The 230,686-nt window shown below is 62.6% G+C and carries 211 protein-coding genes and 1 pseudogene (2 of these 212 only partly in view); 90 read left to right on the top strand and 122 right to left on the bottom strand.

Annotation, left to right across the window (positions count from 1 at the left end; translation table 11 throughout):
• The 3 genes in view from DBV08_RS05870 to DBV08_RS05880 are tightly spaced (at most 53 nt apart) and all read right to left on the bottom strand, a layout consistent with a single transcriptional unit that may run on beyond the window.
• Positions 1 to 1,054, bottom strand: the 5' portion of a protein-coding gene (locus tag DBV08_RS05870) for a thiolase family protein (protein ID WP_124566828.1). The gene continues 185 nt to the left of window position 1, outside the view; 1,054 of the gene's 1,239 nt are visible here — the first part of the coding sequence; it begins with the start codon at positions 1,052 to 1,054; its stop codon lies off the left edge, out of view.
• Positions 1,051 to 1,983 (bottom strand): fumarylacetoacetate hydrolase family protein, encoded by a 933-nt coding sequence (locus DBV08_RS05875; RefSeq protein ID WP_097388030.1) that lies wholly within the window; start codon positions 1,981 to 1,983, stop codon positions 1,051 to 1,053. The genes DBV08_RS05870 and DBV08_RS05875 overlap by 4 nt, the downstream gene beginning before the upstream one ends.
• A gap of 53 nt (positions 1,984 to 2,036) precedes the next feature.
• The gene (locus DBV08_RS05880) at positions 2,037 to 2,828 is read right to left on the bottom strand and encodes a cyclase family protein (protein ID WP_124566829.1); all 792 of its coding nucleotides are present in this window, start codon (positions 2,826 to 2,828) and stop codon (positions 2,037 to 2,039) included.
• Positions 2,829 to 3,039: 211 nt separating this feature from the next.
• Between DBV08_RS05880 and DBV08_RS05885 the strand changes: the two genes are divergently transcribed.
• Positions 3,040 to 3,666 (top strand): TetR/AcrR family transcriptional regulator, encoded by a 627-nt coding sequence (locus tag DBV08_RS05885; RefSeq protein ID WP_124566830.1) that lies wholly within the window; start codon positions 3,040 to 3,042, stop codon positions 3,664 to 3,666.
• Between the two features lie 13 nt (positions 3,667 to 3,679).
• Here DBV08_RS05885 and DBV08_RS05890 read toward each other — a convergent pair whose 3' ends face one another.
• From DBV08_RS05890 to DBV08_RS05900, 3 genes are read right to left on the bottom strand one after another with little or no spacing between them, the layout of a single operon-like run.
• Entirely contained in the window at positions 3,680 to 4,663 is a 984-nt protein-coding gene (locus DBV08_RS05890) for an alpha/beta hydrolase (RefSeq protein WP_124566831.1), read from the bottom strand.
• A gap of 19 nt (positions 4,664 to 4,682) precedes the next feature.
• A complete protein-coding gene (locus DBV08_RS05895) occupies positions 4,683 to 5,600 on the bottom strand; it encodes a PIN domain-containing protein (RefSeq protein ID WP_124566832.1) in 918 nt (305 codons plus the stop codon).
• Between the two features lie 54 nt (positions 5,601 to 5,654).
• Complete coding sequence (locus tag DBV08_RS05900) at positions 5,655 to 6,128, bottom strand: GtrA family protein (protein WP_269590777.1); 474 nt, start codon at positions 6,126 to 6,128, stop codon at positions 5,655 to 5,657.
• A gap of 63 nt (positions 6,129 to 6,191) precedes the next feature.
• Between DBV08_RS05900 and DBV08_RS05905 the strand changes: the two genes are divergently transcribed.
• From DBV08_RS05905 to DBV08_RS05925, 5 genes are all read left to right on the top strand, one after another.
• Positions 6,192 to 7,625 (top strand): FAD-binding oxidoreductase, encoded by a 1,434-nt coding sequence (locus DBV08_RS05905; protein ID WP_124566833.1) that lies wholly within the window; start codon positions 6,192 to 6,194, stop codon positions 7,623 to 7,625.
• Entirely contained in the window at positions 7,622 to 8,383 is a 762-nt protein-coding gene (locus tag DBV08_RS05910; RefSeq protein WP_019746424.1) for a decaprenylphospho-beta-D-erythro-pentofuranosid-2-ulose 2-reductase, read from the top strand. The genes DBV08_RS05905 and DBV08_RS05910 overlap by 4 nt, the downstream gene beginning before the upstream one ends.
• Before the next feature lie 90 nt (positions 8,384 to 8,473).
• Complete coding sequence (locus DBV08_RS05915) at positions 8,474 to 10,327, top strand: galactan 5-O-arabinofuranosyltransferase (RefSeq protein ID WP_124567032.1); 1,854 nt, start codon at positions 8,474 to 8,476, stop codon at positions 10,325 to 10,327.
• A gap of 73 nt (positions 10,328 to 10,400) precedes the next feature.
• Positions 10,401 to 11,009 (top strand): TetR/AcrR family transcriptional regulator, encoded by a 609-nt coding sequence (locus DBV08_RS05920; RefSeq protein WP_124566834.1) that lies wholly within the window; start codon positions 10,401 to 10,403, stop codon positions 11,007 to 11,009.
• Positions 11,010 to 11,108: 99 nt separating this feature from the next.
• The gene (locus tag DBV08_RS05925; protein ID WP_206029639.1) at positions 11,109 to 11,741 is read left to right on the top strand and encodes a hypothetical protein; all 633 of its coding nucleotides are present in this window, start codon (positions 11,109 to 11,111) and stop codon (positions 11,739 to 11,741) included.
• A 22-nt stretch (positions 11,742 to 11,763) separates the two neighbouring features.
• Here the strand turns inward: DBV08_RS05925 and DBV08_RS05930 are convergent, their stop codons facing one another.
• Complete coding sequence (locus DBV08_RS05930; protein WP_020968119.1) at positions 11,764 to 12,435, bottom strand: MspA family porin; 672 nt, start codon at positions 12,433 to 12,435, stop codon at positions 11,764 to 11,766.
• A gap of 335 nt (positions 12,436 to 12,770) precedes the next feature.
• Here DBV08_RS05930 and DBV08_RS05935 point away from each other — a divergent pair, with 335 nt between their 5' ends.
• Positions 12,771 to 14,603, top strand: coding sequence for a glycosyl transferase (locus DBV08_RS05935; RefSeq protein ID WP_124566835.1), 1,833 nt, complete (start codon positions 12,771 to 12,773; stop codon positions 14,601 to 14,603).
• A gap of 16 nt (positions 14,604 to 14,619) precedes the next feature.
• Here the strand turns inward: DBV08_RS05935 and map are convergent, their stop codons facing one another.
• Positions 14,620 to 15,384 (bottom strand): type I methionyl aminopeptidase, encoded by a 765-nt coding sequence (map, locus tag DBV08_RS05940; protein WP_124566836.1) that lies wholly within the window; start codon positions 15,382 to 15,384, stop codon positions 14,620 to 14,622.
• A gap of 49 nt (positions 15,385 to 15,433) precedes the next feature.
• Between map and DBV08_RS05945 the strand changes: the two genes are divergently transcribed.
• The 3 genes from DBV08_RS05945 (at position 15,434) to DBV08_RS05955 (ending at position 22,437) form a co-directional block, all read left to right on the top strand.
• Complete coding sequence (locus DBV08_RS05945) at positions 15,434 to 15,703, top strand: helix-turn-helix domain-containing protein (protein WP_003943854.1); 270 nt, start codon at positions 15,434 to 15,436, stop codon at positions 15,701 to 15,703.
• Positions 15,704 to 15,785: 82 nt separating this feature from the next.
• Positions 15,786 to 19,061, top strand: a complete 3,276-nt coding sequence (locus tag DBV08_RS05950; RefSeq protein ID WP_124567033.1) for an arabinosyltransferase domain-containing protein — start codon at positions 15,786 to 15,788, stop codon at positions 19,059 to 19,061.
• 73 nt (positions 19,062 to 19,134) lie between these two features.
• Positions 19,135 to 22,437 carry an arabinosyltransferase domain-containing protein gene (locus tag DBV08_RS05955; RefSeq protein ID WP_124566837.1) on the top strand — a complete coding sequence of 1,101 codons (3,303 nt, stop codon included), beginning with the start codon at positions 19,135 to 19,137 and terminating at the stop codon, positions 22,435 to 22,437.
• On the opposite strand, the gene DBV08_RS05960 is transcribed toward DBV08_RS05955, so the two are convergent.
• Complete coding sequence (locus DBV08_RS05960) at positions 22,434 to 23,384, bottom strand: DMT family transporter (RefSeq protein ID WP_124566838.1); 951 nt, start codon at positions 23,382 to 23,384, stop codon at positions 22,434 to 22,436. The genes DBV08_RS05955 and DBV08_RS05960 overlap by 4 nt on opposite strands.
• Before the next feature lie 73 nt (positions 23,385 to 23,457).
• On the opposite strand from DBV08_RS05960, the gene DBV08_RS05965 reads away from it, so the two are divergent.
• Both DBV08_RS05965 and DBV08_RS05970 read left to right on the top strand, forming a co-directional pair.
• The gene (locus DBV08_RS05965; protein WP_003943909.1) at positions 23,458 to 24,357 is read left to right on the top strand and encodes a LysR family transcriptional regulator; all 900 of its coding nucleotides are present in this window, start codon (positions 23,458 to 23,460) and stop codon (positions 24,355 to 24,357) included.
• Positions 24,358 to 24,507: 150 nt separating this feature from the next.
• Positions 24,508 to 25,284 (top strand): SDR family NAD(P)-dependent oxidoreductase, encoded by a 777-nt coding sequence (locus tag DBV08_RS05970; protein WP_124566839.1) that lies wholly within the window; start codon positions 24,508 to 24,510, stop codon positions 25,282 to 25,284.
• A 51-nt stretch (positions 25,285 to 25,335) separates the two neighbouring features.
• On the opposite strand, the gene DBV08_RS33130 is transcribed toward DBV08_RS05970, so the two are convergent.
• The 15 genes from DBV08_RS33130 to DBV08_RS06045 all read right to left on the bottom strand — a co-directional run bounded on the left by DBV08_RS33130 (position 25,336) and on the right by DBV08_RS06045 (position 39,991).
• A complete protein-coding gene (locus DBV08_RS33130; protein WP_185564478.1) occupies positions 25,336 to 26,226 on the bottom strand; it encodes a response regulator transcription factor in 891 nt (296 codons plus the stop codon).
• 432 nt (positions 26,227 to 26,658) lie between these two features.
• Positions 26,659 to 28,179, bottom strand: coding sequence for a sodium:solute symporter (locus DBV08_RS05980; protein ID WP_124566841.1), 1,521 nt, complete (start codon positions 28,177 to 28,179; stop codon positions 26,659 to 26,661).
• Position 28,180: 1 nt separating this feature from the next.
• Positions 28,181 to 28,480, bottom strand: coding sequence for a hypothetical protein (locus DBV08_RS05985; protein ID WP_124566842.1), 300 nt, complete (start codon positions 28,478 to 28,480; stop codon positions 28,181 to 28,183).
• The gene (locus DBV08_RS05990) at positions 28,477 to 29,844 is read right to left on the bottom strand and encodes an ArgE/DapE family deacylase (protein WP_166811751.1); all 1,368 of its coding nucleotides are present in this window, start codon (positions 29,842 to 29,844) and stop codon (positions 28,477 to 28,479) included. Before DBV08_RS05990 ends, DBV08_RS05985 begins: the two co-directional genes overlap by 4 nt.
• 301 nt (positions 29,845 to 30,145) lie before the next feature.
• Positions 30,146 to 30,916 (bottom strand): GntR family transcriptional regulator, encoded by a 771-nt coding sequence (locus DBV08_RS05995; RefSeq protein ID WP_124566844.1) that lies wholly within the window; start codon positions 30,914 to 30,916, stop codon positions 30,146 to 30,148.
• A gap of 103 nt (positions 30,917 to 31,019) precedes the next feature.
• Complete coding sequence (fabG, locus tag DBV08_RS06000; RefSeq protein WP_124566845.1) at positions 31,020 to 31,799, bottom strand: 3-oxoacyl-ACP reductase FabG; 780 nt, start codon at positions 31,797 to 31,799, stop codon at positions 31,020 to 31,022.
• A gap of 38 nt (positions 31,800 to 31,837) precedes the next feature.
• Positions 31,838 to 32,854 carry a phosphotransferase enzyme family protein gene (locus tag DBV08_RS06005; RefSeq protein ID WP_124566846.1) on the bottom strand — a complete coding sequence of 339 codons (1,017 nt, stop codon included), beginning with the start codon at positions 32,852 to 32,854 and terminating at the stop codon, positions 31,838 to 31,840.
• A 33-nt stretch (positions 32,855 to 32,887) separates the two neighbouring features.
• The gene (locus DBV08_RS06010; RefSeq protein WP_050794046.1) at positions 32,888 to 33,496 is read right to left on the bottom strand and encodes a microcompartment protein; all 609 of its coding nucleotides are present in this window, start codon (positions 33,494 to 33,496) and stop codon (positions 32,888 to 32,890) included.
• A 117-nt stretch (positions 33,497 to 33,613) separates the two neighbouring features.
• Positions 33,614 to 33,895, bottom strand: coding sequence for a BMC domain-containing protein (locus tag DBV08_RS06015; protein WP_124566847.1), 282 nt, complete (start codon positions 33,893 to 33,895; stop codon positions 33,614 to 33,616).
• 62 nt (positions 33,896 to 33,957) lie between these two features.
• Positions 33,958 to 34,233 carry a EutN/CcmL family microcompartment protein gene (locus DBV08_RS06020; RefSeq protein ID WP_124566848.1) on the bottom strand — a complete coding sequence of 92 codons (276 nt, stop codon included), beginning with the start codon at positions 34,231 to 34,233 and terminating at the stop codon, positions 33,958 to 33,960.
• Entirely contained in the window at positions 34,233 to 34,571 is a 339-nt protein-coding gene (locus DBV08_RS06025) for a hypothetical protein (RefSeq protein WP_308115616.1), read from the bottom strand. Before DBV08_RS06025 ends, DBV08_RS06020 begins: the two co-directional genes overlap by 1 nt.
• 164 nt (positions 34,572 to 34,735) lie before the next feature.
• Positions 34,736 to 35,338, bottom strand: coding sequence for a BMC domain-containing protein (locus DBV08_RS06030; RefSeq protein WP_003943811.1), 603 nt, complete (start codon positions 35,336 to 35,338; stop codon positions 34,736 to 34,738).
• Positions 35,339 to 35,341: 3 nt separating this feature from the next.
• Positions 35,342 to 36,904: an aldehyde dehydrogenase family protein gene (locus tag DBV08_RS06035; protein ID WP_124566850.1), complete on the bottom strand. Its 1,563-nt coding sequence runs from the start codon at positions 36,902 to 36,904 to the stop codon at positions 35,342 to 35,344.
• Entirely contained in the window at positions 36,904 to 38,190 is a 1,287-nt protein-coding gene (locus DBV08_RS06040; protein WP_124566851.1) for an aspartate aminotransferase family protein, read from the bottom strand. Before DBV08_RS06040 ends, DBV08_RS06035 begins: the two co-directional genes overlap by 1 nt.
• A gap of 226 nt (positions 38,191 to 38,416) precedes the next feature.
• Positions 38,417 to 39,991, bottom strand: a complete 1,575-nt coding sequence (locus DBV08_RS06045; RefSeq protein ID WP_124566852.1) for an APC family permease — start codon at positions 39,989 to 39,991, stop codon at positions 38,417 to 38,419.
• Between the two features lie 396 nt (positions 39,992 to 40,387).
• On the opposite strand from DBV08_RS06045, the gene DBV08_RS06050 reads away from it, so the two are divergent.
• A complete protein-coding gene (locus DBV08_RS06050; protein WP_124566853.1) occupies positions 40,388 to 41,176 on the top strand; it encodes a GntR family transcriptional regulator in 789 nt (262 codons plus the stop codon).
• 44 nt (positions 41,177 to 41,220) lie between these two features.
• On the opposite strand, the gene DBV08_RS06055 is transcribed toward DBV08_RS06050, so the two are convergent.
• The 13 genes from DBV08_RS06055 to glf form a co-directional block, all read right to left on the bottom strand.
• Positions 41,221 to 42,762 (bottom strand): acyl-CoA carboxylase subunit beta, encoded by a 1,542-nt coding sequence (locus DBV08_RS06055; protein ID WP_095969492.1) that lies wholly within the window; start codon positions 42,760 to 42,762, stop codon positions 41,221 to 41,223.
• Entirely contained in the window at positions 42,759 to 47,684 is a 4,926-nt protein-coding gene (gene pks13 / locus DBV08_RS06060) for a polyketide synthase Pks13 (RefSeq protein WP_124566854.1), read from the bottom strand. Before pks13 ends, DBV08_RS06055 begins: the two co-directional genes overlap by 4 nt.
• A gap of 37 nt (positions 47,685 to 47,721) precedes the next feature.
• The gene (gene fadD32 / locus DBV08_RS06065) at positions 47,722 to 49,611 is read right to left on the bottom strand and encodes a long-chain-fatty-acid--AMP ligase FadD32 (RefSeq protein WP_003943899.1); all 1,890 of its coding nucleotides are present in this window, start codon (positions 49,609 to 49,611) and stop codon (positions 47,722 to 47,724) included.
• A 182-nt stretch (positions 49,612 to 49,793) separates the two neighbouring features.
• The gene (locus DBV08_RS06070; RefSeq protein ID WP_095969490.1) at positions 49,794 to 50,789 is read right to left on the bottom strand and encodes an LLM class F420-dependent oxidoreductase; all 996 of its coding nucleotides are present in this window, start codon (positions 50,787 to 50,789) and stop codon (positions 49,794 to 49,796) included.
• Between the two features lie 206 nt (positions 50,790 to 50,995).
• Complete coding sequence (locus DBV08_RS06075) at positions 50,996 to 51,949, bottom strand: cutinase family protein (RefSeq protein WP_095969489.1); 954 nt, start codon at positions 51,947 to 51,949, stop codon at positions 50,996 to 50,998.
• Between the two features lie 9 nt (positions 51,950 to 51,958).
• Entirely contained in the window at positions 51,959 to 52,510 is a 552-nt protein-coding gene (locus DBV08_RS06080) for a DUF732 domain-containing protein (RefSeq protein ID WP_124566855.1), read from the bottom strand.
• A 106-nt stretch (positions 52,511 to 52,616) separates the two neighbouring features.
• Positions 52,617 to 54,500, bottom strand: a complete 1,884-nt coding sequence (locus DBV08_RS06085) for an alpha/beta hydrolase-fold protein (RefSeq protein WP_095969487.1) — start codon at positions 54,498 to 54,500, stop codon at positions 52,617 to 52,619.
• Positions 54,501 to 54,753: 253 nt separating this feature from the next.
• A complete protein-coding gene (locus tag DBV08_RS06090) occupies positions 54,754 to 55,764 on the bottom strand; it encodes an alpha/beta hydrolase family protein (RefSeq protein ID WP_095969486.1) in 1,011 nt (336 codons plus the stop codon).
• Positions 55,765 to 56,094: 330 nt separating this feature from the next.
• Positions 56,095 to 58,014 (bottom strand): flagellar motor control protein ZomB, encoded by a 1,920-nt coding sequence (zomB, locus tag DBV08_RS06095; protein WP_124566856.1) that lies wholly within the window; start codon positions 58,012 to 58,014, stop codon positions 56,095 to 56,097.
• The gene (locus DBV08_RS06100) at positions 57,992 to 58,897 is read right to left on the bottom strand and encodes a decaprenyl-phosphate phosphoribosyltransferase (protein WP_003943808.1); all 906 of its coding nucleotides are present in this window, start codon (positions 58,895 to 58,897) and stop codon (positions 57,992 to 57,994) included. The genes zomB and DBV08_RS06100 overlap by 23 nt, the downstream gene beginning before the upstream one ends.
• Positions 58,894 to 59,427: a phosphatase PAP2 family protein gene (locus DBV08_RS06105; RefSeq protein WP_003943893.1), complete on the bottom strand. Its 534-nt coding sequence runs from the start codon at positions 59,425 to 59,427 to the stop codon at positions 58,894 to 58,896. Before DBV08_RS06105 ends, DBV08_RS06100 begins: the two co-directional genes overlap by 4 nt.
• Complete coding sequence (locus DBV08_RS06110) at positions 59,408 to 61,321, bottom strand: glycosyltransferase (RefSeq protein WP_124566857.1); 1,914 nt, start codon at positions 61,319 to 61,321, stop codon at positions 59,408 to 59,410. The genes DBV08_RS06105 and DBV08_RS06110 overlap by 20 nt, the downstream gene beginning before the upstream one ends.
• The gene (glf, locus tag DBV08_RS06115) at positions 61,318 to 62,532 is read right to left on the bottom strand and encodes a UDP-galactopyranose mutase (protein ID WP_124566858.1); all 1,215 of its coding nucleotides are present in this window, start codon (positions 62,530 to 62,532) and stop codon (positions 61,318 to 61,320) included. The genes DBV08_RS06110 and glf overlap by 4 nt, the downstream gene beginning before the upstream one ends.
• Before the next feature lie 205 nt (positions 62,533 to 62,737).
• Between glf and DBV08_RS06120 the strand changes: the two genes are divergently transcribed.
• Positions 62,738 to 63,658 carry a VOC family protein gene (locus DBV08_RS06120; RefSeq protein ID WP_172436510.1) on the top strand — a complete coding sequence of 307 codons (921 nt, stop codon included), beginning with the start codon at positions 62,738 to 62,740 and terminating at the stop codon, positions 63,656 to 63,658.
• Here DBV08_RS06120 and DBV08_RS06125 read toward each other — a convergent pair.
• From DBV08_RS06125 to DBV08_RS06145, 5 genes are all read right to left on the bottom strand, one after another.
• On the bottom strand, positions 63,624 to 64,094 hold the full coding sequence (locus DBV08_RS06125) for a MarR family winged helix-turn-helix transcriptional regulator (protein WP_095969481.1): 471 nt from the start codon (positions 64,092 to 64,094) through the stop codon (positions 63,624 to 63,626). The genes DBV08_RS06120 and DBV08_RS06125 overlap by 35 nt on opposite strands.
• A 9-nt stretch (positions 64,095 to 64,103) precedes the next feature.
• Entirely contained in the window at positions 64,104 to 65,027 is a 924-nt protein-coding gene (locus DBV08_RS06130; RefSeq protein ID WP_095969480.1) for an MBL fold metallo-hydrolase, read from the bottom strand.
• Positions 65,028 to 65,137: 110 nt separating this feature from the next.
• Positions 65,138 to 66,289, bottom strand: a complete 1,152-nt coding sequence (locus DBV08_RS06135; RefSeq protein ID WP_007731824.1) for an acyl-CoA dehydrogenase family protein — start codon at positions 66,287 to 66,289, stop codon at positions 65,138 to 65,140.
• Positions 66,290 to 66,291: 2 nt separating this feature from the next.
• Positions 66,292 to 67,473, bottom strand: coding sequence for a thiolase family protein (locus DBV08_RS06140; RefSeq protein WP_124566859.1), 1,182 nt, complete (start codon positions 67,471 to 67,473; stop codon positions 66,292 to 66,294).
• 90 nt (positions 67,474 to 67,563) lie between these two features.
• Positions 67,564 to 68,967 (bottom strand): amino acid permease, encoded by a 1,404-nt coding sequence (locus tag DBV08_RS06145; RefSeq protein WP_095969479.1) that lies wholly within the window; start codon positions 68,965 to 68,967, stop codon positions 67,564 to 67,566.
• A gap of 170 nt (positions 68,968 to 69,137) precedes the next feature.
• Here DBV08_RS06145 and DBV08_RS06150 point away from each other — a divergent pair, with 170 nt between their 5' ends.
• Positions 69,138 to 70,631 (top strand): PucR family transcriptional regulator, encoded by a 1,494-nt coding sequence (locus DBV08_RS06150; RefSeq protein WP_124566860.1) that lies wholly within the window; start codon positions 69,138 to 69,140, stop codon positions 70,629 to 70,631.
• 106 nt (positions 70,632 to 70,737) lie between these two features.
• Here DBV08_RS06150 and DBV08_RS06155 read toward each other — a convergent pair whose 3' ends face one another.
• Positions 70,738 to 72,300 (bottom strand): SpoIID/LytB domain-containing protein, encoded by a 1,563-nt coding sequence (locus DBV08_RS06155; protein ID WP_124566861.1) that lies wholly within the window; start codon positions 72,298 to 72,300, stop codon positions 70,738 to 70,740.
• A gap of 331 nt (positions 72,301 to 72,631) precedes the next feature.
• Here DBV08_RS06155 and DBV08_RS06160 point away from each other — a divergent pair, with 331 nt between their 5' ends.
• Positions 72,632 to 74,659, top strand: a complete 2,028-nt coding sequence (locus DBV08_RS06160; protein WP_124566862.1) for an N-acetylmuramoyl-L-alanine amidase — start codon at positions 72,632 to 72,634, stop codon at positions 74,657 to 74,659.
• Between the two features lie 37 nt (positions 74,660 to 74,696).
• Here DBV08_RS06160 and DBV08_RS06165 read toward each other — a convergent pair whose 3' ends face one another.
• From DBV08_RS06165 to DBV08_RS06175, 3 genes are read right to left on the bottom strand one after another with little or no spacing between them, the layout of a single operon-like run.
• The gene (locus tag DBV08_RS06165; RefSeq protein WP_095969678.1) at positions 74,697 to 75,518 is read right to left on the bottom strand and encodes an HAD family hydrolase; all 822 of its coding nucleotides are present in this window, start codon (positions 75,516 to 75,518) and stop codon (positions 74,697 to 74,699) included.
• A gap of 53 nt (positions 75,519 to 75,571) precedes the next feature.
• Positions 75,572 to 76,306 (bottom strand): 1-acyl-sn-glycerol-3-phosphate acyltransferase, encoded by a 735-nt coding sequence (locus tag DBV08_RS06170; protein WP_095969475.1) that lies wholly within the window; start codon positions 76,304 to 76,306, stop codon positions 75,572 to 75,574.
• Between the two features lie 3 nt (positions 76,307 to 76,309).
• Positions 76,310 to 77,065: a 1-acyl-sn-glycerol-3-phosphate acyltransferase gene (locus tag DBV08_RS06175; protein WP_042921233.1), complete on the bottom strand. Its 756-nt coding sequence runs from the start codon at positions 77,063 to 77,065 to the stop codon at positions 76,310 to 76,312.
• A 93-nt stretch (positions 77,066 to 77,158) separates the two neighbouring features.
• On the opposite strand from DBV08_RS06175, the gene DBV08_RS06180 reads away from it, so the two are divergent.
• Entirely contained in the window at positions 77,159 to 77,998 is an 840-nt protein-coding gene (locus DBV08_RS06180; RefSeq protein WP_124566863.1) for a hypothetical protein, read from the top strand.
• A 10-nt stretch (positions 77,999 to 78,008) separates the two neighbouring features.
• Here DBV08_RS06180 and DBV08_RS06185 read toward each other — a convergent pair whose 3' ends face one another.
• The 5 genes from DBV08_RS06185 to DBV08_RS06200 form a co-directional block, all read right to left on the bottom strand.
• Positions 78,009 to 81,491, bottom strand: a complete 3,483-nt coding sequence (locus DBV08_RS06185) for an Ig-like domain-containing protein (protein WP_124566864.1) — start codon at positions 81,489 to 81,491, stop codon at positions 78,009 to 78,011.
• A gap of 249 nt (positions 81,492 to 81,740) precedes the next feature.
• The gene (locus DBV08_RS32770) at positions 81,741 to 82,865 is read right to left on the bottom strand and encodes an Ig-like domain-containing protein (protein ID WP_260395331.1); all 1,125 of its coding nucleotides are present in this window, start codon (positions 82,863 to 82,865) and stop codon (positions 81,741 to 81,743) included.
• Positions 82,866 to 82,905: 40 nt separating this feature from the next.
• Positions 82,906 to 84,660 carry an Ig-like domain-containing protein gene (locus DBV08_RS32775; protein ID WP_260395332.1) on the bottom strand — a complete coding sequence of 585 codons (1,755 nt, stop codon included), beginning with the start codon at positions 84,658 to 84,660 and terminating at the stop codon, positions 82,906 to 82,908.
• Positions 84,661 to 85,023: 363 nt separating this feature from the next.
• Positions 85,024 to 86,277 (bottom strand): serine--tRNA ligase, encoded by a 1,254-nt coding sequence (gene serS / locus DBV08_RS06195; protein WP_095969471.1) that lies wholly within the window; start codon positions 86,275 to 86,277, stop codon positions 85,024 to 85,026.
• A gap of 65 nt (positions 86,278 to 86,342) precedes the next feature.
• Complete coding sequence (locus DBV08_RS06200) at positions 86,343 to 86,738, bottom strand: ankyrin repeat domain-containing protein (RefSeq protein WP_095969677.1); 396 nt, start codon at positions 86,736 to 86,738, stop codon at positions 86,343 to 86,345.
• A gap of 70 nt (positions 86,739 to 86,808) precedes the next feature.
• On the opposite strand from DBV08_RS06200, the gene DBV08_RS06205 reads away from it, so the two are divergent.
• From DBV08_RS06205 to DBV08_RS06230, 7 genes are all read left to right on the top strand, one after another.
• Complete coding sequence (locus DBV08_RS06205) at positions 86,809 to 87,915, top strand: septum formation family protein (RefSeq protein ID WP_124566865.1); 1,107 nt, start codon at positions 86,809 to 86,811, stop codon at positions 87,913 to 87,915.
• Positions 87,916 to 87,918: 3 nt separating this feature from the next.
• Positions 87,919 to 88,269 (top strand): metallopeptidase family protein, encoded by a 351-nt coding sequence (locus DBV08_RS06210; protein ID WP_124566866.1) that lies wholly within the window; start codon positions 87,919 to 87,921, stop codon positions 88,267 to 88,269.
• Positions 88,270 to 88,403: 134 nt separating this feature from the next.
• A complete protein-coding gene (locus DBV08_RS06215) occupies positions 88,404 to 88,703 on the top strand; it encodes a PE family protein (RefSeq protein WP_095969468.1) in 300 nt (99 codons plus the stop codon).
• Positions 88,704 to 88,770: 67 nt separating this feature from the next.
• The gene (locus DBV08_RS32780; protein ID WP_260395333.1) at positions 88,771 to 89,010 is read left to right on the top strand and encodes a PPE family protein; all 240 of its coding nucleotides are present in this window, start codon (positions 88,771 to 88,773) and stop codon (positions 89,008 to 89,010) included.
• A 48-nt stretch (positions 89,011 to 89,058) separates the two neighbouring features.
• A complete protein-coding gene (locus tag DBV08_RS06220; protein WP_260395334.1) occupies positions 89,059 to 90,024 on the top strand; it encodes a hypothetical protein in 966 nt (321 codons plus the stop codon).
• Positions 90,024 to 90,842, top strand: coding sequence for an ESX secretion-associated protein EspG (locus DBV08_RS06225; protein WP_124566867.1), 819 nt, complete (start codon positions 90,024 to 90,026; stop codon positions 90,840 to 90,842). Before DBV08_RS06220 ends, DBV08_RS06225 begins: the two co-directional genes overlap by 1 nt.
• 40 nt (positions 90,843 to 90,882) lie before the next feature.
• The gene (locus tag DBV08_RS06230) at positions 90,883 to 92,985 is read left to right on the top strand and encodes an acyltransferase family protein (protein ID WP_124566868.1); all 2,103 of its coding nucleotides are present in this window, start codon (positions 90,883 to 90,885) and stop codon (positions 92,983 to 92,985) included.
• Positions 92,986 to 92,994: 9 nt separating this feature from the next.
• Here DBV08_RS06230 and DBV08_RS06235 read toward each other — a convergent pair whose 3' ends face one another.
• From DBV08_RS06235 to DBV08_RS06245, 3 genes are read right to left on the bottom strand one after another with little or no spacing between them, the layout of a single operon-like run.
• Positions 92,995 to 93,663, bottom strand: a complete 669-nt coding sequence (locus DBV08_RS06235; RefSeq protein WP_042453186.1) for a histidine phosphatase family protein — start codon at positions 93,661 to 93,663, stop codon at positions 92,995 to 92,997.
• A complete protein-coding gene (gene pheA, locus DBV08_RS06240; protein ID WP_124566869.1) occupies positions 93,660 to 94,574 on the bottom strand; it encodes a prephenate dehydratase in 915 nt (304 codons plus the stop codon). Before pheA ends, DBV08_RS06235 begins: the two co-directional genes overlap by 4 nt.
• A 31-nt stretch (positions 94,575 to 94,605) precedes the next feature.
• Positions 94,606 to 95,244, bottom strand: coding sequence for a hypothetical protein (locus DBV08_RS06245; RefSeq protein WP_124566870.1), 639 nt, complete (start codon positions 95,242 to 95,244; stop codon positions 94,606 to 94,608).
• 139 nt (positions 95,245 to 95,383) lie between these two features.
• Here DBV08_RS06245 and DBV08_RS06250 point away from each other — a divergent pair, with 139 nt between their 5' ends.
• From DBV08_RS06250 to DBV08_RS06270, 5 genes are all read left to right on the top strand, one after another.
• Positions 95,384 to 96,163: a DUF2470 domain-containing protein gene (locus DBV08_RS06250; protein WP_124566871.1), complete on the top strand. Its 780-nt coding sequence runs from the start codon at positions 95,384 to 95,386 to the stop codon at positions 96,161 to 96,163.
• Positions 96,164 to 96,173: 10 nt separating this feature from the next.
• Positions 96,174 to 96,995 carry a CPBP family intramembrane glutamic endopeptidase gene (locus DBV08_RS06255; RefSeq protein ID WP_069146677.1) on the top strand — a complete coding sequence of 274 codons (822 nt, stop codon included), beginning with the start codon at positions 96,174 to 96,176 and terminating at the stop codon, positions 96,993 to 96,995.
• A 160-nt stretch (positions 96,996 to 97,155) separates the two neighbouring features.
• Complete coding sequence (locus DBV08_RS06260; protein WP_172436508.1) at positions 97,156 to 98,376, top strand: LCP family protein; 1,221 nt, start codon at positions 97,156 to 97,158, stop codon at positions 98,374 to 98,376.
• Positions 98,377 to 98,475: 99 nt separating this feature from the next.
• Positions 98,476 to 98,946: a hypothetical protein gene (locus tag DBV08_RS06265; protein WP_124566872.1), complete on the top strand. Its 471-nt coding sequence runs from the start codon at positions 98,476 to 98,478 to the stop codon at positions 98,944 to 98,946.
• A 37-nt stretch (positions 98,947 to 98,983) separates the two neighbouring features.
• Positions 98,984 to 99,532 carry a ferritin gene (locus DBV08_RS06270; RefSeq protein WP_095969459.1) on the top strand — a complete coding sequence of 183 codons (549 nt, stop codon included), beginning with the start codon at positions 98,984 to 98,986 and terminating at the stop codon, positions 99,530 to 99,532.
• Between the two features lie 11 nt (positions 99,533 to 99,543).
• On the opposite strand, the gene DBV08_RS06275 is transcribed toward DBV08_RS06270, so the two are convergent.
• Entirely contained in the window at positions 99,544 to 100,521 is a 978-nt protein-coding gene (locus DBV08_RS06275) for a cytochrome c oxidase assembly protein (protein WP_260395336.1), read from the bottom strand.
• A 91-nt stretch (positions 100,522 to 100,612) separates the two neighbouring features.
• Here DBV08_RS06275 and DBV08_RS06280 point away from each other — a divergent pair, with 91 nt between their 5' ends.
• On the top strand, positions 100,613 to 101,257 hold the full coding sequence (locus DBV08_RS06280; protein ID WP_124566873.1) for a thioredoxin domain-containing protein: 645 nt from the start codon (positions 100,613 to 100,615) through the stop codon (positions 101,255 to 101,257).
• On the opposite strand, the gene DBV08_RS06285 is transcribed toward DBV08_RS06280, so the two are convergent.
• Genes DBV08_RS06285 through DBV08_RS06295 form a run of 3 tightly spaced genes read right to left on the bottom strand, consistent with a single transcriptional unit; the run spans position 101,258 to position 103,213 of the window.
• On the bottom strand, positions 101,258 to 102,205 hold the full coding sequence (locus DBV08_RS06285; RefSeq protein WP_124566874.1) for a M56 family metallopeptidase: 948 nt from the start codon (positions 102,203 to 102,205) through the stop codon (positions 101,258 to 101,260).
• Positions 102,202 to 102,561, bottom strand: coding sequence for a BlaI/MecI/CopY family transcriptional regulator (locus DBV08_RS06290; RefSeq protein WP_019746375.1), 360 nt, complete (start codon positions 102,559 to 102,561; stop codon positions 102,202 to 102,204). The genes DBV08_RS06285 and DBV08_RS06290 overlap by 4 nt, the downstream gene beginning before the upstream one ends.
• Positions 102,562 to 102,589: 28 nt before the next feature.
• Positions 102,590 to 103,213, bottom strand: a complete 624-nt coding sequence (locus tag DBV08_RS06295) for a M23 family metallopeptidase (RefSeq protein ID WP_095969456.1) — start codon at positions 103,211 to 103,213, stop codon at positions 102,590 to 102,592.
• Positions 103,214 to 103,392: 179 nt separating this feature from the next.
• Between DBV08_RS06295 and DBV08_RS06300 the strand changes: the two genes are divergently transcribed.
• Together DBV08_RS06300 and DBV08_RS06305 are read left to right on the top strand one after the other, a co-directional pair.
• Entirely contained in the window at positions 103,393 to 104,325 is a 933-nt protein-coding gene (locus tag DBV08_RS06300; RefSeq protein WP_124566875.1) for a cation diffusion facilitator family transporter, read from the top strand.
• A 154-nt stretch (positions 104,326 to 104,479) separates the two neighbouring features.
• Positions 104,480 to 105,025 (top strand): ferritin, encoded by a 546-nt coding sequence (locus tag DBV08_RS06305; protein WP_024487904.1) that lies wholly within the window; start codon positions 104,480 to 104,482, stop codon positions 105,023 to 105,025.
• On the opposite strand, the gene DBV08_RS06310 is transcribed toward DBV08_RS06305, so the two are convergent.
• The 4 genes from DBV08_RS06310 to DBV08_RS06325 are packed head-to-tail and all read right to left on the bottom strand — an operon-like array spanning position 105,022 to position 108,585.
• Positions 105,022 to 105,840 carry an alpha/beta fold hydrolase gene (locus DBV08_RS06310; protein WP_124566876.1) on the bottom strand — a complete coding sequence of 273 codons (819 nt, stop codon included), beginning with the start codon at positions 105,838 to 105,840 and terminating at the stop codon, positions 105,022 to 105,024. The genes DBV08_RS06305 and DBV08_RS06310 overlap by 4 nt on opposite strands.
• A gap of 53 nt (positions 105,841 to 105,893) precedes the next feature.
• Positions 105,894 to 106,808, bottom strand: a complete 915-nt coding sequence (locus DBV08_RS06315; protein WP_124566877.1) for a DUF5926 family protein — start codon at positions 106,806 to 106,808, stop codon at positions 105,894 to 105,896.
• Between the two features lie 11 nt (positions 106,809 to 106,819).
• Complete coding sequence (locus tag DBV08_RS06320; protein WP_095969452.1) at positions 106,820 to 107,584, bottom strand: glycerophosphodiester phosphodiesterase; 765 nt, start codon at positions 107,582 to 107,584, stop codon at positions 106,820 to 106,822.
• Complete coding sequence (locus tag DBV08_RS06325; RefSeq protein WP_124566878.1) at positions 107,581 to 108,585, bottom strand: DUF4328 domain-containing protein; 1,005 nt, start codon at positions 108,583 to 108,585, stop codon at positions 107,581 to 107,583. Before DBV08_RS06325 ends, DBV08_RS06320 begins: the two co-directional genes overlap by 4 nt.
• 414 nt (positions 108,586 to 108,999) lie before the next feature.
• Here DBV08_RS06325 and DBV08_RS06330 point away from each other — a divergent pair, with 414 nt between their 5' ends.
• Positions 109,000 to 110,775 (top strand): hypothetical protein, encoded by a 1,776-nt coding sequence (locus DBV08_RS06330; protein ID WP_124566879.1) that lies wholly within the window; start codon positions 109,000 to 109,002, stop codon positions 110,773 to 110,775.
• A gap of 21 nt (positions 110,776 to 110,796) precedes the next feature.
• Positions 110,797 to 111,726 carry an LLM class F420-dependent oxidoreductase gene (locus DBV08_RS06335; RefSeq protein WP_124566880.1) on the top strand — a complete coding sequence of 310 codons (930 nt, stop codon included), beginning with the start codon at positions 110,797 to 110,799 and terminating at the stop codon, positions 111,724 to 111,726.
• Between the two features lie 15 nt (positions 111,727 to 111,741).
• Here DBV08_RS06335 and DBV08_RS06340 read toward each other — a convergent pair whose 3' ends face one another.
• The 3 genes from DBV08_RS06340 to DBV08_RS06350 all read right to left on the bottom strand — a co-directional run bounded on the left by DBV08_RS06340 (position 111,742) and on the right by DBV08_RS06350 (position 114,281).
• Positions 111,742 to 112,338 carry a hypothetical protein gene (locus tag DBV08_RS06340; RefSeq protein WP_235171010.1) on the bottom strand — a complete coding sequence of 199 codons (597 nt, stop codon included), beginning with the start codon at positions 112,336 to 112,338 and terminating at the stop codon, positions 111,742 to 111,744.
• Between the two features lie 112 nt (positions 112,339 to 112,450).
• Positions 112,451 to 113,164, bottom strand: coding sequence for a peptide-methionine (S)-S-oxide reductase MsrA (msrA, locus tag DBV08_RS06345; protein WP_020905733.1), 714 nt, complete (start codon positions 113,162 to 113,164; stop codon positions 112,451 to 112,453).
• Positions 113,103 to 114,281 carry an acyltransferase gene (locus tag DBV08_RS06350; RefSeq protein ID WP_166810272.1) on the bottom strand — a complete coding sequence of 393 codons (1,179 nt, stop codon included), beginning with the start codon at positions 114,279 to 114,281 and terminating at the stop codon, positions 113,103 to 113,105. The genes msrA and DBV08_RS06350 overlap by 62 nt, the downstream gene beginning before the upstream one ends.
• Before the next feature lie 260 nt (positions 114,282 to 114,541).
• Here DBV08_RS06350 and DBV08_RS06355 point away from each other — a divergent pair, with 260 nt between their 5' ends.
• The gene (locus DBV08_RS06355) at positions 114,542 to 115,165 is read left to right on the top strand and encodes a superoxide dismutase (protein WP_003944189.1); all 624 of its coding nucleotides are present in this window, start codon (positions 114,542 to 114,544) and stop codon (positions 115,163 to 115,165) included.
• Here DBV08_RS06355 and DBV08_RS06360 read toward each other — a convergent pair.
• The 4 genes from DBV08_RS06360 to DBV08_RS06375 form a co-directional block, all read right to left on the bottom strand.
• Positions 115,162 to 116,511, bottom strand: coding sequence for a hypothetical protein (locus tag DBV08_RS06360; RefSeq protein ID WP_124566881.1), 1,350 nt, complete (start codon positions 116,509 to 116,511; stop codon positions 115,162 to 115,164). The genes DBV08_RS06355 and DBV08_RS06360 overlap by 4 nt on opposite strands.
• A 43-nt stretch (positions 116,512 to 116,554) precedes the next feature.
• Positions 116,555 to 117,703 carry an AI-2E family transporter gene (locus tag DBV08_RS06365; protein ID WP_095969445.1) on the bottom strand — a complete coding sequence of 383 codons (1,149 nt, stop codon included), beginning with the start codon at positions 117,701 to 117,703 and terminating at the stop codon, positions 116,555 to 116,557.
• The gene (locus tag DBV08_RS06370; RefSeq protein WP_095969444.1) at positions 117,693 to 118,265 is read right to left on the bottom strand and encodes an HdeD family acid-resistance protein; all 573 of its coding nucleotides are present in this window, start codon (positions 118,263 to 118,265) and stop codon (positions 117,693 to 117,695) included. The genes DBV08_RS06365 and DBV08_RS06370 overlap by 11 nt, the downstream gene beginning before the upstream one ends.
• A 156-nt stretch (positions 118,266 to 118,421) precedes the next feature.
• Positions 118,422 to 119,771 (bottom strand): DUF1254 domain-containing protein, encoded by a 1,350-nt coding sequence (locus DBV08_RS06375; protein ID WP_124566882.1) that lies wholly within the window; start codon positions 119,769 to 119,771, stop codon positions 118,422 to 118,424.
• Positions 119,772 to 119,936: 165 nt separating this feature from the next.
• Here DBV08_RS06375 and DBV08_RS06380 point away from each other — a divergent pair, with 165 nt between their 5' ends.
• Positions 119,937 to 120,464 (top strand): hypothetical protein, encoded by a 528-nt coding sequence (locus tag DBV08_RS06380; RefSeq protein WP_003944138.1) that lies wholly within the window; start codon positions 119,937 to 119,939, stop codon positions 120,462 to 120,464.
• Positions 120,465 to 120,758: 294 nt separating this feature from the next.
• Positions 120,759 to 121,478 (top strand): TMEM165/GDT1 family protein, encoded by a 720-nt coding sequence (locus tag DBV08_RS06385; RefSeq protein WP_124566883.1) that lies wholly within the window; start codon positions 120,759 to 120,761, stop codon positions 121,476 to 121,478.
• A 3-nt stretch (positions 121,479 to 121,481) separates the two neighbouring features.
• Here DBV08_RS06385 and DBV08_RS06390 read toward each other — a convergent pair whose 3' ends face one another.
• Positions 121,482 to 122,507, bottom strand: coding sequence for an Lrp/AsnC family transcriptional regulator (locus DBV08_RS06390; RefSeq protein WP_124566884.1), 1,026 nt, complete (start codon positions 122,505 to 122,507; stop codon positions 121,482 to 121,484).
• 98 nt (positions 122,508 to 122,605) lie between these two features.
• On the opposite strand from DBV08_RS06390, the gene DBV08_RS06395 reads away from it, so the two are divergent.
• From DBV08_RS06395 to DBV08_RS06405, 3 genes are read left to right on the top strand one after another with little or no spacing between them, the layout of a single operon-like run.
• The gene (locus DBV08_RS06395; RefSeq protein WP_095969440.1) at positions 122,606 to 123,814 is read left to right on the top strand and encodes an MFS transporter; all 1,209 of its coding nucleotides are present in this window, start codon (positions 122,606 to 122,608) and stop codon (positions 123,812 to 123,814) included.
• A gap of 26 nt (positions 123,815 to 123,840) precedes the next feature.
• Positions 123,841 to 125,103 carry an amidohydrolase gene (locus tag DBV08_RS06400; RefSeq protein ID WP_124566885.1) on the top strand — a complete coding sequence of 421 codons (1,263 nt, stop codon included), beginning with the start codon at positions 123,841 to 123,843 and terminating at the stop codon, positions 125,101 to 125,103.
• 29 nt (positions 125,104 to 125,132) lie between these two features.
• Positions 125,133 to 126,584, top strand: coding sequence for an amidase (locus DBV08_RS06405; protein WP_124566886.1), 1,452 nt, complete (start codon positions 125,133 to 125,135; stop codon positions 126,582 to 126,584).
• Between the two features lie 12 nt (positions 126,585 to 126,596).
• Here DBV08_RS06405 and DBV08_RS06410 read toward each other — a convergent pair whose 3' ends face one another.
• Positions 126,597 to 127,610: an ABC transporter substrate-binding protein gene (locus DBV08_RS06410; RefSeq protein ID WP_095969437.1), complete on the bottom strand. Its 1,014-nt coding sequence runs from the start codon at positions 127,608 to 127,610 to the stop codon at positions 126,597 to 126,599.
• On the bottom strand, positions 127,607 to 128,629 hold the full coding sequence (locus DBV08_RS06415) for an ABC transporter substrate-binding protein (protein ID WP_124566887.1): 1,023 nt from the start codon (positions 128,627 to 128,629) through the stop codon (positions 127,607 to 127,609). Before DBV08_RS06415 ends, DBV08_RS06410 begins: the two co-directional genes overlap by 4 nt.
• A 153-nt stretch (positions 128,630 to 128,782) precedes the next feature.
• Here DBV08_RS06415 and DBV08_RS06420 point away from each other — a divergent pair, with 153 nt between their 5' ends.
• From DBV08_RS06420 to DBV08_RS06440, 6 genes are all read left to right on the top strand, one after another.
• Entirely contained in the window at positions 128,783 to 129,673 is an 891-nt protein-coding gene (locus DBV08_RS06420) for an AraC family transcriptional regulator (protein WP_253252804.1), read from the top strand.
• 53 nt (positions 129,674 to 129,726) lie between these two features.
• Positions 129,727 to 130,698, top strand: coding sequence for an ABC transporter substrate-binding protein (locus DBV08_RS06425; protein WP_124566888.1), 972 nt, complete (start codon positions 129,727 to 129,729; stop codon positions 130,696 to 130,698).
• A gap of 54 nt (positions 130,699 to 130,752) precedes the next feature.
• Positions 130,753 to 131,475, top strand: coding sequence for a FadR/GntR family transcriptional regulator (locus tag DBV08_RS06430; RefSeq protein WP_124566889.1), 723 nt, complete (start codon positions 130,753 to 130,755; stop codon positions 131,473 to 131,475).
• Positions 131,472 to 132,122, top strand: coding sequence for a sterol desaturase family protein (locus DBV08_RS06435; RefSeq protein WP_095969432.1), 651 nt, complete (start codon positions 131,472 to 131,474; stop codon positions 132,120 to 132,122). The genes DBV08_RS06430 and DBV08_RS06435 overlap by 4 nt, the downstream gene beginning before the upstream one ends.
• A 144-nt stretch (positions 132,123 to 132,266) precedes the next feature.
• Positions 132,267 to 132,425 carry a hypothetical protein gene (locus DBV08_RS32240; RefSeq protein ID WP_003944172.1) on the top strand — a complete coding sequence of 53 codons (159 nt, stop codon included), beginning with the start codon at positions 132,267 to 132,269 and terminating at the stop codon, positions 132,423 to 132,425.
• A 90-nt stretch (positions 132,426 to 132,515) separates the two neighbouring features.
• The gene (locus DBV08_RS06440) at positions 132,516 to 133,928 is read left to right on the top strand and encodes an amidase (protein WP_124566890.1); all 1,413 of its coding nucleotides are present in this window, start codon (positions 132,516 to 132,518) and stop codon (positions 133,926 to 133,928) included.
• A gap of 20 nt (positions 133,929 to 133,948) precedes the next feature.
• Here DBV08_RS06440 and DBV08_RS06445 read toward each other — a convergent pair whose 3' ends face one another.
• From DBV08_RS06445 to DBV08_RS06465, 5 genes are read right to left on the bottom strand one after another with little or no spacing between them, the layout of a single operon-like run.
• Positions 133,949 to 136,147: an acyl-CoA dehydrogenase gene (locus tag DBV08_RS06445; RefSeq protein ID WP_124566891.1), complete on the bottom strand. Its 2,199-nt coding sequence runs from the start codon at positions 136,145 to 136,147 to the stop codon at positions 133,949 to 133,951.
• Positions 136,148 to 136,151: 4 nt separating this feature from the next.
• Positions 136,152 to 137,018, bottom strand: a complete 867-nt coding sequence (locus tag DBV08_RS06450; RefSeq protein ID WP_007735961.1) for an SDR family oxidoreductase — start codon at positions 137,016 to 137,018, stop codon at positions 136,152 to 136,154.
• A 41-nt stretch (positions 137,019 to 137,059) separates the two neighbouring features.
• Positions 137,060 to 137,935, bottom strand: a complete 876-nt coding sequence (locus DBV08_RS06455) for a MaoC/PaaZ C-terminal domain-containing protein (RefSeq protein WP_095969429.1) — start codon at positions 137,933 to 137,935, stop codon at positions 137,060 to 137,062.
• Between the two features lie 6 nt (positions 137,936 to 137,941).
• Positions 137,942 to 138,373 carry an SRPBCC family protein gene (locus tag DBV08_RS06460; protein WP_095969428.1) on the bottom strand — a complete coding sequence of 144 codons (432 nt, stop codon included), beginning with the start codon at positions 138,371 to 138,373 and terminating at the stop codon, positions 137,942 to 137,944.
• A gap of 42 nt (positions 138,374 to 138,415) precedes the next feature.
• The gene (locus DBV08_RS06465) at positions 138,416 to 139,606 is read right to left on the bottom strand and encodes a lipid-transfer protein (RefSeq protein WP_007735955.1); all 1,191 of its coding nucleotides are present in this window, start codon (positions 139,604 to 139,606) and stop codon (positions 138,416 to 138,418) included.
• A gap of 102 nt (positions 139,607 to 139,708) precedes the next feature.
• Here DBV08_RS06465 and DBV08_RS06470 point away from each other — a divergent pair, with 102 nt between their 5' ends.
• Positions 139,709 to 140,392, top strand: a complete 684-nt coding sequence (locus DBV08_RS06470; protein WP_095969427.1) for a TetR/AcrR family transcriptional regulator — start codon at positions 139,709 to 139,711, stop codon at positions 140,390 to 140,392.
• On the top strand, positions 140,389 to 140,940 hold the full coding sequence (locus tag DBV08_RS06475; RefSeq protein ID WP_124566892.1) for a GNAT family N-acetyltransferase: 552 nt from the start codon (positions 140,389 to 140,391) through the stop codon (positions 140,938 to 140,940). The genes DBV08_RS06470 and DBV08_RS06475 overlap by 4 nt, the downstream gene beginning before the upstream one ends.
• On the opposite strand, the gene DBV08_RS06480 is transcribed toward DBV08_RS06475, so the two are convergent.
• From DBV08_RS06480 to DBV08_RS06490, 3 genes are read right to left on the bottom strand one after another with little or no spacing between them, the layout of a single operon-like run.
• Positions 140,918 to 142,375 (bottom strand): HNH endonuclease signature motif containing protein, encoded by a 1,458-nt coding sequence (locus tag DBV08_RS06480; protein ID WP_124566893.1) that lies wholly within the window; start codon positions 142,373 to 142,375, stop codon positions 140,918 to 140,920. The two genes, DBV08_RS06475 and DBV08_RS06480, sit on opposite strands and share 23 nt — an antisense overlap.
• Positions 142,376 to 142,408: 33 nt before the next feature.
• The gene (locus tag DBV08_RS06485; protein ID WP_124566894.1) at positions 142,409 to 143,059 is read right to left on the bottom strand and encodes a DUF6308 family protein; all 651 of its coding nucleotides are present in this window, start codon (positions 143,057 to 143,059) and stop codon (positions 142,409 to 142,411) included.
• Entirely contained in the window at positions 143,052 to 143,642 is a 591-nt protein-coding gene (locus tag DBV08_RS06490) for a hypothetical protein (protein ID WP_029254163.1), read from the bottom strand. Before DBV08_RS06490 ends, DBV08_RS06485 begins: the two co-directional genes overlap by 8 nt.
• A gap of 158 nt (positions 143,643 to 143,800) precedes the next feature.
• Between DBV08_RS06490 and DBV08_RS06495 the strand changes: the two genes are divergently transcribed.
• Positions 143,801 to 144,568 carry an SDR family NAD(P)-dependent oxidoreductase gene (locus tag DBV08_RS06495; protein ID WP_003944195.1) on the top strand — a complete coding sequence of 256 codons (768 nt, stop codon included), beginning with the start codon at positions 143,801 to 143,803 and terminating at the stop codon, positions 144,566 to 144,568.
• A gap of 55 nt (positions 144,569 to 144,623) precedes the next feature.
• Here the strand turns inward: DBV08_RS06495 and DBV08_RS06500 are convergent, their stop codons facing one another.
• Positions 144,624 to 146,951: a bifunctional diguanylate cyclase/phosphodiesterase gene (locus tag DBV08_RS06500; RefSeq protein WP_124566895.1), complete on the bottom strand. Its 2,328-nt coding sequence runs from the start codon at positions 146,949 to 146,951 to the stop codon at positions 144,624 to 144,626.
• A gap of 135 nt (positions 146,952 to 147,086) precedes the next feature.
• Positions 147,087 to 148,643 carry a TM0106 family RecB-like putative nuclease gene (locus tag DBV08_RS06505; protein WP_124567035.1) on the bottom strand — a complete coding sequence of 519 codons (1,557 nt, stop codon included), beginning with the start codon at positions 148,641 to 148,643 and terminating at the stop codon, positions 147,087 to 147,089.
• Between the two features lie 124 nt (positions 148,644 to 148,767).
• Between DBV08_RS06505 and DBV08_RS06510 the strand changes: the two genes are divergently transcribed.
• The 8 genes from DBV08_RS06510 (at position 148,768) to cysC (ending at position 155,859) form a co-directional block, all read left to right on the top strand.
• A complete protein-coding gene (locus tag DBV08_RS06510) occupies positions 148,768 to 149,421 on the top strand; it encodes a DUF6474 family protein (protein ID WP_003944178.1) in 654 nt (217 codons plus the stop codon).
• A gap of 14 nt (positions 149,422 to 149,435) precedes the next feature.
• Positions 149,436 to 149,951, top strand: coding sequence for a hypothetical protein (locus DBV08_RS06515; protein WP_095969421.1), 516 nt, complete (start codon positions 149,436 to 149,438; stop codon positions 149,949 to 149,951).
• Positions 149,952 to 150,003: 52 nt separating this feature from the next.
• Positions 150,004 to 150,672 carry a YcnI family protein gene (locus DBV08_RS06520; protein ID WP_095969420.1) on the top strand — a complete coding sequence of 223 codons (669 nt, stop codon included), beginning with the start codon at positions 150,004 to 150,006 and terminating at the stop codon, positions 150,670 to 150,672.
• Complete coding sequence (locus DBV08_RS06525; RefSeq protein ID WP_124566896.1) at positions 150,672 to 151,190, top strand: copper resistance CopC family protein; 519 nt, start codon at positions 150,672 to 150,674, stop codon at positions 151,188 to 151,190. Before DBV08_RS06520 ends, DBV08_RS06525 begins: the two co-directional genes overlap by 1 nt.
• Positions 151,191 to 151,194: 4 nt before the next feature.
• Positions 151,195 to 152,136: a copper resistance D family protein gene (locus tag DBV08_RS06530; protein ID WP_124566897.1), complete on the top strand. Its 942-nt coding sequence runs from the start codon at positions 151,195 to 151,197 to the stop codon at positions 152,134 to 152,136.
• Positions 152,137 to 152,258: 122 nt separating this feature from the next.
• Positions 152,259 to 153,068 carry a trehalose 2-sulfotransferase gene (locus DBV08_RS06535; RefSeq protein ID WP_124566898.1) on the top strand — a complete coding sequence of 270 codons (810 nt, stop codon included), beginning with the start codon at positions 152,259 to 152,261 and terminating at the stop codon, positions 153,066 to 153,068.
• Positions 153,065 to 153,979 (top strand): sulfate adenylyltransferase subunit CysD, encoded by a 915-nt coding sequence (gene cysD, locus DBV08_RS06540; protein WP_095969417.1) that lies wholly within the window; start codon positions 153,065 to 153,067, stop codon positions 153,977 to 153,979. Before DBV08_RS06535 ends, cysD begins: the two co-directional genes overlap by 4 nt.
• Positions 153,979 to 155,859 carry an adenylyl-sulfate kinase gene (gene cysC, locus DBV08_RS06545; protein WP_124566899.1) on the top strand — a complete coding sequence of 627 codons (1,881 nt, stop codon included), beginning with the start codon at positions 153,979 to 153,981 and terminating at the stop codon, positions 155,857 to 155,859. The genes cysD and cysC overlap by 1 nt, the downstream gene beginning before the upstream one ends.
• On the opposite strand, the gene DBV08_RS06550 is transcribed toward cysC, so the two are convergent.
• Genes DBV08_RS06550 through DBV08_RS06565 form a run of 4 tightly spaced genes read right to left on the bottom strand, consistent with a single transcriptional unit; the run spans position 155,856 to position 162,835 of the window.
• On the bottom strand, positions 155,856 to 157,226 hold the full coding sequence (locus DBV08_RS06550) for a sulfatase (protein ID WP_124566900.1): 1,371 nt from the start codon (positions 157,224 to 157,226) through the stop codon (positions 155,856 to 155,858). The two genes, cysC and DBV08_RS06550, sit on opposite strands and share 4 nt — an antisense overlap.
• Before the next feature lie 56 nt (positions 157,227 to 157,282).
• Complete coding sequence (locus DBV08_RS06555) at positions 157,283 to 160,480, bottom strand: carboxyl transferase domain-containing protein (RefSeq protein WP_124566901.1); 3,198 nt, start codon at positions 160,478 to 160,480, stop codon at positions 157,283 to 157,285.
• A complete protein-coding gene (locus tag DBV08_RS06560; protein ID WP_124566902.1) occupies positions 160,477 to 162,174 on the bottom strand; it encodes an AMP-binding protein in 1,698 nt (565 codons plus the stop codon). Before DBV08_RS06560 ends, DBV08_RS06555 begins: the two co-directional genes overlap by 4 nt.
• A gap of 25 nt (positions 162,175 to 162,199) precedes the next feature.
• Complete coding sequence (locus DBV08_RS06565; protein ID WP_095969412.1) at positions 162,200 to 162,835, bottom strand: TetR/AcrR family transcriptional regulator; 636 nt, start codon at positions 162,833 to 162,835, stop codon at positions 162,200 to 162,202.
• Positions 162,836 to 162,985: 150 nt separating this feature from the next.
• On the opposite strand from DBV08_RS06565, the gene DBV08_RS06570 reads away from it, so the two are divergent.
• Together DBV08_RS06570 and DBV08_RS06575 are read left to right on the top strand one after the other, a co-directional pair.
• Positions 162,986 to 164,362: a M20/M25/M40 family metallo-hydrolase gene (locus DBV08_RS06570; RefSeq protein ID WP_124566903.1), complete on the top strand. Its 1,377-nt coding sequence runs from the start codon at positions 162,986 to 162,988 to the stop codon at positions 164,360 to 164,362.
• Positions 164,359 to 165,921 (top strand): YfcC family protein, encoded by a 1,563-nt coding sequence (locus DBV08_RS06575; protein ID WP_124566904.1) that lies wholly within the window; start codon positions 164,359 to 164,361, stop codon positions 165,919 to 165,921. The genes DBV08_RS06570 and DBV08_RS06575 overlap by 4 nt, the downstream gene beginning before the upstream one ends.
• Position 165,922: 1 nt before the next feature.
• On the opposite strand, the gene DBV08_RS06580 is transcribed toward DBV08_RS06575, so the two are convergent.
• Positions 165,923 to 166,510 (bottom strand): DinB family protein, encoded by a 588-nt coding sequence (locus DBV08_RS06580; RefSeq protein ID WP_124566905.1) that lies wholly within the window; start codon positions 166,508 to 166,510, stop codon positions 165,923 to 165,925.
• An 18-nt stretch (positions 166,511 to 166,528) separates the two neighbouring features.
• On the opposite strand from DBV08_RS06580, the gene DBV08_RS32785 reads away from it, so the two are divergent.
• From DBV08_RS32785 to DBV08_RS06600, 5 genes are all read left to right on the top strand, one after another.
• A complete protein-coding gene (locus tag DBV08_RS32785; protein ID WP_260395337.1) occupies positions 166,529 to 167,029 on the top strand; it encodes a hypothetical protein in 501 nt (166 codons plus the stop codon).
• Positions 167,026 to 167,775: a hypothetical protein gene (locus tag DBV08_RS06585; RefSeq protein ID WP_260395338.1), complete on the top strand. Its 750-nt coding sequence runs from the start codon at positions 167,026 to 167,028 to the stop codon at positions 167,773 to 167,775. Before DBV08_RS32785 ends, DBV08_RS06585 begins: the two co-directional genes overlap by 4 nt.
• 79 nt (positions 167,776 to 167,854) lie before the next feature.
• A complete protein-coding gene (locus tag DBV08_RS06590) occupies positions 167,855 to 169,501 on the top strand; it encodes an MFS transporter (protein ID WP_124566906.1) in 1,647 nt (548 codons plus the stop codon).
• 3 nt (positions 169,502 to 169,504) lie between these two features.
• Complete coding sequence (locus DBV08_RS06595; protein ID WP_124566907.1) at positions 169,505 to 169,957, top strand: DUF6325 family protein; 453 nt, start codon at positions 169,505 to 169,507, stop codon at positions 169,955 to 169,957.
• A complete protein-coding gene (locus DBV08_RS06600; protein WP_095969406.1) occupies positions 169,954 to 170,238 on the top strand; it encodes an SHOCT domain-containing protein in 285 nt (94 codons plus the stop codon). The genes DBV08_RS06595 and DBV08_RS06600 overlap by 4 nt, the downstream gene beginning before the upstream one ends.
• Position 170,239: 1 nt before the next feature.
• Here the strand turns inward: DBV08_RS06600 and DBV08_RS06605 are convergent, their stop codons facing one another.
• The 5 genes from DBV08_RS06605 to DBV08_RS06625 all read right to left on the bottom strand — a co-directional run bounded on the left by DBV08_RS06605 (position 170,240) and on the right by DBV08_RS06625 (position 175,099).
• On the bottom strand, positions 170,240 to 170,923 hold the full coding sequence (locus DBV08_RS06605) for a SagB family peptide dehydrogenase (RefSeq protein WP_124566908.1): 684 nt from the start codon (positions 170,921 to 170,923) through the stop codon (positions 170,240 to 170,242).
• Positions 170,920 to 171,900 carry an ABC transporter substrate-binding protein gene (locus DBV08_RS06610; protein WP_124566909.1) on the bottom strand — a complete coding sequence of 327 codons (981 nt, stop codon included), beginning with the start codon at positions 171,898 to 171,900 and terminating at the stop codon, positions 170,920 to 170,922. Before DBV08_RS06610 ends, DBV08_RS06605 begins: the two co-directional genes overlap by 4 nt.
• Complete coding sequence (locus DBV08_RS06615) at positions 171,897 to 172,691, bottom strand: ABC transporter ATP-binding protein (protein WP_124566910.1); 795 nt, start codon at positions 172,689 to 172,691, stop codon at positions 171,897 to 171,899. The genes DBV08_RS06610 and DBV08_RS06615 overlap by 4 nt, the downstream gene beginning before the upstream one ends.
• Positions 172,688 to 173,755: an iron ABC transporter permease gene (locus DBV08_RS06620; protein WP_124566911.1), complete on the bottom strand. Its 1,068-nt coding sequence runs from the start codon at positions 173,753 to 173,755 to the stop codon at positions 172,688 to 172,690. The genes DBV08_RS06615 and DBV08_RS06620 overlap by 4 nt, the downstream gene beginning before the upstream one ends.
• 84 nt (positions 173,756 to 173,839) lie before the next feature.
• Complete coding sequence (locus DBV08_RS06625; protein WP_124566912.1) at positions 173,840 to 175,099, bottom strand: MFS transporter; 1,260 nt, start codon at positions 175,097 to 175,099, stop codon at positions 173,840 to 173,842.
• A 92-nt stretch (positions 175,100 to 175,191) separates the two neighbouring features.
• Between DBV08_RS06625 and DBV08_RS06630 the strand changes: the two genes are divergently transcribed.
• The 5 genes from DBV08_RS06630 (at position 175,192) to DBV08_RS06650 (ending at position 180,333) form a co-directional block, all read left to right on the top strand.
• Positions 175,192 to 175,380 carry a streptamidine-related RiPP repeat protein gene (locus tag DBV08_RS06630; RefSeq protein ID WP_003943543.1) on the top strand — a complete coding sequence of 63 codons (189 nt, stop codon included), beginning with the start codon at positions 175,192 to 175,194 and terminating at the stop codon, positions 175,378 to 175,380.
• 94 nt (positions 175,381 to 175,474) lie between these two features.
• A complete protein-coding gene (locus DBV08_RS06635; RefSeq protein ID WP_124566913.1) occupies positions 175,475 to 176,287 on the top strand; it encodes a hypothetical protein in 813 nt (270 codons plus the stop codon).
• Positions 176,284 to 177,714, top strand: coding sequence for a CocE/NonD family hydrolase (locus DBV08_RS06640; protein WP_124566914.1), 1,431 nt, complete (start codon positions 176,284 to 176,286; stop codon positions 177,712 to 177,714). The genes DBV08_RS06635 and DBV08_RS06640 overlap by 4 nt, the downstream gene beginning before the upstream one ends.
• Positions 177,707 to 179,044 (top strand): YcaO-like family protein, encoded by a 1,338-nt coding sequence (locus tag DBV08_RS06645; RefSeq protein WP_124566915.1) that lies wholly within the window; start codon positions 177,707 to 177,709, stop codon positions 179,042 to 179,044. Before DBV08_RS06640 ends, DBV08_RS06645 begins: the two co-directional genes overlap by 8 nt.
• Entirely contained in the window at positions 179,041 to 180,333 is a 1,293-nt protein-coding gene (locus tag DBV08_RS06650) for a YcaO-like family protein (protein ID WP_124566916.1), read from the top strand. The genes DBV08_RS06645 and DBV08_RS06650 overlap by 4 nt, the downstream gene beginning before the upstream one ends.
• Positions 180,334 to 180,362: 29 nt before the next feature.
• On the opposite strand, the gene DBV08_RS06655 is transcribed toward DBV08_RS06650, so the two are convergent.
• On the bottom strand, positions 180,363 to 181,136 hold the full coding sequence (locus DBV08_RS06655; RefSeq protein ID WP_124566917.1) for an SDR family NAD(P)-dependent oxidoreductase: 774 nt from the start codon (positions 181,134 to 181,136) through the stop codon (positions 180,363 to 180,365).
• Between the two features lie 317 nt (positions 181,137 to 181,453).
• Positions 181,454 to 182,410 carry a sugar nucleotide-binding protein gene (locus tag DBV08_RS06660; protein ID WP_124566918.1) on the bottom strand — a complete coding sequence of 319 codons (957 nt, stop codon included), beginning with the start codon at positions 182,408 to 182,410 and terminating at the stop codon, positions 181,454 to 181,456.
• 51 nt (positions 182,411 to 182,461) lie between these two features.
• On the opposite strand from DBV08_RS06660, the gene DBV08_RS06665 reads away from it, so the two are divergent.
• Positions 182,462 to 183,088 carry a TetR/AcrR family transcriptional regulator gene (locus tag DBV08_RS06665; RefSeq protein ID WP_003943606.1) on the top strand — a complete coding sequence of 209 codons (627 nt, stop codon included), beginning with the start codon at positions 182,462 to 182,464 and terminating at the stop codon, positions 183,086 to 183,088.
• Between the two features lie 6 nt (positions 183,089 to 183,094).
• Here the strand turns inward: DBV08_RS06665 and DBV08_RS06670 are convergent, their stop codons facing one another.
• From DBV08_RS06670 to DBV08_RS06680, 3 genes are all read right to left on the bottom strand, one after another.
• Entirely contained in the window at positions 183,095 to 183,535 is a 441-nt protein-coding gene (locus DBV08_RS06670; RefSeq protein ID WP_003943598.1) for a PAS domain S-box protein, read from the bottom strand.
• A gap of 111 nt (positions 183,536 to 183,646) precedes the next feature.
• The gene (locus DBV08_RS06675) at positions 183,647 to 184,381 is read right to left on the bottom strand and encodes an ABC transporter ATP-binding protein (protein WP_397486954.1); all 735 of its coding nucleotides are present in this window, start codon (positions 184,379 to 184,381) and stop codon (positions 183,647 to 183,649) included.
• A gap of 2 nt (positions 184,382 to 184,383) precedes the next feature.
• Entirely contained in the window at positions 184,384 to 185,430 is a 1,047-nt protein-coding gene (locus DBV08_RS06680; RefSeq protein ID WP_185564480.1) for an ABC transporter permease, read from the bottom strand.
• A gap of 114 nt (positions 185,431 to 185,544) precedes the next feature.
• On the opposite strand from DBV08_RS06680, the gene DBV08_RS06685 reads away from it, so the two are divergent.
• The 4 genes from DBV08_RS06685 (at position 185,545) to DBV08_RS06700 (ending at position 189,652) form a co-directional block, all read left to right on the top strand.
• The gene (locus tag DBV08_RS06685; RefSeq protein ID WP_124566920.1) at positions 185,545 to 186,747 is read left to right on the top strand and encodes a sensor histidine kinase; all 1,203 of its coding nucleotides are present in this window, start codon (positions 185,545 to 185,547) and stop codon (positions 186,745 to 186,747) included.
• Positions 186,744 to 187,361 carry a response regulator transcription factor gene (locus DBV08_RS06690; protein ID WP_124566921.1) on the top strand — a complete coding sequence of 206 codons (618 nt, stop codon included), beginning with the start codon at positions 186,744 to 186,746 and terminating at the stop codon, positions 187,359 to 187,361. Before DBV08_RS06685 ends, DBV08_RS06690 begins: the two co-directional genes overlap by 4 nt.
• Before the next feature lie 92 nt (positions 187,362 to 187,453).
• Positions 187,454 to 188,692: an HNH endonuclease signature motif containing protein gene (locus DBV08_RS06695; protein ID WP_124566922.1), complete on the top strand. Its 1,239-nt coding sequence runs from the start codon at positions 187,454 to 187,456 to the stop codon at positions 188,690 to 188,692.
• Positions 188,693 to 188,836: 144 nt separating this feature from the next.
• On the top strand, positions 188,837 to 189,652 hold the full coding sequence (locus DBV08_RS06700; protein ID WP_095969390.1) for a siderophore-interacting protein: 816 nt from the start codon (positions 188,837 to 188,839) through the stop codon (positions 189,650 to 189,652).
• Positions 189,653 to 189,661: 9 nt separating this feature from the next.
• On the opposite strand, the gene DBV08_RS06705 is transcribed toward DBV08_RS06700, so the two are convergent.
• On the bottom strand, positions 189,662 to 189,871 hold the full coding sequence (locus DBV08_RS06705; RefSeq protein ID WP_095969389.1) for a hypothetical protein: 210 nt from the start codon (positions 189,869 to 189,871) through the stop codon (positions 189,662 to 189,664).
• Positions 189,838 to 190,023: a hypothetical protein gene (locus DBV08_RS06710; protein WP_124567036.1), complete on the bottom strand. Its 186-nt coding sequence runs from the start codon at positions 190,021 to 190,023 to the stop codon at positions 189,838 to 189,840. The genes DBV08_RS06705 and DBV08_RS06710 overlap by 34 nt, the downstream gene beginning before the upstream one ends.
• A gap of 188 nt (positions 190,024 to 190,211) precedes the next feature.
• On the opposite strand from DBV08_RS06710, the gene DBV08_RS06715 reads away from it, so the two are divergent.
• Positions 190,212 to 191,156: a proline dehydrogenase family protein gene (locus DBV08_RS06715; protein WP_124566923.1), complete on the top strand. Its 945-nt coding sequence runs from the start codon at positions 190,212 to 190,214 to the stop codon at positions 191,154 to 191,156.
• Here DBV08_RS06715 and DBV08_RS06720 read toward each other — a convergent pair.
• The 4 genes from DBV08_RS06720 to DBV08_RS06735 form a co-directional block, all read right to left on the bottom strand.
• Positions 191,149 to 191,658, bottom strand: a complete 510-nt coding sequence (locus DBV08_RS06720) for a VOC family protein (RefSeq protein ID WP_124566924.1) — start codon at positions 191,656 to 191,658, stop codon at positions 191,149 to 191,151. The genes DBV08_RS06715 and DBV08_RS06720 overlap by 8 nt on opposite strands.
• A gap of 51 nt (positions 191,659 to 191,709) precedes the next feature.
• Entirely contained in the window at positions 191,710 to 193,110 is a 1,401-nt protein-coding gene (gene lpdA, locus DBV08_RS06725; RefSeq protein WP_095969385.1) for a dihydrolipoyl dehydrogenase, read from the bottom strand.
• Positions 193,111 to 193,142: 32 nt separating this feature from the next.
• Positions 193,143 to 194,420: a dihydrolipoamide acetyltransferase family protein gene (locus tag DBV08_RS06730; RefSeq protein ID WP_124566925.1), complete on the bottom strand. Its 1,278-nt coding sequence runs from the start codon at positions 194,418 to 194,420 to the stop codon at positions 193,143 to 193,145.
• A 62-nt stretch (positions 194,421 to 194,482) separates the two neighbouring features.
• Positions 194,483 to 196,663 (bottom strand): thiamine pyrophosphate-dependent enzyme, encoded by a 2,181-nt coding sequence (locus tag DBV08_RS06735; RefSeq protein ID WP_124566926.1) that lies wholly within the window; start codon positions 196,661 to 196,663, stop codon positions 194,483 to 194,485.
• Positions 196,664 to 197,104: 441 nt separating this feature from the next.
• On the opposite strand from DBV08_RS06735, the gene DBV08_RS06740 reads away from it, so the two are divergent.
• From DBV08_RS06740 to DBV08_RS06750, 3 genes are read left to right on the top strand one after another with little or no spacing between them, the layout of a single operon-like run.
• Complete coding sequence (locus DBV08_RS06740) at positions 197,105 to 197,818, top strand: GntR family transcriptional regulator (protein ID WP_095969382.1); 714 nt, start codon at positions 197,105 to 197,107, stop codon at positions 197,816 to 197,818.
• Positions 197,819 to 197,833: 15 nt separating this feature from the next.
• On the top strand, positions 197,834 to 198,571 hold the full coding sequence (locus DBV08_RS06745; protein WP_124566927.1) for an SDR family NAD(P)-dependent oxidoreductase: 738 nt from the start codon (positions 197,834 to 197,836) through the stop codon (positions 198,569 to 198,571).
• Positions 198,572 to 198,631: 60 nt separating this feature from the next.
• Positions 198,632 to 199,993 (top strand): MFS transporter, encoded by a 1,362-nt coding sequence (locus DBV08_RS06750; protein ID WP_095969380.1) that lies wholly within the window; start codon positions 198,632 to 198,634, stop codon positions 199,991 to 199,993.
• A 52-nt stretch (positions 199,994 to 200,045) separates the two neighbouring features.
• Here the strand turns inward: DBV08_RS06750 and DBV08_RS06755 are convergent, their stop codons facing one another.
• From DBV08_RS06755 to DBV08_RS06765, 3 genes are all read right to left on the bottom strand, one after another.
• Positions 200,046 to 200,489 (bottom strand): SRPBCC family protein, encoded by a 444-nt coding sequence (locus DBV08_RS06755; protein WP_124566928.1) that lies wholly within the window; start codon positions 200,487 to 200,489, stop codon positions 200,046 to 200,048.
• A 3-nt stretch (positions 200,490 to 200,492) separates the two neighbouring features.
• A complete protein-coding gene (locus tag DBV08_RS06760) occupies positions 200,493 to 202,046 on the bottom strand; it encodes a succinic semialdehyde dehydrogenase (RefSeq protein WP_095969378.1) in 1,554 nt (517 codons plus the stop codon).
• Between the two features lie 78 nt (positions 202,047 to 202,124).
• Positions 202,125 to 203,441, bottom strand: coding sequence for an MFS transporter (locus tag DBV08_RS06765; protein WP_124566929.1), 1,317 nt, complete (start codon positions 203,439 to 203,441; stop codon positions 202,125 to 202,127).
• Positions 203,442 to 203,512: 71 nt separating this feature from the next.
• Between DBV08_RS06765 and DBV08_RS06770 the strand changes: the two genes are divergently transcribed.
• Both DBV08_RS06770 and DBV08_RS06775 read left to right on the top strand, forming a co-directional pair.
• Positions 203,513 to 204,484, top strand: a complete 972-nt coding sequence (locus DBV08_RS06770; protein WP_095969377.1) for a GlxA family transcriptional regulator — start codon at positions 203,513 to 203,515, stop codon at positions 204,482 to 204,484.
• Positions 204,485 to 204,514: 30 nt separating this feature from the next.
• On the top strand, positions 204,515 to 204,892 hold the full coding sequence (locus DBV08_RS06775) for a DUF5313 family protein (protein WP_003943558.1): 378 nt from the start codon (positions 204,515 to 204,517) through the stop codon (positions 204,890 to 204,892).
• A 7-nt stretch (positions 204,893 to 204,899) separates the two neighbouring features.
• On the opposite strand, the gene DBV08_RS06780 is transcribed toward DBV08_RS06775, so the two are convergent.
• Positions 204,900 to 206,651 (bottom strand): oleate hydratase, encoded by a 1,752-nt coding sequence (locus DBV08_RS06780; RefSeq protein ID WP_311714101.1) that lies wholly within the window; start codon positions 206,649 to 206,651, stop codon positions 204,900 to 204,902.
• 22 nt (positions 206,652 to 206,673) lie between these two features.
• On the bottom strand, positions 206,674 to 207,600 hold the full coding sequence (locus tag DBV08_RS06785) for a TetR family transcriptional regulator (protein WP_095969375.1): 927 nt from the start codon (positions 207,598 to 207,600) through the stop codon (positions 206,674 to 206,676).
• Positions 207,601 to 207,715: 115 nt separating this feature from the next.
• Here DBV08_RS06785 and DBV08_RS06790 point away from each other — a divergent pair, with 115 nt between their 5' ends.
• Positions 207,716 to 208,669 (top strand): cyclase family protein, encoded by a 954-nt coding sequence (locus DBV08_RS06790; RefSeq protein ID WP_003943547.1) that lies wholly within the window; start codon positions 207,716 to 207,718, stop codon positions 208,667 to 208,669.
• A pseudogene (locus tag DBV08_RS06795) lies at positions 208,666 to 210,314 on the top strand (class I adenylate-forming enzyme family protein). The gene DBV08_RS06790 and the pseudogene DBV08_RS06795 overlap by 4 nt, the downstream one beginning before the upstream one ends.
• Before the next feature lie 49 nt (positions 210,315 to 210,363).
• On the opposite strand, the gene DBV08_RS06800 reads toward DBV08_RS06795, so the two are convergent.
• Genes DBV08_RS06800 through DBV08_RS06820 form a run of 5 tightly spaced genes read right to left on the bottom strand, consistent with a single transcriptional unit; the run spans position 210,364 to position 215,117 of the window.
• Positions 210,364 to 211,575: a lipase family protein gene (locus DBV08_RS06800; RefSeq protein WP_124566931.1), complete on the bottom strand. Its 1,212-nt coding sequence runs from the start codon at positions 211,573 to 211,575 to the stop codon at positions 210,364 to 210,366.
• A 17-nt stretch (positions 211,576 to 211,592) separates the two neighbouring features.
• A complete protein-coding gene (locus DBV08_RS06805) occupies positions 211,593 to 212,417 on the bottom strand; it encodes an ABC transporter ATP-binding protein (protein WP_124566932.1) in 825 nt (274 codons plus the stop codon).
• The gene (locus DBV08_RS06810) at positions 212,414 to 213,484 is read right to left on the bottom strand and encodes a glycine betaine ABC transporter substrate-binding protein (protein WP_124566933.1); all 1,071 of its coding nucleotides are present in this window, start codon (positions 213,482 to 213,484) and stop codon (positions 212,414 to 212,416) included. The genes DBV08_RS06805 and DBV08_RS06810 overlap by 4 nt, the downstream gene beginning before the upstream one ends.
• Entirely contained in the window at positions 213,481 to 214,383 is a 903-nt protein-coding gene (locus DBV08_RS06815; protein ID WP_124566934.1) for an ABC transporter permease, read from the bottom strand. The genes DBV08_RS06810 and DBV08_RS06815 overlap by 4 nt, the downstream gene beginning before the upstream one ends.
• Complete coding sequence (locus tag DBV08_RS06820; RefSeq protein WP_080909426.1) at positions 214,380 to 215,117, bottom strand: SDR family NAD(P)-dependent oxidoreductase; 738 nt, start codon at positions 215,115 to 215,117, stop codon at positions 214,380 to 214,382. Before DBV08_RS06820 ends, DBV08_RS06815 begins: the two co-directional genes overlap by 4 nt.
• A gap of 321 nt (positions 215,118 to 215,438) precedes the next feature.
• Here DBV08_RS06820 and DBV08_RS06825 point away from each other — a divergent pair, with 321 nt between their 5' ends.
• Together DBV08_RS06825 and DBV08_RS06830 are read left to right on the top strand one after the other, a co-directional pair.
• Entirely contained in the window at positions 215,439 to 216,791 is a 1,353-nt protein-coding gene (locus DBV08_RS06825) for an aspartate aminotransferase family protein (RefSeq protein ID WP_124566935.1), read from the top strand.
• Positions 216,788 to 218,047, top strand: a complete 1,260-nt coding sequence (locus tag DBV08_RS06830; protein WP_124566936.1) for a Glu/Leu/Phe/Val dehydrogenase — start codon at positions 216,788 to 216,790, stop codon at positions 218,045 to 218,047. Before DBV08_RS06825 ends, DBV08_RS06830 begins: the two co-directional genes overlap by 4 nt.
• Here the strand turns inward: DBV08_RS06830 and DBV08_RS06835 are convergent.
• Positions 218,037 to 219,545 carry a PLP-dependent aminotransferase family protein gene (locus DBV08_RS06835; protein ID WP_185564482.1) on the bottom strand — a complete coding sequence of 503 codons (1,509 nt, stop codon included), beginning with the start codon at positions 219,543 to 219,545 and terminating at the stop codon, positions 218,037 to 218,039. The two genes, DBV08_RS06830 and DBV08_RS06835, sit on opposite strands and share 11 nt — an antisense overlap.
• An 85-nt stretch (positions 219,546 to 219,630) precedes the next feature.
• On the opposite strand from DBV08_RS06835, the gene DBV08_RS06840 reads away from it, so the two are divergent.
• Complete coding sequence (locus DBV08_RS06840) at positions 219,631 to 220,347, top strand: TSUP family transporter (protein WP_185564485.1); 717 nt, start codon at positions 219,631 to 219,633, stop codon at positions 220,345 to 220,347.
• 349 nt (positions 220,348 to 220,696) lie between these two features.
• Positions 220,697 to 222,145: a histidine-type phosphatase gene (locus DBV08_RS06845; protein ID WP_124566938.1), complete on the top strand. Its 1,449-nt coding sequence runs from the start codon at positions 220,697 to 220,699 to the stop codon at positions 222,143 to 222,145.
• On the opposite strand, the gene DBV08_RS06850 is transcribed toward DBV08_RS06845, so the two are convergent.
• Positions 222,091 to 222,459, bottom strand: a complete 369-nt coding sequence (locus tag DBV08_RS06850; protein WP_124566939.1) for a helix-turn-helix domain-containing protein — start codon at positions 222,457 to 222,459, stop codon at positions 222,091 to 222,093. The genes DBV08_RS06845 and DBV08_RS06850 overlap by 55 nt on opposite strands.
• Before the next feature lie 154 nt (positions 222,460 to 222,613).
• A complete protein-coding gene (locus DBV08_RS06855) occupies positions 222,614 to 223,072 on the bottom strand; it encodes a hypothetical protein (protein WP_124566940.1) in 459 nt (152 codons plus the stop codon).
• Positions 223,073 to 223,243: 171 nt separating this feature from the next.
• Between DBV08_RS06855 and DBV08_RS06860 the strand changes: the two genes are divergently transcribed.
• Both DBV08_RS06860 and DBV08_RS06865 read left to right on the top strand, forming a co-directional pair.
• On the top strand, positions 223,244 to 224,140 hold the full coding sequence (locus DBV08_RS06860) for an oxygenase MpaB family protein (protein ID WP_095969370.1): 897 nt from the start codon (positions 223,244 to 223,246) through the stop codon (positions 224,138 to 224,140).
• A 21-nt stretch (positions 224,141 to 224,161) separates the two neighbouring features.
• A complete protein-coding gene (locus DBV08_RS06865) occupies positions 224,162 to 224,659 on the top strand; it encodes a hypothetical protein (RefSeq protein ID WP_124566941.1) in 498 nt (165 codons plus the stop codon).
• A 7-nt stretch (positions 224,660 to 224,666) separates the two neighbouring features.
• Here the strand turns inward: DBV08_RS06865 and DBV08_RS06870 are convergent, their stop codons facing one another.
• The gene (locus DBV08_RS06870) at positions 224,667 to 225,275 is read right to left on the bottom strand and encodes a hypothetical protein (RefSeq protein ID WP_124566942.1); all 609 of its coding nucleotides are present in this window, start codon (positions 225,273 to 225,275) and stop codon (positions 224,667 to 224,669) included.
• Positions 225,272 to 225,736 carry a GNAT family N-acetyltransferase gene (locus DBV08_RS06875; RefSeq protein ID WP_124566943.1) on the bottom strand — a complete coding sequence of 155 codons (465 nt, stop codon included), beginning with the start codon at positions 225,734 to 225,736 and terminating at the stop codon, positions 225,272 to 225,274. Before DBV08_RS06875 ends, DBV08_RS06870 begins: the two co-directional genes overlap by 4 nt.
• 146 nt (positions 225,737 to 225,882) lie before the next feature.
• On the opposite strand from DBV08_RS06875, the gene DBV08_RS06880 reads away from it, so the two are divergent.
• On the top strand, positions 225,883 to 226,458 hold the full coding sequence (locus DBV08_RS06880; protein WP_260395339.1) for a hypothetical protein: 576 nt from the start codon (positions 225,883 to 225,885) through the stop codon (positions 226,456 to 226,458).
• Between the two features lie 10 nt (positions 226,459 to 226,468).
• On the opposite strand, the gene DBV08_RS06885 is transcribed toward DBV08_RS06880, so the two are convergent.
• The 3 genes from DBV08_RS06885 to DBV08_RS06895 are packed head-to-tail and all read right to left on the bottom strand — an operon-like array spanning position 226,469 to position 229,818.
• On the bottom strand, positions 226,469 to 227,413 hold the full coding sequence (locus tag DBV08_RS06885; protein ID WP_124566944.1) for a tyrosine-protein phosphatase: 945 nt from the start codon (positions 227,411 to 227,413) through the stop codon (positions 226,469 to 226,471).
• Positions 227,414 to 227,449: 36 nt separating this feature from the next.
• A complete protein-coding gene (locus tag DBV08_RS06890) occupies positions 227,450 to 228,613 on the bottom strand; it encodes a hypothetical protein (RefSeq protein WP_124566945.1) in 1,164 nt (387 codons plus the stop codon).
• Positions 228,610 to 229,818, bottom strand: a complete 1,209-nt coding sequence (locus tag DBV08_RS06895) for a phosphotransferase family protein (RefSeq protein WP_124566946.1) — start codon at positions 229,816 to 229,818, stop codon at positions 228,610 to 228,612. Before DBV08_RS06895 ends, DBV08_RS06890 begins: the two co-directional genes overlap by 4 nt.
• A gap of 124 nt (positions 229,819 to 229,942) precedes the next feature.
• On the opposite strand from DBV08_RS06895, the gene DBV08_RS06900 reads away from it, so the two are divergent.
• On the top strand, positions 229,943 to 230,566 hold the full coding sequence (locus DBV08_RS06900; RefSeq protein WP_124566947.1) for a TetR/AcrR family transcriptional regulator: 624 nt from the start codon (positions 229,943 to 229,945) through the stop codon (positions 230,564 to 230,566).
• A 76-nt stretch (positions 230,567 to 230,642) separates the two neighbouring features.
• Here DBV08_RS06900 and DBV08_RS06905 read toward each other — a convergent pair whose 3' ends face one another.
• Positions 230,643 to 230,686, bottom strand: the 3' portion of a protein-coding gene (locus DBV08_RS06905) for a MerR family transcriptional regulator (RefSeq protein WP_124566948.1). Its footprint extends 337 nt past the window's final position; 44 of the gene's 381 nt are visible here — the last part of the coding sequence; its start codon lies beyond the right edge, outside the window; the stop codon is at positions 230,643 to 230,645.

The following is a 230,686-nucleotide window of genomic DNA, read 5'->3' on the forward strand; positions in this document are numbered from 1 at the left end:
ATTCGAGCCCACCTGACGGATTGACCGGACGCACGCCTCCCAATGAACTCGCACCGGACGCCGACCATGCGCCGCCCTCACCGATCGGGCAGAACCCCAAATTCTCGACCTGCTGTACTTCACCGAAGGCCGTGGCGTCGTGGACCTCTGCCACATCCACATCGCCTGGCCCGACTCCGGCTTCCTCGTATGCGCTCATTGCCGCTCGGCGACCGATGTGACTCTCCACGTCATCTGCGGCCCGATCCGTGCCTGACACCAAGCTGCAACCGAGTACCCGCGCCGCCCGCCGAGAGGAATCATGCCTTCGCGCAAAGTCTGCAGTGGTCACAACGACCGCCGCTGCACCGTCACTGACGGGCGAGCACATCGGAACGGTCAGAGGCCACGCGACTCGCCTCGCGGCAAGCACCTCGTCGACAGTGAAGGGTTTGCGAAAGTGCGACCGCGGATTGTGCACGGAATGCGCATGATTTTTGGCTGCTACGGACGCGAGTTCGAACTCGGTCGTTCCGAATCTCTCCATGTGCGCCCGAGCAAGAGAAGCGTAGATCTCCATGAACACCGAACGCTCACCCTGCGATCCGAGTTCACCCGGCACCGGAGCGGAGAGGGAGGCAAGGCCGGCGAGCGTCTCGTCGCGATGCGCAACGTCGAGCGCACCGTCGAACACCTCCAGACTTCGAGCCGGATCCGAGCACACCAGCTTGTCCACCCCGACCGCCAATGCGACCTCGGACAGACCGGCGCGAACGTGGGCGATCGCCAGCCAGAGTGCCGTTGCCCCGCCGGCGCAGGCATTTTCGACATTGACGACCGGGACTCCACCGAAACCGTAAGGTCTCAAGGCAATCTGGCCTGGGATCATGTGCTGCCGGTCGATCGCCTTCTGACTGACGGTCGCGTAGAAGACTGCACCGACGTCACCGCGGGTCAGGCCCGCGTCTTCGACGGCGTCGATCGCTGCACGACCCGCCAATTCCGAGGCCGAGGTATCCGCGTGCCGCCCGAAGGGAGTCGCGCCGACACCGAGAACCATGACTTCGCCGCTCACGCCACTACTCGATTCCTCAATACCCCGAGGCCGGCGACCTCGAGTTCGACTACGTCTCCCGGTTCGAGGAACCGCCCGTGTTCCAAGCCGCATCCACTCGGCACGGTGCCGGAACAGAAGACTTCACCCGGGTACAGCCGCGTGGAAGTCGAGGCGAACGAAATCACGTCCTCGAAACGATGGTCCATGTCGGCGCTGGTTCCTCGGCTCACCTCGTCTCCGTTGATTCTCGCGGTCATCTCGAGTTGGTATGGATCACCGACTTCGTCGGCCGTCACGATCCAGGGGCCGAGGACATTCGCGTTCGAAAAGTCCTTGCTCTTACTGAGACCGAGTCCGGTGGAGATCTCCTCGAGCTGAGTATCGCGGGCGCTGAAATCGTTGAAGATGGTGTAACCGAAGATATGCGCAGAGGCATCCGCGCGTGAGATGTCGGTTCCACCGCGCCCCAGCACACAGGCGAATTCGAGTTCGTAATCGCGCAGGCTCGAGTACTCGGGCCACACGACGTCAGATTCGTGTCCGGTCACCGCCAATCGGTTCGCTATGTAATACAGCGGGCGCTCCAACTGGATCTTCGGCAGTTCGACGTCCTCGAGTGCGACCCCTTGAATTCGGGCGCGAGCGTTGCGGAAGTGATCCATGAAGCAGCCGAAGTCTCGGATCTGGACCGGCTGAGGAAGCGGCGACATCCAGCGCACATCACCCGCGTCGACGATTGCACTTGCCGGCTGCTCGTCTGCAAGCCGATCCAGGATCTCCCGTGCCGCCGGACCACCTTCGATGATGGTTTGCATGGTTTCCAGTTCTGGAGCCGGTTTTCCCGTCACATCATGATGAGCTCGCTCGAGTAACAACAGTTGCTCGCCGCTGCCCGTCACCAGAGCCGTCTGCTGGGTCTTTTCGTATTCGACGGTCGCAAGTTTCACTGTGAATCAATACCTTTCACTGAATTGTTCGTTAGTTGAGGCGGGAATTCTGCTCAGACGAACGCGACCACACGAGCCGGGGCAGCGCTGGCTCGCGCAAGCTTGATCGGGAAAAACGCCACGTGAAATCCCGAGGGCGGAAGCGCGGCGAGGTTCGACAGCTGCTGAACGATGAATACTTCACGTTCGCGTCCGGCCCGGTGCCCGTCCCAGAGAACCGAGTTGTCGCCGGTGTCACGAAATTTCTGCGCCATGACTGCAAAGCTCAAGTCCCAGCCGGCAGCGTCGGTGCCCAGCACCTTCGCGCCTTGCTCGGCGAGAAACAGCGTGCCTTCGCGACTCATCCCTGGATACTGAAAGAACCCTGGATCGGCCAAGGTGAAGCTCTCTTGTCCGGTACGGAGCAACACGGCACCACCCTGTGGAACGGACGCACCGTTTTCCGCCAGGGCAGCTTTCAGCGCGTCCACCGAGATCGGCTGATTCGCCTCGCACCGGCCGCGCAGGTCGAGCACCACTGTCTCGCAGAATAATTCATCCAACGCGATGTCTGTGATCGTGCGAGAAGGCTTACCCTCTGAGGTTGATCCGTAGTGCAACGGCGCGTCGACGTGTGTGCCCAGATGGCTGTTGAACTCACTCAACATCTCCGATCCCCACCCCTCACCGTCCGGAAGATCATGAACTCCGCACTGCAGTGCTGCCGCGAACTCGTCGCGTCCGGCACCTGCGGGGTGCGAGTAGGCCACCGAGGGGGCAACGACGGAAGCCAGTGCCTTCAAACCCTCGGGGAGCAGTTCCCGATCGGCCGGATCGAGAGTTCTAGTCAGATCGATGAGTTCCATGTCCGCCCATTTCCGTTAAGTTATTGGACGCTCAGCATAGAACTGGACGATCAACATAGGCAAGAGGGTATCGAGAGAGGAATACGGCCGTCCGATGGCCGGCCTCGTAGCATGAGTGCCGGTGCGCAGGTCTCGGCCCCGACGGGCACGTCGACGTCACCGCGTGCCGGAATTGGCTGCACTCGAGAACGAAAGAAGGCAGGAACACCGAATGGCGTCGACACGCAAGCAGGAGATTTCCGAGGAAACCAGACGGCGACTGGTGAAGGCCGCGGCCGAACTGGCTGCGGAAGGCGGGTCGGCCGCCATGTCCGTACAAGCCGTGGCGGAAAGATCCGGCATCAGCCGAGGGTCTGTGGCCTGGCACTTCGGATCGAAAGACGGGCTTCTACGAGCCGTCGTCGAAGACGCATTCCGGTGGGGCATGGAGAAGTTGCGCGCAGAGTTGGCATCATCCTCGGCGACCGGAATCGAAGCATTGATCGAAGCCAACTTCGTGTTGATGTCGTACCCCGAGGCACGAATTTTCTCGACCATCCTGATCGAAGCCGTGATTCCCGGGTCCACCATCCGCGAGACCTACGCAGAGCAGTACGTCGCAATGCGAACGCTGTACGCGGACTACCTGCGTTCGATCGACACACCGGTCGCCAATCCGGAGTTGGTTGCCGTCACCCTTCTGGCCGGCACTCTCGGGATCAACCTCCAACATCGCCTCGATCCCGACAACGTCGATCGACGTTCGGCGGTAACCGAACTCGAATCGATCTATGCCCGCGCGATGGCATCTACCGCAACGTCAGGGCACGAGAATCCGGCAGCACACGAGAATCCATAGGCGGACCGGAAGTTCAACTTCCCGAACAACTTTCGCCCGCGGTTTGGGGTGGGACCGCATCGAGCCTGGTGCGAATGAACCTGGCAACGTCGCGTAACGCAGCCCGGCTCTCCGGCAAGCCAGGCCACACGGCGGGAAACGCGTGAACCTGACCGTTCCAGATCTGCAGCGAGCACGGCACCCCCGCGGCGGCGAGCCGCTGCGCCATCACCTCCGAATCAACTCTGAGAACCTCGGATTCGGCGGCGATCAGCAACGACGGTGGCAGCGCGGCCAGATCGCCGTCGACAGGTGAGTTCGTCTGTCCGCCAAGCTTTCCGATCGCTATCAATGCCGACACCGGGGCGATGACGTCGCGTCGAGCATTGGCGTGAACCGATTTGGTGGTGCAATCGAGATCGAGGAGCGGCGAGAGTCCGACCAGCCCGGCGGGAACCTCGATTCCGGCGGCAACAGCTGCAAGCGCCGTCGCGAAAACCAGAAAACCTCCGGCCGAATCACCAACGAAGACAACCTTTTCCGGCAGTACTCCCTGTTCGAGGAGCCACCGGTATGCACCCAGACAGTCGTCGACGGACCCACTGATGCTCGTGCTCGGCAACTGCCGATACGCGACGTGCAGGACCGGAAGGCCGGTTCGCTTGGCGATGCCGGCAACCACCGGTCGATGCGTGTTGAGCCCGCAACACATGAACCCGCCGCCGTGCAGGTAGAGAACTACACCGTCGCGCAGATCAGCCGTCGAGCCTGCCGTCCGCACGAGCTCACCGTCGAAACCTGGAAAACGAATCGCTTCCCGATCGATTCCGGAGGGAATGCGTACACCTGCGGCCGAGTCCAGCACTGCGGCGCGGCGCATGGCGCCAGGCGTCAGTGGAGCGATCCCGACCACTGGCCGAAGCATCCATCGACACGCGTTGTAGAGGACCTGCGATTCGATACTCGGCCTGCCGTAGCGAGTTCCGGTCCTACGACTGACAGTCGGCAACAGAGACATCTGTCCAGATTAGAAGCGATCAGGCACCGAAGAGGTCGACTTCGTCGAGATCGTCGACGATCGTGACCTTTCGTTTCCGCCCGCCGATGACCTTCCCCAGACCGCGCAGTCCACCGGACTGAGCTTTCGGGGCGGGTTCGATGCGCTGCGGCGCAACTCTCGTCCGCGCTGCGCGCTGTACGGGCTTGGGCGCGGGAGCTGATGCCGGTGCCTCCGGAACGACGGGCGCCGCCGGAACCTCGGGTTCGGGAATCTCTGTTGGAACGACCGCTTCCGGCTCCACGAAGCCCTGAGCAACCGGGGCCTCGGGTGCGACCTCAGCCACCTGCTCCACCTGCACCGGTCCGTCGATCAGCGGGATGTCCGACGCCCACCGGACCCGATACTCGAGGCCGCGCGCCGCCAGTTCACGCGCGAGATCCGCGTGCCAGACCCCGTCTTCGCCGTCGCCGTACGCCCGTGCGTCGGAGCTGACCCAGATCACGTCGACGCCCGGGTTCCGGTCGGCAAGATCGAGCACGGTCAGCCAGTTCAGGGTCGCCGGATATCCGTCACGTTTCTTCTTGTCGGTGTAGGGCCGACGCAGCGAGATCGCCCTCTCGGCCACCTCGAGATGCGACACGTCGACTGGATCGACCACTTCGACGCCGATCGCCACGAGGTCTTCGATCACGTCGTCGACATAGCCGTCGGCCTTGTCGTGAGCTGCGTCGACGAATCTGGTGAGGTCGCGCCGCAATCCCAGTCGGTCGTACATGCGCGCCTGGACGCTCAGGGCCGCGATCATCTCCGCCGATTCCTCGCGATAGCGACTCGCAACTTCGAGAACGACCAATCGCGGCACGACGACGCGGTGTCCGAGTGCGCGAGCGTCGGCGATGGCGGCGTCGAACCGTGCGCCCCTGGTCAGGGCCGAAGAATCGAGAACGATGATCATGGGCTCGATTCTCTCCCACGAAACCGGACGAATGCGCTAATCCACCCCGAACCGTTACTTGATCTTGAAGATCACTGCCCGCTGAACGATGAAGTTGATGACCGTCGCGGTGCCCTGCGCGATGACGAAGGCCAGCGGTGTCCGCCACCAATGTTCGTCGAAGACATGGACCATCACTTCGTTGAGTCCGACCTGGACCGCAAAAGTGACCGCGTACAGCGCAACAACCGCGATGAAGCGGGCGCGAGAAGGCTCGGCCTTGAACGTCCACCGACGATTGATGAGGTACGCCGTCGTGGTGCCCGCGACGAAGCTCAGCGATTTTGCGGCGACGCGCGGCAATCCCAACGCAAAGAGCAGTACGTACAGCCCGTAGTCCACGACCGCCGACAGCCCACCCGTCGCGACGAACCGGACGATCTGCGTTTTCAGGTCCATCGCGTCGTCGGCGATGTCCGTCGTGACCGGAATCTCGACGGGCAGCGGGACGTGGGGTTCGTGCTGGTGACTTGCAGGTGTTTCGGGCACGACGACGAGAGTAACCACTCGAGTCGGAGCCGTCGGCACTACTCCCAGGTAACCTCTACCTTGATGTCCACGACAGCAGAAGAGACGCCGAAGCCGGCTCTCCACACCCAAGCCCGCACCCTCACCGGTTGGGGACGCACCGCCGCCACCACCGCACAGGTGCTGTCCACCCCCGACGTGGAAGTGATCGCGAACGCGGTCGCCCAGGTTGCGGAACAGAACGATTCCAAGCCCTCGCATCTGCGACGCGGCGTCATCGCGCGCGGCCTCGGCCGCTCGTACGGCGACCCGGCACAGAACGCCGGCGGGCTGGTCGTCGACATGAATGCACTCAGCCGCATTCATCGCATCGATCGCGACACCGCTCTGGTGGACGTCGACGCCGGCGTGAATCTGGACCAGCTGATGAAGGCTGCTCTGCCGTTCGGCCTGTGGGTTCCGGTCCTGCCGGGTACTCGCCAGGTCACGATCGGCGGCGCCATCGGCTCGGATATCCACGGCAAGAACCACCACAGCGCGGGCAGCTTCGGCAACCACGTCGTGTCGTTGGATCTGCTGACGGCCGACGGCAAGGTTCGCACTCTCACCCCCAAGGGCGGGCGCAACGATCCCAAGGCCGCGCTGTTCTGGGCCACGATCGGCGGCATGGGCCTGACGGGCATCATCCTGCGCGCCACCATCAAGATGACACCGACCGAGACGGCGTACTTCATTGCCGACGGCGACGTCACCAACAGCCTCGACGAGACCATCGCGCTGCACAGCGACGGCAGCGAGGCCAACTACGAGTACTCGAGCGCCTGGTTCGACGCGATTTCCGCGCCCCCGAAGCTCGGTCGTGCGGCAGTCTCGCGCGGATCGTTGGCGAAGCTCGATCAGCTTCCGGCCAAACTGCAGAAGAACCCGCTCGCATTCGATGCACCGCAGTTGCTGACGTTCCCCGACGTCTTCCCGAACGGGCTGGCCAACAAGTTCAACTTCACCGCGATCGGTGAGGTCTGGTTCCGCAAGTCCGGCAAGTATCGCGGCAAGGTCCAGAATCTGACGCAGTTCTACCACCCCCTCGACATGTTCGGTGAGTGGAACCGCGCGTACGGATCCAACGGATTCCTGCAGTACCAGTTCGTGGTTCCGCCCGAGGCCGTCGACGAGTTCAAGAAGATCATCGTCGACATCCAGCGCAGCGGGCACTACTCGTTCCTCAACGTGTTCAAGCTGTTCGGCGAGGGCAACCAGGCGCCGCTGAGCTTCCCGATCCCGGGCTGGAACATCTGCGTCGACTTCCGTATCAAGCCGGGCCTGAACGAGTTCGTCACCGAACTCGACAAGCGTGTCCTCGAATTCGGTGGACGCCTCTACACGGCCAAGGATTCGCGAACGTCCGCGGAAACCTTCCACGCCATGTACCCGCGCATCGACGAGTGGATCGCGACGCGCCGCAAGTACGACCCCACAGGCGTTTTCGCCTCCGATATGTCCAGAAGGCTGGAACTGTGATCAACGCTGTAGGTAACCCGCAAACCGTTTTGCTTCTCGGTGGAACCTCCGAGATCGGCCTCGCCATCTGTGAGGAATACCTGAAGAAGGCGCCGCTCCGCGTCATTCTGGCGGCTCTTCCCGGCGACCCGGGACGCGAAGCTGCGGTCAAGCAGCTCGAAGCGAAGGGCGCCACCTCGGTGGAGCTCATCGACTTCGACGCCGTTGATTTCGAATCGCACCCGAAGGTCATCGACCAGGCGTTCTCCAACGGGGACGTCGACGTCGCCATCGTCGCCTTCGCGCTGGACGGTGACTCCGAAGAGCTGTGGCAGAACCAGCGCAAGGCCGTTCTGGTGGCAAACGTCAACTACACCGCGTCCGTCTCGGTCGGCGTTCTTCTCGGCGAGAAGATGAAGGCTCAGGGCTTCGGCAAGATCATCGCGATGTCGTCGGTTGCCGGCGAGCGCGTCAAGCGTGCCAACTTCGTCTACGGCTCCACCAAGGCGGGCCTTGACGGCTTCTACCTCGGACTCGGCGAGGCTCTCGCGGAATTCGGACCGCAGGTAACCGTCGTTCGCCCCGGCATGGTGCGCACCCAGTTCAGCGCCCACGTCAAGGAAGCTCCGCTGACGGTCAACAAGGACATCGTCGCGAAGCTCGCTGTTGCCGCCTCGGACAAGGGCAAGGAAATCGTCTGGACTCCCGGCCCGTGGCGCTTCGTCATGATGGGTCTTCGCCACGTGCCGCGCCCGATCTTCCGGAAGTTGCCGGTTTAAGCTCCTCCCGTGCCAGAAACAACAACTGCTCCGAGTACAGACCTTTCGACCCCGTCGCCGTGGCGCAATGCCGCGGCGACGGTGGTGGAAATGGTTCTCGGAGCGCTGGTCGCCGCTGTTGTAGCCGCTGTCGGGCTCTTTGCTTTCGGCCGAGTGCAGTGGCCGGCGTTCACGTCGTCCAACGTCACGCAGGCGGTCACGACGGTCCTGCAGGTGCTCTGCATCGCGGTGATCGGTATCGCGGTTCTGATGTTCCGCGCCCGCAAAGCCGAGCGGGTCGCGAAGCTCCTCTCGTGGGCAGGGCTCTCCGGCTTCGTCACCACGACGCTCGGTCTTCCCCTCGCGGCGACAAGTCTGTATCTGCACGGCGTCTCCGTCGATCAGCAGTTTCGCACCGAGTACCTGACCCGGTTGACGGATTCTGCTGCGCTGCAGGACATGACGTACGTGGATCTGCCGCCGTTCTACCCGGCCGGCTGGTTCTGGATCGGTGGACGCGTCGCGAACCTACTGGGCATGGACGGCTGGGAAGCCTTCAAGCCTTATGCGATCGGTTCCCTGGCAGTCGTCGCCGTCGTCGCACTCGTGTTGTGGACCAAGCTGATTCGACGCGATTGGGCCGTCGTCGCAGCACTGGCCGTCACTGCCGTCGTGTTGGCGTACAACTCTCCCGAGGCGTACGGCGCCGTCATCAACCTCCTGATCCCGCCGGTGCTGATCCTGGCGTGGGGGGCTCTCGATCGCCCGGGTGCCTCTCGATTTGCCGGAGCCGGCGCAATTCTCGGAACTGGCCTGTTCCTCGGTTTCGCCGCAACCGTCTACACGCTGTACCTCGGATTCGCCGCATTCGCCGTGACTCTGATGGCCGTCGTTGCCGCAGTACTTGCCGCACGCGCCCAGAACACATGGAAAGCCGCGCTTGGCCCCCTCGTCAGGCTCGCTGTCATCGCCGTGATCTCCGGACTGGTCGCTCTGACCGTCTGGACGCCGTACCTGTTGAAGGCACTCTCCGGTGCCACCGCAGAATCCGGCACGGCAATGCATTACCTCCCCGATTCCGGTGCGGTGCTGCCCTTCCCGATGCTGAGTTTCTCGCTCGTCGGCGGCCTGTGCCTACTCGGCACGGTCTGGCTGATTTCGCGGTTCCTGTTCTCCCGCCGCGCCCGAGCACTCGGTATCGGTGTCATTGCCGTCTATCTGTGGGCGCTGCTGTCCATGACGTTCACCGTTGCCGGCAGCACGCTCCTCGGATTCCGGCTGGAGCCAGTGCTGATCGGACTGCTTGCCGCCGCCGGTGTGTTCGGTTTCTTCGAGTTCGCCGGCTGGATCGTCCTGGCCACCAGCGAAAATCCCCGCGTCAAAGCGGTACTCGTTGCACTCGGTGTCATCGGAGCCATCGCCTTCGCGCAGAACATCCCGCAGGTGCTGGCACCGGATATCGCTGTGGCATACAGCGATACCGACGGCAACGGTGAGCGCGGCGACAAGAGGCCACCCGGGGCCGAAGCCAATTACGCCGATATCGACCGGATCATCCGTGAGCAGTTGGGACGCGAACCCCACGACACGGTGGTGCTCACTGCCGACATCGGCTTCCTGAGCTTCTACCCGTACTTCGGCTTCCAAGGATTGACGTCGCACTACGCGAACCCGCTCGCCGACTTCCGCGCCCGCGCCGCGCTGATCGAGCAGTGGTCGGAACTGAAGACCCCTGACGAACTGATAGCTGCACTGGACTCGGCGCCGTGGCGCAGCCCCGACGCCTTCGTCTTCCGCCAGGGCGCCGACGGATACACACTGCGGTTGGCCGAGGACGTCTATCCCAACGACCCGAACGTCCGCCGCTACACGGTCACGTTCCCCAAGGAACTGTTCGACGATCCGCGATTCACGGTCACAGAGCAGGGTCCGTTTGTGGTCGTTACCCGCTCTGACGCGATCTAACCAGGAGATACGTCACAAAAGGCTTACCGCCGGGGTCGTTGACGCGACCCCGGCGCACCCCTAACTTCATACCGTGACCCGAACCGATGCCCGAGCGGCAATGATCGATGCAGCCGAGCGTCTGGTTGCCGAGCGAGGTCTGGCCGCTCTGACGCTTCGAGATGTTCAGACCGAAGCCGGGCAGGCCAACAAGTCGGCTGCGCAGTATCACTTCGGTTCACGCGAGGGTTTGCTGGCGGCGGTCGTCGAGTCCAGAATGCGACCTGCCGGTGACCGTCGGCGTGACTTGCTCGATGCATTGGATCTGGAGTCGGATCCGCCCACGATGCGTGCTCTCGTCGAGGCTCTGGTCCTGCCGTTGGCGGAACAGACCATCTACCGTGAGGGCACTTTGTACGCACGGTTCCTGGTGCAGTCGATCTTCGACCCGGCCATGTCGTCGACCATCCGCGATCACATGCAGGCCGAGAGCTTCCGCGAAGTCCAGCGACGGATCGTCGCTGCGTCCTCGTTGCCGGCAGAAATCGCCGAGCTTCGGGCGGGAACTCTGACCGTGCTCGCCGTCGTCACTTTTGCCACCTGGGAGGGCCGCGTCGACAGCCGAGAACGTGCTCACGTCATCGTGGCCGACCTGATCGAAAGTTGCCTCGGAGCACTCTCGGCCCCGGCTGCGCAAATCTGACACGCCACCCGGCGAGTTTGTTTCCGAAACTGCCGGGGTACTCAGCCCCTCCAAGCGCAGTCGAGCAAACGGCCGCATCAACCACCGGCGGGGTAGGTGATGACAGTGAGCGAACTCGTTGCGCAAAGCCGCGAGCTTGTACCGCATCGTGCAGTTCTCGATTCCGCAGAGCATGTTCTGGTCATTGCTCGCGGCAAACCGTTCGGGCGCGAGCAGGCCTTTCACGAAGTGTTGAGTGTCGCGATTCGCAACCGCATCGAAGTCCTCACTCTGGCAAGGGCTCTCATCGACGTGTCCGAGTCTCGCGACTACCGCGCGATCCCGACCGACACCGCGCACACCGTTGCGGTGCTCGAATGGGGCGAACTGCTCGAGATCCCGACCGAACACCACGAGAAGTCCAGAGCCGAATCGGCTGGGGACGTCGATGAATCCAGCGAACCCGACGACCCGGTCGAACCCGAGTATCTGGTCGAGACCGACGTGGGCGGGCGCGTCGTCTTTGTCGCCCTCGCGTTCACGATCGGCGGGATAGTCGGATTCTTCGCGCACGACTGGGCACTCCTGCTTCTGATCACCGCCGTGTACCTCGTGTGGATCGCGGCACGACTGGTCGCGAAGCTCGTGAGTGTTTCCCGCAGCGCTCATTGGGCGGACGCGGAGCCTATTCGTGGCACCGCGTCAACCACTCACAGCGCGGAACGCTCCCACCACCACGCTGTTGCAGCGTGACGGCGGGAGCGCCGGTACTGCACTACAACCGTTGCGGCACACCGTAAGTAACTACGGTATCGCCATTCGAGGTGACAGCCTTCGCGTACGGCCTGATGGTCACCGGCCCGATTGCTCCCTGAACGTATCCGTGAACTCCGGAAAGCCGAACGGCCGCTTCGGGACCGTCGAATTCCTGATCTTCGAGCAGCGCGACGTCGGTGATACCGCCCGGCGCCAGATCGACGTCCAGTTCCTGTGACGGAATGATGTCGCCGCCGATGGCGAACCCGTTCGAAATGTCCAGGCCCAGTTCGAAGTCCGGAACCAGACCGATACCGAGGTTGGTTCCACTCTCGACAGCCCAGTCGAGACCGGGGCTGTTGAGAACGACCGTCGCGCCGGTCAACGCGATCGGATAGCCGATCTGATAACCGATCGTCAGCTTCGTGCCGGTGAAACTTGCTGCGTCCGGCCCGTCGATCTTCACGCCGGCAACCCCGTCGTGGAAGAACTCGACGCTCAGCGGTGAGCTGTCGAGAGGCGGAAAGACGTGGATAGCGGTATCAGCCTGGTAGACCTCTATCCGATTTCCTTTGACGTCGGTGATCGAACTGGTGTTGTCGACGCCTGCCGACGCCGTCCCACCCCCCAGGACAACGGCCAACAGGGCCACTGCTCCCACTGCGCTACTGCGAACTGCTGTCTTCGACATGCACAAGCACCATCCCATCCGGTATAGGCCCCGGACGTAGGTTCCAACTCTTCGTCGAGGATGGGATTCGTCGGGGCTGCCTGAACAAACGCGAGCAAGATCCTTGTTGCGATACCCCGGTCACGAACCCGTCAAACGATGCACGAAAACATTACTTTCCGGACAAGTCGGGCGGACCGGTTTGTCCCGCTGACTACGCCCGCTCGCGGACGCGAACCGTTTTGTTCGTTACTCTGACAGTGGAAGTTATCGAATCGAGACCTAAATAGGCCACCCCGAACTTCTGAGAACTGCGACTTCAGGGATGGGCGCCAGAACCGAAAGGCACCGACTGCATGACCGAGACCTTGCCCGACGTCCAACTGCTCGAAGAAGCACGTCCAGGGCGAGTCCGTTCAGCAGTGCGGCGCTCGGTCGTCCAGCGTGGGCGTCTTGTGGACCTCGCGATCATGGCGACGTTCACCGTTGCGGCGATCTACGTGATGTCGAACCTGTGGAGCGATCTTCAGTCCGGCTACCTCTTCAACGCAGGACGCGATCAGGCGATGTGGGAATGGTTCTTCGCCGACACCGCCCACGCGCTCGCCCAGTTCCGCAGCCCGCTGTTCAGTGACCTGCAGAATTACCCGCTCGGTGTGAACCTGATGGCCAACACCGCGATGTTCGGCATCAGCATCCCGCTGGCCCCGATCACGCTGATCTTCGGACCGACGGCCACGTATGCGATCGGGCTGACCGCCGGCCTCGGCGGCACTGCCATCGCCTGGTACTGGGCATTCTCGCGGCACGTACTGACCGGTGTCTCCGTCCGCTCCAAGATCGCCGCCGCCGTCGGAGCGGGGTTCTGCGGATTCGCGCCCGCCATGATCTCGCACGCCAACGGTCATCCGAACTTCGTCGCTTTCTTCGTACTCCCCTTCATCTTCTTGCAGGTAGTACGCATCTCGAACGGCAAGCGTCCGGTTCGCGACGGAATCGTTCTCGGCCTACTCGTCGCGTGGCAGATCTTCCTCGGCGAAGAGCCGCTCCTCATCTTCACGATGTCAGCCATGGTGTTCGGCGCCGCCTACGCCCTGCCCGACCTGGCCAAGTCCCGCCAGGCGATCAAGCGCGCGATGCCCGGCCTCGTGATCGGCGGCGCAGTCACACTCCTGATCACCGCGGTGCCGCTGTGGTCGCAGTTCTTCGGCCCGGCGAGCTACGACGGCGTCTCACACGGTCAGGCCGGCAACGACACCGCTGCACTCACCACGTTCCCGACCGAATCGGTCGCGGGCGATCCCGAGGGCGCGGAGTTCCGGATGAACCCGACCGAGGAGAACGCGTACTTCGGCTGGCCGTTGGTGCTCCTGCTTCTCGGTGCAACGGTGTGGTTGTGGCGCATCCGCCTGACCCGCGCTGCGGCCGCCGTGATCGTCGTCATGGGTGTGCTCTCACTCGGGTCAGAACTGACCATCGACGGTGACAAGACCGGCATCACCCTGCCGTGGAAACTCCTTGCCGACTTGCCGTTGTTCGAATCGGTGCTCGAATCCCGATTCGCCATGGGCGCGATTCCGGCGATCGGACTGCTGCTCACCCTCGGCACCTACCGCGCTTTCGTCGAACTTCGTGGACCGCGCCGCACGGCGGCCGGTGTCTGGCTGGTGGCGCTCGCCGTCGCGATGATTCCCCTCATCCCGACGCCCATCGACGCCGATCAGCGATCTGCGACCCCAGCATTCATCACCAGCGGCTCGTGGGAGAACTACGTCAGCGACGGCACCTTGGTGACGGTCCCCGTCGCGAGCGCCGAAGACGCCCGCGCACTGAGCTGGCAGGTCGACGCCGACTTCGGCTTCCCCATCGCCGGCGGGTACTTCGTCGGCCCGGATTCGAAGACCCGCGCCGGAATCTACGGCGCCGAGTCCCGGCCCACCTCGACCCTGCTGGTCAATGCCAAACAAACCGGCAAGGTTCCGTTGATCGACGTGGGCACCAGAGCCAACGCGCTGACCGACCTGCGGTACTGGCACGCCGACGTCCTGGTGCTTCCCCGATTCTCCGGCGACGACGCCCTGCGCCACACGGTCGACGAGCTGGTCGGCTTCGACGCCAAGCGCGTCGACGACGTGTGGGTGTGGGACGTACGAGACCTCGTGAGCGGCAAGACCTCGAACCAGAGCTAGCCAACTGCAGGGTTGATCAGCGGGTCATGATCACCGGACCGTCTTCGGTGATCGCGACCGTGTGCTCACTGTGCGCAGCCCTGGCGCCCGAAACGGTACGGAGGGTCCACCCGTCGGCGTCGTGCCGGTAGTCGTCGGTTCCGTCGGCGATGAGCATCGGTTCGATGGCGATGACCAGGCCGGGCCGCAGCCGGAAGCCTTTGCCTGCTCGACCTTCGTTGGGCACGTCCGGCCCTTCGTGCATCTCGCGGCCGATGCCGTGCCCACCGTGATCGGCCAGCATGCCGTACCCGCGTCCGCGCGCGTACTGTCCGATCGCGGCACCGATGTCGCCCAATCGGTTTCCGGGCTGAGCGGCGGCAATGCCACGGGCAAGTGCCTCGTCGGTCGCGTCGATCAGTGCCTGATCCTCACTGCTCCCCTGCCCGACGGTGAAGCTGATGGCGGAGTCACCACACCAACCGTCGAGTCTCGCACCGCAGTCGATGCTGACCAGATCACCGTCACGGAGTCGGTACCCATTCGGGATACCGTGCACCACGGCATCGTTCACACTCGCACAAATGGCGCCGGGGAACGGTGTCGGTGCCGTTGCCGGCCGGTAGTTCAAGAACAGCGCCGAGGCACCGGCCGCCGAGATAACCTCCGCGGCAACGGCGTCCAGTTCGAGCAACGTCACCCCGACGTTCGCCGCCGCACGCGCCGCAGCCAGAGCCTGCGCCGTGATTCTTCCCGCCGCCGCCATCGCCTCGATTTCACCTGCGGTCTTGATTTCGACCATCTCGAACACCTTCCTTGTCGAATAACTATACCGGTATTACTATAAGCACATGGTGCGCGTGCCGCTGACGGCGGAAGAACTCGAACGAGGACTACGACTGGGTGAACTCCTGCGATCAGCGCGGGGGGACCGAAGCATGGTTCAAGTAGCGCTCGACGCCGGGATCTCGGTCGAAACTCTGCGCAAGATCGAAACCGGACGCATCGCGACACCCGCCTTCTTCACCATCAGCGCGGTCGCGGAAGTGTTGGGTATTTCACTCGACACCATCGCCCGAACACTTGAAACACCACAATCCGAACAGGAAGTTGCATCCTGAGTAGTTCTCTCAGGATGTGCGGGCCCGCACTCGCCTAACATCGTTCCTTGTGCCGTCTGAAGTAGTAGTGCCCCCGAAACCCGTGCCCACTGGCCCCGACGCTCCCCGAGAATCGGATTCCCAGAGAGTCCGGACGGCACGACTCATCGCGATAGTCACCGGCCTTCTGGGCTTGCTACTTGCACTCGCGACGCCCTTCCTGCCCGTCAAGCAGGAAGCCGCGAGCATCGACTGGCCGCAGGGTGGGACCGTCAACAGCGTCTCGTCGCCGCTGATCTCCTACTCGCCCACATCGCTGGACATCAGCATCCCGTGTTCGACCCTCGGCCAATTGGGCGGCAGCGGCGGCACACTGCTCTCGACCATGCCGAACGGTGCTCCGGACCGAAACGCTCGCGGCCTCACCGTCCGCACCACGGCCGACCGCCTCGAAGCACTCACCCGCGATTCGGTGCTGATCTCGGCCCCGCTCGATCAACTGAGCGGATGCACCGCGCTCACCATCACGACCAACTCCGAGCAGACCGTCGCAGCCGTCACCGGAATCGACGGCGTCGGCGCCACCTTGACCGGCGACTACCGCCCACAGGTGGTCGGCATCTTCACCGACCTGCAGGGCGCAGCCCCCGCCGGACTGTCCGCCCACATGGACGTCGACTCCCGGTTCTCGTCCAGCCCCACACTTCTCAAACTGTTCGCGATGATCGTCGCGGCACTCTCGACCATCGTCTCGCTGTACGCACTGCACCGGATCGACGGCGTCGACGGCCGTCGTGCGCGGCGGTTCCTACCGGCACGGTGGTGGAAGTTCACCGGCATCGACGCCCTGGTTATCGGCACGCTGGCGCTCTGGCATGTGTTCGGCGCCAACACTTCCGACGACGGCTATCTGCTCGGCATGGCCAGAGTCTCGGAGCACTCCGGGTACATGGCGAACTACTTCCGTTGGTTCGGCGTCCCCGAAGCGCCCTTCGGTTGGTATTACGACGTGCTGGCTCTGTTCGCGAAGGTCAGCACCGCGAGCATGTGGATGCGCCTGCCCGCGTTGATCGCCGGCATTCTGTGCTGGATGGTCATCAGCCGCGAGGTGATACCGCGACTCGGTGTTGCGGTGCGCCGCAACAAGGTTGCCATCTGGACCGGCGGGCTCGTGTTCCTCGCCTTCTGGTTGCCGTACAACAACGGCCTGCGTCCCGAGCCCATCATCGCCCTCGGCGCTCTGCTCACGTGGTGCTCCATCGAACGCGCCATCGCCACCGGACGTCTGTTGCCCGCCGCGATGGCGGTGCTGATCGCCGCATTCTCGTTGGCCGCCGGGCCTTCGGGCCTGATCGCGATCGGCGCGTTGATCGCCGGCGCCCGGCCGATCCTGCAGATCCTGATCGCCCGCGGCAAGCGCGTCGGCTTCCTGTCCCAGATCATGCCGATCCTCGCGGCCGGAACCGTGGTGCTCGTCGCCGTCTTCGCAGATCAAACCCTCGCGACAGTTCTCGAATCCACCAGGGTGCGAACCGCAGTCGGACCGAACGTTCCGTGGTTCGAGGAACGGTTGCGGTGGGACGCACTGATGACCATCTCCCCCGACGGTTCACTGGCGCGCCGCTTCGGCATGTTCGTCATGATCGTCGGACTCGTCTTCTGCGTGATGATGATTTTGCGCAAGGGCCGGATCCCCGGCACCGCGATCGGACCGTCGCGCCGAATCCTCGGCATCGTGTTCGCATCGCTGCTCCTGATGCAGTTCACCCCGACGAAGTGGACTCACCACTTCGGCGTGTACGCCGGGCTGGCCGCCACGGTGGCCGTGCTCGCTGCCGTCGGCGTGAGTGCGTCGAGCATGCGTTCCAAACGAAACCGCGCGCTGTTCGCCGCCGGCATCCTGTTCATCCTCGCTGTGGCGTTCACGAGTTCCAACGGCTGGTGGTACGTCTCGAGTTACGGCGTCCCGTGGTGGGACAAGCCGCCGTCAATCGCCGGCAAGGGATTCTCGACGGCCTTCCTCGGTCTCACCATCCTCGCGCTGCTGCTGGCAGCCTGGTACCACGTCATGGAGCCGCGCGAGCGAAACGGCACAGAAGACGGCGTCGAGAAGACGGACAGCGTCGAGAAGACAAGGCGCCTTCGCCTCCTCGCCCCGTCACCGTTGACCATCGCAGCGGGAGCTGTCGTGCTCTTCGAGGTGCTGTCCCTACTCAAGGGAGCAGTCGCGCAGTACCCGGCGTATTCGATCGGCAAGTCCAACATCGAATCGGTCTTCGGTGGCAGCTGCGGTCTCGCAGGCGAGGTACTCGTCGAGTCCGATCCGAACGCCGGCGTTCTGCAATTGGTCGACAGGCCCACCGATCTCGCCGGCGCCGGTGCATTCGGCGCGAGCGAATCGACCGGATTCTCCCCGGACGGGGTCGCAGGCGATCTCACGGCCGATGCCGAAGACTCGACGGCAGGTAGTGCAAACAGCCTCGACACGACCACATCTCAGTCCGGCACCACCACCACGCCCGGAACCGGATCCGGAACTGCCGGCGGCTCGCAGTCCACGGCGGGCGTCAACGGCAGCAGCGTCGCGCTCCCGTTCGGGCTCGATCCCGCAAAGACGCCGGTGCTCGGCAGCTACGGAGCACCCCAGAACGCGTCGCTGACCACCGGTTGGTACTCACTACCCGAGCGCAACGACGCCGCACCGCTCCTCACCGTCGCGGCTGCGGGACGTATTCGCTACGTCAATTCCGACGGCATCGTCACCCCCGGCGCGGTACTGCAGGTCGAGTACGGCAAGAAGCAGGCCGACGGAAGCGTCGATGCGCTGGGACGAGTCGATCCGATCGACATCGGCCCGTCGCCGTCGTGGCGCAACCTGCGCGTTCCGATGGATCAGCTGCCGGCCGACGCCGACACCGTGCGTCTGGTGGCCAGTGACACCGACATCAGTGCGGACCAGTGGCTGGCGGTCACACCGCCGCGAGTGCCGACGATGCGCACGCTGCAGGATGTCGTCGGATCCACCGATCCGGTACTGATGGACTGGGCCGTCGGTCTGGCCTTCCCATGCCAACGTCCGGTCGATCATCTGTACGGCGTCGCCGAGATCCCCGAGTGGCGCATCCTGCCCGACCGCATCGGCGCAGAGTCCACCAACGCCTGGCAGGACCACTACGGTGGCGGACCACTCGGTTGGACCAGCGAACTGCTCTCGGCCAGAGCGTTGCCCACCTATCTGGACAACGACTGGGATCGGGACTGGGGTTCGCTCGAGCAGTACACACCGCTCGATTCGGACGCGGTTCCCGCGCAGATGAACGTCACCACCGAGACCCGGTCGGGCACCTGGACACCGGGCCCGATTCGTTACCAGTCGTAACTGTTACGCGTGGACCTACCAACCACCCGGGCACGGTAGGTCCACGCTCAGCCCTGACATACCATCGGTAGCCGTGCCCGACGCCGTGACAGCTTCACCTCAGACTTCGAGTTCGCCGCCTCCTGCTGGTCAGGATGCCCGCGAGCGTTTCCATCGCACTCGATGGGTCGCGATCATCGCCGGCTTGCTCGGCTTCGTGCTCGCACTGGCAACTCCGTTGCTTCCTGTCGTGCAGACGACGGCCACGGTCAACTGGCCACAGAACGGCGTGATCGGCGACGTCGAGGCACCTCTGATGGCGCAGGTTCCCATCGACGTCAACGCGTCGATCCCCTGCACCGCGGTCAGCTCGCTCCCCGAGGGTGGCGGCATCCTCATGTCGACAGCGCCTGCTCAGGGCGACGGCGCCGCACTCTCCTCGATGTTCGTCCGCGTGTCCGCGACCAGTGTCGACGTGCTCGATCGCAATGTCGTGGTCGCTTCGGCGGCGCGCGAGGACGTCGAGTCGAGTCGCTGCGGAGCCATCGCGTTCAGCTCGGACGTCAATCGGACCGCCGCAGAGTTCGTCGGCCTGACCTATCCCGACGGCAACCCGATTCGTGGCCAGCTCGACGGCGACTTCCGCCCACAGGTGGTCGGTGTCTTCAGCGACCTGCCCGACGGCGCTGCCCCCGACGGCCTCGGCTTCTCGATGACGATCGACTCACGATTCTCGTCGAGCCCCAGCGTCGTGAAGCTGGTCGCGATGATCGTGGCCGTCCTCTCGACCATCGTCGCGCTGATCGCCCTGGCCCGCCTCGACGGCACCGACGGCCGCAAGCACCGACGCTTCCTGCCTGCACGCTGGTGGAAGTTCTCCGGCATCGACGGAGTTGTGGTCGGCACACTGGTCGTCTGGCACTTCATCGGCGCGAACACCGCCGACGACGGTTATCTCCTCACCATGGCCCGAGTCTCGCCGGACGCGGGATACATGGCCAACTACTTCCGTTGGTTCGGCGTTCCCGAGGCTCCGTTCGGTTGGTACTACGAAGTGCTGGCCGTGATGGCGAAGATCTCGACCGCGAGCCCGTTCATGCGCCTGCCCGCTCTGCTCGCCGGAATCCTCTGCTGGATGGTCATCAGCCGCGAGGTCGTCCCGCGTCTCGGCCGGGCGGTTCGCCGGAGCAACGTCGCCCTGTGGACCGGCGGGCTGGTGTTCCTGTCCTTCTGGCTGGCGTACAACAACGGTCTTCGCCCCGAGCCCATCGTGGCTCTCGGCGCACTGCTCACCTGGTGCTCCATCGAGCGCGCCATCGCCACCGGACGCCTGCTTCCCGCGGCCACCGCAATCTTGATCGGTGCCTTCACTCTTGCCGCCGCACCCACCGGATTGATGTGTATCGCAGCCCTTCTCGCCGGTGTGCGCCCATTGGTGCGCATCGTCGTCAAGCGTCACCGACTGGTCGGCACACTGCCGCTTCTCGCACCGATCGCCGCTGCCGGAACCATCGTGCTGGTGGTCATCTTCGCCGATCAGACCTTTGCCGGCGTCATGGAAGCCACGCGCGTCCGAACGATCATCGGCCCCAATCTCGAGTGGTACCAGGACTTCCTGCGCTACTACTACCTCTTCGTCCAGACCGTCGACGGCTCGGTTGCCCGACGCTTCGCGTTCTTGACGATGATCCTGTGCCTCTTCACGACGCTCTTCGTGTTGTTGCGCCGCGGCCGCGTCCCCGGCGCCGCAACCGGTCCGTCGTGGCGCCTGGTCGGCGTCGTCTTCGGCACGATGTTCCTGATGATGTTCAACCCCACCAAGTGGACTCACCACTTCGGTGCGTACGCGGGCATCGCCGGTTCTCTCGCCGCGCTGACCGCCGTCGCCGTGTCCGCGTCGGCCCTGCGCTCACGTCGTAACCGATCGGTGTTCGTGGCCGGACTGCTCCTGATGCTGGCGTTGACGTTCGCCGGTATCAACGGCTACTGGTACGTCTCGAGTTACGGCGTGCCGTGGTTCGACAAGACCATCTCCTACGACGGCCGTGAATCCAACACACTGTTCCTCGCGCTCTTTGCTCTCGCTTTGGCCTTTGCCGCCTGGCAGTACCTGCGTGAGGGATTCGCAGCTCCGCCCGAGAAGCCGAACACAGCCAAGGGCAGACGAATTCGCAAGTTCGCAGCCGCTCCGCTCACCGTGATCGCCGGTCTGATGGTCCTGTTCGAGGTGCTCTCGCTGCTCAAGGGAGCGGTGTCGCAGTACCCGGCGTACTCGCTGGGCCGAAGCAACATCGAGGCACTCGCGGGCAAGACCTGCGGCATGGCCGAGGACGTTCTGGTCGAGACCGACGTCAATTCCGGGAATCTACGGCCGCTCACCGCTCCCGGATTCAACGCCGAGGATCCGTTGTCCGGAGTTGATTCGAAGGGCTTCTCCCCCAATGGGGTTCCGAGCGATCTGACTGCGGATTACATCGAAGTCAAGCAGGGCATGGGCAATACCGACACCCAGAGTGTCGGCCCCAGCTTCGCCACCGGTTCCGGCGCCGGAACCAGCGGCGGCACCGGCAACATCGGCGTCAACGGCAGCACGGCCAAACTCCCCTTCGGTCTCGATCCGTCGAAGACGCCGGTCATGGGCAGCTACCAGCCCGGCGTGCAGGAACCTGCTTCCCTCATCTCGAGTTGGTACGGATTGCCCACTCGCAGTGAAGAATCACCGCTGGTGGTCATGTCCGTGGCGGGCCGCGTGTGGTCCGTCGACAACACCGGTGCGATCACGTACGGCCAGTCGCTGCTGGTCGAGTACGGAAAAACTCAGCCCGACGGAACCGTGCAGGTCCAGGGTTCGTACATGCCGCGGGACATCGGGCCCGCGCCGTCGTGGCGCAACGTCCGCATCCCCATCGACGAACTCGCGCCGGACGCCGACGCCGTTCGAGTGGTCGCGTTCGATCCCAACCTCACAGGCGATCAGTGGATGGCATTCACGCCGCCGCGCGTGCCGAAGCTCGAGTCCCTGAACTCGTACATCGGCAACGAGCAGCCGGTCCTCCTGGACTGGGCTGTCGGCCTTCAGTTCCCATGCCAACGTCCGTTCACACATCAGAACGGTGTGGCCGAGATGCCGAACTTCCGCATCCTCCCGGACCGTCCCCTGGCCGTCAGCTCCACCGACACCTGGCAGTCCGCGGACAACGGTGGCCCACTCGGATTCACCGAGGTCCTCGCCGGTGCGACGACGGTTCCGACGTACCTGAAGGACGACTGGGCGCGGGACTGGGGATCACTCGAGCGGTACGACCGGTACTTCCCCAATGCTGTTCCGGCAGAGGTGGAGACGGGCACGGCAACCCGCTCGGGCATGTGGATGCCCGGCGAGATGCGGGTGCACTAGCCTGCGCTGCCTACTCGGGTGACTGCTCGGGTGCGACGTACGGAGACGGCCGAGACCGCTCCGACAACGACGATGCACCCGAGTAGTTGCCCAACGCCTGGCCGTTCACCGAGCAGCACAACCGCCAGCAGTACGGCGAGCACCGGTTGCATGAGCAGGAGCGTCGCGCCTACCTCGGCGGGAAGCCGAGGGAGCGAGTGTCCCATCAGCATCCAGCCGAACACCTGGCCCACCAGCGCCAGTGCCGCGAGCCAGCCGAACGCTTCCCAACCCGGAACGAAATCGATCCGGCCCCACAGTGATCCGATCACGGAGCCGGCGATGCCCGCGGACGTCGTCGAGATCAACACCTGGCTCGCTGCCCGATCCGCCTCGCCCGTCCGGCCGACCACGAAGATGTAGCCGCCGTAGGCGATTCCGGAGACGAGCGAGAGCGCCGTTCCCCACAGCAGTTCGTCGCCAGTGCCCCCGCCCCCGAACACGCCGCCCGCCAAGGCGATTCCCGTGAACATGAACGGCAGGGCAAAGACGAAGCGCATCGGAACCTTGTTACCGAACACCAACCAAGACAGTGTGGGCACCACGATCACCTGCACGTTCACGACGACGCTCGCCATACCCGCGCCGATCATGAGAATCGACTGCGACCACAACGCGAAATCCAATCCGAGCAGCAGACCGCCCAGCACCTGCAGAACGACTGCCCGCCTGCTCGGCTTGCCCACCCGGCGGTACTCCCGCCACGCCAACCACAACAGCGGCGGCAAAGCGAGGAAGCAACGGAAGAAGACTGCCGTCGAAGGCTCGACATCGGCCAGCTTGATGAGGAGCGAACTGATCGAGATCGCAGCTGCGCCTCCGACGACAAGCAGTCGAGGGTCGATGCGCCCCCGAGGAGTTCGGGTGGGTGTCGGTGTCTGCGCAGTCGCGGAGGTCAGAGTGGTCACTCGACAATGTTCCTGCCGCTAACTATTCAGCACAAGCAAATGTTCAGACCGTATATTCAGTAGTATTACTACCGTGTTGAATCTCGAAAGACTTCGCGCCCTGCACGCTGTCGCCGAGAACGGATCAGTGGCGGCAGCCGCCCGCACCTTGCATGTCACACCGTCCGGCATTTCGCAGCAGTTGAACAAACTCGAGCGCGAGGTCGGTGTTCCGCTCCTCGAACCACAGGGCCGCGGTGTGCGACTCACCGAAGCGGGCCGGATCCTCGCGCGCCGAACCGCAGAGGTTCTCTCGACGCTTGCTCAGGCCGAGGCGGAAATCGCGTCGCTGCAGAGCGAAGTGACGGGCCGCGTACGTATCGGCGCCCTGGTCTCCCCCAGCAGGACGGTGCTGCCGCGAGCCATTGCCGAGATCAGGCACGCACACCCCCAGCTCGAAATCACCTTCAACGAAGGCGAATCCGAAGAACTGCTCCCCGCACTCATTCGCCGCGACCTCGACGTCGTGGTGGTAGACAGCTGGAGCACTCTGCCCGTCGAACTTCCCGACGGACTCTCCTTCACACCCGTGTACGACGACGTGGCGCTACTTGCACTCCCGGCATCACATCCGCTGGCGGAGAACAAGGTTGTCGCACTGAGCGAGCTGTCCGAGCATGCCTGGGCGACGTGGACGCGGGGAACGGATTTTCACACCTTCACCGTCAGGACCCTGCGTGCGCAGGGGTTCGACCCTCGAATCGAGTACGAGGTCGCCGAATTTCCCACCCAGGTCGAATTCGTCGCTCAGGGTCTCGCCGTCGCTTTGATTCCGCGACTGGCGAGAGTTGTACCGCCGGAAGGTGTTCGAATGCTCGACACGGTTCCGCCGTTGGGGCGAGACATCTACCTCGCCTGGCGGACCGACAGCGAGAGGCCGGCCGTCCTGGCGGCGATAGAAGCGCTACGCCGCCAGTTCGACCTTCTGGGATGAACCTCAGTGATCGCTTCGCCAACCCGTTCCGTCGAATGACGGACACCGTCGGCCAACAGCATGATGTTTGAGGGCTAACCGACCGATACCCTTTGTCATACATGCCTTTTAGGCTCGAGGGTATCCACCCCTTCGAGTACCAGGAGCATCATGATCGATCTGACCGGCAAAGTTGCACTCGTAACGGGGGGCTCTTCGGGTATCGGCAGGGCTATCGCTGAAACACTGTCGGCGGCGGGTGCCCGAATCGTGGTCGCCGATCTTTCCGAACAACCGCGAGAGGGTGGACCCACGACTACGGAGTTGCTCGAATCGCGTGGAGGAGTGTCCGAGCACGTCCACCTCGACGTCTCGGACAGCAGAGAAGTGACAACCGTTTTCACCGAGACCTCTCAGCGACACAACGGAATAGACATACTCGTGAATAACGCCGGCATTCTCGTCGCCGGGACTGTCCTCGAAACCGACGACGATCTGTGGCGTCGACAGATGTCGATCAATGTTGACGGCACGTTCTATTGCACCAGGGAGATGATCCGACAGCTTCGCGCAATCAATCGGGGTGGAAAGATCGTGAACATCAGTTCCATCAGCGGGTTTCGAGGAAACCCCGGCTTCGCGGCCTACTGCGCCTCGAAGGGCGCGATCGTCAACTTCACACGACAGGTAGCGCTCGACTACGCACCTTACGGCATCAACGTCAACGCAGTAGCTCCCGGATTCGTAACGACTGCGATGACGGATTCATACGACCAACCAACACGCGAGATATTGACCGGCCAAACCCCGAGGGGGCAGTGGGCCACTCCGAAAGATATTGCAAACGCTACCTTGTTCCTGGCATCCGATCTCTCCGATCATGTTGTCGGAGAGAATATCCTGGTCGACGGAGGTTGGACCATCGGCACTCCGACGGGCGGACAGTAGCAAAATCGTCGGGCGGTCTCGGTGTCGAGCGACGCCGAGACCGCTTCGTTGTCACCGCAGCGGCAGGACAATGCCCTCAGCAGTCGCGATTCCCGCCGCCGCCACTCGTGAGTGGCAGTCGAGTTTGTCGAGTATGCGTTCGACATGTGTTGCAACAGTGCGATGACTCGCATGTAATTCTCTGCCTATTTCGGCGTTACTGAGCCCGCGGGCGAGATACGTGAGTACCTCGAGTTCCCGAGCCGTCAGATTCCGGGGCGCCTTTTCGTGACGGAGCGTCACCAGCGATCCAGCAGCTACGGGTGTGACGGACATACGCATCGTATGTCCGTCGGGCGAAACCCAATAGAGACTTCGAGGGCCGCCGAGGGAAACTGCAATACGCATTTGTTGGTACAGCGCACCATCCTCGTGGAGATGTTCTCCACGCGCCGTGCCCTCAACATCGGACACCGATCCTTCGTCGGTCAAGAATGCAGCCTCTTCCGAACCATCGACCAACAGTTCCCAACTGTCCCCATCGTTTGCCCGCAAACCGTCGGTCAGCGTCGCGATGAGGGGCTGAACAGCGATCAAACAGTCTACGGCCGCGTCACTCAATGGAACCGGAAATGTTGTGCTCAGGTGAAGTGAGCCTGTATATCGACCGTCCCGTGTGAACAGACAAGTCGTGACTCCTTCGTAGAAACCGGAAGGTTGAAAGACCTCTCGCGCACTGAAGTTGTCAGCGTAATTCGGAATATCGCACCAGCGCAGCGGCCGCGAACGTCGAAATCGCATAGCGAGAAAGGCGGGGTCGTCGACGGTGAACCCCTGATTGAGATACGAACTCACTTCTCCCGGGTATTCGGATGCTGCAACGGTGAAGTGACGCTGCCTTCCCATGTCGTAACTCGCGATCGATGCGGCCTCGAACGGTATCTCCTCGTTCAGCCGATCCATGACTGCCGATGCTCTCTGGCCGACAGGTGCATTTTCTAAGCATATCGACGCGATGTCCGCCACAGTGGCGAGCGTGTGATGAGTGAGCGCCATGTCGCCATCCTCACTTCGATCGATGCGCGCCACATGGCGACAATCGACCAGTCGGTTTCTCGTGCACGATCCCTGTCGAAAGTTGAAGCGCATCAAGACTTTTCCAGGGATTCATCCGAAGATTCATCGGCTGATAGCACCGTAGAATACCGCGGAACCACGCTTTTCGGGTGACAATGACCGCTTTGCCGAGACAGTGGGCTGCCTCCCCGGGCGGCCATCAACAGATCGCTCGCAGTCGGCCGGAGCCGCTGCCCGAGGATTCCGCGAAACGGACTCCTAGCAGCGACTCCGACCGAATAGTGAGAACGAAGCGATGGGTGTGTGAACGGCATCCAGTCAGGACGCTCGCAGTGCCCCGTCCTGTCGCACACGCACCGGGCTCCGACCGGCCTCGAAAAGGGTATCGACGCGACGACGATCTGCGTCGGTCCGACCAGTGATCGCCGAGACCGACAGGAAGACAACGAGGTTCACTGCCATTCCGACGATACCGGCGGTGAGCCCGCCAAGGCCCGCAATGTCGTCAGGGTAGATCCAGGTCAAGATCACCGCGACGCTGAACCCGGAGAGCATGCCGGCAACAGCACCATGCTTGTTACCACCGCGCCAGAAGAGTCCCAGAAACAGAGGAATCGACAATTGCACGATCCCCTGGTACGAGATCTGAGCAAGGAGCTGCAAACGAGCCATGTCGAACGTGAGATACGCGACGACGCCGGCGACCGCCATGAATACGACCATGCTGGACTTTGCAACAGCCGTCAACTGTCGATCCGATAGCGGACGCTTTTCCGAATTGATGATGTCGTTCGCAATCTGCAGACCGCACACCTGGACGCTGCCGTCGATATGCCCCATGGATGCTGCGAAAACAATCGTGACCGCCAGACCCAGCATCCAGGTTCCACCGTATTGGTACATCAGGGTGAACCAACCATTCTGCGGCACCTCGTGCACTTCTGCGATGGTCGACGCAGCGAGTCCCACAAGCATCAACAAGCTGTAGAAGACCCCCGAGATCACGACGGTGCGGATAGTGCCCGCCTTGACTGCTCGCACTCCGGAGGCCGTGTAGATACGCTGGAAACTTGTTGGCCAACACAGTGATCCGACAACACCAGTGAAGATCAGTGCAAACAGGTAGAAGGGCCCGTATGCGTCGCCATCACCTGGTACCCGCAACATCTCCACCGGCAGTTCCGCCAACGCCCCGAAGCTGATGGGTGATCCACCAAATCCGACGAGCATGAGCAGACACACCAATCCGGCAACCACGTAAGCGACTATCCCCTGGAACAGGTCGGTCATGATAAGCCCGCGCATGCCCATCTTGACTGTCCAGATCTGGCGAACGACGATGAGCGCCAAGCCGACCAACAGGCAGGTTGTGACGGACCATTTGCCTTCGCTGGCAACTTCGAGGAGTTGCCCCAGCGCTTGCATTCCGAGCACCACCCACGGGAACAACGACACCACACCGATCACACTGGCAATCTTCTTGACCAATGTCGAGTCGAACCGCAGCCCAAGAAGGTCTGGTTGAGAACGTAATTCGTATCGAGCTCCCCATCGCCAGGCCTTTGTGGCCATGAAATACATCATCGCGACGCCTAGCCCCGAGTAGGCCAGTCCGTAAAATCCGAATACTCCGGCACCAGCCGCCAAACCGAAGAAGGCGATGAAAACCGCACCCGGCCACCAAGAGTTGACGTAGGACATCGCGACGAACCATGGACCATAGCTACGACCACCCACCGAATACTCGGTGAAGGACGGCGCTTCGCTGCGCTTGGTGGCGTAGAGGATATAGACGACGACAGCATAGAAGACTGTCAACATTCCGAGCATGATCAACATGTCATTCTCCAGTCGGCGAACTCGGTGACCCAACAGAGGGGCCGGATACCACAGCGAAGGCCTCGTCCAGTTCGCCCCTGATGCCTTCGACCAGATAGAGCGCCCACAGACTCAGCCCGACCAACAACCCGTCGAAGAGCCAGTAGAAGATACTGAACGGCAGCCCCAAGATTCGTGTCGAGACACCACTTGCTGCGAGATACAACGGCGGAAACAGCGCGAGCAGAAGGCTTATGCCATATAGGAAACCGAATGTCACATGAATTGTTCGCGGCTCGAGTTGCCGAATGAACTCTTTCATTCTGCCTGCTCCTCGAGTCCACACCAGTCGATCGCAAGCGCGGCAAAAGTTCTTGCAGCAGTGTGAACTTCGTCGATCAGACAGTACTCGTCATCTGCATGAGACACCCGCAGGTCGCCGGGTCCGTAGCTGATCGCGGGAACGCCTGCCATTGTGAGAAAAGAAGTATCCTCAACCGCACAGAACCCGGCAACGGTTGGTGCACCGGCAAACCGTGTCCCACCCGCGGCAGCGATGTGTGCCTGGGAGATCGCTTGGGTGATCTCAGCTGCCGACTCTCCCGGGTCGTTCGCCGGCCAACTGAGTTTCCATTCGACGGTCGGCGGATTGTCCCGCAGCCAGCCGTCGGTCCGCGCTATCGAGTCGATTTGCGCCTCGATCTCCTGCTTGACTGTTTCAGGGTCGTCCTGAGGTGGGTACCAAACGCAGTACTCGATGGTCATGTATTCCGAAAGAATGAACGGCACAAGCACTCCGTGTGGACCACCCGTCACTACACCGGGATGAATCGAGAAATGCCCAGGAGCGAAGAGCGGGTGCGTCTTCGTGAATGCCCATTCTTCTTCGAGGCGTTGAAGTGCCTGAAAGACGAGAAACCCCTTGTCGATTGCGTTGACGCCGACCTTGGACCCGCCACCGCCGGCTCTGATCGTCTGACCACGCATCGACGAGTGAGTAGCTTTTCCTGCCACTGTCACCGAGAACCAGAGCAGACCTGGGGTCACCGGGATTACGCCGAGTTGAGTCGGACCGCTCGGTTCGGCCACGACAGCAGCATCAGCCCGATACCCGCGTTCCAGGGTCGACGAGATCCCGCATTCATGGTCCATGACCTCTTCCCCGACAACCGCCTGGATGATCAGATCGCCACGAAGTGAGATACCGGCACGTTGCAGTGCCTTGACCGCGAAAGCCTGTGCGACCAGCCCTGCTTTCATATCGCTTGCGCCGCGACCCCACACTCGGTCACCGTCGACTCGACCAGAGAACGGGTCTCCCGATTCCCACCGCGCAACATTTCCTGGGGGTACGACGTCCACGTGCCCGTTGTAGATCAACGAACGCCCACCACCGGAGCCGGAAACAGTCCCCACAGCGTTGGTCCGCTTGGCTTCGACTTCCCATCTCTCCACATCGGCGCCACTGTCCTGATAGATCTCGGACAGCACGTTACTGACTTTGCCCTCCAGGCCTACGACTTGGTCGTAGGCCTGGCCGGGATATTTCGGATTCACGCTGGGAATAGCGATGATCTCCGACAACACTGTGACCATGTCCTCAGCCAACGCATCGACAGCGTCGAACGCGCGACGTTTCGCTGCCACTTCGGATGGGGGTCCGGACAACTCCGTGGGATTACTCACCATGTGCTCCTGGAATGTAGGTGAATCGACTTGAACCAGAAAGAGTCCCGTGCATTCATGGACGGAATACTTACTGCGGCAGCAGATTCGCCGCGAGTAGACAAAGACTAGATGTGAACAAGGTCACGCAACATCAGCAACTCGACCCCAGATGAGCACCTGCGGGGACACGTTCATCCGTCAATCAACGGATCCCTGGATCGTCCGACAGGCAGCCCGCACCCGGATCGACCCAGATTTCGGCACCGGCTGGCAGCCGGATCACACAATCCGACGCTATCTTGTTTTATTGCAACAGAACTCAGGATTCGGAGTCGGTACGAACTTCCAGGACGGTGGTTTTGGTCTCTGTTCGTCCAGCCGGTCCCCGGGCAGTCACCGAGATTCGAGTTCGATCGGCGCGAAACAGGTCGCGTGAGTATTCGAACGGAACGCCCGTCTGGTCTCGGGTGGTGCGCGTGATCAACAACAGAGCAGCATCAACGCGGGTGCCGAGTACCGAAGCCTCAGTCGTGGTGGCGTTGACAGCTTCGATCTGCTCCTCGGCCGCACCGGGAACCAAACCGTATGCCTGCTCCATCAATTCGTAGAGCGAGCCGCCGAGAGGACGCTCCAGCAGACCCGGAAACCTACCAGCCGGGAGTTGTACGTGTTCCAACGAGATGGGAGACCCGTCGGCGAGCCGAATGCGCCGAATATCGATCACGAACTCGTCCTCGCCCAAACCCAGCGCATCTCGCGCGCTACGGTCGGGAACGGTCATTTGAGTGGAAAGGATCCTGCTGCCGGCTACGTATCCTTGGCTCGCCAGATACGCGGGTAACCCGATGACACCGGAGAGATCTCGCTCGACCGTTGCATGACTGATGAACGTCCCGCCGGAACGCCCGATCGCTCGACGAACGACCCCGGCTTCCTCCAATGCAGCAAGAACCTGCCGCAGACTCGAGCGGCTGACTCCGTAGTGTTCTGCCAGTTCCCGCTCGCTCCCGAGCCTCGACCCGGGAGGCAATGCTCCGGAATTGATCTCGGCAACGATACGCCGCCGGACCTCCTCAGTTTGCGCACCCATGGGGCAGCCTCCTGAACATGGCGGGTATTCGGTCTGACCAAATAATAGCCGTGCGCGCCGACGACGGATTCACCGGGGACAGGTGAATCCGTCGTCGCTGTTCTTACATTTCGCCGAGCGCCATCGCCGACTCCGGAAGGACCTGTCCCCCATCCACGATCAACGACTGACCGGTGATGTACGCGGCTTCGTCCAGGGCAAAGAACAGTGCCGCATTGGCGATATCCTCGACGCTGCCCAGACTGCCGGCCGGGACACTGGACGCCATTTCGTCCAGATACTGCTGTCCCAAACCGTCGAGTCCCTCGGTGATCACATTGCCGGGCAAGACGGCGTTGATCGTTATCTTCTTCGGGGCCAACTCAATGGCAGCAGTTCGGATGAAGCCCATCTGCGCGGCCTTGCTTGCCCCGTAGTGCGACCAACCCGGATAACCGGTCACGGGCCCGGTGATCGAAGATGTCACGACGACCCTTCCATGCCCGGAAGTTTCGAGCCACGGCATGCACGCTTGCACGGCGTGGATGGTGCCCTTGACGTTGACGCCGAATACGCTGTCCATGTCCTCCGAGGTCATCTCCCCCAGCCGCTTCGACGGGAAGATCCCAGCGTTCGCGCACAACACGTCAATTCCCCCGTGTCGCTCAGCCGCAACTTCTGCCATACCGGCCAAGGAGTCAGGATTCGTGACGTCGACTTGAAGCGTGGAGACGGCGCCAGGAAGATCGTTCAAACCCTCCGCCGCACGTGCGAGAGTCGGAGCGTCTCGCGCGGTCATGAGCACATTGGCCCCTGCGCGCGCGAACACCCGAACCATTCCCAAGCCGATGCCCTTGCTACCGCCGGTGACGACGACCGAACGACCTTCAATGGAGTTGAACATTTGGACCTCATCAGAGTTGATTGATCGGGACTAGTCGGTCAGCGAACAGAACCGGTTCGTTCGAGTGAGGAACCGGCGGAATCGAGGTATCTAGTCGCCAGATCGCACGTTCCCGCCGCATAACTCGAACTCTTTGTGCGCGACTCTTGGGAATGCGAGTGGGAACCCATCCAGGCCACCAGGAGCATCCTGCGCAGCATGACGAATGTAGCGAGCATGTCTTCGTCCTCGTCGGACAATTCCGCGACGGTTCGGTACCCGGACATCCACGCTTCCTGCCAACGCGGCAATGCCGGGTCGTGCTCGATGAAAGACACGGCGGTACCGAAGTCGTACAGGAACCAGCCGAAACCACAATCGTCGAAATCGATCACGTTGACCTGATCTGCATCGACGAGAAGATTCGCCAGTCGGAGGTCTGCGTGCACCAAACCAAATCGGTCCGGGCCCTGCCCGTATCGTTCCAACCTCCGGTGGATCAATTCCACGGCAGGCTCCAACGTCGCAATCTCGTTGGTCCCGATGCCGACGGCATCTTGCCAGCGCCCCCACCGCGGTGTCTCGCCGAGTGTATTGGTCCAATCCCAGGAGAAGCGAGCGAAACCCGCCGGCTTGCGCCAACGCTTCGAATGAGAATGAAGTCTCGCTGTCACCGCTCCGAGTGTATGAAAGTCGTTTGCACAAATTCCCGCTTCATCCGGCTCCAAGCCACCCATCGTCTCGAAAAGGACGGCGTGCCGCGTTCGTCCGGAAACTTCCGTCGTCACGATTCGACGCCCGTCCGATGTCCGAATAACTTTGGAGGCATCAACGATGTTCTCCTCGTGGAGGGCATCGAGCCAATCCAGTTCTGACTCGATCGCCTGCGCATTGTGGTAACCCTCCCGATGCACGCGGAGGATTCCACCCGAGCCTGTCCCCGGGTCTTCGACCAGATAGGTCGCATTTTCCGACAAATTGATCATGCGCCACTGCGCATCTCGCGAGAACGTGTATTCCTTGATCGCACGATCTGCGACCAGATCTTCGGCCGATCCCGCACCTTCGACAAACATCAGGTGGTCCTCCTCTCCTCTCAGAAAACTGACTCAGCCGTGTTCGCGGCCTTCGATACCTGCCAAGACGTCCGTGATCCTGTCTCGGGCCGACGTCACCTCTTCGGTCGATCCTGCGATATACAGCCGTCCGGCTGCACCGATCATCTGCACGTCTACGAGAGTGATTCCCGGAGCTGCGCGTTCGGCCTCGTTGGCGGCCACCGTCGCGAACAGCGCCGGGGTCATTTCGTACACGAGCAGTGACTGCCCAGGCATTACCATCGATGCCTGTCTGTTCCGATTGATGATCACCGCATGCTGATCCGTGATGTCCTCGATCACGTCGTGGTAGAGCACCTTCGGTCGCAGCTGATCAGCTGCCTCGCTACCAGTGCCGTCCAAGATCGCCTGACCCGCACGTTCCACATCGGCGAGGTTGTTCGCATGAATCTCGAGAACTCCGAATTGCCTTTCCACGTAAAGTATCCCGGGCTCGACCGAAGGAACCGCCCTCAGCGCGAGGTCCATCACGCGTTCGATCGCGAGAGCTGGTGACACCTCGACGATGAGTGCGTAATCGTGCTCATACGGCGGGTACCCACGCGCGCGAGTGGGTGTACCCATGTACGCCGCAAACTGACGTTGCAGGTCGTGCACCATCAGGTAGACACGGATATCCGTTGTTGATTGCACTTGTGCGGACACCGAGGTGCCTCCTCCTCAGATTTTGATCCCGCCAGGACGTTGACCCTGCTGGGCCTAACCGATGCGAGCGAGCTACTTGGAGACCACCGAGAAGTGCGCACCGAGTTCGGCATGCGGACGCGGAATCACATGGACGCTTACCAATTCGCCTACCTGAGAAGCTGTTTCAGCACCAGCCTCCGTGGCGGCCTTCACCGCCCCCACTTCACCGGTGACGATGACCGCCACCAATCCGTCCCCGACCTCTTGCCGATCCGTGATGGTGACGTTGGCTGCCTTGACCATTGCATCGGCGGCCGCCAACGCTGCAACGAATCCCTTGGTCTCGATCATTCCGATTGCTGTGCTGGACATTTGTCGACTCCTTTGTTGACGGTTCTGTCGCGAGGTACGCAGACAGGAGGATCACGATCCGGTCAGAGACCGGAGTTCGGGGGAACTTCGGGGGTGGCGTCTCGATCGATCGATCCGATGACGAGAGCGTCCACAGGTGGTGGTGTACCGGGAAACCAGTTGGATGCGACGGAGCCCTGCGCAACGAGGACGTGCTCGCCGACACCCGAACCCAGAACATCGAACGCGATGAATCGGTCGCCCGACTCCAGAGCCTCGACGCGCAGAAGCGCGCCGTTCGGCAGTCCGTCGATGCGTCGCGACGACCAGATGCTTCCCGTGACAACTGCGGCAATCATCAGCGCTCCTTTTCGAATGAGACCCCGAGAGCGCGTGCCTTCTCGCGAGCCAGCGGGGTTATCACTGCTTTGCGCCCGAGAACAAGGCGCGCACCGGATTCTGCAAAGCGAGCTATGTGCCGCTCGGTCACCACACCCTCGTCGATACGGTGAACTGCCGATGTTGGTCCTGCCGCCTTGGGGCCGGGGGCGAGTGTGAATTTCAATCGGCCGGCACGCAGGTCTTGCCGCGATTTCGGATTCTCGAACAATTCCAGCAGCTTGAACACGAAGGTCTGCAGTTCGGCGCTGGTGCTCAGCCGCACTGCTTCGGTCTTGTTTCGACGAGAGACAGCCATCGGACCAGTCGGCGCCGGAGCGAGCTGAGATGAGGCGGGCTTGCTCGGGGCGGGCTTGCTCGGGGCGGGTTTATCCGGAGTGAGTTTATTCGGGACCTCAGGTGTGACTTCCCGGATGATCTCTCGAATCATAGTCCGAAGCTCTTCGGGCGGAGGCAATTTCATCAGAATTCACCTCCCAGAGCACTCTGAGCTGCCTCGGCGGCCTGCCGCACATCTGCTTCACTACCCGATAGATACACTCGACCAGTTGCACCCATCATGCGAAAGTCGACCACCTTGACGTCGGCTGCCTTCTCCGCCTCGTTCGTGGCCAGGATCGCATATGAGGCAGGCTGAACTTCCAGAACGAACAGCGAATCTCCAGCCAGCACCATCGATCCGATCTTGTTGCGATTGATCAGGAACGCATGCTGCGGTTCGATACTGGAAATGATCTTCGAAGCGAGAATTGTCGGCGAGATCGCAGAAGATCTGGTCGCCTCGAGTGCGTCCAGCGCCGCGTCTGCGGCAGAAGTCACCGCCCCTGTTTCACCGTGAAATTCCAAGTACCCGAATTGCCTTTCGACAACCAACACGCCAGCCTGCACATCAGCATGTTTGAGGGCAACGTCGGTTATGCCTTCGATATCGAGTCCTGGCGCAACCTCGATAATTTGAGCGGCAGAATCGGCCCGCGGAAGCGTTCCGCGGATGAAGGTACCCAGATAGGACATCGTCTGTGGTTGCAGCCTGTCAATGAAAATGAACGATCGAAGTTCAGCCATGGGTCACCTCTTGTTCAGTTGGGAGAGTTCTTCGACGACTATCCGACGAAGCTCTGCACGGAGCCGATCCGCATCTGTCGACGAGCCTCGAACAGGCGAGTCAGCGCGGATTATCCGCGGAACCGATTTCGGCACAGCCGCTCCCGACCTGGGGGCAGCGTTCGAAGCGATGGGGTAAACCGGCACGGCACCGGCCGGCACCTGCCAGATTTCGACGCCCGAAAGATTCGCCATGCGGACACTTTCGTCCGAGTTGTAGGCGACGCGAGCCCAGTTCAGTAGATGCTTCGGCTCGAGATTGTCACCGATCGAACTGCGCCCGGCGAATCCGGTACCGATCGTCATCGATGGAGCCAGATTCGTGTCGAGTCCAGCGCTACCCGTACTGTTTCCGACGTTCACCGAAATACGCAGCACCGGCACCAGCGCCGCATAGTTCATGATCGTGTGCGAATTCTCGCTGTGAATCGCCGCAGAATGACCGGCGCCGGCGATACGGACCACTGCCCGCGCAGCTCGTACACCTCGATCAGCGTCAGGGACCCGCACCATCCCGATCACCGGTGACAGTTTCTCGTGCGCCAGAACCTCTTCGGAGCGAACAACATCGAACGGAGCTACGAGCAGTCTGGTTTTCGCGGTCAGTCGCAGTCCGATCTTGTCCGCGATCCACACTGCATCCTTGCCGACGACGTCCGTGTTGAGGTGGCCCTCGGGAAACATATACTCGCGCAGTCGATTCACGTCATCGACATCCAGGAAGTGAGCCCCCACACGCTGCATCTCGCGCGTCAAGCCATCCGCAACTGCATCCTCGGCGATGAGTACGGATTCGTTGGTGCACAGAAGAGAATTGTCGAAAGCCTTGCTGTCGACGATTCGTTGTGCAGCCAAACGCACATCCGCGGTGGCGTCCACGAACACAGGTACATTGCCCGGACCCACTCCTAGAGCCGGATTGCCCGACGAGTAAGCCGCGCGGACAACGCTGGACCCACCCGTTGCCACGATGACGTCTGTTCGATCGTCCGACATCAGCGCTTCCATCAACGGAATCGTCGGCTCGTCGACCACCTGAATGATGCCGTCCGGTGCGCCTGCTTCCACCGCTGCGGCACTGAGCATGTGCGCCGCATCCGCACACGACAGCTTTGCCCTCGGATGTGGTGCAACCACGATGGCATTTCGGGTCAACATCGCGATCAATACTTTGAAGTACACCGACGAAACAGGATTGGTAGTAGGAGTGAGAGCAAGCACGACACCGGCAGGGCGTGGAATCTCGACTATCTTGTCGAGCTCGTCCACCCTGGGGCTGACAAAATCTTGCCCACGGTAAAACTCGAGGATTCCGCGTGAGCATGCCTGATTCTTCCGAATCTTGTCTGCAACCACCCCCATTCCCGTCTCGCGAACTGCCCATTCGGCATAGTGCCCAGACGCTTCGTATGCCGCGTCGGCTACCGCCTGTGCAATACGACCCACCGAGTCGGCGTCGTAAGTGGCAAATGACTCGGCTGCCCAAACGGCGCGTTCGAGCATATGTCCGGCAAAAGCCGTACTCATCAGATTGCCCTCCGGTCAGAGTTGTGAACGTCGTCGCGTGCTCGTCCGACAGCAACTTCAACGCGGTCGAGTACGTCTTCGCATAGCTCACGCGACATGAGAATGCCTGGTTTGAACTGCAGCACACGCGGATCCAAAGTCGAAAAGATCGCCCATACTCCCAGTTCGTACAGCTGGCGCATCACGAACTTCGCCCCTTCGGGGTGGTCGAATCGCAAACCGAGGATCACTCCGTTCTGACGAATCTCGGCGAACCAACCGGGGTATTGATCTTGAATTCTGCGAAGCCCGGCACCCATGAGTTCGGAGATGTAATGCACCATCGATCTCACCTCTGGGCGGGTGGTGATCTCGAGTGTCTTGAGCGCTGCGACACAACCGAGTTCGGCGCCACCGAACGTCGAGATGTGACCGAAGCCGTCCTGCTCGAGCCACTGCCCCGCCCGATCACTGAGCAGCACAGCCGCGATCGGATAGATGCCGCCTGAAATTCCCTTACCGGTCACCATGATGTCGGGGTCGATCCCGTGCTTGGTGATACCCCACAGTTCACCGGTACGCATCAGCCCTGTCTGCACCTCGTCTGCGATGTACAGAGCGTCGTACGCTTCCGTCATCGCTTTGACCGCCTCGAGGTAGCCCGGCTCCGGTAGTGGAAATCCGTACGTTGCCGGAATCGTTTCCATGATCACCGCTGCTACGTCACGGCCAGACAAGGCCTTGTCCATTGCATCCAGATCACCGAACGGCACTTGAATGAACTCGTCCGGTCGATCCGCGAGGAAGAGCTTCGCGAACCGATCGTCACCGGTGCCTACCGCAAGTCCGGTATGACCGTGATATGCCTTCACGATCGATACGATCTTTCGCTTCTGCGTTGCGTGCCGAGCACTTTTGAGCGCGATGTCTATCGCCTCTCCACCTCCGGACGCGAACGCAACCTTCGTCAGACCTGCAGGAGCCGTCTGGACCAACGCTTCAGCGAGTGCGGTGCGCGCGACCGAGGGAAAGTGGTGGTTTCCGATGTCGAACAGTTCGAGTCCCTCGGCCACTGCCGCCACCACCTCCGGATTTCGATGCCCGAGGTTGTAGGTGCCGCCATTCAAATGAAGGTCGATGAGGCGGCGGCCCTCCATATCCCACAGCACGTAACCCTCGCGTCGGCCGATGACCAGATCGATGCCACTGTCGGTCCAGAACTGAGTCTTGTCGGGGTTCCAGTACCGTTTGGCCTTCTCCAGCACTTCGCTCTTGGAATCGAAGCTGAATGAGCCGTAGTCGTACATATCCCACCTGTCCTGACTCGGGCCCGATTCGTTCGGGCTTTCGACTCTCTGTACATGTGAATCATTAATGGTCGGACCAATAAAGTCAATGCCTTGGGTAGGAAAAGGTTGAATCTGCCGACTTTGCACCTCAATAATGCTGCACAACATCATGATTCGAACGCCAACCGGCTTACTCGCAACCAGACATACCCGCCACGCCATGATTGGTCATACCAAATGAGAATCAGTTGATCGAAGGTTCAGCTTCCGGTTCCGATTCAGGTGTGTCATCCAAGACGATGCGTCCGATTCGGGCGTATCGTTCGGGAGCTCGGTACTTGTACCAAACTGCGACGAGCATTCCGAAAAGAAACAGTCCGCCCACGATGTACGGACTCAAGCGGAACAGCAGGGTATCTGCAGCAGCACCCGCCGCGAAACTGCGGTTCTCCCACAAGAGGTACACCACGTACAGCATTCCCAACCCGCCGAGGAGGGGAGCCAGAAGAGTTCGAAACCAGTTGGCCGTTTCCGGGTGGTTCCTGGAAACATGGAAATAACCGATGACTGCAAAAGCGCAGAGCGACTGAACAATCAGGATTGCCATCGTACCGAGAATCGCCAACAACCCGAATAGGTGGATGTACGGATCCATACCGGCAACCGCGAAGGCGATCACAATCGCAGTGGCCATGACGGTCTGGACGAACGACGCGATGTGTGGCGACCCGTGGACGGGGTGGGTTCGACCGACGGAGGCTTCGGAACCGGGAATCAGCCCCTCCCGCCCCAGCGCATAGATGTATCGAGATGCGCACTGATGGAAGGCCATTCCGCACGCGAAAGACCCTGAAATGAGTAGTACCTCAAAGACACTTACGGCCCAACCACCGACGAAATCACGTGTCGGACCGAAGAATATTTCACTGGAAGTCGAGGAATCTTGCGCCAGCTCGATGGCCCGGGCCGGACCGGTACCGGCGATGGCCATCCAGGAAACGAATACGTAGAACAGTCCAATTCCCAGAACCGACAGGAGAATTGCACGCGGAATGATTCGTTTGGGGTCGCGCGACTCCTCGCCGTACATTGCCGTCGACTCGAAGCCTACCCACGACCAGAAGGCGAAGAACAGTCCGATACCTGCCACTGCACCGCCGACGCCTGCCGCAGGCTCGAATGCATTCACCGGGTTGATCGAAGACACCGCGAACCCGTCCGGACCACCGCCGTGAACGAGCACTGCAACGGCCATCAGTCCCAACATCAAGATTTCCGTTACCAGAAAGGCCCCCAAAACCTTTGCAGCCAAATTGATATCGAAGTAAGAGAGGATCGCGTTGGCCGCGAGCATCACCAAAGCGAACACGATCCACGGAACGGATATGCCGGTGTATTTCTCCACCGTGCTGTGCGAGAAGAAGCTGAAGATGCCGACGAGAGATGCCTCGAACACCACGTAGGCCATCGTGATGATCGTCCCCGAGGCCATCCCGAGTACCCGTCCCAGCCCATGACTGATGAATCCGTAAAACGCCCCGGTCGCGGTGATATGGCGTGCCATCGCTGCATATCCGACTCCGAAGAGGCCAAGCACGATGGTCGCGACCAGATACCCCGCCGGAGCGCCACTGCCGTTGCCGAAGCCGATAGCAATCGGAACATTCCCGACCATGGCAGTAATCGGCGCAGCGGTCGCAACAGCCATGAAAACCACACCTGCGAGGCCGACTGAATTCTTCTTCAGACGTTGGACTGGCTGACCAGACTTGTTCTCACCGGCGGCGGCCGCACCGTCGGCCTCGGATACATCGGTCACGACGAAGGTCCTCTCAGTATTTGCCGAACGGATTCGACGACTCGAACTGCGACCTGTCGCCGCAGCGCACCTTGCGATCGACTGAGTGTGACACACGTAACATACCAAAACAAGACCTGTCTAAACCTTTTAAATAGCCATGTACTGCGGTTATTCTAATTGGATTGAAATTTGGTATGGCCGTTGGTTGAGAATAATCAGCGTTTGGTCCAACTCTCTCAGTGCTCATTTAAAGGGGTCAACCATTCGACCCCGCCAAGACGCTAGAAGCTCCGATCAACCGCCCACCATGCGATAAGCTGCCGAAACAGACCGCAGCGGCTCCAGCAGTGTGCGGGATTGGCGAATGGGTGATGAACGTGCCGCACTCCGGCGCCGGGGCGGGAGGCGATTCCGATGACGACTGGCATGGGTGGGCCGGTAGCCGAGCAGGTTCGCCGAAAGATTCTGAGCGACATCAGTTCCGGGATTCTCAAACCTGGGGATCGTCTCCCGAGCGAGCGAGACCTGGCCGAACACTTCCAAGTGAGTCGATCCACATTGCGGGGCGTTCTGACAGGTCTGTGCCAGGCAGGAATCACACATCGCCTACCAGGCCGGGCTGGAGGCACCTTCATCGCGCAGCGGAAGTTCGAGCGGGACCTTGATCGAGTTGACGGGTTGCCGTCCTATCTCGCGAGGCAGGGGATGACATCCGGGTCACAGGTGCTGTCAGCCGTCTTGCAAAACCCTGAACAGTCAATTCGAATCCGACTCGGCCTCGACGACGAAGCCTCGCTGGCGTTCAGCATCCTCCGATTGCGTTTCGCCGACGGAACTCCATTGTCCATAGAGCAGGCATGGCTCCCTGCTCAACGCTTCCCCGGGCTACTGGAGCGGCCATTGGGTGGCTCCGTCTACGAACTTCTACGAAGTGAGTACGACGTCGAGGTCGTGAGCAGCGAGGAAAGACTCGAAGTAGCCTCGGCGACACCGGAAGAGGCTCGATTGCTTTCCGTCCACACCGACGCGCCACTCATTTCAATTCAGCGAACTGCGCGGGACGCGGCCGGCGCAATCATCGAATGCTCGAACGACCTGTTCCGAGCCGACCGCACCCAGATCCTCGTTCGCTCGGCCGGTCACGGGATACGTGCCGAATCGGATAATTCTGATTCGGGGGTAGAACTCAACCTCATCTATTGAGCCAACCCCCCGACCGAACCCGCCAGTCAGTACCCCTCAGAAAATTAGAGCGGCATCAAGTTGTGCTTGCGCGGGTTCTTGAAGATCGTCTTGTCCTTGAGCAACTTCAGAGCCTTGCGGATTTCGAGACGCGTCTGCGAAGGCTCGATCACCGCGTCGATGTATCCGCGCTCGGCCGCGATGTACGGCGTCGCGACGAACTCGTTGTAGAAGTTGATCAGCTGCGCACGCACTGCGGGAGCATTCTCGCCCGCCTCGGCGAGCTGGCGACGTCCCATGATGTTGACGGCACCCTCGGCGCCCATCACGGCGATACGAGCGGTCGGCCACGCGAGGTTGATGTCGGCACCGAGCTGCTTGCAGCCCATGACGGCGTAACCGCCGCCGTACGCCTTACGAACCACCACGGTCACCTTCGGCACGGTGGCTTCGATGTACGAGAACAGGAAACGTCCGCCGCGCTTGATGACGCCGACCTTTTCCTGATCGACGCCGGGAAGGAAGCCCGGTGTGTCGACGACGAACACGAGCGGGATGTTGAAAGCGTCGCACAGGCGCACGAAATGTGCGGCCTTGTCGGAGCTGTCCGCGTCGAGGGCGCCACTGAGGTAGGTGGGCTGGTTGGCCACGACACCGACGGGCAGTCCGTCGACGCGGGAGAACCCGGTGATCACGTTGTGCGCGACCTGGGCTCCGATTTCGTGGAAGGTTCCGTCGTCGAAGATCCGGAGAATGATGTCGTGCATGTCGTAGCCGGCGTTGTCGGCATCCGGCATGAAGGCATCGAGTTCGAGATCCGACTCGGTGATCTCGGGTTCGAGACCCGGGTTGATCAGCGGAGCCTTCTCCTGGCACGAGGACGGCATGAAGCTCAGGTACTCACGCACCCAGTCGAAGGCAGCCTTCTCGTCAGGAGCGACGTGATGGATGTTTCCGTACTCCGCCTGCTTACGCGCTCCGCCCAGGTCCTCGAGGCTGACCTCTTCGCCGGTGACCGACTTGATGACGTCGGGTCCGGTGACGAACATGTACGACTCTTCGGTCGCGACCACGACATCGGTGTTGATCGGGGCATACACGGCACCGCCGGCGCACTTGCCGAGGATGACCGAGATCTGCGGGCACAGCCCCGACAGCGGCTCCTGACGTGAACCCATGTTGGCGTACCAGGCCAACGAGGAAACGGCGTCCTGGATACGGGCTCCACCGGAATCGTTGATACCGACGACCGGGCAGCCCACCTTCAGTGCAAAGTCGTTGACAGCCGCGACCTTACGGCCGAACATCTCTCCGGCGGCACCGCCGAACACCGTCTGATCGTGCGCGAACACGGCAACCGGACGCCCGTCGACGGTTCCGTGACCGGTCATGACGCCGTCGCTGTACGGGTTGCCCTCGCCCGCCATCTTCACCAGGGCGCCGATCTCGATGAAGCTACCGGGGTCGAGCAACATGTCGATGCGCTGGCGCGGCGTACTGTGCCCTGCTGCATCGCGCTTGGCAATGGCCCGAGCCGAGCCGGGTTCCTTTGCCTTCTCCAACTTTTCGCGGAGTTCAGCGAGCTTCTCCGCGGTGGTTGTCGTCACTTCTGAACTCCGGTTTCCGCTGCTTTGGTCTGAGCTGTCTCGATCTGGGCCAGCTTGGTGGTGAGGTCTGCCGCAACCTTCGCGATGTACGGCTCGTCGACGATCTGCAGGTGGTCCCCGCCGATGTAGACGACCTCGAGGTTCTTCACGTAGTCACCCCAGCCACCATCCGCCTTGCGAGTCTTGAATGCAGGCTCGAGCGTCATCAGCTCGTCGTGGTATTTGTCGGCCATGTAGAGCACGACGTCGCCGTCGTAGCTGCTGAACTCGGCGGTCTGGATGGCGCGATTGTCCAACCACGACGTCCGCTGATGCTCGATGATGCCGCCGGGAATCTTGGCGCCACTCATCTTGATCATGTCCATCAAGATCTGGATCTGATCCTCGTCGGCTTCGGTGGAAGCCAGAACATCGAGCGGCAGCGGCACATCCAGGTTGTAGGTGCGCTTGGCGAACTTGCCGTAGCGCTCCCACCGCTTGCGTCGTTCCGCCTCGGTGTCCGGCACGACCTCGCCGGCCATGACGGTGTCGAGCAGTCCGACCACACGCACGTCAGCGCCCTGCTCACGCAGCAACTTCGCGACCGCATACGACATCACGCCGCCGAACGACCAGCCGCACAGCACGTACGGCCCGTCACCCTGGATCTCACGAAGCAGCGGAACGTAGGCCGCAGCGCGGGTTTCGATCGAGCCTTCGACCCGCTCGAACCCGTACATCGGCGTGCCGGCAGGCAGGCGCTTGAGCAAAGGCTCGTACGTCACCGTCGAACCACCGGCAGCATGGAAGACGAATACCGGTACGGCCGTGGAGCCTTCGGGACGAGCACGCAGCGTACGAACGAGTCCGTCGATCTTGCCGTCGTCCTCGAGGTACTGGCGAACGACGTCCGCGAGTTCTTCGATGGTGGTGGAGTCGAGCACGTCGTCGAGAGTGATCTCGCCGCCCGCACGCTCGGAAAGCCGAGCTGCCAGCTTCTCGGCGACCTCGTCACCGACGATCGGCAGATCGTTGAAGATGCCCTTGGCCGACTTCCCGGTGACGACGGCCCACGTCGCAAACGTCAAGCGCTCGGCCGCATCTCGCGGCGGAACGTCGGAGCCGGCGTCGTCGGCAGTTCCGGCACGGGAGGGATCGGCAGGCGCGGCAGCAACCGGAGCAGTCGCCGGCAGTTCCACCGACACCTCGGCGGGAGCAGCGTCCTCGTCAGCAGCATCGGCCGCCAGCTTCTCCGCGGCCTGCTTGTCGGCCATCGCCTGAACCTCTTCGCGATTGTCGATCGCGTAGCGCAGGTACTTGTTGACCTCGTTGAGGCTCGCGTCCTTGACTGCCTGGAGCTGGAGTTGCGGAATGTCGAACTCGTACTCGACGCGGTTCTTGATACGCATCGCCATGAGCGAGTCGAGGCCCAGTTCGATCAGCGGAACCTCGGCCGGAAGATCTTCCGGCGAGTACCCCATCGACTCGGCAACGACGATCTTGAGGCGGTCGTCGAGGCTCTGCGAACCGTTCGGATCCCACTTGTCTCCGGCGTCTTCGACGACCTCGGCCAGGGTTTCCATCGGCGCACTGGTCTTGACCGGCGCACTGACGACCAGCTCGGGAAGCGGCTCACCGGACGTGACGACGGCGTCGAACAGCAAACGGAACGTAGCGCCCTCACGAGCATGCACCTGCACCGACGCTCCACCCGGGTGCGGGTTGAGAGTTGTCGTCAGGGTCGCAGCACCGGCCAGCTCACCGTGGGGAACCGCAGCCGTCAGAGCGACGTCCGAAAGAACCTGTCCGGCAGCGGCAGTCACGAGCACCGCCAGGTCGGTGACGGCCGAAGCGTCGATCTCCCACACGTGACGGCCGTCGGGCAGAGCGACGTGCGAACCGGGAACGCGAGCCGACCCGCCGGCACTGACGCGAATGTCGAGCCAGTACGGCTTACGCACGAACGCGGTGCGCGGTACCGACGCGAAATCGCCTGCGGGAAGCAAGGACTCGAGGTTCACGGCATGACCGTGGACGTACAGCTGCGCGAGAGCTGCAAGCACACCCGCGGACTCGTCTTCCTTACGCTTGAGCGTCTGGATGAGCTCCATGTCGTGCAGACCCGAATCGAAAGCAGTAGCCGCCACCGACATCAGCGTCACCGGGTTGGGTGCGAGCTCGACGAAGGTGGTGTGGCCGTGGGCAACCGCACCGCGCACCGCGTTGGTGAAGTACACGCTGTGGCGAAGACCCTTGACCCAGTACGCCTCTTGATGGATCGGCTCGTGGCCGGGACGGTAGAAGGTGTCCTTGTCGACGGACGAGTAGACACCGAGCTTCAACGTCGTCGGCTCGATACCGGCCAACTCCGCGGCAAGCTCACCGAGCAACGGATCTACCTGCGAAGTATGGCTGGCACCCTTGGTCTGCAGGACACGCGCCATCTTGCCGTCAGCCTCGGCGGCCGCGACGATCGCCTCGATGTCCGGCTGCGGTCCACCGATCACCGTGTGCGTCGGAGCTGCGTAGACGCAGACCTCGAGCTTGGGGTACGTGGGCAGCAACGCCTCGATCTCGGATGCGCTGTACTCGAGCAGTGCCATCAGACGGATGTCGTCACCGACGAGTGCGCCCTCGGCCTCACCCATCAGCCGTGAACGTGAACAGATCACGCGCACAGCGTCTTCCAGGTTCAGACCACCGGACACGTATGCGGCAGCGGCCTCACCCATCGAGTGCGGAACCACGGCTTCGGCCTCGGCGCCGTGGTGACGCAGCAATGCGGCCAGACCGACCTGGATGGTGAAGATTCCCACCTGTGCGGTCTCGACGTTGTACTCGATCGAATCGTCGAGGAACATCTCGACCATCGAGTAACCGGCCTCGTCCTGGATCAGCGCGTCGACCTCGTCGACGGCTGCCTTGAAAGCCGCGTTCTCCGTGTAGAGCTGCTTGGCCATCTTGCGGTGCTGCGAGCCGAAGCCCGAGAACACCCACACCGCGCCCTTGGGCGACGGCGAGTCGGCCGAGAAGACTCCTTGAGCCGGCTTGCCTGCGGCGACGGCGCGCAGCGAGCTGATGGCCTCGGACCGCGTCTTCGCCAGAACAGCGGCGCGCGAGCGTCCGTGGTTGCGACGCGCAAGTGTGCGCGCGACGTCGGCGAGGGGCGTCTTGCTTCCCTCTTCGGTTTCGAGCCAGTCGGCCAGATCTGCAGCTGCGCGGCGACGACGCGAAGGCAGCGCACCGGACACAGCCAGCACAACGGTGCTCTCGTCTTCCACAGGTGCATCGGCGACAGGGGCATCCACTACCGTCTCGGCAGGCACGTATTCCTTGACCACGACGTGCGCGTTGGTTCCGCCGAAACCGAAACCGGAAACGCCGGCGACAGCCTTGCCGGTGTAGCGCGGCCAGTCGGTGGCCTCGGGCGTCACCTGCAGGTGCGCCTTCTCGAAGTCGATGTGCGGGTTCGGGCCCAGGTAGTTGATCGTCGCGGGAATCTTGTTTTCCTGCATCGCCAGAACGACCTTGATCAGGCCGGCGGCGCCCGCAGCTGCCTCCAGGTGCCCGAAGTTGGTCTTCGCACTACCGAGCAGAGCAGGCTTGTCGTCGTCACGGCCACGACCGACGACACGGCTGAGTGCGTCGGCCTCGATCGGATCACCGAGATCGGTACCCGTTCCGTGCGCCTCGATGTAGTCGACTGTGGTCGGCAGGATGCCGGCGTCGCGGTACGCGAAACGCAGCACGTCGGCCTGGGCATCGGGATTGGGTGCGAGCAGACCGTTGGAACGGCCGTCCTGATTGATCGCGGATCCGGCGATCACCGCGAGGATGGAATCGCCGTCACGCTCGGCGTCTTCGAGACGCTTGAGCACGACGAGTCCGCCGCCCTCGCTGCGAACGATTCCCTGAGCCTGTGCGGAGAAGGCACGCAGTTTGCCGTCGGGAGCGAGCATCCCGGTCTGGTCGAAACCGAGGGTTCCGGGAGGGGCCAGCAGCATGTTGACGCCACCGGCCAGCGCGATGTCGGAATCACCACTACGCAGCGAACGCACAGCCTCGTGAACGGCAACCAACGACGACGAGCATGCGGTGTCCAGAGCGATGGACGGTCCACGGAAGTCGAAGAAGTACGAGACACGGTTAGCGACGATGGCCGTCGACGTTCCGGTCAGCGCGTAAGGATGCGCCGTCGTCGGATCGCTGACCGCGAGCAGCTGGTAGTCGTTGGCGGAACTGCCGATGAAAACACCGACCTGCTTGCCCTTGAGCCCACTTGCCGGAATGCGCGCGTGCTCGAGCGCTTCCCACGCGAGCTCGAGCGCGAGGCGCTGCTGCGGATCGACGTTGACGACCTCGAGCGGAGACATCGCGAAGAACTCGGCGTCGAAGCCCTTGACATCGTCGAGGTACCCACCCTTGGTGTTGGCGTTCTCGACCGCGGCCTTGATGGCGGGATCCGACATGAACTCGGCCCAGCGGTCCTCGGGGAGGTCGCTGATGCCGTCGCGTCCGGCTGCCAGCATTTCCCACATGTCCGAAGGCGTGTGCCCGGCACCGGGGAATCGTGTGGACAGTCCGACGATGGCGATGTCGTGCGCGTCCGTCGCGCCGCCTGAGACGTAGTACGACGCGTCGACGGTCTCCTCCGGCGCCTCGGGCTCACCTTCGATGATCCGAGTCGCCAGCGAAGCGATGGTGGGGTGTTGATAGGCAACCGTGGCGGTCAGCGTGACGCCGAGCAGATCCTCGATGTCTCCGCTCAGAGCGACTGCGTCTCGCGAGGCGAGCCCGAACTCTTCCATCGGGCGATCGTCCGTGATCGCCCCGACCGGCTGACCGGTCGCGTTGGCGATCCAATTGCGAAGCCACTCCCGCAGCTGCGCGACACTCATCTCGCTCACGACGTCTTTGCTCTGCGCACCATCTTGTTCAACCATCAACTCACCAAGCCACCGATCATGAAGGGACTGCTCCTCAAACGCTATCGGGGAATGCGGTCTGCTGATAGCCGCCTCGCAGCGTTCCCTCGATATAGCTCGCCTTACATGCGCGGCGAGCGATCTTGCCGCTGGACGTTCGCGGAATCGAACCGGCAGGAACGAGCAGGATGTCTCGGGCTGTAACGCCGTGACGGGAAGAAATCGCCGCACGCACGGTGTCCGCGATCGGCTGCGGATCGGCCTTGCCTGCGCCGGGAGCACGCTCGGCCACGATGACCAACTGCTCCGAGGAATCGTCGTCGTCGAACTTCAGACCCGAATGCGTGTTGGAGAACACGACGGAGGGCAGCTGGTTGGCCGGCACGGCAAACGCAGCGATGAAGCCGGGGCGCAGGGCGGGGCTGGCTTCCTGAGCCGAAGCCTCGAGATCCTGCGGGTAATGATTGCGGCCGTCGACGATCACGAGGTCCTTGACGCGACCGGTGATGTACAGCTCGCCGTCGACGTAGACGCCGAAGTCGCCGGTACGCATCCAGTTGGCATCCGCGGGCGTGCCCTCGGTGTGGCTGTCTTCGCTCAGCCGGTTGTCCAGCTTGTTGTGGAAGGTCTCCGCCGTCTCGTCGGGGCGTCCCCAGTAGCCGATGCCGATGTTCTCGCCGTGCAACCAGATTTCACCGACGTGATTGTCGGGGACCTCGGTCAGCGTCTCGGGATCGACGATCGCCGCCCACTGACTACGCGAGACGTACCCACAGGAGACCTGCGCGATGGCGTTCTCGGAGTACTGGTCGACGATGACCATGCGGCCCTTGTTGAGTTCCGTGCGGTCGACGTAGATGACCTTGGCCTCGTCGGAATGCTTGGTCGAGGAGACGAAGAGCGTCGCTTCGGCCATGCCGTACGACGGCTTGATCGCAGTCTTGGGCAGACCGTACTGAGCAAAAGCGTCGTTGAACTTGCGCATCGACGACGTCGTGACCGGCTCACTGCCGTTGATCAGTCCGATGACATTGCTCAGGTCCAGGGTCTCGCCGTCCTTCGGCAGGCCGCGCGCGGCAGCGTGCTCGAAAGCGAAGTTGGGAGCGGCAGCGAAGGTGCCGGCGCCGTCCGAGACCGCAGCCAGTTCCTTGATCCACCGGTACGGCCGCTGCACGAAAGCACGCGGGCTCATGATGGTGATGTACTTGCCGCCCAGAGCAGGCAGGATGACCGTCAGCAGGCCCATGTCGTGGAACAGCGGCAGCCACGTGACGCCGCGTGAGTCCTCGTTGAGTTCGATCGAGTCGACCATCTGGAGCGCGTTCGTTCCGACAGCGCGGTGGGTGATCTCCACGCCGGCGGGAACTCGGGTCGAACCGGAGGTGTACTGCAGGTACGCGATGTCGTCGAGTTCGATGTCGGGACGAACCCACGTCTCACCGACGGTGTCGGGAATCGCGTCGACGGCGATGATGCGCGGACGCTCGGCAGCGGGAAGCGAGCGGAACAACTGACGAACACCGGCCGCCGACGATGCGGCAGTCAGAATCGCAGTCGGCTTGCAGTCACCGAGAACAGCGTGAAGACGGTCGGTGTGCCCGGGCTCGTCCGGATCGAAGAGCGGCACCGCGATGGAACCGGCCTGGATGGCGGCGAAGAACGAAATGACGTAGTCGAGTCCCTGCGGAGCAAGAATCGCGACACGGTCGCCACGCTTGGTGACCTGCTGCAGACGGGCCGCAACAGCGCGCAGACGCACACCGAACTGCTCCCAGGTCAGCTCCAGGGCTTCACCGTCACGTTCGCGTGAGTAATCGATGTACCGATACGCGAGCTCGTCCGCGTTGACACGCGAGTGTTGCTCGACGTAGTCGACCAGCGTGAAGCCTGGTTGCAGGCGGATCTGGCCCTTCTCGTCGAGAAAGCCATCGAACAGCGCGTTCATTCCATCTCCTCCGAAGCGATCACACAAGCACTGTCTTTCATGCCTGCGCCCCAGACTTCCTTCGCTCTCTCGGGTCCATCTTCGATCAATCGAATCGCACTTTGTGCGCAACTCACCTGAATCACTTCATCGATCCCAAACCATCGATATGTTACAGATTCGCATCGTCCGTATTCTCCGGCCTACTCGCCCGCCAGTAACGGGATGATCGGGGCGAACGCTTCCATCTGCGTCGGGAAGACCCCCACATACGACATCGACGTCTTCTCGCGGACCAGTCGAATCTGGTCTGCGATCTCCTCGAAAGTGCCCACAGCCAGGTATGGAGAGTTCAGCAACTCCTCCACGCTCAGCTTACGATCCACTTCGATGTTCGGCGGAAAACCTTGGCCCAGAGCGGCGATTGCCATCTCGGCAGCCTGCTCTCGGTCGTCGGTGATCATGATCATGGTGATGGTCCAGTTGAGTTCGATCTCATCGAAACGCTCGCCGGCAGCTTCGCGGATGCGCTCGACACGTTCGATGGTCTTTTCCATCGTGATTCCGGAGAGCAGAAGTCGCCCGTCACGGTTGGTCGGTGTGGCGACCGAGATGATGTCCGCGTACTTCGCGGCGAGAGCGAGCATCTTCGGTCCGCCGCCACCGACGATGATCGGCGGCCGCGGGCCCTGCCGCGGTCGCGGGCTGCCCTTGAGACCACGCACCTGATAGTGCTTGCCTTCGAAAGTGCATTCCTGCCCGCGCAGCAGTGTGTCGAGAATCTGCAGAGACTCCTCGAGTTTCTCGATTCGAACGCCGGGGCTTTCGTAGGCGATGCCGCCCTTGTCGAACTCTTCCTTCATCCAGCCTGCGCCGATACCGAGTTCGAGTCGACCACCGGACAGCACGTCGATGGTCGCCGCGTCCTTCGCGAGCACAGCAGGATGACGGAAGCCGTTGGCCAACACGGCAGTGCCGAGACGAATCTTGTCCGTGGCCACCGCGAGCGCTCCCAGAGCGGCAATCGGGCCGACCTGATTACCCAGGTGATCCGGAATCATGAACGAGTCGTAGCCGAGTTCCTCGGCCTTCTGCGCAAGCTTGACGAAGCGTCGCGCACCACCCTCTTCGGCGTTGCCCTCGCCACCGGCCGCAAACCGGAATTTGCGTAGGGCATCGCTGCCGTGGGTGGAACTCATATAACGATTCTCCTGTGATGGACACGTACGTCGTACTCGGACTTCGAAACCGGACAAATCGAACCTACTCGCCAGTCACTTACGTGACAGCACTGTAGAGGAAGCCCCCGGACCGTGCAGCACTCTACCGGGACCAAACGAGCAGATTACCCGCGAGCGAACTCCCGAGACGCCCGATTGTGACGAATCAACAGTGCGGCGGTGACTCAACTGTGGGGCGGCGTCGGCGCGGCGTCGATCTTCTCCGCAGCCCACTGTGCCATCCATTGGGTGGCCGTCGTGCCGTTCGGATCGACTTGGAAGGAGTTGTACATCGCGTGCACAGGGTTGTTGTAGTACTCGAGCAGGCGCGGCGCCGAACTCAGCCAGTTGGTCGGATTGAGAGCGGCGGCCGGAGCGTCGCAGATACCGTCACTGGGCGCGCATATCTGATAGGTCCGATCGTTGAGGTCACCGAACCCGCCGGGCCTCGGGCCGGTCATCGTGAGACCGGGAAGTTTCAGCCCGTTCAGTGACAGCTCGGCACCGACGCCGGCAACGCTCGGGCCAACGGTGTTCCCGAACGCCGGATCGCGCCGACCGTCGGCGATCAGACCGACGCCGAGAACCAGATCGGCCGGTACCGCACCGGTACCGTCACCGATGCTCGCGGCGACGTCACCCGCGATCACCGCGCCCTGGGAAAATCCGGTCAGGACGTAGCTCGTGAGCGGGCACTCGGCGTGCCGCTTCATCAGAAAGTCGTTAGTGGCAGCAGTTCCCGCCGCCCGACTGTTGTTGTAGGACTGCTGTCCGTCCGGCGGGATCGCAACCGGATTCGAAAACTGTGCGACGTACGGAACGGTGTAGACGTCGGCCCTCGAAGTATCGAACTGCTCCTGCAGAGGACGGGTCACGTTCAGCATCAGCGACGCCGGGTTGGCCGTCGGGTTGTACGGGTCGTCGGTAGCGCTCGACTCCCATGTACCCGGTATGGCTACTACCTGGACATCGGGGCAACTGGCCGGCTGAGACACCGGCGGCTCCGGACTCGGCGGGATCGGGGTCGGCGAAGGCACCCGCCCGGCCAGGATGTACCAACCGCCGATCACGACCGCTGCGACCACAAGAATGATCAGCAGCGGGATCAGGCACCCACGACGCTTTCCAGACCTCGCCATGACCCGCGCCTACTTGCAGTAGGTGGCGTTGGCGACGTCGACGTAGATCTGAGCGTTCGCACCTGCCTGCTCGGGAGTGATCTGCTTGCCTTCCGCCGACGCTTCCTGGCCGACGAAGGCAGTCACGAAGGTCAGGACCTCGTCGTCGGTCTGAGGACCGGCAGCACAGATGTAATTGGCTGTATTGACGGCGATGCTTCCGTCACCGGCCGGGGTGATGCCCTTCGCCTTCAGTCCGTCGAGGAACTTCTGAGCCTCGGGACTGACCTCGACGACTGTGGGACCCGGGAAGCCTTCGATGCTCTGCGGCTGCTCCGGCGGCGCGGTGGCCGCTGCTCCCGGACTGGTGGGCGCAGCCGACGCCGTCGTGGTCGCAGAGGCGGACGCAAACGCCGAACCGCTCGAGGACGAAGCCGCAGCGGACGTCGTGGTGACCGGATTGGAGGTTGCAGTGGAGTCGTCACTACCGCACGCGACCAGTGCGCCACCCGTGGCGAGCGCCAAGGCGCCGACCGCGATCGCGCGTGCACAAGTGTTTCGGTTACCCGAGAAAAGCGACATCAATGTCCGTCCTTGCCTTCAGTCGAAAGTCCATCAACAGGTTACGCAACGCACGCGGGCGGGCACCGATCCGTGATCGGGCCCGCCCGTCGTGCACCACTGTGAGTTAGTGAACTTCTGTCTTGTCACCGATCACCGTGATGTAGCCGAACTGGAAGTTCTGCTGGACACCACCGGGAATGTCGAACTTGTCACTGATCGGGAATCCGAGGCGGCCGCCTTCGTATCCGACGCTCTTCCAACCGTCGAACAGCGGGCCGTTCTCGACGGACCATGCACCGGTGCCGGGGCTCCAGTAGATGTTGCCGCCCTCGAACTCGGTGAAGCGCCCGTTGTCCTTGATCGGAACCTCGTTCGACTTCGGGAATCCGAGCCAGCCGTTTTCCCAACCGAGTTCGCCGTACTTGCCCATGATCATTCCGAGAACGGCATGAGTTCCGTTGGCGCTGCTGTACATCGCGCCGATCTCGAATCCCTGAACCTTGCCGGGCTTGCCGGGGGTCGCGATCTCGTCGGCAGTCGGGTAGCCGAGCGGGCCGCCTTCCCATCCCTGTGCGGACCACTCGGTGAGGATGTCGCCGCTGACGGGGTGAGCGCCGGTCTGCGGGGTCCAGTAGATGGAGCCGTTCTGGAAGTGGTTGAAGCGTCCGCGTCCGTCGGGGGTACCGAGTTCCGGGGTACGCGGGAAGCCGAGCGGGCCGGCCGCTGCTCCGGTGTTCATGTACGCGCCGGCGATACGACCGGCGACAGGCTGGGCGCCCGTTCCACTGGTGAAGTAGATGCGACCGTTGCGGAAGTCCTGTGCCAGGCCACCCGCGACGCTGTACTCGGGGGTGATGCAGTCGCCGATCCAGCCGTTGGCTGCGGCCGTCGCACCGATCGCACCCGAAGTGCCACAAGCCGGCTTCTCGACCTCGACGCCGATGGCGTTGGCCAACTGCGGCCACAGCTGATGAAGCTCGAACTGCCAGTACGGCCACGAGTGGGTTCCGGACGGGCGGTAGTTGACCTGTGCGGGGATACCGAGCTGGTTGAGCTTGGTGGCGAAAGTCTGCGAAGTCAGGCGAGCGAGAATCTCGAGGCCCATACCTGCGTAGTTGGTGCTGACACCGGGAATTCCCGACGGCTGGTCGTAGGGGCCGGTCGTACCGCTACCGCTCGAGACGTACAGGCTGACGCCCTTGAGCTTCTCGGCGAGCGCGTACGGATCATGTGCGGCCCACTGCGGGTTGGACGGGGGTCCCCACATCGCGGCGGAGTTGTATCCACCGGCGTCGGTCATCGCGAACTGGATTGCCTGAGGCATTCCGAGCGAGGTGGTGGTGAGGATGCCGGAGAGCGAAGCGGCGAACTTGAAGAAGCCGGGGTTGCGCGCCGTGAGGAACATCGCGGACGTGCCACCCATCGACAGTCCGACGACACCGCGTGTCTGCGTGGTCCGCCAGTCCTTTTCGAGGATGGGGGGCAGTTCCTTGGTCAGGAACGTCTCCCACTGGTAGTTCTTGCCGTTGTCGGGCTGGAGCCAGTCGGAGTAGAAGCTGGACTGACCGCCGACCGGGAGGATGACGTTGACGTTCTTGTCCGCGTAGAAGGACTCGGCGTCGGTCTCGTAGGTCCAGGCGTTCTCGTTGTCGGTCGCGCGAAGACCGTCGAGCATCCAGACCGAGGGGAAGCTGGCCGACGGATTGACGTTCCAATCGCGGGCCAACAGGATCTGCACCTGAATCGGGGCGCCCATCGCGGGAGAGTTCACCCACAGCGCGACGCGACGCTCGCTGAGCCAGTCGACTTTCGTGACCGCTGCACCGGTGGGGTTCTGGGTGGCGGCCGGTGCGGCCTGAGCAGGTGCCGGCGCGGCTGCCGCGGTTCCGGCCGTGGTCAAGCCCGCGGCGATCGGCAGAACCAGCATCGCTGCCAGTGCGCCGACGACCTTTGTCCGGAAGGTTGCCCGGGACCGGCGACGGTCCTCCGTGGCAAGGCCTACTCGCATGAGCTCACTCTCTTTCCTTACAGTCGGTCCGCGCGTCGATCGTGTGGCCGCCTGAGCAGCCAGACCCCCGTTGAAACTATTTCTACACGCAAACGATCCCCGCTTGGGGTAGCCGCGCTGTTACTGGTGGTGCAATTGTTACTGACATCGGGCGCTTGTGCAGCACCTGAATACACAAGTGCCGTCCCGGTTCTCCTTCGAGGGAGTCCGGAACGGCACTGGTGAAGTGACTAGGTCACGGGATCGCGCACGATCACCAAGCGTTCATGGTGTCGAGGATCTGGCCGCGAGCCTTCCACAGCTCTGCCGACCAGTACGGCCACGAGTGCGTGCCGTTGGACGGGAAGCTGTAGGTGGCCGGGATACCCAGCGAGTTCATGCGGATCTGGAATGCACGGGTGTTGACCAGAGCGAGAGCTTCGAGGCCCATGCCGTTGGCCGTGTTGTAGTAGTCGATCGGTGCGCGCGGGTGGTCGTATTCACCGGGCAGGCCGCTTGCCGACGAGATGTACATCGACAGGCCCTGCAGACGCGGTGCGAAGACGAACGGGTCGTTGCGCAGCCAGGACGGGCTCCACGGCGGTCCCCACATGGAGTCGACGTTGAAGCGACCGGCATCGAGCATTGCGACGCGGATTGCTTCGCGCATGCCGGGAGCCGAGATGTTCAGGTAACCCGAGAGCGAGCCGGCGAACTTGAACTGGTCACGGTGGTACGCAGCCAGCGTCAGAGCAGCGCTGCCGCCCATCGAGAGACCGAGAACCGCGTTGTTGGTGGGCGAAACGCCGTAGTTCGCGAGGAAGTTGGGGAGTTCCTGCGTGAGGAACGTTTCCCACTTGTACGTGATCTGCTGGCCGTTGAAGTTCGACGGTGCGTACCAGTCGCTGTAGAAGCTGGACTCGCCACCGACGGGCATCACGAGGGTGATGTTGTCGTTCTTGTACTGGTCCATCGCGTTGGTCTCGAAGCTCCACGCGTTGGCGTCGTTACGCGCACGCAGGCCGTCGAGGAGGTAGAGAGCAGCGTTTCCGCCGCGTGCGGCCCACTGGACCTGGACCTTGATGTTGCCCATCGAGGAGGGCACCCACAGCTCGTCGTATCCGCCCGAGGGAGCGGTGTGGCTGGGAGCAGTGTGCGCGGGCGCAGCAGAGGCGACAGCACTACCGGCAACACCTGCAGCAAGGGGGAGCACAAGTGCTGCGGCACCGATGGCCAACGCTCGGTGCTTGAGGCGCTGGGTCAGCCTCTTTCTGGCAAAACGCATGGATACTGCTCTCTCTCTTCGTCTGCGGAACCCACTCGGTGGAGTGGTTCCGGCGGATTCCGTCGGGGAACAGGCTTTTCTGCCAGCCCGAACGAGTTCGGGTCGGCAGCGGACCTCTTCCAAGTCACACTGCGCTCGCTGGACTTTATGTCACAGGTTCAGCTGTGACAAATAGGTGGACCGTTACGTCCCAGTCTGCGAGCGACGCCGTCTTCACCCCTGGGGGTGATTCAGGTTAGGTGAATCGTCTTCGAGTACATCGTGGTCAATCAATTCGGTGTTACTGAATCGAAATATTCAAACCTTCAACAGCCGGTGATGCTGATCACATCACCGGGGTGGCTCTGGCGGAACGAGCCCGCAGCGTTCCAATTCGTAGGCCGGAACCCGGTCGAATCGGTACTTCGCGAAGTCGAATGCCTGCTGGAAATTCTGCTTGAATCTCGCCCAGGTCAACTCGGAGCGGTACGACGTGAGCAGCTCCTGTGTTTCCGGGCAGGTGATGGCCAGCTTCGCATCGGCAACCCAGTCTTCGTCGAGGAAGAACGGCAGCCACGGGCGAACGTCGATCATTCCCGTATCCGCGACCACCCAGTCCGGATAGAGATTCTTGTCGTGGCCGATCCGGCCGTCCTCGAGTCGCTCGGTGTGAGCGGCCAAGGGGTACGCCAGCCCCATCTGATCGAGCACCCGAACGTCGAGCCCGACGTTCATGCTCGTCATTCCGAGGTTGAGGAAGAAGACCACGTGCTCGGCCGGCTCCTCGAGCGGCCCCGGCGGGGGGACGACGAACCAGGAATCGTAGTTGGCGGACGGCAACAGCAGCCCGCCCTCCGGAGTCCGTGCGATGGTCTCGACCATGGCACGCATCCGTGGATAGTCGAGGTAGTCCTCGGCAAGGATCGGGTGCTTGTGACCGGTGTTGAGGGCGTAGAACGCTCGCTCGTCGACGATTCCCGAGCGCCCCACCACGGACCCTTCGGGCATACCCGTCGTGTTCGCGGCGAAGAAGGCCCAGATGATCGTGCCGATCCACAGCACCGCCGAGACCCCGAAGATCGCGGTGTCTCGGTTGCTCCCGAACGCTGTCCGCGCCGGAACTCGCAACGGAATGACGGCGACCGGGATGAGCAGGCAGAACAGCACCGGCAACAGGACGCGTCCGTGCATGAAGTCGCCGCCGACGCGCAGAGAGTAGATCCCGAGAATCAGTCCGCTGCCGAGAATGAACGTGACGACGGCCCGCGGCGTGCGCAGAAACTGTTGAAAGCGCTGCCACAGCGGGCGTGCAGGTCGATCGGTGGTGGTGGCCGGTGCGTCCGCTCGGTTTCGCCACACGAGCAGCAGCGCACCGATGAGCAGGAACAGCAGCGGCAGCCAGAGCAGGTACGGCCCGACGAGGTTCCACAGGTACGCAAATCCCTGCGCCCACTTCGCGCCACCGGCGTCCTTCGACACTGCCGTGTTCGGGTACGGCAGGGCGTAATAGCCCATTCGCCAGATCTGATAGCCCACCGGGACAAGTCCCGCCACGACCACGATCAGTGCGCGAATCTTCCAGGTCAGGCCGGCGGAGAGAACGATCATCATCAACGCGGCGGCACCGGGAATTGCCATCTCGGGTCGGACCAGTGGTCCGAGTCCTGCCACGAACGAGAGAATCAGGATCGACGCCGTGGACGGCGTCGACGCCTGCGCCCACCGAACGAGCAGTAGCCATAAGAGCGCGATCCAGAAGATCACCAAGCACGTCTCGAGGCCGGAAGTGGCGAAATCTCGCGCAGGCGGAACCGCGATGTAGACGAGAACACCGGCCGGTACCAGCAGGATCGTTCCGCCCGCCGACGGCCGTACGCCTCGGTACAGACGACCGGTACCGAGCATCGCCAACACGACGGCAGCAGTCGAGAGTACGAGCGCGATCGTCAGAACGACGTATTCGAGGCGGATCTGCGTGAGCCAGCTGAATGCGTAGACGATGTACGTCCACGCGGTACTCGTGTTCGCCTCGACGCGCTCACCCGCGTTGAAGACCGGGCCGTTCCCCGCGAGCAGGTTGCGGACGGTTCGCAAGACGATGAGTCCGTCGTCGGCGATCCAACGACGCTCCCACGCACCCCAGAACATGAGGGCAGCAGCAAGCACCACCCCGCCGAGAAAAACTCCTCGACTGAGGGTGGTGCGGTTCGCCGCAGTGTCGACGTGCGGGTCGGCCTCGGTGCGTGGCTCAGACGAGGTAGACAGCGACACCCACTACTCCGATCCACGCAATCGCGAGGAGTTGCAGCACCCGGTCACCGAGCGCGATCTCCTCAGGCTCTCCGGCTTCGCCGCCGTCGACGTCCACCGCGTATCGCAGCACCGCGATGGTGAACGGCACCATCGAGATGGCGTACCAGTTGGTGCCCTTGATGGCGTCCTGCTGGAACGCCCACAGTCCGTAGCAGAGGACCAGCGTCGTCGCTGCCATCGTCCACACGAAACGCAGGTACGTCATCGTGTAGCTCTCGAGGGACTTACGGATCTTCGCGCCGGTCTTCTCGGCCAACTGCAGTTCGGCGTAGCGCTTGCCTGCCGCCATGAACAGTGAACCGAACGCCATCATCAGCAGGAACCACTGCGAGAGGTCGATCTCGGCGGCAACGCCACCGGCGATCGCTCGAAGCAGGAAGCCGGACGAGACGATGCAGATGTCGATCACGGCCTGATGCTTGAGACCGAAGCAGTAGGCGAGCTGGATGACGATGTACACGCCCATGACCACGGCGAGTTGCCAGTTGGCCAGGAACGACAGTCCGATCGCACCGGCCAGCAGCACGACTGCCATGCCGTACGCGATGTTGACGGGTAGAACTCCGGCCGCGATGGGACGGAAACGCTTCGTGGGGTGAGCGCGGTCGGCTTCGACATCCATCGCGTCGTTGACGAGGTAGATGCCCGATGCCGCCATACAGAACACGACGAACGCCAGCGCGACGGGCAACAGCACGTCGGCTTCGGTGGCGGTTCCGGCCGCGATGGGCGCTGCCAGCACAAGGACGTTCTTGACCCACTGACGTGGGCGAAGCGCCTTGACGATGCCGGCGGGCAGGGACTTCGGGGGTCCGCTGACCGTAGCCGGTTCCTCGCTCATTTATCTCCACATTTCTGTTCGGCTCTGGCTTCTTCGACCCGGCGAACTACCGCCGCGGATGCGGCTCCCAGTGCCGCTCCGGCGAGTACGTCGGTCGGGTAGTGAACTCCCAGGACCAGACGCGAGAGCATCATCGGGGGCACCAGCAACGCCGGTAAGGGTAGCCCGGTGAGCCGACCGATCAGCACAGCCGCCGCCGTCGTCGACGTCGCGTGTGAGGACGGGAAGCTGAGCTTGCTCGGTGTCGAGACGTTGACCTGCACCGAAGGGTCGGAAGGTCGCTTGCGCCTGACCACTCGTTTGATCACGACGGAGGCGGCGTGTGCACCGAAAGCTCCGACGGCTGCTCCGGCCCATTCACGTCGACGCGGCTTGTCCACGGCAGCTCCGACGGCAGCGATCGCGATCCACCCGAGGGAGTGCTCACCGAAGTGAGACATACCGCGAGCGACCTTCACTGCTCCCGGAAGCTGCCCGACGGTCGATTGAATCCCGGCCAGAATCTGTACTTCAGGAGATGCCGAAGACACGTTCCCACCTTTCCGTGCTGGTCAGTGAAGGAACGGCGTCCTGGTACTGCTTCTTGAGCTCAGGGAAACGTGCGGCGAGTTCGCGGCGCAAACGCATGGCTTCCTTGAGCAGTTCGAGGGCCTGCTTGGGGTTGCGCTTGCGGTAGACCACGCCGCGGCCGTCGGCGGTGGTGACGGTGACGCCGTCGACCTGCGAGAGCAGGTACCACCGGGCGTCGATGGTCGGCACGTTGAGCTGAGGACGCTCGTGATGCTCGGAGTGCGCAGGCTTGAGGTTGTGTACCACGGCCTTGCCGACGCGGACGATTTTCGCGACGGGGTTGGTCGGCGCGCTGACGTCCCCGACCTCCGCGCCGGAGGGCAGCGGTAGTGCGGTTGCCGAGGACACCACGACAGCGTCGGGATACTCCTTGCGCTGCGCATGGACCTCACCGAGTGCGGTGGGCAGCATGTTCGCGACGTGTTCCGGTCCGGCGAGGAAGTCCGCGATGGCCTTGTTCTGGATCGCAACGGTGGAGTACTCGAGGCACAGCAGGTGCTTGAGAGTCGCCTTCACCGTGTTGACGACCAGGCCGCGGCCGTTGCCCGGCATGTGGAGCGCGGCCACCACCAGACGGTTACGGAGGTGGAAGTACGCCTGCCAGTCGATGGCGTCGTCCTTGTCGCTCCACGCCATGTGCCAGATCGCGGCACCGGGCAGCGTGACGGTCGGGTATCCGGCTTCCTTTGCGCGCAAACCGTATTCGCAGTCGTCCCACTTGATGAACAGCGGCAGCGGTTGCTTGAGCTCTTCCGCGACCTGGCGCGGGATCATGCACATCCACCAACCGTTGAAGTCGACGTCGATGCGGCGGTGCAGGAGTTTCGAATCACGTAGCGAATTCTTGGAGAAATCGTGATCGTATTCGACGTTCGGCGCCGCAGACCACATGAAGATCCCGCGGTTGACCACTTCACCCATCACGTGGAGGTGGCTGCGTTCCTGCAGGTTGAGCATCTGCCCACCCACCAGCATCGGAGACTTCGCGAAGCGCGAGAAGGCAAGCGCACGCAGGATCGAGTCGGGTTCGATCTCGATGTCGTCGTCCATGAACAGGATGTGCTGGCACTGCGTGGTCTTGAGCGCCTCGTACATGATTCGGCTGTATCCGCCGGAGCCGCCGAGGTTGCCTTGATCGTGAATGGCGAGCCGATCACCAAGTGCTGCAGCAGCTTCGGCGAACCCGGGCTCGTCACGCACCTTACGGGTGCCCTGATCCGGCATGATGACGGCCTTGATCACATCCGACACCAGAGGATCCGACGACAATGCAGCCAGCGCCTTGACCGCGTCGGTCGGGCGATTGAACGTCGGAATACCAACGGCGACCGTCGCCTCACCGGGAGCCTCGACGGGCGCGTACCAGCCGCCGCTCTCGACGACCACTGCCGTGTCGGTGGTGATGTCGAACCAGATCCAGCCGCCGTCCTCGAACGGCGCCAGTTCCACCTCGAGTTCCACCGCGGCATCACCGTCGGCAAATTCCTTGCCTTCCACGTGAATTCGCGAGGAGTCCGCCTTGGACCGGTAGACATCCACGCGACCGTGTCCGGACAATGCGAGTCGAAGGACCACAGAGTTCAGGATCGACCAGCGACGCCAGTAGCTGGCGGGGAACGCATTGAAGTAGGTGGCGAACGAGACTTCGGTCTCGGCGCCGAGCGCTACGGACGTCCGCGAGGTGGAGTGCGCCCGACGACTGTTGGTCGAAGCTTCCTCCAAGTACAGCGTGCGGACGTCGAGCGGTTCGCCGGCGCGGGGAAGGATGATCCGAGAGAGCAGGGACTTACCGAGGTAGGTCACCTCGTCGCCGGTGACGGCTTCTTCGCCTTCGAGTAGATGACGTGCGTTCATTCGCTCTCCCCTGCCAATTCCGCACCCGATTCGAGATGCGGGCGCAGGGTGTTCTCGAACATGGTCAGCGCGCTGGCGATCGCCATGTGCATGTCCAGGTACTGGTAGGTGCCGAGCCGTCCACCGAAGAGGACCTTGTTCTCCGCGGTCTCCTTCTTGGCGCGCGAGCGGTACGCGGAGAGCTTCTCGCGGTCCTCGGGGGTGTTGATCGGGTAGTACGGCTCGTCCGTCGACTCGGCGGCACGTGAGAACTCACGCATGATGACGGTCTTGTCGGTCGGGTACTCGCGCTCCGGGTGGAAGTGACGGAACTCGTGGATACGGGTGAACGGCACGTCGGCGTCGTTGTAGTTCATGACCGGGGTGCCCTGGAAGTCTCCGGTGGGCAGAACCTCGGTTTCGAAGTCGAGGGTGCGCCATCCCAGCGCACCTTCGGAGTAGTCGAAGTAGCGGTCGAGCGGGCCCGTGTAGATGACAGGTGCGTCGGGGCTCGCGGCGCGCAGTTCGTCGCGGACGTCGAAGTAATCGGTGTCGAGACGGACCTCGATCTTCGGATCCTTCGCCATGTTCTCGAGCCACGCCGTGTAGCCGTCGACGGGCAGGCCCTCGTACGTGTCGTTGAAGTAGCGGTTGTCGAAGTTGTAGCGGACCGGCAGGCGGCTGATGTTCGCCGCGGGCAGCTCGGTGGGGTCGGTCTGCCACTGCTTTGCGGTGTAGTCGCGCACAAATGCTTCGTAGAGCGGGCGCCCGATCAGGGAGATCGCCTTCTCTTCGAGGTTGGAGGCATCCTTCGAATCGATCTCGCTGGACTGCTCGGCGATGAGGGCACGTGCTTCCTCGGGCGTGAAGTACCGGCCGAAGAACTGCGACACGAGGCCGAGCCCCATCGGGAACTGGTACGCCTGTCCCTTGTGCAGCGCGAAGACGCGGTGCTGGTAATTCGTGAACTCCGTGAACTGGGTGACGTAGTCCCAGACCTTCTCGTTGGAGGTGTGGAACAGGTGGGCACCGTACTTGTGGACCTCGATGCCGGTCTCCGGCTCAGCCTCCGAGTATGCGTTCCCCCCCAGGTGGTGACGGCGATCCAGCACCAGCACGCGCTTACCCAGCTGGGTAGCGGCACGCTCGGCGATGGTCAGCCCGAAGAATCCCGAGCCGACGACGATCAGGTCGTACTGGGCACGGGCGGTCTCTGAATTTGCAGCGGTCACGATGAACCAGGGTATCGGACCTGTTCGGAAGCCGAGGGTTGGATGCGTCACCAGGGACTATGGCCCTTGCTTCCTGATTTCAGCATCTTTGGCGGGTACTGCTCGAGAATTACTTGGCAATACCAACGATTGTCTTGCCAATCATTGGTCACGCTGCTTATATTTTGGGAACAGTGACCATCAAGAGAATTCGAGGGAGATCATCGTGATCCAGGAACTGTCGTATATCGGAGTCGCGTCACCCAGAGCTGAGGACTGGAGAAGGTACGGAACGGGACTTCTGGGCGCGAAACTGTCACCAGACGGACCGGATGGCGCAATCCGGCTCGCAGTAGACGACGTCAACTATCGAATTGCCGTCCACCCCGGCAAGGTAGACGAATTCCTGTATGCCGGTTGGGCAATGGCCAATGAATCCGATCTTCACTCGTTTGCCGCACACCTCGACCGGAGCGGCATCACGCTGCACTACGGCAATCCCGACCTGCTCGCCGAGCGGCAAGTCGCCGAACTCGTGTGGTTCACCGACCCATGGGGAACTCGCCACGAAATCTCGTGGGGAAAGGCATCGACGCCACTGTCGTTCACACCGGGTCGTGTCATGCGCGGCGGATTCGTGACCGGAGATCAAGGCCTGGGCCACATCGTTTTACAGGTACCGAATATCGAGGAAGCCAACAAGTTCTATGTGGATGTGCTGGGATTTCGACTCTCGGACCGGGTCACCGACGATCAATTCACCGTGCGCTTCTATCACGTCAACGGACGTCATCATTCACTCGCGCTGGCCGAATATCCCGGCCACGTCGGCTTCAACCACCTCATGCTCGAAGTCGAATGCATGGACGATCTCGGACGCCTGATCGATCTTCTCGACAGCCACGACACCGAGGTCATGCAAACACTGGGGCGCCACACCAACGACCTGATGACATCGATCTACATCGGCAGCCCGTCCGGTCTCCAGATCGAGTACGGGTTCGGTGGACTCACCGTTGACGATCTGAGTTGGGTGGCAAGAACTTACAACCAACCGAGTTATTGGGGCCACAAGCGTCCAGCCAAGACGAGCAAAAGAATACCCGGAATCATCAGGCCTCTGACGGCCGCGCCGTCGGCCCCGTGAGCTTGGCGGATACGACCGTCAATGTCTCACGTTCCTGATCGGTCAACGACTCGAAAACCTCTTGTTCGACGGCGTCGAGGGCCTCATCGCCCTCGATCAACTTCGCTACTCCGGAGTCCGTGATCGAGACGACCTGCCTACGCCGATCAGATTGATCACGTTCGCGCACAACGTATCCTGACTCCTGCAGACTGTCGAGATAGGCAACTATGTCACCGGGGTCGACCACCACTCGGGAAGCAAGCTCCTTTTGATGGCATGGGCCGAGCTCGTCAAGTGTGCTGAGAATGGCGTGATGATTGGGCAGCAGTCCGGCGTGAGACAAGGCCTCTGCGTATGACTGCCTCACGCGGAGTGCGGCTTTGACCAAGCCGTACCCGATTCGACTCGAAAGCGGCCTGCCGGAGAGCGATGGCGTCGATTCGGTCGCAGGCATGGCCCCATTCTATGCAGGACTCGCAACATATATCGAAGGTGCCGTCGGCAGACCGTCCGCGTCGAACCGAACCGTGATCGGTTCGTCGACGGAGAAGTGCGCGGGAAGCAGAAGGAGTCCCTCCGACGCGCAGCGTTCGAGAAGTTCGCGGCGGGTGACCCTCGCGATCTCGGGATCCGCGTCGCCGCCCTGACTGAGGTCCGGGTACAGAAACTGGATCGGATGGTGGATCACGTCGCCGGAGATGACGGCGCCGCCGTCGGCAGTGCGAATCTCGATCACGATGTGGCCCGGAGTGTGGCCGGGCGCGCTGCGCACGACGACGCTTGTGCCTGCCGATTCGGCCAGGACGTGACCGTCGCCGACCGCCTCCCACTTCGCCCCGTCCAGAACGGGACGGACGCTGTCCTCGAAGGTCTGCGCGAGATCCGAGACCACTCCTTCGTGCGGACCGTCGGCGGCGAGTTGTTCGAGCGCGGCCAGTTCGGTGCGATCGAAAACGTAGGTCGCGCGGGGAAAGGTAGGCCGCCAGGTTTCGGCGTCGAGGGCGGTGTTCCAACCACAGTGGTCGGGGTGCAGATGTGTGCTGACCACCAGATCGACGTCGTCGACGGACACACCGGTGGCTGCGAAGCGGGAGAGGTAGTCGGTACCGAACATGTGATGCGGCAGGAGGTTCGGCCGGTGCTTGCTGTTGCCGTTGCCGGTGTCGACGACGATGGCTTTGCCGCCGATCTCCACCAGGTAGGTGTGGATGGCAAGTACGAGGTCACCGCTACCGGCGTCGAAGAACTCCGGTGTCAGCCGTGCCGACGCGTCCTCGATCTCCGCCTCACCCGCGTGCGGAAAAAGCTCTCGCGGCGGAAACGGCCAGTGTGCCAGCTCTGTCAGTTGGGTGACGCGCGCCGATCCGACGTCGATGGTGAAGCTCATCAGTGATTGCCTTCCGAACAGCTCGATACCGCTTGTAGGCACACACAAAGGCACCCACCGAAATGCTCGGTGGGTGCCTGTTCGGTGTCAATGGTTTTCGACGCCGGTGATCAAAGACTCTTCGCGATGATGCCCTTCATCACTTCGTTGGCGCCGGCGTAGATCTTCTGGACGCGGGAGTCCTCGTACATGCGCGCGATCGGGTACTCACGCATGTAGCCGTATCCGCCGTAGAGCTGCACGCACCGGTCGACGACGGCGCATTGCTGCTCGGTGAGCCAGTACTTGACCATCGCGGCGTCTGCGCCGTCCAGCTCGCCGTTGAGGTGATCCTCGATGCAGTTGTCGAGGAAGACACGGCAGGTGCGTGCGATCGTCTGGCACTCGGCCAGCTCGAAGGCGGTGTTCTGGAACTCGAAGAGGCTGTGCCCGAACGCTTGACGCGCCTTGGTGTACGCGACGGTCTCCTCGACGGCGCGCTCGATGGTGCCGATGGCCTGCGCGCCGATGATGAGGCGTTCCTGCACCAACTGTGCCATCAGCTGACCGAAACCGAGCCCCTCGGACTCACCGAGGAGGTTCGAGACGGGAACGCGGACATCGGTGAAGGACAGCTCGGACGTATCGGCGCCGTGCTGACCGACCTTGTCGAGGACGCGGCCGACGGCAAAGCCTTCGCAGTCACGCAGATCCACGATCAGGAGCGAGACACCCTTGGCGCCGGCCTTGGGATCGGTCTTGACGGCGAGCACGATCATGTCTGCGCTGCCACCGTTGGTGATGAAGGTCTTCGACCCGTTCACTACGTAGTGGTCACCGTCGCGGATCGCGGACGTGGTGATTGCCTTGAGGTCGGAACCTGTTCCCGGCTCGGTCATTCCGATCGCGCCGAGGATTTCACCCGTCGCCATCCCTGGCAGCCAGGCCTTCTTCTGCTCTTCGCTTCCGTACTCGAGCACGTAGTGGGCGACGATGCCACTGTGCACGGAGTTACCGAGTGCATAGTCACCGCAGTAGCCCTGCGCCTCGAAGACCGCGAGATCGTGTGCGAAAGTTCCACCGCCCCCGCCGTATTCCTCGGGAATCGAGCAGCACAGCAGGCCGAGCTTGCCGGCTTCGAGCCACACGGACCGGTCGACGCGATGCTGGGCGTCCCACTGCTCACGCTTGGCGATCAGTTCACGATCGAAGAAACCACGGGCCAGTTCGGCCACTGCCGTGATCTCGTCGTCGTGCCACGACGGCTTGCGCTTGGTCGCCATGATCAGACCCGCTTCAGCAGGGCAGCGAGTGCCTGTCCGCCGCCGATGCACATGGTGACGATGCCGAATTCGAGGTCGCGGCGGACCATGTCACGGGCGGCGCGCAGGGTCAGGATGGCTCCGGTGGCGCCGACCGGGTGTCCGAGGGCGATTGCTCCGCCGTACGGGTTGGTCTTCTCCGGATCCAGGCCACTGTCACGGATGACGGCGATGGCCTGCGAAGCGAACGCCTCGTTGACCTCGGCGGTGCCGATGTCGGACGGCTTCAATCCTGTTTGCGCAAAGAGCTTTTCGAGGGCGAGCACGGGCGCGTAGCCCATCAGGCCGGGCTCCATGGCTGCCGTCGTGACAGTTTCGAGCGTGACCATTCCGGTGAGGCCGCGCTTGGCTACCTCGGTGCCCGTCGCGAGGACGAGTGCGCCGGCGCCGTCGTTGATGCCCGACGCGTTACCGGCGGTGACGGATCCGCCCTCTTCGAATGCGGGGCGCAGCTTGGCGAGGGTTTCGACGGTGGTTCCGGGCTTGGGGTGTTCGTCCTCGGTGACGGTGACCGAGCGCCGGCCACCGGTCTCGACGGGAGTGATTTCCTCGGCGAATGCTGCCTTGGCTGCATCGGTTGCAGCGCGGCGCTGAGATTCGACGGCGAACTCGTCCTGCTGCTCGCGGCTGACGCCGTACTTGCGGGCGACGGCTTCGGCGGTGCGGCCCATGTGGGCTTTGCTGAACGGGTCGGTGAGCATGGCGACGGTGCCGTCGACGAGGCTGCGATCGCCGAGCTTGTAACCCGAGCGGGCGGCGAAGTCGTAGAAGGGCATGCGGGACATGCTCTCGTCACCGCCGGCGAGCGTGATGGCAGCTGCGCCCCAGCGCATCTGCATCGCCGCCGACCACACTGCCTGCAGGCCGCTGCCACAGAGGCGGTTGACGGTGTAGGCGGGGACGTTCTCGGGCAGTCCGGCGGCAATGCCGACGCGGCGTGCGTTGTAGGCGTCCGGGCCGACCTGGCCGATGCAGCCCATGACGACCTCGTCGATGTCTTCGGGTGCAACGCCGGCGCGGCTCAGCGCAGCCTTGGCTGCTGCGGCACCCAGCTCGTGCGCGGGTACGTCCTTGAAGACGCCGCCGAAGCTACCGACTGGAGTCCTGGCCCCGTCGACGATGACGATCGGTTCGGGTGTGGTCATGATTGTCCCCATCTGCTGTGCTCACGTCGATTTCTCTGTCCGTGGCCGATACTAGGACATCGAAGTATCTCGCAGATGGGGACGTTGGTGTCAGGGTGTGGGAGCGCTCTCGGCTACCGGCACGACCTCGGCTTCGGTGTCTTTGTGGTTCCGGTAGCGGTAGAGCCCGATACCCACGAGGATCGCTGCGAGTCCCAGGGACACGATCATCTGACTGCGCGTCGAGTCCAGGGTGAGCATGCCGATGCAGAGCGCGATGATGGCGGCGATCGTGGCGTAGGTCAGATACGGGAAGAACCACATCTTCAGCTCGAGTTCCTGGCCCGAGGCTTCGAGCTTGCGGCGGGTGCGCAGCTGAGACACCGAGATGACGAGCCAGACGAACAGCGCGATCGCTCCGGAGGAGTTGACCAGGAACAGGAAGACCTTGTCCGGGGAGAGGTAGTTCATGCCGACGGTCAGGAAGCCGACGATCGTCGAGACCAGGACGGCGCGCATCGGGACGCCGGTCTTCTCGATGCGTGAGAGCGACTTGGGGGCGTCGCCGCGGCCGGCGAGGGAGAAGATCATGCGGCTGGCGGTGTAGAGACCGGAGTTGAGGCAGGACAGAACCGACGTGAGGACGACGACGTCCATGATGTTGCCTGCGGCGGGAATGCCGTAGGAGTCCATGACGGCGACGTACGGGCTGAGCGCGACCGACGCACTGTCCCAGGGAAGCAGGGTGACGACCACCGCGATCGAGCCGATGTAGAAGATGAGAATTCGCCAGACGACGGACTTGACGGCAGCGCGAACGGCTTCGAGCGGGTTGGCCGATTCACCGGCGGCGATGGTGGCGATTTCGGCGCCGAAGAACGAGAACACGACCACGAGGACTGCGGCGAGCATGGCTCCCGTGCCGTTGGGCAGGAAACCGCCGTGACCGGTCAGGTTGGTCATTCCGGGTGCTTCGACGCCGGGCATCCAGCCGCAGATCGCCACGATGCCCATGCCGAGGAACGCGATGATGGCGACGACCTTGATGGAGGCGAACCAGAACTCGAACTCGCCGAACGACTTGACCGAGATGATGTTGGTCAGCGTCAGCACGATCATCAGAATCAAGGCCCAGGTCCACTGGGGAACGCCGGGAACCCAACGATTCATGATGAGAGCACCGGCGGTGGCCTCGATGCCGAGCACGATGATCCAGAACCATGCGTACAGCCAGCCGATCGAGAAGCCCGCCCAGCGGCCGATTGCCTTGTCGGCGTACGAGGAGAACGAGCCGGTTTCCGGCGACGCTGCCGACATCTCGCCGAGCATGCGCATCACGAGGATGACGACGACGCCGGCGAGCGCGTAGGAAATCAGGACACCCGGTCCTGTCTCCTGGATCGCCACACCGGAGCCGACGAACAGTCCGGCGCCGATGACGCCCGCGATCGCAATCATCGACAGATGCCGCTTCTTCAGCGTGTGCTGAAGTGCCGGCTGGTCTGTACTGGACATCAGTACTCCTTGTGGGCTGTTCGGGACGTGGATCTCGGTGACGCTCTTCTGGAGCGCATTTTCGATAGCGCCAGTGTCGGACCTTCGGCAAGCTCGCGTCAGGCTCCACTTTGTACAAACGTGACCGCAGGCACTACAAAGTGGCGAGTCCGAGGTGTCAGACTGGACCCATGCCCGTCACGCTCCGCCAGCTTTGTGCGACCGAACAGTTCGGCCTTCGCGTCCTGGCTGGGCACGACCAGCTCGACCGCACCCTGACCTGGGCACATGTCTCCGAACTTCCCGACCCGACGCCCTTCCTCGACGGCGGTGAACTGCTCCTCATCACCGGGGTGTCACTACCGACGACGGCCGCGGAAACGACCCGATTCGTACGGACCCTGGTGGCGGCCGGAATTGCCGGAATCGGTTTCGGAACCGGCCTCGGATACGAGCAGGCGCCACAGACTCTGGTGGATGCGGCCACCCGTTTCAGTGTGCCCCTTCTCGACGTCCCATTGCGAACACCTTTCATCGCCCTGACCAAAGCGGTGTCGAAGGCGCAATCCGACGACGACATGAAAGCGCTGCGCAGCAATTACCAAAGCCTGCGGCGGCTGCTTCAAGCTGCGGTGACGGTCAACGGCACCCGGGCAGTCGTACGACGGGTGGCGGAATTGATCGGCGGATGGGCGGCCCTGCTGGACTCCGCCGGCCATACCGTCGAGATCTCACACACCGCCGCGGCCGCAGGAATCGAGCGAACGGCCCCCGAGCGCGACGCCCGCCCGATGGAAGTCAGTTTCCTCACGAGCGAGAACGAGGACGTCATCTCCCACCCTCTGCTGACGTCGAGGGGAAAGCTGATGGGATATCTCGTTGCCGGCTGCCCCGGCGCCGTCGGTTCTCTGAATCAGGGCATCGTCATCGCAGCCGCGTCTCTGCTCACCTTGATGACGGCTCGAACCCGGGACGCGCAACTGACGATGAACCACCTGCGCACCGTTGCGATGCATCAGCTCTTCGAAGGCCAGAATGCGCTCGCCCGCAACATCTCCGGGGAATTGTGGGGAGGATTTCCGGTCGAGCCTTTCCAGGTCTTCCATGTGGCGGGCCCGAGCGGACTGCTCGAGAGCGTGTCCGTCTCACTGCTCGACGGCCTCAGCCGCGATCTGGCATTCGGCATCACCGACGGTGCGCTGATCGCCGTCGTCTCAGCCACGGACAGCGGGCGAATCCTCGCCCGTGTCAACGAAATCGACGTAACCGTCGGCGTGTCGGACATGTTGTGGTGGGACGATCTCTCGCGCGCCAGACGCCAAGCCGCGCAGGCAGCAGCCGAGGCCGGCGCCCGCAACCTGCCTTCGATGCGGTTCGCCGAACTCTCGGAGAGCGGATTGTCCGCGTTTCTCGATCAGGATCGCTCGACGGCATTCGCGGCGGCACACTTGCGCCCGCTTCTGGAAGCGAAGGGCGGTAGCGATCTCTACCGAACCTTGGCCATGTGGTTGGCACACAACGGGGTGGGCGACGCCGCGGCCACTGCACTCAACATTCACCGGCATACGTTGCGCAGCAGACTCGCTCGGATCGAGAGCCTTCTCCAGCTCGACCTCGGCTCCCCCACCGAACGTGCGGAGTTGTGGCTCGAGTACCGCCTGCTCGGTGACGCTCCAACCATCTGACCGTCAACCGATACAACACCCGAAGCGACCTGAAGGGCCCCCACCGGATTGCGGCGGAGACCCTTCAGAGTCGATACGTGCGAGTTTGTTACCGACCGACCTTCCCCTAGCTTCCGCCCGTCGGTATCCACTCGCGGAGCACGTTGGCATCAACTACCTGCGCACCCAAAACCTTTGTCCAGATGATGGTTCCGTTTTCGTAGACACGGAAAGTGCCTGCTTCGGAGGGCAACTGCATCTCCGGGCCGACAGGAGCACCGAGAGTGCCGGTTTCACCGCCGAGCTCCCGATACTTCTTCTCGATCTGCGTCTCCGTAACCGTACCCGATGGATCCTCGGATGGCGAATTGGATTCCGGCACTGTCGATTCCGAATCAGGCGCCACTACCACACCAGCCCCGTCACCAATGGTGAACCAGTCCGATTTGAGGCCGAGTTTCTGACGGAACTGAATACCGGTAGCGCCGACAGTTGCACCCGTACCGACTACCTCGACTGCCGTCACTCGCCCACCGTCGGTACCGAAGCCGTTGCGCGAGAGAATCTTGAGCGACTGCAGCTCGCCGACACCGAAAGCGTCCGCAATCTGCCCTGCGGTCAGATTCACGGTCCAGTCATGATTGGGAGACAGGGCGTCACCAAGATCCTCGACGGCCGGGAATTCACCGCCGGAGCTGTAACCTCCTGTGGACGAAGAGAATTCGGTGGCCACGATCTTGCCGTCACGCGACAGAACGGCGCCGGCGGTGGACCGAACGGCCTCGGTGGTGCGGGGATCTTCCTTACCTGCTCCCCCGTACACCTGGCAGTCCTGTGTATCGCAGGTGTCGGCGTACGAAGACCGATGTTCGGTTGCAGCGTACGAACGTGCTGCCACCGCTTGCGCCCGTAGTGCTTCGGCCCCACCGGAATCGGCCCATTCCGCCTTGGCCTCGACCGGCACCACGCCGAGCAGGTAGTCCTCCATGTCGAGAAGATTCACCGTCCGCGCCGAGCCGTTGTCGAGCACCACGCCGAGGGCACCTCTGTAGGGCGCGTCGTTGTCGCACAGCTTCAGGAACTGGTCGGCGGGTCGATCAGGACTGAGATCCACCGGATCCACCCACGGATGATCGGTGACCGCTTCCCAGACGACTCCGCCACCGCAACCACTGGTGACAACCACCTGTGCACCGCCGCCAGGCAGCGCGGTGAGATGGGCCGCCTCGCCGGGCGCGGTGCGCTGACCGTTGACCACGAGGCCGGCGTCGGAGTAGACGACGAGTGTCGAGTTGTCCTGAGCGGTCAGCCGCACACTCATCTGCGCGGGCGGCATGGAGTCCAGGACTGTTCCGCCGTAGTAGTGACTGAGGATTCGCTCGCCGGACCAGCCGTCGTTCTTGGCGTAACCGTAAGCGCCCCACTGACCCATTCCGCGGCCATGCCCGTTGCCGTGACCGGAGAGCGTGAATTGCGTGTCGGCGGCGACGGCGTGCAAAATCGACGGCTCGTCAGCACGGATTTGCGTGAAACCTCCGATCGCGACGCCGAGTGCGAGAGCTGGAACCAGCCCGAGGACCGAGACCCGCATCAGCGAGGTCCGCCTCCCGGGTCCGCCCACCAGAAAGCGACCTGCGCGACCGGATGCAGGCTTCTTACCTGCAGTTCCGCTTCTTCCGCTTCTCGCCATCAATGCTCTCCTCATCGCTACCGGCCTCACGAGTCCGCGAAGTCGGTACTCCGCGCGCAGGCCAGTCCACAACGATTTAACTAAAGTCTCACCCTAAGGTTGAGCGTTATGGACTTTTGTGACTAGTGTGGCAAGAGTGTTTGGAGTTAGCAACACCAGTCACACGAGTCACACCAGCATCACGAGTTGCAGACGTACGCGTCCGAAAACTGGAGTTCAACCCCAGAACATGGCATCCGACCTGCTCGGATCCGGTTTTGAAGGATTCCGTTCACGGCCGTCATCGGCCCTGAAGTTCGCTCGCAAGTAACTACAACCGAGGAGTAATCCCTTGCCACACCGTCGACCGAAGCCCTCGCTCGTACTCGGGGCTGTAGCCGCAGTGGCTGTCGCAAGTCCTTTTGCGGTCTACGGCCTCACGAGCACTACGTCCGATGTACGTTCCGCGAACGAGACGACGTCAGTAGCAGTGCCGACCCAGATCGCAGAGGTGCTCCTCGCGTCGGTGCCCGACATCATCATCCCGGTCAAGGAGCTGACCGGTCTCGATCTGCCCGACATCAACCTGGGCGATCTCAGAAACCTCAAGCTCCCGACCGAAATTCCGCTTCCGCCAGGGATCACGTTGCCGACCGAACTCTTCCCGGCACCCGCTGCTCCCGGCACTCCGACCGAAACCGCTCCGGTTCCTTCCGAGGAAGAGCCAGGCGCAGTGGTCAAGGAAGTCACCCGCGACACTCCGTTCAGCATGGTCGCGTTGACCTCGGACACGATCGCCTCGGCGCAGTCCAAGGTCCGCGCCCTGGCCGAAGACGGCACCTGGGGCCCGTGGTTCACCCCTGACGCCATCGACTCCGCCAGTTCGGATCAGGCCACCAACGCCGGTACCGCCACCGAACCCGTCTTCGTCGGCGCCACCAAGTCCATCCAGATCCTCACCCCGCAGGGCGTCGCGGCTCCCGCCGCCGAGGCTGTGCCGGCTCCCGCGCCGGAAGCTGTCCCCGCCCCCGCACCTGCTGAAGCGCCCGCCGAAGCACCTGCACCTGCTGAAGCACCTGCACCTGCTGAAGCACCGGTGCCTGCTGAAGCCCCCGCAGCCACCGGCGAACTCGGATACACCCCAGCTTCGGTGTCCAAGCCGCTTCGCCAGGCGACGACGGCAGCAGACGCCGTCACCGCCGTGTTGATCGATCCGGGCGCCAGCGAGGCAGACAGCAATCTGCAGGCCGTCGCAGCGCCGCTCGGCGGCAGCGGGCCTTCCGTCATCACCCGCGCACAGTGGGGAGCTGACGAGTCACTTCGCTGCGACTCCCCCACGTACGACGACTTCATCGGTGGCGCGACCGTTCACCACACCGCAGGTAGCAACAACTACACGAAGGCCGAATCGGCCGGAATCGTCCGCTCGATCTACGCCTACCACGCACAGACTCTCGGCTGGTGCGACGTCGGATACAACGTCCTCGTCGACAAGTACGGTCAGACCTTCGAAGGCCGCGCAGGCGGACTCGACAAGGCAGTTCAGGGTGCACACGCCGGCGGCTTCAACGAGAACACCACCGGTATCGCGATGATGGGCGACTACTCCACCGTCGAGCCTTCGCAGGCGACGCTGAACTCCGTCGGCAAGTTCCTCGGATGGAAGCTCGGCATGGCCGGCCTCGACCCGAAGGGCCGAACGACGATGTACTCCGAGGGCACCGAGTTCACGCCGTACCCGCAGGGCGCAGCAGTCGACCTGCCGATCATCTTCGCGCACCGCGACGTCGGAAACACCGCTTGCCCGGGTGATGCCGCGTACGCACACATGAACGACATCCGGAACATCGCGGCCGCGAATATCGGGGGAACGTTGAACCCCTCGAACCCCTCCAATCCGTCGACGCCTGCGCCCAAGCCGACCACTCCGGTCGACACGGTCACCGGTGGCACCGGTTCGTCGATCCCGGATCTGGTCACCCAGATTCTGCAGATCACCGACAATTCACCGCTCGCGCAGAAGTGGATCGCCGAAGGTGGCGAAATCGGCCGCCTCGGCCAGGCTCTGTCCGGAATTCTGCAGGCGAAGCTCGGCAACCAGGGTGCGCTGTTCCAGAACGGTGCTGTCTACACCTCACCGAACGGCGGAGTGTTCACCGTGCTCGGCGAGATCTTCAAGTCGTGGCAGAGCTTCGGTTCCGACGCGGGTGAACTCGGATTGCCGATCTCGGACGAGTACTCGATCCCGGACGGCTTGCGCAGTGACTTCGAGAACGGTTCGCTGATCTTCAACCAGATCACCGGCAGGGTCACGAAGGTCCTCAAGACCTACAACGAGACCTTTGCCCAGGAAATGGCCAACAGCGCGCCTGTCGGCTGACGCTCGAGCAGTACACGTCCTCGGGCGCTGGTGGGTTCTACGACCACCAGCGCTCGAGGACTTTTGCGACCCCGTTCTCCGAATTGGCGTCGGTGACCTCGTCGGCTGCGGCTTTGGCTTCGGGGTGAGCGTTACCCATGGCCACGCCGAGCCGCGCCAAGCCCAGCATCGGGATGTCGTTGGGCATGTCCCCGAAGGCCACCAGACCCGACAGGTCGAAGCCGAACCTTTCCGCCGCGGCAACCAGCCCCGACGCCTTCGTGATTCCCGGTGCCGAGAGTTCGATCAGTCCGTTCTCGGTGGAGTACGTCATGTCGGCGAGTGCACCGACGTGCGGAGCAAGAGCGTCGTACATTGCCGTGCTGGTCATGCCCGGGCGGCGAATCAGGAGTTTGACGGCCGGCGCTGCGAGCACTTCGTCCTCGGACATCTCGGTGTTGTCCGGGTTGAGCCAGGCGTGTTCGTAATCCGGTGAGCTGACGAACTGTGGAGTGGCGGCATCGTGTGCGCTCTCCCCCACCCGTTCCGCGGCCAGCCCCGCCCCGGGGAGCGCGACCAGAGCCAGCTCGGAGAGCTCGGTGAGTGCGTCGACCGACAAGGTCGCGGCGCTGAGGACGCGGTCGGCGTAACTGTCGTAGACAACAGCACCGTTTGCGCAGACCGCGAGTGGCGCGTATCCCAAACCTTCGACGACGGGCGAAATCCAACGCGGAGGACGCCCGGTTGCCAGCAGGAACGGCGTGCCGGATTCGACGACGGCATGCACGGCGGCGCGGGTGCGGGCACTGACCAACTCGTCGTGATCGATGAGGGTCCCGTCGACGTCGGAGGCGACCAAGGTCGGACGGTCAGGGCTGATACGACGGTCTGGGCTCACACCGCCATTGTGCCTGTTGGCTACGACGGTCTCGCTCAGCGCGCCCGCTTCGCGCGTTCCTGTGCGTCCATGGCTGCGGCTTCCTCGGGTGTCGGCGCGCCACCGCCGAGTCGACGAGGCACCCAGTACGCCCCGGGCTCGTGCACGAACCCGTCCTGAACGTGGCGCAGGATCGCATCCATCTCGATGCGCAGGATCTCGCTCAGCGCTTCGGCGGGTTCGACCGGATCGATCGGTGCACCCACCTCCACCGAGATCGGGAAATGATTGCGGCCCAGATTCTTCGGTCCGCCCTTGGTGACGATCCGCTGGGCGCCCCAGACGATCAGCGGAATGATCGGCACGCCGGCGTCGATGGCCATCCGAGCTGCGCCGGATTTCATTTCCTTGATCTCGAAGCTCCGGCTGATCGTCGCTTCCGGGTAGACGCCAACCAATTCGCCGCGCTCGAGGGCGTCGACTCCGGCTCGATACGCCTGCGCTCCGGCAGAGCGATCGACTTCGATGACGCCGCATCCACGCATGAGGAAGCCGAGTACCTTGTTGTCCGCAAGCTCAGCCTTGGCCATCACCCTCAGCTTGCGTTTTGCGGTCCCGACCGCCAGAGCCGCCGGGATGAAATCGAGGTAGCTCGTGTGGTTGATCGCGATGACGGCACCGCCGGACACCGGGACGTGCTCCGTCCCGGTGCGGGTGACTTTCACGCCCTGGAAACCGCTCAGACCACGCGCGACTACCTCGACGGCGGTGTAAACGGGTTCGAAGGACATGGGTCAGCCTTCGGACTTCCGTGCCTCGCGTGCTTTGGCTTTCGCCTCAGCCTCGTCGGCATCCATCTTGTCGGCCTGCTCGAGCGTCGGCGCGCTGCCACCGAGGCGGGCAGGCACCCAGTACTCGCCGGCCGGATGGTCGTAGCTCTTCTGCAGATCGAGTAGCAACTCCTGCATCGTCGACCGCAGCTTCGCCGTCAGCTCACTCGCCGGTTCGAAAGGCGCGATCGGCTCGCCGACGGCGATGGAGATCGGAGTGTTGGTGCGGCCCAAACGCTTCGGATAGCCCTTCGTCCAGACTCGCTGAGCGCCCCAGATGACGACGGGAACGATCGGCACTCCGGCCTCGATCGCCATCCGAGCGGCGCCGGACTTGAATTCCTTGATCTCGAAGCTCCGACTGATCGTGGCTTCGGGGTACACGCCCACCAATTCGCCGCGTTTCAGGAAATCGACGGCGGCCTTGTAGGAGTCGGCGCCTGCCCCGCGATCGACCGGGATGTGCTTGAGGGCCCGCATGATCGGTCCGGAAATCTTGTTGTCGAAGACTTCCTTCTTCGCCATGAACCGGATGTAGCGCTTGGGGGTCCGCGCCGGCAGTCCCGCATACGTGAAGTCCATGTATCCGGTGTGGTTGATCGCGATCACGGCGCCACCGGACGCCGGGATGTTCTGCTCTCCCTTGACGGAGAACTTCAGGCCCTCGAAAGCGAAGACGGTACGGGCGATGCCGATGACTGTTCTGTAAACGGGATCCACAGTTCGCTAGCGTAGACGGGAATCCGTGATCTGACCCGCAGCAGTTATGGGGTGGATGTTGGTCAGAATGTCGCAAAAGGGGCGTACGAACGAATGAAGTCGGCAGGACGAGCGGCAGTGGGGGCAGTCGCACTCGCCATGACGTTGGCGATAACCGCATGTGAGGACGACGGACGGACGGGAATCCTGACGGACGAACCGTCTCCGCCGACGACTGAAACCACGACGACAACCACTCTCGCGCCCACGACCACCACTGCCCCCGCCGCGCCGGTCGCGCCACCTCCGGTTGGTGACGTGCCCGGCAATCCGGCTGCTGCGCCGGCGCTGGCGGCCTGGGCGACAGACCTGGTGTCTTTGGACGTCGACGCGCTCACGAACGCATGCTGGACCATGCCGCCCACGACGATCGCCGACCGATACTCGGACGTGCCTGCCATCTTGACGGCCATCGCCGCGCCAGGTGTCGACGGCCAGTACGCGGTCACCTGGAGCGGCGGTGGACTCTCCGTCGCCGCCAAGCGCTCGGAGATCGCTTCCGGCTATGCGTGCCCGTTCGTCTTCCCTGCGGGGCAATCAAACTTCTACACTCCGGCCGACGCTTCCCACGCCGTCGTCAGGTTTCTCTCGCGCGCAACGGGGCGGCCGGTCAACACCCGTGACGTCGAGACGTTCTATCCGCTGATCTGCCCAGGCAACAGCCCGTGGGATCCGGATGGCACCGGCGCCACCGGCCAGCCTCCACTCAAGCTCGATCCGAATCAGCTGGCCGGTATCAAGTCTTTCGACGCCGACGCTGCAACAGTCACTCCGGTTCGAGGCGACTACGTCCGTGTCACGCTGCCCGTCACCGACGGGACGGGTAACTCACGCTCGATGCAGTTCACTCTGTCGATCGGCCCCGAGGGTTATTGCCTCGGGGCCGCGACCTGAACTGTTCCGGTCAGGAACCGAACGGAAGGAAATCGCTCGAACCAGCGCTGCCTGAACCGAGGCTGCCCGTGCCACCGCCGGTTGCGGCCTTGATCTGAATTGCCTGGGCCGTCGAGGTCGAGCCCGTGAATCCGGTTGCGCCACTGAAGATTGCCGAGATCGAGTGCGCACCAGTGGTGGTGAAGGTGTGGTTGAGCGCCGCAATCCCGTTGACCACTGCCACAGCGTCACCGATCGGTGTATCCCCATCCATGAACTGCACAGTTCCACCGTTCTGCACCGAGGTCACGGTCGCCGACAGGGTCACCGACTTGTTCACGACGGCATCGGTAGGCACCGTCACCACAGTCTCTGTGGTGACATCCGAAGGTGCAGGGTCCGCAACGTTCACCGTCCGGGCCGGAGCCGAGGACCCGACTACGCCGGTTCCACCCGAGTACACCGCCGTGATGCTGTGCGCTCCGGCGGAGGTAAACGTATGCGATAGACCAGCGACTCCGGCCGTCACCGCTTCAGGACCGCCGATTGCGACGCCACCGTCGTAGAACTGCACGGTACCGACACCGACAGCGTCATCCGACGAAGTGCGGACGGTGGCCCACAAGTCGGTTGCCACACCAGTTTTGGCGTCAGTGGGGATATTCAGTTCGACTACGGATTCCTGATCGGAAACACTGACCTGAATGGACTTCGCACTCGCAACCGAGTTCTTGAATCCGGAGCCAGCGGTGAAGTCCGCGGTGATGCTCTGAGCACCAGCAACATCGAACGCATGCGACAGAGTCGCGGTCCCACCGGCAACCGTCACCGGGGAACCGATTGCCGTGCCGTTCGACTTGAACTGCACCGTGCCCACTGCGTTGTTCGGAGCCACGGTAGCGGTCAGATCAACCGCGCTGCCCGTGATCGCCGTCGCCGGAACCGACAACGACGTCGTCGTCTCGACATCGGCCGGAGCCGGATCGGACACCGTCACCGTCTGAGCCGACGCCGACGAACTCACAAACCCAGCGCCAGCGGTGAAATCAGCGGTAACACTCTGAGCACCAGCAACATCGAAGGAATGCGACAGAGTCGCCGTCCCACCGGCAACCGTCACCGGGGAACCGATCGCAGTGCCGTTCGACTTGAACTGCACCGTGCCCACTGCGTTGTTCGGAGCCACGGTAGCGGTCAGATCAACCGCGCTGCCCGTGATCGCCGTCGCCGGAACCGAGAGCGACGTCGTGGTCTCGACATCGACCGGAGCCGGATCAGAGACCGTCACCGTCTGCGCAGATGCCGAGGAGTTGACAAATCCTGCAACAGCGGTGAAGTCAGCCGTAACACTCTGAGCACCAGCAACATCGAACACATGCGACAGAGTCGCAACACCCGAGGAGACTGTCACCGGGGAACCGATAGCCGTGCCGTTCGACTTGAACTGCACCGTACCGACCGCATTGTTCGGAGCAACCGTCGCCGTCAGATCAACCGCCGTACCCGTGATCGCCGTAGCCGGAACCGACAGCGACGTCGTCGTCTCGACATCCACCGGAGCCGGATCAGAGACCGTCACCGTCTGAGCCGCCGCCGACGAACTGACGAAGCCAGCACCGGCGGTGAAGTCAGCCGTAACACTCTGCGCACCAGCAACATCGAAGGTGTGCGACAGAGTCGCGGTCCCACCGGACACCGTCACCGGGGAACCGATTGCCGTGCCGTTCGACTTGAACTGCACCGTGCCGACAGCGTTGTTCGGAGCAACCGTCGCGGTCAGATCAACCGCCGTACCCGTGATCGCTGTCGCCGGAACCGACAACGACGTCGTGGTCTCCACGTCCACCGGAGCCGGATCAGACACCGTCACCGTCTGCGCCGCCGCCGACGAACTCACAAACCCAGCGCCAGCGGTGAAATCAGCGGTAACACTCTGCGCACCAGCAACATCGAACGCATGGCTCAACGTCGCAACACCCGCGGTCACTGTAACCGGAGAACCGATCGCCGCACCGTTCGACTTGAACTGCACCGAACCCACAGCATTCGAGGGAGCCACTGTCGCCGTCAGATCAACCGCACTACCCGTAACTGCCGTAGCCGGAACCTGAAGCGTCGTGGTTGTGCTCTGCGCTGAGCTCGAGATCTCAATGGACTGAGCCTGAGAACTCGAACCGCCGAAACCTGCAGTGCCGGAATAGACCGCGGTGATCGAGTGTGTTCCCGTCGCGGTGAACGTATGATCCAGGGTCGCTGCTCCGGCAGTCACCGCGATGGATCCGCCGATGTCCACGCCACCGTCCTTGAACTGGACCGTTCCACCTTCGGCTGCCGGTGCAATGTTTGCGGTCAGCGCGACCGAGGTCTGCTCGACAGCGCTGCTCGGCACCGTGAGCGACGTGGTCGTCTGCACATCGGCAGCAGCCACACTGACTGTGTGCGCCGCCGATGTGGAGGTCAGGAACTCGAGAACTCCGTCGTACACAGCGGTGATGGAGTGATCTCCCGCCGCGGTGAATGTATGAGGCAGTGTGGCAACGCCATTGACAACGGTCACGGGGGCGCCGATGTCAGTCCCGCCGTCCTTGAACTGAACGGTGCCGCCTGTCGGTGCCGGGGAGACCTGCGCAACCAAATTCGTCGATTGACCGATCGTTGCCGACCCGCCGGACGTCACTGCCGTCGTGGTCCCGGCTTGCGCGACGATGTTGACGGTGGCCAACGCCTGACCACCCGCATTCAATCCCGCGCTGCGTGAATCATGCGGTGAGCAGTTGTATCTCTCCCAGTATGCGACGGTGAAGAAGTCCTTCTCGCGCTGCAAGAAGGTGAAGGCATTTTTCGGAGAATCAAAGGATCCCGAATTGCCATCCGTCACCCTTAACTTCGGCTGCACAGTGCTACCCGCACCACCGGCAATCACCGTCACATCGATCGCCGGCAACCGGAATGTCTTTCCAGCCTCCGCGCCGATGCCGCCATCATCGTTCTTACTTGTGCTCGGACCGTTTCCACCGCCGCCGTTGGAGTCAGCGGTCTGGTTGTTCCCAGCAATACGCAAGTGAGTACCTGCAGCATCCGGCGAACCACCGTCGTTGATTCGAATCACCGAGGGCGCCGCACCCGACAAATTCGACGACGTACCCGCCACTACCTGAGCGTCAACCAAAGACACCCCCGCAGGAATGTCGAAGTCGTACTTCATCCGTGTCCACCTGATCGCCGAACGCCCCGCATGACCACTCGTGGGAACAGTCATCGCGCCTGGCTGAACTCGGTAGGTGAACGTCGACCCCGCCACGACCTTCTCCGGAGCCGAGATCGTCACGCCCGTGGAGTGGAATTCGTCGGAGATGCTGCCCAAGCCAGGATGCTCGTAACCATCGCAACCCAGCTTGAACCCGATCGAGTTCTCCACTGCGGGAGATGACGTCGGAGCTGCCGAAGCAACACCGCCGGCCACCAGCACGCCACCGACCAACGCCGCCACCACAACCGCGGAACTTCTTCTCACCAACACGAACTCTCCTCAGCTAGCAACAGACGTGGATCGGGAACCGCACGGAAGGAGGTCACTCGAACAGGGCGGAATCGGAATGGAGCTGGACGCTCGTACAGTACCCGTCAAAAGTAGTACTTGTATCAGTAATTTCAGACAAATATTCGCGAATTGCCGGTAGTTCCGCTAACGACCAATCATCGATTCGCGAAGAGCGATGCCCCTTGCACCCGTGGGTGCAAGGGGCATCACGTCATCGGAGAATCAAGAACCGAACGGCAGCGACAACGATCCGAGCGAACCGAAGTCACCGCCCCCGTTACCGACGTTCACAACCGACGCAGTCGACGTGGAACCCGTAACGCCCTGGGCTCCGCTGTAGACCGCGGTGATCGAATGGTTGCCCGTCGTGGTGAAGGTGTGGCTCAACACAGCCTGCCCACCGACAACATCGACGGCAGCACCGATCGGAGTCGTTCCGTCGAAGAACTGGACGGTTCCCGACGTCGCGCCGGAAGAACTGACCACAGCCTTCAGCTGCACCGACGTGCCGACCTTTGCCGAAGACGGAGCCGTCAACGACGTGGAACTCTCGACATCCGACGGAGTCGGAACGGTGACATTGACGTCGACGGATTCCGCAGTGGACGACGTGAACACACCGGATCCACTGAATACAGCCGTGACTGCAAAGGTGCCTTCAGCTCCGAACACGTGCGGGAGCTTGGCAACTCCGTCCACAACCGCGACCGGGGCGCCCTGATCGACTCCACCGATCTTGAACTGGACCGTTCCGCCGGATGGCACCAGAGCGTCCGAGGGATCTTCGGACACTGTCGCGAAGAGATCGACGGGGAGTCCGACCTTGGCTTCACCCTGAACGCTCAGAACCGTCTTCGTCGCTTTGTCGACCGGAGTCGGATCGGAGACCGTCACCGTCTGAGCCGCCGCCGAGGAACTCACAAACCCAGCGCCAGCGGTGAAATCAGCCGTAACACTCTGAGCACCAGCAACATCGAACGCATGCGACAGAGTCGCCGTCCCACCGGAAACCGTCACCGGAGTGCCGATCGCCGTGCCGTTCGACTTGAACTGCACCGTACCCACAGCATTGGAGGGAGCAACCGTGGCCGTCAGATCAACCGCGCTGCCCGTGATCGCTGTCGCCGGAACCGAGAGCGACGTCGTCGTCTCCACATCGACCGGAGCCGGATCGGAGACCGTCACCGTCTGAGCTGCCGCCGACGAACTCACGAAACCTGCACCGGCGGTGAAGTCAGCGGTAACGCTCTGCGCGCCAGCAACATCGAACGCATGGCTCAATGTCGCAACGCCGCCAGTCACCGTGACAGGGAAACCGATAGCCGTGCCGTTCGACTTGAACTGCACCGTACCGACAGCGTTGTTCGGAGCAACGGTAGCCGTCAGATCAACCGCCGTTGCCCGTGATGGCAGTCGCCGGAACCGAGAGCGACGTCGTGGTCTCCACGTCCACCGGAGCCGGATCGGAAACCGTCACCGTCTGAGCCGACGCCGACGAACTCACAAAGCCAGCGCCAGCGGTGAAGTCAGCCGTAACACTCTGAGCACCAGCAACATCGAACGCATGGCTCAATGTCGCAACGCCGCCAGTCACCGTGACAGGGGAACCGATAGCCGTGCCGTTCGCCTTGAACTGCACCGTACCGACGGCGTTGTTCGGAGCAACGGTAGCGGTCAGATCAACCGCGCTGCCCGTGATCGCTGTCGCCGGAACCGAGAGCGACGTCGTGGTCTCCACATCGACCGGAGCCGGATCGGACACCGTCACCGTCTGAGCCGCCGCCGACGAACTCACAAACCCAGCGCCAGCGGTGAAGTCAGCCGTAACACTCTGAGCACCAGCAACATCGAACGCATGGCTCAACGTCGCAACACCGCCAGTCACCGTGACAGGGGAACCGATAGCCGTGCCGTTCGACTTGAACTGCACCGTGCCGACCGCATTGTTCGGAGCAACGGTAGCCGTCAGATCAACCGCCGTACCCGTGATGGCAGTCGCCGGAACCGACAGCGACGTCGTCGTCTCCACATCGACCGGAGCCGGATCGGAGACCGTCACCGTCTGAGCCGACGCCGACGAACTCACAAAGCCAGCGCCAGCGGTGAAATCAGCCGTAACACTCTGTACACCAGCAACATCGAAGGAATGCGACAGAGTCGCAACACCCGAGGAGACTGTCACCGGGGAACCGATCGCCGTGCCGTTCGACTTGAACTGCACCGTACCGACCGCATTGTTCGGAGCAACGGTAGCCGTCAGATCAACCGCCGTACCCGTGATGGCAGTCGCCGGAACCGACAGCGACGTCGTCGTCTCCACATCGACCGGAGCCGAAGCAATGCTGATTGTCGCGAGCGGACCTGCACCAGCGTTGAGAGCGCTACCCTTCGCATCTCGAGGCGTGCATCTGGTCGGGGCCCATTGCGTGCCGAGGAGACTCGCTTTTGCAAGCTGTGTATTGAAATTCTTGTCGTTGCCGTATGTAGCAGCATCACCGGCAGTTCTGACCTTCGGCTGAATCACACCGGATGCGCCGGCGATCATCGTAATATCGATTGCAGGCATCCTGAACCAACTGTCACCGTTGGTGTTGGTGCTGCCGTCGAGGTTCTTTTTCGTCTTGGGTGCGCGGATCCCACCCTCGCTGTTCGTGCTGGTACTGGGACTGTTTCCGATCACCTCGTTGTTACCCGAGATTCGGAGATATGGACCCGCCGCGTCAGGGCTTCCAGCCTCGTTGATGCGGATGACACTGGGGGCGACGTTCTCCAAGTTGAACGAGGTTCCGGGCACGATCGCCGCACTGATGAAGGTGGCATTTGCCGGGACATCGAAATCGTTCTTCAAGCGCGACAAATTGGTTGTTGTGGCGCCCGAATCCGAGTTCGGAAAGGACTGGCCATTGGATTGCATTCGGATGGTGAAGGTTTCACCCGGAGCAACTGATGTGGGGGCATCCACGGTGACAAAACTCGTAGTCACTTTGTCGACAGTGATGAGTGCTTTCGCCTGGCATGAGGTGGAGAAGTTGAATTGGCTTTGAACTGCTGAGGCTGGGGACCCGATCAGCAGCATTCCGGCAACCATGGCGGTTCCGGTTATGGGCACGGCGAATCGCCGCAACTGAGAGATTTGGGGCATGGGCACTTCCTTCGGAAGGGCAAACATGAGCAGTGGATTCGGACAAAACGTGTGCGCGCCGTCACAACATAACGAAAAAACTAGTACGTGTACTACTTTTGGCAAGACACTTGTCCAATTCACCCCGGACTCACCCTCGTATCACCAGACGCGGGATGGAAAAGCAGGGTATGGAAACCCGATTGAACGCAAAACTATCGCCAAAGCGGCCTATCGACAACGCTTTTGGTGGCCACCACGCCCATCGGCGGGAAAAAGTTGATTTTCCGTCAGTTCGGAAAAAGTTCCAAACCTACCAGTACGAAAGTACGAATCAGGGCCGCGACGGAGTCCGCCGCGGCCCTGATTGTGTTGTTCAGTGTGTCAGCGAAGCACATCCGTGCCGACAAACGGCACCAATGCCTCGGGCACTCGCACCGAGCCGTCGGCCTGCTGATGGTTCTCGAGAATCGACACGATCCAGCGCGTCGTGGCCAGGGTGCCGTTGAGAGTGGCGGCCGTCTGCGGCTTGCCGTTCTCGTCGCGGTACCGAACTCCGAGGCGACGGGCCTGGAAGGTCGTGCAGTTGGACGTCGATGTCAGCTCGCGGTAGGTGCCCTGCGTCGGAACCCACGCCTCGCAGTCGAACTTACGCGCGGCCGAAGAACCGAGGTCTCCGCCGGCGACGTCGATCACGCGGTACGGAACGTCGATGGCGGCCAACATGTCTCGCTCCCAGCCGAGCAGACGCTGGTGTTCTGCGTCGGCATCCTCTGGACGGCAGTACGTGAACATCTCGACCTTGTCGAACTGATGGACACGGATGATGCCGCGGGTGTCCTTGCCATAGCTGCCGGCCTCGCGGCGGAAGCACGAGGACCAACCGGCGTAGCGCTTCGGGCCTTCGTTCAGTTCGAGGATCTCGCCCGAGTGGTAGCCGGCCATGGGCACCTCGGAAGTTCCGACGAGGTACAGGTCGTCATCCTGCAGGTGGTAGATCTCGTCCGAGTGAGCACCGAGGAAGCCGGTACCCGCCATGATTTCCGGGCGTACCAGCACCGGCGGAATCATCATCGTGAATCCGTTGGCGATCGCCTTCTGCGCCGCCAACTGCAGCAGTCCGAGCTGGAGCATGGCTCCGTAGCCGGTCATGAAGTAGAAGCGCGAACCCGAAACCTTGGCGCCGCGTTCCATGTCGATCAGGCCGAGCGACTCACCCAGCTCGAGGTGATCCTTCGGCTCGAAGTCGAAGCTCGGAATCTCCCCGACGTGTTCGAGCACGATGTAGTCGTCCTCGCCTCCGGCCGGCGCACCTTCTTGTACGACGTTGGAAATCGCGCGGTGTGCGGCGTCGAGCGCGGCCTGCGCTTCGTGCTGCGCGGCCTCGGCTTCCTTGACCTTGGCTGCCAGTTCCTTGGAACCCTCGAGCAGCGCGGGGCGCTCCTCCGGAGATGCCTGGCCGACCTTCTTGCCGAAGGCCTTCTGCTCTGCGCGGAGGTTGTCTCCGGTCAGGACGGCAGCGCGTCGGGACGCATCGGCTTCGAGCAGAGCATCGACCAGTCCTGGATCTTCTCCACGGGTGCGCTGCGACTCGCGGACGATTTCGGGGTTCTCACGGAGAAACTTGAGGTCAATCACGACTTCGAACTTTACCCACTCACCGCAGCTCGCCGACGGTCACGTCCACGTCGGAGAGGGGGAGATCACGATTCGAGCAGACTCAGGTAGTCCTCGCGTCCGAACATCCGAGCCGCGTCGACGGCAGTCGGGTGTCCACCTTTCGGGTCGGCTCCCCCGCTCACCAGCGCTTTCACCACCGCGTCCTCGCCCTTGAAGACGGCTCCGGCGAGGGGTGTCTGGTTCTTGTCGTTGGGCCGGTTGACGTCGGCACCGCGCTCGATCAAGGCAATGACGGCGTCAGCGTGACCGTGGTACGCCGCCAACATGACGAGCGTGTCGCCACTCTCGTTGGTCAGATTGACGGGAACTCCGGCATCGACGTACGACGCCAAGCCGGCCGCGTCGCCGGTCCGTGCCATGTCGAAGAGCCGGCCCGCCAGCTCGACAGCCTCGGGATCGAGTGGGGTGTTTTCGCTCATGACTACAAAATACTCACAGACGCGTTTGTGAGTTTTGTAGTGAAGGTTCGATATCGCCACGGCAACAGGCATGATGGAATCGATGTCCGAAGACAAGATCGAGAATTCGCCAGATCCGGCAGATCCCCAGGGGACGCCGGCGAAGAAAACTGTCTCAGCGAGTCGCACCCGTCGGGTCCTGGCTGCCGTGGCGGTAGGTGCGGTGGTCGCCGCGATCGCAACGATCGCGATTTCCGGTGGATTGAACAAGGACGAATCGTCCTCGGTCAGTGTCAGTGGTGGCGGTCCAGCAGCGACGGGATCCACTCGCGACGACGCCTTCACCGCGGCGGCCGCCGGCGACTGCCTCAACTGGACGCCTGCGACCGAGTCGGGCGGAGACCGCACGGACATGTCGAAGGTTCAGTGCGGAACTGAACACCGCTTCGAGGTAGCCGGACCACTCGACCTGTCGGTCTTCCCCGGCGCCGAGTTCGGCCCCGGTTCCCGGTACCCGGGCGCCCTTCGATTCGCCGAACTCCGCGACGAGCACTGCACACCCATCGTCATGTCCTACCTCGATTCGAAATTCGATCCCAAGGGCAAGTTCAGCGTCGGCCTGATGTTCCCGAGCGAATCGGGTTGGGCTTCGGGCGAGCGCGCACTGCGTTGCGGCTTGCAGTTCTCGACAACAACCGGCGAACTTCAACCGTTCGTGGGCCGCGTGGCGGACCAGGACCAGTCGAACGTGTGGGACGTCGGCACGTGCATCGGCATCAACCAGAACCTACCGACCGATCCGGTCGACTGCGCGAAACCCCATGCATACGAGGTCATTTCGGTTATCGACCTCGGCACTCAATTCCCGGGCGCAATGCCGTCGGTCGAAGATCAGGACCGTTACCTCGAGGGCGTCTGCACTCAGGCGTCCAACGAGTACCTGGGTTCCGCAGACGCACTTCGCGACAAGACGCTGACGCTGTTCTGGGACAACATTTCACTGGAAAGCTGGTTGGCCGGTAGCCGCCGCGTCAATTGTTCGATCGGCAAAGAGGTCGAAACCGGCGGGTTCGCCGCGATCACCGGAAGCGCAAAGGGCGACATCCTGATCAACGGCGCCGCCCCGGTCCCGCCACCCGCTGCACCGGAAGGTCGGTCGTTGCCGACGCCGTTGCCCGGCGCAGCTCCCCCGTCGTAAGCCATGACGGTGACTATGACGCCCGACCGGTTCGAGGAACTGGTCGGCGAAGCACTCGATCTGATTCCGCCTGAACTTGCCAAGGCCATCGACAACGTCGTGGTGCTTGTCGAAGCACGTGACGAGGAAGAACCGGGGCTGCTCGGGTTGTATCAGGGCGTCGCCCTGACCGAGCGCGATTCTCACTACGGCGGGTACCTGCCGGACACTGTCACCATTTACCGCGATTCGATACTCGACATCTGCGCATCGGAGGACGAGGTTGTTCACGAGGTTGCAGTGACCGTCATCCACGAGATCGCGCATTACTTCGGAATCGAAGAAGACAGGTTGCACGAACTCGGCTGGGGCTGATCTCAAAGTCGTCCGATTTCGGGGGAACCGAAAGCGGCCGGTATGCATCAAACTATGTGCGGGGGGGATTTCGACGGCTGTGTGCACGACCTCCCGACCACTTATCCGCCCTGGTCAGGAAGGAGTTCGGCACTATGTACGTCGACCCTCAAGCCCTAGTTGCCGCCGCAATGGAACTCGAGTCTGCGGCGACGCGATTGCGCGGAATCGTCTCTACTGCGCAGCCGACGCTACGCGTTCTCCCAGCGGGATCCGAAGAAGTGTCCGGTAGCGCGGCCAATTATTTCAACACCATCTCGGGCAGCCTTGCCTCGTCCACCGATCGGGCAATCGAGGAGCTCACCGCTGCTGCGGCCGCTCTGCGCAAGAATGCAGCTGCCTACGAACTCGAAGACCAGCTCACAAAGACCAGCCTGGCCGCCGCACCGATCTGATCGACAGAAATCGAACGCGACACCTTCGAGCGCGACACAACAGTCACACTTCCTGGGGGGAAGAACAATGGTCGGCATCACCGGCGTCATCTGGTATCCACGGGGCGCAGCACCCAACTCCGCAGCACTGGTCGCCGGGGCCGGGCCGGTCCCTCTCGGCGTGGCGGCCGGGGCCTGGTCCACGGTTTCGTCCGGACTGACAGACACCGCAGCGTCCATCTCTCGCGTGATGGCGGACCTTCGCACCGGGTGGTCAGGCGAAGCCGCGGATGCCGCACTGAGCAAGTTCGCACCGTTCCAGGAATGAGCTGCCGCTGCCGCGCTGCTCGCGGGAGAAACCGCAGGTAAAGCCCAAGTGCAGTCCGGTTCCTACACCGTCGCGACCCTGGCCATGCCGTCCTTGGCGGAGATCGCGGCAGTTCAAGCAGCCAAGGTCGCCGCGTACTCCGTCGGCGGTGCCCTGGTCGGCGGTGCCGCTGCCGCCGAGGCTGCCGAAGAAGCTCTCAAGATTCGAGCGGCGGTGACGATGGAAACATACGACGCCGCAACGGCCCATCTGGCCGTGCAGCAGAACTTCGACTCACCACCGTCCATCGCGGAACCCACAGCTGGGGCATCCGCTTCGGCCGAAAGCCCAGGGCGCGCCGCACAACAGTCCGTCGTGCAAACGGCATCAACGCTCGCTGACGCAGTCGCGGATCCCGTGCGCGCCGCAACCGCTGCTGTCGCATCCGTAGTGTCCAACCCGGTATTTGCCGCCGCTGCCTCACAGGCCGGTGCCATCTCCGGTGGAGCGTCGGCCGCTGTCAGTGCCACGACCACCGCCGTCACGGGCGCCACCACTGCCGCCTCAGCCCTCGTGACGGCCGGAGCAGGGCTCACCGGACTGGGCGGCGCAGGCCTCGGCGGCGCGAGACTCGGCGCTTCCACACCATCGCTGTTCGGCACCCCGTCGGCAAATCGGGCACCGGCACAGGTCAGCGCAGCTTCCGCGGCTACCGGAGCCGGAGCAATCGCGGGCTTGTCGTCGAGCAGCAGCACCGGTCGGCACGCTGTTCCTGATCCCTCCACCGGCCAGAGCGCCGCACGCCAGAACCCCGTGACCTCGCCGGTTCAGGGCACCGCGGATACCGTCAAGGTGGATCCGGCCCGAACCGCTGGCGGATCTGCGCCGATCGCCGGCGGCCGTCATGCGGCCCAGCCTGAAGACGAGACCAAGCACGACACACCCGATTACCTGAAGCACTTCGAACACTTCGCCGACGGCCGAACAGTCATCCCGTCCGTGATCGGTGGCGCACTCGAAACTGCAGAGCGTTGATGGTGGACCTCGGCACCTCACCTGATGGGTGGAATTTGCCTGTCGTCGCCCTGTCACAGAACGAAATCGATTATGTACGTGAGCGACTCGGGCTCGATGCGCTTCCCGTGGTTCTCGGTGGCGCGACGGTTCACGGCAGTGCGAGCGCTCACCGTACGGCGATGCAGTCCGCGGCAGATTCGCTCTCCGAGCGCGATCTCCTCCCCGGCGGGGAGATCCATCACGAACTCAGTGCCCGCCTGCGCGTCCTGACCCACCCCAAGTGGGAGTTGGCTCTGCGTCGGCATGCCGGTGGAAGAATTTCACGCCTCTGCGTCGCGCAGGGCGAATTCCTTTGTGTCGAAGCAACTTCAAATGAATCTTCGTTCGCGTTACGCAGTGTCACCGCCGAACCGGCGTCACCCGTTGTCACCGCGCTCGGCAGCACCGAAGCAATGCCGATTGCCGTGATCAACGCACCGACCGAGATACTCAGCCTGGCATTCGGCGCCGCCCCGGATGCAGACAGCGTGACCTCGGCCTTGATCAACGCCGGGATACCCGAAGACGACGCGCGCCAACTGGGTAGTGCCATCGTCACCTGTACCACCTTCGCCGAATTGGTCGGAATACCACACAGTTTGGGAGCGACGACGCTCATGACCGGCGCAGTGACTGTGTACGACACGTTGGCCGGCCGACTCGTAGGTTCGACCACTCGGGCTGCCGACGGCACCGAATGGACGTCCATCAGTTCCGGAACACCCCATCGCCTGCGACAAGCCGTGAATGCACTGGTAACCGAACTCGAGGAATCTACTCGGGAGCCTTCCAGGTAACCTCGGGGCGTCCCTTCAACGCCCGGAGCCTTTCTTCAGCATGCAGTTCTCGCGTCAACCGTCGTCACCGGGCGAACAAGGCTCGGTCGCCACTATCGACCGGCCGGCTGAAGAGCGGGCAACAACACCGCACCGACAAGACCTGAACGGACTGCGTGGCCTCGCCATCGGTTTGGTGGTCGTGTTCCACGTGTGGTTCGGACGGGTATCGGGCGGGGTGGACGTCTTCCTGGTTCTGTCCGGATACTTCTTCGTCGGCTCATTGGTTCGTCGCGCCGAAGCCGGGGGTTCACTGAATCCGCTACCGGCACTGCGGCGGGTATTTCTGCGGCTGTTCCCCCTGATCGCGGTGGTCAGCATTTTGACCGCACTGGGGACCGCGTTGCTGCTGCCACGCACACGCTGGGCCGATCTGGGTGATCAACTGATCGCGGTGCTCGGTTTCTTCCAGAACTGGCAGCTCGCCAGCACCGCAAGCGATTACCTGGCCGCCGACGGCTCGGTCACTCCCCTGCAGCACCTGTGGTCGATGGCCGTGCAAGGTCAGTTCTACCTCTTGGCCATCGCACTCGTCTCCGTGATCGCTTATGTGGCTTCACGCGTGAATCCCAACTATTTCCGCCCGTCACTCGCGGTCACCCTTCTGATTCTGACCGCAGGATCTTTTCTCTACGCACTCGCCAAATCTTCACGTCACCAAGCCTGGGCGTACTACGACTCCGGTGCCAGGTTGTGGGAATTGGCCCTCGGTGGTCTGCTCGCCGTTCTGATGACCAGCACGCGCAGTCGGCAGATCGCATCCCTGCCGTTCTCGGTCAGAGCGACGATCGGCTGGGCGGGTCTTTCGTCGATCCTGTTGTGCGGCATAGTGCTCGACGGTGCCCAGCAGTTCCCCGGCCCGTGGGCGCTGGTACCGGTGCTGGCCACTCTTGCGCTGATCCTGTCCGGAGTCGGCGACGACACACCCTGGACGTCGAAGACGCTTGCCCATCCTGCCCTGACGTGGCTCGGCTCGTTCGCGTTCGCGCTGTACCTGATTCACTGGCCGATTCTGGTGTTTGCACTCGTGATCACCGGACGCCCCGAAGCCGGCCCGCTCGGCGGGGCACTGATCATCGCTCTCTCCGTCGCCGGGGCGCTTGCACTCCGGCGCCTGATCGAGGTTCCGGTGGAACGTGGAGGCCGCTCGCGCCGGTACACCGTCCTGGCTTGCGTCGTCACTGCTGCCGTGGTCCTCGCCGCTTCGGTCGCCTGGCAGTCGTACGCGAGCAGTCAGACGACGGGCCAGCGGGCGGTCGATACCCTCGACCTCTCGACCCATCCCGGCGCACTCGCGCTCACCGACGGTACCGATGTGACCAAGGCGTCGATGGTTCCCTCGATCTTCGATGCGCCACTGGACCTTCCGGCCAGTACGCTCGACGGCTGTATCGCCGATTTTCTCGAGCGGGACGTCGTCCACTGCACCTACGGCGACACCGACGCGGACAGAACCATCGCGCTCGCGGGTGGTTCGCACTCCGAGCACTGGCTCACCGCGCTCGACGAACTCGGCAAGAGCCACGGGTTCCGCGTCGACACGTATCTGAAGATGGGCTGCCCGCTCACTGTCGACTCCATGCAGACGTTGTCGGACAACGACTATCCGGATTGCGTCGACTGGTCCCGTGGCGTGCTGACCGAGTTGGCCGACGCCTCACCCGATTTCGTGTTCACGACGGCAACCAGGCCGAGTTCCGACGGCCCTGGCGACGTGACGCCCGAGTCGTACGTGCACGTGTGGCAGGAACTGGGGCGCGACGGTATCGACGTACTCGCCATCCGCGATACCCCCTGGCTGCACCACGACGGCGTCGCCTATCGCGCGATCGACTGTCTGGCGACAACCACGTCACCCGATCACTGCGCGATGCCACGGTCCGAAATGCTCAGCGACGTCAATCCGGCGCCGTCGGCAATTGCCGATCTGACCAACGTCCGTCTACTCGACCTCAGCGACGGCGTGTGCGGACCGGAACTGTGCCGGGTCGTGGAGGGAAATGTGTTGGTGTATCACGATTCCCACCACCTGACAGCCAGCTACGTGAGCACGCTGTCCGCGGAACTCGGGCGCCAACTGAGCGTCCAGACCGGCTGGTGGTGAAGCCGGCCGTCAGCCCATCACGTCGTCGGCACCGGGGATGAGCCGGTGCTCGAACGGCGGGTTGACGGTTCCCCAACGCAGGCACTCCCAACCGCCGTCGACCGAAGGCAACAGTTCGACGGTCTCGGTGTTGGCCAAGTGGTTGTTGGCGGCGAACAGACCGGGGACACCGGCAAGTTGGGCGGCGACAAGACGGATCGCAGCACCATGACTCACCACGACGATGTCGCCGCCGTCGCGTGAGCCTTCGAGAAATTCTTCCCGCAACGCATTGACGACGGGGACGTACCGTTCCAGGACGTCGTATCCCGTTTCACCGCCGGGAATGCGGGCGCCGAGGTTGCCGGTGTGCCAGTGATGGAACGTCTCCATGAACAGTCGGTGCGCGGCCTCGTCGGTGCGATCCTCGAGGTCACCGGCCTGGACCTCGTGCAATCCGTCCCGCACGTCCAGGGATACGCCGGCGGCTTGCTCCACGAAACCTGCTGTCTGCCGGGCGCGCAATGCCAAGGACGATACGAGTGCCAGCGGCGGCGCCGAAGCAAGGCCGATGCCCAACGTCTCGGCCTGCGCCAACCCTTCCGGCGTGAGCTTTGCTCCGGGTAGGGCGGTGTCGAGGCGTTTGGCGACGTTCGCCTCCGTCTGACCGTGCCGAACGAGGATGAGCCTTCCGGTCATCGTTCTCCCCCTCCATGCTTGAGTTCGTCGATCCACCGAATCGCTTCTTCGTCCGAAGGAGGTTGTGGCCCGGTCGAATTCGCTGTCGCCCACGACCCCAGGAAGCGGACTCCGGATTTACGATGCAGCGCACGCATCGCCTCGGCCACCAGCGAGTCCTCGACGTGTCCGACGCAGTCCACGAAGAACCGGTAGGTGCCCAATTCCGTTCGCATCGGACGTGATTCGATCCGAGTCAGATCGATACCGCGAGCGGCGAATTCGGAGAGTGCGCGCACCAGGGAGCCGGGAGCGTTGTCCAGGTTAAGCACCAACGCGGTGCGATCGGCACCGGTCCGTGCCGGAACCGGGGCCGGCTTGGTGACCAGCACGAAACGCGTGCGGGCGCCGCCCACGTCTGCGACGTTGTCCGCCAGGCTGCCGAGTCCGAGCATCTGACCTGCCAAAGCCGTGGACACACCGGCGTCGACGGTTCCGGCCTGCACATCCAGCGCTGCACCGGCGTTGGACGAGGCCAACACCACCTCGGCCTGGGGCAGGTTCTCGGAAATCCAACCGCGGACCTGCGCACCCGCATGCGGGTAAGCCCCGATCGTCCGGACCTGATCGGCGGTGGTCCCGGCCCGAACCAGAATCGAGAAGCTAACGTCCAGGTCGGTTTCGGCAACGATCTGCAGGGGCGAACCGAGAGCCAGTGAATCGAGCGTCGGAGCGACGCCGCCTTCCACCGAGTTCTCGAAGGGAACCACGGCCCCGTCCACGGAGCCGTCCCGAACCATGTCGAGAGTCGCCGGCGGACTGCCTGCCGGTACTCGCTCGACGGTTTCGCCGAACGCGCCCTCAGCCTCCAACTGGGCGAGAGCTATCTCCGTGAACGTTCCCGACGGACCGAAATACGCGATTCTTGGCACGCCTAAAAGATTACGCACCGACCCACGCCGGTCACTGCAAACCCGCGGCACGCAAGGCCGTTTCCACCGCCGGCAGATCCGCGACCTCGATCGTGAGCAGCACCTCGCGCATGGCCGACGCGGCTTCGGGGATCAGGGCGGCAAGTTTTTCCGGCTTCGGATCGACCATCGCGGCGCGCACGTCGTCGCCGCGCAGTGCAGCGACGGTGCCACACAGCAGAGCGATCACCTCGTCGCCGTCAGCCGCGCGGGCTACGAAACCGACGGACTCGTGCGCGAGTACCGCGAGGAAATCAGCCACTTCGGTGGGCGTACGACCGGCGGCGAGTCCGGGGATCCGTCCACCTTCACACAGGCGCAGCGCCGCTTCGGCCGGCGTCAGATCCTCTTCGCCGCCGTCGACGTACACCGCGAGCGGAGCGGGCAGACGTAGCGCGATCGCGTCGTCGATCTGGTCGGTGGTGACGTCGACGTCGAAACGGACGGCCTCGTACGACGCATCCGTGTCCGCGCGCAGTTCTTCCGGATCGATATCGAGGCGGACGACGACCCGGCCGGCCGCTTCGGCACCGATCAGGGCGGACGCCGGCACGACCGGGAGAAAGAGTGCTTCGAGGAGTCCGCGCGAGTTTCTCGGGGCGGGCAGCCCGAGTGAGAGAGGAATGGCCACAGACAAACCGTAACCCCGGCGAAGTCGACGGATTCCACGCGAGTTGCGCAAAAGTCTTGCGATTCACACCGAAGCACCTTAGGTTAGGGTTACCTCATCGTCCGATGGAGTTCGAGAGAACACCCGCCAAGGGGGCAGCATGGCAACGAAGACCAGCTCCGGCCCGTCCACCGCTGAACGCGTCCGCAGCGCCTGTGTGCGCGCACAGGACGCAGTTCTCGCCATCGAAGGCAGTGATCCCACCGCCACGTCGGTGCATCACCTGCGTTCGAACGGTGACGTCGTCGTTGCAGTCCCACATGCCTCCGCAGCTGCGGCCCTGGCCTGGAACTCGGGTGGCGGCGGCTTGCCTGCCGTCCTCGAGATCACCGATCACGCACCACTGCGACTGCGTGAGCCCGTGCGCTCCCTCGTGTGGCTTCGCGGCTCGTTGCACGCCGTGCCCGACTACGAGGCGCGTGTCCTCGCCGACGACGTCGCATCCGAGCACCCCCACCCGGGTCTCCTCGACATCGGCCACACCTCGGTTCTCCTTCGCCTGAGCCTGGCCTCGGCCGTTGTCGCAGACTCGACAGGGGCAGAACCTGTCGCCGTGGACGAACTGCTGAACGCCAGCCCCGATCCCTTCTGGGAAATGGAGACGGCGTGGCTGCAGCATCTCGACGAAGACCACCGCGATCTCGTGGACCTGCTCGTGCGCAAACTTCCCCCGTACATGCGCACCGGACGCGTTCGCCCACTCGGCATCGACCGCTACGGACTGCGCCTGCGGGTCGAGGATCACACCGGTGACCGCGACGTGTGGATGCCGTTCGCCAACCCCGTCGACGACGCTCCCGCGCTGAGCCGCGCCATCCGCATGCTGGTCGGGTGCCCTTTCCTCAACGGCCTCCGATCGGGAGGCGCTGCAAACGGCTAGCGTTGCGCGGGTGAATGCCCGCGAAACCGTCCGCACCTGGTTACGGCCGCCGTCTCCCGTTCGAACCGGCCCGGAACTCGATCCCGCCGCCAGACGCGGAATTCGGATCGAGATCACCATCGTTCTGCTGGTCACCTTCGGGCTCAGCGGATTGTCCGGAATCCTCTCGCTCGCCGAATCCTTGGCGACGCCGGTTGCGCTCTCGGATCAGACGGTTGCACTCAACCCGTCGCGGGCCGCCATCGACTGGATCGACCTGGCGCGCCAATTACTAGGCGTTGCAAAGCTTCTCGCGTGGGCAGCGCTGGGACTCTACCTGCTGTGGCGCTCGGGGATCGGTCCCCGTGCCGCGGGCTTGACTCCCAAACCTCGATTCGGGCGCGACATAGCTCCGGGATTCGGCTTGGCCGCCGTGATCGGTCTCCCCGGTCTGCTGTTCTACCTCGTCGCTCAGGCACTGAGCATCAACCTCACCGTCCAGGCCAGCGCGCTCGACGACCACTGGTGGCGGGTTCCGATCCTCGTCCTGTCCGCGATCGCGAACTCTGGCGCCGAAGAGGTACTGGTTGTCGCCTACCTGATCACTCGCCTCCGGACACTCGGCTGGAGCGAGAACAAGTCACTGCTCGCGTCGTCACTTCTGCGGGGCAGTTATCACCTCTATCAGGGCTTCGGTGGCGGTGTCGGAAACGTGATCATGGGGCTCGTGTTCGGTCGATACTGGCAGCGCACCGGCAAGCTGTGGCCGCTGATCATCGCCCACGCGCTCATCGACATGGTGGCGTTCATCGGTTACGCCCTCCTGCGCGATCACGTCTCCTGGCTGCCGTGACCGGTACCGTGAACTGGTGACCGGCGACTCCGAATATCCTCAGCGCCCTCCGCGGCGCCAGCCGCCAGGGCCACCTCCGCGTGGACCGATGCCGCCGAGGCAGAACCCGCCCCGCCAGAATCCACCCCGCCAGGGCCCACCCCCGCAGCGACGTCCACCGATGCCGCCGGAAGGGCCGACGGTCATTCGCCGCGACGGACGTCCACCGCAGCAGAATCCGGCCAATCAGGCCTGGTCACAGGTCCCACCACAAGCGCCGCAGCAACCCAGGCGTGAGGACTGGGCACCGACCCAACGCCCGCAGCCGTTCCAGGACGACCCCCGCCGTCGGGATCCGCAGCGCCAGGCCAAGTACGCACCCGCGCCGCCGCGCCGAACCCCGCCGAATGCCCCGCCGCGCCCGCCTGAACCCCCGAAGCAGCGACGCCCGCGTAAGCGTCGTAGCTGGGGTAAACGTATCGGCATCACGTTGTTGGTGTTGCTGCTCGCGCTGGCCGGTGCGATCTATTACGTCGACAGTTCGCTCAATCGAATCGACGCGCTGCCCGACTACGCGGGACGCGTCGCCGATACTCCGGGCACGAACTGGTTGATCGTCGGCTCCGACAGTCGTGAGGGGCTCACCCCCGAGCAGGAGCAAGCTCTCGCGACGGGCGGCGACACCGGCCCCAAGCGCACTGACACGGTCATCCTGGTCCACGTCCCCAAGAGTGGGAAGACGACCATGGTCAGCATCCCCCGCGACTCGTACGTTCCGATTCCCGGCTACGGCTCCGACAAGATCAACGCCGCCTTCGCTTTCGGTGGTGCCCCCTTGTTGGTGCAGACCGTCGAGGAAGCAACGGGACTTCGCATCGACCACTACGCCGAGATCGGATTCAGCGGGTTCGCCGGCATCGTCGACGCCGTCGGTGGCGTCAACGTGTGCCTCGCACAGCCGATCGACGATCCGCTGGCCGGGATCAACCTCCCCGCCGGATGCCAGGACCTGAAGGGTTCGGACGCACTCGGGTTCGTGCGAACTCGCGCGACGGCACTCGCCGACCTCGACCGCATGAACAACCAGCGCCAGTTCATGTCGGCGTTGCTGTCGAAGGCGACAAGTCCGAGTACATTCCTCAATCCGTTCCGGTTGTGGCCGCTCGTCTCCGATACCGCCAAGTCCCTGCAGGTCGACGAGGGCGATCACATCTGGAATCTGGCCTCACTCGCCTGGGCGCTTCGCGGCGGGATGACCACCACGACGGTTCCGGTCGCCGGTTTCGAGGACGTGGACGGGTCGGGCAACGTGTTGTTGTGGGACAAGGCGCGCGCTTCGCAGTTCTTCGACGCCCTGGCCGACGATCAGCAGATTCCGCAGGATCTGATCACCACCGGGTGATCGCCCTGAGTTTCGGTAGTACCCCGGGAGGACGGGCCGAGCGAACAAATCGCTTTCCGGCAGGACGCGAAAGCGGCGGCCGAAAAATATCGTGAAGGTATGAATAAAGCGCACCGCCGATTCCGCACTGTCGCCGTCATCGCCGCCTCGGCCGGAGCGGCACTACTGGCAACGTCCTGCTCCGGAACCTTCGACAAGTTCGACGATTCCAAGGCGCACAAGAAGACTGAAACCTTCTCTTTTGCACGGACATCCAACGGAATCGACACACTGCCGAGTTGGGTTCCCGCCGGCGCGACGGGTATCGACGAGGTCATCCGCACCACCGGCAACGAACGCATCCTGCGCATGACTGCGAACATCGCAGAGATAGATCACAACATTTGCACAGCACTACCTGCTGTCGAAGCTCGTCCGGCGTCGCTGTCCGCACAGTGGTGGCCGGCGGGGGTCGAGAAGAGCAGCTCGTTCCAGTGCGGCGACTGGTACGTCGGCGAAACGGACTCGTTCGTCTACGGGTACCGACCGGAAACTCTCGGCTTCATCATCGATCAGCTCGACAAGAAGTAGCTCCCGCTCAGCGGCGACGACCCAGTAACCTGTTGGGATGACACAGGCGAAGAACTCGAGCGAATTCACCACTCTGCTGCGTCAGCAGATCCGTAACGAGTTCACTGCATCACAGCAGTACATCGCGGTAGCGGTGTACTTCGATGCTCACGATCTTCCGCAGATGGCCGCGCGCTTCTACAGCCAGGCCACCGAGGAGCGCGGTCACGCGATGATGATGATCCAGTACCTGCTCGACAACGACCTCGACGTGGACGTGCCCGGCATCGACGACGTCGTGACGAAGTTCGACAGTGTCCGGGCCCCGGTCGAACTGGCGCTCGAGCAGGAGAAGACGGTCACCGAGCAGATCACGCAGTTGGCGCGCACCGCGCGCGATACCGGCGACTACCTGGGTGAGCAGTTCATGCAGTGGTTCCTCAAGGAGCAGGTCGAGGAAGTTGCAAGCATGACAACACTTCTCACCATCGTCGACCGCGCCGGCGACAACCTCTTCCACCTCGAAACGTTTGTCGCACGCGAGATGAACACCCCGGCCGCTGCCGACGCAATGGCGCCGACGCCCGCCGGTGGCGTCGGCGTCTGAGGACCACCGGGCTACCGAGTCTCTGGCCGCTCGACGGCGCTCAGTGATCTGAGGAAATTGTTGTACGCCTCCAGATCACTGTCGCCGTCGATCTCGGCGCGACGGTCCAAGGCGGCATTCATCCGTTTGTCGTCGCGGTTCCAGCGCATCGCGAAGATCACGACCACCACCAGCGCGACGGGCTCACCGTACGACCACGCGAGGGCGCCGGCCAACTGCTGGTCCTGCATCACGTCCACGCCCCACTCCGGAGGCGGATCCACGAACGTGGTCAGCAGCGGCTTTGTCGCCATCATGAGTACGACGCCGATGAACACGTGCAGCGGCATCTCCACGAACAGGTCGAAACACCGGCCGAGGTAGCTCTGTCGCACCGGCAGTGGGCCGGTGGCGAGCACCGGCATGATGAAGAGCAGACCGCTGGCGAGAAAGAAGATCTCGAGCGAGACGTGTCCGGCCGGTACCGCCGAGACGGTGTCGAAGATCGGCGACAGGTAGATCCCGTAGTAACTGAACAGAAATACCGGGATCGTGAACCCGGGGTGCAGTATCCACCGCGCCGGCGGGCTACGCAATGCCGAGAGGGCAAGCGCAAGAACGCCTCTCCCCATCCCTCGGTGCGGCGTCGAACGCAGTAGCAGCAGTCCCGGCGAGCCCAGTACCCAGAGCGGCGGGATCGCCATCGAGAGCGTCAGGTGTTGGAACATCCAGACGCTGAAGAGTTCGTAGCCGTAGCTCTCGACCTTCAGTCCGGTTACCGCGATCAGCAGCAGGCATCCACCCAGGAAACACGCTGTCCGATGCCACGGCCATGGTCGCCCACTCGCGCGAACTCGCTGAGCGCCGGTCCAATACCAGAGTGCAAGAACAACTCCCAGCACAGGAAGAAGCGGGAGGGCCGAAGTATCCCACTCCAGCATCTGCCCGATCGACGGCGGCGGCGTGTCATTCACGAACGCTTCACCAGCGGGGGCCTCCTTCGTCTCCATGCGGGTACCGTCGACTCTACACCTAACTACTATGTTGGATAGTATTTAGGAATTCGACGGAAGGTCCAGGTGCACAGCAGTGTCCAGAAGCATGAAGATATCCGCCGCCCTGATCGCGGTGTTCGCGGTAGCACTGATCACGTTCATCACCATCGATCCGATCAGGGCGGACAACGAGAGCACCGATCGGGCGGCACAATCCACCGCCGTCCTCACCGACGACGCGTACCGATTGACCTCGGCCGCCGACGGCAAGGTGAATCTTGTCGAGTTCCTCGACTTCGAATGCGAAGCCTGCCGCGCGCTGTACCCGACGATGGAGCGAATCAGAGCCGAGTACGAGGATCGAATCACCTTCGGCATCAGATACTTTCCGATTCCGAGTCACACCAACAGCACTCTCGCGGCGCAGGTCGTCGAATCCGCATCTCGCCAGGGCAAGTTCGTCGAGATGTATCAACGGATGTACGAGACTCAGTCGCAGTGGGGTGAATCCGCCGAATCGCAGGAGGCGCTGTTCCGCTCCTACGCACAAGATCTCGGCCTGGACATGACCCGATTCGAATCCGACCTCAGCAGCCGCGGAGTCCGCGAGCGGGTCGAGCGAGACTTCGAGGAAGGTCGACGCCTCGGCGTCCAGGGCACGCCGACCCTCTTTCTGAATGACGTGAAGCTGGACCAGATGCCGACCTACGAAGATCTGAAAGCCCAGATCGACTCGGCTTTGGGAGAATGATCAGGTCAGAACAGCGCAGATACCCGCGGAGACGGCCACCGTCGCGGCTGCGGCAACGGCCGTCGTGACAGCGGCCGGCACACACGCCGCCACGGCGCAGGTCAGTCGCCGGGGCGACGCCACCTCGCCGTTGTCGAGGGAACGCAATCGCACCGCGGTCGCACCGCCGCGATCGCCCAAACTCCAGTCCGGCTGAGGAAGCGGCGATTTCGACACCACGGCAAGGGCGGAACGCACTGCAGCCGGACTGGTGACGCGGGCAGCGTGCCGGTCGGCCGACAGTTCCACGATCGCACCGACGGCAGCGGGCGCCGCCGCGAACAACGGCACTCGCGGAAGAACAGCGGCCAAGACTTCGCACACGCCGACGATTCGGTGGTGACCGCCGCTCAGGTGCGCGCGCTCGTGCGCCAGGACCGCGTCACGCTCACCTTCCGTGAGGGCAGATGACAAGCCTTGCGTCGCAACGACAAATCCAGGCTTTCCGGCGACGCTGTACGCCATCGGCAGCGGATGATCCAACCACAACACGTCGGACTCCGAGTTGTCGCGGCGCGCGACGATCGAGAGAACATCACGATGGAAATCCCGGACCCTCGCGTGCTCACGCGCTTGTTTACGTCCGGCGAGCACGATCCGAACACCGATCGAACCGACCACGCCAACGGCTGTGCCGGCGATCAGTTCACCCACCCACGAGCTCGTGCCGTGCGCGAAGGCGCTGAAACACCTAGCGATACCGTCGACCAGGCCCTCGACCGGCGCGTGGCTCGGCCACACCAGGACCAAGACCGCGGAGAGAGCGAGATACAGCGCCGACGCCATACTGCCGAGCCATGCCGCGAGCAGCACTGTCGGTGACAACGCCGAGGAGACCGCTCGCAGCACTCTCGGAACCAGGAATCCCACGAACACCGCACCGAGAAGCATCGGCAACGCCAATGTCATTGCGCACCTTCCCCGGAAAGACCCCGGCGCAGGGCCTCGTTCTCGGCGTCCGTCATGGTCTTGGCGAAGTGCAGCAGCACGGCAGCGGAATCGGAGCTGCTGTCCAACAATTCGCGCAAAGCCCTGGACGTGGCTTCTTCACGACTGCGACTCGGCCGATAGAAGTAGGCGCGACTCTTCTTCTCACGACTCACCCACCCCTTGTCGTAGAGATGAGTCACGACGGTCAGGATGGTGGTGTACGCGAGTTGTCGGCGCTCACCCAAGATCTCGACCAGATCTTTGACCGAGAGCGCGTCGTCGGACTGCCAGAGCACATCCATGACCTCGGCTTCGAGTCCGCCCAGCCCCTGCATTGCTCCTCCATCGCGTCGTGACAGAACTTCAGTCGCCCGCGGTCTTCTCCCCGAACGACACGCCCCGGGAATTCAGATACGCGAGCGGATCAGTCTTCTGCCCGTCAGATTGCCACACCTCGTAGTGCAAATGTGGTCCCGTCGATTGTCCACGATTGCCGACGGTCGCGATCAGTTCACCCGCCCGCACCTTCTGACCGGCGACCACGAGCGCCTCGTTGATATGTCCGTAGACGCCGACGGTCCCGTCGTCCTGCTGGATGCGGACCCAGAGCCCGAACCCCGCGGCGGGTCCGGATTCGAGCACGACACCGTCGGTCGCCGAAACGATGGGCGTACCGATCGCGTTCGCGATGTCGAGACCGTAGTGGGTAGTTCCCCAGCGTGGACCGAAGTTGGACGTCATCGTCCCGCTGACGGGGGCCATCACCTGTGGCTTTTCGGCCTCGAACACCGCCCGCTCGGATTCGAGTTGTCTCGTCTTACCGAGTTGTTCGGCTATCCCGGCAAGATCCGTCGTCCGGACAAGGTCGAGAATCTCCGGCACCGACACCGCAGATGCATCCTCGACTGCAACCGGCGGCGGCGACGCGTGCCCGATCGATGTGCCAGACGCGAGGATTGCGCCCGTCGCCACGGAAACCGCAGCCATGCGCCCGCCGGGTCTGATCGGCTCGGATTTTCGATGTCTTCCCACTTCTCGGTCCTCGCGTCGATGGCAAATGAAGGTCTACGCCGCAACCTTACAACTATGTTGCATAGTTTTTAAGACATGCACTATTGCGCATATATGCATATGTGTCTAGGCTGACGTCGACGAAAGGACCTTCGATGTCACACGGGCACGGGCACGGGCACGGAATCTCCCCCGCCGAAGCTGCGACCAGCAACAGCGGCAAGCATGTCAACAAACTGTGGATCGCCGCCGGCCTCGGGTTGGTGACGTTCGTGCTGCAGGTGACGGTCGGCCTCTTCACCTCGTCGCTGGCACTGCTCTCGGACTCGGCGCATGTTTTCACCGACATCTTCGGCATCTTCATGGCGCTCGCCGCAATCCTCGTCGCACAGCGTGCGGCTCGGCGCCCCGACCGCACTTTCGGCATGTATCGCACGGAAGTGTTTGCGGCACTGGCCAATGCGATCCTGCTCTTCGCAGTCGCCGGGTGGGTGCTCTACGAGGCGGCCAGCCGCTTCTCGGATCCGCCCGAAGTCCCCGGCCTGCCCGTCGCGATAGTCGCCGTCGTCGGTTTGGCGATGAACGTCATCGCCTTCCTGATGCTCCGCAGCGGTGCGAAGGAAAGCATCAACATCCGCGGCGCCTACCTCGAGGTCATGGCAGACATGGTCGGGTCCATAGGCGTCCTGGTCAGCGGCTTGGTCACGCTCGCGTTCGGTTGGCGCTACGCCGACCCCGTCATCGGCGTCGCCATCGGACTTTTCGTCTTGCCACGTGCCTTCAACCTGGGCCGCCATGCCGTCCGCATCTTGCTCCAGCAGGCTCCCGATCGCATCGACGTCACCTCGATCATCGAGAAGATCAACGCACTCCCGGGAGTCCTCGACGCACACGATCTGCACGTCTGGACACTCACCTCGGGGATGGAAGTTGCTTCCGTTCACGTCACCGCGGTCAGTGACGCCGATCCCACTACCGTGCTCGCGGCCACCCAAACCTTGCTGGCCGAGGATTTCGAACTGGGGCATGCCACCGTCCAGGTGGAACTACAGGGAAGTGACGGTAAATGCGCGGAACTCGCCTGGTGAAAAGGATATTTCTCAATGAAACATTCGATTTCACACCAATGGATAACCGCACCGAATTCGAAGAGAAATTAGGTCTTCTTTAGTTTGGGAACGCTTACCACAATAAGGTCAGACTGGGGTGACAGGGCCCCTGACCTGCACTATCTTGGAATTCATGACTTCTGGGGAGACTCACATGACCAAATTCCACGCACTACTCCGAGACCAGATTCGCAACGAGTTCAACGCTTCGCATCAGTACATCGCGACAGCGGTTTACTTCGACAATGCTGATCTGCCACAGCTGGCAAAGCACTTCTACAAGCAGGCTGTAGAAGAGCGTAACCACGCCATGATGATCGTTCAGTATTTCCTCGATCGCGACATCAACGTCGAACTCACCGGCGTCGACGCTGCGAAGGCCGACTTCAAGGATGCTCGTGAGCCCATCGCTCTCGCGCTGACGCAGGAGAAGACGGTCACCGAGCAGATCGTCCAGCTCGCGAGCACCGCCCGCGAAGAAGGCGACTACCTCGGCGAGCAGTTCATGCAGTGGTTCCTCAAGGAACAGGTCGAGGAAGTTGCAAGCATGACAACACTTCTCACCATCGCGGACCGCGCAGGCGCCAACCTGTTCGACCTCGAAGATTTCGTTTCCCGCGAGATGAGCACCGTCGGTGACACCACTGGTGCGCCGAACGCAGCGGGCGGAACCATCTAGCCTGCAGCACTCACAGATTTCGCCCTCGAGCCGAACGGTTCGCTTCCTGCCAGCAGGATCGAACTGATCAGCTCGGGGGCATCTGTCATCGGTACGTGCCCCAGGCCGGGCAAAACCATCAACTTCGCCTGCGGGAACGGCTTTTTCACGCGCTGCGCTTGATACACGGGCAGAATGAGATCGCGTCGACCCCACGCAACCGTCACCGGCACAGTGGGATCCACGATGGGCGGCAGCACGAAGTCCATCTCGAGACCGAGATCGACGAGTTCGTTGGACACGAGCGAACGGCAGTCGGCCAACGCCGCCGCATAACCGACGTGACTCGGATGAGCGAAGAACGCGGCGAGCGCCGGATAGCGAATCAGCTTGTACCGCAATGCGCGTGGCAGGCCATCACCCATGAGCTTGGCCGTGCTGCGCAGTGCACGGAACGTGTTGATCGCACGCACCTGATCGAGGTGATTGACAAAGAACCCGGCCGGCGAAAGAGCTGTAGCCGACGCGACGTCACCGCGCGCTGCCAGCGAGAGTGCAATCCATCCGCCGAGTGAGTTTCCGGCGACGTGGGCGCGCTCCCCCGCCGGAGTCACCTCCTTGACGAACTCGCTCACATCGTCGATCAGCTGTCCCATGACATCCGGGCCGAGTTCGGGCAGCAGCGACTCTCCGTGACCCGGCAGGTCGACAGTGACGACGCGGCGGTACGGCGTCAGCTGGTCCACAAGCGAATCCCACGCCTGCCGTCGATGGACGATGCCATGGACGAGCACAAGCGTGGGACCGCTACCGGAGATGTCGTGCGACAAAGTCATGCCGCCAACATTAACCGTAACTTTGCGTAACGCCTATAGTTCTGGCGAAAAAATCAGCGCAGCGTGACCTGGCGTCCGCGCAGGCCGTCGCGCGAGCGCAACTCGGCCGAGTTCAGCGGAGCGTCGACGGCCAGCGCCTCGGCAAGACGCTCACCGAGCTCGACGGTTGCCGCTACCCACTCGTTTGCATGCTTTTCGCGGTCGAGGTCGAAGACCGGGACCAACAGGCCGTGGGTACGGAACGAGCCTGCGTAGCGCGAGCCCTCACCCAGGTGCAGCCCACCGGTCGCGTGCACGCGCGCCAGCGCGAGCATCAGATCGTCTTCGCTCTCGGGGCGAACCCAACGCAGGTGCGCCTTCTCTCCGGCGTCGACCCACCACGCGGCAACGAGGCCGTCACCTTCGAGGCGTGCAGACGGCATGATCGCCGAGTTGGCGTGCTGCACGGTGGCGGCAACCTCGGGATCGGTTTCGACGCCCTCGGGGATCCACCAGTTGAAGTCCTGGTGCACCGTGATGTCGAGCAGAGCCGAGGGATCGACAACCTCGGTGACTGCGGGTGTCTCGGAATCGGGGTTCGCGGCAGACAGCGCGTCGCCGGGGGCTGCGTCCTTGATCCAGTTCACCGAAGCCGCGAGGTCTGCGCCGAGGTCGGCAGAGTGCGCCTGAACCTGCACACCGACAAATCCGGTGGCCGTCTCGCCCTCGTCGCGAACGAGTGCGGCAACAGCGCCGGGGAGGACCGTCGCCAACGTGACGGGACGGTCGGAGCCGATGACCGGCAACGGAGCCGTGGCGGACGGAACGAATTCGCGCAGCGCGACCAGATCGCACTCGGCGGCAAGGCCCTCGAACGGGCGGTTCACTGCGCCGGCAGCGGCTTCACGCTCTGCTTGGCGTGCCGCCAGCTTCTCTGCGCGTGCGCTGCCCTGCTTCGGTCCACTGTTTCTTTTGCTCTTCTTGGCCACGAGGGCAAAATCTACACGCTGCCCAGCCATTGCTTCGTGCGCCCGGGATGGTTGGTTGCGACCCAACTGACCCCGAGCTCACGACACAGGTCCACATCCGCCTTGTCGTCGACGGTCCAGCAGTACGTCGCGCGCCCCGCCGCGGCAGCTCGATCGACCAGATCGGGATGTTCACGCAACGCCTTGATCGACGGCCCGATCGCCGTGGCGCCGACAGCCGTCGACGCACCACCGCCGAGGTACCGCGACGCGTCACCGAGCAGGACCGTCGGCAGCAGCGGCGCCGAACGACGCACTCGCCAGACGGCAGTAGCCGAGAAAGACATGACGACAGCGCGAGAGTGGTCGGCCGACGGCGGCGACGCGATCCCGAAGCGGTGCAATTCCGCGAGAAGTTTTGCTTCGACCAAGCCGCCGAACCGTACGGGGTGCTTGGTCTCGATGAACAGCTTCACCGGGCGCGCGAAATCCAAGGCGAGGGTGATGAGGTCGGAGAGAGTCAGCAGTTCGGCCGGTTCGCTCGTCGACCCGTAGTCCAGAGCGTTCAGCGAGTCGAGCGTCATCTCGCTGACGATCCCCGTGCCGCTGGAGGTTCGGTCGACCTTGCGATCGTGAACGCAGACCAGGTGTCCGTCGCGGGTGAGCCGGACGTCGCATTCGAGCCCGTCGGCGCCCTCCTCCAGCGCCAATTCATACGCGGCGAGGGTGTGCTCGGGCAGCGCAGCCGACGCACCTCGGTGCGCAACGACGAGTGGACCGCGACGATCTGGACTCACAGGGCAGCGGTCTCCTTCTCTTCCAGCACCGATTTCTCATCCAGCACCGACTTCTCTTCCAGCACCGAGCGCGGCACTGGCACCCATCGGGTTTCCGATTCGGGTTCGCCGCGCCAGCTCTTGCGCTCGATCCGGCGAATCACGACGAGCGTCAACGCCGCGGTGACGGCAGCGACCAGGGCGATGAAGGCGTTCAGCAGTACCCCGTCGGCCATCGCCTGAATGCCCGGGCGTGATCGCCAGTACGCGTTGACCACCAGCAACAGAGCGCTGAATCCCCAGAAACCCCACCAGATTTTCACCAGCAGTGTTCCGCGCGGATCGCGGCGGACCAACTCGAGGACATAAACGGCCGGCATCACCAGGTTGAGGATCGGCACAGCGCAGCCGACGACCACTTCCGACGCTGTGCGCGGATCGGATTCACGGGCACCCGCGAAGTGTTCACGACGCCGACGAAGCAGCCAGCACACAGCGGCGATTGCCGCGAAGACGGAGATCAGCAGTCCACCCAGCTGAGTGAAGTAGACGGAAGCGTCGGAGACCGTGAGCAGCCACTGCGGGATCAGCGTGGTGCGGTTACGCACCAGGATCGCGTATCTGCCCAGTTCGGCGAACACAGCCAGTCCGTAGAAGATGGTCGCGAGCGTCAGCAGCGGCCCGACTCGGTCGGCCATGCGGTCCGCACGCGAGGGCGGCACCGGTGCGGTGTCGACGACGTCGTGGAGTCCCCACTGCGGGACGGCGTCGTATCGCGGCGTGGCGAGGTTACGACGCACTGGTGCGTCCCCTACTCCGCGTGGATCGGACGGGGAGCGCGCGATCCAGCGGAAGCCACGACGGTTGGGCGGTTGGTAGATCTCGGTGCGGGTGGGGATCAGCAGGACGCCGCTGCAGCGCGGGCACCACTGAGTCGGGCCGCCGACTCCGTTGCGCAGCGTTGGGCCGCCGAGGACGGGCCAGCGCGCGGCGCATCGGGCGCAGACCTGAACGACACTCACAACTTCGATTCTGTCACGCCGTATCGGTAACGGCAGCAAATGGATTCACTCCCGATTTGTGATCGAACCTCCACCCCGTTCACCTGCATTGTTCGAATAATGTGACCTCCGCCACTTAAAAACTCGAGTTATCCACAGTTTCCACAGGTTCATCCACAGTTCTGGATGAATGAAACGGGCTTTATCCACAGGTCACGGGCAAGACCCTGAGAATTTGCTGACAGGTGTTAGCGAACGATGCACAGGCTCGAGGATGAATTTGACACCGCAGGTCAGTGAACTTTTGGGCGTCGGCGTCATTTATCCCGGCAAAGTTCACAATGCATTCAGAAATTGCTCCCGAAAAGACAGAAAAGACCGTTATCCCCTTTTTGTCGAAGACCGGTTTTGACACACCTGGAAGCATGGCCGTCGATGACTTCTCCACAGCCCGAGCCAACTCTGACGTTCACCCCGAAACGGGTCGCGCAACTCGCGTTCGTGTTGATCGGATGTCAGCTCGTCATTCGTGCCTGGGTTGCCGCGAGCAATTACTTCTACTGGGACGACCTCATCTTGATGGGCCGAGGAGGACGCTTCCCTCTCTTCTCGAGCGAACTCCTGCTCTACGACCACGACGGTCACTTCATGCCCGCGGCCTTCTTCTTCACCGGGTTGATCACCCGCATCGCGCCGTACAACTGGGCGCTGTCGGCGGCACTGCTCGTCATCGGTCAGGCCGCGGCGTCGTTGGCGCTTCTGCGCACTCTTCGGTTGGTCCTTGGTTGGCGACCGGCGCTGTTGATTCCGCTGATGCTGTATCTCTTCGTCCCGCTGACGCTTCCGGCGTTCTCGTGGTGGGCAGCCGCGCTCAATGCGTTGCCGCTCCAGATTGCGCTGGCCTGGGCATGCGGCGACGCAATCAAGCTGTACCGCACCGGGCATGTGCGCTACGTGTTCTCGGGCACCGCGGTTTTTGTCGTCTCCTTGCTGTTCTTCGAGAAGGCGGTGCTCGTTCCGTTCGTGGCACTCGCTTTCCTGGTGCTGTACTTACGCACACAAGGTGAAGGAACGCCGATACGAAGTGCGATCACGAAGTGCCGACGCCTGTGGACGGCCTGCGCCGCCGTGCTCGCGATCTGGATTCCGGTGTATCTGACCACTGTCGAATCACCGATCACCGGATACGGCCGTTCCATGTCCACCGAACTGCTGCATCACGGCACGTCTTTGGGGATGCTTCCCACTCTTCTCGGCGGCCCCTGGCGCTGGGAGCGGTGGATCCCCAGCCCCGCCTGGGCCGATCCACCGACGGCCTTGGTAGTCGCGGCCTGGGCAATGCTGCTGACGACGGTAGTGATGACAGTGCGTGCCCGACGCTGCGCTGCCTGGATCTGGGCCTCCGCCACTCTGTACTTCCTGGCCTCCGTGGTGGCGATGACCGCGACCCGATCCGACGCCGACACCACCTACGAGTTGGCGCAGACCTTGCGTTACTTCACGGATTCGGCGACGGTGTTCGCCCTCGCCGCCGCCCTGATACTCGCTGCGCCTCGGCGGCGTCCGTCTCGGATACCCGTCGCAGTCGCCGCCGGGTTGTCGGTGCTCTTCGTTGTCAGTTCGCTCGTCTCGACCGTCACGTTCGTCGACATCTGGCGCGAGAACCCGACTCGCGGCTACCTCGCGAATGCGCGAATCTCGTTGTCACAGAATCAGGATGCTCCACTGCTCGAGCAACCCGTCGCGATCCAGGTGCTCCTTCCCGTCGCCTTTCCGAATAATTTGGCAAGCAACGTTTTCGCGCCGCTGCCTGATCGCCCCGACTTCTCTTCCAGCACTCCGATTCTGCGCACCATCGACGACAGCGGCCAGATCGTCGATGCCGAAGTGACCTGGACGAGAAGGATTCTCGAAGGGACGACACCGAACTGCGGCACCCGTGCCGAAGGCCCGACCGAACTACCCCTCGACGGTCCCTTGGCCGGCTGGGAATGGACGGTTCAGCTCAATTACCTCGCGAGCGCCGACGGAACGATCGATGTTGCGTTGGAGGCCGGAGACGCAGTATCCGTACCCGTGACGCAGGGTTTGCACTCGGCATTCGTGCGCCTGGTCGGCCACGGAGACAGCGTGAAGATCACGCCGACAACGCCGGGACTGACCCTGTGTTTCGGCGCCGGACAAGTCGGTGCCGTCGTCCCGACCCAGTGAAAAAGTGGCAGAGTAGAAGTCATGGAGCTGCGTATATTCACCGAACCCCAGCAGGGCGCTACCTACGAACAACTACTGACTGTTGCCCAGACCGCCGAAAAACTCGGCTACGGCGCATTTTTCCGCTCGGACCACTATCTCGCCATGAATTCCGACGGCCTTCCCGGACCCACAGACGCATGGATCACGCTCGCCGGAATCGCCCGCGAAACGTCCACCATCCGCCTCGGTACTCTGGTGACGTCGGCTACGTTCCGTCACGCCGGACCGCTGGCCATTTCGGTCGCACAGGTCGATCAGATGAGTGGTGGCCGCGTGGACCTCGGCATCGGTGCCGGCTGGTACGAGGAAGAGCACCAGGCGTACGGCATCCCGTTCCCGGCGCTCAAGGATCGCTTCGAACTGCTCGAGGAAACTCTCGACGTCGTGACCGGCCTGTGGCGTACGCCGGTGGGCGAGACGTTCGATTACGACGGTAAGCACGTGCAGATCAAGAACTCTCCCGCGCTTCCCAAACCGCACCAGGTCGACGGTCCGCCGATCCTGATCGGTGGCACGGGCAAGAAGAAGACTCCGGCGCTCGCCGCTCGGTTCGCGAACGAGTTCAACATCCCGTTCAAGTCCCTCGAGGAAACGAAGGACATCTTTGCGCGGGTACGTCAGGCTTGCGTCGACATCGAGCGTGATCCGAACGAATTGGTGTACTCCAACGCTCTCGTCCTGTGCTGTGGCCGCGACGAGGCGGAGATCAAGAAGCGCGCCGAGGCTATCGGACGCGACGTGGACGAGCTACGTGAGAACGGTCTGGCCGGAACGCCTTCGGAGCTGGTCGACAAGATCGGCACTTTCGCCGAGGCCGGTTCACAGCGTGTGTATCTGCAGACTCTCGATCTCGCCGACCTGGATCATCTCGAACTCGTCGCAAGCGAGGTCATGCCCCAACTGCAGTGAGAAATGGGCCGGGATCTACAGCGCGTTCGCGTCGAGGAACGCGCGTAGGTCTCGGTCCCACTGGGCCGAGCGGGACCGGTCGAGAAATACCCGCACCAGCATGAACGCGATGACCAGCAAGGACATCACGCTGAACCAGGTGAAAACCCCGGTCACCACGGCTGCGACGTCGGCAGCGCTCTGAGTGATCGGCGCTACGGTCTTGTCGCCCTTGTCGTTGACGTAGATAGAGATCTCGGTACCGGCCGGCGTCGTGGAGTCGACGGTGATGTCACCCGTGTGAACCTGACCGTTCCAGTTCCACTGCGCGCTGGCCATTTCGGTGGTCGGCGCAATGTAATCGGCTGTCGATGCGGTGGTCTGCGTCGAATCTGCGGTCGTCGTCGCCGTGATGCTGTGCAATTCGGCGGATTGTTTGGCGATCAGTGCGTTCTGGCTCGAGGCCGTCGCAGCGCCCGCCCATACTGCGATAGGCAGCAGAAGAATCGCGAAAATGATCAGACCGAAGGACATGAATCCTTCGATCCGATCACTGCGGCGAACCATCGGATCGTGGCCTACATGAATGGTGCGTCGGAGCAGCGACGCAGTTCCTCGCGTACTACCTGACATTATGAGCTCAGTTCTCTCGACGACACACTCTTACATCGAGATTCCCTTTGTTTCGATCTAGTTGCAAGTGTTAACGAGCTGAATCACATGTGTCCTCCAACACCTGTTCCAGTTATTCGCTCGGCGGAAGGATGTCCGTCTGCGCCGGGACCTGGTCCTGACGGAGCAATCCGACCGGGCAACTGACGCCGGTGGCATGCACCGGGCAGTAACCGCCGGGATTCTTCGCCAGATATTGCTGGTGGTAATCCTCCGCGTAGAAGAAGTCGCGCAGCGGACCGATTTCGGTGGTGATCGCGCCGTATCCGGCTTCGGCAAGTCGTTCCCCGAAAGCGACAGCCGACGCATGAGCGATTTCTTCCTGCTCCGCGGACGTCGTGAAGATTGCCGACCGGTACTGCGAGCCCTGGTCGTTACCCTGACGCATCCCCTGCGTCGGATCGTGGTTCTCCCAGAAGTGCGCCAGGATCTGCTCGTACGAGATCACTGCGGGATCGAAGACCACCAGCACCACTTCGGTGTGACCGGTACGGCCGGAGCACGTCTCTTCGTACGTCGGATTGGGAGTGAAGCCGCCCGCGTAACCCGCAGCAGTCGTGTACACACCGGGAAGCTGCCAGAACTCCTTCTCGGCACCCCAGAAACAACCCATGCCGACGACGACGGTCTGCAGTTCGGCCGGAAACGGCGGCGTCAACGGATGCCCGTTGACGTAGTGCGCGGTAGGTACCGGCATTTTCTGCTCTCGCCCGGGGAGAGCGTCCTCAGGCGCGATCAGCGTGGATTTTGCGGACGCTCGTCCCAGAATGTCGTCGTACCAGCTCATGCTTCGATGCTACGCGCGAGCGACTGTTTCGCCACGCCGTGATCGCGCGGGCGCCGGGCAGTTCCACCCACCGGTAGCCGATTTCTGCTACCGCGGCCGTGGCCAGAAGGAATAATGCAAACGCCAGCGTCGGTCCGACGTATAGAACAGTGTTCTCGACGACGCGGTACAGGATCAGCGTGTGCACGAGATAGATGACGTAACTGCGCGTCGAGAGCCACGTCACGACCGGCCAACGCGTCGGGACGCCGTCGTAGCGGCCGATGAGGACAACCGCTGCGGCGACTACCGAGATGGTCCACAGATAGTGCTCGCCGGCCCAGTACACGCGGAACTGGGTCGCCACGATGATGACGTGCATCTGGACGAGGACGGCGACGATCAGCCAGCGGCCGGGAGCGAGCTTCGCCCATGCGAGGTACATGATCTGGCCGAGGAAGACGGCAGGCAGCGTCGCGGCGATCTTGGACAGCATCGGCACGGTGTACGGCAAGGGCGCGTAGACGTTGTAGAGCAGAACCAGTGAGCAGAGCGCACCACCGGCGAGCGGCATGACGATCGGGCGCAGGCGCAGTATCGGTCGAGCCGCGACGCAAGCGAGATAGAAGAGGAATTGGACGGTGAGAGTCCAGGTCACTCCGAGAACTGCCACCTCGGGCTTGAGAAAGAATCCGCCGAGAAAAAAGCTCATCAACGCTTCGGTATCGGAAATACCTTCCTGACCGCTGAACATTCCGTTGATTCCGAGGCGGACCAGAAGAATGGCAATCGCGGTTGCCACCCAGAATGCGGGCAGCAGTCGACTGAATCGGTTGGTCAAGAACTTTCCGGGACCGTCGCGAATCGCGGACCGCGTCACCAGAGCACCTGTGAGCATCATGAATACCGCGACGCCGACAAAAGAGAGATGTTGGTTGAGTTCGGCCGGCTCGATCAAAACGCCGTAGACGACGTCGATCACCCACCAACCCGAGCCGAGATCGTCGATGACGTAGAAAGAGATGTGGGAGTAGATCACGGCGGCAACCGCCAGGGCTCGCAGCAGGTCAGCGCCCGGAAGATTCACCCGAGGCGCGGCCGCCTCTGGTGATTCCGGGAGGAAAACTGGTGCGGGCATCGCGCAAGTTTAAGGTTCCGTTCACCTTTACGACGAATTTGCGCATATTAGCTTACCCTTAGATTGGACTGAGTTCGGTTTCCCGAACTTTATTCTTTGGTGATTACTACCTGAGCCGGACTGTTGCGGACGGTGTACGAATGTTATTGGGTGGAAACCCGAAGAATGATTTGCACATACGCGAGTGACGTCACGCCGTGACCGGTGATCGACGCACTCTAAAGCACCAGGGCTCACCAGCCCGCAAAGAAGGGACCCTCGTGTCTGTTTACACGCTGCCGGAACTCCCCTACGACTACGCAGCCCTCGAGCCGCACATCTCGGGCAAGATCATGGAGCTGCATCACGACAAGCACCACGCGGCTTACGTTGCCGGAGCCAACGCTGCACTCGAGAAGCTGGCCGAGGCTCGTGAGAACGACACCATCGCAGCGCAGGCCAACCTGCTCGAGAAGAACCTGGCGTTCCACCTCGGTGGCCACACCAACCACACCGTTTTCTGGAACAACCTCAGCGCTGACGGTGGCGACAAGCCCGAAGGCGAACTCGCCGCAGCGATCGACGACAACTTCGGTTCGTTCGATCTCTTCCGCGCTCACTTCTCCGCGAACGCCAACGCCATCCAGGGCTCCGGCTGGTCCATCCTCGCGTGGGACTCGATCGGACAGCGTCTGATCATCGTCCAGCTCTACGATCAGCAGGGCAACATCTCCATCGGCCTCACGCCGCTGCTGCTCCTCGACATGTGGGAGCACGCTTTCTACCTCGATTACCAGAACGTCAAGGGCGACTACGTCAAGGCATTCTGGAACATCGTCAACTGGAACGACGTTTCGGCTCGCTTCGACCGTGCACGTACGCAGACCGCAGGTCTGATCGTCTAGTCACGTTCTTCTTGCGAACGGCGGCGCCTCACCAGGGGCGCCGCCGTTCGTGTCAGCAAAGCACCACCGAGCAGAACCGTCGTCGCTCCGAAGACCAATGCCAGTGTGCGAGTTCCGGAGTCACCGCTGCTCGCGCTGGTCTGATTCACAGCCACCGGATCCGACAGCACCGAGGTCAGCTGAACCTGCTGCGGAGTAGTCATCGCGGGAATACCGGATTTCGCCCCGTCGAGGCCCGTGACCAATGACTTGGCGATTCCTTGCAGCGTCGTGAATCCCTGGGTGATCTGATCGGTCACGTCACCGAGCATCTGCGGCGCCTGATCGGCGATCGGGATGAGGCCGTCGTTCAACTGTCCGGCAGCACTGCTCAGTTGATCGCTCGCGCCTTGCAGCTGCCCGACAGCGGTGCGGACTAGATCACCGAGCTCCGTGTCGGGCCCGACGGAGCCACCCAACAGCGCCGGAACGGTGCCCAATTGCGCATTCAGCGCACCGAGATCCGAACTCACACCGGCCAGTTGCGCTGTCACGTCAGGCGGGATCGGAAGGCCGTTCAGCGCAGTCTGCAGCGTGTCGATTCGTGTCTTCAGTTCCGCGGTTTGCGACGACGCCTCCCCCAGAGTCAAGCCCAGCGAATCAGCGCGCGTGGCCAGCTCTTCCGCCGATCCCGACGCCTGATCGACAACACCGGACACCTGATCCGCGACGCTCATCAATTCCAGAGCCCCGGAGCGTGCGGTCTCGAGGTAAGGCAGCAGAGTGCCTGCGCCCGCCTTCACCTGATCGATGGACTTTCCGGCCTCATTGGTTCCGGCGACCAGAATCTGTGCGGTGGTGAGGTTTTGATCGATCGAGCGTCTGGCCGCCGACGTCTGAGCCAGCAGCCCCTTGATGCCGTCCGCGCCGACCTGCGCCGATACGGCCCGAGTCAGCTCGGCCGACTTCTCCGAATCCGAGCCCTTCACCTCGAGGTCGACGCTCGCCTGCCGTGGATCCATGCCGAACATCGACGCGACGGTTTCGCTGAAGTCTTCCGGCACCGTCAACGTCGCGAAGTAGTTGCCGTCGGGGTTGTCGACCACCTGGAAGTCGAAATCTTCGTTCTTGCCCAGGGTGTCCACCAACGTCTCGCCCGCCCGAAGTTCCTTGCCGTCGAGCGTGGTTCCGGCGTCGGCGTTCACGATCGCGACGGTGTTCGAGGTGTCGGCACCGCCCGCGAAGATCACGAACCCGATCCCCGCCACCGCAGCCGCGACGATCGCGGCCACACCGCCCACCGCCAGCCGTCGACCGAGGCGTGACGGCCGGCGGTGGGAGTTTTCGGTGGTGTTCTCGGCGCTCATGGGCGAGACGATAAAGCAACAACTTGTAGAAACACTGAGAGCCCTAGTGTGCGGGCGTTGCCGGCTTTTCGGGCTCCTCGGGTTCCTCCTTCGGCATGTCCCGAGGCCCACTGATCAGAATATCCGCCCAGCGTGTGGCCGGGTCGATGTCGAGCAGGACGGCCTTCACCAACAACGACAGCGGGATCGCCAGCAGCGCTCCGAGCGCCCCGAGAACCCACGACCAGAAGACAAGTGAGAGGAACGTCATCGTCACCGACAGCCCGACGGCGTCACCGACGAACTTGGGCTGAATGATGGACTGGATGACGAAGTTGATAACGGAGTAGACAACGATCACCCACAGCATCAGCCACGGCCCGCCCTGAAGGAGCCCCAGTAGCGCCGGCGGAATCACACCGATGACGAACCCGATGTTGGGGATGTAGTTGGTGATGAAGGACAGCAATGCCCACAGAACGGGTAGCTGAATGCCCATGAGCCACAGCGCGCCACCGTCGAGTACCGCAACGATGAGGCCGAATACCGTCGAGACAACCAGGTACTTGCGGGTTCCGGCGGCAAAGGTGGAGAGCGCGTAGGAGATTTCGGGACGTTGCTCGGACAGCACGTGCAAACGCGAGCGGATGCTCATGCCGTCGAAGGCCATGAACAGCAACAGCGCGAGGATGAACACCAGATCCGACAGAATGCCGAGCAGGCCCTCCAGTCCGCTTTCGAGTACGCCCACCACCTTCGTGAGATCGATACTGCTGAGCGTGCTTTGAATCTGTTCCGTGCTCACTCCGAAGTCGGCCAACTTGTCGCGGCCCTCGTTGAGGAGATTGGTCATCTCCTCGGAGTACTGCGGCAGGATCGTCGCCAACTGGGCTGTCGACACGATCAACGACGCCGCCAACCCGAGCAGAATCAGGTACACGGTGACCAGTGAGCCGAGCATTCCGACCCACTTGGGCCACCCACGTCGCTGCGACCAATCCTGAATGGGCTGAACGGCAATCGTCAGCACCAGCGCAAGGAACACCGGTCCGAGGATGCCGCCGAACACCTTCATTCCACCGACGGTGACCACGGTGGCCGCGAGACCCAGGAGGACGATCAAACCACGAGGGATCGACCAGTTCTCACTGCCGGACAGCGTGGGGATCGGAGCGGGAGCCGCGACGGCCGGCTTTCCCTTCTTAGAGAACACCGGCTTCCTTTGCCCGGCTCCTGATCTGGAATGCACCCACGATCATGAAGAGGCCGAACAAGATTGCGTACCAACCCAACAACCAGATGAGGCTGATGATGCCCTCGCCTGGCGCGATGAGGAGAATGATGCCGAAAATGACCGCGAGCACCGATGCGGCGAGTAACCAACCCCAACTGGATCCGGGCAGCGCCTTCATCTTGAAGGCGCCGACAATTCCGAAGATTCCGAACATGATGGCGTAGAAGGCAATTATGTACAGCAGGACCAGCGCAGTGATGCCGGGCCAGACCAGCGCGACGATACCGGCGCCCACCGAAACGACGCCGGTGAATACCCACCATCCCCACGAACTCAGGTGTTCACGGTCCCTGATGGCCCGAACGATCGTGATCAAGCCGTCGGCAACGGAGTAGATGCCGAACAGGAAAACCAAGGCCACCACGGTGATTCCCGGCCACACGAGTGCGATGATTCCGAAGATCACGCCGAAGATTCCGCGGATCAGGATCATCCACCAGATCTCTTTGCCGTACTGCACGAACGGGTTCTGCGTGACCATCAGTAGCCTCCGAAGCAAGCGGGTGTCTCTGACCGATTCAACAGCTCTTCAAACAGGGCAATACCGACAGATCGTAGGGCGAGCGTGACCTTTCCGCCCGTCGAAACGCGCGGCTGATACCGAGTTGTGCTCTTCGGGTACGAAGCGAGAGGACCTTCAGCCTGCTTCCCGGATATTTGCTTCCCGAATACCGGGCGCGGTCCACGATCCCGAGAGGACTGCAGCCTTCGGCCAGTACAGGCGCAGAAAAACGTTGAAGTCACCGGACGGGGCCGGCAGCCAGTTCCGCTCCTTCTCGCCACCAGGTGATTCGTGCTGGAGGTAGATGTCCAGGGAACCGTCGTCGGCAAACACCAGATCGCTTCGATCGCCGATGGCGTATCGGTCGATCGGGTTGTCCACGAAGAACTGTCGCTCGTTCATCATGGTGAGCGACCAGAATCCCTCGACCGGCGGCAGCTCGTCCTTCTCGAAATGCAGTACGTACTTCTTCGTGCCGGTCAGCGGCTTCCCGTCGACGTCCGTGGTGGCGTGCGGGTACACGGCATCAGCGTCGAGGTTGGCCCCGAAACCGAGCCAGACGATCAGAGCACGCTGAGCGTAATGAGTTCCGTAGTGCCCCAAGCCGCGGTGCATCGTCCACCCGTTCTTCGGACTGCCCTCGGCCTCTGTGGCGATCTCACTGAGCACGTCCATCCCGGTTCGCGCCGCTCGGTCGAGCGCATCACGCACCTCTTGCGGACGCGACTTCCAGGGCAACGAGGAGCCGATTCCTATGTCGGAGAGCTGTTTCATCATCTCGGTGTCCTCCGGACGCGGAGGATTGTCGTCGAGAAGTGCATCGAGAGTGGTGAAGAAGGCCTCGCCGTCCATTGCGGCCACCTGGTCCACCGGCGGTGTGCGCGTGTCGACGGCAGGGTTCACCGGCACTTCCCCGGGCGTGTAGTCCTGTGGGTCACCCGTCCACTCCGACAGAGGAGTTAGTCGCGTCCGGTCCTGCAAGCTGTGCACTTCTGCCAGATCCGTTCCCCCTGAGGTCGCGTAGCGAGCGACTATCCAGTTCATCGCCGTCGGAGAACGCAGCAGCGTCAAACCCTTGGGCACGTTGCCTTTCCAATCCGGGCCGGCTACCAGATACGGTCCTCCGGTCCGCCCCACCGTCCGAGATCCCGGCACCGTGAACACGTCGCTCCACGCGTCGAGGATGGGTACAAGCCAGTACCGCGTACCGAAGTCCGGCAGTGAGAGCACCTGCGGTTCCGTCGACACGTCCAACCAGCCCGACGAATAGAGAGTGTCCGCATTGGGTGAGACGACATCGGTGAAGGACGCATCCGGCGTCGTTCGCGCGTAAGCGAACTGGTTGAGCGGGGCTTTCATCGCCACCGGCGAAGGCACCGCCGTCATGACATCCCGCGATACTGCCGCAATCAACAGTGGATATCCGAAGATCCACGCCTGCGTCGCCAGGTCTTCCAGCCGAGAACGGTTCTTCGACAGAGTCATGCCTGCGCATACCACCGCCCTCACCAGCGCAAACCTGGCTGGCACTCTCCCTGTCTTGTGTGCCAGTACCGAATGGGTGCATATTTCGATTACCCAACGAGGTGTGCCGGACCGACGCATGCGCGTCTGCCCGAGATTTGCCCCAGCACCGAGGGAGGAACAGAAATGAACAGAAACGAAGCAATAGGCATTTCTCCGTTCCAGGCAGCCGGATCGTTGCAGGGGTTCGTCATTTCCGGTCGTTGGCCGGACACCACCCAGGAGTGGGCGCAGCTTCTCGCATTGGCTGTCCGAGTGGCCTCGATGCCGGGTTTGTTGCCGACGACGACGGTCTTCGGGGTTCGCGAGGACGTTCCCGAAGACCCGCAGCCGGGCACCGTCGGTCTGGTGGTTGCCGAGGGCCCGGTGCTGGGCGATTTCGCCCTGACGCCCGGTCGCTTCTCCGATCATCAGCCACCGGCACTGATCATGCTGCACCCACCGTCGGAAACCACGCCCAGCCTGCCGGAATGCGAGGGCAGCGCATCGGGATGTGTACTACTTCCCGGCCTTCCCTACCTGGGTTTGGAGCATCGGGCGGCGTGGGTCGAAGCAGAGCCGGACGGCACTGTCGTCTCCATGATCAGTCGCGTCGGCATCGATCCGATCAGCGATCCCGACACCGCTGTTTTGGCCATGCTCCTCGCTTCGTGACGGTCTCGGTAAGCGATAAGTTCGGACTCCCAAACTTGCTGTGCGCTTTGCCAATTCGTTTCGACCGCGCTAACGTAAGTGGCAACGAAGGGGAGTAGCCCCCAATCGCCTGTGTCGACATACTGGTTCGACGCGCTCCGACATGTGCGGATCGCGAAGCACCCGGCCTGGCGAACCGAAGGTCCTGAGGCCTCGGTGGGCGAGACCTTCGGCCGGACAAGCGCACCCACTGCGCCTGCCCAGGCCGGAGGCTCGCATTTTTCCTCCGACCCACACCGACCGGAGGAGTAAATCTTGCTTGCCGCAATACTTTTGAGTTTCGGCGTCATCTTCGTCGCGGAACTCGGCGACAAGTCGCAACTGATGGCAATGACGTTTGCCTTGCGCTATCGCTGGTGGGTTGTTCTCGGCGGTATCACCGTCGCCACCACTCTTGTTCACCTGGTTTCGGTCGCCGTGGGTCACTACCTGGGCGTTGCGCTTCCGACGGCGGCAATCTCCATCGTCGGCGGTATCGCGTTCCTGATCTTCGGCCTCTGGACCCTACGCGGTGACGATCTCACCGACGACGAGCAGAGCAAGGCCGGTCGCGTCACGCGATCCGCCTTCATTGCCGTCGCCTCGGCCTTCTTCCTGGCAGAACTCGGCGACAAGACCATGCTTGCCACCATCACCCTTGCGACCGACAACGACTGGATCGGCGTCTGGATCGGGTCGACGGTAGGCATGGTGGCGGCCGACGCTCTCGCCATCATCGTCGGCTCGGTGCTGGGCAAGCACCTTCCGGACGGATTCATCAAGATCGGCGCCGCGGTGCTGTTCTTCGTCTTCGGTGTCTGGCTGCTACTCGAGGGCATCTTCCCGGACTCGTCGGCCGGCATCGTCGGCGGTGGCGTTGTCCTGGCCGTGTCCGTGGTGGGTGCACTGGCTCGGATGATCTGGAAGCGCTCCCGTGCGACCGATACCGATACCGATACGCACCTCGTCGACGACAACCGGACCCCGATCGACTGAGACTCAACGAAGCATGTCGCCGGCACCCCAAATCGCGACCGGCACATGACCTTCTGCCACCCCGCTCGGTCCGAGCAGCTGCCCGAACCGCTTCATCGGGTACAGCGAGACACGTCGATCGAGGATCCGCACATTACCGATTCGACGTAGCCGATCCTCGACGACAAGACTCTGTCCGAGGCTGCTCAGCCACACGCTGATCAACATGTTGGCTGTTCCGGTCGTCGCCACCAACAGCCGGGTCTCCGGCCAACTCGACACGAGTTGGCCGAGTTCGTCGGTGGAGCCGTCCACAGCGACGTCGAAGATCACTTCGAACGGCGAGCCGACGGCCTGTTGCGAGACATCGCAACGAAAGATCAACTGGTGCGACGCGGTCAGTTGCGCCAGGCGCCGTCGTATCGCGGTCTCGTTCGTTTCACAGATCGCGGCCAGGCGCGCATAGCTGGCACGTCCGTCGCGGCCGAGCGCATCCAACAGGGCACCGTCGGACTCGCGGAACACTGCCGGTGCCTCCGCCGCCTTTGTCGATGCCGGTGTCAGCTGAGCGCGACCGGCTTGCCCCAGAGCCCCCGGCTCCCAACTGAAGCCGTCTCGGTACACCTTCACCCCGACCCGGCTTCTGATCGACAGAATTCCAGGATCAGCAGCAAGGTGCTCACACACCAAAGCGTCCAAACTCTTCTGATCGGCGGCCACCACACCGACGAAGTACTCGAACTCGCCTTCCGTCCTGGCCAACAGATAGGCACAGGACAGTTGACGTAACCGCTCCCCCACCTCGGCAACCGAGTCCTGGGTGGAACTGATCATCAGATAGCCGAAGATGTGGGCTCGCCCGATGGCAACCGCGTTGACCCAGGCATGGCCGTCGGCGACGAGACGACGCCACCGCCGGGCGATCGTCGTCGAATCCATGTCGAGTACCGACGCCAGCTCGGTCCACGACGCGCGGGGGTTGAGCTGAAGTGCGTTGACGATCTCCAGGTCAGATTCCGCGATCACAAATGTGTCGGATTCCGGCTTCATCGGTCCAGTATTGCCGGATTGCTGCATTCTGACCGTTGATCACTGCGCATTTGCCAAAGATATGTGAATCACTTCACAGGTTCACGTTTGGAGGCTCGGTGCTTCGCTCCACGAAAGTCACGGTTGCGCTGCTGTTCGTCGCCTACGCGATCGACTACATAGACCGGCTCGCGATCAATCTCGCTCTACCCCTGCTCGGTGAAGAGTTCGATCTCGACTACTCCCAGCGCGGATTGATCATTTCCACGTTCTTCATCGCGTACACCTTGGCCCAGCTGCCCGGTGGACTGCTCGCCGATCGATACGGCGCAGTCCGGATGGCACTGATCGGATTGGTGGCATGGAGTGTCTTCACCGGCCTCACCGCTCTTGCGTGGTCCTTCGGGACGCTTCTGGTTGTTCGCTTTCTCTTCGGACTCGCGCAGGGCGTGTTTCCAGCCGCCGCTGTGAAGCTCGTTGCCGAACGCAGCATCCCGGAGCAACGGGCCACTGCCACGGGCTGGATGAACAGCTCCAACGCGGTCGGCACACTGCTCGCCATTGTCGTTGCGGCAGCACTCCTCCCGTTGATCGGCTGGCGTGGGATGTTTCTGGCCGTCGCGGTGCTCGGAGTACTGTCGCTCGTCAGCATCAAGTTGTGGCTTCCGCCCGCACTGCCGGCGGAGATCGACCGCGGTCCGGATTCCTCGTGGAGCAACATGCGCACCGTGCTTCGCTCACGAGCGATGTGGCTCTTCGCCTTGATGTTCTTCGGGTACGACTTCGTGATCTGGGGAATGTCGTCCTGGGTTCCGTCCTACCTCCACGACGAACGTGGAATCGCCCTCTCGAGCGCAAGTCTCCTCCTCATCCCGGCAACGGTCGTGGCCGCCGTGACCACGGTCATCGGGGGGCGGATCTCGGATCGGTTGGCAGGCAACAGTCGTATCGTCGTGATCCCGTCCATGCTCGCGTGCATAGTCATGCTCGCGTCAATACCCTTCGTCTCCAATACAGCCTTGTTCGTCGTTCTCGTCACCCTCGGATCTGCCGCTGCCTCTTTCGCTTTCATGCCGTGTTTTGCACTACCACTGCGGGCCCTGCCCTCGTCGGTGGTCGGGGCAGCCTCGTCGATGATCATTTTCGGCGGCATGGTCGCCGGAATAGTCGCGCCGCTCGTGTTCGGATTCATCGTCGACCATCTCTCCTGGTCAGCGGCATTCGTATCGCTCGCGCTCGGGCCAGTCGTGGCGATCATCGCGGTTATGGCAGCACCCCAGACCCGCGAGAAAATGCTGGACCTCGTTCAACTGAAAATCGCCAACTGAACACCACCATCGAAAGAAGATCGACCATGAACCAACTGCTTTCGAACCTTGAATTCGGAGACCCGTCGCGGCTGCGAACCGTCGAGCCGCACTGGTTCGATCTGTACCAGGACCTGCATGCACACCCAGAGTTGTCCGGCGACGAAACTCGCACTGCTGCAGTCGTTGCCGAGGAACTTCGGCGAATCGGCGGCTGGGACGTCACTGTCGGGGTCGGCGGTACGGGTGTCGTCGGAGTACTCACGGGGAGCAGCGGTCCGGTGATCCTGCTGCGCGCCGACATGGACGCGTTGCCGGTAGCAGAAGACACCGGTCTGTCCTACGCCTCCAAGACGGATGGCGTGATGCACGCATGTGGACACGACGTCCACGTAACCGCGCTACTTGCCACGTGCGCAGCGCTTTCCGCAGATCCGGCAGCGATCACGGGGACAATCGTTGCCGTCTTCCAGCCTGCCGAGGAGACCGGCTCCGGCGCTCGTGCGATGGTCGACGACGGAATCTTCGACCGCTTCCCGCGACCGGACCTCTGCCTGGGCCAACACGTGGGGCCGACTCCTGCGGGGATGCTGGTCAGCAAACCCGACATCTTGATGGCCGCATCCGACACGATTCGAGTGGTCTTTCACGGCCGCGGTGGCCATGCGTCCTCGCCGTACGCATGCATCGACCCCTTGTTGATGGCAGCATCTTTCGCGCTGCGCATTCAAGGTCTGGTCGCTCATGAAGCGGCAACTCCGACAGCACCCGTGCTCACGGTCGGAGCCTTGCACGCCGGCACAGCTGCGAACATCATCGCCGACGACGCCGAACTACTGCTCAGCCTGCGAACTTTCAACGCATCGTCGCGCGAACACATGCTCGAATCGGTGGGACGGATCGCTCGTGCAGAAGCGGACGGAGCCGGCGCCGTCGAACAGCCGGACGTTCATGCGTACAACGGCTTTCCGGCTACGGTCAACACTCCGGACGCAACGTCCACGGTGATGTCGGACCTACGCCGGGCCGGGTTGGGAATGTACACTCTGCCGCAACCGCTTTCAGGCAGCGAGGACTTCGGCGTCTTCGGCACTGCCGCCCAATGCCCTTCCGTATTCTGGCATTTCGGCGGGACCGCGCTTCAGAGTTTCGACGAAACTGCCCTCGCCGCGCTCGCCGAGGGGCGGATTCCTCCCGGCACGCCGTCGAATCATTCGCCGCGCTTTGCGCCCGATCCGTCCGCGGCTCTACCCGAAGGTGTCACGGCCATGACCGCTGCCGCGTTGGGTGCCCTTGCACGAAGCGCGTGATTCCTACACCCCTCCAGGGAGATAACGTCATGACAGACGAACTGCATTACCTCAGCGCCACCGAAGCGATTGCCCACTTTCGCACGCGAGAACTGTCTCCGGTCGAACTGCTACAAGCAGTCGTCGACCGAACGGAGAAGTTCGAACCGCATATCAATGCTTTCACCGAAGAGATGTTCGACGAGGCACTCGCCGGCGCTCGGGAGGCAGAGCGCCGCTACGGCGGCCAAGGACCAGACCCGCGGCCGCTGGAGGGAATTCCGGTAGCTGCCAAGGAAAAACACGCCATCGCCGGAAGGTCACTGACCGAGGGCTCACTGGCTGGGCGCGGCAACATCGCCCGCGAGAACGCGCCGGTGATCGATCGAGTTCTGGCAGCAGGCGGCCTGATCCATGCCCGCACGACGACGCCGGAGTTCTGCGTTGCGGCGTTCACCCACTCTCCACTGTGGGGGGTGACTCGTAATCCCTGGAACCTCGAGTACAGCCCTGGCGGCTCCTCGGGAGGAGCGGGCGCCGCGCTGGCCGCCGGAACTACTACTCTGACAACAGCATCCGATATCGGCGGGTCGACTCGAGGCCCGGCGGGTTTCACCGGCACCGTCGGCCTCAAAGCGTCGTACGGACGCATTCCCGGGGTCGCCCCGCTCTCCATGGATTCCTACCGCGGCGACGGTCCCATGGCCAGAACTGTCGACGACGCGATTCTGTTGGCCAACGTTCTGATCGGGCCGGACCCGCGTGATCATTCTTCGCTGAGGCCGGCGATCACGCTGCCGCACGAGTACCCGTCGGTCGAGGGAATGCGAATTGCCCTGTGCCTGCGGCTCGGTGACTTCCCCATCGAACCTGACATCGAGGCGAATACACGGGCGCTCGCGCAGTCGTTGGTCGACGCAGGAGCGATCGTCGAGGAGATCGAACTGCCGTGGACTCGCGATTCGATGGCGGCAGCGGTGAAAGTGCATTTCGGAACGATCATGGGGGCATCCGTCGCGGAAGTTGCTCGCGCCCACGGTGATCTTCTTGCCGATTACACGCTCGACAATGTCGCGATCACGTCGAAGGGCGCTGCGGAAATGTCATTTCTGGACGGCCTTCGCAAGGAAACGCAGATGCAACGAGAGCTCGCCGAGGCAATGGCTCCTTTCGATGCGCTGATCTGCCCGACCTCCGGCACCATCGCCTTCCCGGCAGGCGAGTCTTTGCTCGACGGCCTCACTGTGGCGGGCCAGCACGTGAACACCACCGCCGAAGCACTTCTCACGTTGCCGTTCAACGTCGCCAATCGGTGCCCCGTATTGGCGGTACCCAGTGGACACGCACACAACGGCGTTCCCACGGGCGTCCAGATCGTCGGCCACACCTACGACGAACCGACCGTGTTCCGGATCGGCAAAGCACTGGAGAAGATCCGCCCGTGGGCATACACCGAGAAGCATCAACCGAGACTGGATGTGGTGACGCCGGCTTCCTCTTGATCGCTGAGGAGGTCAGAGCTTGGCTCTGATCTCCTCGGCGATCGGCTGGAACTGCTCGAGGAACGTCAGGGCCCAACCGAATGACGCGACGCCCTCGTAGTCGAACGAATACACCTGATCGTTCTTGACGGCGCGCAGACGCTGGAAGATGGTGTCGTTCGCCAACTTCTCGTCGATGGGACCCTTGCCACTGTTGGTGATGATGACGTCGGCCTCGTCGAGCAACTCCAACTGCTCCTTCGGGAACCACTCGTTGCTGCCGGCAGGGATTGCGAGTGAGCGGTCGTTGAACTGGAACCCGGCTTCGCTGATGACCGTCGTCTGATACTTGGTCGGCGAGTACAGCGAGAAGCCACTTTCCTCGAAGTACGTGGTGTAGACGACCTTCACCTTGCTCAACACATCAGCGTTGTCGCTACGGAACTTGGCGATCCGCGCCTGGTAACGATCTGCCAACTCCTGAACCTTCGCGCTCTGGTTGAGCGCGTCCGCGACTCCGAGGGCGCGCTCCTTCCACGCGTACTGCCCGTCTTCGGCAAAAACCGCGGTCGGGGCGATCGACCGGATCTGCTCGTAGAGATCCGGGTTGTTCTCCGACAGCAGGTTGGTCATCACGATCAAGTCGGGAGACAAAGCCGCAATCGCCTCGGCGTTCGGCTCGTACCAACGCCCCACCTTCGGGAGGGACCGCAGCGCAGACGCATACGGTTCCGGGACACCGTCGGCGTTCTCGTAGTCGACCGGCAGTCCGACGGGAGTGAATCCGGCGTCGAACATCGCGGGGCCCGTGTAGTAATCGGCGCTGACCACCCGTTGCGGGTTGGTAGGAACCTCCATCTGGCCCAGAGCAGTGTTGATGGTGCGCATCGAGCCCTCGGCCGATTCACCGGAGCTGGTTCCACAGGCCGTGAGCAATCCGATCCCGGCCAGTGCGCCGGCGCCGAGAAAACCTCGCCGGGTCAGTGCAGCGGTGATGCGAGCGAACTCGGCATCGGTGTCGGATGTAGGTAGGAGAAGTGATGTCATGAAAGTGCCTCCAAGGCGCCGGATTCGAGTTCGCTGAGCCAATTGATCGCTGTGCCGTGGTCGGTGACCTGTGTGCTGATTCCGAATGACCGCCCGGACGCGATCGCAGGAATGCGGCTCCACAGCGGATTGGCGAATATGGATTTCATTCCCGCAGAATCGGTTCCGTCGGGTTGCTTGGGGTAGATCACCACGGTGACGTCCCGCAGCATTTCGAGTTGTTCGAAGGGAAAAGCCTCGAAGCCGGTGGACGGATTGAGATCAGGGATGAACTCGCCGCGGGTCACGTCGAGGTCGGCGAGCATCGCTCCCGTGACGCCGGTCGGATACAGAATCGAGAAGAGTCCTTCCGAGCCTCCGATTGCGACCTGGGCCCAACGGTTGCCTCGAAGCTGAGCGGAGTATTCGGTGCGGATTCGCTCCTGCATCGCCTGGTATTTCTCGCGGTTCGATGTCAGAGCCGAACCCTTGTTGACCGCGTCTGCCACTCCCTCGGCGACGGTACGCCAGTCCGATCGATTGGTGCCCGAATACACTGCTGTAGGAGCAATTTTCGAGAGCTCGCGGAACATGTCCTCGTCGATCTCGTAAGCATCGCCCACGATGAGGTCGGGCGCAGCAGCGACGACCGCTTCGCGGTTCACCTCGAGAAAGACCCCCACTGAGGACAAACCGTCGATGAACTTCTGCTGCGCGGGCGTGAACTGGTCGATGTACGCGCTGTAGTCGAGCGTCGCCACGGGTTGGGCGCCGACGGCCTGCAGCTGCCACGGAGTGTTGTACGAGACGGCGACGATGCGCTGCGGATCGACGGGAACATCCACGGGGCCGTAGTGGGTCTGCACCGTCCGAGTTTCGCCGTCCGCACCGCCACCGGCGTCCCCGCTGCTACATCCGGCAAGAGCGAGCATGGACAGTGCGGCGGCACTTCCGCCGAGAAAGCCGCGACGAGTCAGTGCAGCGGTGATGCGAGCGAACTCGGCATCGGTATCTGGCGTCGGTAACAGGAGTGGTGTCATGGGTTTCCTGACGGTCTTCCGAATTAGGGCTACCTAAAATTACTCTCACCTGCGCTGTTTCGGTGAAGCATCATGGCCAACCACTATTTCGATCGAGCCATGGATACGCGTGCCCCCTCGGTCGACGGCAGGAAGCCGGTACGTTCTTGGTTCGTGACGCCATCGCGACAGGACTTCTCCGGCATCATGTTGTGGGGAGCGCCGACCCTGGAACCGGCGACGTGGAACGAGCCGGTGTCCACCCCGGACCGGATCGTCGCGGAGCCGTGGTCCGTCAGCACCATCCGGTTCGAGAGCACCGCAACGGGCGTCTGGGATTTCCATACCCACCACGAACATGAACTGCTGTGGTCGGCGGGTGGGACCGTCACACTCGAAGCGTCCGAACACCTCTGGATGGTTCCGCCGATGCTCGGCATCTGGATACCCGCAGGCACGCCACATAGAGTTCGCTCCGATCACGGCGCCGTCATCTTCGCGACGTACCTGAATCCGGATCATGTCGAGGCCGACCGGACGACAGTGGTCGGCATACCCATGACCGGTGCACTTCGGGAGGTGTTGTTACACAACGAGAACAACGCCATGCCCGACCCGAAGCGACTACGGCTTCAGCAGGTGGCAATCGACCTCATCCATCCTGTTCAGGCCGCGAGTCTCGACATTCCGTTGCCGAGAACGCCTGACCTTCTTTCGATTGCCCGGCAGATCATCGCCGATCCGGCGGACGACCGCACCACTTCCGACTGGGCGCGCACCATCGGCGTGAGTGGCCGGACCTTGATGCGCCGCTTCCAGGCCGACACCGGCACGACGCTCACTCAATGGCGAATTCTGGTGCGCGTCCGCGTTGCATTGATCGAGATCGCCGCAGGCAAACCTGTCGTCGCCGTGGCCCGCGGCCTCGGGTATGCCAACCCTGGAACATTCATCGACCTGTTCAGGCAGGTCATCGGCCACACCCCCGCCGCGTACTTCCGCTCGTTCTCACCTGTCACGAAACCGCATCAGAATGGCACCAAACCCGCACGGGTGACACGTTAGCGTCGTTAGGCAAGGCAAACCATGTTGCCCGAACACGTTGGAGAACACCACAAATGCACCACCGCCGCCGTTTTGCCAGGTCTATCGCGCTCGCGGTCGGCGCGATCCTGATCGGCACGCTCGCCTCGTGCAGCTCGTCCGACGACCAGCCCTCGCCTTCGACCGAGACCATCGACTACAGCTTCGCGGGGTACTCCGCCCAGATACCTGCCGACCCGCAGCGAGTGGTTGTGATCGACTCCCGGACGTCCCTCGAGTTCGCACTTCTCGCCGAATACCCGATCGTCGCCCTCGATTACGACGAGTCGAGCCATCTCGCATCCAAGGTCCCTGCCGATGCGGGGCACCTGGGCGGCAATCTCAGCAAAGAGGACGTGCTGAGCTACAACCCGGACCTGATCCTCATCTCCGTCGGCTGGTACGAGAGCTACAAGTCGAAGAACCTCACTTTCGAGGACATCGCACCGGTTCTGGTGATCCAGGACGGCAGCTCGCCCGACAAGGAGACCGAATCACTCGGCGGTCCTATGGGATTCATGGGCGAGCAACTGGCACTGCTGGGCAAGACCGAAGCCGCCTCGGCAGCACAGGCGCGCTACGAAGATGCTCTCGGCGCCGCTCGCGACGACGTCGGTTCCGTCGCGCAAACCAAGACGATCGCCTTCGTATCGCTGATCGAGGACAAGTTCTTCGTGTTCAACACCCCGAACAACCTGACCGTCGACGTAGCGTCGTCACTCGGGTACACGATCCTGTCCAACGACGCGATCACCGCCGCCCAATCGGCCGCGATCGGCGGCTACAGCGCCGAATTCGGTTGGGAGAATGCGGATGTGCTCGCCGACGCCGATGTCGTCGTCGCCCAGAATCTCGACTCCTGGCCGGGCAACCCGGTGTGGGATCGTGTTCCAGCCGTGGCCCTCGGCAATGTCGCACCGCTCGACTACGACGACAAGGTCGGATTCGCACTCACCTACACGGACTTCCTGAACAAGCTGACGGACATCACCCGCAGCCTGAAGTGAGGTTCACTGGTAATACCACTTGACCTCTCACCAGTAGGCGTTTACGGTCAGTACATGTTCCAACCCGTTGCACGTACCTCGGCCTCCGGCGCAGTCTTCGACCAGATTTCCGTGAAAGTACTGGCCGGAGAGCTGGCTGCAGGTGAAGCCCTGCCCAGTGAGCGGAAACTCGCCGAGGCGTTCGGCGTCTCCCGGCCCGCCGTCCGGGAAGCAATCCAGAAGCTCGCCCAGGCCGGACTGGTAGAAGTCCGCCAGGGCGAGTCCACGTCGGTGCGTGATTTCCGACGCCAGGCCGGACCCGAACTTCTCCCCCAGTTGCTGGTCAGAGACGGCGTCCCCGACCTGACCGTCGTGCGCAGCGTCCTTGAAACTCGTGAACTGATGGGACCGCAGATCGCGGTGCTGGCCGCCCGTCGCATCTCCGCAGAATCTGCCCGGGAACTCGACACCGCCGTGGATCAACTAGGGGCCACCGAAGATCCAGTGGAGTTGCAAGACCGCGCTCTGATGTTCTGGGACGTCGTCGTCGACAGCGCGGATTCCATCGCCTTCCGCTTGATCTTCAACAGCCTGCGCGCCGCGTACGAGCCGGCCATGACTGCACTTGCCTCCGTCATGGTCGCCGAAGTCGGCCAGACCGACCTGTATCGAAAACTGGCTTCCGCCATCACTTCACACGACGAGTCAACCGCCGAGGCGACCGCAGCGCAGCTCCTCCACACCGGCACGACTGCGATCGGCGACGCTCTCACCTTCCTGGAAGGACTGAAACCATGAGCAAGCCCCTCACTCTGGCCGACGCCGCACGGACGTTCCGCAAGTCACCGACGCCGTGGATGATCGGCACCATGCTGCTGGCCGCCGCGGCGGCGCGCATCTCGTTGGGCGACTGGCAGATCACCGACGCACTGGTTCCACTCGTGATGCTTGCCGCATTCCCCTTCGTGGAGTGGGTTATTCACGTGTTCGTTCTACATTGGAAGCCGCGGACCATCGCCGGCGTCACCCTCGATTCACGCCTGGCGCGCAGCCATCGGGAGCACCATTTCGCCCCGCGAACCGTCTCACTCATCTTCATTCCGTGGCAGACACTCCTGATCGTGATTCCTGTCCTGACTGCCGTCGCCCTCCTGGCATTTCCCCGCGTCGAACTCGGCCTGACGTTCCTGACCTGCATTTCCGTCCTCGGCCTCGGCTACGAGTGGACCCATTTCCTCATCCACAGTGACTACAAGCCGAAAACTGCTCTCTACCGGTCGGTTTGGCGCAACCATCGCAACCATCACTTCAAGAACGAACACTACTGGTTCACCGTCACCACCGCGGGAACGGCCGATCGCGTACTGGGCACGTATCCCGACCCCAAATCCGTCGAGACATCCCCGACGGCCAAGAACCTGCACGGCACCGCGTCGAAGCTGTGAACAAACGTCGATTCCTGGCCCCCAGCTGGCAATGAACTTGAACGTGACTGTGTATCAGTAATTTTCGTTGAAACTCGCCAGAACCGTGCTTAGTGTCGGTGGAGTCAGAAGTTCGAAAACCGCTGTAACCGAAGGACACAACACATGTTCAACGATGTATTCAACAACGTCATTCATCCGATGGTCACGAACTTCCAGCAGTTGGGCCCTCAGCAGTTCATCCCCCAGCAGTTCATTCCGCAGGGCGTGTTCCAGCAGGCGCCGCAAGCAGCCGAGCAGGCTGTGACGATTTTCGGTAGCTGATACCGCAATCCACAGATAGCGCCACTCAGGGGTCGTCCGTCCAATATGCTGGACGGACGACCTGAGTGCCTCCGCCTGACAAGGATCCCCATGACCGCGAACACCCCCGTCCACGCCTTCACCGACGACGCCCTGGGCGATCTCGACGCCACCGGCATCGCCGCCCGGATCGAATCGGGCGAGGTGACCGCGCGGGAAGTCATGGAGGCGTCGATCGCCCGGGCAGAGGCGGTTCAGGGCCAATTGAACGGCCTGGCCTGCACCGATTTCGACCGTGCCCTCGCCAGAAGCAACCGCCCCGCCAAGGGCGTCTTTGCCGGTGTCCCCACCGCGATCAAGGACAACACCGACAGCGCCGGCCTCCCCACCCAGCAGGGCAGCACGGCCTTCACCGCGGTCCCCGCAAAGGCCGACAGCGATTTCGCGAAACAGTTCCTCTCCACCGGGGCCATCTCGATCGGCAAGACCCGGCTGCCCGAGTTCGGATTCAGCGCGTCCACCGAGTACATGACAGAAGAACCCGTCCACAACCCGTGGAACCCGGCGTACTCGTCCGGCGCTTCCTCGGGTGGCGCTGCCGCGCTTGTTGCTGCCGGCGTACTCCCGATCGCGCACGCAAACGACGGTGGTGGATCGATCCGCATCCCTGCCGCTGCCTGCGGACTGGTCGGACTCAAGCCCACTCGCGGCCGTACCATCGCCGATCCTGCCGACAAATCGATGCCGATCCGGCTGATCGCTCAGGGCGCCGTCACCCGCACGGTTCGCGACACTGCACGATGGATGTCAGCGGCCGAAAGTTATTACCGCAATCCACGACTCGCACCGGTTCGCCTGATCGAAGGACCGAGTTCCACACGATTGCGCGTCGGCGTGATCACCGATTCCGTGACAGTCACCAAGACCGACGACGAGACACGCAAGTCCGTCGAAGCCACGGCCGAACTCCTTGCCGGCCTCGGCCATCACGTCGAAGACGCGGCATTGCCCGTCGGCCCGGAATTCATCGAAGATTTCAGTATCTACTGGGGATTCCTGTCGTTTGCCATCTCCACCGGTGGCAAACAGATGCTCGGACCCGACTTCGACAAGTCCGGCACCGACAACCTCACCAAGGGCCTGTACTCGCTGTACCGGAAGAACCTGGTGAAGACGCCGCGCGTGCTCTACCGCCTGCGACGCCTCCAGCAGCAGTACAGCGCCATGTTCTTGAAGTACGACGTCGTGCTTTCGCCGGCTCTGGGGCACACCACCCCCGAGCTCGGATACCTCTCCCCCGCTCAGCCTTTCGAGGAACTCTTCGACAAGTTGATCGCGTACACGTCGTTCACCCCGCTCAACAACATCTCCGGCGGCCCCGCGATTTCGCTACCGCTGCATCAGACCAGCAACGGTTTGCCGTTGGCTTCGCATTTCTCCGCCGATCTCGGCGACGAGCGCACGCTCCTCGAATTGGCCTTCGAACTGGAAGAGGCTCAGCCCTGGAGAAGAATCCAGGACTGAGCCCCACCCGGTCAATACTGTCAGTCGCGCGGCAACCCGAGCATGCGCTCACCGATCACGTTGAGCTGCACCTCGGTTGTGCCGCCGTAAATGGTGGTGGCACGTCCCGAAATGAGCTGCTCCATCGCCTTGTCGCTGGGCTGACCTGGGATACTGACCGCTCCGGCAGCACCCAGTTCGGCGACGACGAACTCGGCGATCGACTGGCTGATCTTCATCGCCAACAGCTTGCCGACGCTCGACGTTGTGCTCACGTCGATGCCCGAAAGTTGCTTGAGCACAACGCGAGAGCCGATGAGGTCGATCGCCTGGCTCTCGGCCACCAGCTCGCCGACGCGGTAGCGACCGATCGGGCTCAGGTCTGCCGACTTCGCGAACTTCAGCAGATCGGAGTCCGAGGCGTACGCCTCCATCTTCTGGCTCAGTGCGACGCGCTCGCCGGCCAGCGTCGTACGTGCGACGTTCCAACCGTCGTTGACCTCGCCGACCACGTTCTCGTCGGGGATGAACACGTCGTCGAGGAACACCTCGTTGAACAGCGCCGAGCCCGTCATCTCACGCAGCGGTCGGACGGTGATGCCCGGCGTCGACATGTCCAGCACGAAGTACGTGATGCCCTGATGCTTCGGCTTGGTGGCGTCCGTACGGGCGATCAGCATTGCCCAGTCGGAGAACTGCGCAACCGTGGTCCAGATCTTCTGGCCGGTGATCTTCCAACCGCCGTCGACCTTTTCGGCCTTCGTGGACAATGACGCGAGGTCGGAACCAGCACCGGGCTCACTGAAGAGCTGGCACCACACCAGCTCACCCTGCAGGGTCGGTACTGCCAGTTCCTGCTTCTGCTTGTCCGAACCATGCGCCACGACGGCCTGCACTGCCCAGGTGCCCATCAGGAGCTGTGGCATCGAGATACCCGCAGCCTTGATCTCCTGGGAGATGACGATCTGCTCGAGCGGAGCGGCGCTGCGCCCGTAGGGCTTCGGCAGGTGCGGCTGAACCCAGCCGCCGTCGCCGAGCGCGATCAGCTGGTCGTCCTCGTCGAGCTCGACCAACTTGGCAAGCTCGGCCGCGATGTCGCCGCGGATCTCCTCTGCCTCCGGCGGCAGTTCGAGAATGGAAACCCGGCTGACACCGTCGAGCGCCTGCTGTGCAACACGATTGGCACGATCCTCGCGAGTACCGAGAATGCCGCGGATCGAGAGCGCGCGGCGGTAGTACAGGTGGGCGTCGTGCTCCCACGTGAATCCGATACCGCCGTGGACCTGCACACAATCCTGCGCTACCTGCACTGCGGCGTCCGGCACGATGACCGCGGCGATGTCGGCGGCAAAATCTGCCGTGTCGTCGCCCTTGTCCAATGCGCTTGCCGCATCCCACACAACGGCGCGTGCCTGCTCGAGCGCAATGCCCATCTGCGCGCACTTGTGCTTGACGCCCTGGAACTGGCCGATGGGTCGCCCGAACTGCACGCGTGTCTTGGCGTACTCCGACGCGGTGGAGACGCACCAGGACATGACGCCGACGTCTTCGGCACCGAGAACGACTGCGGCAATGGACTGTACCCGCGCCTCGGTGAGACCGTCGAGTATCCGTTCGGCGCTGATCTGAACATTGTCAGCTTCGATCCGCGCACTGCCGCGCAGCACGTCGATGCTGTCCTGCACGGTGATCGAGACCGCGCTGCTCTCGAGCACCGCATAGCGAACACCCTCGGGCAACTGGATCGGGACCAGCAGTACGTCGGCGTGTTCACCACCGAGCACACCGTCGAGTGCGCCCGCGATCGTGTACCCGCCGTCCGACGACTCGGCCGCCAACGGCGCACCCAAGGCGACTCCTGCCGTACGACTTCCGTCGATCAGACCGGGCAGAAACTCCAGACCCGCCTTGGAATCGGCGGCACCGAGAACTGCGCTTGCCAATACCGTCGGAACGAACGGGCCGGGAGAGACAGTGCGGCCCAATGCTTCCAGTGCCACCGCCAAGGTCAGCAGACCGGCGCCGTGACCACCCTGTTCTTCCGGAACCGCGAGCCCGAGAAGGTCCTGCCCGACCAGTGCCGTCCAGAACTGCGGGAACTTGTCCTCGGTCCGCGACTCCACCGCCGCGCGCACCTGCTCGGTGGTGATGGTGCGCTCGGCAAAGGAGCGCACCGAATCTGCGAGTGCGGTGTGCTCCTCGCTCAGCCCGAGGCCGAGTTCGTATGCGTTGCGTGCCATGCGCTTACAGACGTTCTGCGAGGTCGGCGGTGGTCCAGGGACCCTCGCTCTCGATGGTGTTCACACCGTGCCAGCCGGCGAGTTCCGTGATGGCTCCGCCCTGAACGGCGTACACCTTGCCGGTGAGCTTGCAGTCCGCGGCCGCGAGATAGGCCACCAACGGTGAGATGTTGGACGGCGCGAAGGCGTCGAACTCGCCCTCGGGTACCTCGGCGGCAAACAGTGCCCCCATGCCGGGTGTCGCCAGCGTCAGCCGAGTGCGTGCAATCGGCGCAATTGCGTTGACGCGCACGCCGTATCGATCGAGCTCGTCAGCGGCCACCAAGGTCAGGGCTGCGATGCCCGCCTTGGCGGCACCGTAGTTACCCTGGCCCGCATTGGGCATGAACGTACCCGAAGCCGACGCAGTGTTGATGACCGAAGCATTGACGGTCTCTCCCGCCTTGCTCTGGTCCTTCCAGTAGGCGGCAGCGTGGTGCAGCGTCGCCGCGTGCCCCTTCAGGTGCACGGCGATGACTGCGTCCCACTGACTCTCGTCCATGCCCGCGATGAAGGCGTCCCGAAGAATGCCGGCGTTGTTGACCAGCACGTCGAGTCGACCGAACTCGCTGACGGCCTGCTTGACGAGGCCCTCGGCCCCGTCCCAGGTGGCAATGTTGTCTGTGTTGGCAACGGCCTTGCCGCCTGCAGCGACGATCTCGTCGACTACTTGCTGTGCGGGACCGGCATCTGCGCCGGATCCGTCGTTTGCTCCGCCGAGATCGTTGACCACGACGCTCGCACCCTCGCGAGCGAAGAGCAGCGCATGCTCACGGCCGATGCCGCGTCCTGCTCCGGTGATGATCGCTACGCGACCGTCGAGACTTCCCATCAGTTCAGATTCCCATCAGTTCAGTTGTCGGACATGAAGACTCATTTGTCGGCGATGACCGCGAGGCCGTCCTTGATGACGAGGTCACCGACCGCACTGGTTTCGTACGAGTACGACGTGGCTCCGTCTGCCGAACCCGACTTGTAGAACACCGTCTCGATGTCCTGGGTCGGGAGGACCGGCTTCGCGAATCGCACTGCGAGACGGCGCAACCGCTCGGTCTCTCCGCCCGCCAGTTCGGTCAGGGCTCCCCACGACGTGAACGCCATCGTGCACAGTCCGTGGTTGATGATTCCGGGCAGCCCGGACATCCGAGCGATCTCCTCGTCGAGGTGAATCGGCATCGGATCGCCGGAAGCCGGTGAGTACCGGAACGTCTGGTCCTCGTCGATGTGCTGGTTCACCACCGCTGCTGGACTACCCGCGCGAAGAGCGTCGTCGAATCGGTGTTCGGGAGCCTTCTCGCCCAGTCCGGGGCCCGCGTCGACCTTGCGGAAGAATGCGGTCATCCACTGCTCGTTGACCAATTCACCCTTGTCGGTTTTGGTTTCGATGTAGATGACGACGGTGGAACCGTTGTCGCGCCCCTCGAATCCGATGGGTTTTGCCCGGGCCACCAGATGGTCGCCGGGGTAGATCGGACGGTGGAACAGGAAGTCCTGCTCACCGTGAACGAGCTTCATCAGCAGTTCCACCGGTGCCACCGACAGCGCTGCCGGTGCCATCGACATGAAGACGGGTACCACCGCGAAGACCGGTGGAGCGATCTCGCCCTTCAGGTGTCGCTCGATGGGATCGTTGGTGGCAGCTGCATATTCGGCGATGCGCTCGGCCGTCACCTCGAAGTGCTCCGGATCAGTCCATACGTCCAGCCCGGACGTATCGAATTCGACCGCGTTGGTCTTCGGTGTTGTCATCGAGCGTTATCCGACCAACTCGGCGAACTTCGCCAGCGAGGCCTCGAGGTCAGCCTTGGCGTTCTTGGCAACTGCCTTGCCGATCGGTCCGACGATCATGGTGCCCTTGAAGCTGGCGTCGACGGTTGCCTTCGAGCCCGAACCGTCGGCCTCGACCGAGAGAACGAATTCGACGGTGACACCGGCCATTCCGGTACCGGCAATCTTGACCATCTTCGGAACCTCGACCTCTTCGACGGTCCACTCGATCTTGTTGGCCATACCCATCACGGAGACGACCTCGGTGAACTTGGCGCCCAACGCAACCTCGGTGGGGAGTTCACTCTTCCAGCCCTGGTGAATGGTGAGCCACTCTTCCCAGCGAGACAGGTCGGAGAGCGCATCCCAGGTCTTCTCGGGGGATGCGGGCAGTACGGCGGAGACGGAAACGGAAGCCATGATGAAACTCCTAGTGGGTAGCTAGCGGATTGAGGGTGTGATTCAGCGTGCGTAGGGCTTGTATGCGGTCACGACAACTGCGCCGCCGAGTCCGATGTTGTGTTGGAGGGCGACCTTCGCGCCGTCGACCTGACGCTTGTCGGCGGTGCCGCGGAGCTGCCAGGTGAGCTCGGCGCACTGGGCGAGGCCGGTTGCGCCGAGGGGGTGTCCCTTGGAGATGAGGCCGCCGGACGGGTTGACCACCCAGCGTCCGCCGTAGGTGGTGTCGTCGGCGTCGACGAGCTTGCCGCCGTCACCTTCGGCGCACAGTCCGAGCGCCTCGTAGGTCAGCAACTCGTTGGTGGAGAAGCAGTCGTGGAGTTCGATGACGTCGACGTCGTCGGCGGTGATCCCGGCCTGCGCGTACACCTTCTCAGCTGCCTTACGGGTCATGTCCGCGCCGACCAGACTGATCGCGCTCTTGTCCTCGAAGGTGCTGTTCATGTCGGTGACCATGGCCTGTCCGACGATCTCGATCGCCTGAGCAGCGAGGCCGTGCTTCTCGACGAATGCTTCGCTGGCGATGATCGCCGCGCCGGATCCGTCCGAGGTAGGCGAGCACTGGAGCTTGGTGAGCGGCCCGTGAATCTGGCGTGCTTCGAGGATCTGCTCGAGGGTGTACTCGTCCTGGAACTGCGCGTACGGGTTGTTCAGTGAGTGCTTGTGGTTCTTGACGGCGATCTTCGCGAACTGCTCTGCAGTGGTTCCGAAGCGTTCCATGTGCTCGACGCCGGCCGCGCCGAACATGTACGGAGCGGGCGGCATCGCAAACTCCTGCAGCTCGGCGAGAGCGAGGAGGTGCCGCATGAGTGGCTGTTCACGGTCGTCGTAGGTGGATCCGAGGGACCCGGACTGCATCTTCTCGAAGCCCAGCGCCAAGGCGCAGTCGGCCTGACCACTCTTGACTGCCTGCGTGGCGAGGTAGAGCGCGGTCGATCCCGTCGAACAGTTGTTGTTGACGTTGACGATGGGGATTCCCGTCAGACCCAACTCGTAGACAGCCCGCTGACCTGCGGTGGACTCGCCGTAGACGTAGCCGACGTATGCCTGCTCGACCTCGGTGTAGTCGATACCCGCGTCTTCGAGCGCCTTGGTACCCGACTCGCGTGCCATGTCGGGGTAGTCCCACTCGCGGGCTCCCGGCTTCTCGAACTTCGTCATGCCGACGCCGACGACAAAAACCCTGTTACTCATTGCCACTCCTGAAGAGAACGGTATCTGTGTGTGACACGCTGTCCCACCAAAGTATGTGAGACATCTTGTCCAGTCAATGGCGGGGTGAGTATCGTTCGATTTATGACAAAAACAGCCGAGTCGGCGCAGCCCGACGGGCGCAGCACTCGCTGGAACGATCACAAGGAGCAGCGCAAAGCGCGGATCCTCGACGCAGCACTCGATGCAGTCAACGAAGGCGGCGCCGACGTCGGCGTCCAGCAGATCGCCGAGCGCGCCGACGTCCCCCGTTCCGTTGTCTACCGGATCTTCAAGGATCGAGCCGACCTCGACGAGCAGCTGCGAGTCCGCATCCTCGAGATGATGATGACCGACCTGACACCCACCCTGACTCCACAGGGCACGGTCGGCGAGGCCATCTCACGGGCAGTCGAGACCTACCTCCAATGGATTGTGAAATACCCACGACTGCACCACTTTTTAGGCAAGGGCTCGCCGAGCACGCGGGCCACCGGTTCGAAAGTGGTGACCGGAACCAAGACGGCCATCGCCGTCCAGTTGGGAAACCTCCTGGGCGCGATCCTCACCAGCCGTGGCAAACCGTCGAAGATGGCGGAGCCCTTGGCTTTCGGCGTGATCGGATTGGTCGACGTCAGCGTAAACCGTTGGCTCAGCCAGCCGGGTTCCGATGTGACCAGTGCGGAATTGGCCGAGTTCCTCGAGCGTTCCATCTGGCAGGTTCTGGACGGCAATCTCCGGAGCATCGGCGTCGACATAACTCTGTCGACTCCGATCGCCGACCTGTGACCGTCACCGAACTACCCTGGGCACTCGACGGATGCAGCCTTCAACTGATCCACGTTCCATCACTCGCCCTCCACGCGCTGGGTGAAGATAACGCGGCTCTCGCAATGGAACTCGCGCCGAACCTCCTGACCCCGTATCTCCTCGGTGAAGAATGCCAGGGCTTGTGGCGCTACCGGAGCAAGCAGATAGCAGAGAATCCCCTCGACAGCGCGTGGATCACCCGCATCGCAGTCGATGCCCGCACCTCCGCCCCGGTGGGGTTGGCCGGATTTCACGGCCGCCCCGATGCGCGCGGGATGGTGGAGATCGGATATCGCATCGACCCGGGGTTCCGGCGCCAGGGACACGCTCGAACTGCTCTCGAGATACTTCTGGACATCGCCAGTCGCGAATCCGAAGTACACGTCGTTCGAGCGACCGTCAGTCCGGACAATGCTGCGTCTCGAAACCTGATCAGCCAGTACGGTTTCAACGAAGTCGGTGAGCAGTGGGACGAAGAAGACGGTCTGGAAACCATCTTCGAAGTCAGTGCCTCTCCGGAACCGTGACAGCCGTCGACCCGCTCGTGCTGTCGGTCCAGTGAATGGCACGATCCTCCAGCATCACCGGCGTCCACAACCTGTATGTCTTCACCTGATGGTGATGACGACACAGGCATTGGAGGTTGCCCGCAATGGTCCACCCACCACGCCGCGGATCGGACGGATCGAACTCCGTGATGTGGTCGAGTTGACACCTGTTCGCAGGCACCGAACAGCCAGGGAACCGGCAGTGACCATCGACGGCGCGCACCAAGGCGGCCAGTGCCGCTCCCGGAGCATAGGTCAGCGCACCGGGAGGTGGATCAGGCTGGGCGCCATGCCCATCCGATCTTCGAACTATGTCCGGGGTTCTCGCGACCAACCGTTGCATTGCCCGAATCCGATCTCCGCAGCCTTTCGGTTCGCGACTTAGGCGATCACGTCGGGTGACAAGCGGAAGCGCAGTCGAAGCATGTTGTCGGCGCGGTCGATTCCCGGCGGCCTGGGCGCGGAAGTCGGCGAACAAAGCCTGCCAGGTGGAATCAGCAGCAAGCTCGCGAGCAAAATCGGGGTCGATCGGCCCGTATCCGTCGATGCTCGCGGCATCTGACGTCAATCCGAGAAGCGTCGCCAGGTCACACACGATGTGCAGCAGAGGCTTCCGACGTGAGGGCGCAGTCGATCGAGCTGGGGTGGATGCTGCCTCGCACGTTTCGCTGCCACACTGGCAAGTCAGCCCCTGTTCGCCGTGCAGGAGAGCAACCAGCGCGTCAGCCCGGCGCGTCGAGACGTTTCGTGGATCGCGGTTACAGACGCTTCCGGCGGCCTCGTTGATCAGGCCGAGCGCCTCGACGGCCTCGTTTGCGCTGAGTGTTGCCTGCAACTGTGCCAGACCGTGACGATCGGCACGCGTGCGAACGTCGCGGTGCTCCAGCATCTTCCGGCGACGTTCGGCGGCAGCATCCGGATCGTAGGCAAACAGCTGACGTTCGATGTCACGCTCCAATTGACCGGGCGGAAGACGGTGCGCGGAGGCAAGTATTCGGCGCTCGAGTGCTGCGATCGCTTCGGGGTCGGCCCCGGTGAGCCCGTCGACGATCTTGCGCACACGCGCATAGTCCAGCTCGCCGGCAGCGAAAGCCGCCCTGGTGAGCGGAAGGAACTCGCGTAGGGCGTCACCGATCTCGATGTGGACTTCGGCAGTACGACGTGAGCACGTGAGCATGACCGCGATCTCGTTGCACGCGATCCGCCAGGCCTTGTCGACATCACCGGACACATCGAGTTCCGCATTGAATCTCGACTCCGACAACATCGATGCGCCGAGCACCTTCTGCGCGGCGAGCATGTTCTCACTCTGCGCTGTCGCAAAAAGCATGTCCGGCAACACGAGTGGGTCGACGACAGGACGGCCGTCATCTACGACTGTCCCCACACCGCCCGCCGATCGATTATCGAACATACATTCGACACTAGACCCACCCACCGACAGAAACTAAAGTGCCGGTTTGTATCCCTTCCCCTGCATCCAGGCGAGCACATCCAGCACCCGGACCGCCGGAATGGCATCACCCAGTCCGGCTCGAACGCGCAAGTCGAGCAATCGCACGTGCAACTCTCCGTCGCACAAGGCCTCTCGTACGGGTTCCAGATGGGCAGCCTTCGTTCCCAACTCCCGCCCGATGACGTCGTCGTAGATCGGGTAGAGCCGCGGACGCTTACGGGCGATGATCTTGGATGCCATCGTGCGCCCGACGCCGTGAATCTCTCGGAGCGCCGTTTCCAAACGACACACGGGAGATTCCGGAGTGAAGGGCTCGGTTTCGTCCGAAAGATCGCGATCCGGTCCGACGTCGACCAGAAGGCGGTTCAGCTCGGCGTTGTTCTCGCCGAGAAGAAAGAAGGCTCCCTGAGCCGGAACCTGAACCGACAAAAGCGTCACCGCAACAAGATCTTCTGCGGTGAAGATGTTTGCATCACGATCGCGATTGCCACTGGGATCCCAGGAATCCCACAGTGCGCCGGTTCGCAGATAACCCGTCTTGCGGAGCGGTCGCGTGAAGTATTCCTGCAGCACGTCGACCGCGCCGTCATCGTCCCCGTCTCGCAGCACGCGCGGGAGTCGGATGGGCAACTGATCAACCATGGTCGAGTGACCTTTCCAGTACATATTTGGCGAACCCGGAGTTGTGGTACTGCCGAAATGGACCCTTGCCCTTGGCAACAAGATGCTCCGCGAGTGGACGAACCGTCGTCATGTCGACGGGCAGTTGAGCAAACTGCTCCAACGCATCCGAGTCCTCGAGGCTGCAGTCGATCACGGTCCCGTCGCCGTCGGCCGACGCCAACTCCGTGCGTCTGATGGCGACCAGATCGTGCTTGGCATCGAGTTCTTCGATGCTGCAGCCGGTTCGCGACTCCAATGCCGAACTGGATACGTACACGGACATGACGTGCTCGATCGGCTTACCGCCGACCAGATGGCACTCGACGCTCAGAATCTCCATCGGACCGATGTTGAGAGTGAACAAGCGATGGCGTTCCGCCGATCGATTTGTCGAAGGCAGGCAACTGATCGTCCACTGTTCGATCTCGACGGCGGCGGGCGCGTCGAACGCGTAGGAGAGAACTTCGGCAATCAGCTCGGCAAGATCTTCGAAGAGCGGGTCGCGCTGCAACCGCTCGAAATTCTCGACAGAAGCGGCGGGACGCACAGGCGCCTTGCTCACGCAGGTCCCCTCTCGTCCGGTGCTTTGCTCTCAGACCTCGCGTCCAAGGTACCCAGCCCGGCGCGGGTCTTGCGCGTTCGCCCTCACATACACCCTCGCGTTATGGTTCTCGACACGCACCACCGCCTTACCGATCGCTAACTCGAGGAGCACACGAAGTGGAAATCAAGGGAACCGCAGCACTGGTCACCGGAGCGGCATCAGGCCTGGGCGCCGCAACAGCCAAGCGCCTCGCCGACGCCGGCGCTACCGTCTTCGGCCTGGATCTGCCCGCGTCGATCGAGCGCGCAGGTGACAACGTCCCCGCCGGCGTCACCCTCATCCCCACCGACGTGACCAGCGGCGAAGAGGTCGAAGCAGCGATCAACCAGATCGTCGAATCGGGCTCCCCGCTGCGCATCGTCGTCAACTGTGCCGGTGTCGGCTGGGCCGGACGCATCCTGTCCAAGAAGGGCCCGCACGACCTCGAGCTGTTCCGCACGGTCATCACCGTCAACCTGCTCGGTACCTTCAACGTCATGCGCCTGGCCGCCGACGCCATCGCCAAGACCGAGGCCGTCGACGAGTCGGGCCAGCGCGGCGTTGTCATCAACACCGCTTCCGTTGCTGCCTTCGAAGGCCAGATCGGCCAGATCGCGTACTCCGCTTCCAAGGGTGGCGTGCACGGCATGACTGTTCCGGCTGCCCGCGACCTCGCGCAGTTCGGCATCCGCGTCAACACCATCGCTCCCGGCATCATCGACACCCCGATGCTCGCAGGTGTCACCGACGAGTACCGCAAGGGCCTCGAAGCCGGCGTCCCGTTCCCGTCGCGTCTGGGCCAGCCGTCCGAGTACGCACAGCTCGCGCAGATGATCGTCGAGCACGATTACCTCAACGGCGAGACCATCCGCATGGACGGCGCACTGCGCATGGCGCCGCGCTAACCTCCCTGCTGTGCGCCTTTATTAACCGCCCGCGGTTAATAAAGGCGCACAGTTGTCAGAACGAATGAAAATACCCACCGCTGGTTTGTGCAGTTGCGCTCAGATATTCGGCCACCTCGGCCGCGGGTATCGGCCGACTGATGTAGTAACCCTGAACCAATTCGCAACCGGCGGCGCGCAGGAGCCTCAACTGGTCGGCCGTCTCCACGCCTTCCGCCAATGACTGCATTCCGAGCGCCTTCGACACCTCGACCACCGACGTGACGACTGCCGAATCACCCTCGCTCAATTCGGTGATGAACGACCGGTCGATCTTGAGAATGTCCAACGGCAGCTTCTTCAAACTCTCGAAAGACGAATAGCCGGTCCCGAAGTCGTCCAGGGCAATCGCAATCCCGGTGGCACGCAGACGATCCAGTTCGGCGACGGCAAGCTCCTCTACCGCTCCCGTCTCTGTGATCTCCAGCTGGAGCCGTTTGCTGGACAGACCGGACGCCTCCAGCGCATCGTTCACGGCCGATCCGAAGCCGGACGACATCAGTTGCACCGGAGAGACATTCACCGTCACGTAGGTGTCATCGGGCCACGTCGTCGCTTCGGCGCATGCCATATGCAATACCTGAAGCCCCAGCGGGACAATCAAACCCGTCTCTTCCGCGACATCGATGAAAATGTGCGGCGCAAGCACTCCACGCACCGGATGATTCCAGCGAAGCAGTGCCTCGAAACCCTCGACGCGGCCGGTGTCCGCACGAACCTGCGGTTGGTAGTACAGCTCGAACTGCCGAGACTCGATCGCAAGCCCAAGCTCTTGCAAGGCCGACGCTCGCTCCCTGGCCCGCGCGCGCAGGACCGGAGAGTATCTTCCGACCCGGTTCTTGCCGGCGGATTTTGCCGCATACAGCGCCAGGTCCGCGGACATGACAAGCGTGTCCGCGTCTTCGGAATCTGCCGGTGAGCTGGCATAACCGATCGATGCACGAACCTCGATGCGATTCCCCCGCACGAAGAACGGCTCACGCAGTGCGCCCAGATAGCGGGCAAACACCTCGCCGCCGTCCCCTGTTCCCCGCAGGACGACGCCGAATTCGTCGCCTCCGATTCGCGCACACATGGCGCCACTCACCACTCGATTGAGCCGTGCAGCAACGGAAATCAACAATTTGTCACCGACAGGGTGCCCCAGCGTGTCGTTCACCGACTTGAAATTGTCCAGGTCGAGGATGCCGACCAGAACCTGCTCGCCGGTCCGGACGGTGCCGAGTGCGTCGGACAGCTCCGAGCCGAACGTCCGGCGATTAGGGAGCCCGGTCAGTCCGTCGGTTGCAGCAAGCCACAGAATTCGCCGCTCGTAGTTGTACTTCTCGGTGATGTCCGAACCCACACCTCGCCAACCCACGAACTCCATGGCCTCGGAAAGCCTGGGATGACCCGACAGAGACCACCATCGGTCGACGCCGCCGACACGAACGGGAACGACGACCTCACGAAACGGCATGAGGCGGTCGAGGTGATCTCCGATGACCTGGACCGCGGCTCGACCACTCTTCGTCGAACCGACGTCGAGCCGATCCAACAATCCGCGCAGCGACAGGGTTCGCAGGTCGGAGACGGGAACTCCCGAGATCTGTGACAGCCGAGCGGAGGTGTGCGACAACGTCCCGGTGGTGTCGACTTCCCACAGCCAGTCGCGTGACCCGCCCTCGAAATCGTCGAGAAGTAAACTGACCGTCTGGCGCTCGGCAGCAGCCTCGAACTCGGCTAGACAACGACTTCGGAACGACGCCCACAGATAGACAACGCCGACGCACAGAATGCTGATGTAGACAACGAGTTGAAACGAAAGGACGAAATACTCGGCCGTCGCCCCGGCAAGCATGACGATCAACAATCCCAGACCGTGCACCAGAATCCAGGCCAAACCCAGCGACCGAACAGTCGACAGCGCAACTGCACCGGCACCCACCACGCCGGCGATGGTCGCGATCAGAACCAGCTTTCGTGAACCGTCTATCACCGGAAGCATCTCGGCCGCAAGGATCGTGTACAGAACGCCCAGCAGTACCACCTCGAGCATCAGTGCCCAGTAGTCGTACCGCGTCGTGTGCTTGGGCGAATAGCTCTCTCCCTGAATGACCCTCGGCAACCACACACGCACCGAATTGAGAATGACTGCGAGCGCTGCCGCTCCCCAGATCACACGGAAATCTTCGCGCCCCGGAGGCACGACATAGGCCAGCAAGGCGCATGCACTGAAGAAATTCGCGACGTTGGCCAGTGGAGCGACCGTTGTCACTTGGCGGACTTGGCGCGCGAAGAGGTCACGTCGCTCGACGTCAGACAGTTCGGCGTCGCTCGCACTCGAAGTCAGCCTGCTCAGCATTCAATACCCTCCATCGTGGAGCCGACCAGATGAAGGTAGCGCGGATACGGGTTCCAGACACACGATGACGAGAAACTTCGAATCGAAACATCCTGTTAAATGGGATGTTTCAGACAATAGCGACAGAGGTCAGTGCTACAGCTCGGAAGCCAACGGAATTTCCTTCTCCGCGCGGTCCGTCATCCACTCACGTAGGACCTTGGTGGCAATGACGTCGTCCTCGTTGTACTGCAGGATGCGTGTCCGTTGCGTCTCGTCCGGCTCACCGTCGTAGCCGACCGCCTCGCGGTACCACGCCATCGACGCTTCACCACCAGCTTCGGCGTCACGCCAGTTGAACCCGGCCACGGGCGCAATCTTCTTGAGTCCCTTGCCGTTCGGGCAGATGAACTGATCACTCACCGCTTGATAGATGTCGACCCACTGCGGACTGTCGATGAACTCACGGATCTCGTCCTTGCTCGGAATCCCGGGTTCACCGGCAAACCTGCGCGCCGAGTCCAACAACCACTTGTCCTCCGCCGAACGCGAATAGCAGTATGCGGCAAAGGTTTTACCCGAAGCAGCCGCCGCGGCACGCTCCGCCATCAGCCAACCCCAGAACTCCGCGAACGACCGCGCCTCGTCACGCGTCGGCAGCGGATCCCACGTCGCGAATCCTCGATACATCGAGAAGCCACCGACATTGAGCAACGTCCCCCACAGGTAGGCGCCGTGCTCCTGATAGCTCTCCATGTCGACGTCGATCTCGATGTCCGCCCGGGTCACCGAGATCTTCTCGAACCGCCGCACCAACGGGGCGTCTGCCAACCACGCCTTCGCGATCACCACTGCGTCGTCGAAATTTCCGTGCGGCCAATCCTCGAGCGGCTCACCTTCCCAGGCGGCCAACTGATCGATCGTATTGCAGCCGACATCGCGCAGAAGCTCGGCTCGCGATCCGACAGCGACGAGGCTGACGTCTCGGTTTCGGACCAACTCCTGCTTGCATTCGGTCCACCACGGGCACGATTTGCACTCGCTCACCTGTGACGGGGACGTCAGCACCTCACCGCGGGCAACAGCGATACGGTCGGCGAAACGCTCGTCGTACTCGTCGAGAATCGCGCTGAGGTCGTGGACGAGGATGCAGTCGCCGTTGTAACCGATCGCGCCGGCTGTCAGAGACGGGCTAGCCAGCCCACGACGCTCGAGCATCCGATAGACCTGCGCGACGCGCATCTGATCGCGGACCTGACTGCGGACCTTGCGTTTGGGATCGACCGCTGGCTCCCAGTCGAAGAGCCCCGAGGTGATCGCGCCCTGTCCTGGATCGGTCACCTTGTGATTGACGACAATGACGGGGATGTACCCGCCGCCTCCCTCGTCACGGATGAGCATTTCGCATCGGCCCTTGCGGCCGGTGTCTCGCTCGACCGGCAACACGGCGCCCCAGATCCGGTCCGCGCCGGCCTCGCAGGCAGCCAGAGTGTCTCGAGCCTGAGCCGACGCCGATTGATCGGGGTTGATCTTCACCCAACGCTCGGGAGCAGCACCGATCACCAGTTCGGCGATCTCGGCACGCTTTGCGATCGCGGCATCCTGGCGTTGCTTCACGCCGGTGTCGACGGGTTCCGAAGCCGATTTCCCGGGAAACAACCCGTCCAGACGCACCCGATGGCGGCATCGGGTCAACGCCCCCGAATCGATGATCGGGAGCTGGGGCGCGGGGTTGTTAACGGAACACACGATGACGAAGATTATGTGCTCCCCTAGGCTGAAGCCGAAGCGCAGGTACCTGGCAACACACAAACACCTGGAAACGGGGTCCTTTTCGATGGGGTTGTTCAAGAAGCGAAAGTCTCGTGCCACCCGCAAGGCGGAGGCAAAGGCTCTCAAGCACAAGGCTGAGGTCGAGGCGAAGCTCAACGCCAAGAGCCAGCGTAAGCGCGACAAGGTCGAGACCAAGTCGCTCAAGAAGCTGGAGAAAGCCGAGATCGAGTCACAGCACAAGATCGAAAAGGCGCAGATCGCGACCCTGAAGGCGCAGGAGAAGGCTGCTGCGAATCAGGGCCTGACCGTCGCCAAGGTTCGCAAGTACCTGGGCGTGGCACGTCTGCTTGCCCCTGTTCTCCTGCCGATCGCGTACCGCGCGGCTACGGCAGTTCGCGCCCAGCTCGACACCACGCGCGCACAGAAGATGGGCATCGCCGTCGACCAGCTCGGCGACTACACCGGTCACGGCGCGAAGTTGAGCGCTCGTATCGCCGGTGCCGAGAGCTCGGTCACCGAGATCCTCAGCCGCAAGCCCGACGACGCGGAGACGCAGCGTTTCGCGGCCGCCATCCGTGAGCGCCTCGGCGATCTCAGCACGGCAGTTCGTGCTGCCGAGCAGATGCCGCAGGCTCGCCGAAAGGCAGCTCATCAGGCAATTTCTTCCGAACTCGACGGCGTCGAAGCAGATCTGCTCGCACGCCTCGGCGTGCGCTAGACCTGAGAAAGACAGTGAGAGCAGCCGAGCAGACCGCGACCCTCCGGGGGACAGCTGTCGGTTCCGCTTCGGCTGCTCTCGCTGTCGCTGCGCACGGAATCGGTGGAGGTGAGCTGCCACAGTCGTCTTCGCTGACCCTGCTGCTCGCAGTCTGCGCAACCGTCGGTGCCGTCACAGCCACCCTCCCCGCCCTCTCGCGGGGGCCCGCCGCCTTGATCGTGGCTCTGGGCCTGGGCCAGCTTGCCGCGCACACCACCATGACGCTCTCCGAGCACGCTCATTCGCCCGCTCCGGGATTGGTGATGCTCGGTGCTCACGCCGGTGCCACCGTCGCCTGTGCGCTGGCGGTCCTGGCTGCCGAGCGCCTCTACCGGGTTGTCACTCACGCTCTTCACGTCGTCCTGGCGTCCCTGGCGCCCGCCGCCGTCACTTCCCGCGGCCACACCGTCTCGACCGGAATCCATCACGGACCTGTCGACGCTCTGCTTCGCGCCAGCATCTCGCGGCGCGGTCCTCCTGCCCTGGTCTGAAGATTCGTAGAACTCCCCACCCCTTCACCAGACCAAGAGGACACTTCCCGACATGAAGAACACCCTGATTTCGCGTGCGGTTGTCACGACCGTCGCTACCGGCAGCGCCGTACTGCTGGCCGCCGGAATTGCTTCAGCACACGTCAGCGTCGTCGCACCAGGAGCTACGCAGGGCGGATACTCTGTTCTCACGTTCCGCGTGCCCACCGAATCCGACACCGCTTCGACCACCAAGCTGACGGTGGCACTCCCCGACCTCAAGTCGGCACGTACCGAACCGATGCCCGGCTGGACCGCTGTCGTGGAGAAGGACCCCACCTCGCTGGTCGCGAAGTCCGTGACCTGGACGGCCGATCCCGGCGTCGGCATCGCCCCCGGCCAGTTCCAGCAGTTCGTCCTCTCTGCCGGCCCGCTGCCGGAGCAGGAAGAGGTCGAGTTCAAGGCCGTCCAGACGTACAGCGACGGCAACGTCGTCAACTGGGATCAGGAAGAGCTTGCCGACGGCAGTGAGCCGGACAAGCCCGCGCCGACGCTGACTCTCGCCGCGTCCACCGGTGACGCGCACGGAGCGCCCTCTGCCGATAACACTGCCGAGACGTCCGCTGCCTCCGAATCTTCTTCGTCGGACAACACCGCCCGCTGGCTCGGCGGCGTCGGCCTGGTGCTCGGCGCGTTGGGCGCTGCACTCGGCCTCGGCGCACTGGTCAGGAGCAAGCGCTGATGAGTACCCGGATCAAGGTCATCGCCGTCGGCATGCTCGCGATGCTGGCCACGATGCTCGGAATGGGCACAGCCAACGCGCACTCCGCAGTGGTCGGTTCCAACCCCGAAAACGGTGCGTCGATTCAAGTTGCACCCGATACGGTTTCGGTCACGTTCAACGAGGCCCTGCAGGCGCAGTTCGCGGCACTGACCGTCACCGGTCCCGACGGCAACCTCTGGACCAAGAGCGATCCGTCCGTCGAAGGTCCCACTGTCAGTGCAGACCTCGGCGATCTCGGGCCGACCGGCGTCTACACGATCGCGTACCGCGTCACCTCCGCTGACGGCCACCCCGTCAACGGAACCCTGACGTTCACCCTCACCGAGGCGGGGTCGGGCACTCCCGGCGCTGCCGCCGCGTCGAGTACGGGTGAGTCGGAGTCCGGCAGCATGCCGGTGTGGATCTTCATCGTCGCCGGCGTCGTCGTGTTCGGCGGTGCGCTGTTCTTCGTGCTCCGTAAGCCGAAGTCGAGCTGATCGCGTGACGGGTACGGCAAACAGGTGGTGGTTGCTGTTTGCCGTACCCACAGCTCTGCTGGGAGTCCTGATCGCCTGGGGCCTCGCCAGCCCGTCGGGACCCGAATCGTCGAGCACGGTCCGCGTTCTCGCGATCGGATGCGGCTCGTTGACGCTCGGCATCGCGGCGCTTGCGTGGATGGGCCGCAGTGAACGCCGCCCGGCAACAACCCCTGCCGTCATGTGGACTCAGCTCACCGCGGTGGCAGCGGTCTGGCTCGTCACCGAGATCACGCTCCTCGTGCTCAATGCCGCAGCGGCCGACGGCGCCCCGGTCACCTCGCTGACCATCGGACACTTCGGCGCATTCGTCTCCGAGGTCAACGTCGGCCGCGTCGGCGTCGCGATCATCGCGTGCGCGTTTGCCGTCGTCTGTTACGGCATCTACGGATTCACAAATCCCGAGACGGTGCCCGTCGCACCGGCATTGGTCGTCTCCGCGTTGGCGCTCGCTGCCCGCCCGATCACCGGGCACATGGCGCAGCAGAGCTTCGGATCGATCCTCGACGCCGTTCACGTCCTCGCGGCGGCCCTGTGGTTCGGCGTGCTCGCCGCACTCGCCCTTGCCGTACCGTCGCGCGGTTCATGGGCGATCTGGTTGCCCAAGTACTCCGCCCTCGCCTGGCGATGCGTCCTCGCGTTGGTCGTCACCGGTATCGTCAACGCCGTCGTGCGACTCGACTCACTCTCCGCCTTCTACGACACCGCATACGGCCGGGTGATCCTCGCCAAGATCGTGGTGATCGCGCTGCTCGTCGCCCTGGGATGGTGGTGGCGCCGGACGTGGGTGGTCGCGAGTGCTGCACACCGCATGAGTTCGGACGGATCCCTGCGCCGCGCCATCGGTGAAGTTGTGTTCATGGCCATCGCTTTCGGGCTCGCCGCGGCCCTTGCGACAACTGCGTAAGACGTGCCTCAGCGCTACATTTCGTGACCCGCACATTTAACGTTTCACGTCGAGATTTAACCTCTACGTGAGTTTATTTTCCCAGCTTGCGGCGGTTTCCGGCCGCCCTTAGCGTTGCTCGCATGACGGAGGCCCAACGCTCGTTTCTCGTCTGCGCTTCGCAGCGCAGCGGCAGTACTTTGCTGGTCGAATCCCTGCGAGCAACCGGGGTCGCGGGTGAGCCGGAAGAGTTCTTCCAGTACCTCCCCGAGACCTCTCGATCGCCTCAACCGAGGCAGTGGTTCGAGGACGTCACGGACGAGTCCGTCCTGAGCCTGCTCGCCCCGTTTCACCCGGGCACGCCGGACACTCGCACCTCCGAACAGTGGCGCACACAACTTCTCGAACTCGGCCGAACCCCCAACGGAGTCTGGGGCGGCAAGCTGATGTGGAATCAGACGCCGCTCCTGCTCGATCGCGCGGCCGGACTGCCGTGGCGCAGTGGGACGGACCTTCGTTCGGCACTCCACGACACCCTCGATCACGACCTGCAGTTCATCCACGTCTATCGAGAAGATGTCGTCGCTCAAGCTGTGTCGATGTGGCGCGCCGTGCAGACACAGGTCTGGCGCGACGACGCGACTCCACCGAATCTCTCGGACGGTGCGCAGTACAACGCAGTCGGAATCGCGCACCTGGTGACGATTCTCGTTGAGCAGGAACGCCACTGGAAGCGCTGGTTCGAGGAAGAGGACATCTCTCCCATCGAAGTCGGGTTCCGCGATCTCACCGAAGACCCGCAATCCGTGGTCGCAAAAACCCTCATCTCCCTCGGCCTCGACGGACAACTGGCCCCACCACCGCCGCTGCGCCGTCAGAGCGACGGACGATCCCGCGAATGGGTGCAGCGCTACCGCAACGACGCCGAACAGAACGGATACCCCGTCACATGAGCACCGTCACCGATGTGGTCGACGAACTCCGAGTTCTCGAATCCGAAGCGGTTCACATCATTCGAGAGGTGGTGGCAGAGCTCGAAAGACCGGTACTGCTCTTCTCGGCCGGCAAGGACTCGATAGTCCTGCTTCGACTGGCCGAGAAGGCGTTTCGGCCGTCTCCGCTCCCCTTCCCGGTTCTGCACGTCGACACCGGTCACAATTTCGAGGAGGTCATCGAATTTCGCGACCGCCGAATCAAGGAGGGTGGACACACACTTCTGGTTGCCTCCGTTCAGGATTCGATCGACCAGGGCAGAGTGCAGGAGTCGACCGAGACCAGCGGATCGCGAAACCGCCTGCAGACCAGAACCCTGCTCGACGCTCTCGAGGGCGGAAGGTTCGACGCCGCGTTCGGTGGCGCCCGCCGGGACGAGGAACGTGCGCGCGCGAAGGAACGAGTCCTCAGCTTCCGTGACGAGTTCGGCCAGTGGGACCCGCGAGCGCAACGGGCCGAACCGTGGTCGCTCTACAACGGTCGGATCAGACGCGGCGAGTCCGTTCGTGTCTTCCCCCTGAGCAACTGGACCGAGCTCGATATCTGGCGCTACATCGCCCAGGAGGAACTGGAACTGCCGTCCATCTATTTCGCGCACCAACGGCGGGTGTTCGAGCGCGACGGGATGCTCCTCGCTGCTTCCGAATTCAGTACAGATGCCGAGAACGCTGCAGCCACGACCGAGTGGGTGCGGTATCGAACCGTCGGCGATCTGACCATCACCGGCGCCGTTCGATCGCACGCCACCACCATCGACGACGTCGTCACCGAAATCTCGGCCGCGACGGTGTCCGAACGAGGCGAGACTCGCGCAGACGACCGAACCTCGGTCGCCGCGATGGAAGACCGAAAGCGTGAGGGCTACTTCTGATGACCACCACCATCACTCGCCAACTCCTGCGGCTGGCAACGGCGGGTAGCGTCGACGACGGCAAGAGCACGCTGATCGGCCGGCTGTTGCACGACACCGACAGCCTGCCAACCGATCACCTCGATTCCGTGACCGACGAGCACGGTGTCGCCGACCTGGCTGCACTCTCCGACGGACTACGCGCCGAGCGTGAACAGGGCATCACGATCGACGTCGCGTACCGATTCTTCTCCACTCCGACAAGAAGTTACGTACTCGCCGACACCCCGGGACACGAGCGCTACACGCGCAACATGTTCACCGGAGCCTCCAACGCGCACGTGGCGGTCCTGCTGGTCGACGCGAGGACCGGCGTGCTGCGTCAGACGCGTCGGCACGCCAGAATCGCTGCGCTACTCGGTGTTCCGAACCTTGTGGCCGTGGTGAACAAGATCGATCTGGTGGATTTCGACGAAGCGAGATTCGCGCAGGTGCAGGAAGAACTGCGAGCCTTGGCGCGGCAAGTCGGGCGCGAGGACGTACTTGCCATCCCGGTCTCCGCGAAGGCCGGTGACAACGTCGTGACGCGTTCCGAGAACACCGCGTGGTACGACGGGCCGACGCTTCTCGAATATCTCGAAGGCGTCGAACTCCATGCGCCTGCGACACACATCGAGGAGCTTCGGCTTCCCGTGCAGTGGGTTTCGCGTCCAGATCCACAGAATCGGCGCCGGTATACCGGCCGCATATCGGCAGGCACACTGAGCGTCGGAGACGAGGTAGTGGTCCTGCCGTCCGGCTCGAAGAGCACCGTGATCGGCCTCGACACCCTCGACGACAACCGCACTACCGCCGTTGCACCACTGTCGGTTTCGGTGGAGTTGGCCGACGACATCGACGTCGGACGTGGCGACGTTCTGGTCAGCGGAGGTGCGCAGGCCCACTTGCCGGTTCTGGCCCGAGAACTCGAAGCCACGATCTGCTGGTTGTCGAACACGCCACTGCGAGCCGGCGATCGGATAGCACTCAAACATACGTCCCGGACCGTGCGAGCGACCGTTCAAGAACTGCACACCCGACTCGATCCCGAGACGCTCGACGAGCAGGACAGCCCGGTGGAGTTGGGGCTCAACGACATCGGAACGGTCACGCTCCGAACCAGTTCCGTGGTGGTCGCCGATACCTACGACCACAATCGGGACTCCGGCGCTTTCATTCTGATCGACGAGCAGAGCAACGACACCGTCGGCGCCGGCACCATTCTCGAACCACGCGTTGTCGTTCCCGGTGAGCAGACCCGCAACGACATCAAGTGGCATCCGTCTTCACTCGAACGTCAGCGGCGGTGGGCGTCGACGACCCAGAAGGGCGCGACGATCTGGTTGACCGGCCTGCCTGCCTCCGGAAAATCCACCGTCGCTGTGGCTGTCGAACGTGCGCTGGTCGACGCGGGACGCACCGCGTACCTCCTGGACGGTGACAACGTCCGCCACGGTATCTCCGACGATCTCGGGTTCTCACCGGGAGATCGGGCCGAGAACATCCGGCGCGTCGGACATCTCACTCGACTGTTCGCCGACGCCGGCGTGGTGGCCATCGCGTCGATGGTCTCGCCACTGCGTTCGGACCGGGCAATTGCGCGTGCTCTCAACGAAGCTGCCGGGCTCACCTTTCTCGAAATTGCTGTCACCACTCCCGTCGAAGAATGCGAACGCCGAGATCCCAAGGGCCTGTATGCACGTGCGCGAGCGGGTGAACTGAAGGGACTCACCGGTATCGACGCGCCGTACGAGACCCCGGAGGACCCGGACCTGGCTTTCGACACGACGGGGGCTGACATCTCCGAGTTGGTCGAGCGGGTCATCGCATTGTTGGAAGAACGCGAAGCCACCAGGCCCTAAGGGTTTTCGGTGTCCGACTCGAGATAGCCGCGGTCCGCGCTGTAGGCGGACCGCACGTTGGGTCGGACACCGATCTTTTCGAGATATGCCGCCATGCGGTGCACGGCCATCGCGCTACCCAATGCCTCGTCGGGAAGACGATCATCCGTTTCGGCGCGCCACGTGTGAAGCTGTGAGGACAATTCCGCCTGTACCGCCGACACTTCCGGTCGATCGATCAGATTGATCTTCTCGTCAGGGTCGGACCGCAGGTCGTACAGCTCGCGAGGCGCACGTACCGCCAGATGCTCGGTGCCGAGCGCCTTTCCGGAGAGACTGTCCTCGATGTCGAGCGGTAGATCCAGAGCCGGGCGGACGGCGTAGTTCTCGATATAGCTGTAGTCCTTGGTGCGCACCGCTCGAATGGGATCGAAGCTGTCGTGAAAGGTCTTCTCCGTGAACAAGGAAGTCCGGACGGGCTCGGAAGGCTGGGTTCCACGATCGACGAGGGCATCGGCGTGCGAGCGACCTTCCACCTCGGTGGGGACATCGATGCCGAGGAGATCGAGAATGGTCGGAACAAGGTCCACACCGCTGAAGAGTGTCTCGTATTCCTTTCCGCCACTGCGATACCGAGCCGGAGGGCGAGCGATCAACGCAATTCCGGTACCCGGGGCGTAGAGCGTCGACTTGGCACGCGGGAACGCGGCGCCGTGATCGGTGAGGAAGAAGACCCACGTGTTCTCGTCGAGCCCCTCTTCCTCGAGCGTCCCGAGCAGATCACCCACCGCGGCGTCGGCCACCTCTACGCTGCCGTGGAATTCGGCCAGATCCTCGCGTACCTGCGGCACGTCGGGAAGGTATCCGGGAACCTCCAGCGCTGCGGTGTCCGCCGGTGTGTAGCGATCGGCCGGGTACGGCCGATGCGTTTCGAAGAACCCCGTGGTGAGCAGGAACGGCTCGGGTGGGAAGCGTCGTAACCAGTTCTGGGCACGCGGAACCACGTAGTCGCAGAACGAATTGGTGACGTCGTACTCGTGATAGCCCAGTCGCTTCGGATACGCAGTCTCGTGCTGCATGCCGAACAGCGAGGTGTACCAGCCGTTGTCGGAGAGGATTTGCGGGAGCGTCTGCACCTCGGCGTGGTACTCCCAGCCGTGGTGCGCCAACCCGATCAGACCGTTGTTGTGCGGATACCTGCCCGAGAAGAGCGAACCGCGCGAAGGTGAGCACAGCGGCGCCGTCGCGTGTGCGTCGGTGAAGCGGATACCTTCTGCTGCCAGTCGGTCGAGATGGGGGCTGTTGACCCCGGCGACACCGTAACTTGCGAGGTGTCGCCCCAGGTCGTGCCAATGAATGATCAGGACGTTATCTCGCGCAGCCGACACGTGGGCAAGGCTAGTTGCCCCGCCCACGTGCGGCAACAGCTCGAATCAGCAGGATCTCAACTGTTTCTGCCGAGCTGCCTGATCCAGGCGCGGGTGTCGGCCGGATCGATGACGTCGTCCAGTTCGAACGTGGTCGCCGCCATCAGAGCCTTGCCCTGTGCGTAGGCCAGTTCCACGAACTGACCGAACAGGGTTTCCCGAGCCTCCGGATCTTCGACGGACTCGAGTTCCTTGCGGAAACCGAGACGCACCGCGCCTTCCAGACCCATCGGCCCGATCTCGCCCGTCGGCCACGCCACCGTGAACTCGGGTGCGTGGAAGGAACCACCGGCCATCGCCATGGCGCCCAACCCGTAACCCTTGCGCAGGATGATCGTTCCGAACGGCACCGTGAGGCGAGCACCGGCAACGAAGAACCTGCCGAACCTTCGGACCGTCGCCTCTTCCTCCGAATCCGGACCCACCATGAATCCCGGTGTGTCGCAGAGGGTCACCAGAGGGATGCGGTGCGCTTCGAGCAGTTCCAGGAAATCCGAAGCCTTGTCGGACGCCTCCGCGTCGATCGCTCCGCCGAGATGCTCGCTGCTGTTCGCCAGCACACCGTACGGAACTCCTTCGACGCGAACGAGTGCAGTCACTACACCGCGACCGTAATCTCGACGGAGTTCCAGGACGCTGTCGACATCCGCGATCGCATCGATCGCTCCACGAACGTCGTACGAGCGCAGGCGATTCTCCGGCACCACGTGCCGCGAGAGCCGCGGATCCGGAGCCGCCCACTCTCCGCTCGCGCCCTGGAAATAGCCGAGGTACTGCTTGGCCAGGGCCACAGCATGAGCGTCGTCGTCAGCGACCAGGTGTACGACGCCGTTGCGGCGCTGCACGTCGATGGGGCCGATGTCCTCGGGGCGGAAGTTTCCGAGCCCGCCGCCCTCGACCATGGCAGGGCCTCCCATGCCGATGTTGGCATCGGGCGTCGCGATCAGTACGTCGCAGGCACCGGCCAGGGCCGCGTTACCCGCGAAACAACGACCGGACACGACGGCGACCATGGGCACCCGTCCGCTCAGAGCCGCCATGGCTCGGAACGTTCCCAGCTCGAGGCCCGCCCCCGCGCCCGCGTCGGTGTCGCCCGGGCGACCGCCGCCACCTTCCGCGAACAGAACCACCGGAACTCGCTTGCGATCGGCGATCTCGAGCAGGCGGTCGGTCTTGGCGTGATTGCGCATGCCCTGGGTACCGGCCAGCACCGAGTAGTCGTACGAGATCACGACGCTCTCGCCGCCGCTGATGGTCGCTACTCCGCCGATCAGTCCGTCGGCGGGTGTGTTGGCGATCAGGTCTTCCTCGCTGCGTCGACTGCGCTGCGCTGCCAGCGCGAGAGCGCCGTACTCGACCAGGCTGTCGTCGTCGACCAGGTCGTAGACGTTCTCGCGAGCAGTCCGGCGTCCCAGCTTGTGGCGCTTGGCCACAGCTGCGGGCCGCGCCGCGTCCAGGGTCACCTCGTGGCGAGCGATGATCTCCGCGAGATCGGGGCGGACGTCGTCGAGGTCCACCTCGTCGACCTCGGCGAGCTTCGAGCCCGCGCTCGCGCTACGAACGACGAGCAATGGTTCGCCCGCTCCGACCGATCGTCCCGGTGACGACAACACTCGGACCACTTCGAGGTCACCGGACGCCGAAAGTACATGCTGCATCTTCATCGCCTCGAGGACGGCAATCTGGCCTCCCGCATGGACACCGTCACCGACGGCGGCAAGTTCGACGACGATGCCCGCCATCTGTGCACGAACCACGTCTTCGTCCGGTGCCACGTCCACGTTCGAGGAAGGCGTTTGCGGACCGGCTTCGGGAACAAGATCCGCCAATCGCGAACCCAACCAGTCGACGTCGACCAGACCGTCACGGAAGTCCTTGTCGGACAATATGGCCTGCAAGAATTCGAGGTTGGTCGCCACACCGTCGATGGTGAACTCACTCAGAGCAGCAATCGACTTGCGCACAGCGGCAGGAAAATCCGATCGACGCGTGTGGGTGACGACCTTCGCCAGCAGCGAATCGTACCGCGCACTCGGCGAGAGTCCGACCGTACCGAAGGTGTCCACTCGCACGCCGGGCCCGCCCGGAGGGGTGAAGTTGTCGAGGGTGCCCGACGACGGCAACGCATTGCCGTCCGGCGTCATGGTTTCCATGTTGACGCGAGCCTGGATCGCGATTCCCGATGCGATTGCCACGGATCCGACTGTTTCCGAGCCCTTCTCGACAGCGGTGATTCCGGTTGGCAGGTCCAGATTCTCGAACGGAACTCCGTCCGCGATCGCGAGCTGTACGGCGACGAGGTCGACTCCGGTGACCTCCTCGGTCACCGTGTGCTCCACCTGAATTCGGGGATTGACCTCGAGGAAGACGAATCCGCGTTCCTCGACCAGGAACTCGACAGTCGCGATGCCGCGGTAGCCGACCTCGGCGCACAGCCTCGCGGCCGCAGCGTGAAGACGCTCGCGCAGGGCCTCCGACAGCCCCTGCGCGGGCGCAACCTCGATCAACTTCTGATGCCGACGTTGGACGCTGCAATCGCGGTCACCCAGAGCGAGCGCGCGGGTTCCGCCTTGCCCCGGTGCCGCCACGATCTGCACTTCGATGTGCCGAGCGTGCTCACTGAGTACCTCGGCGAACAGTGCCGAACTACCGAACCCCGACTGGGCTTCGGCCGCACACACACGGTACGCGTCGTCGAGAGCTTTCGGGTCCCGCACCGCGCGCATGCCGCGACCACCGCCACCGCTGAGCGCCTTGATCATGATGCCGCGGGAGTTGCGCTCGAAGAATTCACGTACCTCCGCGAGGTCGGCATTCGCCGATGTCGACGGCAGGACCGGTATGCCCGAGTCGACAGCCGCAGTGCGGGCGCCGGCTTTGTCGCCGAAAGTCCGGAGGACCTGGGCGTCCGGACCGACGAAGACGATCCCCGCCTCGGTGCATGCCTGCGCGAATTCGGCGTTCTCGCTGAGGAATCCGTAGCCCGGGTGTACGTGCGTGGCACCGGTTTCGGCAGCGATCTTCAGCAAAGCGCCCTGATCGAGGTAGGCGGAAGCACCCGAGGCTCCGAGCGCCACCGACTCCGTCGCCGCCGAGACGTGCGGGCTGGACGCGTCGTCGTCGGCGTAGACGGACACCGTCTCGATCCCGAGTTCACGGGCAGTTCGAATGATCCGCAGCGCAATCTCGCCGCGGTTCGCAATCAGCAGTCTCACTTGTCCCCCTGAGTGCGCTCGAACAGATCGCCCTTGCGCACCTTTCCTGTCGCTGTCATCGGAAGCGCCTCGAGCACTTCCACTTCGGGCACCTTGTACGTGGCCATGTTCTCCTTCGCCCACGAGACGATCTCGTCGGCCGCGGTGTCGGAACCCTCGACCAGCTGGACAAACGCAAAAGCAACCTGTCCCTTGTCCTGATCCGGTTTCGGCACCACCGCAGCCTTTTCGATCGCGGGATGGAGCATCAGCAGCGCTTCCACCTCGGAGGGAAAGACACTCATGCCGTTGGTCTTGATCATTTCCTTGTTGCGCGCCAGATAGTGCAAACCGCCACGCTCACTGAACTTTCCGACGTCGCCCGTCTGCAGCCAGCCGTCACGGATGGCGTCGGCGGTGGCGACCTCGTTGCGGTAGTACGCGGAAAGGATCGACGGACTGCGCACGATGATCTGTCCGTGCTCGCCGACGGGAACCGGCCTGCCGTCGTGATCGACGATCAGAACGTCGGTGCCGGGCACCGGAATCCCACAGAACACCGGCTCGCTTTTCAGGTCGTAGTCACCGTCCTGGAAGCCGAGGGTGATCGTGTCCGCGGTGTGGGTTTCGGTCATGCCGTAGCTCGCTTCGCGCAGAACGCCGCCGGTAGCCTCGCGCCACCGCTGGCGCGTGGCCGGATCGAGTTTGAGAACAAACGAGACTGCCATGGCGTTCTGGAGTGTCGAGAGATTTCGCTCCGAGAACCCTGATGTGTCCATCAGTTCGACGTAATTGTCGACGGTTCCGACCAGTGAGGTCACACCGTAGGTCTCGACCGCGTCGAGCGTGGTCTCCGCATCCCAACGATTCAGCAGGACAACGGTTCCGCCGTTGACGAGCGGAACCAGAATGCCGAAGTCCTCACCCGCGATCCAGAAGATCGGCAGAAACACCAGAGATACCGGCGGATTGGCACCCACCTGGTCACCACCGGCAAGCGTCGCGGTGGCCGCGGTGTAAACCATGTGACGCTGAGTGTGCTCACAACCCTTGGGCATTCCCGTCGTTCCGCCCGTGTAGTTCAGGGCGGCGAGGGAATCGAGTTCGGTGGCAACGGGAGTCGCACGCTCACTGGTGATGATCGACTGCCAGTCGCTCAGGCGCGGATCGTCGACCTCGAAGGGCAGTTCGACGGTGGGGATCGCGGTAAGCATGTCGGAGACGGCAGTCTTCGCGACGTGTTCGAGTGGTGTCTGCGAACGAATCTTCTTCACCAACTTCGAGAAGGTGTTCTGCGTCAGAAGAACCGTGACGCCCGCATCGTTGAGTTCGTGAATCAATTCGTGTTCACGGAAGAGCGGATTGATCGGCACGTGAACCGCACCGACCTTGAGAATGCCGAGCATCGCGATATGGAACTGCGGGCAATTGACCAGGTGAACGCCGACGCGATCGCCGCGTTCGACTCCGAGTGAAAGCAGCCATCCGGCAAAACGATCCGAAAGCTCGTCGTATTCGGAATACGTGACGACCCGGCCGTAGAAGACGATTGCGGGAGTATCCGGCCGCTCGACCGCCCAATGCCGCAAGTAATCGACAAGTCCCCCACCTTCGAGCGGATACTCGACGGCGCGGGGAATGCCGGCGGGCCAATGCGCTTGTTGCAGCGCGGAGATTTCCGCCAGAGCCGCTTCGAGCACGTCTTTTTCTGCCACCGATCACTCCATTCGTAAAAGAAATCTATTTCGACTCTTCGAACCCGATCAACCGCTCGGACATCGTCGTCATATCCGCAATGAACTGGTTCTGCTCTTCGACACTCGCCTTACTCAGTCGTGCTCCACCGGCCATCTGTGCGTCCGAGATCATCTGAACGAGCACCGGGGGCGAAACGCAGGGATCCACGTCGTGAACCTGTTGAATCCGTTCGACGAAGCGCACGTAGCGGCTCACGAGCTTTTCGCGAACCGCCGACCAACTGCGCTCGACCTCGGAATCCACCCGCGCCCGATGCTCGATCACCGCGAGCAGGTCACCGTAGGTGTACACGGCCGTGATGAACGCCGACGTGGTCGTTCGGAGAACTTCGCGTAGATCCTCGGCCGCCGGGCCCTCCATGTGCTGAGCGTCGAGGAACCGTCGACACATCATTTCGGCGACGGCACGGAAGACCTCGTCCTTCGAGGAGAAGTACGCGTAGAAGGTCGCCCGGGAAACATCAGCCCTGGTCGTGATCGTCTCGACGGTCACAGCGTCGTATCCGAGTTCGCCGAAACAGAGCGCAGCGGTATCGAGCAGGCCGGCCCGGCGTGGACCGTCCCCGAGCTTGCGGGCTGTCCGCGCTCGCTCCTGCGTTTCGCTGGTGGTCACCGTCACAGTGTGTGTTGACGTTGACGTCAATGTCAAGAACCGACCCCGCGTCGACCGAACTCGATCTTTTGTTCGGGTTGCCCTTTCACAGCACATATATCGGGTGTAAGACTCTGCCTCTAATGCTTTTCGCCTTTCCCAGAAGGAGTCAGTTCTGTGCCAGAAGAATCCGCCTCACCCTCCTATTCCACAATCAAGGAAACAGTTGCAGCTTTGATGCCGGAACTGGAGTCGGAACTTGTCGAACTCGTTCGTATTCCGTCGATAGCAACAGAGGGTTTCCCCAGCAAACCCCTGTTCGAGGCTCACGACCTGATCGTTTCTCTACTGGAAAAGTCCGGAGTCACGAAGATAGAGAAACTCGAGATAACAGGTAAAACCGCGCCCGTCATCATCGCAACAGTTCCCGGCCCCGCCGGGTCCCCGACAGTATTGATGTATTCGCACTACGACGTCGTTCCCGCCGACGACATCGAACTCTGGGATTCTCCGCCTTTCGAGCCGACCAGACGCGACGGCGCGATATACGGCCGCGGTACAGCAGATTCGAAGGCAAATGTCATCGGCATGATCGGCGCACTTCGCGTATTCGACGGAAAGCCGCCGGTGACGGTCAAGCTCGTCATCGAAGGCCAGGAAGAATTCGGCAGCCCCTTCGACAACTATCCGCCCGAAGCCCCCGAATTGTTTGCGGCCGACGCAATGGTCATCGCCGACGTCGGCAGCGTTCGCCCCGGATCGCCGACTCTGACCGTCGCATTGCGCGGATCCGCCCAGGTGATCGTCGAACTCACCACTCTCGGAGCCGACAAGCACAACGGCCTCTACGGCGGCGCCGCACCGGACGCCCGCCTCGCGCTCATCCGCGCACTGGCGTCGCTGCACGACGACAACGGTGACGTCGCCGTCGACGGCCTCCTGCGCGAACCGTGGACCGGCAGTTCATATACCGAGGACGAGTTCCGCACCCTCGCCGAGATCCGCGACGGGCTTCCGCTACTGGGCACCGGCGGCATCGGCGAACGCATCTGGTCGGGCCCGGCCGTCACCGTGACCGGAATCGACGCTCCTCCGGTGGACGGTGCCGTCAATGCCGTCGCCAGCACCGCCCGCGCCGTGATCAATCTGCGCGTGCACCCGCGCCAACCTGCCACCGAGGCGCAGGCTGCTCTGGTCCGGCACCTGGAAGCCTTGCGGCCCTTCGGGTTGGCGTTGACCGTCACTGCAGGAGAAACGGGCGACGGGTTTGCCGCGGCCGAAGGCGGACCGGCCTTCGACGCAGCGCTGTCAGCACTCTCGCAGTCATGGGGTGAGCCGGCCGGACTGATGGCAGGCGGCGGATCGATCCCCCTCGTCATGGCCTTGGATACAGCAGTGCCGACCGCTGAGAAGCTGTTGTTCGGCGCCACCGACGGCTACGCGAACATCCACGGCCCCAACGAACGCGTCCTGCTCGACGAGCTGGAGAAGGCCGTCGTCGCCAAAGCCCTGTTCTTTCAGGAGTACGCACACACCTTCGAGGGGAAGAAATGAGCACCGAAACCGACACGGGATCCGCGCAGACACCGGCCAAGAAGAAGTTCGAGTTCCCCGGTGCGGTCACGATGCTCGCGATCGTCACCGTCCTGGTCTGGGTTGCAGCACTGTTCATTCCGGCCGGACGCTTCGGCGTCGACGTGGACGGCTCACCCGTTCCCGGCAGCTTCGAGACCGTCACGTCTCCGCTCTCGTTCTGGGAACGAATCCAGCAGCTGATCCTCTCCCCCGTGAACGGCCTGTACGGCGTGCAGGATTCGATCACCGGGTTCGTCGACACCGACAACATCGGACGGCTCTTCGGCTCGGTCGGCGTCGTCCTCTTCATCATGGCGCTCGGTGCGTTCATCTCCGTCAGCTTTGCCACCCGCAGCCTCGAAACCGCTGTCTCCCAACTCGCCACCAAGCTCAGCGACAAGGGCTGGCTGCTCATCACCGTCATCATGGTGCTGTTCTCGCTGCTGGGTTCGACGATGGGCTTCTCGGTCGAGACCTTCGGCTTCTACGCCCTGCTCATACCGCTGATGACGGCACTGGGTTACGACCGCATGGTCGCGGCCACCATGATCATCCTCGGCGCACTGGTCGGGAACATGGCGTCGACGGTCAACCCGTTCTCGATCGGCGTCGCCTCGGGTGAAGCAGGCGTCTCCATCGGTGACGGCATCGTGCTGCGCGTGATCCTGTGGATCGTATTGACCGCAGTAGCAGTGGTATTCGTTCTCCGCTACGCCGCGAAGGTGAAGAAGGACCCGTCCAAGTCGCTCGTCGGTTTCGACATCGAGGACGACGAAGACGAGGAGCCGGCCGAGCCGGTGGACATCGACGGCAAGCTCACCGGAACTCAAAAGCTGGTGCTGCTCATCACCGGGCTCACCTTCGGATTGATGATCTTCTCCGTCATCCCCTGGTCGAGCATCTTCGGTGCCACCACCGGACCGGCCGAGTACGACGCGTACCACGTCACCACCACCGAACCCTACTGGTTCGAGTTGAACTGGTGGTTCCCGCAATTGGCGATGCTGTTCATCCTCGCCGCAGTTCTCGTCGGCATCGTCGCGAAGATGGGTGAGAAGAAGATCGTCTCCCTGATCACGCGTGGAGCCGGCGACATGGTCGGCCCGGCAATCGTCATCCTGCTCGCTCGCGGCGTCTCGGTGATCATGACGAACACCGAAACCCTCGACACCATCCTCAATGCGATGGAGCAATTGGTCAGCGGCGCTTCGGCCGGAGTCTTCGCGATCCTCGTGATGCTCGTCAACATCCCGTTGGCGTTTCTGATCCCGTCCAGCTCCGGTCACGCCACCCTGGCGATGCCGCTGCTCGCTCCGCTCGGCGACTTCGCCGGAGTCAGCCGCGCACTCGTCATCACCGCCTTCCAGATGGGCCACGGCCTGATGCTGATGGTCGCCCCGACCAACGTCGTCGTTGTCGGCGGGCTGGCGATGGCGAAGGTGGGCTACGACAAGTTCCTACGCTTCGTCTGGCCACTCCTGCTGATCAACTTCGTGATCGTCGTCGTGGTGATCGGGGCGGCAGCGGTATTCGAGTAGTTCAGGCGTGGTCGGCCTCGCGTGCCTCCGTCTCCAGACGGTCGTTGTACTCGGCCCACCACGCCTGATCACCGGGAGCCAGATTGTCGTCGCCCGCTTTCATCCCCGCGGCACCGTCGATCAACTCCCGGACGATGTCCGCATGGCCGGCGTGCCGATGGATCTCGGTGACGACGTGAACGAGTATCCGATGCAACGTGACGTCTCGCCGATTCTCCGGCCAATGCTTCACGAAGCCGGGGGCATCGAGATCGTGCTCCTCGATCGTGGCGTCGGCGAAAGCCCAGGTACGGCGATAGGTTTCGACGATGTCGGCCCTGGACTCGTCGGCGCGGGCCCACATGTCGACGTTGAGTTCCTCCGAACGCAACCACGCAGGTAGATCGGGAACACGTCGGCCGAACGTCGGACCGAAATACCCGAGCTCGACGCCGATCATGTGTTTGACCAGACCCAACAAGTTGGTCCCTGTCCGGGTCATCGGACGCCGAATGTCATACTCCGACAGCCCGTCGAGCTTCCAGACGAGCACGTCGCGCGCTGCCTGCAGGTACCGCCGGAGATCTTCCTTTTCCGAGTTGGTGGTCATGAAACCAACCTAAACCGAGTGGAGCACACATTGACAGCGGTGGAGGATCTGACCGAGGTTGCCTCCCGGGCCGTCGCCGCCGAGCGTGACGCCAGATCGGTGCGCTGGCACAACCCGACGGCGGTCCGCAAAGCCGCCGCGTCCGTCCGTGATTCGCTCGACGACGAACGAACTGCGCTGAGCCGACCGTCGTACAGTGGGTTGTCGCCCTCGCCGCACATGGCGCACCAACTCGAACTGATCACCCGGTTGCAACCACCGCTTCCCGCCGACGCCTCCATCGGTACCGCCGCGCAGGCCGAGGCCGACGCCGTTGCCGCGGTCACCACTGCACGGATAGCCCTGCGCGCCGCCCACCTTGCGGTTCTCGAAGCACGCGTCGCCGCGCTCGATGCCGGTGACACCGATACCGTCGCCGCTGCGATTCGCGGTTACGTCCCGCTGACCTCGGCAACCCCGTCGTCCGGCATGTACAGGGTCTCGGCTCGCGAATCCGTGAGGAAGCACGGCACGTCGTGAGTGGCAAGCCTCGGTCGATCGCTTTTCGGCTGGGGCTGAGCCTCGGAATGGGCTTGGCATACCTGGCTTTCATCCGCCTCTTCCAGTGGGACGCCAAGGAAGATCGACTGCCTTACCTTGCGCTGTACGCACTCTCGGGTGTGGTCGGAAGCGTCGTGTGCACCAATGCACTCAGCTTCGACGCCGGCCGCGTCCGTGCTGCGTTGTCCGGCGGCACCAGGCTCTGGCACGTACTGGTCGCGAAGAACGCGGTGATGCTGCTTCTCGTCGGCAGCGCCGGGTTCCTGCTCAGCGCCGTCCTCGCCTGGCGCTCCGGAAGCAGCGCTGATCTGGTGAAGGCGTGCGGTCAGGTGCTGACCATGATCCTGCTGTGGCTCGGCGTCGCCAACGTGATGTCCGTGGCGTTGCCGCTGCGGGCCGAACCGATGACGGCACGGCGCCACGACGGCACGTGGAAGCAGTTCCTGCTGTCTTTCGTCATCTCCTACGGTGTCGGACTGATCGTCAATCTGATGCTCTACTGGCGAGTCTGGGCCAAGACGACGCTGCTCGAGCAAATGGGCGGACCATGGATTCCGGTCCTGTTGCTCCTCGCGAGCGCGGCGGCTACCTGGCTGCTGCTGACCGTCCTGGCCGTACTCGTGGCCGAGCAACCACGCTTCCGACGCGCCTTGCAACGGGAGATGGTGGTCTACCGCGAAGAAACCAACCACCTGCAGGCGACCATTCAGCACAATTCCGGCTAATGTAACCGTGCGTGGCTGATCCGGGCACGTCGCGAGTACACCGCGAGTACACGCAGTGTCGAGGAAGGCGTGACCCATCATGTCCGTAAAGCCTGGCGCAGCCGCCACAACGGCCGCCGTGAGTACCGCCTCCTGGCTACCACTCGTCGTGGTGGTCCTCACCCAGATCCAGGCGTCGTTCGCCGTCAACGCCCTGACCGTCTCGATGGCCGGTATCACCACCGACCTCGACACGCCCGCAACAAGTGTCGGCACAGCGATCACCGCGGGCACCTTCGCCATGGCTGCCTTCATTCTGCTGGGAGCCAAGATCGGCGCCCGGTACGGAACGCGTTTGGTCTTCCAGATTGCGGTCGCGATTCACGGTCTCGCGATGGCCGCGGTTGCTCTGAGTCAGAGCCCGGCAATGCTGTTCGTGGCGCAAGCTGCGTCCGGCGCAGTGATCGCCCTCATCGCTCCCGCATTGACGGTCTTCATCGCCACGAACTTCAGTGGCGATCAGCAGGCAAAGGCCATCGGTTACCTGGCAGCAGCAATCCCAGCAGCCGGTGTGCTGGCACTGCTCATCGCCGGTTCCTTCGCGACGACGATCGGGTGGCGTTACTCGTTCGCTCTCGTCGTGGCGCTCGCCGTGGTCAACCTGATCCTGAGCTTCCGTGTCAAACCTGTTCCCCCACAGAAGGACATCACCATCGACTGGGCCGGCGCCGCCATTGCTGCCGTTGCCGTCATCCTGCTCAGCTTCGGATTCAGCGGCCTGAACTCGTGGGGCGTCATCCTTGCCACCGACGCTGCGCCGTTCTCGGTCATCGGTGTTTCACCCGCGGCAATCCTGATCGTCCTCGGCACCATCTGCGCGCAGGGCTTCTTCCAGTGGACGCGAAGCCGCAAGGCACAGAACAAGCCTCAGCTCTTCAACCTCGACGTTCTCAAGACCGGCGCCGAGCGCGCCACCACGATCTGCATGGCGACGATGATGTTTGTGGGAACGGCGGCCAACTTCCTCATTCCGCTGTACATGCAGATCATCCAGGGCCGCACCAGCTTGCAGACGTCGTTCTCGATCATCCCGTACACACTCTCGATCTTCATCGCGAGCACCGTCGTCGCGCGCCTGTACAAGACGTACTCCCCGCGCCTGATCGCACGAGCCGGGTTCGTCGTTGTTGCCGCTGGACTCATCCTGTTGGCCTTCACCATTCGTGGCGACTGGCATCAGATCTTCGTCGTCATCGGACTGATCACTCTCGGCCTCGGGCAGGGCGCCATCGTTGCGCTGGTGTTCAACACCCTCCTCACCGCAGCCCCCAAGGAACTGGCCGGTGACGTCGGTGCCTGGCGAGGACTGGTACACAACATGTCCGGCAGCGTCGGCATCGCGGTGGCCAGCGTGTTCGCCGTCGGAATCCTCGGTACCCTCGTCAGCGCGCAGCTGATCGACAACCCCACCATCCCGGCATCGCTCAAGGTCGAGTCCGGGATCAATCTCGACCAGGTCAACTTCGTGCCGAACGATCAACTCGTCGTGACGCTCGAAAACACCTCGGCGACAGAAGCGCAGATCGACGAAGCCATCCGGATCAACACCGAAGCGCGCCTGCGCGCACTGCGAACCTCGCTGCTCGTACTCGCCGGACTCTCTCTGCTCGCCGTCATTCCGGCCGGGCGCATGCCCAACGAAGTACCTGCTCTGGAAGAACCGCAACCCACGAAGGGCAAGAAGTAACCGATGTCCAACCAAGACCAGTTCGGCCCCATCGAATACGTAGCCGTCGAGTTTCCCAGCGGTGCACCGACCTCCGCAGGATTCGAGCAGCTGCTCACTCTCGTCGACTCCGGAGCGATCCGCATCCTCGACCTCGAGTTCGTCACCAAGGCCGCCGACGGATCGGTATCCGTCGTACCGGCCTCCACCTTCGAACTCGAAGATTTCGATCTGGCGCAGTTCGACGGCGCTGCCTCCGGACTGCTCGACGCCGGCGACATCGCTGCCGTCGGTGACGAGTTGGCCGCCGGAAGTGTTGCCGCCGTACTCGTCTACGAGGAACTGGCCATACTGCCTGTCATCGATGCCTGGACACGCAGCGGCGCAAAGGTCGTCACCGAAGGTCACCTGAGCTTGGACGAACTGGCTGATGCACTCGACAACACCGCACCGGAAAATACGGAGAAGGACACATGAGTTTCTTGAGGCGAGCCGGCCGGGTAGCCGTCGCGAGCTCCATTCACGGCAATGTTCAGCGCCGTCAGCGGACCCGTTGGGCCGCCGAAGATCAGGCTCGCGCAGCCCAGGCCCAGCCGGTGCCGCCGATTCCGGATCTACCGCCCCTGCCGCCGCAGGCAGCCCCGACAGCGTCGATGGACGCGAAGATCGAACAGCTCACCAAGCTGGGCGAACTCAAGAACGCCGGCGTATTGACGGACGCCGAGTTCGAGACCCAGAAGGCGCGCATTCTCGCCTGACCTAGCCGGGCCGCCCGAGGGCGAAAGCCATGACGGGAAGCTGCGTCGTCGCGAGATTCAACAGAGACGCCACTCGAGCGTCCGTGAATCCTGCGATGGCGCAGCCCACAAGTCCCATCGCCTCGGTCACCAGGTACAGATTCTGAACCAGCACACCGGCATCCACGTGCATCGTGCGGTAGTGCCGCATCGCATACTTCTCGAGCGGTGCTTCCGCGTCGGCGACCACGAACAGAAGAACCGGGAACACGTCGACGAACTCGGGTTGGAGAAGGCTCGCACGAAGGTGCTCTCGTACGTCGCCCAGCCGGACAGCTTCGGCGCGGTCCGGGGCATACCGGTACACCCCGACTCCGAGCGGATCACTGGGCTGGGTGACAACCATCAACACCGTCAGTTCGCGCATCCCACCGGCCGTCGGGCTGCTGACCAGACTGTGGTGCAGCACATTTGACAGTTCGACTGCTCCCAACGCAACTGCTGCCGGGTTGTAGCGACTCCGTCGTGCCTGCAAGATGTCCGGAAAGTCCCGGGCCGGTAGTGGCGTCGGGGCCGGTAATTCAACGAACTCAGACGTCACCGGCGGCAGTGCGCCCTCGTCGAACGGTCGCTCCGACGGACTCACCGTCCGGTCCAGCGCAGCATGCAGCGATACGACGGCCTCGATCCGCTCGAGTGCGGTCACGAACCCGGGTGCAGCAGACGGGAAACCTCGGCAGCGCCGTCTATCGATACCAACTCGCCTGCGAACCACGCCTCCGGGACGGCAAAGATCGCATTCGACGCCGCGGCGGGAGTGCCGGCAAATGCCGTGCGGGCAGCCTCGAGTGTGGATGCCCGCGTCGACTCGGTGGAGTAGACGACGAGGATTGCCTGCGGCGACTTCGCGAGTACCGACTCCGTCGCTACCTGGCCGAAGTACTTTCCGTCAGGGAGGTCGCTCTCGAAGAGGTTCTTTCCCCCGGCCGCCTCGAGCACACTGCTGTAGAGACCCCTTGCCAGAGCGTAGGACTGCCCCTCCGAAACCTGAAGCATCACAGTGGGAACCGGCTCCTTCCCGGCCACGGACGCCTCGGTGGCGGCGAGCGACTTCTTGCCGTCTGCCAGGAGAGTTGCCGCTTCGTCGCTCGTTCCCGTCAAGGCGCCGAGAGCGTCGAGATCGGACCAGACGTCGTCGATCCGTCCTTCGGTGACTGCCTTGTGGCAATAGCCGCTGTTCACGAAAATCGGGATGCCGAGGTCGCGTAGTTCGTCCATGCTCTGCAATCGGTCACCGTCGAACCAGTATTCGCCGTCGGAGACGATCAGATCAGGACGGGCGTCGAGCAGTGCTTCTTTCGCGGGAACTCCGGTGCTCAGTACCGGCACGGCGGCGAACTGTTGCGCGAGATCGGGGCTCGGTGGTGAGAGGTCGGTATTCGATTGTCCGACAATGCGGTCGGCGGCGCCGAGCTGAATCAGAAGCTCCGTCATCGACGGATACAGCGAGACTATCCTTTCGGCCGACGTCGGTAACGTGATGTCACGATCACAATTCGTGACAGTGATCTTCTCGGAGGACGCTGCCGCCGAATCCGCAGTGGAGTTCCCGCAGGCGGTCAGTACAGCTGTGGCAGCTACTGCCGAGCAGAACAGCGCGGCAGTACGTTTCGATGTTTTCAAGACACTGCTTCTTTCGTAGGTAGGAGCGGAGGGGCGAACGAGAGCAGGGGACGACCGGTCAACGGATGAGTGCCGAGATGCACCTGAACGCCGAATACTTCGGACAACAGATCCTCGGTCAGAACCTCGGCGGTCGGGCCCGACGAGACAACCGCACCCTCCGAAAGCAGACACACGTAGTCGCAATAGGCGGCGGCCAGAGCAAGCTCGTGGATCGCGACAACCGTCGTGGTACCGAGTTCGATGACCAGTTCCATCAATTCGAGCTGAGCGCGGATGTCGAGGTGGTTGGTGGGCTCGTCCAGGACCAGCACCGACGGCTGTTGAGCAATGGCCCTCGCCAACATCACACGCTGCTTCTCACCACCGGACAGTTCAGCGAAGAGCCGTGATTCGAAGCCGCGCATACCGGTTCGTGCCAGTGCGGCACTGACGATGTCCCGGTCGATTTCACCCAGTCGGGAGAACGCGCTGTGATGCGGCGTTCGGCCCGTCGCGACAACCTCGCGGACACTGAACGAGAAGTCGGATGAATGCTCCTGCCCGACGACACCGATGATGCGGGCAGCCGATCGGGGCGAGAGATCGTCCCAGACATTCACCTCGTCCACCTTCACGACTCCGCTTCGAGGCTTCATCGAGCGATATAACGCGCGCAGGAGGGAGGACTTTCCGCTGCCGTTCGGTCCGACGAGCCCGACCACACTTCCCTCCGGTGCTTCCAGATCCACACCCGAAATCACCAGGCGCCCGCCCCGAACGACCTGAATTCCGCTGGCCGACAATCTCACGTCTGCGCACCGCCGTCCCGTCGAAGCAACCAGAGAAAGAACGGAGCGCCCAATCCCGCGGTGATGATCCCGAGTGGCAATTCGTTGGGCGCATCCAGCGTTCGAGCTGCAAGATCCACGATCACCAGGAAGGTGGCGCCGACGAGCGCGGTGGCGGGGAGCAGCTTGCCGTGATCGGATCCGACGAGGAGCCGTACGGCGTGCGGCACGAGTAGCCCCACGAAACCGATTCCGCCGGCGACGGATACGACCACAGCGGTCAGCAACGACGCGATCACCAGCAACAGCAATCTGGTACGACGCACATCGACGCCTACCGATTGCGCACTCTCGTCACCCATCGCCAGCGCATTGAGTTGGCGCGATTGCGTCAGCAACACCGCTGCGCACAGGGTGATCACCGCGGCCGGCACACCGAGATCCGACCAACTTGCCCCGCTCACCGAACCGAGTAACCAGAAGAGCACTCCCGAAAGCTGGCTCGGGTCGGCACGCAGCTGCACGAAACTTGTTGCAGCCGAGAGTAGATAGCCGATGGCAACACCGGCCAGGACCATGCGTAGCGGGACGAGCATTCCCTCGCGCCTTCCCAGAACGAGAACCGCGATCAGGGAGATCATCGCTCCCAGGAAGGCCGCCACCGGGACACCGATCGACAGCCCGGTTCCGATGCCCGTCGTCATGATCAGCACCGCGCCGAAGGACGCTCCCGAACCGACACCCAGAATGTAGGGATCGGCAATCGGGTTGCGCACCAATGCTTGCAGCACGGCGCCGGCCAGAGACAACCCTGCGCCGGCCAATGCCGCGATCAGAATGCGCGGGACCCGTAGTCCCCATACGATCCGATCGAGCAGTGGATCGACCGGCGGGCCACCGACGTGAGCGTACAACACTGCGAACACGTCGGCGAAGGACAGCGACGCAGCACCGGACCACACTGCGACGGTGGAGACCGCGACGAGCACAACGGCCGTGGCCACTAGAAACGGACCGTACCCACGCTGGCCGACGGGGTGTGCACGCGACGGCGCGTCAGGTACTGCTTCGCTGGTCAGCGTCATCGCGCTCCTGAGTTAGTGGCGTTCGCAGTCGTGAACAGGTGGATCTAACCATAACGACAGTCGTTTTCATTAATAGTGACATGCTCATCTGTGCGGGTGAGGGTCGGACCGCAGAGCGCTCGCCCATGCGAAGAGTGCCCCGACCAGCGCAAAGATGCACGCAACAAGGTAAGCGGTGCCGATGTCCCACCGTCCGGCAATTACCCCGGCAATCAAGGCACCCACCGGCGAACCACCCCAGGCGACCATCCGCGCCGTGGTGTTCACCCGGCCCTGAAGGCGATCCGGCGTCAGGCGTTGCCGTGCACCGATCCCATTGAGGATGGTGACAGTCGCACAGCCGGAGTAGACGGCCAGAGCAGTGATCGCGGAGGCGGTGTTGCTGGTTGTCGCAACTACGAACAGCACCGCCGGGGCGATGGTCAACGCACCGATCGTGATCGCCCCCACCGGCCACCGCGCCGGTAGGCGTGGGAGCAAGACTGCGCCCACCACACCACCGACGGAGACTGCTGTCCACACGGCCCCGATCATCGGACTCGACGTCGAAATCCCCAGCCTCTCGGTCGCGTACACCACCAGGAGCGCCGTGACAGCGCCCTGCGTCAGCGAATTGACGAAGCCGACGCCGGTCAAGGCTCGCAGGAGCGGAGACTGCCAGAGAAAGCTGAGGCCTTCGCGTATGTCACGCGCAATTCCAGATTCCGACTTCTTCGGCGCCGCAGGGGTAATCGAAAACGAGGCTCCGATCGACGCCATGGCCAGTCCTGCCAATACATAGGCCAGCGCATCAGCACCCAATGCGTAGGCCGGGCCGATCGATGCCACGAGCACTCCGGCAATCGCCGGAAAGACAACATCGATCAGCGTGCCGGCCGTCCACAGCGCACCGTTGGCGGCCGGTATCCTCTGCCGACCGACCAGAGCAGGCAGCGCTCCGAAAGCTGCAGCGTCGAACCACACGAAACACGTTCCGATGCACATCGATACGCCGACGGCATGCCACGCGGTCAAGACACCAAGCGCCTGGGCCACCGGAACACTCGCCAAGGCAAGAGCAGCTGCGGCCTGCGCACACAGGATGACCGTGCGCCGATCGACTCGGTCTGCCACCGCGCCGGCGAACAAACCGAACACGAGGTACGGCAGAACCGTCCCAGCAGCCGCGAGCGAGGTGAGAAACGGAGACCGACTGATGTCGAACACCAGGATCGGCATGGCCACTCCGGTCACCGCCGCACCGGCCACGGCAATCGTGCGGGCGGTGAAGAACAATCGAAACGATCTGTCCCGAAACACATGTGGTTGCGCTTCGACGGATCCCGTCGTCGGGGTCTCGCTCATGTATGCACTCTCTTGTACCTGTTGCTCTCCGTCGCGATCTTTCGTACGGTGGCATCGTAATGGAAATGGTTTCCATTACGGAAGGGATGACAATGAGCAACATTTCGTTCGACAGCGTCTCCAACTCGGCTCCGGCCAATGCACTCCAGGGCGTCGGCACCAATGCCCTCGTCGACAACCCGTTCACCTTCGAGCCGGTTGCCGAGGCAACGTCAGCACACGCGCTGCAGGGTGTGGGTACCAACGCTCTCGTCGACAACCCTTTCAGCTTCCAGAGCTGAAACCTTCCTTGATCCAGCCTGTTTCGACAGTCTGATCTGCTGACGACCCCGCCCGCATCCGACTCGTCGGGTGCGGGCCTCGACAAGGAGATCCGTGTACGCCCTCGCCGACGGACACCAGCTGTACCCGACCCCGGACGGTTCTTGGCACTACCTGACACCGGACGAGAACGCAGTCACGATCGGTGCGCCTGCCGAAGATCTCGCGGAACTCGACAGCTTCCTCCGACGGTCGAACTCGCCGCTCGGCGCGGGATCGATCGAGATCGCCGACGCCCTCGTCGCACGCGGCGTGCTGGTTGTTCCAGGTGAAGTACCGGAGATTCCAGTCCTCCGACATGTACTGATCGACGGAACCGGGCCCGTTGCCGATGCCTGCATCGCCCTGCTGTCCGAAGCTCTTCCGGATCTCGAAGTCATATTCACCACTGCGCCAATCGATGACGACGTCGCGGCATCGGACCTCGTACTGTCGGTTGCCGACGCTCCCCCTCACGACGCGTGGTCGGAACTCGATACCTGGTGCCGCCGCAGCCGAACTCCGTGGCAACGCGTCCACTCCGAGCTGGGCGAGATATACGTAGGCCCCTTCTTCGACGGCATCGACAGCTCGAGCTACCGGGACGTCTGCGGACGACGGCTTGCCGCGTCGCGTGTACCGGATCATCTGCAGGCACTGTGGAAACACCTCGCCGGCAGCGACCGCCGTCCGCTTGAACTTTCGCCCACCGCAGCCGCAATGGTCAGTGCACTTGCATGTTCGGACGTCGTGGCTGGTTCCTACGGCGCACCGCAATCAAACCTTCACCACCAGATCCGGATGAATCCACGAACCCTCATGACGACTCGCCATCCCGTGTTACCACTGCCAGGCGGCGTTCTCGAACCTTTGCCGACGCTCCGGTGATCTCCCTCGGTGTCGAGGTTCCGGCCGCTGACGGTTCTCTGCTCGCTACGGATGTGCTTCTCCCATCAGAGTCTTCACCTCGAGGGCTGATCGTGATCCGCACCCCGTACGGGCGTGGGTGGCATCTGGCCGAGGGAATCGAATGGCGATCGCGAGGAATTGCGTTCCTCTGTCAGGACGTGCGTGGGCGGCACGATTCCACCGGCTCTTGGGAACCGTACGTCCACGAGCGAGAGGACGGCGCCGCCCTGGCCGAGTGGCTGCAGGATCAGCCATGGACGCCGAAGTGCGTCATCGCCAGCGGGGCTTCGTACGCGGCAGGAGCCGCCTGGGCATTTGCTGCCGAGACCAACAGCGCCGATCGGTCGTTTCGCGTTGACGGCGTCGTCTCCAAAGTGCCGACCATCGGAAGCGATCGCGTCAAACGTGATCCGTCGGGGATACTTCTCCTCGCCGAGCATCTGGCGTGGTGGGGCGAGCACGGAGCTTCCTCGTCCTCCCGTGAGGGATTCATCCCGGCTCTGATGCGCTCGGATTCAGCTTTGCTGGAACATCTCCCGGCACAGTCGATGATCGAGAAGGTCGGCCTGACCTCCGATTCGCCGGGTTGGGTGACGCCGATCAACCGGGCTCGTGAACGCCGGCCGTACGGCAGCGACGATCTCGTCTCCGCGGACGACCTGTCCGAACTCGATGTCGCCGGACTACATATCGGAGGTTGGGACGACGCGATGATCCGGGAGACGCTGAGACACTACGCATCCGTGGAGCGCGGACCACAAAGTTTGATCGTGGGCCCCTGGGCGCATGACCTCCGCCCCGGAATGGTCGGCGAGACAAGTTTCGGCCACCTTCAGGTCGAGTGGATGGAATCGATATTCTCGGCGCGGCCCGCGACCATCAATCGGGTGTTCGACCGGGGTGCCGGCGAATGGTCGACCGAACCGTATGTCATGGGCGCGAATCGCGTTCGTCTCGAACCAGATCCGAGGACGGCACCTTTCAGCTTCACGCACCACGCGGACGAGGGCCGAAACGACTGTGTTGTCTGGACTTTCGACATGGAGGTCGAGTGTGTGCTGTCGGGAACGCCTTCGGCGGAGTTGACAGTGCATTCGCCCGAGGGCGAAGCCGACTGGATCGTCGAGCTGAGCATCGTCGACAGCGCCGGAGTCAGCAGGTCGATCGCTCGTGGGGCCGGCGTCAGCCTTTGCTCCGGCACGTTGACCATAGATCTCGATCCCGTGTTGCACACCCTGCGTCCCGGTGACGTTCTGTCACTGCAGATCGCCGGCTCGGACTTCCCCCGCCTCGCACGCAATCTGGGAGACGGCGATCGCTATCGGGGAACCCGCTGTACCGCACTGCACCAATCATTTTCCGGGTCGCTGACCCTGCCGATACTCGGAGGAACTGACGGTGAATGACTTGCTCGTCGACGCCCGGAGCGGCGTACTGACCTCACTCGACCCCCACATTCGCTCCGACATGCCGACGGGTTGGGTCGGGTGGGCCGCGAGGGTGGCCGATACCCGCAACTTCGGCGGCAGCAGACGGTTCCGCGCCGACCCTTACGGATTCGGGGCTTCGATACGCGACGACGCCGCGGCCCGCGGCGCGGCAACCGGTGAGGCCGTCGAGCGGTATTGCGGCAACGTGATCCCCGAAGATCTGGTCCGCAGCAGCGCGTCGGCGCTGGAGCGGTCCGGTGCACGGGTCGTCGATCCGGCGAGTTTCGCGCTGTACAGCGAGGACCAGTACCGCCTTGCCGGGTTCCCCTTTGTTCCCTTCACCTCTGCCCTGGAAATTCGCTGGGCACTCGGTCACACCATGGACGAGAAAGTGCCCACCTATGTGCCTGCAGCCCTGACGTATCTCGGGTACTACACAGGCGCCCGTCGCGGAGAACCACCGATCGCATCGTTGCAGTACGCCGGAATCGCTGCGGGACGCTCACGCGCCGAGGCCGAGATGTCAGCTCTGCTGGAACTTCTCGAACGCGATGCCACCGCACTGTGGTGGTGCGGAGACCGGTCACTGCCGGCAGTCGAACTCGCCGACTGGGAGCGGTTGCCCGCGCACCGACAGCTCGGAGATCTGGAGAGCGACACTCGAAGCGTCAGAGTGCTGCTGCTTCCCTCCCCCTTCGGCATTCCCGTAGCCGCAGTGTGGATCAGGGACGACCGACGTGGACTGGTCGCCCTGGGCACGGCTTGTCGACCGACCGTGGAAGCGGCAGTATCGAAGGCCCTTGTCGAGGCGTACGCCGTACTGGCCATCACGATCGACCTCGCCGACCCCGACGGCCCGACCTGGCGCAGCGTGGCGGACGGAACGCTGCCCGCGCACCTGTACAAACCCTTTCGGGCCGACCGTCGTTACCGAGACGAATTCGAGGCGCGATGGAAGGACGTCGTCGATCTGCCGACCGTCGCCCAGCTGTATCTCGACCCCGTGATGGCCGAGGCAGCGGAAGAGCATCTTTTCGACTACACCGAAACACGCTCGGTATCAGAGATTCCCGACGAGGCGCCGTTGAATCTGAATTCTCTGATTGCTCTCCTGACGTCCCGAGGGCACCAGCCGATTTCCGTCGATCTCACCACTCGCGACATCTCGATCGCCGGGTTACACGTCGTCCGTGTCCACTCGCCCGGCCTGTACAACAATGCCCCGGCAGCTTTTCCCCTTCTTGGAGGTAGCAGATTGACCAGCGCATCGACCACCCATCTGCATCTGCCGGTCCCTCTCGCATGAGGTCGTTGCTCGTCGACCGCCGAACCGGGATCATTCGAGAGTTGGTCGACGCCGTTGTTCCCCAGCACTTTCCGCCGGAGTTCAAGCTGATTCACTCGTATGTCTCCGACTCGGCACGCTTCTCACCCTGGTCCAGCGACTCGGCGGGTGCCGGATACTGCTTCGATCTCGGTGACCGTGCGCGACCTACCGCTGCCGCAATAGGTGAAGCGGTGGAACGATATTGCGGGAACATCGTCGCCAAACCAATCGTCCGCGGATCAGCCGAGACGGTGATCGGCGCAAGCATCGACCTGTCACGACTCGCGCGTTTCGGCGCCACCCAGTACGCGCAGCCACGGTTCCCGTTCGTCGAACCAACCGACGATCTGGAGATGGACTGGACTCTCGGAGTCGACCTGATCACGGGTTCGGATATCTGGGTGCCGGCCGAACTCGTCTGGGGTTCCTATCCTCATTTCGTCGCCCGGACGGGCCCGGCGATCTCACCGGTGGCTCAGGCGGGTCTCGCCGCCGGTCCCACGACGGGATTCGCGATACGGAATGCACTGCGCGAGATAGTCGAGCGCGACGCGATGACGCTCTCCTGGACCGGAAGGCGCGGCGTTCGGATCGTCACCGGGATGCCAGAGCAGCTCCTTCGACTGGGCAATCACGAAACCCTGTCGACGAGATGGCTGGCATTCGAGAGTGATTTCGGGATCCCGGTACTCGGCGCCCTCGTCCGCGACCACCGCACCGGATACTCGACCATGGGAACCGCCTGCCACGAGGACGCACAGACCGCTGCGTTCAAGTCGCTGGGCGAAGCGCTTCAGCTGCAACTTCTTTCCGCCGACTACGACGACCCGGAGAGCGGCATCGGTCGAGCCGCAGCCTCCCCGAACAGCCCGCTTGCGCCGTGGCGAGCCGATCGACGCTACGCGGACGTCTACCGATCGGACTTTGCCGACGTCATGGACTACGGATGCCACTTGCAACTCCACCTGGACCCGGAGATCCAAGCACGATTCGAGAGTGAGCTGGCAGGTGCCGTCGTCGGCGAGGTTGAACTCGACTCTCTGACGTCACCCATCGACACCGAAAGCGCACTGACAGGCTCGGGTTTCAGGCCGGCATGGGTCGACCTCACCACTACTGATGTTCTCCGTACTGGCCTGCATGTCGTCCGCGTCGTCGTACCCGGTTGTCTCACCAATGCGGCCGCCGGATTGCCGTTTCTCGGATCGCCGCGACTAGTCGACAGTCTTGCCGGACATCCGTCTCGCACCATCCCGTTGCCGCACTGACAGTTCGTTCAGGCCGTGATGGCGTGGGCTTACGGTTCCGGCAACGGAAGGATGCCGAGATTGGCGTCGAGACCCCCGTCGACGACGAGCGTCGTGCCGGTGATGTAGCTCGCCGCGGGGGACGCGAGGAACCAGATCGCCTCCGCCTGCTCGACAGGTTCGGCGAATCGGCCCAGAGGAATTCGGCGTTCGATTGCCGCCAGCAGTGCCGGATCGGAAGTGACGTTCGCAGTGATCCCTGTCCGGGTCAGACCCGGCGCGAGGGCGTTGATCCGAACGCCGACCCCGGCGTAGTCGATTGCGAAGGCGCGCACCAGATTCACGAGAGCGCCTTTGGTGGCGTTGTAGGCCCAGTTACCGGGATCACCCCGCAGACCGGCGACGGACGCGGTGAAGACGGCAGAGCCCTGGCTTGCGCGTAGGGCCGGAATCGCGGCCCGCAGTCCGCGAATGGGACCCCGAAGATTGACGCCGATGATGCGGTCGGCATTCTCGACGGCACGGGGAGACTCGAGCGGAGGTGTGCCCCCGGTCCCGGCATTGAGGACGGCAGTGTCGAGTCGGCCGAAGTGTTCGAGTGCGGCATCGACAGCCGCCTTGTTGACCTGCTCCTCGGTGACACTACCGACTACCGTGACCACGCCGTCGAGTCGATTCAGAGATTCCAGCCCACGTTCGGAGACGTCGACGGCCACCACGGCATGCCCACGCGAGGCGAACAGTTCGACGGTGGCCTTACCGATTCCCGATGCGGCTCCGGTGACCAGAGCGACCCGGCGTGTATCGGCGGACGGTGTACTCATGATGAGCCTTTCTACAGGTGAATTCGAGCGGGATCAGCGCGATTGAGTTCGACGTGCGTTCGACCACCACTCCGTTCTTCCTCGCTGAAACGCGGGAGCCGATCCGAGTGACTCGACAGGGTCGGGTATCAAGTCATTTGGATCATGCTGATTTGAACTATGTTGCGCTGCAACTGAAACCATAGATCACAGTCGGCAACTCCCGCACCCTCGACGTCGAACCGGGGCGTTCCGACGGCCTGCCTACAGTCTCGATCGGGTGGGCGAACTTCCGGAATTGGAAGACTTCGGACTCGAACTGGTGGCACGACGGTGGATTACCGTTCGCTGTTCGCACCCACCCATTGCCGCACCGACAGTTCGGGAACCGCAGCTTGCAACGACTCGGCGGTCTCCAGCGAGTGAAACCACGTCGGCTTCGAAATCGCGGCGCCTTCAAGCACCTGCACTGCGCGCGCGGCGATTGCTGCCGTCGCGGCCGACTGGCCACGCCCCGAAACCCACAGTGCCGGGCCCGTATCCGCTCGGGCCATCGCCACCCAACGATCCGAACCCCACAGCTTCTTCGGCACTACCTTCTGGAGAGCGGGCGCCCACGTCATGGCGGCAAGCCCAAGCGTCGCGGTGGACGTGTCCAATCGCAGGTACGCCCGCACCGGTACGCCAAGGTCGCGCGTCAGGGCATGTTGGTCCGAAAAATCGGCCCGCACAGCAGGGCCGGTGCGGTAGCCGGTCGCATCGGCCGGCATTCGAAAGCTCTTCATTCCGGTGTAGTTCCGGATCGATCGCCCGTCGGGATCGGGAAACCTCGTGCCCAACATCCCGTACGTCCACGCCGTCGCGGCCGGTCCGTGCAGTTCTCCACCGCCGAGGCCGATCACGATGTCCACGGGTCCGTCGCCGAGTCGATGCGCCTCGGCGGCAAGGACACTGGTCAATCCGGGTGCCAACCCGACGCCCATCAGGACGGGTCCGTCGACCGCTTCCAGTTCTTCGCAGTAGCTCGAGGTCGCCGTGACGTCGACGAATGCCGCCCCACTGCGTACCGCTTCTTCTGCCAGGCGAACATCCTCGAAACCCGAGGCATTCACCACGACATCGAAGTCTCGAACCACAGCCGGATACGCGCCGGGTTCTTTAAGATCAACGACGACGTCAGCGCGAGCACGATCGCGCCCGGCGGAGTACGCGGAGATTTCGGGGACCTTCGCGAGTTGTTTCATCAAGGGAATCCCGACGGCACCGTAGCCACCGAGTACCAGAACCTTCGTCATTATTTCGCCTCCCGAGTCGCTAGAGTTCGACTCTAGAGTTAAACTCTAATCATGACTGAGGTACTTCGGGAAGACACGTCGGCGCGGCGCAAGATCATCGAGGCAGCGCGCGAAGTTTTTGTCGATCCCGGCTACGCGGCCGCCACGATCAAGCAGCTCGCCGCGGCGGCGGGCGTGTCGGTGCAGAGTGTCTATTTCGTGTTCGGCAACAAGCCGAGCGTGCTGTCAGCACTGCTCGACGTGGCCGTTGCGGGCGACGAGGAAAAGACGGCCACTCTCGACCGTCCGTGGGTGGCGGCAGCGCTCGGCGCCCCACATCCACTCGGGCAACTCCGGATTCAGGTTCACCACGGACGGCTCATTCTGGAACGCACCGCGGACATCCTGTTGGCCCTGCGGGCCGCTGCTTCCGCGGACGAGGACGCCGCCCGGTTGTGGCAAATCAACCGCACTCAACGACGCACGGTTCAGGAACATCTGATGGTGGGCATCGTCGAAAAGGCACCGACCGTCGACCTCGAAACAGCCGTCAACGTGGCACTCACGCTACTCAGCCCCGAGACGTACACCGACCTCGTGGTCGGCGCAGGTTGGACCGGCCAACAGTACGAAGAATGGGTGGTCAACACCCTTGCTGCAACCCTCGGCCTGGACCGGACGGTCAAATCCCGAAAATAACCGGGTCTACTTGGTGGGCTTGTCGTCGATGTGCCGCGGGTTGTTCCACAGGCGCTCCGTCAGATCGTGGAGGACGGCAAGCGTGATCGTGTCGTCGTCCCGTCGGAGCAGCGACTGACTGACCGTCGCCCGCACCAACGTGCTGTCCGAGTGCACGAACTCCTTGACCGAACCCGGCTCCGAACTCAGTTCACGATGAGCCTGCTCGGCACTGACGTCGTCGGCATCCTTGTCGTAGAGGATGTCCTGCAAACGCAACGCCGAGACGGCCTTCTTGGGATATCCCAGCATGTCAGCGAAGGACGGATTGGCAAAAACGATGCTGCCGTCGCGGTGAACGGCCATGACCGGCACCGGAAGCCTGTCGAGGAGAATCAGGGCAGGCATCTGCTCCAGATCCGCGATCGGCGATTGTGGCGGCTGCGCAACGTTGCGGCGGCGTTCCATAACACGTCCTCTCAAGTTGCCCGAGTCGACAACAGTCTAACTGCCCAGCAAATCGCGGGTTGACTTCCCGCCCGGATGCAGTGACGAATGCCCGAATCGTGCCCGCCTGAGTCACGCCGCGAGCGCCTCCTGATCCTCCGCCAAGGAACCGTCAACAACACGATAGACAGTATCCATCCGAGACAGGTGACTTCGGTCGTGTGTCACGAGAAGGGTTGCCGCCTCGTGTTCCCGCACCACCCCGATGATCAGATCCATGACAGCGGCACCGCGCTCCTGATCGAGCGCGCTGGTGGGCTCGTCCACCACCAGCAGCTGCGGATCGTTCATCAATGCCCGCGCGAGATTGACCCGCTGTCGCTGTCCGCCCGACAGCTGGGACGGCCGTTTTCCGCTCTGATCCGCGAGCCCGACAGCGTCCAGCAAATCCATCGCTTTTGATTTCACGTCTGTGCGACGGGCCCGCGAGGTGAACACGGACTGCCCAAGATGCGCCATCACCTCGAGCTGTTCCAGAGCCGTCAGCGACGACACGAGATTGGACTGCTGGAAGACGATCCCGATCGACGAGCGTCGCAGTTCCGACGCCGACCGCCGACTCAGCGCCGCAATGTCGGTGCTGCCTTCCGGCGTCCGGAGATAGACGTGCCCGGAATCCGGACGGATCAGGGTCGACGCCACTGCCAACAGGCTGGACTTGCCCGAACCCGAGGGTCCGGTGATCGCGGCGATCTCGCCGCGGTGCAGCCGCAGAGACACGTCGTCCAGCGCCGTCACCCGCGATTGCCCGTCGGGAAACGTCAGATCGACGTTCTGGATGTCGAGAACTGTGGTGCCGGTTGTCATGGTCATCGTGCGCTCCCCAATGCTGTGAGTGGATCGGTGGTCGAGAGGAATCGAAGTGCAAAGGCCGCGCCGAGCAGACCGAGTCCGATCAATGCCACGGCAGGTACGACGGTGGTGGATGCGTCCAGGACAAACGGCATGGCGTCACCGATCAGCGAGCCGGCCACGGCCGTCAGCCCGATTCCGACGGTGACGCCGGCAATCAGGACGATGAGGGCCTGACCCAGTGCGTCGCGTACCAGAGAACCGGTGGTTGCGCCGAGCGCTTTCAACGTCGCGATGTCCGGGGTTCGCTGGATCGTCCACACCGTGAAGAACGCACCGATCACCAGGGCCGAGATCGCGAACAACATGAGCGTCATCAGGGTCAACGACCCGTTCTCCGATTTGTACGAACCGATCGCGTCGAGCGAACCGCTGACCGTCGTCGACGTCGTCGCGGCCGACTTGTCCGTTGCGGAAGCATCGGAGGCTCCGGTGACAGCCAGTACTGTCGCAACTCCGCCGCGTGGATTGGCCGCCTGCCAGTCATCGAGCGTCATCCAGACGACAGGCGAATGGCTGTACCAGTCGTCGCCGCGAACGTCACTGACGGTGAACTGCTGCGTACCGACGCTCACCTGGTCGCCGGCGCCCGCCCCCAGATCGCGGGCGGCACCTTCGCTCAACACCACCGTGCCTGACGCCGACGGCGTCACGTCACCGAAACCGCCGTCAGCACCGAACAGGGCCACCGACTTCTGATTTCCGTCGGCCAATCCTGCCTTGCCGCGGCCGATTCCGACGGGGTCGACGTCCTTCGCAGCGCCGGCCCAGGCGTTGACCTGGTCCTGCGTGAGCGCTGACTCGTCGAACGACGCCCCAGCCCCGGTGTCGGCAAACACCACCGTGTCGGCATTCATGGCCTCGATGGCCGACACGTTCTGATGGCGAAGTCCTGCAGTCAACCCGCTGAGAAAACTGACCAGAAGTGCAACCAACAGAACCACGACGGAGATCAGCGCGAAACGACCTCGCGCTGCCCGTAAGTCCCTCATTGCGACAAACACTGTGAATTCCTTTCCTGTGCTTGCCTCTACGCTCTCGCGGATGCAGACTCTTTCCATCGCACCTCGGATCGACATTCCAGCGCTCGAAAGAACCATCCCGGTTTACAACTTTTGATGGATGAACCAGGCCCGAACCTCGCTAAGCTGGGCGAGATGCACCGATCTCCGCTCACGCCTGTCTTCGCCGGCTTACAACTGGGCCTGCATGTCCTTGTCATGGCGCTGGCCGGTGTGGTGTTTCTTCGAGCGCTGATCGACGAATCCGACCTGACCGCAACGATCACCGCGTTGGCCGTGATCTTTGTTGCCGTCTATCTGTTCGGAGTCGCCAAAAGGCTGCGCGGCAACGCTGCACGCTGGTGGCTAGCGGTGCTGACCCTCGTCTGGATCGCGACGATGGCGGTGTCCGCCGACGCCGCCTACCTCGCGTTCGGACTCTTCTTCCTCTATCTCCATATTCTGCGACGCCCCTGGAGCCTGCTAGCCGTCACCGCGGCAACAGCTGTCGCCGTCATCGGCACCGGGCTGCACCGTGGATGGACGATCGCCGGCGCCGTCGGCCCGATCATCGGCGCCGCCGTGGCGGTTGCCATCGGTCTCGGCTATCAAGCGCTGTACCGCGAGGCAGCCGAGCGCGGTCGTCTCATCGACGAATTGATGAACACCCGTGAAGAATTGGCGTCGACGTCTCGCGATGCCGGAAAATTCGCGGAACGCGAAAGGCTCGCGGCCGAGATTCACGACACCGTGGCCCAAGGACTTTCGAGCATCCAGATGCTCCTTCACGCTGCCGAACGCACCGATCCGGAGAGCCCGGCCATCCGTCAGATCAGCCTCGCGCGGGAAACCGCTGCGGACAGTCTTGCCGAAACCCGCCAACTCATAGCCGAATTGACACCCGCGGCCCTGGACGGTCAATCGCTCGCCGATGCGCTTCGTCGAATCTGCGAACGCGCGAGCAGTCCTGAACTGGAAGCGCGCTCCGTGGTCGAAGGTGAGGCAATCCGGCTGCCGATGCCCCTCGAAGCAACACTGGTGCGCATCGCGCAGGGTGCGGTGTCCAATGTTCTCCGCCATGCGGATGCAACCAGAATGGCTGTGACACTGACCTATTCCGACAACACAGTCAGCCTCGACGTGGTCGACAACGGCCGCGGCTTCGACGTGAGAGTCCTCGAACGTGGACCGGCGGAATCCTTTGGCCTCAACGCAATTCGACGACGCGTCGAGTTGCAGGGCGGAACGTTCTCCATCGAGTCCGAGCCGGGACACACCGCCGTCGCGGTGACGTTTCCCCTCGAAACCGGTGAACAGTGATCCGCCTGCTGCTCGCCGACGATCACGCGATCGTGCGCGCCGGGCTACGAGCGCTGCTCGAAAGCGAATCCGACATCGAGGTGGTCGGCGAAGCAGGGACCGCCGAGGAAGCCATAGGCTTCTGTGCCACCACGCCGGTCGACCTCGTGCTCATGGACCTGCGGTTCGGGCCAGGCAAGACGGGGGTCGACGCCACCCGCGCGGTATGCGCGCTGCCGAATCCGCCGCACGTACTCGTTGTGACCAACTACGACACGGACGCGGATATCTTGAGCGCCGTCGAAGCCGGAGCCAGCGGCTATCTGCTCAAGGACACACCCCCGGTCGAGCTGCTGTCGGCCGTCCGCGCCGCTGCGAGCGGGGACAGCGTTCTCTCCCCCGCCATCGCATCGAAGCTCATGACTCGCGTCCGCAAGCCCGAAACCAGCCTCAGCCCAAGAGAAATCGAGGTGCTGAAGCTGGTGGCGGCGGGTCGATCCAACCGAGAGATCGGTAAAGAACTGTTCCTGAGCGAGACCACGGTCAAATCGCATCTGGTCCACATCTTCGGCAAGTTGGGCGTGAAGTCGCGGACGTCGGCGGTAGCTCGTGCGCGGGAGCTGGGTTCGATCTGACGTTTGTCCGAATTGTCGAAAGTAGCTGGACAGCAGCAATTTTCGCTTGCAATTCTCTTGTGTTCGAAACCCTGTTCGAATATGATTGCTTCATGGACAGCCGGGAAGCATGGCAGCTGGATGGTGAGGACCTCAAGAGTGAGGTTCTGGATCTGGTGCGCGCCCGGCACGAGTTGCAGTCGCGGATGGTGTTGCTGATCGTGGAGATGTTTTCCCGGGATGTTCTTGGCGGGAAGGGTTTCCGGGCGATCGCGCAGTGGTTGCACGGGTCGACGAATCTGGAGATCGGTGAGTGCAGTCTGCTGGTCGGGTTGGCGCGGTTGTTGATGCTCGAACCTGTGGTGGGCGATGCGTTTCACCGGGGTGATGTGGATGCGTTGAAGGCCCGGCAGGTGGCGTCGTTTTGTCAGCATCCACCGAAGAACATGACCCTGGCCGATGTGGACAAGGCCCGCGGAATCCTGCTCGGCCTGGCGTCGAAGAACATTGCAGATTGTGATGCGGTGCGGGCGGCGATCCGGCGGATCGAGAAGCAGTACGGCAAGCGTGAGGACGGAGTTCCGGTCGGCGAGGATTCGGAGCGCAATGAGTTCTACGCCTCGAAAGGCTTGTACGGGCGGGTCTCTGTGAAGGGTGACTTGGATGCTGTGAACGGGGCCTGTCTGATCACCTTGTTGTCTAGCCTGTCCGCTCCGACACCGGAGAAGGACGGCGTCAAGGACACTCGCACTCCTGCTTTACGACGCGCGGACGGGTTTTGTGAGTTGTTGCGTCGGTACGAGCGGGCGGGGTTGGGTCCGATCGAGGGTGGGGTGAAACCGCACATCACGGTAACGGCCAGCGCGAAAGACATGACCGACCTCAAAGCATTGAAAGATCTGTTGCCGTCCACTGAGGAACTGGGGTTCGCGTGGATGGATTGGGTGGGTCCGATCAGTATCGACACTGCACGGATGCTGGCCTGCGACTGCACCGTGACGCGGATCTTGTTGGATGAGAATGGTGTTCCGCTCGACTGCGGTAAGGAAGCCAGAACAGCGACGGTGCCGCAGCGGCGGGCGTTGGCAGTTCGGGATGGCGGGTGCGCGTTTCCGGGGTGTGGGACGCCGTCGGGGTGGTGCGACGCCCACCATATCGTTCACTGGAACGATGGTGGCCCAACGGATCTCGACAATCTGATCTTGTTGTGCGGTCATCATCATCGGACGTTGCACCACACCGAGTGGCGGGTGGAGATTGGCCCGGATCGGAAGTCGGTGTTTTATCCGCCGATGTCGATCGACCCGTATCAGCAGCCGATCGGCGGGAACAGTCCACCTACCGCCGCCTGAACGGGCATAACTGAAAATGCCAGCGTATGCACCGGGGAGAAACCATGCCTCGGGGCATACGCTGGCGTTTTCAGCTGCACTCGATGTCCGTCTTGCGACAGCATCTGTCTCCACTTCGACACGCAGGACCAATAGGGTCGAGGAATGTCTTTCTGCGAACCCGCCCGCGTTGTCACCGTCACGTCACTGACCCCGCACATGCGGCGAATCAGCATCGAAGCAGAAGGTGACTGGCACTGGCCGACCGGCGGACAGGGCGACGAGCGCATCGACATCGCGTTCCCGAAACCCGGTGAAACAGAAGCAGAATACGACTACTTCAACAATCCCGACTACGGCAAGGCCGATCTCGGAACCGAGCCACCGTGGCGGCACTACACCGTGCGCAAGGTGCACGACGGCGGCCGACGTCTGGACATCGACTTCGTCGTGCACCCTGGCGGTATTGCAGCGGATTGGGCCCTGCGGGCCGAACCAGGTCACCTACTAGGCGTCTTCTGGTCGGACAGTTCGCGTTCCCATTACCAAGCACCGGCGGGTCCTCGTTGGCAGCTGCTGGTCGCAGACGCCACGGGTCTCCCCGGACTGGGCAGGATTGTCGAAGAACTTCGAGAGGGCGATGTCGCACAGGCGATCATCGAGGTCGAAACCGAAGAGGATCGACAGGAATTCGTCACTCGCGGCGACGTCACGTACACGTGGCTCGTGGGGAGTGGTCTCGGAAAGGCGCCGAGCGCGCTGTTCGAGGCTGTGGAGAAGGTCGAGTTTCCCGAATCCGAATCGGCCGACGTCTACGCCTGGGTGGCGTGCGAAAGCGCAACCAGCCGTCGTATTCGTAAGCATCTGAGGGAAGTTCGAGGAATCGCTCGCGACAAGCACAATGTTGTCGGGTACTGGCGAGAGGGCGTCGACGGCCACGTTTCCGGCATGAACAGCGAAGAAGTCACCGTCGGCGCCTGAGCCCCGTGATCACTCTGCCGGCAGCGTGTCGGCAGATTCTGCGACTGTAGCTTCTGCGTCAGCCGGCTCTTTGTCGGCCGGCTGCACGTCAGCGGGCTTTTCCGCCAGCATCTCGAACAATGCCCGGCGTGCTTCGGCGAGAATTGCCTCTGCCTTGGCTACCTGCTGAGCGGTCCCACCTGCGGCTACCGCGACGGCGGCACCTCGGAGTAGACCCATCGCGGGGCGGAGAGTTGCGCCGGCTTCGCCGAAGTGAGGGCGGCCGTGTCCGCGACCACGTCGGCCTTCAGGGCGTCCTTCAGGACGTCCATCTGCTCGATCTTCGAAGCGACCCTCGGGGCGCTCTCCCTCGAATCCTCGACGGAAACCATGTCCACGATGCGGACCTCGACGGCCGTGCTCGCGACGTTCTTGCATTTCTGGGTTGTTGTGTGGGGCGTACATGTTGTCCTCCTGGACTGTCTGTGTTTGTTTGACGTATCGACGATATATCGACAATAGATCGAACGCAAGGGTTCGAAGAATAATTCCCGCCCACTCATCCGGATACGCTGAATCCGTGAACACGGATCTGCAAGCCCAGGCCGCCGACGTCCTACGCCGCCTCGCACTCGACGAATCCCTGAAAGAACGCACCATGGCGGACGCTGCAACGGCAGCACTCGCACGGAAAGTGGCCGCTCGCTACATCGGCGGCGAAACCATCGACGACGCCTTCGGTCGTCTTCCCTCGATCTTCGCCCGAGGGCACAAGGCGAGCATCGAATACACCGGCGAGAGCGTCCGGGATCCCGAGCTCGCGAACGCCGAAACCGACGTTTTCGTGGAACTGGCGGAACGGATCGGCACGTCGGGTGTCGACAGCACCGTGTCGTTCGACCTCTCACACATCGGCTTGGTGATCGATCCGGAGCAATGCTTTCGCAATGTCGTGCGCCTGGCCGAGGCCACGGAACACGCAGGTGCCGAGCTGATCATTTCCGCCGAAGCGTCCGATCGCACCGACCTGGTCCTCGACATGCACGCGCGGCTGGCCGAGCGTTTCACTCACGTGGGAATCACCGTTCAGGCCCGACTGCACCGGACCGCAAAGGATCTCGCCGCTCTGCTGGACCGACCCGGTCGCATCCGTCTCGTGAAGGGCGCCTTCCTCGAAGCCGAATCCGTCGCCTACCCGCGCGGTAGTGCCGAACTGCGCGGGGCGTATCTCGACTACGCAGCCCGGATCGTCGACTCGGGTCACCAGGTTTCCATCGCGACGCATGACCGCGACATCCTCGAAGCATTACGCGCAGAACATGGTTGGGCCTTGGAACAGAGCCATGTCGAGTTCGAGATGCTGCTCGGCCTCGGTACCGAGCAACTGGACGCACTCCGAGCAGCGGGGTTCACCACACGCGAATACGTCATCTTCGGAACACAGTGGTGGCTGTACGTGCTCAATCGCATTGCCGAAGAACCGGAGCGTGTCTATACCGCGCTCATCGACGCCGCGTCTACATGACCTCGGATGGTCGTCGGGTCGATGGGATCTCGATGAGTTCGACGATTGCGCCGACCGAATCCTGAGTGTCGTAGTACGCAAAACCTCCGTCCCCGTTCGCCCCATAGCCGTACCCCGACTGAATCAAATCGACGTCGTATTGCGCCATTTCGATCATCGCGTCCTTGATCGACGGGACGACAAAACCCAGGTGGTGCAATCCGAAACCATGACGCGAATGCCATTCGTGGTACGAGCTGGGGCCTTCGAGCAGTTCGATCAGCTCGATTTGGGGACCGGCACCGACAAACGCCAAGCGCATGCCGAATCGCCCTTCCTCACCTCGGTAGCTCAACTCCGGAACGTTGTCGGGCCCATACGTGTAGATCGACCAATCGTCTCGGCCGAGAATGCCGCTCCACAGTGCAACGGCCGATTCCAGGTCAGGCACGATCATGGCGATCTGCGCCACCGGGTTCCCCCGCAAGGGTTCAGGGAGCGAGTCTGCCTCAACGCCTATCACTTGCCACTCCTCGTTCGGTTCGGTTATCGGACCAATTCAACAGCAGTCCGTTCACAGATTGATCATGTGTCCTGCCAGCCCGTGGAATGCCTCCTGCAGCGCCTCACTCAGTGTGGGATGGGCGTGAACGTTGCGTACGAGGTCTTCAACTGTCAGTTCGAATTTCTGAGCGAGCGTCAACTCTGGTAGTAGCTCGGTCACTTCCGGACCGATCAGATGCCCACCGAGCAACTCACCGTACGTATCGTCACTGATCAGCTTCACGAATCCGACAGCATCCCCGAGACCATGTGCCTTGCCGTTGGCACTGAACGGAAAGGTAGCCACCTTGACATCCCAGCCCGAGATCTCGGCCTTGTCCCTCGCTTGCTGCTCTGTCCACCCGAAGCTGGCAACTTGAGGTTGACAGAATGTTGCGCGGGGAATCATCGGGTAGTCGACGGGGACGGTGTCTACGCCGGCAATCGTCTCAGCCGCGACCACGCCCTGAGCCTCTGCGACGTGAGCGAGCATCAACTGAGCAGTGACGTCGCCGATTGCGAAGATTCCTGGCACTGACGTACGCATGTACTCGTCGACCATCACGGCTCCCCGCTCGGTCAGTTCGACGCCCGTCGTCTCGAGGCCGTAGCCGTCGGTCCGCGGAACAAACCCGATCGCTTGGATCACCTTGTCCGTGAGCAGCGTTCGCGCCTCGCCGCCCTGCCTCACTACCACCTTGACCTGGCCGCCCGAATCGACGATCTCCTCCACGCCAGTGGAAACCAGAATCGTGATCCCGGATTTCTTGTATCGCTTCGACAGTTCCGCAGAGACATCCGTATCTTCCAGCGGAAGGATCCGCTCTGCGTACTCGATCAGCGTGACGTCAACTCCGAAACTGTTCAGAACATAGGCGAATTCCACACCGATCGCTCCCGCACCGGCAATGACCACGCTCTTCGGTAGCTCACGTGTGAGAATCTGCTCCTCATACGTGACTACATTGTCGCTGCGAGTCGTACCTGGAAGTAGTCGTGGCTCTGCACCACTAGCGATGATCACGTTGTCGAAAGTGATCGTCGCGGACTCAACCCCCGATACCTCGAGGGTGTTCGGTCCACGAAATACGCCACGACCGTTGTACTGCCGAATACCGTTCTTCTTCATCAGGTAGTTGACGCCCTTGGTTCGGCCGTCCGCAACGGATCGACTGCGGTCGAACGCAACCCCGAAGTCAACCGAAGTGACACCTTCGATTCCGAACATCGAGGCTTCGTCTGTCACCAGGTGCGCAATCTCCGCGTGCCGCAGCAGTGCCTTCGACGGAATGCATCCGACGTTCAGACAAACTCCGCCCCAGTACTTTTCCTCGACCACAGCAATGGAGAGCCCCAGTTGCGCAGCCCTGATGGCCGCAACGTAGCCACCGGGCCCAGCTCCGAGTACGACCACGTCGTAATGCGAATTCATTCCTGTGCCTCCCACTTTCTCGCGATGTCTTCTCAGCCGAAGATCTGGATCGGGTTCTCGAGCACTGTGGTGAAATGCTTCATCCACTTCGCGGCGATCGCCCCGTCGATCGGCCGATGATCAACCGAGAGGATCACTCGCAGAACCGTCCCGACCTCCAGCCGTCCCTCGACGACAACGGGCTGCTCGGTCGCTGCTCCAATCGCAAGAATCGACGATTGAGGTGGGTTGATTATGGCCGAGAATTCCTCGACCCCAAACATCCCTAGGTTCGAGATTGTCGTCGATCCACCTACGAGTTCGTCCTGCCGAATCTTCCCTGCACCGGCTCTCGCTACTAATTCTTTTGTGGCGCTCGCAATTTCGGAAATGGACATGGTGTCGACCCCACGCAGAACAGGAGTAAGCAATCCGCGATCGGAATCTATCGCGATCGAAATATCCACCTTGGCAAAGGTTCTCACTGCGTCTTCGACCCAGATCGAATTCATCTCCGGCACCAGCGTATGTGCCTTCGCCATCGCTTTTATCAACAGATCGTTGACCGACACCTTGGAAGCGCTGACTTCGTTGAGCTGCCTGCGCGCCTCCAGCAACGCATCGACCCGAGCAGAACCAGAGATGTAGAAATGGGGCTGTGTCTGCTTACTCGATGTCAGCCGAGCAGCAATTGCACGCCGAAGTCTCGTGTGCGGCGTGTCCGTGAAGACAGAGCCACGGTCCTTGACTCCAGCGTCCTTCACACCAGCATCTTTCACTGCGACGGCCTCTGCCGAAGCGGCCTTCGCTGCTATTGCTGCATCCACGTCGCTACGTACAACGCGTCCGTTCGGGCCCGATCCCACGATGTCACCGAGTCTCAGCCCTGCCGATTCCGCTAGACGTCGCGCCAAGGGACTCGCGAAAATTCGCGGCGCCCTCTCATCGGCCACTTTCTCGCCCGGCACGGTCGGAGAAGACGCACCGTCGGGTTCGTCTACAGCAGTGGATGTTTCAATCTTGGCCGAGTACCCATCGGCATCAAAGACTCGGAGCTCGGCCAGCAATGTCGCAATATCCTTCACGACTTCGCCCCGATCAGCGAGGACGGCGATCGGTGCACCGACGTCGACAGACGTCCCTGGTTCGACGAATGTGTGTACAAGAACACCGGCGGACTCGGCCTCGATCTCAACCGTCGCTTTGTCCGTTTCGAGAACGGCCAACGGTTCGTCGACATCAAATTCCGAATCGACAGCCAGCGGCCACTCGGAGAGGATTACGGTGGTAGCTCCGGCTGCCACCTCTGGCATGCGCAGTAATGTCGCCATGGCGGTTGATTGCTCCTAGAGAATTTCTGCCGATGAGGGTGAGTGGGTTCGGTTCGGTCCGTTCACGATCGAGTGATCCTCTTCAACGCTTCGACTACTTCATCCGTCTGTGCAATTGCCGCACGTTCGAGCACTTTGCTGATGCTCGGCGATGCCTCAGACCCCGTCACTCGCTGGATGGGCTGATCAAGCCAATCGAAGAATCGGCGTTGGATTTCATCACTGAGCCAGCCGCCGTATGACGTTCCGTGTGCTCCTTGCTCAGCGATGACCACGTTGTTGGTCTTTCTGATGCTTTCGCCGATGGTGTCCCAGTCGATACTCGCTTGGTCGAGCCAACGGAGATCGATGACCTCGGCATCGACTGTCCCGATTTCGTCCACTGCCTCGAGGCAATGCCCCACCATCGACAAATAGGAAATGATCGTGAGATCGCTTCCGCGCCGACGCACTGCAGCCTTCCCGACCGGCAGGAAGTAGTCGTAATCATCGGTCGGCGCCTGGCCGCTCGTGCCGTAAAGGTCTACGTGCTCGATGACCACCACCGGGTCGTTACAGTGCAAAGCGCTGTTCATCAATCCGATGTAGTCGTACGGCGTGGACGGTGCGACGATGCGCCATCCCGGGGCAGTTGCAAACACGCCTGCAGGGTCCATGGAGTGTTGCGAGCCGTAGCCGGTCCCCATAGCGACCTTGCTGCGCAATACAAAGGGCACGTTGCTGTCCCCACCGAACATATGTCGCGCCTTGCCGATCTGATTGAAGATCTGATCGGCTGCCACCCACATGAAATCGGCGTACATGAATTCGACGACTGGCTTGTACCGTCCGTCCAAGGCGATTCCGCCACCGAGGCCCGCGAACGCATTCTCACTGATCGGAGTGCCGAGCACTCTGCCCGGGTATCGATCAGCCAATCCTTTTGTAGCGCCGTTCGTTCCGCCCTTCAAGCGATGGATGTCCTCACCCATCACGACGATGGAGTTGTCGGCGTCCATGCGACGGTCCATCACCTCAGCCACGACGTCGATGAACTTTCGATCGGCCATCTCGCCGGCGAACTCCTCTGGTTCCACGAATCGGGCACCCCCGAACTCACTGAGATCACCGCGTATCCCGACATCGACGAAGTTCACATCCGGCCATTCCGATGCCTTGATTCTGACCTCACCAGGCTTGCCCCCTGGCACCTTTTCCAGCAGCTCGCCACCGATCTCCTGCATTACCCGGGAGGCTTGCGCGACCGCCTTGGCTACGTCGGCTTCCGTCAGCAGCTTCCGACGGACCACTTGATCGGTGAGCAGGCGAAGCGGATCGCGCTTTTTCCAGGCCTTTTCTTCGTCCTTCGTGCGATAGCCGAAAGCGCTGCCCGGGAATGGGCCGTTCTGGTGAAAGAAGCGATAGACATCAGCTTCGATGATCGTCGGGCCCTTACCCGAACGCATGTGTGTGAGGGCCTCCCGCATCGCGAGGTGGACCGCAAGCGGGTCCATACCGTCGACCTTCCAACTAGGAATGTTGAACCCGAGCCCGCGTGCCGACAATCGCGGTTCACCGGTCGCTTCCGCGACATGTGTGGATACCGCATATTGGTTGTTCTCGATGAAGAAGCAGATCGGAAGATCCCAGGCTGCCGCCAGATTGAACGATTCGAGTACCGACCCGATGTTGACCGCGCCATCACCGAAGTAGGTAACTGCGACGGCATCGGTTCCTGCCTGACGGTGCGCCCAGGCAAAACCTGCAGCTTGCGGTACCCCGCCTCCGACGATCGCATTCGTACCCATCGCGCCGGCTTCTTTCCACTGCAGGTGCATGGACCCGCCACGACCACGGCAGTAGCCGCGCGACAGACCACAGATCTCTGCGAGGCTGCGGGTCAGTACGGTACGGACCTCCGGCGAGAGTTCAGCGGTCGGATCCAAACCGTCGACAGCCACATGGGCCAGCGCCTTGGCAAGAAACTGATGATGTCCGCGGTGGGAACCGTTGATGGAGTCAGCGGATGTGAGGCCGACGATCGATCCCACAGCCCCACCCTCTTGTCCGATGCTGGAGTGGGCCGGACCGTGGATCAGTCCTTTCCCCGCCAACTCCAGAACGTATTCCTCGAAGGATCGGATCAAGATCGTCTGAGCCAGCATCGTGGCGAGGAGCGACGGGTCGGCCGCATCCCAGTCCTTGTTCGATGTTGCCAGTTCCACCCATGGTGATGCTGCGGTGAGTTTCTTGTGCGTGGTCATAGTCAGTCTCCGGATCAGGCCTTTGGACGGCCAAGCTTTGGCAGCGCGTCTGGACAGCGCGGAGGGACTCGCTCAGAGCGGTCCGCTTTCCGTGTTGGGCCTCACATTGCCATCGAATGGATCCATTCGCAAACCTGCCTCGGTCTCCATTGGCAGTAAATGTGGCTTGGCCCACTTGACGAACAGGGCCAATACCCCGCAACATACGTGCTGAGAGTTTCATCCGAGAAGCAAATTCGAGTGATTGGATCCAAAGCTGTGGAGCATTCAGGCCAGATCACAACTGCGGTCAAACAAGCGAACAGGCACAATTGGATCCAATCCGCGACACGGATCATCCCGCACACCATCCCGCACGTCCGCAGTGAACAATGAACCCCGGCACCCGCTCGATCCGCGGCCGAGCAGAACTGCGCCCGTCCCCCATCTCGAGGAGCACCGTTGTCCGAAGCCGATTCTGCGAGCGGCCCCACCACGGTCGCGAGCCACCGCATCGCAGCCCATATCCGCGAAGACATACTTTCCGGACGCCTACTGCCTGGAGTTCGAATCCGCCAGGAGGAGATAGCCGAACGACTCGGCGCGAGTCGGTTACCAGTACGAGAAGCGCTGCGCATGCTCGAATCCGAAGGCCTGGTCGAGTTGAAAGCGAACAGCGGCGCGTGGGTGTCCTCCATGGATATGCAGGAATGCGATTTCGTCTATCGCATTCGCGAACGGATCGAGCCCATGGCGCTGGCGGAGAGCATCCCGCATCTGAACAGCAGTGTGCATGATCGACTCTGGAGTATTCAGGAAGAGATCGAAGCCAACGAGGATGTCGACCGATTCCTGGTACTGGACCGGGAGTTGCACCTGCTCACTTACAGCGGTTGCGAGATTCCTCAGTTGATAACTATGGTGACTCGGTTCTGGAATACGACTCAGCATTACCGTCGGGCATATGCCCGGCTGACGGGCCCCGATCGAACCTGGGTCATCAACTACGAACACCGCTTGCTGATCGAGGCCATCGTGCGCAAAGACGAGATCGATGCCGAACGCTGCCTGACCGGCCACATACGAAGAACCAGAACCGAATTAACCAAGCATCCCGAACTTTTCGACAGCACCCACCCTGATTCTTTGCCGGGAGGTTCGTCGAAAGTGCGCTGATCAAAGGAAAGCCACTTGTACGACTTCACCGATCGCACCATTGCAATATCCGGAGCCGCAGGCGGAATCGCCAGGCAGGTATCAGAGCAGATGTACGCAGCAGGGGCGAATCTGGTACTCGGCGACCTGGATACACAAGCGCTCTCCGCGATCAGAGCTTCTCTGGATCCTGACGGAAATCGTATAGCGACAACAGAACTCGATGCTGCTTCACCTGAAAGCAATGATCACTTCGTTGCGGTTGCGCAAAGGCATTTCGGGGGGATCGACCACCTCGTAGTTGCTGCGGGGATCTATCCCGAACAGTCGGTGGAGTTGATGACCGACCAGCAATGGCGGACGGTCATGTCCATCAACCTCGACGGGGCAATGTATCTGACACGCGCCGCCATTCCGGTGATGCGTGACGGCGGTTCGATCGTCAATCTGACGTCTATGGCAGGCCATCGCGGCAGTCGAAATCACGCTCACTATGCGGCAACAAAGGGCGGACTAATCGCTTTCACTCGAAGTCTCGCTTGGGAACTGGGTGGATCGATCCGAGTCAATGCAGTATCGCCCGGCATCATCGAAACACCGATGACCGCAGATTTGGTCAACAGCCAAAACGACCACCTCATCCGCTCGACGCCGATGGGCCGATTCGGCCGCGCCGCCGAGGTTGCTTCCGTGGTCGGATTCCTGTGCAGTCCAGCCGCGAGCTTCGTGCACGGCGAAGTGATTCATGTGAACGGCGGACTCCATATGGGTTGACCGCCCATATCTACCGAACCTGTTGAACGACAAAAATACTGACATCCCGAGAAGGCTCACATGAACAGCTCTGCACCTCCGGAACAAACCCCCGAACTCGATCGCGCCCGTTCGCTGCGGGCAGCCGTGTCCGGAAACATCCTCGAATGGTTCGATTGGACTCTGTACGCGATCTTCTCCACGTATCTGGCGTCCAATTTCTTCGATGACAGCGATCCCACTTCTGCCCTGCTGTCGACACTTGCGGTGTTCGCCGTCGGATTCGTGGCGCGACCGTTCGGTGGGCTTGTCTTCGGACGCCTGGCCGACCGTAAGGGTCGAAAATTCACGATGGTGCTCACGATGTGCTTGATGGCCGTTGCAAGTCTGGCAATTGCATTGATCCCGAGCTACGAGAGCATTGGGGTGTGGGCGTCGTTCGCACTCTTGATTGCACGACTGACGCAGGGCCTTGCGCACGGAGGAGAGGCCGGCGTCTCTTACACCTACGTCGGTGAGATCTCGCCTCGAGATCGACGAGGGCTCTGGGGCAGTTCGGTATTCACGGCTGTCACCTTCGGAGTAATGCTGGCGACTCTCGTCGCAGCATTGCTGACGGGGATCCTCGGAAAAGACGACATGAGCAGATACGGATGGCGGATTGCTTTCGCCATCGGGGCCGTACTCGGTCTCTACGCATTGTTCTTGCGTCGTGCAGCATCGGAATCCCCTCACTTCGAAGAGAATTCGGATTCTGCAGCTACGGCACCTCCGATTGCACGAAAGGACATTGTAAAAATCGGTGTGCTGATCCTCATGCTGTCTGCTGGGCAGAACGCGGCCTACTACACCTGGGCCACCTTCGCGTCAGCGTATGCAATTTCAGCCAAGGGAATGGATCCCAACGGAGCCTTCATTGCAAGCTTGCTAGCCCAACTCGTTGTGCTGGCGCTACTTCCACTCTCAGGTCACCTCTCGGACAAGTACGGTCGGCGTACCATGGCGGCGGCCTTCGGCATTTCCGGCGCTGTCCTCGTACTACCGATCGCGGCTATCCTGACGGCACAGCCGTGGACCTTGTTCGTGACGCAGGCGATGGGATTGGCGGTCTGGTGCTGCGCGTCCGCGATGTATCCGGCGCTCATGTCCGAACTCGTCCCCACTCGTGCACGCGCGATGGGAGTCGGCTTCGCCACGTCGCTGTCCGTGGCGATCTTCGGCGGTACGGCGCCGTACCTGAACACCTGGTTGACCTCGCGAGATCTTGGATGGGTGTTCTCGGTATACGTGGGAGCGCTCTGCCTTCTCTCTCTCGTTGCGGCGCTGATCATGAAGGAGACCAAAGGAATCGACCTCAGTACAGTCGGCATGCCTTTCCGCAACTCCGACAAGAATGAGCGTCAGGCGTCGCCGTCCGACCTCGGCGAGCTGTCGAACCGATAAACAGAAAGTGGGGCTGCACTCGAATCCAGTGCAGCCCCACTTTCGTATGTGTCTAGCTCTCCAGAAACGCCTTGATGCGCGCCAGAGTGGTTTCCATTCCGGTCTGCATCAGCTGATCTCGACCCCGGCCGAGTAGGCCGCTACCCGACATCATGCGCACGTAAAGCGCAGGCGTCGCATAGATTTCACGAGTCTCGGTAAGCACAGTGCCCGTCCCCGAAGGCTCGAGCACAAAGGTCCACCGCGCTTTCGGCTCGTCCGATTCGAAGGAGAACTTCCGGCAGTCGACCACGTCGACCACCGTGCAGTGCGTGCTCCACCGAATCAGGCCGTGCTTGTTGGTGCCCTTGAACATTGCACCCACGGTTCCCGGGGTTCCGGAAGTCCATGTTCCGCCGGTGTTTTCAGGACTGAAGCGACCCATACCTTCGATGTCGCTGACAACCTTCCACACCGATACCGGAGTTGCCTCGATGTACGCGCTGGCGGTTTCCACCCGTTACCGGCCCGGAACCCAGGACATGATCTTGATGGCGTGAGGCATGAGCTTTGCCCACACCTTGGCCGGAAGTCCGCGCGGTCCACCGAGATTCATGACGCGAGTGGTAGCAACGGTCTGCGGCTCGGTGTACTTGATCAGACCTTCGGCGCCGTGACGACGTCCGACGCCCGAGACGCCCATGCCGCCCATCGGTGCAGCGGTGCTGCCCCAGGTAGGTGCGTAACCCTCGTCGACGTTGACGGTGCCGGCGTGGATGCGCGCTGCGATGGCTTCGCCGGCAGCCTTGCTTCCCGCCCACACACTGGCGTTGAGGCCGTACTCGGTGTCGTTGGCCTGCGCGATGGCCTCTTCGACGTCCTTGACGGGGTAGATCGAGACGAGCGGCCCGAAGGTCTCGTCGCGGTAGCACTCGGCGTCCTCGGGAACCCCGGTGAGCAGAGTGGGCTCGTAGAACAGCGGTCCGATGTCCGGACGGGCCTTGCCACCGGCAATGACGGTGGCGCCCTTGACGACTGCATCGTCGACATGCGCGGAGATTGCCTTGACCTGCGCCTCGGATACGAGGCTGCCCATCTCGATTCCGAATTCGTAACCGGCGGCGAGGTTCATCTTCTTGACGCGGTCGCCGAACATGCGGATGAACTCGGGTGCGATGGACTCTTCGACGTAGATGCGCTCGATGGAGATGCACAGCTGACCGGAGTTGGAGAAGCACGCACGCACAGCGGCGTCGGTGACCTCGCGCAGGTCTGCGCCGGCCGCGACGATCATCGGGTTCTTGCCACCGAGTTCGGCGGAGAAGCCGATCAGTCGACGGCCGGCCTGCTCGGCGAGGAGCTGACCGGTCGCGGTGGAACCGGTGAACATGAGGTAGTCGGTGTTCTCGACCAGCGCGGTGCCCACGACGGAGCCCGGTCCGGGAACCACGGCGAAGAGGTCGCGGGGAAGTCCCGCCTTGTAGAGCAGTTCGACGCAGGCGAGGGCGCAGTACGGCGTCTGGCTGTCCGGCTTGAGGACAACGGCGTTGCCGGCGAGCAGCGCGGCGATGGCGTCGGACACGGCCAGCGTCATCGGGTAGTTCCACGGCGAGATGACGCCGACGACACCCTTGGGCTGGTAGCGGACGACGGTCTTCGTCAGACCCGGGAGCATGCCGGAGACACGACGCGGACGCAGCAGCTTCGGAGCCACACGTGCGTAGTGACGCGACGTCATCGAGATGTCGAGGACTTCTTCCTGAGCTGCGGTACGCGACTTTCCGGTCTCGGCCTGAGCCATGTCCATGAGGGCGTCGCGGTTCTCGAGGATGAGGTCGCGGTAGCGGTGGAAGACGGCAGCGCGGTCGAGGACGGAGCGCTTGGCCCATTCCTTCTGGGCGACGCGGGCACGGGCGATGGCCGCAAGTGCGTCGTCGGCGGTGCCGACGGGGATGGTCGCCAGCTCCTTGCCGGTGAACACCTCGGTGATGGACTTCGTCGGGCGATCGGCAACATTGTCGATGGCGATCAGATCGGCGAGCCGCGAGAAGGTCGCAGCGGACGGAGCAGGCATTTCAGTACCCCTACTGGTGAGTAGTTCTTGGAGTTACACACAACTTACCCCGTCGGTGGTACCGATCACAGTGCCGAATCAGACAGAGTCAACCAATACTGCCTCTTTCGGACGTTTTGCGATCAACAACGACATGACTGCCGCGATCGCGCAGAGCGCGCCGGCCACCAAGAAGGCAGCGTCGTACGAGCCGATCTGATCGCGAACGAGGCCGGCCAAGAAGGCCACCAGACCCGCGCCGATCTGATGAGATGCCAGCACCCAACCGAACACGATGGGAGCGTCGGCGCCGAAGTGCTGACGGCACAGCGCGACGGTCGGCGGAACCGTCGCCACCCAATCGAGCCCGTAGAAGATGACGAACGCGATCATCGGCGGGTTCACGGTGTTGGCGAGCAACAAGGGCAGAAAGAGCAGCGAGATGCCGCGGAACAGGTAGTAGATCCCGAGGAGTTTTCGCGAGTCCATCCGGTCGGTGAACCAACCCGAAGCGATGGTGCCGACCATGTCGAGGATTCCGATCAACGCCAGCAGCGACGCGGCCGTGGTGATCGGCATCCCGTGATCGTGCGACGCCGGAACGAAGTGCGTTCCGATCAGGCCGTTGGTACTCGCGCCGCAGATCGCGAACGTACCGGCGAGAAGCCAGAACACCTTGGTCTTCGACGCCATGACCAGTACCGAGATCGCCCGGCCTCCGGCGCCGCCGCGCTGGTAGACAGGCTTAGCGGGTGGGGTGTAGTCGGCGGGCGCTCCGTACGGCGTCGTTCCCACGTCGGACGGATAGTTGCGCAGGAACAGCAGAACGAACGGCACGACGGCCAGCGCGGCAAACGAGACCGTGAAGGCGACGCTCTTCCAGTCGTACGTTTCGGCGATCTTCGCCAGGACGGGCAGAAACACCAGCTGACCAGCCGCACCACCGGCCGTCAGGATGCCGGTCACCAGACCGCGTTTTTCGACGAACCATCGATCCACGACGGTGGCGACAAACGCCAGCGCCATCGAACCGGTACCGAGTCCGACGAACACGCCCCACAGCAGGATGAGCTGCCAACTCGAGGTCATGAAGATCGTGAGACCACTGCCGAGCGAGATGAGCGCCAACGCCGAAGTGACAACCGCCCGGATGCCGAACCTTTCCATCAGGGCAGCAGCGAACGGCGAGGTCAACCCGTACAGGATCAGGTTGACCGAGACGGCGGCCGAGATGCTGGCGCGAGACCACCCGAAATCCTCGTGCAGTGGATCGATCAGCACGGATGGGGCAGCGCGGAAGCTCGCCGCTCCGACCAAAGCCAGGAATGCCACGATCGCGACGGACCAGGCGCGGTGAAAGCGCGGCGGGCTCACCTGCTGTTGGCCCGATTCGGGGAGAGCGGTCTCAGAAGTCACAGAGAGAATTCTGCAGTTTGGATTCGATCGAGAACAGTGGCCAGATTGCCAATATATGAAAGAATCGAGCCATGTCTGGTCCGCATCGCGTCGTCGTACTGGCTCTGAACGGAGTCATTCCCTTCGAGCTCGGTATCCCGGCGCGCATTTTCGGGCGCGCCCTCGACGTCGAGGATCGGCCGCTCTACGAGATCCTGACGTGCACCGTCGACGGCAATCCCGTGCAGACCGACGCAGACTTCAGCATCTCGGTCGACCACGGGAGCGAGCTGCTCGCCACCGCCGACACCGTCGTCATTCCCGCGTCGTACGAACTGGGTCCGGCCTACGAAGACGGTTACCTCTCCCCCGAGTTGGCCGCAGCGTTCCGACACATCCGCCCGGGCACTCGACTGGTCTCGATCTGCACCGGTTCGTACATCCTCGCCGCGGCGGGTTTGCTCGACGGACTTCGTGCCACGACGCACTGGCGCAACACCGACCATTTCCAGCGTGTCTACCCCAAGGTGAACGTGGATCCCGACGTGCTGTTCGTCGACGAAGGCCACATCCTGACCTCGGCCGGTGTGGCGTCAGGGGTCGATCTCTGCCTGCACATCGTCAGGCGCGACCACGGCATGGAAGTGGCGAACACCGTCGCGAGGCGTTGCGTCGTACCGCCGTGGCGCGACGGTGGCCAAGCGCAGTACATCCGGCGCCCGCTGGCCGACAAACCCTCGGAATCGACTGCTGACGCTCGGCATTGGGCCCTCGAACATCTCGGCGACCCGATCACCCTGGCGGACCTGGCGACGCGTGCCAACATGAGCGTCCGTACGTTCAGTCGTCGATTCCGCGACGAAGTCGGAACGACGCCGAACCGCTGGCTGACCAGCAGACGCGTCGATCGAGCACGCGAGCTGCTGGAGGAATCCGACCTGTCGATCGATGCAATTGCCGCTCGAACCGGCTTCGGGACCGCGACATCGATGCGTCAACACATGAACGAGGCGCTCGGCGTTTCACCGAGCGCCTACCGACGTACGTTCAAGGCACCCGCGTAAGCGGCGGTACCAGGCACTATCCTGGAAGCCATGGCCGAACAGACTCGCCCGAACTTTCCCCAGTACTGCGGATACCTCCTGGGAAAGACCCTCCCCGACCGGTACCAGGACTGGGTGCGAAACGATCTGGTCGGCCCGGGTGCACAGGCCCGCTACATCATCCGCTTCACCGTGCCGGCGACGCTGATCCTTCTGCTGTTCCTCTTGATTCCGGGACCGATCTGGATTCCCTTGGCCATGATGGCCTTGTTGCTCATCCCGCTCGCGTACTTCGTCGTAGCGCTCGGGACCATCTACCGCCGTCACCGCCTGCTGAGCCATGGACTCGATCCCGAATTGCTCGACGAGAAGGCCCAGCGCCGCGCCGATCGCACTCGCGAGGACTACGAGAAGCGGCACGGTCGCTGAGCACCCCTCAGCGAAACATCGTCACTGCGGCCTTGGCGAGAACCTTCGGGTCCTTCTCGTAGTGATGCATCTTGGTGAGCTTGTCTTCCGGAATCCCCAGGAACTTGTAGACGGCCACCTGAGCGCAGCGCACCGAGTACTGCTCGGTGAACACCATGTCGAACGGCAGCTCCGCGAATTGACTGATGAAGGCCAGGTTCTTGGAATGCTTCGGCACCACCAGCGGCCGGTCACCCACGGCACGCCGATTGAACAGCGCACTGGCGTAAGGCATGTGGCTGGGAATCGAATTGACGACGCTGTCCATGATCTCTTGTCTGCGCGCGGCCAGCGCACCGTTCTCGTCGAGCGCCTCGAGGTGTCCGAGCGTCTCTTCCAGCATTTCCCGGCCGGTCATCTCGATGAACGGCTTCTTCACGTAGTCACCGTTCTTTCGCGGGAACAGACAGTAGCCCCAGAAGACTCCTTCGTTCTCCTTCTGCGCGTGATAGTGCGGCTGATGGTGAACCACGATCGACAGAAGTACGTTCGAGTCCACGAAGGTGTTGAGCGCATTTCCGGGGAGCTGCTTGGTGATTCGGGAAATCTCGTTGATGAGCTCGTGTGACGAGGTAGTGACGGTGAAGCTGGTCCACTCACTCTGCTCCCGATCTCCGAAGAACTTGTCGGGATTCCCGAGATCGTAGAAGTGCTCGGTTGCCTGCTTCCACAGCAGCGCACTCGGCGCGTACCTCATGTCTTCCACGATCGGGGTATCCAGATCGCCGATCGACGAACTGTCGGTGATGCTGCCGTTGGTGTCGAAGACGAAATCGCCCTCCGCTACGTCGATTCGGCCCTTCTCACCGGTGCGGACGTTCTCGTAGTCGAGTCCCGTCACGGTGATCTCGTCGCGAAGCGGGGTGTCCTTGAACACGAACTCCGTGATCTTCAGTTCGTTGACGAACTTCACACCCTTGCCTTCGAGGAAGGTCCGCATCGGCAAGATGATGCTCTCGTACTGGTTGTACGGGGACCTGGTGACACCCGCGAGAGTCTGAATGCGACTGAACTCGAGAATCATTCGATTCATGTACCGGCGCAGCTCCATCGCCGAACTCACCCGCTTGAACGCAAATGTGGTCTCCCACATGTACCAGAAGTTGGTGGTGAAAAAGTGCGGAGTGTCCTCGAACCACTGCTCGATACTGATGTCGTCGAGTTTTGCCTCGTCCGACTCCGGCATCGTCATCAGCTTCGTCAACAAGTATCGATCCTTGTTGTCGAATTGCATGTGCTTGTAGTCGTTCTCGCCCTTGTTGCGAATACCGTCGCGGTCGATCAACCGTGCAACGTCGTGTGTCGGATGCGCGTGGTCGAAATCGAGAATGTCATCCGTCACCGACTTTCCCGGGTTGTCCAGCGACGGAACCGCACTCAGCACGTCCCAGAGGTTCTCGTAGGTCTCCTCGTTGAGCATGCGACCACCACGGTTGATGAAGCCCGCGTCGTTGCCTAGCTCGCGATGGCCGTACTGGTGCTGGAAAGTAGCGGCGGATTCGCCGTCGTTCGCTCCGTGCATGTCCAGGCCCATGATGGTGATGTCCTCACCGCTCCACTTACCGTCCCGAATCAAATAGACGGCAGCCGAAAGATTTCCGATGCCGGCACCGATCATGTACGCCTTGTGAGACAGCTTGGAAGACATTGTTTTTCGTTCCTTACTCGAGTCGCGGTACGGATACCTTCCAAGCATGGACCCCTTTGCCCGCAGGCGCATCACCCGAACCGGATGACGTCCGTCACGGTCGCTGAAGGCGCACCAGATCTAGCGCAAAACGCGCGTAGTCGCGTGCAATTTCCTCGGGCGTTTGCGGTCCGCTCGGCCGATACCATTGCGCGACAGAGACACACATCACGACGATCGCACGCGCGGCCTGTCGCGGCCGATCCGTCTCGAACACACCGGCGGCGATTCCGTCATCGACTTGCTTCGTCATCAACCATTGCTGGTAGTTGCGTGATTCCGTGATGCGCAATCTGTTCTCGGCTGTGAGACTGCGCATTTCGCTGGCACCGAGAAATCCTTGATCGCGCCGATAGATATGGAACAAGGTCACACATTCGACAAGGAAAGCCAGTCTTTCGCAGGGACTTTCGCCCTCGTCGATCGCCGCCAACGATCTCGTGTTGAGCTCTGCCATGGTGAGGTCGAGAATTTCGGCCAACATTTGTTGCTTACTGGAATAGTGGTGATAGAGACCCGGAACACTCATCTGCGCACGTTTGGCGATCTCACGCATCGCAGCGCCGTGATATCCGGTCTTCACCATCTCCGCGAGCGCGGCCGCCAACACCGGATCGAACGAACTCGGGCCGAATCTTCGCCACTCGTTCGGAAGAAAATGCGTGTTCGGGTCGGCGTCGTCGCCACCCCATCGTGGCTGTTCCGGCGGACGCACTATCGCAGCCGGGAGCAGAGCGTCGAAACGCACTCCGAGAATCCCGCCGATTGCCGCCAACCGGTCGACGCTGACCCTGGTCTTTCCGGTCTCGACGGCGCTGAGGGTAGCCGCGCTGACGTCGAGACGCCTGGCCAATTCGCGCAGCGAGAGCCCGCTGTGACGCCGGGCTTGCCGGATCGACGCTCCGATCAGGACAGCATTCTCGAATTCGGTCACATTGTTCAGTATTCCCGAACATAGGATTTCCAACAATGCCATGACCACGGCAATCGCTGAACCTGTTGACTACTGATTATCGGCCTGAACATGATGTGGATCACAAAGACCCAGGTCCGCCCGAGCGATCGTTCGGTGTCGGTAGCGAGAGGATCAGATCACCATGACCGAGGCGCCATATCTTGGAGAACTCCTGCGCGACGCACCCAGCAACTGGGGCAAGTGGGGAGAGTCCGACGAGGTCGGTTCACTGAACTACCTCGACGCCGGACAGGTGCTTCGTGGCGTCGGAACCATCAAGCAGGGTTCCGTGTTCACACTTCAACGGCTCATCGGCGACCCCAAGGGTGATCCGGTCTGGCCAGGACGCAGCCCTGCCGAGCGCACACAGATCTTCGACGAGAGCAGCTGGGACGGCGACGACGCACCCAACTTCCCCGGCGGTCTGCATTACGCGGACGACAAGATCGACGCGTTCCTGCAGGGTTCGACGCAGTACGACGCACTCGGCCACGTCTGGTACGACGGCGCGCTGTGGAACGGATACTCCGCTGACACGACTGTCGGCGGCCTCGAGAAGGCCAGCGTCGAACCGATTGCCGACCGTGGCGTCGTCGGACGCGCAGTGCTACTCGACATGGCGAAGTTCCGCGGCAAGGAGAACCTCGACAAGGCCGAAACCTTCACGCACCATGATCTTTTGGCCTGTGCCGAAGCGCAGGGTGTCACCATCGAGAAGCGCGACATTCTCGTCATCCGCACCAACTTCCTCAAGCTGTTCTTCGACCAGGGTGAAGCCTTCTACGAGGGATTCTGCGAGCCCGGCCTGATCTACAGCCCCGAACTCGTCCAGTGGTTCCAGGACATGGAGATTCCGAACCTGGTGACGGACACCATCGCCAACGAGGTCACCACCGACCCCGAAAACGGTGTGGCACTGGTGCTTCACAACGCTCTGATGCGCAACCTCGGCGTAGTGTTCACCGAGATCTGCGATCTGGAGAAGCTGGCCGCAGACTGTGCGTCCGACGGCCAGTACACGTTCCTGTACGTCGCCGCACCACTCAAGGTCGCCAAGGCCAGCGGATCTCCTGTGAATCCGGTTGCCATCAAATGACATACGAAGATCGACCTTGGTTGGCGTTGTACCGCAACGACGTTCCCCCGACATCGACGTCGAGCACCCCACGATGCTCGAGATGTTGGCGGCCACGGTCCGCTCCGATCCGGACGCCACAGCTGTGAAGTACTTCGACGGTCAACTCGGCTTCGCCGAGCTGGACCATCAGAGCGATGCCCTGGCCCGAGCACTCCGAGCCGGTGGACTCGTGAAGGGTGACCGCGTTGCCCTGTTCCTGCAGAACGTTCCACAGTTCGTGCTCGCCCTCACCGGAATCTGGAAAGCCGGCGGCGTCGCAGTCTCGATCAATCCCATGAGCCGTGAGCGAGAACTGGGATACCAACTCGAAGATTCCGGAGCTGCCGTTCTCATCGCACTCGAGGGGCTCTACGAGTCCGTGGGCCGCAATGTCGTCTCGGACTCGCCGGTGAGGCGCGTCATCACCACCTCGGAACTCGAGTACCAAAGCCGCAACGATCCCAGAATATTCGACGGAATCGTGAAGAAGGATCTCGGTACCGACGATCTTGTGACGCTGATCGACGAACATCGTCTCGGCGATCCGATCACCACTGACGTTGCCCCGGAAGACATTGCGGTACTGACGTATACGTCGGGAACCACTGGTCCACCGAAGGGAGCGATGACCTCTCACGCGAACATGACCTTCAACGCCCAGGTGTACCGGGACTGGCTGGGGCTCACCCCGAAAGACACCGTTCTCGGCGTAGCACCGCTCTTCCACATCACGGGGTTGATCGGTCACATCGCGGTATCCGTACTGACGAGAATGCCGCTGGTGCTGGCCTACCGCTTCCAGCCCGAGGTGATGCTCGACGCGATTCGTGAGCACCGACCGACGTTCACCGTCGGCGCCATCACCGCGTTCACAGCATTGCTCAACACTCCAGGTTGCGCGCCGGAAGACTTCACCTCCATGCGGCTGCTGTATTCCGGCGGCGCACCCATCTCACCGACCGCCGCCGAGGCCGTCCGAGCCATGACCGGTGCTGCGCTGCACAACATCTACGGCCTGACAGAGACCACGTCGCCGACCCATGCCGTTCCCGTCGGCGCGGATACGCCGGTCGACCCCACGTCCGGGGCACTGTCCGTCGGTGTTCCAGTACCCAACACCGTGGTCCGCATCGAAGACGAGGGCGGTGCGGTCCTGCCGATCGGAGAGATCGGCGAGCTGGTCGTCCGTGGTCCACAGGTGGTGCGCGGTTACTGGAACAAGCCGGAGGAGAGTGCGTCGGCCATTCGCGACGGGTGGTTCCACACCGGCGACGTGGGGTTCATGGACGAAGCCGGCTGGTTCTACGTCGTCGACCGCAAGAAGGACATGATCATCGCTTCCGGCTACAAGGTGTGGCCACGCGAGGTCGAAGACGTTCTCGCCGAACATCCCGCGGTCCGCGAGGCAGCTGTCGTCGGGATCGCCGACGAATACCGCGGTGAGACGGTGAAGGCGTTCGTCAGCCTCGTCGCGGGGGCGTCGGTGACGCCGGACGAACTGATCGATCACTGCAAGCAGCGGATGGCGGCGTACAAGTACCCACGGTCCGTCGTGCTGGTGGAGGAGCTGCCCAAGACAGTCACCGGCAAGATACTGCGACGGGAACTGCGCACGACCTCTTGACGCCGACGGCGGGCGGGCCTCCAGGCTCGCCCGCCCTCCGACATGTCGTTCAGCAAGTACCTGGCGTCACGCGACCACCCGCGAGGATCCTGCTCGTGAAGTCCTTCGCATCTTCGTAGGAAGCCGCGATTGCGCCACGGTGGTCGGCGCCCTCATAGGTCTTGAATTCGACAGCCGACCCTTTGGCGCAGAAATCCTCTACCGCACCGGTGGTACTGGCCACCGAGACCAGAACGTCAGCCGTCCCCTGCGCGAACAGCGTCGGCACCTTTGGCGCAACAGTCGTCAATTCCTGTTCGTTCAAGTTCGCCGTCAGAGCTGTCAGGTCTGCGCCCTCCCGAAAGATCTGGTCGACGGGAACCGGCGGCACTGCTCTCACCGCCGCCAGGCAACCAGTCCGCGCTGCCTTGAGCAGCGGTTGCGCTTGATCCGAGAGAAGTTGCTCGGGGACGACCGACGGATCGACTGCCTGGACTCCGAGAAGAATGATCGGAACGAATGGCACTCCACCTGCCATAGATTGATTACCGGACGCGACCAGTTCCGGAATCTGCGCGGTTCCGTTCCCTGGAGCGATCGACACCGCACCCTTCAAGTTCAGCTCAGGTGCTCGGTCCTTGCCGATAGCCGAGGTGAAGACCACAGCTTGCCCGCCTTGGCTGTGGCCCATGGCAAACCAGTCCTTGCCGACGTGCTCGTCGATCTGACGCGCAGCGCGAACGATGTCGGTTACGGCATTGGCTTCACTGGTTCCGTTCATGTACGGATGACCGCCGGGTGTGCCCAGGCCCTCGTAGTCCGTCTGCACCACGACGTAACCGTTTTCGACCCACCGGTCAAGGGTCTGATCGACCACCGAGAGGTAGTCGTGGACCGGTCCGTTCGGCGTATCAGCGGAAGGTGCGCACGCATCGGCTACGCCGGTGGTTCCATGCGCCCAACTGACAACCGGCCAACCTCCTACCGGAGCCGGCGTCTTGGGGATGGCGACCACTCCCGATACCAGAATGGCTTCGCCGGAGGCACTTTGGGACATATAAGTGACGCGCTGGTTCTTCGCTGCGCTTGGCAATGCGGCCGATTCCGTCAAGTCGTGCGACGTGACCAATGTTCCCGGCGACAGCGGTGCAGGCGGCTCTTCTCCGAACGAGAGAGACCCCTCGGCGTTCGCGTTGGAGCACGCCACCATGGAGACCATCGCACCCAAGGCGACGATGCAGCCGGCGGTACGGGTAAATCGTTTCTTCCGAACATCTTTCATTTACAAAATCCTCACGTTCAGTGGAGCGCAACCGTGGCGCCGATCAATCCCTGTGCTTCGTAGATCTTGGCCGCTACTTCGTCTCGCATGGCGACGAATTCCGGCGTCGAGCGGATTTCGGTGTCGGTCGACCGATAGCTGCCTTTCTTGAACCACACCTTGCGGTCGTAGATCACCCGTCCAGGGCGCGCTCCCATCACGATGACCCGCGTGCCGAGGAAAATCGCCTCCTCGACACTGTGCGTGACAAAGAAAACCGTCTTGCGACGCTCACGCCACAACTCGAGCAGTTCGAGTTGCAGCCTCTCGCGTGTCATGGCGTCGAGAGCGCCGAAAGGCTCGTCCATCAGAATGATTCGCGGGTCGGTGATCAGGACGCGCGCAATCTGGCATCGCTGCTGCTGACCGCCCGACAGCTCGTACGGCTTTCGGTTTCCGTACTGCTCCAGGCCGACGAGCTCCAACATACGTTCGGCTTCGTCAGCGCGTTCGCGGCGCGAAACACCCCTCATCTTGAGCCCGAACTCGACGTTTCCCCGCACCGACAACCATGGATACAGATTCGAATGCTGAAACACCACACCACGGTCCGGGTCCGGGCCTTTGATGTGGGTGTTTCCCACCATGACGGTTCCCTCGGTGGGCGTCTGGAACCCAGCCAGCATCTGGAGCAGCGTAGTCTTACCGCAACCGGAAGGACCTACGACACATACGAATTCCTCGGGCTCGAAGGTCAAACTCGTCGACGAGAGGGCGACGACCGTTTCGTCGGAGGTGACGTATTCCTTGCGCACCTCTGTGAGAACTACTCGAGTACTGAGGTCCGTACCTTCCGTTGTCATGACTGTCCTACCTTCGCGACCGCATCGTTGAAGATTCCGTCTGCATACTTGCCGGGCGTGCTGACCGCATCGATATTGCCCTGCTGTAGAAGGAACTCCGCTGTTCCTGCCAAACTCTGCGCAAAAGCCCCACCGAGATAGTCCGGGCCGGCCTGCTCTGCAGCCGAAAGATATGTGTACCCCACGAGCTGAGGAATGATCACGTCCGGTGCGATGCCGAGCTGTGCAGACATCGAGACTGCTGCTGCGGTGGGATCGGCGTTGATCCGTCCGACTGCAAAGTCCTGCAACTTCGTCCACATCTCCATGAACTCGGGGTTCGATGTAGTGAAAGCCGTTGTGGCTCCCGAAAGATCGAAGGTGGGTGCGCCCTGTTTCGCCACATCCTCACTACTCAGGATGACGCGACCGTCTGTTGTCAACTTCGACAATGTCGGGTCCCAGACCCACGCCGCATCGATCTGGCCGCCCTGCCAGGCGCCGAGCATCGCATCCGGCTTCAGGCTCATCAAGGTGACGTCAGCCGACATGTTCGCGGCGCCGAGCGCGGCCAGCAGACTGTAATGAGAGGTGCTGCCGAAAGGTGTTGCGATCTTTTTGCCGCGCAACCCTTCCAGCGTGGTGATCGACGGATCCCTGACCACCAGAGACTCCGCTTTCCCGATCACATCCTGAATCCATATCACTTGCATCGGAATGTTCAGCGGCGACGACAAGGCCATGGTAGCGGGACTCGAACCGAGCGTTCCGAGATCGAGGCTGCCAGAACCGAAGGCTTGGACGACGTCTTGCCCCGAACTGAACTTGCTCCAAGTGATATCGGCATTGGGCATGCAGGCTTCCAGCAAACCTTGATCCTTGACGATCAGATCGCCGTTCGGGATGTCCTGGTAGCCGATCCGCGCGGTAGTCGTGATCGACTCGTTCACTGTCACGGGGCAACTGGTCGTGGCACCCGTCGATCGACTCATCTCACCGCGCCCCGTCTCCACGCACGCAGTCAGGCTCATGCCCAGAGTTCCGGACGCAATGACGGCGATGACAAGCTTTCTCGAATTGATTTTCATGCCTTACCTTTCCATGGCGCCCCGACTGTTCCGATCGCTTTGATCACGGAGTCGAGAACGAGCGCAGCACAACCGATGACGATGATGCAGGCGATGGTCAACGGCGTATCGAGCTGAGTTCCGGCCAGATAGGCCAGTCCGCCGATGCCCGGAATACCGTTGTTGAGTTCGGCTGCGACCACAGTGGTCCACGCGAATCCGACTGCAATACGGATGCCGTTGATCACTTCCGGCAGCGTCGACGGAAAGACCACGTTGGTCAGAACCTGGGTTCGGCTTGCACCCAATGCTTTTGCCGCATTGATCTGGTCGACCTTGACCGAGGTGACTCCGTTCAACGTGGCGATGGCTATCGGAGGGAATGCAGCCAGGAACAGGAGCCAGATCTTCGAAGTGTCACCGATACCGAACCAAACGATGAGCAATCCGATGTAGCCGAGTGGGGGCAATGCACGAAGAAAGTTCAAGTACGGCTCGACGAAGGTGCGTATCGGCGCAGACATCCCCATGGCGAAACCGATGAGGGGGCCGACAATCACGGCCGCACCGACTCCGGCAGCGATCCGTTGGCCGCTCGCGATCAGATGCTCCCACAGGAAGTAGTTCTGCTCACCGAGGACTTCACGATCCACACCGGGCGCAATCTGGTGCCACGTGTTGGCTCTGACGAACGCGTCCCATACCGACTTCGGCGAAGGGAGGAACAATTCGTCGATCACACCGGCAGCAGTGATTCCCCACCACAGAACCAGAAAGACGAGCAACGCAACTACACGAACGCCCATGGACCGCAATCGCGTCGACGACAGCTGTCTTTTCCTGCGCAGGGGTGTTCGGTCAGGCCTCCCGGTCTCCGACGAAGGCGCCACCGCGGTCGGCGGGGAACTGGTGGTGGTCATGCGGTCCTCCTGTGTACTCGCTGAGCCGAGGTCTGATCGCGGGCCAGTACAAGCATCGAGTCGACGTTGACCCGACTCGGGCGAGTGACGACCCAAGCAACGCAATCCGCGATATCGTCGGCGGTCAGTGGATCGGCGCCGGCGTACACGGCGGCGGCACGCTCCTTGTCACCGCCGAAGCGCACCATGCTGAACTCCGTCTCCACCATGCCCGGATCGATCTGACAGACACGGATCGGCTCTCCGAGAAGTTCGAGTCGCAACACCCGAGTGAGTGCTGTCACAGCATGTTTCGCAGCGTTGTACCCTCCCCCTCCCAGATACGGCTCGCGGCCGGCGATCGATCCGATACTCACGACGGTGGCGTTCCCGCTCTCACGTAACCGTGGCAGCAACCGTTGCGTGACGCGCAGGACACCCAGGACATTCACATCGAACATCGCGGTCCAGTCCGCCTCGTCGGTATCGGCGATACTGTCTGCGCCGAGCGCGCCACCGGCATTGTTGACCAACACGTCACAGCGCTCAATCAGGTTGCAGAAAGCATCAACCGAGGCGACGTCGGTCACGTCGAGAGGTAGAGCGCGAGCGCCCGTTTCGGCCGCCAACTCCTCTAGCCGATCCATCCTGCGCGCACCCATCACCACATCGAATCCCTCCTTGACGAGGTGCCGAACCGTCGCCGCGCCGATGCCACTGCTGGCCCCGGTGACCACAGCTACTGGAGTCTTCATGACGGACATAGTGGGGAACTCCTTCGAGAATGATGCTGCAGAATCCTGCTGGTGAATGTTGTTCATGCCCTGGGAGATTCCCATCGGCATCGAATGAACTGCTCACCAGTCTGCTCATAATCTGGCACCTGCTCCAGTGCCACCTGCAGGGTCATTTTCTCGGGCCAGTCGTAACGTACTCGACTCGTGTTAACGCGATGGTTCCTCTGTGTAACTGGCCCCTCCAGATCGCGTCCGATCTGGATCTGGCGACGGGCCACCACTGTTCTCCATCATTGGGTGGACTGAAGAAGTTCAACCCTCGATCAGGAGGTTTCTGCCATGGCAGCTCCCGCACTCAGCACGTCACAACGGACCTACGAACTGGATCGAGCGCATGTCTTCCACTCGTGGTCGGCTCAGAAGTCGTTGCAACCCATGGTTGTCGAACGTAGTGAAGGTTGCTACCTCTGGGATGGCGAAGGCAAGGAATATCTCGACTTCTCCTCGCAACTCGTCTACACCAACGTAGGACATCAGCACCCGAAGGTTGTCGCCGCCGTCCAGGAACAGGCAGCGAAACTGTGCACCATCGCACCTGCTCACGCGAACGAGGCTCGGTCCGAAGCGGCGCGACTGATCGCCGAGATCTCCCCTGAGGGGATGGATCGAGTCTTCTTCACCAGTGGCGGTGCGGATTCCAACGAGCACGCCATCCGCATGGCGCGCCTCCACACCGGTCGATACAAGATTCTCTCGGCGTACCGCTCCTACCACGGTGCGACGGCGGAGACTATCAATCTCTCCGGCGATCACCGTCGCTGGCCGAACGACTACGGCAACTCAGGAGCTGTCCACTTTCACGGTCCGTTTCTCTATCGGTCCGAGTTTCGTTCCGAGACGGAGCAACAGGAGTCCGAGCGCGCACTGGAGCACCTCGAAACTCTGATCCGATTCGAAGGTCCGTCAGCGTTTGCAGCGATCATCGTCGAATCGGTTCCCGGCACGTCCGGCATCATGCCGCCACCGCCCGGATACCTGAAGGGTGTCCGGGACATCTGCGACCGATACGGCATCGTCATGATTTGTGACGAAGTCATGTCCGGCTTCGGTCGCACCGGAGCCTGGCTGGCAATCGACCACTACGATGTCGTCCCCGATCTCATCACCTTCGCCAAGGGTGTGAACTCCGGCTACGTGCCCCTCGGCGGAGTCATCGTCGGTGAGAAGGTCTACAACTCGTTTGCCGAGCGTCCCTACCCCGGCGGCATGACGTACTCCGGCCACCCGCTCGCCTGCGCCGCCGCCGTGGCCACCATCACGACGATGCACGAGGAACGCATAGTCGAGAATGCCGAGTTCATCGGCCGCACGTCACTCGGTCCGGGGCTCGCTGCTCTCACTGACAAACACCCGAGCGTCGGAGACGTCCGAGGTCTCGGAGTCTTCTGGGCACTCGATCTCGTCACGAACCGTGAGACACGCGAACCACTGTCCCCGTACGGCGGCACCAACGCTGCGATCGGTCGGACCATGACAGCGGCGCGGGAGGCGGGGCTGCTGGTCTTCAACAACTACCACCGCATCCACGTGGTCCCGCCGTGCACCGTGACCCCCGCACAAGTCGACGCTGCGCTTGCCATGCTCGACACTGCGCTGGACGTAGCCGATTCCTACTACGACGGCCCCCGGTGACAGCGTCGACTGTTCAGGCGAATGCGCTCGACGACGCGCGTGTTCAACTCGCGGAGGCAGTGGCAGTCCTGGGCTACCCCGAAGGTTTGCACCGCATCCTCGGCGCTGCCAGGCGTGAAACGACCGTCAGTGTTCCTCTTGTCCGCGACAACGGCGACGTGGAGGTCTTCACCGGATACCGGGTGCAGCACAGCATCGCCCGCGGGCCGGCCAAGGGTGGGATCCGATACAGCTCCGAGGTAAATCTGGACGAAGTCCGTGCTCTGGCGATGTGGATGACATGGAAGTGTGCGCTTCTCGACATCCCCTACGGCGGGGCGAAAGGCGGAGTCGACGTCGATCCCCGGACACTGTCCCCCGCCGAACTCGAACGTCTCACCCGGACGTACACCCAGGGAATCTCACCCGTCATAGGGCCGGACAACGATATTCCCGCTCCGGACGTCGGCACCGACGAGCAGACCATGGCCTGGATGATGGACGCATATTCCGCAACTCGGGGTCGTGGTGTCCCGGGCGTGGTGACAGGCAAGCCCCTTGATCTCGGCGGCTCGCTCGGCCGACGGACGTCCACTTCTCGCGGCGTCGCTCACATCTCGCTGTTGGCTCTGGCGAAAGAAGGCATTGCACCGTCCTCGGCGACGGCAGTCGTTCAGGGATACGGCAAAGTCGGCGCGGATGCCGCGGACTACCTTGCCGAGGCGGGGGTTCGAATCATCTCCGTCAGTGACAGATTCGGCGCAGTGCACAACACCGACGGTCTCGACTTGTCGCGTCTGCGGGCACATTCCGAAGAACGTGGCACAGTTGCGGCGTTCGGTGGAGGACTCCCGATCGATCCGGCGGCGGTACTCGAACTGGATGTCGACCTGTTGGTGCCGGCGGCAGTCGAGGGCGTTGTCAATGCCGACAATGCATCTCGGGTGTGTGCTCGCATCATCGTGGAGGGCGCAAACGGACCGACCACGGCCGAGGCGGACAGGATCCTCGAACGATCCGGAGTGCTTGTGGTGCCAGATATCCTCGCAAATGCCGGAGGAGTTGTGGTCTCGTATTTCGAATGGGTTCAGGCACAACAAGGTTACTGGTGGACGCTCTCCGACGTCGAGCGTGGACTGGATGATCGAATGACCGCAGCGTGGTCGTCGGTACTCGATCAGGCTGCGACTACCGGATCCACACTCCGACGCGCCGCGATGGCTCTCGCGGTCGGCCGGGTTGCCAGAGCACACCGAGCCAGGGGCCTCACCCACTGATTCGGCGAGTCTCGTCGAGCATTCGATGAGCAATACCCCCGAGCAGGGCGATGCCGGGCTCGATCGACTGCTGGGCTATCGAACCGAAGCCCAGCCGCAAGCAATTGTGCGAGCCGGTGCCGGGAAAGAAGTATCGCGATCCGTCAGCAACAAGAATCCCCTGCTTCGCTGCCCTTTCGGTCAACTCTGCAGCGTCGAGATCCTCCGGGCCGGTGTACCAGACACTGACACCGCCCGGAGGAAACGATGATGCTTCCACACGTGGCATATACGTGTTGATCGACTCGGTGATGATCTCCCAATTCTGCTTGAGTCGACGACGGTGCGAGCGCAGAACCTTGTGGTAGTCCCCCGAGGTGATGAAAAGCGCGAGCGAGCGCTGGATGTGACCGGGCAGGTGTTTGGTTCGATGATGACGCTCGGCCCGAAGTGCGGCAATGACTGGAGCATCGGCGACGATGTAACCGATCCGAAGACCCGCCGAGAGAAATTTCGAGAAGGATCCGAGGTAGATGACTCGACGGTTGTCTCCGATCGATTTCAGCGAGGGGGTCGGCCGACCGCGAAAGCGGAATTCACTGTCGTAGTCGTCCTCGATCACGAAACCGTTTCTCTCTTCGAGCAATTCGAGAAGTAGCTTCCGGCGCGGCAGACTCAGCGTGACGTTGGTGGGGTGGTGGTGGCTCGGTGTGAGGTACATGGCATCGAACACCGTCGATCGATCGAACACCGCCCCCCTACCGTCCACCGGGACCGGGGACAATTCCACACCGGAGCGCTTGAAGATGTGCATCGCATCGAGGTATCCGGGGTTCTCGAAACCCATTATCTTGCCCGACCCGAGCAGAACATCGGCGATCAGCGAAAGCCCTTGCTGGGTGCCGCTGGTCACCAAAATCTCGTCGGAACTCGCTTCGATTCCTCGCGACGGCAGGATCTCCTTGCGGAGCGCCTCGACGAGCAACGGATCATCTTGATCGACGGCGTCACGGACGCTGTATCGCAGATGCGGCCCGGTCATTGCCTCACTCGCGGCGCGCAACCAACCGCGCACGGGGAAGGAACGCAATTCGGGCTGGGAGCTGATGAACGGGTACGGGTAGTCGAAAGCGTCGGGATGCCCGAGAGTACGAGTGAATTCGACGCTCTCACGGGGTCGGAGCAACGTGGACCAATCGACGGGCTCGGCCGACGAGACGGACTCGGCCGCGGCGCGTGTCAGCGGCGTTGCCGCGTAAAGCCCACTGCGAGGCCTGCTCTCGATCACACCGAGCGCAATCAACTCGTCGTATGCGGCAGCAACGGTGTTACGTGAGACCCCGAGTTCCTGGGAGAGGTACCGCGTCGACGGCATAGGCCGTCCGCCGTCGAATACTCCTCGGGCAAGGAGATCTTCGATCATCGCGCGCACGCGGCGGTACATCGGCATCGTGGTGTCTGCATCGAGATACGCCGACCGGCCCGCTAGAAAATCATCCAAATTCTCGTGTGATCTCAACTGCGGTTCCTCCTGGTACTGGCCCCCTCAATGCTTGCACGATCTGGATCTTCCGGCAGTGCCAGACTGCCCAGAGAATGGGAATGTGATTCTTATCCTGGTCGCCTGCGTACTCGTCGGCTCGTCTGCAATTCAGTCGGCAACGGGATCGGGCTTCGGCCTGGTCGCCGGCCCTGCCCTGATTCTGATTGCGCCACAGCTGGTTCCGGCACCACTTCTACTTCTCACGCTACCCATCATGGGCTTGGTCGCAATCCGGGAACGCCGGCACTGCGACCTGAAAGCGGTACTGATCGCCAGTGCCACAATGATTCCCGGAATTGCTGCGGGTCTGTGGTTCCTCGGCCGCGTCGAGGTAACCGTCGTGCACGTGTTGGTTGCCGTCGTCGCATTGGCCGCGGGAGCAGCCCTCCTCACGGGCAAGTCCTTCAGCGGCACCAGCCATGCACTCGCCGGCGCCGGCATCGCGGCAGGCTTCATGGGCGCACTGGCTGCCATGCCCGGCCCGCCACTTTCACTGACATATCGGACGCCGAACGCTGCCGAACTACGGTCGACGCTCTCGACGATCTTTCTCCTCATGGCCGCGGCCACACTGGCTGCATTGCAGTTTCAGGTGGGCATCACTCGCGTCGAACTGCTGACAGCCCTCGCGCTGTCCCCACTGTTGCTGTGCGGTCACGCCCTCGGGACATTGGTCGCCCGCAGAATCTCTCTGCTCACCTCGAATCGGGTCACGACATACGTGATCATCGTTGCCGCAACCGCACTGCTCCTCCGTAGCGTCACTGTTGCAACTTGAGCGATCCTGTCTGATCGCACACTTTTTCCCGTCGACCGCGCCATCGGGGTAATGGAACAGTAATATGTGCTGAGTACCCACGGACAAACGGGAGACATCAGTGAGCAAGTTCGGACGTAAGAAGCAGCCCACGCCCAAGAGCTACCAGTGGCTGGCCATGACCCTCATCGCGTTGTCGCTGTCCGTCTCGATCGGGATCGCCGCCAAACCCTCCTGAGCTCGGCGAATCCGAAATTTGTAACCCTGCGTCCATCTGCACATGGACAAATAGGCGCAAATCGGACGCTTAGCTGTTCTAACTTTCCTTCCGTCGTGCCACCTCGGCACCGACGGAGAGGATTCACACACCATGCGAAGCCCACGCTTCGGTTTGCTGGCGGCTGCCGGCGCGGTCGGACTCGTGCTCGTTACCAGTGGCGCTCAGTCCATCGCCACGGCGTCGCCCTTCGGCTCGCTCGACACCGCGTCGAGTTCCGGCTCGGCTGAGACCCCGGCGTCGACCGACGGCGGTTTCACGTCCAAGACGCCGTACTCACCCGGCCAGCGTATCGCCGACTATCAAGCACCACCGACGGGATACTCGCCCGTGTACACGGAAAGCGTTGCGCGCCACGGCTCCCGGGCACTGTCGAGCCTGAAGTACGACGACCTGAGCCTGCAGCTGTGGGAACTCGCCGAAGCCGAGAACGCATTGACTTCCGTCGGCAAGGAATTCGGACCGGCGCTTCGCGATCTCATGGCCGCGAACAAGAAGCTGGGATACGGCAACCTCAGCGGACTCGGAGTCACCGAACATCGACAACTCGGAGCACGGGTCACCGAGCGCCTCCCCCAACTGTTCGACGCCATCGCAGCGCAACAGGGAACCATCACGTTGACCTCGTCGGGTGTCGACCGTGCCGTGGACAGCGCCGAGAACTTCGCCCAGGGCCTGACCGGTGCGTTTCCGGCCGTCGCCGGCGATGTTGCGCCGGTGACCACGGATGCCGACCTTCTCTACTTCCACGACTCGGATGCAAACGCCGACTACAAGGACTACGAGGATTCCGATCCGCGATTGAAGGCCGTCGACGATCAGATTGCCGATCTTCCCCGCACCCGCGAGGTCTCGCGGCACATGATGCTCAGGCTCTACTCCGAGGACTTCGTGAACCGCCTGAGCGCGGGCGAGTTCTCACTCGTCGACCGCGGCAAGGGTTCCAGCACGATCGACAACGAGGTCGACGCCGCGTACATGCTGTACAACACGTACATCATCACTCCGGGCATGGCCGAAGAAGGCAAGTGGAATTTCGAGCGGTTCATCGAACCTGCGGACGCGCAGTGGCTCGCGTACACGAACGATGCCGAGGACTTCTACGCCAAGGGCCCGGGCTTCACCGGTGAAGACGTCACCTACCGGATGGCAACCGTCTTGCGCGACGAGTTCCTGCGCGGCTTACAAGAACACACCGGGGCCGCCGCCGTACCGGGAGCGGACTTCCGGTTTGCACACGCAGAAACGATCATCCCCTTCGCCGCGCTCTTGAAACTGCCGGGAAGCACCGTCTCACAGGCCGAGGGTGACCTGTACACCTATGCGAACAACCCTTGGCGCGGAGCGCAGGTCAGCCCGATGGCCGCCAACGTGCAGTGGGACGTGTTCGGCGGACCGGACGGTAAGCGCCTGGTCCGAATGCTCTACAACGAGCGCGAGACAGCGTTTGCTGCCCCGTGCGCTCCGGTGAGCGCCGGAAGTTTCTTCTACACGCCGGACGAACTGGCCCGCTGCCTACCGGAGATTTCACCGGCAGCCTGAGATCCGGACCGAGGTCGACGAGGGCGCGCCCATGCCTGGTGCAACGCCAGCATGCGCGCCTTTTCGTCGTCTTCCATCAACAAGGCGTCGCAGATACGAACGATGACGGGGGCCGAAACACCAACGGACGTACCCTGTTCCAGCCGTTGGTAGTGATTGAAACTGATGTCGGCGATCTGCGCGACATCACGCCGGCTAAGGCCGTGCATGCGGCGAGCTCCCTCGCATCGCATGCCGACCTTCTCGGGCGCAAGACTGTTTCGTTTCTCGACGAGCATCTGGCTCATCAACTGACGCGCGCTCGACCCATTCACGTCGCCACCTTTTCCATCCCTGAAATATGCTTTCAAATAACATGTTTCAGAATATGGGATGACGCGGACACAGCGGTATCTCCGAGATGACAGATAATCACGCGATACCGCCAACCCTGTGCCCGTTCACGCCGTATAGATCAGGCTGTGAGGATCAGGCTATGAACCTGCCGATCGTCGGATTCGACTGGCAGATGGGACTACTGCCCCAGTTGATCGAACCGAATGCCGTCGCAACGACATTGCCGACGCCGGTGTTCACCGTCGCGGACAAGTACGGGTAATTACCGACCAGGTCGACGATTCCGGACTTGCCCGTGTCGGTGTTGACCCACGCAACGGTCACCTGACCCGCCGCCGGGATGGGCGCAGCCGCCGGGAACGAATCGAAGCGGATGTCACCCTTGGCTATGGGCGGATTGGACTCTGGTCCGGACTGGCCGGTGAGTCCGGTCAGCGAGGCCAGCGACCCCTGATTCGGACACCCGATGGTGACGGCGGCGCCACCGAAAGGATGGGGCGGATCAGCCGAGGCGACTCCGGCGAACATGACGCTCGCGGCAATCGGTAGTCCGATGGCCGCGAAAACCCCGGCCGTGCGTGTGACGCTCATAGCTGCTCCTCGGGTCGACAACACTTTCCGGATACCCCTGGTACAACGCCCGAAACGATGGACAGTCGACTATTCACACCCCCTAGACAACGCGTGTTGTCAGAACTACAGTCGGTGGTGCAGCTCACACCTACCTCTGCCGCGCGCAGACCAGTCCCAGGGAGTGTTCAGATGAAGCGCTACGACCTCCGCAGTCGCACGGATCGACTCGATCCCGAAACCGATTACGAAGAGATGTCGCGCATTCTCGCGGCGCAAGAGTTTCCCTGGGACATCAATCAGGCGCTCAGCTTCGCCCTTTTTCGCACGTACGCCGTTCCCTCGATCGGCAAACTTCTCTTCTCCACCGGGGAGTTCACCGACAAGGTTCAGAAGCGCTACGACGACACCAGCCTGATCCTCGACGCCATCCTCGAGCACGGCCTCAGCAGCACCGAAGGCCGCAAGAGCGTGCGTCGAATGAATCAGATGCACGGTTCGTACGACATCTCCAACGACGACATGCTCTACGTACTGGCAACCTTCGTCGTCACCCCGGTCAGGTGGCTCGACGAGTACGGCTGGCGGAAGATGACCGAGAACGAGATCGTCGGGTCGACGAACTACTACCGCCACCTGGGCCGGTACATGAACATCAAGGACACGCCGGACACCTACGAGGGGTTCGTCAGACTTCTCGATGACTATGAGCGCAAACACTTTTCATTCGACCCCGGCGCTCGGGCGGTCGCCGACTCCACTCTCGACCTGATGTGCACCTTCCCGCCCAACAATCTGGCGCCGAAGGCTCTGGTCAAGGGATTCGCCTTCGCCCTCATGGACGATCACCTACTCGACGCCTTCCACTACAAGCACCCGAGCACCGCGATGCGCGTCGTCTCACGCGGCGCGCTGAAAGTCCGCGCGCGTCTGCTGCGGTTCTTCCCGGTGCGCACGAAGCGGAAATTCGCCCGCGAGCTGCCCAACATCCGCAGCTACCCGAGCGGTTACAAGGTCGAAGACCTCGGCACCTTCCCCACGGGGTGCCCGGTCAAGCACCTGCAGGCAGACCAGCAAGCCCAAGCCTAGACGCGTTGGGATACTCGAACGGTGGCGCAACTCTGGATGCTCGAGGATCTCGAACCGTGGCGCGACACCCCCATGCCTGGCGATACGTGCGAACCGACGACCTACTGGGCCAGTCCCGAAATGTTGGACCTTCCTGCCGAGGTGTGCTGCGAAATCGATGCACGCATCGCGACCGTGACAATCGACGGCCGCACTGAGCACATAGCCCATCTCGGACACGGATTTACGACGCTGATCGGCGACGATGTCGGAAGCGTCGGCGAGGTGCGGTTGAGAGGTTGCCTGGTGTGGGATCGCTATCTCTGGACGCAATACCGCACAGAGCCCACCGGGCGCGTGCGGGTGAAAGCGCGGCCCGGCCACCTCGTTCAACACGAAACACTCTTGACGACAATTCATTCCGGTCTCTTCAACGTCGTCTTCGACGGGCCGACGGTGTACTGCGAGACGGGTCAGGTCCCCACAAATTTCGGCGTCCGCTGGAATATGCTGGTAGTCGAACTCGAGACTTGGCCGTGATCGGTCGTCAGTGCCAATACGGCGGAACGATATCCGGGTCGTCGAGGACGGCATCGATCCGCGAATCGGCCACAATTCGAATGATCGCTTCGTCGGGGGCGGCGATGATCGCGAAATGTGGGTCGACATCATTGGTTATGCACCATGCATGATCCGCCGGCCAGATGAAGGCCGGATCAGGGGAAGAACCCCACGGCCAACGAGCTGAGTTCTCCACGCTCCAATCGGCGTAGTCGGCAAGCGTTCCACGCAAGAGCCAGTAGTCACGATTGGGGATCTCGAACCGCGGAACGTCATCACCGACTGCCGACCCCCACCCGGTCCACATGCAGAAATAGCACTCGTCGGGTGTGGTTGTGTAACTGGACAACACATCCAGGGCAAAGCTGATCAGCACTTTCTCTTCCGGCCCGGTCTGATCGAAATCGACATCATTCGATTTCTGACCTGGAAAGCTCGGATCTGGGATGAACCGCAAGCGCGCATACTTCGGAAATCCGCTCGGGCCGCGCCCTGCCAACTGATACCAAGGCAGATCCTGATCGACCAGCCATTCGGTAGCCGTCAGATCTGTGCACAATGTCAGGCCCGTGCTGGGCTGATCCGTATCCCTCATGGCCGAGTGACGGAGGAGTCTCGCGCCGTACGACGCAGGGTGATCAATTCATGGTTTGTCTCGGCGTCGAGTCGACGCCCCTCTTCTTCGAACTCCATCAGCGCATAGAACCTGCGGGCCCGATCGTTGAGTGTGTAAACCTCGAGTGTCACCTCGTCGTGCATGGTGGTGGCGTGTTCGACCAACGCCCTCCCGACTCCCAACCCCTGTGATGCCGGCGCGACGAACAGTCCCCCGATTTCGGAGCCGATCATTCCCAACAGGCCGACGACTTCGGAGTTGTGCTCAGCCACCCAATTATCGGCCTGGATCAGATAGACCTCTCGCATCTTCTGCTCCCGATCGCCCGTTCCCTCACCCACAAGGAACGGATGGGCTTCACGGGCAGCATTCGACCACAGGTCGACGACCACGTCCTCATCCGAGGGTAAGTAGCGGCGAATGATCAGATCCTGGTTCACAATCCGACCATACCCTCCGGCATCAGAGCGATAGCTGATGCTGAAAAGCACCGATTCTCGAATCACGCACGACGGCCTCGACATAAATCAGTGGGAATTCGATTCGTTGCCACCCCACAATTACCACCTTGTGCAAGGGTTGTCCGATGACCGACGGTGATCCGACAACTGAGCGTGGAAGTCCGGCATCCTGGTGGAAGGTGACAGCGATTGTCACCGCAGTGCTTGTCGCTCTCACGTGCGGCGTCATCGTGTGGTCCTTCATGCCGCCGGTTGTGTACTTTCCATTCTTTGCGCTCGCCGCCTCAGTGTTGCTCGGTTTGGGTGGAGTGTGGTTGATACTCAGCCTGATTGGTTGGATGAAGTACAAAACGCTCCGATTGAGCATGATCGCGCCGGTGATAGTCCTCGTCACCGGCGCGCTCGTGACGTTGTCCGTCCCTTCGCATGTTGCGTTTGCACTGTCGAAAGACTCCCTCGAAGCAGTGGCCGCGGATTGCCAGAAGTCGTTGGACAACCAAACAATTGGCGTCTACCGGGTCCTGCAGGTCTGGCCCGTCGGCAACGGGTGCCGCTTCCACATCGAGGGCGGTCTGATCGATTCGATCGGATTGGCGTACTTACCCGACGGCGCACCATATCTCGGCAAGCCCCGCCGCGACGGCGAGATCGGTTACCAGGAGTTCGACGGCGACTGGTACTCGTTCGTTCAACGGTTCTAGCAGCGTGAAACTAGCCGACTAGCTTGACCTTCAGAAGTGCGATCGTGTCCGCAGTGAGTCCGAGACCTTCGGTGAGATAACCGTCGACGGTTCCGTAATCGCTGGCTATCTGCGCAAGTCCAGCTTCCAAATACGACGCGTCGACACCGAGGGCCGGCTCGAGGTTGGTCGCCACCTGCGGGCTCAGGGCTTGAGAGATCTGCGCAAGGATCTTCTCGTTGGTCGCCTGAAGGTAGGTGTTGCTCAACAGATAGTCGTCCATGATCGTCTGGGCGGGGACACCGGCAATGGACTGCAACAGCATCGCGGTCCAACCCGTGCGGTCCTTGCCTGAAGTGCAATGGAACAACTGCACCCCGTCACCAGCAGCGATGTCCGAGAGAACCTGCTTGAAGCCGGCGCGGCGCACGGGATCGGTGACAAAACTGCGGTTGGTATCGACCAGGAACTGCTTGGCCTCCTCCGGCGACTTGATCGTCGTCGCGAGCTGGGTCAGATCCTTGAACTCGATCGGAATGTTCGTGTACGTCACACCGTCCGGGAGCTTGTCCGCGCCACCGATGAACGGGTTGGAGATCTCGGTTGCCCCGCGCAGGTCATAGGCGTCGGCAAGTCCGAGGCCGGTGAGCGTCGCCTTGTCTGCGTCGCTGGTCGCGGTCAGCGCATTGGATCGGTAGATGACGCCGCGCTTGAGGTGTGAGCCGTCGACGGTGGCGTATCCCCTCCCGTCGTTGCCGGCGACGTCGCGAAAGTTGGCCACGGAGGCCAAGTTCGGCGTCGGCGCGAGGACAGGATCGAGCGAGCCGAGATCGACGGATCCGAGCGATCCCGTGTTCAGAGAACCCAGGTCGAGCGGGATGGCCGTGGCGGGAGCAGCAAACAACAGACCTCCGGTGACAACAAGGGCGGCGGCCTTCGCAGTGCGAGCGAACGACATTCGTGAGCGTGTGGACATGTGGCAGTACCTCTCTTTGTGGTTGGTGAGCTGTGGTTACGGTGCGACGTCACCGATTCCGGTGAACCCGTATCGCTGGTGGGGTCCAATGACTGCTACCTCGAACAGGCCTGTCCCGGTGCGAGTTACGCCGTCTTCCACAAGGGTGAACCGGGCCAAATTGTCGACCGGGCACAGCATTTTCTTCCACGGTTCGATGTCCGAAACCTTTTCTCGCAGGCCTTGAACCACCAGTTCGCCCTGCCACATCCCGTGGCGCCAATCCTGCTCGAGTCCGTAGCCCGTGCCCACACCGATGTAGTTGGGCAGAATCGGTTCGCAGGTGATTTCCAGGATGTGGTCGGATTCGCCTGGTGCACCGGGGCGCCGGAAGTACAGAGTGCCGCTCTTCACCTCGCGGGTACCGGAAATGAAGGTGAGCTGGTGGTCCGGTCGACCCAACCACTCCGACTCCCGCGAGCGGTCCGCCCAGACGCGCGTCGCATCCTCCAGAATTCGGCGTCCCTGCTGATCCTCTTGAACGACCGTGACGACGGTGAAGTCCCCGAATTGCATGATCGAGTAGATCCAGAAGAAGTTCTGACTGCCGGCGATCGACGGATCCGCCTTGCGTCCCGGAGGTTCCGCCTCGCCGACCGGTCGAACACCCCAGGATCGATCGCGATTACCCCGCCACGCCTCCGGGGTGACCGGGATGACGTCGCCGTCGACGGTCAGGGATCCGGACCATGTTCCGGTCTGCACAAATCGTTGAGTGTCGAAGGTGACTCGTTCCAGCTGACGGTGGAAATGCCTGGCCTCGAGATTGGCGGGGCCGTCGGACTCGAAGGTGAGGTCGAAGTTCAAGTCCGGCGCTTCGGGACTCGGGTCCAACACCACACGTAGGCGATGCAGACCCTCGATGATCTCGATCCTCAACGGGCCTACTGACAGGTCCATGCGGTCGTCACCCAAGGCGCGGGATGCCCGGAAGACGATATGATCGTCGCCGCGCCGAAGAACCGCAAAGCCGTCGCACACACCGAGATTGGGGTACTGACCGAGACCGATGATGAGAAACAGCGGCTCGGTGTCGCCGTCGACGCCGGCATGACAGTTGAAGTAGTAGCGGTCGTAGAAGTTTCGATCCGAGGTGCCCACGCGGCGGATGGTCTCGGCGATCTGATGTACGGGGTAGTCGTCGAGCGGGGACAGTGTCATCGTGCTTCTCCTGGTGCGACCGGGGCCGTAGCGAGCGATTCCCAATAGGTGCCGTCGAGCATGGCTTCGAGTGTCTTGTGGTGCAGGATCATCTCGTCCGGGTTGTCGGGGAGTTCGGCCTGACCGAAAGCCACTGCGCGGCTTTGTACTCGGAACATGATCACCGCGTGCCGCAGCGCGGCGTAAAGGATGTAGAAATCCAGGTCCGCAACCTGGTGGCCGGAAAGCGAGCCGTAGGCATCGGCCACGTCCTCACGACGCAGGAAGTCCGGCATTCCGGGGAGGCCTGCCATGGCAGCGAGATCCTCGAAGAACCTGTGCTGGAAGATCATCCAGCCGAGATCCAGCTCGCGCGGCCCCAGTGTGGCCATCTCCCAGTCGAGGACCGCCGCCGGCTCGAAGTCGCGGTAGATGACGTTTCCGATCCGCGAGTCTCCCCAGCACAGCACTGCGGCACCGGCATCGGTGGGGAAGTTCGCCTCGATCCAGTCGAAACCGCGCTCGATCAACGGAGATCCTGGTCCGTCGGCGGTTGCCCACTCGTAATAGCGGCGCTGCTCCTCGAGATGCGCGCGAAGTGCTTCTGCCCCAGTCGGTTCGGCACCGCCGCCGCACAACTCGGGGAGAGCCAGGTGCGGATCGGCCATAGCGTGCAACTCCGTGAGCACCCGGACCGATGACTGCTGCAGTCGAGAACGGTCGTCCTCTGATGCCTCCGAGAGCCAGGATCCGAACGTGTACGGCATGACGTCTGGCGGAATTTCGCCGTCGCGCCGTTCCATTACGAAGAACTCACCGCCGAGCGCGTCCGGGTTGCTCTCGGACCAGTACACCCGCGGGACCGGCACCGATGTGTGAGCCGCGACGGCGCTCATGACCCGAAACTGCTGGTCCAGGTTGTACGACGGGAAGATCGGTACCGCACTGTCGCGCGGGGCGATGCGGGCGACCAGGCGATGCTCACCTCGAACCCCGTCCTCGATCCACGTCGCGTCGAAAAGCACAGTTTCGTTGGACATGCCGTTCGCGGCCGGTATCTCGACCGAGGTCACGGAAGGTTTCGAGCCTCGCCACAGCACGGTGGCAAGCCAGCCTTCGAGGCTGCGTCGCATCTCTGCCGGGTCGTTGCGGGATTCGCCGGGCCTGGCGAATTCGGCGTAGTCGGGGTCTTCGCCTGAGGTTTCTGTTTCGGTTCGAAGGTTCATCACCACTCCTCGTGGTTCGGTGGCGCCGATGCGCACGTGCCGATAGTCGATACAATATGTATCGACTAAAGCCGTGACAGAATGTAACGGCCATCACAGCGATACCGCAAGGGATTTGCCCAAAATGTCCAAAGATTTTGAGACTCAGCACCGCCTGGGCCCGCAGCGAAACCCTGCAATCGACGACGCAGTACTGGACGCGACCAGGCAACTGTTGGAAGAAAAGGGGTATGCGGGCACGTCCATCGACGCCATCGCCACGCGTGCCGGAGTGGGGCGTCCGGCGATCTACCGTCGGTGGCCGTCGAAGGCACACATCGTCAACGACGCGATCTACCCGGTGCTCGACATCGAACAAGGCGCGGACATCGACACCGAACTCGGCACCGAGGGCACGATCGCGGATCAGATTCGCGCGCTTGTGCAGGGCGCGGTGGCACTGTTCGCCGCTCCTGCCACCCGGGCCGCGGCGCCCGGATTGATGAGCGAGGTGCGAACAAACGCGGAATTGCGCGACGTTCTCGTGGTGCGGCAACTGGCCGGAGTCAGAGTCGAGCTGAACCGTCGACTGGAGGCGGCGAGGGAGCGCGGCGACATCCGAAGCGGCGTCGACGCCGACGCTCTTCTCGACATCATGGCTGGCGCGGCCATCTTCGCACTGTCGGTTCGCGACGTCTCGGACCCGGGACCGTTTGCCGATTCTCTCGCCGACATAGTGCTGAACGGCATACTTCCCGAGGCTCACTGAACCGTTGGTTTGCGCTGCCATACACGGCACGATGGGCACAGCCATGCTCAGGACCAACCGACAGCTCGCTCAGTGTTCATCCATCGAGTGGGACAGTCTGTCGCTGCCTCACTTCTGCGA

It is taken from the genome of Rhodococcus sp. KBW08, assembly GCF_003852455.1.
GTDB lineage: Bacteria > Actinomycetota > Actinomycetes > Mycobacteriales > Mycobacteriaceae > Rhodococcus_F > Rhodococcus_F baikonurensis.

Bases quoted from the DNA above. Each gene is read 5' to 3' on its own strand.
- DBV08_RS05880 (WP_124566829.1), bottom strand. From the start codon at position 2,828: ATGGAACTCATCGATCTGACTAGAACTCTCGATCCGGCCGATCGGGAA.
- DBV08_RS05885 (WP_124566830.1), top strand. From the start codon at position 3,040: ATGGCGTCGACACGCAAGCAGGAGATTTCCGAGGAAACCAGACGGCGA.
- DBV08_RS05890 (WP_124566831.1), bottom strand. From the start codon at position 4,663: ATGTCTCTGTTGCCGACTGTCAGTCGTAGGACCGGAACTCGCTACGGC.
- DBV08_RS05895 (WP_124566832.1), bottom strand. From the start codon at position 5,600: ATGATCATCGTTCTCGATTCTTCGGCCCTGACCAGGGGCGCACGGTTC.
- DBV08_RS05905 (WP_124566833.1), top strand. From the start codon at position 6,192: ATGTCCACGACAGCAGAAGAGACGCCGAAGCCGGCTCTCCACACCCAA.
- DBV08_RS05915 (WP_124567032.1), top strand. From the start codon at position 8,474: ATGGTTCTCGGAGCGCTGGTCGCCGCTGTTGTAGCCGCTGTCGGGCTC.
- DBV08_RS05925 (WP_206029639.1), top strand. From the start codon at position 11,109: ATGACAGTGAGCGAACTCGTTGCGCAAAGCCGCGAGCTTGTACCGCAT.
- DBV08_RS05930 (WP_020968119.1), bottom strand. From the start codon at position 12,435: ATGTCGAAGACAGCAGTTCGCAGTAGCGCAGTGGGAGCAGTGGCCCTG.
- DBV08_RS05935 (WP_124566835.1), top strand. From the start codon at position 12,771: ATGACCGAGACCTTGCCCGACGTCCAACTGCTCGAAGAAGCACGTCCA.
- map (WP_124566836.1), bottom strand. From the start codon at position 15,384: ATGGTCGAAATCAAGACCGCAGGTGAAATCGAGGCGATGGCGGCGGCG.
- DBV08_RS05945 (WP_003943854.1), top strand. From the start codon at position 15,434: ATGGTGCGCGTGCCGCTGACGGCGGAAGAACTCGAACGAGGACTACGA.
- DBV08_RS05970 (WP_124566839.1), top strand. From the start codon at position 24,508: ATGATCGATCTGACCGGCAAAGTTGCACTCGTAACGGGGGGCTCTTCG.
- DBV08_RS33130 (WP_185564478.1), bottom strand. From the start codon at position 26,226: ATGGATCGGCTGAACGAGGAGATACCGTTCGAGGCCGCATCGATCGCG.
- DBV08_RS05980 (WP_124566841.1), bottom strand. From the start codon at position 28,179: ATGTTGATCATGCTCGGAATGTTGACAGTCTTCTATGCTGTCGTCGTC.
- DBV08_RS05985 (WP_124566842.1), bottom strand. From the start codon at position 28,480: ATGAAAGAGTTCATTCGGCAACTCGAGCCGCGAACAATTCATGTGACA.
- DBV08_RS05995 (WP_124566844.1), bottom strand. From the start codon at position 30,916: ATGGGTGCGCAAACTGAGGAGGTCCGGCGGCGTATCGTTGCCGAGATC.
- fabG (WP_124566845.1), bottom strand. From the start codon at position 31,799: ATGTTCAACTCCATTGAAGGTCGTTCGGTCGTCGTCACCGGCGGTAGC.
- DBV08_RS06005 (WP_124566846.1), bottom strand. From the start codon at position 32,854: ATGTTTGTCGAAGGTGCGGGATCGGCCGAAGATCTGGTCGCAGATCGT.
- DBV08_RS06010 (WP_050794046.1), bottom strand. From the start codon at position 33,496: ATGGTGCACGACCTGCAACGTCAGTTTGCGGCGTACATGGGTACACCC.
- DBV08_RS06015 (WP_124566847.1), bottom strand. From the start codon at position 33,895: ATGTCCAGCACAGCAATCGGAATGATCGAGACCAAGGGATTCGTTGCA.
- DBV08_RS06020 (WP_124566848.1), bottom strand. From the start codon at position 34,233: ATGATTGCCGCAGTTGTCACGGGAAGCATCTGGTCGTCGCGACGCATC.
- DBV08_RS06025 (WP_308115616.1), bottom strand. From the start codon at position 34,571: ATGGCTGTCTCTCGTCGAAACAAGACCGAAGCAGTGCGGCTGAGCACC.
- DBV08_RS06030 (WP_003943811.1), bottom strand. From the start codon at position 35,338: ATGGCTGAACTTCGATCGTTCATTTTCATTGACAGGCTGCAACCACAG.
- DBV08_RS06035 (WP_124566850.1), bottom strand. From the start codon at position 36,904: ATGAGTACGGCTTTTGCCGGACATATGCTCGAACGCGCCGTTTGGGCA.
- DBV08_RS06040 (WP_124566851.1), bottom strand. From the start codon at position 38,190: ATGTACGACTACGGCTCATTCAGCTTCGATTCCAAGAGCGAAGTGCTG.
- DBV08_RS06050 (WP_124566853.1), top strand. From the start codon at position 40,388: ATGACGACTGGCATGGGTGGGCCGGTAGCCGAGCAGGTTCGCCGAAAG.
- pks13 (WP_124566854.1), bottom strand. From the start codon at position 47,684: ATGGTTGAACAAGATGGTGCGCAGAGCAAAGACGTCGTGAGCGAGATG.
- fadD32 (WP_003943899.1), bottom strand. From the start codon at position 49,611: ATGAACGCGCTGTTCGATGGCTTTCTCGACGAGAAGGGCCAGATCCGC.
- DBV08_RS06070 (WP_095969490.1), bottom strand. From the start codon at position 50,789: ATGAGTTCCACCCACGGCAGCGATGCCCTACGCAAATTCCGGTTTGCG.
- DBV08_RS06075 (WP_095969489.1), bottom strand. From the start codon at position 51,949: ATGGCGAGGTCTGGAAAGCGTCGTGGGTGCCTGATCCCGCTGCTGATC.
- DBV08_RS06080 (WP_124566855.1), bottom strand. From the start codon at position 52,510: ATGTCGCTTTTCTCGGGTAACCGAAACACTTGTGCACGCGCGATCGCG.
- DBV08_RS06085 (WP_095969487.1), bottom strand. From the start codon at position 54,500: ATGCGAGTAGGCCTTGCCACGGAGGACCGTCGCCGGTCCCGGGCAACC.
- DBV08_RS06090 (WP_095969486.1), bottom strand. From the start codon at position 55,764: ATGCGTTTTGCCAGAAAGAGGCTGACCCAGCGCCTCAAGCACCGAGCG.
- DBV08_RS06100 (WP_003943808.1), bottom strand. From the start codon at position 58,897: ATGAGCGAGGAACCGGCTACGGTCAGCGGACCCCCGAAGTCCCTGCCC.
- DBV08_RS06110 (WP_124566857.1), bottom strand. From the start codon at position 61,321: ATGAACGCACGTCATCTACTCGAAGGCGAAGAAGCCGTCACCGGCGAC.
- DBV08_RS06125 (WP_095969481.1), bottom strand. From the start codon at position 64,094: ATGCCTGCGACCGAATCGACGCCATCGCTCTCCGGCAGGCCGCTTTCG.
- DBV08_RS06130 (WP_095969480.1), bottom strand. From the start codon at position 65,027: ATGAGCTTCACCATCGACGTCGGATCGGCGCGCGTCACCCAACTGACA.
- DBV08_RS06135 (WP_007731824.1), bottom strand. From the start codon at position 66,289: ATGGCGACCAAGCGCAAGCCGTCGTGGCACGACGACGAGATCACGGCA.
- DBV08_RS06140 (WP_124566859.1), bottom strand. From the start codon at position 67,473: ATGACCACACCCGAACCGATCGTCATCGTCGACGGGGCCAGGACTCCA.
- DBV08_RS06145 (WP_095969479.1), bottom strand. From the start codon at position 68,967: ATGTCCAGTACAGACCAGCCGGCACTTCAGCACACGCTGAAGAAGCGG.
- DBV08_RS06150 (WP_124566860.1), top strand. From the start codon at position 69,138: ATGCCCGTCACGCTCCGCCAGCTTTGTGCGACCGAACAGTTCGGCCTT.
- DBV08_RS06155 (WP_124566861.1), bottom strand. From the start codon at position 72,300: ATGGCGAGAAGCGGAAGAAGCGGAACTGCAGGTAAGAAGCCTGCATCC.
- DBV08_RS06170 (WP_095969475.1), bottom strand. From the start codon at position 76,306: ATGTCCTTCGAACCCGTTTACACCGCCGTCGAGGTAGTCGCGCGTGGT.
- DBV08_RS06180 (WP_124566863.1), top strand. From the start codon at position 77,159: ATGAAGTCGGCAGGACGAGCGGCAGTGGGGGCAGTCGCACTCGCCATG.
- DBV08_RS32775 (WP_260395332.1), bottom strand. From the start codon at position 84,660: ATGCCCCAAATCTCTCAGTTGCGGCGATTCGCCGTGCCCATAACCGGA.
- DBV08_RS06200 (WP_095969677.1), bottom strand. From the start codon at position 86,738: ATGAGCGAAAACACCCCACTCGATCCCGAGGCTGTCGAGCTGGCGGGC.
- DBV08_RS06205 (WP_124566865.1), top strand. From the start codon at position 86,809: ATGATGGAATCGATGTCCGAAGACAAGATCGAGAATTCGCCAGATCCG.
- DBV08_RS06210 (WP_124566866.1), top strand. From the start codon at position 87,919: ATGACGGTGACTATGACGCCCGACCGGTTCGAGGAACTGGTCGGCGAA.
- DBV08_RS06215 (WP_095969468.1), top strand. From the start codon at position 88,404: ATGTACGTCGACCCTCAAGCCCTAGTTGCCGCCGCAATGGAACTCGAG.
- DBV08_RS32780 (WP_260395333.1), top strand. From the start codon at position 88,771: ATGGTCGGCATCACCGGCGTCATCTGGTATCCACGGGGCGCAGCACCC.
- DBV08_RS06225 (WP_124566867.1), top strand. From the start codon at position 90,024: ATGGTGGACCTCGGCACCTCACCTGATGGGTGGAATTTGCCTGTCGTC.
- DBV08_RS06230 (WP_124566868.1), top strand. From the start codon at position 90,883: ATGCAGTTCTCGCGTCAACCGTCGTCACCGGGCGAACAAGGCTCGGTC.
- DBV08_RS06235 (WP_042453186.1), bottom strand. From the start codon at position 93,663: ATGACCGGAAGGCTCATCCTCGTTCGGCACGGTCAGACGGAGGCGAAC.
- DBV08_RS06250 (WP_124566871.1), top strand. From the start codon at position 95,384: ATGGCAACGAAGACCAGCTCCGGCCCGTCCACCGCTGAACGCGTCCGC.
- DBV08_RS06260 (WP_172436508.1), top strand. From the start codon at position 97,156: ATGCCGCCGGAAGGGCCGACGGTCATTCGCCGCGACGGACGTCCACCG.
- DBV08_RS06265 (WP_124566872.1), top strand. From the start codon at position 98,476: ATGAATAAAGCGCACCGCCGATTCCGCACTGTCGCCGTCATCGCCGCC.
- DBV08_RS06270 (WP_095969459.1), top strand. From the start codon at position 98,984: ATGACACAGGCGAAGAACTCGAGCGAATTCACCACTCTGCTGCGTCAG.
- DBV08_RS06275 (WP_260395336.1), bottom strand. From the start codon at position 100,521: ATGGAGACGAAGGAGGCCCCCGCTGGTGAAGCGTTCGTGAATGACACG.
- DBV08_RS06280 (WP_124566873.1), top strand. From the start codon at position 100,613: ATGAAGATATCCGCCGCCCTGATCGCGGTGTTCGCGGTAGCACTGATC.
- DBV08_RS06285 (WP_124566874.1), bottom strand. From the start codon at position 102,205: ATGACATTGGCGTTGCCGATGCTTCTCGGTGCGGTGTTCGTGGGATTC.
- DBV08_RS06290 (WP_019746375.1), bottom strand. From the start codon at position 102,561: ATGCAGGGGCTGGGCGGACTCGAAGCCGAGGTCATGGATGTGCTCTGG.
- DBV08_RS06295 (WP_095969456.1), bottom strand. From the start codon at position 103,213: ATGGCTGCGGTTTCCGTGGCGACGGGCGCAATCCTCGCGTCTGGCACA.
- DBV08_RS06300 (WP_124566875.1), top strand. From the start codon at position 103,393: ATGTCACACGGGCACGGGCACGGGCACGGAATCTCCCCCGCCGAAGCT.
- DBV08_RS06305 (WP_024487904.1), top strand. From the start codon at position 104,480: ATGACTTCTGGGGAGACTCACATGACCAAATTCCACGCACTACTCCGA.
- DBV08_RS06310 (WP_124566876.1), bottom strand. From the start codon at position 105,840: ATGACTTTGTCGCACGACATCTCCGGTAGCGGTCCCACGCTTGTGCTC.
- DBV08_RS06330 (WP_124566879.1), top strand. From the start codon at position 109,000: ATGACTTCTCCACAGCCCGAGCCAACTCTGACGTTCACCCCGAAACGG.
- DBV08_RS06335 (WP_124566880.1), top strand. From the start codon at position 110,797: ATGGAGCTGCGTATATTCACCGAACCCCAGCAGGGCGCTACCTACGAA.
- DBV08_RS06340 (WP_235171010.1), bottom strand. From the start codon at position 112,338: ATGTCAGGTAGTACGCGAGGAACTGCGTCGCTGCTCCGACGCACCATT.
- msrA (WP_020905733.1), bottom strand. From the start codon at position 113,164: ATGAGCTGGTACGACGACATTCTGGGACGAGCGTCCGCAAAATCCACG.
- DBV08_RS06350 (WP_166810272.1), bottom strand. From the start codon at position 114,281: ATGCCCGCACCAGTTTTCCTCCCGGAATCACCAGAGGCGGCCGCGCCT.
- DBV08_RS06360 (WP_124566881.1), bottom strand. From the start codon at position 116,511: ATGAGCGCCGAGAACACCACCGAAAACTCCCACCGCCGGCCGTCACGC.
- DBV08_RS06370 (WP_095969444.1), bottom strand. From the start codon at position 118,265: ATGGTCACGCAGAACCCGTTCGTGCAGTACGGCAAAGAGATCTGGTGG.
- DBV08_RS06375 (WP_124566882.1), bottom strand. From the start codon at position 119,771: ATGACTCTGTCGAAGAACCGTTCTCGGCTGGAAGACCTGGCGACGCAG.
- DBV08_RS06380 (WP_003944138.1), top strand. From the start codon at position 119,937: ATGAACAGAAACGAAGCAATAGGCATTTCTCCGTTCCAGGCAGCCGGA.
- DBV08_RS06390 (WP_124566884.1), bottom strand. From the start codon at position 122,507: ATGAAGCCGGAATCCGACACATTTGTGATCGCGGAATCTGACCTGGAG.
- DBV08_RS06400 (WP_124566885.1), top strand. From the start codon at position 123,841: ATGAACCAACTGCTTTCGAACCTTGAATTCGGAGACCCGTCGCGGCTG.
- DBV08_RS06405 (WP_124566886.1), top strand. From the start codon at position 125,133: ATGACAGACGAACTGCATTACCTCAGCGCCACCGAAGCGATTGCCCAC.
- DBV08_RS06410 (WP_095969437.1), bottom strand. From the start codon at position 127,610: ATGACATCACTTCTCCTACCTACATCCGACACCGATGCCGAGTTCGCT.
- DBV08_RS06415 (WP_124566887.1), bottom strand. From the start codon at position 128,629: ATGACACCACTCCTGTTACCGACGCCAGATACCGATGCCGAGTTCGCT.
- DBV08_RS06425 (WP_124566888.1), top strand. From the start codon at position 129,727: ATGCACCACCGCCGCCGTTTTGCCAGGTCTATCGCGCTCGCGGTCGGC.
- DBV08_RS06430 (WP_124566889.1), top strand. From the start codon at position 130,753: ATGTTCCAACCCGTTGCACGTACCTCGGCCTCCGGCGCAGTCTTCGAC.
- DBV08_RS06435 (WP_095969432.1), top strand. From the start codon at position 131,472: ATGAGCAAGCCCCTCACTCTGGCCGACGCCGCACGGACGTTCCGCAAG.
- DBV08_RS32240 (WP_003944172.1), top strand. From the start codon at position 132,267: ATGTTCAACGATGTATTCAACAACGTCATTCATCCGATGGTCACGAAC.
- DBV08_RS06440 (WP_124566890.1), top strand. From the start codon at position 132,516: ATGACCGCGAACACCCCCGTCCACGCCTTCACCGACGACGCCCTGGGC.
- DBV08_RS06445 (WP_124566891.1), bottom strand. From the start codon at position 136,147: ATGGCACGCAACGCATACGAACTCGGCCTCGGGCTGAGCGAGGAGCAC.
- DBV08_RS06450 (WP_007735961.1), bottom strand. From the start codon at position 137,018: ATGGGAAGTCTCGACGGTCGCGTAGCGATCATCACCGGAGCAGGACGC.
- DBV08_RS06455 (WP_095969429.1), bottom strand. From the start codon at position 137,935: ATGACAACACCGAAGACCAACGCGGTCGAATTCGATACGTCCGGGCTG.
- DBV08_RS06460 (WP_095969428.1), bottom strand. From the start codon at position 138,373: ATGGCTTCCGTTTCCGTCTCCGCCGTACTGCCCGCATCCCCCGAGAAG.
- DBV08_RS06465 (WP_007735955.1), bottom strand. From the start codon at position 139,606: ATGAGTAACAGGGTTTTTGTCGTCGGCGTCGGCATGACGAAGTTCGAG.
- DBV08_RS06470 (WP_095969427.1), top strand. From the start codon at position 139,709: ATGACAAAAACAGCCGAGTCGGCGCAGCCCGACGGGCGCAGCACTCGC.
- DBV08_RS06480 (WP_124566893.1), bottom strand. From the start codon at position 142,375: ATGTTCGATAATCGATCGGCGGGCGGTGTGGGGACAGTCGTAGATGAC.
- DBV08_RS06485 (WP_124566894.1), bottom strand. From the start codon at position 143,059: ATGGTTGATCAGTTGCCCATCCGACTCCCGCGCGTGCTGCGAGACGGG.
- DBV08_RS06500 (WP_124566895.1), bottom strand. From the start codon at position 146,951: ATGCTGAGCAGGCTGACTTCGAGTGCGAGCGACGCCGAACTGTCTGAC.
- DBV08_RS06510 (WP_003944178.1), top strand. From the start codon at position 148,768: ATGGGGTTGTTCAAGAAGCGAAAGTCTCGTGCCACCCGCAAGGCGGAG.
- DBV08_RS06520 (WP_095969420.1), top strand. From the start codon at position 150,004: ATGAAGAACACCCTGATTTCGCGTGCGGTTGTCACGACCGTCGCTACC.
- DBV08_RS06525 (WP_124566896.1), top strand. From the start codon at position 150,672: ATGAGTACCCGGATCAAGGTCATCGCCGTCGGCATGCTCGCGATGCTG.
- DBV08_RS06535 (WP_124566898.1), top strand. From the start codon at position 152,259: ATGACGGAGGCCCAACGCTCGTTTCTCGTCTGCGCTTCGCAGCGCAGC.
- cysD (WP_095969417.1), top strand. From the start codon at position 153,065: ATGAGCACCGTCACCGATGTGGTCGACGAACTCCGAGTTCTCGAATCC.
- cysC (WP_124566899.1), top strand. From the start codon at position 153,979: ATGACCACCACCATCACTCGCCAACTCCTGCGGCTGGCAACGGCGGGT.
- DBV08_RS06575 (WP_124566904.1), top strand. From the start codon at position 164,359: ATGAGCACCGAAACCGACACGGGATCCGCGCAGACACCGGCCAAGAAG.
- DBV08_RS06580 (WP_124566905.1), bottom strand. From the start codon at position 166,510: ATGACCACCAACTCGGAAAAGGAAGATCTCCGGCGGTACCTGCAGGCA.
- DBV08_RS06590 (WP_124566906.1), top strand. From the start codon at position 167,855: ATGTCCGTAAAGCCTGGCGCAGCCGCCACAACGGCCGCCGTGAGTACC.
- DBV08_RS06595 (WP_124566907.1), top strand. From the start codon at position 169,505: ATGTCCAACCAAGACCAGTTCGGCCCCATCGAATACGTAGCCGTCGAG.
- DBV08_RS06600 (WP_095969406.1), top strand. From the start codon at position 169,954: ATGAGTTTCTTGAGGCGAGCCGGCCGGGTAGCCGTCGCGAGCTCCATT.
- DBV08_RS06620 (WP_124566911.1), bottom strand. From the start codon at position 173,755: ATGACGCTGACCAGCGAAGCAGTACCTGACGCGCCGTCGCGTGCACAC.
- DBV08_RS06625 (WP_124566912.1), bottom strand. From the start codon at position 175,099: ATGAGCGAGACCCCGACGACGGGATCCGTCGAAGCGCAACCACATGTG.
- DBV08_RS06630 (WP_003943543.1), top strand. From the start codon at position 175,192: ATGAGCAACATTTCGTTCGACAGCGTCTCCAACTCGGCTCCGGCCAAT.
- DBV08_RS06650 (WP_124566916.1), top strand. From the start codon at position 179,041: ATGAGGTCGTTGCTCGTCGACCGCCGAACCGGGATCATTCGAGAGTTG.
- DBV08_RS06655 (WP_124566917.1), bottom strand. From the start codon at position 181,136: ATGAGTACACCGTCCGCCGATACACGCCGGGTCGCTCTGGTCACCGGA.
- DBV08_RS06660 (WP_124566918.1), bottom strand. From the start codon at position 182,410: ATGACGAAGGTTCTGGTACTCGGTGGCTACGGTGCCGTCGGGATTCCC.
- DBV08_RS06665 (WP_003943606.1), top strand. From the start codon at position 182,462: ATGACTGAGGTACTTCGGGAAGACACGTCGGCGCGGCGCAAGATCATC.
- DBV08_RS06670 (WP_003943598.1), bottom strand. From the start codon at position 183,535: ATGGAACGCCGCCGCAACGTTGCGCAGCCGCCACAATCGCCGATCGCG.
- DBV08_RS06675 (WP_397486954.1), bottom strand. From the start codon at position 184,381: ATGACAACCGGCACCACAGTTCTCGACATCCAGAACGTCGATCTGACG.
- DBV08_RS06685 (WP_124566920.1), top strand. From the start codon at position 185,545: ATGGATGAACCAGGCCCGAACCTCGCTAAGCTGGGCGAGATGCACCGA.
- DBV08_RS06695 (WP_124566922.1), top strand. From the start codon at position 187,454: ATGGACAGCCGGGAAGCATGGCAGCTGGATGGTGAGGACCTCAAGAGT.
- DBV08_RS06700 (WP_095969390.1), top strand. From the start codon at position 188,837: ATGTCTTTCTGCGAACCCGCCCGCGTTGTCACCGTCACGTCACTGACC.
- DBV08_RS06705 (WP_095969389.1), bottom strand. From the start codon at position 189,871: ATGGGTCTACTCCGAGGTGCCGCCGTCGCGGTAGCCGCAGGTGGGACC.
- DBV08_RS06710 (WP_124567036.1), bottom strand. From the start codon at position 190,023: ATGGTTTCCGTCGAGGATTCGAGGGAGAGCGCCCCGAGGGTCGCTTCG.
- lpdA (WP_095969385.1), bottom strand. From the start codon at position 193,110: ATGAATTCGCATTACGACGTGGTCGTACTCGGAGCTGGGCCCGGTGGC.
- DBV08_RS06730 (WP_124566925.1), bottom strand. From the start codon at position 194,420: ATGGCGACATTACTGCGCATGCCAGAGGTGGCAGCCGGAGCTACCACC.
- DBV08_RS06735 (WP_124566926.1), bottom strand. From the start codon at position 196,663: ATGACCACGCACAAGAAACTCACCGCAGCATCACCATGGGTGGAACTG.
- DBV08_RS06750 (WP_095969380.1), top strand. From the start codon at position 198,632: ATGAACAGCTCTGCACCTCCGGAACAAACCCCCGAACTCGATCGCGCC.
- DBV08_RS06760 (WP_095969378.1), bottom strand. From the start codon at position 202,046: ATGCCTGCTCCGTCCGCTGCGACCTTCTCGCGGCTCGCCGATCTGATC.
- DBV08_RS06770 (WP_095969377.1), top strand. From the start codon at position 203,513: ATGTCTGGTCCGCATCGCGTCGTCGTACTGGCTCTGAACGGAGTCATT.
- DBV08_RS06775 (WP_003943558.1), top strand. From the start codon at position 204,515: ATGGCCGAACAGACTCGCCCGAACTTTCCCCAGTACTGCGGATACCTC.
- DBV08_RS06780 (WP_311714101.1), bottom strand. From the start codon at position 206,651: ATGCGCCTGCGGGCAAAGGGGTCCATGCTTGGAAGGTATCCGTACCGC.
- DBV08_RS06790 (WP_003943547.1), top strand. From the start codon at position 207,716: ATGACCGAGGCGCCATATCTTGGAGAACTCCTGCGCGACGCACCCAGC.
- DBV08_RS06800 (WP_124566931.1), bottom strand. From the start codon at position 211,575: ATGAAAGATGTTCGGAAGAAACGATTTACCCGTACCGCCGGCTGCATC.
- DBV08_RS06805 (WP_124566932.1), bottom strand. From the start codon at position 212,417: ATGACAACGGAAGGTACGGACCTCAGTACTCGAGTAGTTCTCACAGAG.
- DBV08_RS06810 (WP_124566933.1), bottom strand. From the start codon at position 213,484: ATGAAAATCAATTCGAGAAAGCTTGTCATCGCCGTCATTGCGTCCGGA.
- DBV08_RS06815 (WP_124566934.1), bottom strand. From the start codon at position 214,383: ATGACCACCACCAGTTCCCCGCCGACCGCGGTGGCGCCTTCGTCGGAG.
- DBV08_RS06820 (WP_080909426.1), bottom strand. From the start codon at position 215,117: ATGAAGACTCCAGTAGCTGTGGTCACCGGGGCCAGCAGTGGCATCGGC.
- DBV08_RS06825 (WP_124566935.1), top strand. From the start codon at position 215,439: ATGGCAGCTCCCGCACTCAGCACGTCACAACGGACCTACGAACTGGAT.
- DBV08_RS06845 (WP_124566938.1), top strand. From the start codon at position 220,697: ATGCGAAGCCCACGCTTCGGTTTGCTGGCGGCTGCCGGCGCGGTCGGA.
- DBV08_RS06855 (WP_124566940.1), bottom strand. From the start codon at position 223,072: ATGAGCGTCACACGCACGGCCGGGGTTTTCGCGGCCATCGGACTACCG.
- DBV08_RS06860 (WP_095969370.1), top strand. From the start codon at position 223,244: ATGAAGCGCTACGACCTCCGCAGTCGCACGGATCGACTCGATCCCGAA.
- DBV08_RS06870 (WP_124566942.1), bottom strand. From the start codon at position 225,275: ATGAGGGATACGGATCAGCCCAGCACGGGCCTGACATTGTGCACAGAT.
- DBV08_RS06880 (WP_260395339.1), top strand. From the start codon at position 225,883: ATGACCGACGGTGATCCGACAACTGAGCGTGGAAGTCCGGCATCCTGG.
- DBV08_RS06885 (WP_124566944.1), bottom strand. From the start codon at position 227,413: ATGTCCACACGCTCACGAATGTCGTTCGCTCGCACTGCGAAGGCCGCC.
- DBV08_RS06890 (WP_124566945.1), bottom strand. From the start codon at position 228,613: ATGACACTGTCCCCGCTCGACGACTACCCCGTACATCAGATCGCCGAG.
- DBV08_RS06895 (WP_124566946.1), bottom strand. From the start codon at position 229,818: ATGAACCTTCGAACCGAAACAGAAACCTCAGGCGAAGACCCCGACTAC.
- DBV08_RS06900 (WP_124566947.1), top strand. From the start codon at position 229,943: ATGTCCAAAGATTTTGAGACTCAGCACCGCCTGGGCCCGCAGCGAAAC.